The 230,686-nt window shown below is 72.2% G+C and carries 200 protein-coding genes, 1 other RNA gene and 3 pseudogenes (2 of these 204 running past the window's edge); 90 read left to right on the top strand and 114 right to left on the bottom strand.

Annotated elements, in window-relative coordinates; translation table 11 throughout:
• The 9 genes from SM611_RS13400 to SM611_RS13360 all read right to left on the bottom strand — a co-directional run.
• Positions 1-311, bottom strand: partial view of a pyridoxal phosphate-dependent decarboxylase family protein gene (locus tag SM611_RS13400; RefSeq protein ID WP_371949827.1) — the beginning only. The gene continues 1,114 nt to the left of window position 1, outside the view; 311 of the gene's 1,425 nt are visible here — the first part of the coding sequence; the start codon lies at positions 309-311; the stop codon falls past the left edge of the window.
• Positions 301-1,641, bottom strand: a complete 1,341-nt coding sequence (locus tag SM611_RS13395) for an MFS transporter (RefSeq protein WP_371949826.1) — start codon at positions 1,639-1,641, stop codon at positions 301-303. Before SM611_RS13395 ends, SM611_RS13400 begins: the two co-directional genes overlap by 11 nt.
• The gene (locus tag SM611_RS13390; RefSeq protein WP_371949825.1) at positions 1,638-2,249 is read right to left on the bottom strand and encodes a TetR/AcrR family transcriptional regulator; all 612 of its coding nucleotides are present in this window, start codon (positions 2,247-2,249) and stop codon (positions 1,638-1,640) included. Before SM611_RS13390 ends, SM611_RS13395 begins: the two co-directional genes overlap by 4 nt.
• Before the next feature lie 32 nt (positions 2,250-2,281).
• Positions 2,282-3,502, bottom strand: a complete 1,221-nt coding sequence (locus SM611_RS13385; protein ID WP_371949824.1) for a PucR family transcriptional regulator — start codon at positions 3,500-3,502, stop codon at positions 2,282-2,284.
• A 139-nt stretch (positions 3,503-3,641) separates the two neighbouring features.
• Positions 3,642-4,271, bottom strand: a complete 630-nt coding sequence (locus tag SM611_RS13380) for a LysE family translocator (protein ID WP_371949823.1) — start codon at positions 4,269-4,271, stop codon at positions 3,642-3,644.
• 68 nt (positions 4,272-4,339) lie between these two features.
• On the bottom strand, positions 4,340-4,951 hold the full coding sequence (locus tag SM611_RS13375; RefSeq protein WP_371949822.1) for a TetR/AcrR family transcriptional regulator: 612 nt from the start codon (positions 4,949-4,951) through the stop codon (positions 4,340-4,342).
• Positions 4,952-5,123: 172 nt separating this feature from the next.
• A complete protein-coding gene (locus tag SM611_RS13370; protein WP_371949821.1) occupies positions 5,124-5,786 on the bottom strand; it encodes a response regulator in 663 nt (220 codons plus the stop codon).
• On the bottom strand, positions 5,783-6,370 hold the full coding sequence (locus SM611_RS13365; RefSeq protein ID WP_371950039.1) for a sensor histidine kinase: 588 nt from the start codon (positions 6,368-6,370) through the stop codon (positions 5,783-5,785). Before SM611_RS13365 ends, SM611_RS13370 begins: the two co-directional genes overlap by 4 nt.
• Before the next feature lie 201 nt (positions 6,371-6,571).
• Complete coding sequence (locus tag SM611_RS13360; RefSeq protein WP_371949820.1) at positions 6,572-6,871, bottom strand: hypothetical protein; 300 nt, start codon at positions 6,869-6,871, stop codon at positions 6,572-6,574.
• Positions 6,872-7,725: 854 nt separating this feature from the next.
• On the opposite strand from SM611_RS13360, the gene SM611_RS13355 reads away from it, so the two are divergent.
• The 10 genes from SM611_RS13355 (at position 7,726) to SM611_RS13310 (ending at position 16,877) form a co-directional block, all read left to right on the top strand.
• Positions 7,726-8,253, top strand: a complete 528-nt coding sequence (locus SM611_RS13355) for a flavoprotein (RefSeq protein WP_371949819.1) — start codon at positions 7,726-7,728, stop codon at positions 8,251-8,253.
• Between the two features lie 22 nt (positions 8,254-8,275).
• Entirely contained in the window at positions 8,276-9,496 is a 1,221-nt protein-coding gene (locus tag SM611_RS13350) for a helix-turn-helix domain-containing protein (protein ID WP_371949818.1), read from the top strand.
• Positions 9,497-9,674: 178 nt separating this feature from the next.
• Complete coding sequence (locus SM611_RS13345) at positions 9,675-9,980, top strand: hypothetical protein (protein ID WP_371949817.1); 306 nt, start codon at positions 9,675-9,677, stop codon at positions 9,978-9,980.
• Positions 9,980-10,897 (top strand): SAM-dependent methyltransferase, encoded by a 918-nt coding sequence (locus tag SM611_RS13340; protein ID WP_371949816.1) that lies wholly within the window; start codon positions 9,980-9,982, stop codon positions 10,895-10,897. The genes SM611_RS13345 and SM611_RS13340 overlap by 1 nt, the downstream gene beginning before the upstream one ends.
• 20 nt (positions 10,898-10,917) lie before the next feature.
• Positions 10,918-11,760, top strand: a complete 843-nt coding sequence (locus SM611_RS13335; protein ID WP_371949815.1) for an exonuclease/endonuclease/phosphatase family protein — start codon at positions 10,918-10,920, stop codon at positions 11,758-11,760.
• A 16-nt stretch (positions 11,761-11,776) separates the two neighbouring features.
• Positions 11,777-12,310 carry a hypothetical protein gene (locus tag SM611_RS13330; protein WP_371949814.1) on the top strand — a complete coding sequence of 178 codons (534 nt, stop codon included), beginning with the start codon at positions 11,777-11,779 and terminating at the stop codon, positions 12,308-12,310.
• A gap of 38 nt (positions 12,311-12,348) precedes the next feature.
• Positions 12,349-12,687 (top strand): hypothetical protein, encoded by a 339-nt coding sequence (locus SM611_RS13325; protein WP_371949813.1) that lies wholly within the window; start codon positions 12,349-12,351, stop codon positions 12,685-12,687.
• Between the two features lie 260 nt (positions 12,688-12,947).
• The gene (locus tag SM611_RS13320) at positions 12,948-13,883 is read left to right on the top strand and encodes an endonuclease/exonuclease/phosphatase family protein (RefSeq protein ID WP_371949812.1); all 936 of its coding nucleotides are present in this window, start codon (positions 12,948-12,950) and stop codon (positions 13,881-13,883) included.
• 213 nt (positions 13,884-14,096) lie between these two features.
• Positions 14,097-15,050: a hydroxymethylbilane synthase gene (hemC, locus tag SM611_RS13315; protein ID WP_371949811.1), complete on the top strand. Its 954-nt coding sequence runs from the start codon at positions 14,097-14,099 to the stop codon at positions 15,048-15,050.
• An 819-nt stretch (positions 15,051-15,869) separates the two neighbouring features.
• Positions 15,870-16,877, top strand: coding sequence for a DUF418 domain-containing protein (locus tag SM611_RS13310; RefSeq protein ID WP_371949810.1), 1,008 nt, complete (start codon positions 15,870-15,872; stop codon positions 16,875-16,877).
• Here SM611_RS13310 and SM611_RS13305 read toward each other — a convergent pair.
• Together SM611_RS13305 and SM611_RS13300 are read right to left on the bottom strand one after the other, a co-directional pair.
• Entirely contained in the window at positions 16,863-18,308 is a 1,446-nt protein-coding gene (locus SM611_RS13305) for a serine/threonine protein kinase (protein WP_371949809.1), read from the bottom strand. The two genes, SM611_RS13310 and SM611_RS13305, sit on opposite strands and share 15 nt — an antisense overlap.
• A 229-nt stretch (positions 18,309-18,537) precedes the next feature.
• Positions 18,538-19,431, bottom strand: a complete 894-nt coding sequence (locus SM611_RS13300; protein ID WP_371949808.1) for a GntR family transcriptional regulator — start codon at positions 19,429-19,431, stop codon at positions 18,538-18,540.
• Positions 19,432-19,595: 164 nt separating this feature from the next.
• Between SM611_RS13300 and SM611_RS13295 the strand changes: the two genes are divergently transcribed.
• The 9 genes from SM611_RS13295 (at position 19,596) to SM611_RS13255 (ending at position 26,870) form a co-directional block, all read left to right on the top strand.
• Positions 19,596-19,970, top strand: a complete 375-nt coding sequence (locus SM611_RS13295; protein ID WP_371949807.1) for a hypothetical protein — start codon at positions 19,596-19,598, stop codon at positions 19,968-19,970.
• Between the two features lie 616 nt (positions 19,971-20,586).
• Entirely contained in the window at positions 20,587-21,882 is a 1,296-nt protein-coding gene (locus SM611_RS13290) for an FtsK/SpoIIIE domain-containing protein (RefSeq protein WP_371949806.1), read from the top strand.
• 108 nt (positions 21,883-21,990) lie between these two features.
• Positions 21,991-22,299, top strand: a complete 309-nt coding sequence (locus tag SM611_RS13285; protein ID WP_371949805.1) for a hypothetical protein — start codon at positions 21,991-21,993, stop codon at positions 22,297-22,299.
• A gap of 140 nt (positions 22,300-22,439) precedes the next feature.
• Positions 22,440-23,891, top strand: coding sequence for a replication initiator (locus SM611_RS13280; protein WP_371949804.1), 1,452 nt, complete (start codon positions 22,440-22,442; stop codon positions 23,889-23,891).
• Positions 23,884-24,099: a hypothetical protein gene (locus SM611_RS13275; protein ID WP_371949803.1), complete on the top strand. Its 216-nt coding sequence runs from the start codon at positions 23,884-23,886 to the stop codon at positions 24,097-24,099. The genes SM611_RS13280 and SM611_RS13275 overlap by 8 nt, the downstream gene beginning before the upstream one ends.
• Positions 24,096-24,539, top strand: coding sequence for a DUF4282 domain-containing protein (locus SM611_RS13270; protein WP_371949802.1), 444 nt, complete (start codon positions 24,096-24,098; stop codon positions 24,537-24,539). The genes SM611_RS13275 and SM611_RS13270 overlap by 4 nt, the downstream gene beginning before the upstream one ends.
• A complete protein-coding gene (locus SM611_RS13265) occupies positions 24,532-24,870 on the top strand; it encodes a hypothetical protein (RefSeq protein ID WP_371949801.1) in 339 nt (112 codons plus the stop codon). Before SM611_RS13270 ends, SM611_RS13265 begins: the two co-directional genes overlap by 8 nt.
• Before the next feature lie 351 nt (positions 24,871-25,221).
• Positions 25,222-25,422, top strand: coding sequence for a helix-turn-helix transcriptional regulator (locus SM611_RS13260; protein WP_371949800.1), 201 nt, complete (start codon positions 25,222-25,224; stop codon positions 25,420-25,422).
• Positions 25,419-26,870, top strand: coding sequence for a tyrosine-type recombinase/integrase (locus tag SM611_RS13255; protein WP_371949799.1), 1,452 nt, complete (start codon positions 25,419-25,421; stop codon positions 26,868-26,870). The genes SM611_RS13260 and SM611_RS13255 overlap by 4 nt, the downstream gene beginning before the upstream one ends.
• Before the next feature lie 23 nt (positions 26,871-26,893).
• Here SM611_RS13255 and SM611_RS13250 read toward each other — a convergent pair whose 3' ends face one another.
• Entirely contained in the window at positions 26,894-27,469 is a 576-nt protein-coding gene (locus SM611_RS13250; protein ID WP_371949798.1) for a hypothetical protein, read from the bottom strand.
• Between the two features lie 227 nt (positions 27,470-27,696).
• On the opposite strand from SM611_RS13250, the gene SM611_RS13245 reads away from it, so the two are divergent.
• Complete coding sequence (locus SM611_RS13245; protein ID WP_371949797.1) at positions 27,697-29,871, top strand: MMPL family transporter; 2,175 nt, start codon at positions 27,697-27,699, stop codon at positions 29,869-29,871.
• 87 nt (positions 29,872-29,958) lie between these two features.
• Here SM611_RS13245 and SM611_RS13240 read toward each other — a convergent pair whose 3' ends face one another.
• From SM611_RS13240 to SM611_RS13230, 3 genes are all read right to left on the bottom strand, one after another.
• Positions 29,959-31,467 carry a HEAT repeat domain-containing protein gene (locus tag SM611_RS13240; protein WP_371949796.1) on the bottom strand — a complete coding sequence of 503 codons (1,509 nt, stop codon included), beginning with the start codon at positions 31,465-31,467 and terminating at the stop codon, positions 29,959-29,961.
• 113 nt (positions 31,468-31,580) lie between these two features.
• The gene (locus SM611_RS13235) at positions 31,581-32,735 is read right to left on the bottom strand and encodes a hypothetical protein (protein ID WP_371949795.1); all 1,155 of its coding nucleotides are present in this window, start codon (positions 32,733-32,735) and stop codon (positions 31,581-31,583) included.
• A 128-nt stretch (positions 32,736-32,863) separates the two neighbouring features.
• The gene (locus SM611_RS13230; protein ID WP_371949794.1) at positions 32,864-33,337 is read right to left on the bottom strand and encodes a carboxymuconolactone decarboxylase family protein; all 474 of its coding nucleotides are present in this window, start codon (positions 33,335-33,337) and stop codon (positions 32,864-32,866) included.
• A gap of 181 nt (positions 33,338-33,518) precedes the next feature.
• Here SM611_RS13230 and SM611_RS13225 point away from each other — a divergent pair, with 181 nt between their 5' ends.
• Entirely contained in the window at positions 33,519-34,451 is a 933-nt protein-coding gene (locus tag SM611_RS13225; protein ID WP_371949793.1) for an NAD-dependent epimerase/dehydratase family protein, read from the top strand.
• On the opposite strand, the gene SM611_RS13220 is transcribed toward SM611_RS13225, so the two are convergent.
• Together SM611_RS13220 and SM611_RS13215 are read right to left on the bottom strand one after the other, a co-directional pair.
• Positions 34,409-34,915, bottom strand: coding sequence for a DUF6069 family protein (locus SM611_RS13220; RefSeq protein WP_371949792.1), 507 nt, complete (start codon positions 34,913-34,915; stop codon positions 34,409-34,411). The two genes, SM611_RS13225 and SM611_RS13220, sit on opposite strands and share 43 nt — an antisense overlap.
• A gap of 44 nt (positions 34,916-34,959) precedes the next feature.
• Entirely contained in the window at positions 34,960-35,958 is a 999-nt protein-coding gene (locus SM611_RS13215) for an RNA polymerase subunit sigma-70 (protein WP_371949791.1), read from the bottom strand.
• Positions 35,959-36,189: 231 nt separating this feature from the next.
• Here SM611_RS13215 and SM611_RS13210 point away from each other — a divergent pair, with 231 nt between their 5' ends.
• From SM611_RS13210 to SM611_RS13195, 4 genes are read left to right on the top strand one after another with little or no spacing between them, the layout of a single operon-like run.
• Positions 36,190-36,909: an ABC transporter ATP-binding protein gene (locus SM611_RS13210; protein WP_371949790.1), complete on the top strand. Its 720-nt coding sequence runs from the start codon at positions 36,190-36,192 to the stop codon at positions 36,907-36,909.
• Positions 36,906-37,625, top strand: coding sequence for a hypothetical protein (locus tag SM611_RS13205; protein WP_371949789.1), 720 nt, complete (start codon positions 36,906-36,908; stop codon positions 37,623-37,625). The genes SM611_RS13210 and SM611_RS13205 overlap by 4 nt, the downstream gene beginning before the upstream one ends.
• Positions 37,626-37,648: 23 nt before the next feature.
• Positions 37,649-38,743, top strand: a complete 1,095-nt coding sequence (locus SM611_RS13200; RefSeq protein WP_371949788.1) for a sensor histidine kinase — start codon at positions 37,649-37,651, stop codon at positions 38,741-38,743.
• Positions 38,740-39,417, top strand: a complete 678-nt coding sequence (locus SM611_RS13195; RefSeq protein ID WP_371949787.1) for a response regulator — start codon at positions 38,740-38,742, stop codon at positions 39,415-39,417. Before SM611_RS13200 ends, SM611_RS13195 begins: the two co-directional genes overlap by 4 nt.
• 58 nt (positions 39,418-39,475) lie before the next feature.
• Here SM611_RS13195 and SM611_RS13190 read toward each other — a convergent pair whose 3' ends face one another.
• Positions 39,476-39,850 carry a hypothetical protein gene (locus SM611_RS13190; protein WP_371949786.1) on the bottom strand — a complete coding sequence of 125 codons (375 nt, stop codon included), beginning with the start codon at positions 39,848-39,850 and terminating at the stop codon, positions 39,476-39,478.
• Between the two features lie 145 nt (positions 39,851-39,995).
• A complete protein-coding gene (gene galE / locus SM611_RS13185) occupies positions 39,996-41,000 on the bottom strand; it encodes a UDP-glucose 4-epimerase GalE (protein ID WP_371949785.1) in 1,005 nt (334 codons plus the stop codon).
• Between the two features lie 227 nt (positions 41,001-41,227).
• Between galE and SM611_RS13180 the strand changes: the two genes are divergently transcribed.
• The 9 genes from SM611_RS13180 to SM611_RS13140 all read left to right on the top strand — a co-directional run bounded on the left by SM611_RS13180 (position 41,228) and on the right by SM611_RS13140 (position 51,193).
• A complete protein-coding gene (locus SM611_RS13180; protein ID WP_371949784.1) occupies positions 41,228-41,884 on the top strand; it encodes a response regulator in 657 nt (218 codons plus the stop codon).
• A gap of 76 nt (positions 41,885-41,960) precedes the next feature.
• Positions 41,961-43,379 (top strand): YveK family protein, encoded by a 1,419-nt coding sequence (locus SM611_RS13175; protein ID WP_371949783.1) that lies wholly within the window; start codon positions 41,961-41,963, stop codon positions 43,377-43,379.
• 37 nt (positions 43,380-43,416) lie between these two features.
• Positions 43,417-44,529, top strand: coding sequence for a DegT/DnrJ/EryC1/StrS family aminotransferase (locus SM611_RS13170; RefSeq protein WP_371949782.1), 1,113 nt, complete (start codon positions 43,417-43,419; stop codon positions 44,527-44,529).
• 2 nt (positions 44,530-44,531) lie between these two features.
• Positions 44,532-45,698 (top strand): polysaccharide biosynthesis protein, encoded by a 1,167-nt coding sequence (locus SM611_RS13165; RefSeq protein ID WP_371949781.1) that lies wholly within the window; start codon positions 44,532-44,534, stop codon positions 45,696-45,698.
• Positions 45,699-45,710: 12 nt separating this feature from the next.
• A complete protein-coding gene (locus SM611_RS13160; RefSeq protein ID WP_371949780.1) occupies positions 45,711-46,928 on the top strand; it encodes a glycosyltransferase in 1,218 nt (405 codons plus the stop codon).
• A complete protein-coding gene (locus SM611_RS13155) occupies positions 46,925-48,220 on the top strand; it encodes an O-antigen ligase family protein (protein WP_371949779.1) in 1,296 nt (431 codons plus the stop codon). The genes SM611_RS13160 and SM611_RS13155 overlap by 4 nt, the downstream gene beginning before the upstream one ends.
• The gene (locus SM611_RS13150; RefSeq protein ID WP_371949778.1) at positions 48,217-49,533 is read left to right on the top strand and encodes a lipopolysaccharide biosynthesis protein; all 1,317 of its coding nucleotides are present in this window, start codon (positions 48,217-48,219) and stop codon (positions 49,531-49,533) included. The genes SM611_RS13155 and SM611_RS13150 overlap by 4 nt, the downstream gene beginning before the upstream one ends.
• A 2-nt stretch (positions 49,534-49,535) precedes the next feature.
• Entirely contained in the window at positions 49,536-50,255 is a 720-nt protein-coding gene (locus SM611_RS13145) for a sugar transferase (protein ID WP_371949777.1), read from the top strand.
• Positions 50,256-50,272: 17 nt separating this feature from the next.
• The gene (locus SM611_RS13140) at positions 50,273-51,193 is read left to right on the top strand and encodes a hypothetical protein (protein ID WP_371949776.1); all 921 of its coding nucleotides are present in this window, start codon (positions 50,273-50,275) and stop codon (positions 51,191-51,193) included.
• Here the strand turns inward: SM611_RS13140 and SM611_RS13135 are convergent.
• Both SM611_RS13135 and SM611_RS13130 read right to left on the bottom strand, forming a co-directional pair.
• Positions 51,190-51,351, bottom strand: coding sequence for a hypothetical protein (locus SM611_RS13135; protein ID WP_371949775.1), 162 nt, complete (start codon positions 51,349-51,351; stop codon positions 51,190-51,192). The two genes, SM611_RS13140 and SM611_RS13135, sit on opposite strands and share 4 nt — an antisense overlap.
• Positions 51,352-51,447: 96 nt before the next feature.
• Entirely contained in the window at positions 51,448-53,019 is a 1,572-nt protein-coding gene (locus tag SM611_RS13130; RefSeq protein WP_371949774.1) for a Rieske 2Fe-2S domain-containing protein, read from the bottom strand.
• 258 nt (positions 53,020-53,277) lie between these two features.
• On the opposite strand from SM611_RS13130, the gene SM611_RS13125 reads away from it, so the two are divergent.
• From SM611_RS13125 to SM611_RS13090, 8 genes are all read left to right on the top strand, one after another.
• Positions 53,278-54,093, top strand: a complete 816-nt coding sequence (locus SM611_RS13125) for a sensor histidine kinase (RefSeq protein ID WP_371949773.1) — start codon at positions 53,278-53,280, stop codon at positions 54,091-54,093.
• Entirely contained in the window at positions 54,090-54,737 is a 648-nt protein-coding gene (locus SM611_RS13120; protein ID WP_371949772.1) for a LuxR C-terminal-related transcriptional regulator, read from the top strand. Before SM611_RS13125 ends, SM611_RS13120 begins: the two co-directional genes overlap by 4 nt.
• Positions 54,738-54,867: 130 nt before the next feature.
• Positions 54,868-55,761, top strand: coding sequence for a cytochrome P450 (locus SM611_RS13115; protein ID WP_371949771.1), 894 nt, complete (start codon positions 54,868-54,870; stop codon positions 55,759-55,761).
• A gap of 165 nt (positions 55,762-55,926) precedes the next feature.
• Positions 55,927-57,180, top strand: a complete 1,254-nt coding sequence (locus tag SM611_RS13110) for a sensor histidine kinase (protein ID WP_371949770.1) — start codon at positions 55,927-55,929, stop codon at positions 57,178-57,180.
• 10 nt (positions 57,181-57,190) lie between these two features.
• Positions 57,191-57,856, top strand: a complete 666-nt coding sequence (locus SM611_RS13105; RefSeq protein WP_371949769.1) for a response regulator transcription factor — start codon at positions 57,191-57,193, stop codon at positions 57,854-57,856.
• A gap of 89 nt (positions 57,857-57,945) precedes the next feature.
• Positions 57,946-58,557, top strand: a complete 612-nt coding sequence (locus SM611_RS13100; RefSeq protein WP_371949768.1) for a response regulator — start codon at positions 57,946-57,948, stop codon at positions 58,555-58,557.
• A 352-nt stretch (positions 58,558-58,909) separates the two neighbouring features.
• On the top strand, positions 58,910-59,503 hold the full coding sequence (locus tag SM611_RS13095; protein WP_371949767.1) for a DUF6230 family protein: 594 nt from the start codon (positions 58,910-58,912) through the stop codon (positions 59,501-59,503).
• 4 nt (positions 59,504-59,507) lie between these two features.
• The gene (locus tag SM611_RS13090; RefSeq protein ID WP_371949766.1) at positions 59,508-60,668 is read left to right on the top strand and encodes a DUF6114 domain-containing protein; all 1,161 of its coding nucleotides are present in this window, start codon (positions 59,508-59,510) and stop codon (positions 60,666-60,668) included.
• On the opposite strand, the gene SM611_RS13085 is transcribed toward SM611_RS13090, so the two are convergent.
• Genes SM611_RS13085 through SM611_RS13075 form a run of 3 tightly spaced genes read right to left on the bottom strand, consistent with a single transcriptional unit; the run spans position 60,578 to position 65,802 of the window.
• Positions 60,578-62,065 carry a serine/threonine-protein kinase gene (locus tag SM611_RS13085; RefSeq protein ID WP_371949765.1) on the bottom strand — a complete coding sequence of 496 codons (1,488 nt, stop codon included), beginning with the start codon at positions 62,063-62,065 and terminating at the stop codon, positions 60,578-60,580. The two genes, SM611_RS13090 and SM611_RS13085, sit on opposite strands and share 91 nt — an antisense overlap.
• 21 nt (positions 62,066-62,086) lie before the next feature.
• Entirely contained in the window at positions 62,087-63,832 is a 1,746-nt protein-coding gene (locus tag SM611_RS13080; protein ID WP_371949764.1) for a serine/threonine-protein kinase, read from the bottom strand.
• Positions 63,832-65,802 carry a serine/threonine-protein kinase gene (locus SM611_RS13075; protein WP_371949763.1) on the bottom strand — a complete coding sequence of 657 codons (1,971 nt, stop codon included), beginning with the start codon at positions 65,800-65,802 and terminating at the stop codon, positions 63,832-63,834. Before SM611_RS13075 ends, SM611_RS13080 begins: the two co-directional genes overlap by 1 nt.
• 185 nt (positions 65,803-65,987) lie before the next feature.
• On the opposite strand from SM611_RS13075, the gene lysX reads away from it, so the two are divergent.
• Positions 65,988-69,293, top strand: a complete 3,306-nt coding sequence (lysX, locus tag SM611_RS13070) for a bifunctional lysylphosphatidylglycerol synthetase/lysine--tRNA ligase LysX (protein ID WP_371949762.1) — start codon at positions 65,988-65,990, stop codon at positions 69,291-69,293.
• A gap of 95 nt (positions 69,294-69,388) precedes the next feature.
• Here the strand turns inward: lysX and SM611_RS13065 are convergent, their stop codons facing one another.
• Positions 69,389-69,889, bottom strand: coding sequence for a hypothetical protein (locus SM611_RS13065; RefSeq protein WP_371949761.1), 501 nt, complete (start codon positions 69,887-69,889; stop codon positions 69,389-69,391).
• A 114-nt stretch (positions 69,890-70,003) separates the two neighbouring features.
• Between SM611_RS13065 and SM611_RS13060 the strand changes: the two genes are divergently transcribed.
• Both SM611_RS13060 and SM611_RS13055 read left to right on the top strand, forming a co-directional pair.
• Positions 70,004-70,372, top strand: a complete 369-nt coding sequence (locus SM611_RS13060; protein WP_371949760.1) for a type II toxin-antitoxin system RelE/ParE family toxin — start codon at positions 70,004-70,006, stop codon at positions 70,370-70,372.
• Positions 70,372-70,671, top strand: coding sequence for a helix-turn-helix domain-containing protein (locus SM611_RS13055; RefSeq protein ID WP_371949759.1), 300 nt, complete (start codon positions 70,372-70,374; stop codon positions 70,669-70,671). The genes SM611_RS13060 and SM611_RS13055 overlap by 1 nt, the downstream gene beginning before the upstream one ends.
• On the opposite strand, the gene SM611_RS13050 is transcribed toward SM611_RS13055, so the two are convergent.
• The 6 genes from SM611_RS13050 to SM611_RS13025 all read right to left on the bottom strand — a co-directional run bounded on the left by SM611_RS13050 (position 70,672) and on the right by SM611_RS13025 (position 78,509).
• The gene (locus SM611_RS13050) at positions 70,672-71,445 is read right to left on the bottom strand and encodes a GNAT family N-acetyltransferase (protein WP_371949758.1); all 774 of its coding nucleotides are present in this window, start codon (positions 71,443-71,445) and stop codon (positions 70,672-70,674) included.
• Between the two features lie 36 nt (positions 71,446-71,481).
• Positions 71,482-72,570 (bottom strand): winged helix DNA-binding domain-containing protein, encoded by a 1,089-nt coding sequence (locus SM611_RS13045; RefSeq protein WP_371949757.1) that lies wholly within the window; start codon positions 72,568-72,570, stop codon positions 71,482-71,484.
• A 35-nt stretch (positions 72,571-72,605) separates the two neighbouring features.
• A complete protein-coding gene (locus SM611_RS13040; RefSeq protein WP_371949756.1) occupies positions 72,606-76,676 on the bottom strand; it encodes a hypothetical protein in 4,071 nt (1,356 codons plus the stop codon).
• A 150-nt stretch (positions 76,677-76,826) separates the two neighbouring features.
• On the bottom strand, positions 76,827-77,030 hold the full coding sequence (locus SM611_RS13035) for a PspC domain-containing protein (RefSeq protein WP_371949755.1): 204 nt from the start codon (positions 77,028-77,030) through the stop codon (positions 76,827-76,829).
• A gap of 157 nt (positions 77,031-77,187) precedes the next feature.
• A complete protein-coding gene (locus SM611_RS13030; protein ID WP_371949754.1) occupies positions 77,188-77,862 on the bottom strand; it encodes an HAD family hydrolase in 675 nt (224 codons plus the stop codon).
• Entirely contained in the window at positions 77,859-78,509 is a 651-nt protein-coding gene (locus SM611_RS13025; RefSeq protein ID WP_371949753.1) for an MBL fold metallo-hydrolase, read from the bottom strand. The genes SM611_RS13030 and SM611_RS13025 overlap by 4 nt, the downstream gene beginning before the upstream one ends.
• 125 nt (positions 78,510-78,634) lie before the next feature.
• On the opposite strand from SM611_RS13025, the gene SM611_RS13020 reads away from it, so the two are divergent.
• The 3 genes from SM611_RS13020 to SM611_RS13010 all read left to right on the top strand — a co-directional run bounded on the left by SM611_RS13020 (position 78,635) and on the right by SM611_RS13010 (position 81,109).
• Positions 78,635-79,696, top strand: coding sequence for a phosphotransferase family protein (locus tag SM611_RS13020; RefSeq protein WP_371949752.1), 1,062 nt, complete (start codon positions 78,635-78,637; stop codon positions 79,694-79,696).
• Positions 79,693-80,793 (top strand): Rv3169 family protein, encoded by a 1,101-nt coding sequence (locus SM611_RS13015; RefSeq protein ID WP_371949751.1) that lies wholly within the window; start codon positions 79,693-79,695, stop codon positions 80,791-80,793. Before SM611_RS13020 ends, SM611_RS13015 begins: the two co-directional genes overlap by 4 nt.
• A gap of 184 nt (positions 80,794-80,977) precedes the next feature.
• Positions 80,978-81,109, top strand: coding sequence for a hypothetical protein (locus tag SM611_RS13010; RefSeq protein WP_371949750.1), 132 nt, complete (start codon positions 80,978-80,980; stop codon positions 81,107-81,109).
• A gap of 58 nt (positions 81,110-81,167) precedes the next feature.
• On the opposite strand, the gene SM611_RS13005 is transcribed toward SM611_RS13010, so the two are convergent.
• The 3 genes from SM611_RS13005 to SM611_RS12995 form a co-directional block, all read right to left on the bottom strand.
• Positions 81,168-81,467, bottom strand: a complete 300-nt coding sequence (locus SM611_RS13005; RefSeq protein ID WP_067637647.1) for a Fe-S cluster assembly protein HesB — start codon at positions 81,465-81,467, stop codon at positions 81,168-81,170.
• Between the two features lie 137 nt (positions 81,468-81,604).
• A complete protein-coding gene (locus tag SM611_RS13000) occupies positions 81,605-82,564 on the bottom strand; it encodes an LLM class F420-dependent oxidoreductase (protein ID WP_371949749.1) in 960 nt (319 codons plus the stop codon).
• Positions 82,565-82,580: 16 nt separating this feature from the next.
• Positions 82,581-83,348, bottom strand: a complete 768-nt coding sequence (locus SM611_RS12995; protein WP_371949748.1) for an SDR family oxidoreductase — start codon at positions 83,346-83,348, stop codon at positions 82,581-82,583.
• Between the two features lie 181 nt (positions 83,349-83,529).
• Here SM611_RS12995 and SM611_RS12990 point away from each other — a divergent pair, with 181 nt between their 5' ends.
• Complete coding sequence (locus SM611_RS12990; RefSeq protein WP_371949747.1) at positions 83,530-83,994, top strand: Zn-ribbon domain-containing OB-fold protein; 465 nt, start codon at positions 83,530-83,532, stop codon at positions 83,992-83,994.
• 29 nt (positions 83,995-84,023) lie between these two features.
• On the top strand, positions 84,024-85,181 hold the full coding sequence (locus SM611_RS12985; protein WP_371950038.1) for a lipid-transfer protein: 1,158 nt from the start codon (positions 84,024-84,026) through the stop codon (positions 85,179-85,181).
• Here SM611_RS12985 and SM611_RS12980 read toward each other — a convergent pair whose 3' ends face one another.
• The 7 genes from SM611_RS12980 to SM611_RS12950 form a co-directional block, all read right to left on the bottom strand.
• Positions 85,182-86,810, bottom strand: coding sequence for a serine/threonine protein kinase (locus SM611_RS12980; RefSeq protein WP_371949746.1), 1,629 nt, complete (start codon positions 86,808-86,810; stop codon positions 85,182-85,184).
• A 504-nt stretch (positions 86,811-87,314) separates the two neighbouring features.
• Entirely contained in the window at positions 87,315-87,782 is a 468-nt protein-coding gene (locus SM611_RS12975) for a MarR family winged helix-turn-helix transcriptional regulator (RefSeq protein WP_371949745.1), read from the bottom strand.
• Positions 87,783-88,001: 219 nt separating this feature from the next.
• Positions 88,002-89,573, bottom strand: coding sequence for an acyl-CoA synthetase (locus tag SM611_RS12970; RefSeq protein WP_371949744.1), 1,572 nt, complete (start codon positions 89,571-89,573; stop codon positions 88,002-88,004).
• 43 nt (positions 89,574-89,616) lie between these two features.
• Positions 89,617-90,774 (bottom strand): thiolase family protein, encoded by a 1,158-nt coding sequence (locus tag SM611_RS12965; RefSeq protein WP_371949743.1) that lies wholly within the window; start codon positions 90,772-90,774, stop codon positions 89,617-89,619.
• The gene (locus tag SM611_RS12960; RefSeq protein WP_371949742.1) at positions 90,767-91,804 is read right to left on the bottom strand and encodes a thiolase family protein; all 1,038 of its coding nucleotides are present in this window, start codon (positions 91,802-91,804) and stop codon (positions 90,767-90,769) included. Before SM611_RS12960 ends, SM611_RS12965 begins: the two co-directional genes overlap by 8 nt.
• Complete coding sequence (locus SM611_RS12955) at positions 91,804-92,751, bottom strand: Zn-ribbon domain-containing OB-fold protein (protein ID WP_371949741.1); 948 nt, start codon at positions 92,749-92,751, stop codon at positions 91,804-91,806. The genes SM611_RS12960 and SM611_RS12955 overlap by 1 nt, the downstream gene beginning before the upstream one ends.
• Positions 92,741-94,300, bottom strand: coding sequence for an acyl-CoA synthetase (locus tag SM611_RS12950; RefSeq protein WP_371949740.1), 1,560 nt, complete (start codon positions 94,298-94,300; stop codon positions 92,741-92,743). The genes SM611_RS12955 and SM611_RS12950 overlap by 11 nt, the downstream gene beginning before the upstream one ends.
• A 154-nt stretch (positions 94,301-94,454) precedes the next feature.
• Between SM611_RS12950 and SM611_RS12945 the strand changes: the two genes are divergently transcribed.
• Both SM611_RS12945 and SM611_RS12940 read left to right on the top strand, forming a co-directional pair.
• Positions 94,455-95,267, top strand: a complete 813-nt coding sequence (locus SM611_RS12945; RefSeq protein WP_371949739.1) for a crotonase/enoyl-CoA hydratase family protein — start codon at positions 94,455-94,457, stop codon at positions 95,265-95,267.
• A 163-nt stretch (positions 95,268-95,430) separates the two neighbouring features.
• Positions 95,431-95,841, top strand: coding sequence for a hypothetical protein (locus SM611_RS12940; RefSeq protein WP_371949738.1), 411 nt, complete (start codon positions 95,431-95,433; stop codon positions 95,839-95,841).
• 66 nt (positions 95,842-95,907) lie between these two features.
• On the opposite strand, the gene SM611_RS12935 is transcribed toward SM611_RS12940, so the two are convergent.
• Together SM611_RS12935 and pgfA are read right to left on the bottom strand one after the other, a co-directional pair.
• Positions 95,908-97,017: an NAD(P)H-dependent flavin oxidoreductase gene (locus SM611_RS12935; RefSeq protein WP_371949737.1), complete on the bottom strand. Its 1,110-nt coding sequence runs from the start codon at positions 97,015-97,017 to the stop codon at positions 95,908-95,910.
• A 276-nt stretch (positions 97,018-97,293) separates the two neighbouring features.
• A complete protein-coding gene (pgfA, locus tag SM611_RS12930) occupies positions 97,294-98,400 on the bottom strand; it encodes a cell envelope lipid trafficking protein PgfA (protein ID WP_371949736.1) in 1,107 nt (368 codons plus the stop codon).
• Positions 98,401-98,680: 280 nt separating this feature from the next.
• On the opposite strand from pgfA, the gene SM611_RS12925 reads away from it, so the two are divergent.
• Together SM611_RS12925 and SM611_RS12920 are read left to right on the top strand one after the other, a co-directional pair.
• Positions 98,681-99,394, top strand: coding sequence for a class I SAM-dependent methyltransferase (locus SM611_RS12925; protein WP_371949735.1), 714 nt, complete (start codon positions 98,681-98,683; stop codon positions 99,392-99,394).
• On the top strand, positions 99,391-100,611 hold the full coding sequence (locus SM611_RS12920) for an acyltransferase family protein (RefSeq protein WP_371949734.1): 1,221 nt from the start codon (positions 99,391-99,393) through the stop codon (positions 100,609-100,611). The genes SM611_RS12925 and SM611_RS12920 overlap by 4 nt, the downstream gene beginning before the upstream one ends.
• 1,114 nt (positions 100,612-101,725) lie before the next feature.
• Here the strand turns inward: SM611_RS12920 and SM611_RS12915 are convergent.
• From SM611_RS12915 to SM611_RS12875, 9 genes and pseudogenes are all read right to left on the bottom strand, one after another.
• A pseudogene (locus tag SM611_RS12915) lies at positions 101,726-104,926 on the bottom strand (alpha-(1->3)-arabinofuranosyltransferase domain-containing protein); the annotation flags it as partial.
• 150 nt (positions 104,927-105,076) lie between these two features.
• The gene (locus SM611_RS12910) at positions 105,077-106,237 is read right to left on the bottom strand and encodes a glycosyltransferase family 4 protein (RefSeq protein WP_371949733.1); all 1,161 of its coding nucleotides are present in this window, start codon (positions 106,235-106,237) and stop codon (positions 105,077-105,079) included.
• A complete protein-coding gene (locus SM611_RS12905; RefSeq protein WP_371949732.1) occupies positions 106,234-107,097 on the bottom strand; it encodes a glycosyltransferase in 864 nt (287 codons plus the stop codon). Before SM611_RS12905 ends, SM611_RS12910 begins: the two co-directional genes overlap by 4 nt.
• A gap of 13 nt (positions 107,098-107,110) precedes the next feature.
• Entirely contained in the window at positions 107,111-107,242 is a 132-nt protein-coding gene (locus SM611_RS12900) for a hypothetical protein (protein WP_281181612.1), read from the bottom strand.
• On the bottom strand, positions 107,242-108,942 hold the full coding sequence (locus tag SM611_RS12895) for an MmpA family trehalose lipid delivery protein (protein WP_371949731.1): 1,701 nt from the start codon (positions 108,940-108,942) through the stop codon (positions 107,242-107,244). Before SM611_RS12895 ends, SM611_RS12900 begins: the two co-directional genes overlap by 1 nt.
• Before the next feature lie 47 nt (positions 108,943-108,989).
• On the bottom strand, positions 108,990-111,119 hold the full coding sequence (locus SM611_RS12890; protein ID WP_371949730.1) for an acyl-CoA dehydrogenase family protein: 2,130 nt from the start codon (positions 111,117-111,119) through the stop codon (positions 108,990-108,992).
• Positions 111,120-111,202: 83 nt separating this feature from the next.
• Positions 111,203-112,651: a flagellar basal body-associated FliL family protein gene (locus tag SM611_RS12885; protein WP_371949729.1), complete on the bottom strand. Its 1,449-nt coding sequence runs from the start codon at positions 112,649-112,651 to the stop codon at positions 111,203-111,205.
• A 75-nt stretch (positions 112,652-112,726) separates the two neighbouring features.
• Positions 112,727-113,575 carry an EI24 domain-containing protein gene (locus SM611_RS12880; RefSeq protein ID WP_371949728.1) on the bottom strand — a complete coding sequence of 283 codons (849 nt, stop codon included), beginning with the start codon at positions 113,573-113,575 and terminating at the stop codon, positions 112,727-112,729.
• A gap of 11 nt (positions 113,576-113,586) precedes the next feature.
• The gene (locus SM611_RS12875; RefSeq protein ID WP_371949727.1) at positions 113,587-114,453 is read right to left on the bottom strand and encodes an SDR family NAD(P)-dependent oxidoreductase; all 867 of its coding nucleotides are present in this window, start codon (positions 114,451-114,453) and stop codon (positions 113,587-113,589) included.
• A gap of 93 nt (positions 114,454-114,546) precedes the next feature.
• Between SM611_RS12875 and SM611_RS12870 the strand changes: the two genes are divergently transcribed.
• The 5 genes from SM611_RS12870 to SM611_RS12850 all read left to right on the top strand — a co-directional run bounded on the left by SM611_RS12870 (position 114,547) and on the right by SM611_RS12850 (position 118,427).
• Positions 114,547-115,413 carry a TIGR03619 family F420-dependent LLM class oxidoreductase gene (locus SM611_RS12870; RefSeq protein ID WP_371949726.1) on the top strand — a complete coding sequence of 289 codons (867 nt, stop codon included), beginning with the start codon at positions 114,547-114,549 and terminating at the stop codon, positions 115,411-115,413.
• Positions 115,410-115,874 (top strand): nuclear transport factor 2 family protein, encoded by a 465-nt coding sequence (locus tag SM611_RS12865; RefSeq protein WP_371949725.1) that lies wholly within the window; start codon positions 115,410-115,412, stop codon positions 115,872-115,874. The genes SM611_RS12870 and SM611_RS12865 overlap by 4 nt, the downstream gene beginning before the upstream one ends.
• Before the next feature lie 191 nt (positions 115,875-116,065).
• Positions 116,066-116,482, top strand: a complete 417-nt coding sequence (locus SM611_RS12860; RefSeq protein ID WP_371949724.1) for a Fur family transcriptional regulator — start codon at positions 116,066-116,068, stop codon at positions 116,480-116,482.
• Positions 116,479-117,978, top strand: coding sequence for a catalase (locus SM611_RS12855; RefSeq protein WP_443112133.1), 1,500 nt, complete (start codon positions 116,479-116,481; stop codon positions 117,976-117,978). Before SM611_RS12860 ends, SM611_RS12855 begins: the two co-directional genes overlap by 4 nt.
• 62 nt (positions 117,979-118,040) lie before the next feature.
• Complete coding sequence (locus SM611_RS12850; protein WP_371949722.1) at positions 118,041-118,427, top strand: ankyrin repeat domain-containing protein; 387 nt, start codon at positions 118,041-118,043, stop codon at positions 118,425-118,427.
• Positions 118,428-118,509: 82 nt separating this feature from the next.
• Here the strand turns inward: SM611_RS12850 and SM611_RS12845 are convergent, their stop codons facing one another.
• Positions 118,510-119,508, bottom strand: a complete 999-nt coding sequence (locus SM611_RS12845) for an effector-associated domain 2-containing protein (RefSeq protein WP_371949721.1) — start codon at positions 119,506-119,508, stop codon at positions 118,510-118,512.
• Between the two features lie 766 nt (positions 119,509-120,274).
• Here SM611_RS12845 and SM611_RS12840 point away from each other — a divergent pair.
• Positions 120,275-121,495, top strand: coding sequence for an FxsB family cyclophane-forming radical SAM/SPASM peptide maturase (locus SM611_RS12840; RefSeq protein WP_371949720.1), 1,221 nt, complete (start codon positions 120,275-120,277; stop codon positions 121,493-121,495).
• 19 nt (positions 121,496-121,514) lie between these two features.
• Here the strand turns inward: SM611_RS12840 and fxsT (SM611_RS12835) are convergent, their stop codons facing one another.
• The 5 genes from fxsT (SM611_RS12835) to SM611_RS12815 form a co-directional block, all read right to left on the bottom strand.
• On the bottom strand, positions 121,515-125,681 hold the full coding sequence (gene fxsT, locus SM611_RS12835) for an FxSxx-COOH system tetratricopeptide repeat protein (protein WP_371949719.1): 4,167 nt from the start codon (positions 125,679-125,681) through the stop codon (positions 121,515-121,517).
• On the bottom strand, positions 125,678-126,700 hold the full coding sequence (locus SM611_RS12830; protein ID WP_371949718.1) for an AAA family ATPase: 1,023 nt from the start codon (positions 126,698-126,700) through the stop codon (positions 125,678-125,680). The genes fxsT (SM611_RS12835) and SM611_RS12830 overlap by 4 nt, the downstream gene beginning before the upstream one ends.
• A gap of 25 nt (positions 126,701-126,725) precedes the next feature.
• Complete coding sequence (locus SM611_RS12825; RefSeq protein ID WP_371949717.1) at positions 126,726-128,204, bottom strand: VMAP-C domain-containing protein; 1,479 nt, start codon at positions 128,202-128,204, stop codon at positions 126,726-126,728.
• 199 nt (positions 128,205-128,403) lie between these two features.
• Positions 128,404-129,834, bottom strand: a complete 1,431-nt coding sequence (locus tag SM611_RS12820; protein WP_371949716.1) for an MFS transporter — start codon at positions 129,832-129,834, stop codon at positions 128,404-128,406.
• Between the two features lie 387 nt (positions 129,835-130,221).
• The gene (locus tag SM611_RS12815; RefSeq protein WP_371949715.1) at positions 130,222-131,925 is read right to left on the bottom strand and encodes an nSTAND1 domain-containing NTPase; all 1,704 of its coding nucleotides are present in this window, start codon (positions 131,923-131,925) and stop codon (positions 130,222-130,224) included.
• 634 nt (positions 131,926-132,559) lie between these two features.
• On the opposite strand from SM611_RS12815, the gene fxsT (SM611_RS12810) reads away from it, so the two are divergent.
• Complete coding sequence (gene fxsT, locus SM611_RS12810) at positions 132,560-135,079, top strand: FxSxx-COOH system tetratricopeptide repeat protein (RefSeq protein ID WP_371949714.1); 2,520 nt, start codon at positions 132,560-132,562, stop codon at positions 135,077-135,079.
• Between the two features lie 6 nt (positions 135,080-135,085).
• On the opposite strand, the gene SM611_RS12805 is transcribed toward fxsT (SM611_RS12810), so the two are convergent.
• Together SM611_RS12805 and SM611_RS12800 are read right to left on the bottom strand one after the other, a co-directional pair.
• Positions 135,086-136,342: an FxsB family cyclophane-forming radical SAM/SPASM peptide maturase gene (locus tag SM611_RS12805; RefSeq protein WP_371949713.1), complete on the bottom strand. Its 1,257-nt coding sequence runs from the start codon at positions 136,340-136,342 to the stop codon at positions 135,086-135,088.
• A 36-nt stretch (positions 136,343-136,378) separates the two neighbouring features.
• On the bottom strand, positions 136,379-136,909 hold the full coding sequence (locus tag SM611_RS12800) for a GNAT family N-acetyltransferase (RefSeq protein WP_371949712.1): 531 nt from the start codon (positions 136,907-136,909) through the stop codon (positions 136,379-136,381).
• A gap of 630 nt (positions 136,910-137,539) precedes the next feature.
• Here SM611_RS12800 and SM611_RS12795 point away from each other — a divergent pair.
• Positions 137,540-138,439 (top strand): phosphatase PAP2 family protein, encoded by a 900-nt coding sequence (locus SM611_RS12795; protein ID WP_371949711.1) that lies wholly within the window; start codon positions 137,540-137,542, stop codon positions 138,437-138,439.
• 174 nt (positions 138,440-138,613) lie between these two features.
• Here SM611_RS12795 and SM611_RS12790 read toward each other — a convergent pair whose 3' ends face one another.
• A complete protein-coding gene (locus SM611_RS12790) occupies positions 138,614-139,495 on the bottom strand; it encodes an alpha/beta hydrolase (protein ID WP_371949710.1) in 882 nt (293 codons plus the stop codon).
• Positions 139,492-140,343, bottom strand: coding sequence for an MBL fold metallo-hydrolase (locus SM611_RS12785; protein WP_371949709.1), 852 nt, complete (start codon positions 140,341-140,343; stop codon positions 139,492-139,494). The genes SM611_RS12790 and SM611_RS12785 overlap by 4 nt, the downstream gene beginning before the upstream one ends.
• Before the next feature lie 74 nt (positions 140,344-140,417).
• On the opposite strand from SM611_RS12785, the gene SM611_RS12780 reads away from it, so the two are divergent.
• A complete protein-coding gene (locus SM611_RS12780; protein ID WP_371949708.1) occupies positions 140,418-140,744 on the top strand; it encodes a winged helix-turn-helix transcriptional regulator in 327 nt (108 codons plus the stop codon).
• A gap of 133 nt (positions 140,745-140,877) precedes the next feature.
• Here the strand turns inward: SM611_RS12780 and ssrA are convergent.
• The 6 genes from ssrA to ftsE form a co-directional block, all read right to left on the bottom strand.
• Positions 140,878-141,250, bottom strand: a transfer-messenger RNA (tmRNA) gene (gene ssrA, locus SM611_RS12775).
• Between the two features lie 312 nt (positions 141,251-141,562).
• Positions 141,563-143,488: a penicillin-binding transpeptidase domain-containing protein gene (locus SM611_RS12770; RefSeq protein ID WP_371949707.1), complete on the bottom strand. Its 1,926-nt coding sequence runs from the start codon at positions 143,486-143,488 to the stop codon at positions 141,563-141,565.
• 9 nt (positions 143,489-143,497) lie between these two features.
• Entirely contained in the window at positions 143,498-143,998 is a 501-nt protein-coding gene (smpB, locus tag SM611_RS12765; protein WP_371949706.1) for an SsrA-binding protein SmpB, read from the bottom strand.
• A gap of 25 nt (positions 143,999-144,023) precedes the next feature.
• A complete protein-coding gene (locus tag SM611_RS12760) occupies positions 144,024-145,217 on the bottom strand; it encodes a S41 family peptidase (protein ID WP_371949705.1) in 1,194 nt (397 codons plus the stop codon).
• Between the two features lie 93 nt (positions 145,218-145,310).
• Entirely contained in the window at positions 145,311-146,216 is a 906-nt protein-coding gene (gene ftsX / locus SM611_RS12755; protein ID WP_371949704.1) for a permease-like cell division protein FtsX, read from the bottom strand.
• Positions 146,217-146,346: 130 nt separating this feature from the next.
• Positions 146,347-147,036 (bottom strand): cell division ATP-binding protein FtsE, encoded by a 690-nt coding sequence (ftsE, locus tag SM611_RS12750; protein ID WP_131944148.1) that lies wholly within the window; start codon positions 147,034-147,036, stop codon positions 146,347-146,349.
• Between the two features lie 356 nt (positions 147,037-147,392).
• On the opposite strand from ftsE, the gene SM611_RS12745 reads away from it, so the two are divergent.
• Complete coding sequence (locus tag SM611_RS12745) at positions 147,393-147,578, top strand: hypothetical protein (RefSeq protein ID WP_371949703.1); 186 nt, start codon at positions 147,393-147,395, stop codon at positions 147,576-147,578.
• 13 nt (positions 147,579-147,591) lie between these two features.
• Here SM611_RS12745 and SM611_RS12740 read toward each other — a convergent pair whose 3' ends face one another.
• On the bottom strand, positions 147,592-148,653 hold the full coding sequence (locus SM611_RS12740; protein WP_371949702.1) for a DUF8094 domain-containing protein: 1,062 nt from the start codon (positions 148,651-148,653) through the stop codon (positions 147,592-147,594).
• Between the two features lie 158 nt (positions 148,654-148,811).
• Between SM611_RS12740 and prfB the strand changes: the two genes are divergently transcribed.
• The 3 genes from prfB to SM611_RS12725 all read left to right on the top strand — a co-directional run bounded on the left by prfB (position 148,812) and on the right by SM611_RS12725 (position 152,077).
• Positions 148,812-149,924 (top strand): peptide chain release factor 2, encoded by a 1,113-nt coding sequence (prfB, locus tag SM611_RS12735; protein WP_371949701.1) that lies wholly within the window; start codon positions 148,812-148,814, stop codon positions 149,922-149,924.
• 107 nt (positions 149,925-150,031) lie between these two features.
• Entirely contained in the window at positions 150,032-151,009 is a 978-nt protein-coding gene (locus SM611_RS12730; protein WP_371949700.1) for a DUF8094 domain-containing protein, read from the top strand.
• Between the two features lie 162 nt (positions 151,010-151,171).
• The gene (locus tag SM611_RS12725; RefSeq protein ID WP_371949699.1) at positions 151,172-152,077 is read left to right on the top strand and encodes a DUF8094 domain-containing protein; all 906 of its coding nucleotides are present in this window, start codon (positions 151,172-151,174) and stop codon (positions 152,075-152,077) included.
• A 51-nt stretch (positions 152,078-152,128) separates the two neighbouring features.
• Here the strand turns inward: SM611_RS12725 and SM611_RS12720 are convergent, their stop codons facing one another.
• Complete coding sequence (locus SM611_RS12720; protein WP_371949698.1) at positions 152,129-156,970, bottom strand: NAD-glutamate dehydrogenase; 4,842 nt, start codon at positions 156,968-156,970, stop codon at positions 152,129-152,131.
• A 179-nt stretch (positions 156,971-157,149) separates the two neighbouring features.
• Entirely contained in the window at positions 157,150-158,817 is a 1,668-nt protein-coding gene (locus SM611_RS12715) for a serine/threonine-protein kinase (RefSeq protein WP_371949697.1), read from the bottom strand.
• A 293-nt stretch (positions 158,818-159,110) separates the two neighbouring features.
• Here SM611_RS12715 and SM611_RS12710 point away from each other — a divergent pair, with 293 nt between their 5' ends.
• The gene (locus tag SM611_RS12710; protein ID WP_371949696.1) at positions 159,111-159,767 is read left to right on the top strand and encodes a Uma2 family endonuclease; all 657 of its coding nucleotides are present in this window, start codon (positions 159,111-159,113) and stop codon (positions 159,765-159,767) included.
• Positions 159,768-159,769: 2 nt separating this feature from the next.
• On the opposite strand, the gene SM611_RS12705 is transcribed toward SM611_RS12710, so the two are convergent.
• The 5 genes from SM611_RS12705 to SM611_RS12685 all read right to left on the bottom strand — a co-directional run bounded on the left by SM611_RS12705 (position 159,770) and on the right by SM611_RS12685 (position 165,731).
• Positions 159,770-161,725, bottom strand: a complete 1,956-nt coding sequence (locus SM611_RS12705) for an acetoacetate--CoA ligase (protein WP_371949695.1) — start codon at positions 161,723-161,725, stop codon at positions 159,770-159,772.
• A gap of 230 nt (positions 161,726-161,955) precedes the next feature.
• Complete coding sequence (locus tag SM611_RS12700; RefSeq protein ID WP_371949694.1) at positions 161,956-162,666, bottom strand: HAD family hydrolase; 711 nt, start codon at positions 162,664-162,666, stop codon at positions 161,956-161,958.
• Between the two features lie 112 nt (positions 162,667-162,778).
• Positions 162,779-164,410, bottom strand: coding sequence for an L-glutamate gamma-semialdehyde dehydrogenase (gene pruA, locus SM611_RS12695; RefSeq protein WP_371949693.1), 1,632 nt, complete (start codon positions 164,408-164,410; stop codon positions 162,779-162,781).
• Between the two features lie 91 nt (positions 164,411-164,501).
• A complete protein-coding gene (locus SM611_RS12690; protein WP_371949692.1) occupies positions 164,502-165,059 on the bottom strand; it encodes a DUF6912 family protein in 558 nt (185 codons plus the stop codon).
• Between the two features lie 24 nt (positions 165,060-165,083).
• Positions 165,084-165,731 (bottom strand): HAD family hydrolase, encoded by a 648-nt coding sequence (locus SM611_RS12685; protein ID WP_371949691.1) that lies wholly within the window; start codon positions 165,729-165,731, stop codon positions 165,084-165,086.
• Positions 165,732-165,791: 60 nt separating this feature from the next.
• Between SM611_RS12685 and SM611_RS12680 the strand changes: the two genes are divergently transcribed.
• The gene (locus SM611_RS12680) at positions 165,792-166,988 is read left to right on the top strand and encodes an acyl-CoA dehydrogenase family protein (RefSeq protein ID WP_371949690.1); all 1,197 of its coding nucleotides are present in this window, start codon (positions 165,792-165,794) and stop codon (positions 166,986-166,988) included.
• A gap of 323 nt (positions 166,989-167,311) precedes the next feature.
• On the opposite strand, the gene SM611_RS12675 is transcribed toward SM611_RS12680, so the two are convergent.
• Both SM611_RS12675 and SM611_RS12670 read right to left on the bottom strand, forming a co-directional pair.
• A complete protein-coding gene (locus tag SM611_RS12675; protein ID WP_371949689.1) occupies positions 167,312-168,208 on the bottom strand; it encodes an N-acetylmuramic acid 6-phosphate etherase in 897 nt (298 codons plus the stop codon).
• A complete protein-coding gene (locus tag SM611_RS12670) occupies positions 168,205-169,182 on the bottom strand; it encodes a MurR/RpiR family transcriptional regulator (protein WP_371949688.1) in 978 nt (325 codons plus the stop codon). Before SM611_RS12670 ends, SM611_RS12675 begins: the two co-directional genes overlap by 4 nt.
• A 61-nt stretch (positions 169,183-169,243) precedes the next feature.
• On the opposite strand from SM611_RS12670, the gene SM611_RS12665 reads away from it, so the two are divergent.
• The 3 genes from SM611_RS12665 to SM611_RS12655 all read left to right on the top strand — a co-directional run bounded on the left by SM611_RS12665 (position 169,244) and on the right by SM611_RS12655 (position 173,078).
• Positions 169,244-170,557, top strand: a complete 1,314-nt coding sequence (locus SM611_RS12665) for an N-acetylglucosamine kinase (protein WP_371949687.1) — start codon at positions 169,244-169,246, stop codon at positions 170,555-170,557.
• A 318-nt stretch (positions 170,558-170,875) separates the two neighbouring features.
• Complete coding sequence (locus SM611_RS12660) at positions 170,876-172,525, top strand: glycoside hydrolase family 3 protein (RefSeq protein WP_371949686.1); 1,650 nt, start codon at positions 170,876-170,878, stop codon at positions 172,523-172,525.
• A gap of 58 nt (positions 172,526-172,583) precedes the next feature.
• On the top strand, positions 172,584-173,078 hold the full coding sequence (locus SM611_RS12655; RefSeq protein ID WP_371949685.1) for a hypothetical protein: 495 nt from the start codon (positions 172,584-172,586) through the stop codon (positions 173,076-173,078).
• A gap of 20 nt (positions 173,079-173,098) precedes the next feature.
• On the opposite strand, the gene ptsP is transcribed toward SM611_RS12655, so the two are convergent.
• From ptsP to nagA, 7 genes and pseudogenes are all read right to left on the bottom strand, one after another.
• Positions 173,099-174,769 (bottom strand): phosphoenolpyruvate--protein phosphotransferase, encoded by a 1,671-nt coding sequence (ptsP, locus tag SM611_RS12650; protein WP_371949684.1) that lies wholly within the window; start codon positions 174,767-174,769, stop codon positions 173,099-173,101.
• A 3-nt stretch (positions 174,770-174,772) separates the two neighbouring features.
• Positions 174,773-175,045 (bottom strand): HPr family phosphocarrier protein, encoded by a 273-nt coding sequence (locus tag SM611_RS12645; protein WP_371949683.1) that lies wholly within the window; start codon positions 175,043-175,045, stop codon positions 174,773-174,775.
• Positions 175,042-175,737 (bottom strand): HAD family hydrolase, encoded by a 696-nt coding sequence (locus SM611_RS12640; protein WP_371949682.1) that lies wholly within the window; start codon positions 175,735-175,737, stop codon positions 175,042-175,044. Before SM611_RS12640 ends, SM611_RS12645 begins: the two co-directional genes overlap by 4 nt.
• Positions 175,728-176,177, bottom strand: coding sequence for a PTS sugar transporter subunit IIA (locus SM611_RS12635; protein ID WP_371949681.1), 450 nt, complete (start codon positions 176,175-176,177; stop codon positions 175,728-175,730). The genes SM611_RS12640 and SM611_RS12635 overlap by 10 nt, the downstream gene beginning before the upstream one ends.
• Positions 176,178-176,191: 14 nt before the next feature.
• Positions 176,192-176,434 (bottom strand): annotated as a pseudogene (locus tag SM611_RS12630) (PTS sugar transporter subunit IIB); the annotation flags it as partial.
• 19 nt (positions 176,435-176,453) lie between these two features.
• Complete coding sequence (locus tag SM611_RS12625) at positions 176,454-177,494, bottom strand: SIS domain-containing protein (RefSeq protein WP_371949680.1); 1,041 nt, start codon at positions 177,492-177,494, stop codon at positions 176,454-176,456.
• Positions 177,491-178,651, bottom strand: a complete 1,161-nt coding sequence (nagA, locus tag SM611_RS12620; protein WP_371949679.1) for an N-acetylglucosamine-6-phosphate deacetylase — start codon at positions 178,649-178,651, stop codon at positions 177,491-177,493. Before nagA ends, SM611_RS12625 begins: the two co-directional genes overlap by 4 nt.
• A gap of 450 nt (positions 178,652-179,101) precedes the next feature.
• On the opposite strand from nagA, the gene SM611_RS12615 reads away from it, so the two are divergent.
• The 3 genes from SM611_RS12615 (at position 179,102) to SM611_RS12605 (ending at position 181,971) form a co-directional block, all read left to right on the top strand.
• Positions 179,102-179,842, top strand: a complete 741-nt coding sequence (locus SM611_RS12615; protein ID WP_371949678.1) for a GntR family transcriptional regulator — start codon at positions 179,102-179,104, stop codon at positions 179,840-179,842.
• A 23-nt stretch (positions 179,843-179,865) separates the two neighbouring features.
• Positions 179,866-181,239, top strand: coding sequence for a PTS transporter subunit EIIC (locus SM611_RS12610; protein WP_371949677.1), 1,374 nt, complete (start codon positions 179,866-179,868; stop codon positions 181,237-181,239).
• Positions 181,240-181,506: 267 nt separating this feature from the next.
• Positions 181,507-181,971 carry an Rv3235 family protein gene (locus tag SM611_RS12605; protein WP_371949676.1) on the top strand — a complete coding sequence of 155 codons (465 nt, stop codon included), beginning with the start codon at positions 181,507-181,509 and terminating at the stop codon, positions 181,969-181,971.
• Positions 181,972-182,020: 49 nt separating this feature from the next.
• On the opposite strand, the gene secA is transcribed toward SM611_RS12605, so the two are convergent.
• Entirely contained in the window at positions 182,021-184,894 is a 2,874-nt protein-coding gene (gene secA / locus SM611_RS12600) for a preprotein translocase subunit SecA (RefSeq protein ID WP_371949675.1), read from the bottom strand.
• 183 nt (positions 184,895-185,077) lie between these two features.
• Here secA and SM611_RS12595 point away from each other — a divergent pair, with 183 nt between their 5' ends.
• Complete coding sequence (locus tag SM611_RS12595; RefSeq protein ID WP_371949674.1) at positions 185,078-185,410, top strand: HGxxPAAW family protein; 333 nt, start codon at positions 185,078-185,080, stop codon at positions 185,408-185,410.
• A gap of 119 nt (positions 185,411-185,529) precedes the next feature.
• Here the strand turns inward: SM611_RS12595 and SM611_RS12590 are convergent, their stop codons facing one another.
• From SM611_RS12590 to mtrA, 7 genes are all read right to left on the bottom strand, one after another.
• Complete coding sequence (locus SM611_RS12590; protein ID WP_371949673.1) at positions 185,530-186,759, bottom strand: winged helix-turn-helix domain-containing protein; 1,230 nt, start codon at positions 186,757-186,759, stop codon at positions 185,530-185,532.
• Positions 186,760-186,851: 92 nt separating this feature from the next.
• A complete protein-coding gene (locus tag SM611_RS12585; protein ID WP_443112132.1) occupies positions 186,852-187,619 on the bottom strand; it encodes a response regulator in 768 nt (255 codons plus the stop codon).
• A gap of 281 nt (positions 187,620-187,900) precedes the next feature.
• Positions 187,901-188,575, bottom strand: a complete 675-nt coding sequence (gene hpf / locus SM611_RS12580) for a ribosome hibernation-promoting factor, HPF/YfiA family (protein ID WP_371949672.1) — start codon at positions 188,573-188,575, stop codon at positions 187,901-187,903.
• Positions 188,576-189,315: 740 nt separating this feature from the next.
• The gene (locus SM611_RS12575) at positions 189,316-189,996 is read right to left on the bottom strand and encodes a ComF family protein (RefSeq protein ID WP_371949671.1); all 681 of its coding nucleotides are present in this window, start codon (positions 189,994-189,996) and stop codon (positions 189,316-189,318) included.
• A gap of 66 nt (positions 189,997-190,062) precedes the next feature.
• Entirely contained in the window at positions 190,063-191,853 is a 1,791-nt protein-coding gene (locus SM611_RS12570; protein ID WP_371949670.1) for an LpqB family beta-propeller domain-containing protein, read from the bottom strand.
• Positions 191,850-193,475 (bottom strand): MtrAB system histidine kinase MtrB, encoded by a 1,626-nt coding sequence (gene mtrB, locus SM611_RS12565; protein ID WP_371949669.1) that lies wholly within the window; start codon positions 193,473-193,475, stop codon positions 191,850-191,852. Before mtrB ends, SM611_RS12570 begins: the two co-directional genes overlap by 4 nt.
• A 28-nt stretch (positions 193,476-193,503) precedes the next feature.
• Positions 193,504-194,181, bottom strand: a complete 678-nt coding sequence (gene mtrA / locus SM611_RS12560) for an MtrAB system response regulator MtrA (RefSeq protein ID WP_138636641.1) — start codon at positions 194,179-194,181, stop codon at positions 193,504-193,506.
• 250 nt (positions 194,182-194,431) lie between these two features.
• Between mtrA and SM611_RS12555 the strand changes: the two genes are divergently transcribed.
• Genes SM611_RS12555 through SM611_RS12535 form a run of 5 tightly spaced genes read left to right on the top strand, consistent with a single transcriptional unit; the run spans position 194,432 to position 199,698 of the window.
• Positions 194,432-195,502 carry a hypothetical protein gene (locus tag SM611_RS12555; RefSeq protein WP_371949668.1) on the top strand — a complete coding sequence of 357 codons (1,071 nt, stop codon included), beginning with the start codon at positions 194,432-194,434 and terminating at the stop codon, positions 195,500-195,502.
• Positions 195,499-196,176, top strand: a complete 678-nt coding sequence (locus SM611_RS12550; protein WP_371949667.1) for a DUF4129 domain-containing protein — start codon at positions 195,499-195,501, stop codon at positions 196,174-196,176. Before SM611_RS12555 ends, SM611_RS12550 begins: the two co-directional genes overlap by 4 nt.
• Entirely contained in the window at positions 196,170-197,378 is a 1,209-nt protein-coding gene (locus SM611_RS12545; RefSeq protein ID WP_371949666.1) for a DUF4350 domain-containing protein, read from the top strand. Before SM611_RS12550 ends, SM611_RS12545 begins: the two co-directional genes overlap by 7 nt.
• 29 nt (positions 197,379-197,407) lie before the next feature.
• Entirely contained in the window at positions 197,408-198,406 is a 999-nt protein-coding gene (locus SM611_RS12540) for an AAA family ATPase (RefSeq protein WP_371950036.1), read from the top strand.
• Complete coding sequence (locus SM611_RS12535) at positions 198,406-199,698, top strand: DUF58 domain-containing protein (protein ID WP_371949665.1); 1,293 nt, start codon at positions 198,406-198,408, stop codon at positions 199,696-199,698. The genes SM611_RS12540 and SM611_RS12535 overlap by 1 nt, the downstream gene beginning before the upstream one ends.
• Positions 199,699-199,794: 96 nt before the next feature.
• On the opposite strand, the gene SM611_RS12530 is transcribed toward SM611_RS12535, so the two are convergent.
• From SM611_RS12530 to SM611_RS12520, 3 genes are read right to left on the bottom strand one after another with little or no spacing between them, the layout of a single operon-like run.
• Complete coding sequence (locus tag SM611_RS12530) at positions 199,795-200,073, bottom strand: hypothetical protein (RefSeq protein WP_371949664.1); 279 nt, start codon at positions 200,071-200,073, stop codon at positions 199,795-199,797.
• Positions 200,070-200,273 carry an ATP-binding protein gene (locus SM611_RS12525; protein WP_371949663.1) on the bottom strand — a complete coding sequence of 68 codons (204 nt, stop codon included), beginning with the start codon at positions 200,271-200,273 and terminating at the stop codon, positions 200,070-200,072. Before SM611_RS12525 ends, SM611_RS12530 begins: the two co-directional genes overlap by 4 nt.
• A 14-nt stretch (positions 200,274-200,287) precedes the next feature.
• Positions 200,288-200,431, bottom strand: coding sequence for a hypothetical protein (locus tag SM611_RS12520; protein ID WP_371949662.1), 144 nt, complete (start codon positions 200,429-200,431; stop codon positions 200,288-200,290).
• Between the two features lie 130 nt (positions 200,432-200,561).
• On the opposite strand from SM611_RS12520, the gene SM611_RS12515 reads away from it, so the two are divergent.
• Together SM611_RS12515 and SM611_RS12510 are read left to right on the top strand one after the other, a co-directional pair.
• Entirely contained in the window at positions 200,562-201,374 is an 813-nt protein-coding gene (locus tag SM611_RS12515) for a helix-turn-helix domain-containing protein (protein WP_371949661.1), read from the top strand.
• On the top strand, positions 201,371-201,580 hold the full coding sequence (locus SM611_RS12510; RefSeq protein WP_371949660.1) for a DUF397 domain-containing protein: 210 nt from the start codon (positions 201,371-201,373) through the stop codon (positions 201,578-201,580). Before SM611_RS12515 ends, SM611_RS12510 begins: the two co-directional genes overlap by 4 nt.
• An 8-nt stretch (positions 201,581-201,588) precedes the next feature.
• On the opposite strand, the gene SM611_RS12505 is transcribed toward SM611_RS12510, so the two are convergent.
• Positions 201,589-202,584 carry a stage II sporulation protein M gene (locus SM611_RS12505; RefSeq protein ID WP_371949659.1) on the bottom strand — a complete coding sequence of 332 codons (996 nt, stop codon included), beginning with the start codon at positions 202,582-202,584 and terminating at the stop codon, positions 201,589-201,591.
• A gap of 71 nt (positions 202,585-202,655) precedes the next feature.
• Here SM611_RS12505 and SM611_RS12500 point away from each other — a divergent pair, with 71 nt between their 5' ends.
• On the top strand, positions 202,656-203,681 hold the full coding sequence (locus SM611_RS12500; protein WP_371949658.1) for an RDD family protein: 1,026 nt from the start codon (positions 202,656-202,658) through the stop codon (positions 203,679-203,681).
• Between the two features lie 32 nt (positions 203,682-203,713).
• Here the strand turns inward: SM611_RS12500 and SM611_RS12495 are convergent, their stop codons facing one another.
• The 4 genes from SM611_RS12495 to ahcY (SM611_RS12480) all read right to left on the bottom strand — a co-directional run bounded on the left by SM611_RS12495 (position 203,714) and on the right by ahcY (SM611_RS12480) (position 208,313).
• Positions 203,714-204,676 (bottom strand): LppU/SCO3897 family protein, encoded by a 963-nt coding sequence (locus SM611_RS12495; protein WP_371949657.1) that lies wholly within the window; start codon positions 204,674-204,676, stop codon positions 203,714-203,716.
• A gap of 98 nt (positions 204,677-204,774) precedes the next feature.
• On the bottom strand, positions 204,775-205,353 hold the full coding sequence (locus SM611_RS12490; protein ID WP_371949656.1) for a hypothetical protein: 579 nt from the start codon (positions 205,351-205,353) through the stop codon (positions 204,775-204,777).
• Positions 205,353-206,609 carry an adenosylhomocysteinase gene (gene ahcY / locus SM611_RS12485; protein ID WP_371949655.1) on the bottom strand — a complete coding sequence of 419 codons (1,257 nt, stop codon included), beginning with the start codon at positions 206,607-206,609 and terminating at the stop codon, positions 205,353-205,355. The genes SM611_RS12490 and ahcY (SM611_RS12485) overlap by 1 nt, the downstream gene beginning before the upstream one ends.
• 273 nt (positions 206,610-206,882) lie before the next feature.
• Complete coding sequence (gene ahcY / locus SM611_RS12480; protein ID WP_371949654.1) at positions 206,883-208,313, bottom strand: adenosylhomocysteinase; 1,431 nt, start codon at positions 208,311-208,313, stop codon at positions 206,883-206,885.
• Positions 208,314-208,481: 168 nt separating this feature from the next.
• On the opposite strand from ahcY (SM611_RS12480), the gene SM611_RS12475 reads away from it, so the two are divergent.
• Positions 208,482-208,835, top strand: a complete 354-nt coding sequence (locus tag SM611_RS12475; protein WP_371949653.1) for a MerR family transcriptional regulator — start codon at positions 208,482-208,484, stop codon at positions 208,833-208,835.
• A 65-nt stretch (positions 208,836-208,900) separates the two neighbouring features.
• Here the strand turns inward: SM611_RS12475 and SM611_RS12470 are convergent, their stop codons facing one another.
• The 7 genes from SM611_RS12470 to SM611_RS12440 all read right to left on the bottom strand — a co-directional run bounded on the left by SM611_RS12470 (position 208,901) and on the right by SM611_RS12440 (position 215,892).
• Positions 208,901-209,575, bottom strand: a complete 675-nt coding sequence (locus tag SM611_RS12470) for a response regulator (protein ID WP_371949652.1) — start codon at positions 209,573-209,575, stop codon at positions 208,901-208,903.
• Between the two features lie 33 nt (positions 209,576-209,608).
• The gene (locus SM611_RS12465) at positions 209,609-211,159 is read right to left on the bottom strand and encodes a sensor histidine kinase (RefSeq protein WP_371949651.1); all 1,551 of its coding nucleotides are present in this window, start codon (positions 211,157-211,159) and stop codon (positions 209,609-209,611) included.
• A 378-nt stretch (positions 211,160-211,537) separates the two neighbouring features.
• Positions 211,538-212,527 carry a cation diffusion facilitator family transporter gene (locus SM611_RS12460; protein WP_371949650.1) on the bottom strand — a complete coding sequence of 330 codons (990 nt, stop codon included), beginning with the start codon at positions 212,525-212,527 and terminating at the stop codon, positions 211,538-211,540.
• The gene (locus SM611_RS12455; RefSeq protein ID WP_371949649.1) at positions 212,528-213,676 is read right to left on the bottom strand and encodes an SIS domain-containing protein; all 1,149 of its coding nucleotides are present in this window, start codon (positions 213,674-213,676) and stop codon (positions 212,528-212,530) included. It lies immediately after the preceding gene.
• Between the two features lie 103 nt (positions 213,677-213,779).
• Complete coding sequence (locus tag SM611_RS12450; RefSeq protein ID WP_371949648.1) at positions 213,780-213,962, bottom strand: Trm112 family protein; 183 nt, start codon at positions 213,960-213,962, stop codon at positions 213,780-213,782.
• A 45-nt stretch (positions 213,963-214,007) separates the two neighbouring features.
• Positions 214,008-215,363, bottom strand: a complete 1,356-nt coding sequence (locus tag SM611_RS12445) for a phosphomannomutase/phosphoglucomutase (RefSeq protein WP_371949647.1) — start codon at positions 215,361-215,363, stop codon at positions 214,008-214,010.
• Positions 215,364-215,511: 148 nt separating this feature from the next.
• Entirely contained in the window at positions 215,512-215,892 is a 381-nt protein-coding gene (locus SM611_RS12440; RefSeq protein ID WP_371949646.1) for a DUF3499 domain-containing protein, read from the bottom strand.
• Between the two features lie 201 nt (positions 215,893-216,093).
• Between SM611_RS12440 and SM611_RS12435 the strand changes: the two genes are divergently transcribed.
• Positions 216,094-216,510 carry a metallopeptidase family protein gene (locus SM611_RS12435; protein WP_371950035.1) on the top strand — a complete coding sequence of 139 codons (417 nt, stop codon included), beginning with the start codon at positions 216,094-216,096 and terminating at the stop codon, positions 216,508-216,510.
• A gap of 65 nt (positions 216,511-216,575) precedes the next feature.
• Here SM611_RS12435 and SM611_RS12430 read toward each other — a convergent pair whose 3' ends face one another.
• The 4 genes from SM611_RS12430 to SM611_RS12415 all read right to left on the bottom strand — a co-directional run bounded on the left by SM611_RS12430 (position 216,576) and on the right by SM611_RS12415 (position 222,792).
• Positions 216,576-218,012 carry a DUF5719 family protein gene (locus SM611_RS12430; RefSeq protein WP_371949645.1) on the bottom strand — a complete coding sequence of 479 codons (1,437 nt, stop codon included), beginning with the start codon at positions 218,010-218,012 and terminating at the stop codon, positions 216,576-216,578.
• Positions 218,013-218,015: 3 nt separating this feature from the next.
• A complete protein-coding gene (locus SM611_RS12425) occupies positions 218,016-221,252 on the bottom strand; it encodes a glycosyltransferase (RefSeq protein ID WP_371949644.1) in 3,237 nt (1,078 codons plus the stop codon).
• 157 nt (positions 221,253-221,409) lie between these two features.
• A complete protein-coding gene (locus SM611_RS12420) occupies positions 221,410-221,679 on the bottom strand; it encodes a WhiB family transcriptional regulator (protein WP_131966384.1) in 270 nt (89 codons plus the stop codon).
• A gap of 210 nt (positions 221,680-221,889) precedes the next feature.
• Positions 221,890-222,792, bottom strand: coding sequence for a hypothetical protein (locus SM611_RS12415; protein ID WP_371949643.1), 903 nt, complete (start codon positions 222,790-222,792; stop codon positions 221,890-221,892).
• A 456-nt stretch (positions 222,793-223,248) separates the two neighbouring features.
• On the opposite strand from SM611_RS12415, the gene cofD reads away from it, so the two are divergent.
• The 4 genes from cofD to SM611_RS12395 all read left to right on the top strand — a co-directional run bounded on the left by cofD (position 223,249) and on the right by SM611_RS12395 (position 229,291).
• Positions 223,249-224,202, top strand: a complete 954-nt coding sequence (gene cofD, locus SM611_RS12410; protein ID WP_371949642.1) for a 2-phospho-L-lactate transferase — start codon at positions 223,249-223,251, stop codon at positions 224,200-224,202.
• On the top strand, positions 224,199-225,485 hold the full coding sequence (locus SM611_RS12405; protein ID WP_371949641.1) for a coenzyme F420-0:L-glutamate ligase: 1,287 nt from the start codon (positions 224,199-224,201) through the stop codon (positions 225,483-225,485). Before cofD ends, SM611_RS12405 begins: the two co-directional genes overlap by 4 nt.
• 180 nt (positions 225,486-225,665) lie before the next feature.
• Positions 225,666-228,218 carry a bifunctional FO biosynthesis protein CofGH gene (locus SM611_RS12400; protein WP_371949640.1) on the top strand — a complete coding sequence of 851 codons (2,553 nt, stop codon included), beginning with the start codon at positions 225,666-225,668 and terminating at the stop codon, positions 228,216-228,218.
• A gap of 80 nt (positions 228,219-228,298) precedes the next feature.
• Positions 228,299-229,291 carry a substrate-binding domain-containing protein gene (locus SM611_RS12395; protein WP_371949639.1) on the top strand — a complete coding sequence of 331 codons (993 nt, stop codon included), beginning with the start codon at positions 228,299-228,301 and terminating at the stop codon, positions 229,289-229,291.
• Between the two features lie 21 nt (positions 229,292-229,312).
• Here the strand turns inward: SM611_RS12395 and SM611_RS12390 are convergent.
• Both SM611_RS12390 and SM611_RS12385 read right to left on the bottom strand, forming a co-directional pair.
• Positions 229,313-229,489 (bottom strand): annotated as a pseudogene (locus SM611_RS12390) (helix-turn-helix domain-containing protein); the annotation flags it as partial.
• 286 nt (positions 229,490-229,775) lie between these two features.
• Positions 229,776-230,686, bottom strand: partial view of a DNA-3-methyladenine glycosylase family protein gene (locus SM611_RS12385; protein ID WP_371949638.1) — the 3' portion only. 37 nt of this gene lie beyond the right edge of the window; the window shows 911 of its 948 coding nt (coding positions 38-948); its start codon lies off the right edge, out of view; it ends in the stop codon at positions 229,776-229,778.

Genomic DNA, 230,686 nt, shown 5'->3' with positions numbered 1-230,686 from the left:
AGCATGACCGACTCGGTTCCGCCGCTGGTGAAGATGCCGGAGCCGCCGCCCAGCTTGTCCGCGACGAACCCGACGGTCTGCCGTTCCAGCGCGACGATGCTGGGGAACGCGGTCGGGTCGAGGCAGTTGACCTCCAGCATCTCGTGGAAGGCGGTGGCGGCGAGATCGTGCACGGCCTCGCGTCCGGTGTCGTAGACGTAGGCGGTGACCTGGCCGCCGCGCACGGGCAGGTCGGCGTCCCGCAGCCGGGCGAGTTCGGCGAGCAGGTCGGCGGCGGGGCGGCCCGCTTCGGGGAGGTGCTCAGACGGCATGTTCGTGTGCTTCCTCGGTGCGACGGTGGAGGGCGGCGAGCCGGCGGTAGGCCAGCAGCAGGGGGACGCTGAGCAGCAGGAGCAGCGCCGGAACGAAGGTGAAGCCGGCGGACATCCCGGTCAGCGCCGAGCCGGGCTGGACGACCGGGGTGTCGAAGTCGGACGAGTTGAACGACGACACGGCGAGGATCAGCGCGAAGACCCCGGGGCCGAGGGCCAGCGCGCCCGTTTCGGCGGCCGTCCACAGCCCGGTGAACGCGCCGGACTGGGCGTGCCCGGTCCGTCCGGTGTCGGCGTGGACGGTCTCCGGAAGCAGCGACAGCGGCAGCAGCTGGACGGCGGCGTAGCAGACGCCGATGAGGCCGCTGAACGCCAGCACGCCCGCCGCGGACGTGATCGCGGGGTACAGCGCGAGGGCCGCCGCGGCGAACAGCACCAGCGCCACCGCATAGCAGTTCACCAGCCCGTACTTGCGGGAAAGGGCCCGCCAGAGCGGCACCGCGAACGCGCTCGGCGCGACCATGCAGACGAACATCGCGGAGGTGAGCCCGTAGTCGTCCAGCCGGTAGGTCGCGACGTACGGCGCGCCCGCCAGCATGATCGCGACGGCGAGGGTGGACGAGACGTAGGCGCCGAGCAGCATGAAGAACGGCCTGTTCCCGCGCGCGGTGCGCAGCGCGGCGGCGAGGCCCAGCGGGCGCGGCCCGGGACGCGACGGGATCCACCGGTTCGCCAGCGTGCTCGCCACCATCGCGGCGCCCATGGCGAGCCCGATCACGCCGCCCATCAGGGCGTACCCGCCGCGTCCGCCGCCGGCGGCGGCGGTGAGGGCGGGGGCGGCGCCGCCCGCGACCAGGATGCCGAGGGTCAGGAACACCACGCGCCACGCCATCGCGCGGCCCCGTTCGGACGGGTCGGCGGAGATCTCGGCGGGCAGCGCCACGTACGGCACCTGGAAGCAGGCGAACGCGCTCGCCGCGAGCAGGAACGCGACCCCGGCCCAGATCGCGGCGATCGCCGGCGAGCCGGCCGGGACGGCGAACATCGCGGCGAACAGGAACGGCAGCGTGACGGCGCCGGCCAGCAGCAGCCGGGTGCGGCGGCCGGTCCGGACGGCCTCGCGGTCGCTGGCGGCGCCGACGATCGGGTTGAGCAGCACGTCCCACGCCTTGGGCACGACGAGGACCGCTCCGGCGACCGCCGCCGAGACGCCGAGGACGTCGGTGAGGTAGTACAGCAGCAGGAGGCCGGGGACGGCGGAGAAGACGCCCGTGCCGACCGAGCCGATGCCGTAGCCGAGGAGCCGCCGCCGGGGCAGCGCCGGCGTCATCCCCGTGCCTGCTCGGTGACCCCGATCGCCAGCGCGACGGTACGGCGCATGTGGCGGCGGAACCGGCCCACGGACTCCTGGTCGCTCCGCCCCTTGCGGTGCCCGTCGGCGTCCAGGACGCCGCCGCAGCAGAACCCGTGCGTGGACCAGACGACCGTCCAGATGACGTACTCGATGTCGATGCCTTCGTCGGGGACGGCCTTGCGGGCGGCCTCGTTGACCATCTCCATCAGCGGCCTGACGTACTGCTCCTCGAGGTGGACGACGTCCGTGGCGTCCGACAGCCAGCGGTGCATCCACAGCGCCGGGATCTCCGGGTGCGACACGCAGAAGTCGACGTAGGCGTCGACGAGGTCGAGGAGCCCTTCCGGGTCGGGGCTGAGGACGGCGATCGCCTTCTCCAGCGCCGAGCGCTCCACCTCGTGGGCACGTTCCATCACGGCGAGGTACAGGTCGCGCTTCCCGCCGACGTGGTAGGCGACGGTGGCGACGTTGAGCCCGGCCGCCTCGGCGATCATCCGGGTGGACGTCCCGTCGTAGCCGAGGGCGGCGAACAGCCGTGTGGCGGCCTCCAGGATGCGCTCCCGGCCGGAGTCGCTGCTGGTCATACCCTCAAGCTACGTGCCGGTAGCGTGCTCGGTCAATCGATTGATTGGGCACTCGGCGGATCGGTGAGCCAGACGGTCAGCGCCATCTCCATCTCCAGCCGCCGCTCCGGGTCGTACAGCCGCTCGCCGAACAGATCCTCCAGCTGGTGCAGCCGGTACCGGACGGTCTGCGGGTGGACGTGCAGGCAGCTCGCGACCTCGGTGGCGTTGAAGCCGTTCTGCAGGCAGGACAGCAGCGTCCGCATCAGCCGTTCCCGGTGCCGGGGCCGGACGGTCAGCAGCGGCGCGAGCCGCAGGTCGGCGACCGTCCGCACCAGTTCCTCGTCCTTGAACACGACGAGCGCCGGCATGTGGTCGGCGCAGCGGATCAGCCGGTCGGACGGCAGGATGCCGCGGCGCGCGAGCGGCAGCGCCTCGCGGGCCCAGCGCAGCGACTTGGCCGCGTCCGCGGTGCGGACGGTCGGGCCGAGCGCCGCGATCCAGCCGCGCAGCACCGATTCCAGCATCGCGCCGCGGCCGGGCCCTTCGGGGTCGGGGACGAGCAGGCAGGGTTCGCGGCGGTCGACGTCGGCGAGCACGTCCGGCGGCAGCGACGGGTGCTGGAACGGCTGCGGGCCCCGCTCGTCCAGGACGACCGCGGCGACCGTGCGCGGGACGCGCCACTGCGCGAGCCGGGCCAGGTCGGCGACGGCCTGCGTGGCGGCGGGCGGCTCGGCGAGCAGCATGTCCAGCAGCCGGCGGCGGCGGTGCTCCAGCTCGCCCTCCTCCTGCGCGCGGGCCTTGGTGTAGCCGTCGGTCGCGGCGCGGGCGATCTCGTCCAGGAACGCGAAGATCGCCTCGGCGATGCCGGCGAGGGTGCGGCGGGAGATGTCGTACCGCTCGGACTCGGACGCGAGCCGCCGCCACGCGACCCGGGCGCCGAGCCGCAGCGACGTCTGCAGGACGTCCAGGCTGCGCCCCTCGCGGGCCTCGGCGAAGCCGATCTCCCGGTAGACGGCGGCGACCGGCTCCCACGGGCTCTCCGGATCCATGATCAGGTCGACGAACTGGCGGAGCGCGCCCTCGACGGCGAGCCGGACGAGACGGGCGTACTCCTCGTCCTGCGGGCGCGAGTACTCGGGGATGCCGGCGAGGATCTCCTCGATCATCTCCTCGGCGAGGGCGTCCAGGTGCGGGCGGAACATGCCGGAGAGCTCGCTCGGCACGCCGGCCCAGGGCTTCAGCGGCGAGCGCTCCTCAAGGCTCGTGGTCACCTTCAGCACCTCCAACGTGGAAGCTACCGACGCCGTGCCGGGGGGACTGCGCCACTGGCGACGCATTACGGACCGGCGCTTATAAGCGAACTGACAACTCAGCCCCCTCGCTTCCTCGCCGCGGCGGGCATCCGGCCGGTCAGGTGTGCCGGGGGGACGGGGCGGCGAAGGCCGCGGCGGCGCCGAGACCCAGGTAGACGAGGCCCGTCAGGTGGCGCCGGCGCCGCTGGAACGCCGGGCGGGCCCGCAGCCAGCCGCCGATCGAGCCGGCGGCGAGCGCGTATCCGAGGTCGCTCACCAGGCCGATCAGCGCGGTGGCCAGGCCCATCACGGCGATCTGGAGGGGCACGGCGCCCGCGTCCTGGTCGACGAACTGCGGCAGGAACGCCAGGAAGAACAGCACCACCTTCGGGTTGAGGACGTTCACGAGCGCGCCGTCCAGGTAGACGCGGTGGAGCGGCTGCGGACGGAGGGTCTGCTCGCCGAGGTCCTGGCGGCTGCGCAGCGTCCGGTAGGCGAGGTAGACGAGGTATGCGGCACCCGCGTAGCGCAGGAATCCGAAGGCGGTCGCGGACGCGGCGACGACGGCGGACAGCCCGGCCGCGGCGGCGCCGATGTGGACGAGCGTGCCCGTCTCGACGCCGAGCGCGGACGCGACGCCGGCGCGGCGGCCCTCGCCGATGCTGCGCGTGGTGATGTACAGGTGGTTCGGGCCGGGGATCGCGACCAGCGTCAGCGCGGCCAGCAGGAACAGCAGTGGGTTCGTCACGGAAGAACGCTAGGAGCCGGATGGTCCGGTCTCCAGGTCCAATCGGGCCCCCGGAAAGTGGACCAGGCTCAGGTGGGCGTGGCGGCGGCGAGCGCCCCCGCCAGCACCAGCCGGCCCGATGTCCGGACCATGGTGGCGACGTCCTCGACGGGCTGCCGCAGCGAGGCCAGGCTGATCAGCGCCGCGAGCAGGATGTGCCCGAGGACGAGTTCGACGTCCTCCCGCTCGGGCACCGGGTCGCCGATCGCCGCGGAGAGCCGGTCCCGCAGGTACTGGAACAGGACGGTGCGGGCGTCGTCGACGCTGGAGTCGTCCGAGGTCACCGCCTGGATGATCGCCGACGTCAGGGTGGGCTCCTGCGCCGCCACGTAGACGATGCGCTCCAGCAGCGCGGTGAGCCGCTCCAGCTGCGTGTCGCCGACGGCGAGCGCGTCGATGTCGTCGGTGATGTGGTGCGCCCAGGCGGCCGCGACCTCGGTGAGCAGGTGGTCCTTGGTGGCGAAGTAGCGGTAGACGGTCGCGCGGGCGACCCCGGCCCGGTCCGCCACGTCGTGCATGGTGACGGCCGGGTAGCCGCCCTGCAGCGCGAGCTCCCTCGCCGAGTCGATCAGCCGTTCCCGGCGCGCCTGCTGGTCCTTGCTCAGCGTCCGCGTCACGGTGAACCGCACATCGCCGCTCAAAGCGCCTCCTCGCTGTGGCCGCCCCCATTCTTCCGCACGATGCCGCGCGCGTGTGCATCAAGGGCTCCCCCGCCCTCTTTACCATCCATGCCCGCCAGGACACGATGGAACTACCGCTTGCTTGGTGAGACATTAGTCTGGATTTGCATTTCTCAGGAGGCCCGGGGCCAGCTCAGCCGGTGCGCGGGGTCACCAGCCCGGATTCGTAGGCGAGGACCACGAGCTGGGCCCGGTCACGCGCGCGGAGCTTCATCATCGCCCGGTTGATGTGGGTCTTCGCGGTCACGGGGCTGATCACCATGCGGCCGGCGATCTCGTCGTTGGACAGCCCGTGCGCGGCGAGGGCGACGGCCTCGCGCTCGCGGTTGGTCAGTTCCTTCAGCCCGGTCCCGGCCCCGGGGTTGAGCGGCTGGGCCACGTACCGGCTGATCAGCATCCGGGTGATGGACGGCGCGAGCAGCGCGTCGCCCCGCGCGGCGACGCGCACGGAGTGCAGGAGGTCGGCCGGCTCGATGTCCTTGACCAGGAACCCGGCGGCACCGGCGCGCAGCGCGTTGAAGACGTACTCGTCGAAGCCGTAGTTGGTCAGGATGACGACGTGCACCCCGGCCAGGCCGGGGTCCGCGGCGATGCGCCGGGTCGTCTCGATGCCGTCCATGACCGGCATCTGGATGTCGATGAGCGCGATGTCGGGCCGGTGCTCCCCGATCAGCGCCAGGGCCTCCGCCCCGTCGGCGGCCTCGGCGACCACCTCGATGTCGTCCTCGGCGTCGAGCAGCGCGCGGAATCCGCCGCGCAGCAGCGGCTGGTCGTCCACCAGCAGGACGCGGATCACGACGGCCGGCCCACCGGGAACTCGGCCTGCACGCTGAAGCCGCCCTCCCTGCGCGGCTCCGCGCGGAGCCGGCCGCCGAGGGCGGTGACGCGCTCTCGCATCCCGAGCAGCCCCACGCCGGGCACCGGGGCGGTGCCGGGCACGGCCTTGCCGTCGTCGTCGACACGCACGGCGAGCGTGCCGGGACGGTAGTCGATGCGGATCGACGCCGTCTCGGCCGCGGCGTGGCGGGCGGTGTTGGTGAGCGCCTCCTGGACGATCCGGTAGGCGGTCCGGTCGACGGCGATCGGCACGTCGTGCCGCTGCCCGCCGATCGTCAGCGTCGTGTTCAGGCCCGTCCCCCGGGCGCGTTCCACCAGCTCGGGGACGTGGTCGAGCCCGTGCGACGGGGGCTCGGCGTCGTCGCGCAGCGTGTCCAGGGTCGCGCGCAGCTCCCGGTTCGCCTCGCGGGCGGCCTCCCGGATCGCGAGCAGGGACTCCGGGACGTGCTCGCCGCGCTTGCGGGCCAGGTGGACGGCGACCCCGGACTGCACCTTGATGATCGAGATCTGGTGGGTGAGCGAGTCGTGCAGTTCCCGCGCGATGAATTGGTGCTCTGGCGGGGCGGTATCCGAGAGATCGGGTGCCGCCCCGTTGACGTGCGGATATGTGGGCTGACCTGGGGGTTTGGCTGCTCGGCGTCCGGCGCTGGCGTTGATCTTGTCTCACTGGTGTGCGCTGGTTGCCGCTGGTGCTCGCTGTTCGCGGGCCATACGCGGGCCATGGCCCGGAACGGTTGCCGCTGCCTACGGGCCGTCTAGGGCGCGGTCTATGGCCTTGTTGGCGCGGGTCTCGCTGAGCTGGCGCTCTAGCGGGTTGGTGCCCCAATCGGTGACGGCGATAAGGACTGTGCCGCATTGGTCGGCGTCGCAGCGTGGATGGCGTGCGGCGGTGTCGAACGTCCGGACGGGGCGGTTCAACTGGCGTCCGGCTTGGCGTCCGGCGGCGCGTAGCCGGTCGCGCTCGTCGGGCGAGTGGTAGACGGTGCTGGTCTGCCCGGATCGCCTGAGCTGCTCGGCGATGACGGCGGCCAAGTCTTGGCTCATCGGGTCTGGTCCCTCCTGGCGCTCGTCTCCAGGATGGCGCGGTGCGGGGGCGGGTGCCAAGTGCGCGCGGTGGGGAGCGTGCCGGCGGCCGTCTGGCGCGCGGTGCGGTGGGTGCGCGGGGTGGTGGCGGCTGCCGGTCCAGCGGCACGGGCACGGGTGGGGTCGCGGTGCGCGTCTTCGGGTGTGCTGGCGTGCGCTGTTGTGGGGAGTCGGGCGCGGGCTTGGGCGGGGCGGCGGGCTGCTAGCCTCGCGCGGCTCCGGGCTGCCGTACGGCTGCCCGACATCAGGCCGGGGGCGGCCCGCCGGAGGGGTCCCCGTCCAAGCCCGTGCCCGGTGACCCTTCGCCGACCTTGGCCCCGTGGGGGTCTGCGCATGTGTCCACCGTGCCCGGTCTGCGCGACGGCGGCTTAGCGCACGGACCGTGCCGCACGCGCTCTTATGGGTGGAGCCCTGCGCCGGAGGCGGGTCGTTGTAAGGGGTGGGGGTCGGGGTTGGTTGGGAACCGAGGTAGCCGAACCTCGCGCGCCTGCTGGGGCGTTGAGCGGGTGGCGGGTGGCGGGTGTCGTGCTGGGTGCTCGCGGCGGTGGGCAGGGCGGCGGGGTGCTGGCAAGGCGTCGGCGGGCCGAGCCAAGACGGCCGGAGGTCGTCTTGGTCTCGTGCCCGCCCGTACGTCCATTGACAACGGTCCCGCCCGAACCTGTTCCCTCCGGTCAGCGTCACCCGAGCCACCATGCGCGAAGGCGCGCGGCGATGCGCCGCGCGCCTTGACCTACGTAGGGAAAATCCTCACACACTGGAGAGATACCCATGTCGCTGCACCTGCCGTCGTGTTCTCTGCCGGTTAGGCTCCCAGTGTGCAAAGAGGTAGCAGGCGGGTCCTTTACGTAGTCGCGTGTGCCGCACCCGCAGCGACTGATCTTGTCCGGCTGATCGAACTGGCGCAGGATGCGGATTGGCGAACCTGCGTGATCACAACGCCGTTGGCCCGCCGCTTCGTCGACATCGAGACGCTGGAGGCGCGGACGGGGGAACCGGTTCGATCGGACTACCGGTTGCCCGGTGAGTCGAACGGACTGCCCCCTGCTGACGCGGTGGTGGTCGCGCCCGCCACCTTCAATACGATCAACAAATGGGCGACTGGCATCGCGGACACGTTTGCTGTCAGCTTGCTATGTGAGCTGATGGGGTTCGGGGTGCCAATCGTGGCGGCCCCACTGTTGAAGGTTGCATTGGCGAGGCATCCTGCGTTCGAGGCGAACGTTGAAGCCCTACGCGGGATGGGAGTCCGGGTGCTGTTCGATCCGGCTGCGCCCGCACATGCCCGAATGCCAACCTGGGAAGAAGTCCTAGGAGAGCTGCACAGGCTGGTCGGTGACCGGTAGCGCTTACGGCTGGAGTGGTCAGGTGAAGGATGCACGCAAGGGAATCGGTCAGCAGCTTGCCCGTGCCCGGCGGCGACGCGGACTGTCCCAAGTCGTCCTAGCCGGGTTGATCGGTCGCTCGGAAAGCTGGCTAAGCCAGGTGGAACGTGGGGCCAGGAGCATCGATAGCCACTCGGTGCTGACCCAGCTTGGCGAGATCTTGGGGATACCGCTGGAAGACCTCACCGTGGACGAGAAGGGGGGCGGAGTGCAGCGCTACGAAGCGGCGGCCTTAGTCCGGGACGCCCTGACCAGCTATGAGACCATTGCGTCTTTCGTCGCCCCCAGCAGCCCAAAGACGCAAGTAGCCGACCTAGCGTGGCTTAGCAACGAACTGCGCGCGGTCAACCGCCTGTATCAAGCCGCTCACTACGACACGGCAGGGCAGCGTCTTCCCCGCCTGATCAAGGCCGCCGAACATGCTGCGCAAGCAACCCCAGTGCGGCGGCGGCGGACAGCGCACACTCTCCGCGCGCTCGTCTACCACTCAGCGGCGATGACGTTGAATCGAGTCGGTGAGACTGAACTTGCCTGGACGGCTGCTGATCGCTCCTTGGCAGCAGCCCGAGAAGCAGACGCACCCCTGCTGGCTGGGGCAAGCGCCTTCCGTCTCGGATACGTCTTCGTCCGAATGCGCGAACCTGAGAGGGCCAAGTCCATCGCGCTGAGCACTGCCGCCGCTTTGGGGTCCGTTCCTGGTCGGCATGACCCGCAACGCCTGTCGCTGGTAGGTGGGCTCCATCTGGTCGGCGTGACGGCCGCTGCCCGGCAGTTTGACCGGGCCGAGGTCGATGCCAACCTTAAACAAGCGCGACGTATCGCTACCGCGCTAGGTGGGGACTACAACCACTTCTGGACGGCTTTCGGACCGACCAATGTGCGTATCCATGAGTTGTCGGCAGCGGTGACGTTTGGCGACCCTCGGCAAGCGATCGATATCGGGGAGTCTCTCGATGTCTCTCGGCTCGCGCCTGGCCTGCGGGGGCGTCGAGCACAGGTGCGACTTGACCTCGCCCGAGCCTATGGCCAGCAGCGGAAGGATGCTGCGGCGGTCAATATGTTGCTTGATGCTGAGCACATCTCACCCGAGCTGGTGCGCTACGACGTGCGAACACACGACCTCCTTGGCGCGCTGATCAAGAGAGAACACCGCGCCAGCACGCCGCAACTCCGGGGTCTGGCGCATCGCGCCGGGGTCATCTAACCCGCACAAAAGTGCGGGTTCTTTGCCCGTAGCCGTGTACGGGTTCTCTCTCCGTCTTCGACCTAGCGTGCCGGACAACGCACAGTCGGAGAGGGACGGAGCGATGGCGACACAACTAAGGAAGGGCATCCCGGCACGGACGGACAGCCGGTTGCGCGGTGCGTTGGGTGAGCGTCGGTTGCACCTGGCGGCGTTGAACGCGGCGGTGTCGCAGAGCGGTGAGCGGCTGTCGTGCGGGCTGGTGAGCCGGGCGGGTGGGCCGCTGGTTCTGTTCGTGGTGAGTCACACCGACAAGTTCCGGACCTTGGACGTGGGTTGTGAGCGGGTCGGCGGGGTGTGGTGGTTCGTGCGGGCGGACACCGGTGAGGGTCTGGTCCCGGTGCTGGAGGTCGAGGACGCCCCGGCGGTGCTGGCGCGGCTGGTCGAGTCGACGGGCACCCGGGACGCTGCGGGCGGCGCGGCGGGGTCGGGTGGTGACCGGTGATGGCGCGGCGGTTCGACCGGGACGACGCGGCGTTCACTGCTGGTCCGATCGGGGAGGCGGTGGCGAAGCTGCGGGCGGGGGAGGCGACGGGGCGGGTCTGCGGCCCTGATGGGGAGTGGGATCCCGATGTTCCCTCTCCGGCGCGGATGTACGACTACTACTTGGGCGGCAAGGACCACGGGACGGCGGACCGGAAGGCCGCTGAGCGGGTGGTGGAGGTCGCGCCGTCGATTCCGGTGGTGGCGCGGGCGAACCGGGCCTTCATGCATCGGTCGGTGGCGTGGGCGGCGCGGCGCGGTATCGGTCAGTTCGTGGACGTGGGGACCGGTATCCCGACCGAGCCGAACGCGTATCGGATCGCGCGCAGGCACGAGCCTGACGCGGTGGTGGTCGGGGTGGACAACGATCCGGTGGTGCTGGCGCATGATCGGGCGTTGCTGGAGGGGATGCCGATCGTGCGCGGGGATGTGCGCGCGGTTGATGACCTGATCGCCGATCTCGATGCGTGGATTGACTGGGACAAGCCGGTCGCGGTGCTGCTGATCGCGGTGCTGCATTTCCTCACCGACGAGCAGGACCCGGCCGGGATCGTGCGGGCGTTCACCGGGCGGATGGTGCCGGGGTCGGTGGTGGCGCTGTCGCACGTGTCGTCCACGGGCGCGGACCGGGAGGCGCTGGCGCGGGTGGAGAAGGTGTATCAGGGGGCGACGGCTCCGGGGGTGTCGCGCACGCATGAGCAGATCACCGGCCTGTTCGGGCGGCGGCTGGAGATGGTGTCGCCGGGGGTGGTGCCGGTGCAGCATTGGCCGATCCAGGCGGGGCCGCTGACCGAGATTCCGATCTTGGGCGGTGTGGGTGTGCTCCCCGACCCGCACGCGGAAGGCCCGCGCGGTGACCGGGACGGGGGGCGGGTGTGATGGGCGGGCCGTGGACGGTGATGAGCCTGAACACTCAGTACGGCGGCCGGTCCGACAGTGCTGGCCGTCAGGAGGACCGGTGGGAGTTGATCGCGGACATGATCGCCAGTGTCCGGCCTCACATCCTGTTGGCGCAGGAGTTGGCGGGCTGGGGGCGCGACCCCCGGTTGCACGCGGCGGCGGAGCGGTCGTTGCAGCGGCGGGGTTGGCCGCTGCGGTTCCTGGTGGCACCGTCGCAGACCGACAGTCACACTGCGGTGGCGTTTCAGCAGGAGGTGTTGTGCTGGCGGCAGCATGAGACCAAGTACAGCCCGTTGGTCGAGAACGGTTACGGGGTGGCGGTGCTGGCCGACGTGGACGCCGATGAGGATGAGCCGGGGCTGACGGTGATCTCGGCGCATCTGACGGCGTATTCGGCGGAGGCTGGTGCGGTGGAGGCTCAGCGGATGGTGGCGCGGCTGCACCGGTACGGGGGCCGGGGCATCTTGGGCGGGGACATCAACAACATGCCGCTGGGTGACGCGGAGCCGGATTGGGTGGCGGCTCCGCCACACAACCGCAGTGCCCGGTGTCTGGCGCGGACGTCGCCGGATGGGCCCTGGCGGGGCAACCGGGTGGTCGGTGAGGTGCTGGCCAGAGCGGATCTGGTGGATGTGGCCGCCTACGTGGCCGACACGCAGGACCGGCCGGAGTTGCGGGCCGCGACCGGTCACGGCGGGGTGCGGGTGGACCAGTTCCACGTGACCGCCAGCGTGCGGGATGCGGTGCTGGGCTATGAGCAGCTCGCGGCGGCCAGTGACCATGACGCGATCGTGATGCGGCTCGACCCGGCGCGGCTGGGTGCCGCTCGGGTGTGGGTCTGAGGGAAGGGACGTGCGGATGAGCGGGGACAGCGACGTGAAGCGGGAGAACGCGGTGAACGGCCCGGTGCAGGACGGCGGCCCGGCGGCGGCCGGTGCGGCGCTCCAGGAGACGCTGGTGGCGGGTTCGCTGGGGGCTCTAGACGAGCAGGCGCGCGAGACGTTGCGCACGTTGAGGCGGTGCGGGGATCGGCTGGCGCTGGCCGAGACAGGCCTGGCGCTGGAGACCCTGTGCGATGCGCTGGACCAGTGCTTCACGGCGGTGGAGACCCTGATCGATCGGGCCGAGGAGATCCGCCACGATGCCGTCATGGCGGAGCGGTTCAAGGGCGCGGAGGTGTCCAAGGGCGAGGAGGAGGGGGACGCGCTGGACGGCCTGGACACGGCGATCCTGCATTTGTCGCTGGGGCATGAGGGGCTGCGGGTCGGCCGCCACCTGGTCGGGCTGGGGCGCGGTGACCTGCTGGAGGTCGAGGAGGCCGTGACGGGCGGCGCGGGAGACGGCGGCCAGGAGAGCGCGGGCCGGGACAGCGCGGGAGCGTGCACCCGATGACGGCGACAGCGACGGGGACGGGGTCCAGGACGGGCCGGATGCAGCACGCGCTTGACGTGCTGGCGGAGCGGGCCGGGGACGCCTCGCGGGTAACCAGCGGTGAGGCGGGCGGGCTGAGCCTGGCGGAGATCGCGACGGCGATGGACTCGGTGTTGCTGGTGTGGGATCTGGTCGGGCAGATGCTCGGGCCGGTGGCCGACCGGGTTGAGGAGATCGCCACGCGCGAGTTGACCGAGAGGCGGGGAGAGTCCGGCCGTGCGGTGCTGGAGGAAACGGCACTGCACCTGGCGTATGCACGTGACGGGCTAGCGGCGAACCGGGCCCTGCTGGTGGTGGGACTCGCGGGAGTGCTCAAGGTCGAGCAAGGCGAGACGTGAAGGTAGTGCGGGCCGGGGGCCGTCACGGTGAAGGGCCGCGGCCCCCGGTTCGCGCTGGGCAGGGTCGGGGCCGGCGGAATGGCGTAGCCACCCCGTAGGGGCGACCGCTGAGGGAGTTCGGCCGGCGCCGTTGCGGCAATTCCGTCTCGACTGTCGTCGGCGTGGGGGCCGCTGCCCGGCGCGGGCCCGCAGGTGCGGGCGAGGGATTTCGGTGAGGAAACGGGCCGCCACGGGGGCGGCCGGGAAGGGATGGACGGACGATGACGCGGCTTCGGATTAGCTATGTCAATGTCGAGCACGGCGGGCGGGTCGATGCCGGGTATTCGGCCTACTCCGGCGACGGTGGCCTGTACGACTTCGGGCGGGTTACCGGGATGCTGCACGACGGGGATTGGCTTGACGTCCTGGTGGTGGGTGAGGGCGACCGATACGAGCTGAACGGGATGGAGGGCGCGTACGGGGCCGCCGCCGCGATGCGGGAGGCGGGCGGTCCGGCCTACGTTCCGCACCCGTGCTCCCTGCCGCGTGAGGGCGGAATGTTCGCACCGGTGATCTACGTGGACCCGCAAAAGGTCGTGGTGCGCCGGTTCTACGGCCACCGGCTGCCGGACTTCGCCGCCCGCAACCGCAACCTGATGGTGTTCACCCTGCCGGGCCGCAATGACCCGATCCGGCTGGTGGCCTGGCACGGCGACATCTACAGCGGGGATGAGCGGCTGGCCGATGCCCGCCGGTTCGACCGGTGGTCGGCTCCGCAGATTCCGTGTGCGCTGCTGGGCGACTGGAACAGCGTCCCGAGCGGCCCGGACTTCGAGCCGCGCAACCTGAATACCCCCGGCACGCACAGCCCGCAACAGCTCAACCGGCGGGTGCAGTGGGCGGGCGGGCCGTCGCTGGCGGGGCCGCACGTCTACGACTCGCGGGCGCTGGATGCCCTGTGCGGCTGGTGGAACCCCTCCACGCAGCGGCGGGAGGGCGGCTTGGGGTTCAGCCATTCGGCCGACCTCGCCGGGGACTACACCCCGACGCAGATCGAGCAGGCCAGCGGCCGTCAGAGCCTGGCGATTGACGCGATCTTGCTGAATGCGCCGCTGGCTGCGGCGTATGTGGAGGGCTCCTACCGCGTCCACGAGTTCCGCGACCCAGCGCGGCCCGATTCCGACCACAAGCGCGTATCGCTCACGGTCGATATCTGAGGGCTCGGTGTGGGCGCTGGGGTGTTCGTGGTCGCCCGGTGCGGGCCGGAAGACTGGGGCGGCGGACAGTCGCGCCGCGCCTGGCGTAATGGCGCGGGCTGTATCGGTCGTTCGGAGGAACCGAGGGAAGGGATGGGCATGGGGCGTGAGGCAGAGTCCGGCGGGGATGAGGAATCGCCGGTGACGGCTCTGTTACCCGCTGGTGCGGGTGCGGTGGAACCGGTGTTCTCATGGTCCGGCGGGGGCGGCGTGCTGCGGCTGGGGACGCGGACATCTCCGCTGGCCATGGTCCAGGCGCGCGGGGTGGCCGCACGGTTGGAGGAGCTGGCATCTGTCCGGGTCGAGGTGATCGGAATTCAGACGGCCGGGGATCGACACCGGGGCCACCTGGGTGAGCTGGGCGGCAAGGGTGCATTCATGCGGGAGATTGACCGGGCGCTGTTGACGGGCCGGGTAGATGTGGCGGTGCACTGCCTCAAGGACGTGCCCGGCGATGTGCCGCGCCCGGACGGTTTGGTGTTCGCGGCCTACGTCGAGCGTGATGACACCGCCGATGTGATGCTGTTCCCGATGGCGAGCAAGGTGCAGTGCATGGCCGGTCTCGCGCCGGGCGCGTTGGTGGGGACGTCGGCGGTGCGGCGGCGCGCGCAGCTCGGCAAGATCCGTCCCGACCTGCGGGTGGAGTACCTGCGCGGCAACGTCAACTCCCGGCTCGGGCGGTTGGACGCGGGTGAGGAGTTCGATGCGATCGTGTTGGCGCGGGCGAGCCTGGAGCGGCTGGGCATCGACCGTGCGGGCGAGGCTCTGGACATCATCCCGGCGGTGGGCGCGGGGGTGCTGGCGGTGGACTGCCGACGCGTCGACCCCGACATCGTGGAGCTGGTGCGGTTGCTGGACGACGGGGACACTCGGCGGTGCGTGAGCGCGGAGCGAACGATGCTGCACGGGCTCCAAGGGCACTGCAACAGCCCGATCGCCGGGCATGCGCGGCTGGAGCGGGACGGGCAGTTGAGTTTGCGCGCGATGGTGTTCACCCGTGACGGGTCGGAGTTCGTGCACTCGCATGAGTGGTCGCCGCCGGACAAGGGTGAGGACTTGGGCGCGTACGTGGCGGGGGATCTGCTGCGCAAAGGCGCGCGTGACCTGATCGGCGGTATCCCGCACTGAGGACGTGGGCGGGCCTGACCGGGGGCGGGTCGGGCTCGAACCCCCTTCGACTTGGCTGCGCGGCGTCAAAGTCACCGCCCGGATGGATTGGGTCACGAAGCATCCGGGAGAACGGATCCAAGGTGCGTGCCTTGACGGAGGGCGCTCCCATCGCGCCCGCGTACCTGCGCCGGTAGTGCGGCTGAGGGCCCCTCGGGGGGTGGTGACGGCGAACCGTGGCGACACCGCCCCTCGGGGGCCGTGGCGGGGCCGGGCCGTGACGGTGGAGGGCCGCGGCCCCTGGTTCGCGCTGGGCAGGGTCGGGGCCGGCGGAATGGCGTAGCCACCCCGTAGGGGCGACCGCTGAGGGAGTTCGGCCGGCGCCGTTGCGGCAATTCCGTCTCAGCCGGTGTCGGCGTGGGGGCCGCTGCCCGGCTGACTCCCTTCGCCGGGGACTGTCGGGGCGACAAACGAAGGAGAGACGTGAGATCAGTCGGAAGCTGGAGAGCGCTGGCCCACGGGGCGCGGCATCCCGTGCTGCTGGTGGCGCGGCGACAACTCCGGGTAGCTCGACGGCGTCATCTGGCGACCGCGCGGCGAATGTGGCGTGACGGTGGAGCCTCGGGGCAAGCGGTGGCGCACTGGGAGGCGGGCGAGGTGCTGGCGTTCACTGACGAGCTGTTGCGGTGGAGCGGAGAGGGACCCCTACCGGCGTGGCCGTTTGGCGGGTTCAGCGGGGGTGCGTAGCTGGTGGCGTACTGAGCATGCGATACACCTTCGGTCGCGAAACGTGACCGGGTGTGATGTGGTTGTCCTCGTACCGTCATGCCGGGAGGGCGCGTGCTTACACCATTGCAAGGGGCCGAGGGGATTCAGGGAGGCAAGGGCGGCGAATCGTCTCGCATTACCGAGGTTGACATACTCCGAGGATTTGCTCTCTTCGGCATTTCGATCGTGAACACGGTCGGAATTAGCAAGATGCCAACGGTAGACGCTGAACCGGGCGCCGCATACTGGGCATACGAGACACTCTTACATCAGAGATTTTTTCCGATATTCTCGTTTCTGTTCGGCCTGAGCTTCGGGCTATTCTTGGACTCAGTGCGCGACAGAGTGAACAGTCCTCGGTTTGTGATGCTGGCGCGCCTGGGGTTTTTGGTGCCTTTCGGAGCCCTGCATCGGATACTTCAGCCCGATGAAGTTTTGTTGAGTTATGCGGTGATTGGTATTGCCGTGCTGCTGCCCGCTTCGTTCCTGCCGATGCGGTGGGTTGCTGTCTTGGGCGGCGGTGGAACGCTTCTAGGGGTTGCGCTAGGTGGAGGGAGCCTGATCATTCCGGGCATCTTCCTTGTCGGTCTTAGCGTGCAGCGCTACGGCTTTGGCGCATTGGCGAATGCGCGGGTCTCGCGCATGCTGTCCGCGTGGGCCACGGTGTTGTCTCTAGCGCTGGCTCTTGATGTGTGGCAGATAGGGGCTGGTGTGGGTTCCCGAACGCCATTGGCGGCGGCTGCGGGGATGATGACTGCTGCCGCTTATGTGGTGGGGATTATGCTGCTTGTGCGGACGCGCGGCGTGGGGAGGCTGGGAGGTCTCGCGGCTGTGGGGCGTATGGCGCTGACTGGCTATGTTGGCGCAACGGTGCTCATTCTTGCGACGGGTCATTTCATCAATCTGGGGGAAGCGCCGAGATATGGAGTGGCGTTCTCTCTGGGGGCCTGCGTATTCGCCGCCGAACTCGCGTTTAGCGTTGTGTGGTTGCGGTGGGCGAGGTACGGCCCGCTGGAGTGGTTGTGGCGCTGCCTGACCTGGTGGCGAATTGTGCCGATCCGCAAGTCAAGCGGGGCTTAGTTCGCCCTCCCCGCTGGTGCTGCTGCTGAGCTTGTACTCATACAGCAGGCTACGCGGTCGGCGATAGGTCAGCGTGATAAGGACGACATCTTTGCAGTCGCCCTTGTCTATGTGCTCCTCGACCACAAGACGGGTCTGTGTGACGGAAACAAGTCTGAGTGTGCCGCGACATCCCATCGAGGAGTATTCGCTTTGCCCTATTTCCTGTGTCTTCTTCCCGCCGGTTATGGTGATGAGCGCTGAATAGGTTCTCTGTATTGTCGCGTCGTGCGTTACTGTCCCGGTCCACTGTCCGAGGAATCGGGGCGGTACATCACCGGGATCTCCCGGGGATTCGCGGGGGCGTTCGGTGGGGAGGGCGGAAGTGGTCGCGGGGGGCTGCTGTGGCTGCGTCGGTGTCTGTGGGGACGGGGTCGTATTGTTGGTGCCAGGTGCGGTACCGGTTTGCGTCGCCTCGCCGTGGTCTCTGCCGAATTTCGAGACGATGGTGAAACCCGCGCCGACCAGGATGAGCAGAATGCACGCGGCGAGTGTGAGCCTTAGTTTCGGCAATGGCGCGGTCGCCGGTCGCGGCTTCTGAAAGCTTGGCTGCGGGGGTGGGGTGGACGGTGAGTGACCGATGGCCGGGTCTATGCGTCCGGTGAGGTTATGGAGAATTTCGGGGATTGAGGGTCGTTTGGCCGGGTCTTTGTCAAGGGCCTTGGAGACGAGTCCGCGTAAATTGGGATCTAGGCCGTCCAAGTTCGGCGAGTCATTTGCGACGCGGTAGAGGACTTCGGATAGCGAAGTGCCCTGGAAGGGGTCCCTTCCGGTACCTGCGAAGACGACGAGTCCGCCCCAGGCGAAGACATCCGACGCTGGGGTGATCGGCCGTCCTGCCATTACTTCCGGGGCCTGGTAGGCGGGTGTTCCGACTACTTCCCCGTAGGTGACTCCGGTTTGTGTTTGTGCTTTGGCGATCCCGAAGTCAATGACGCGTGGTCCGACGCCGGAAAGTAGGACGTTGGAGGGTTTGAGATCGCGGTGCACGATGCCTGCGGCATGAATGGCTGCGAGTGCGGTGGCGACGCCTACGGCGAGACCCGCGAGATCGGAAGCGGTGAGGGGGCCGGTGTCGGCAACGGCTTCGGTGAGGGTGGGACCGGGGATGTACTCGGTGACCACATAGAGGGGCGGCCGGTCGAGCGAGGCATCTAGCACCGGGGCCGTACTGAACGGGCGGACCCTGCGAGCGGCTTCGACTTCACGGCGAAAGCGCTGGTGGAAGACGGGATCGCTAGCGACAGCAGGATTAATGACCTTGATCGCTACCTGCTGGTTCTGCTCGTCCTGGGCGAGGTACACCGTTCCCATGCCACCCCGTCCCAAGCGGGAGAGGATGCGGTAGGGACCGAGCCGTTGCGGGTCGTCTTCGTGCAACGGCTGGGGCATGTGCTCCTCCGTGGTGGCCGAGGTGGCGGACTGAAGGGAAAAGCATACGCCGAGAGATGATCGAGGGAACGCGCGGTAGAGGCGGGGCTTAGTGGCGGGTGACATGGTCGGGCCGGTGGAATGGCCGCAGGTCACCCCGTAGGGGCGACCGTTAAGGGAGTTCAGCCGGCGCCGTTGCGGCAATTCCGTCGTAAGCGTCGTCGGCCTGGGGAAGCGGAGGAGTTGTGACTCAGTCCAGGGAGTAGCGTTCAGCGGTTATGCGGGTGGAGTCTGCGGGCCACACGTTGACGGAATAGCTGAGCGGTTCGTCTCGGCTGAGCAGGGTGGTTGTCCGGACTAGGACGATATCGGCGGTAGTGAGGTGCAGCGTAGCGGCTTCGTAGGCGTCGGGGCGGCGGGCGTAGACCTGGGAACTGGCAGCCGTGACGGGAAGACCGGTGTGGGCGGTAAGCGCGTCGGGCCATGTGCCGGGAATGTGGTCCGGCTTGCTGAGCGGGCCGTCTGCCACGCGCTGCGCATCAAGGTAGGCGGCCCAAAGCTCGACGGGGATGACGCCGGTGGAGTCGGCCACGACATGGCGGCGGACAATGACGGGGGCACCGGGGCCGGGTAGGCGCAAGGCATAGGCCACGTCAGCAGGTGCGGGCTCGGCCTGGACACTCGTGCTCGCGACGGTGGTCAGAAGCGTAGGGATGTGCCCGGCAAGGGGCACCGTGTGCTGCGGGCGCGGAAGCGCGGGCGAAACTGCCTGGTAACGCGGTTGAGCAAGAGGTGGCTGACTGCTACGGGCTGGAGGGTCGGCGATGGTTGGGGCCTGCGTGTCCCTGATCTCCTGCCCCATCTGGTAATGGGCGTCATGCGGTCCGGCGGTCGCGATGTAGCCGCGCGTTCCCTGAGAGATCGCCCAACCCGCCTCGGACAGTTCGGCGAGCACTCGACGGCTGGTAGTGGAGGACACATTCCACTGCTGCTGTATCTGGGCATTGGACGGCAGGAGCGAACCCGGTGGGTGCTGGCCAGCAAGGATGTCCCGAACGATCTGGTCGTAGACGGCACGCCAGCGAAGTGTGGGGTCGGTCGGCTCTGGGGGCGAAACCCCCGGCGTCTGGCCCAATGCGGCCACCTCCTCGTCGTGTCGCCGCCCTGTGAGCTGGCATTTCCCGTATCCACCCCCACCATAGCGTGCATAGCTTGGCGCGCCTAGGTTTGCGGTTTCCCTGCGCGTGGCACATCTTGGTGTGCATAGCGCAAAGCATTGCGCGCATAGTTTCGCCTGGGAGGTACGGCGTGGACTTCAAGATCGTCATGGACGGCACGATGTGGATCGTGGCGGACTCCCCCGAGCCCCGACTGGACTTCGAGACCAAACAGCCCCGGATCACCGAAGACGGCCAGCCGATGTGGCAAGTCCGGCTGCTGGGGATGGACGGTGCAGGATCGGTCCCCCTTCGGGTCGGGATGGTGGGAGACCCCGGCGTGATGCAAGGCCAGTTCGTGACCCCTCACAACCTGACACTGCACGTGATCGACCGAAAGGGCGACTCGGTGTTGTGGTGGACGGCGGACCGGCTGGAGGCGGTCGGTTCCCCGGCCGCCGCGGAGAACCGCACACCGGGTGAAGGGGCGGCGGCCACGCGGCGGCCCAAGGGCGGCGATCAGTGATCGGCTGGCGGCGGGCAGGCGGGGCCGGGCCTGTAGCGGTGAGTGTCGGTGCGATCGACTGGGCTGCCCCCCTCGACGGTTCGGCGTTCGTAGCAACGCTGGCGGACACGGGTCCTCTGCGGCTGCATTTCACGGCGGGCGCCCCGCTGGAAATGACCTGGTTCAAGCAGATCCCGGTCTCGGAGCGTCGGCGGCGGCGCGTACTGCGAAAGATTCTGCGCTCCGGACTCCTGGAGGAGAACCAGCGCGCCCAGCGGCGCGGGCCCGGTCCCTGGGTCCATATGGCCGTGAGGAGATCGGGGGAAGCGCGGACGGTCGGGACGCCGCTGAGGGGTGACGGCTCGTTCGGCAGTGTTCCCGTTCTGACGCTGATGCGGGAACTCGTGCCACACGACGTGTGGGCGGACCTGTACCGCCAGGTAGAGACGGAACACACGGCGCGGCGATGTGATCCGGCTAGATGCCGCAAACCATCAATACAGGGTGAGGGCTGGCCGGGCATCCGGCACGGCGGCGGCCTGGGCGGTGCGTGGTGAGTCGGACTCAGCGTTGGTCGGGGGTGTCGGCGCGGGGCCGGGTGGGGCTGCCGCCGGTGCTTCAGCGGCCGGAGTTGCCGGTGCGGGCGCGGCTGACGGTCGGGTCGGCGGTGCTGCTGTGGGTGGTGCGGCCGTCCTGGTTGTGGCGGCGTGAGCTGGCCGCGCTGGTGGTGCTGGTGCTGGCGGCGGCGGCTGGGTGGCTGGCGCGGGGCTGGGTCGGTGCGGTCGCGGTCCCGGTGGAGGTGGTGCTGATCGTGGTGGTGGTGCCGTGGTCGCGTCGGCGTGCGGCGGTGGTGTGGCGGCGGGCGCGGCTGCGGCGGCGGTGGGACCGCGCGTGCCGGTATGCCGGACTCACCACGGTCAATGACCGTATCCCGCGTATCCGGCGGGAGCGGCGGGTGCCTGCGGGTGACCGCCTGGTGGTGCGGGTTCCGCGTGGGGCGACGGTGGATGACCTGGCGGGCGAGGCTGAGCGGGTGGCGGCCGTGCTCAAGGTGCGTGAGGTCCGGGTGGGCCGGGATGTGGACCGCGCCGAGGTGGCGCATGTGGACGTCGTGCGGCGGGACCCGTTCGCCGGGGCGGGGGCGTTGCGGTGGCCGTGGGCGTTGGCGGCGCGGGGGTCGGTGGCTGATCCGGTGCCGTTGTGCGTGGACGACATGGGCGAACCGGTCGCGGTGCGGCTGCCCGGCAAGCACTTCGTGATCGGGGGCGAACCGGAGTCGGGCAAGTCGGCGGCGCTGTCGCTGCTGCTGGCGGCGGCGGCCCTGGACCCCTCCGCGCAGATCTGGGGGTGGGACGCAAAGGTCGTTGAGCTGGGGCTGTGGCGGCCGGTCATGACGCGGTTCGCCGACCACGACATGGACGCTGCCATTGCCCAGCAAGAGGACCTGATCGCCGAGATGAACCGGCGGTATGAGGTGCTGGAGGCGGCGGGGCGGCGGGCGCTGCATCCGGGTGAGGCTCCGCTCATCCTGGCCGCAATCGATGAGATGCGGTTCTTCACAGCCAACATCGACGGCCGGGCGGCCAAGCATTTCAACGCGCTGGGTGAGGACGTGGCGGCGCGGGGCCGGGCGGCGCTGATCGTCCAGGCGGCGGCGACGCAGAAACCGGCCGGGGCGGTGGTGCCTACGGGGTGGCGTGACTTGATGGCGCTGCGGTGGGCGATGCGGTGCACCACGCGGGACGCCTCCGACACCATCCTTGGTGCGGGGATGGCAACGGCGGGCTTCGACGCCTCCGAGATCGACATTGCTACACGCGGTGTCGGGTGGCTGTACGCGGAGGGCGGGTTTCCGCGCCGGGTGCGGTCCTACTACCTCGACGACAGCGACATCCGGTCGATCGTGGCGCGGGGCGCTGCGCTGCGGGCCTGACCGGTCGTCCTTCCTCCTCTTCTTCTCAACCCTTGGGGCCTCGCGCGGCGGGGTCGGCGGCAGCGTGCCCGCCGGGCGGGGTCCCTTCCTTCCGATGGGAGTTGCACGATGGCGGACGTCTCACAGGAGTTGGCGGCGCGGGTGTGTCCGTGCGCGGCGGCGGTGGCGGGCCGGGTGTATCCGGTGCCGCGTCCGGAGCGGCTGGCCGATGACGGGTTCTCGGCGGCGGTGGTACGTGAAGTAGGTGACGTACTCGCGGGGTTCGGGTTCCCCGCGATAGAGGACGACTCGCCCGACTGGTACGCGCTCTCGTGGTGCCTGTGGCGGTTCGTCTACGGCTACGGGGCACGGGGCCGTCACGGTGCGGACGGCGGGTCGGCGGGCTCGGGCGGTGCGTCGGGCGGTGCGCAGTGCTGAGCGGTAGCCGGCGGGATGACCGCAGGTCACCCCGGAGGGGCGTAGTCCTGCCGGCCACCGCGCCCGGTTCCCGCGACGCGCGACCGGTGGGGGTTTCGGGGTCGGCTTCGGGTGTGGTGCGGGGCGGGGTGCTGGCGGGGATGCTGGCGCGCGTCGGGGATGCGCAGGAGTGGGGGGCGTGGGCGCGTCAGGTGGCGCACACGGGGCATTGCTCCCGGCCGGTGCGGGTGCGCGGTGGCGCGACGGTGGTGGACCCGCGTACGGGTGAGGCGCGGGCTGAATGGTCATCGGACGGTGAGCCCGATGGGGTGCTGTTGCTGGCGTGCGGGGATCGGCGGGCGGCGGTGTGTCCGTCGTGCGCGGCGACGTACCGGCGGGATACCTGGCAGTTGATCGCGGCGGGCCTGCGGGGGCGTGCGCCGCGTCTGCCGGGGCGGGTGGATGCGGTCCCGGCGAGCGTGGCGGGGCATCCGGCGGTGCTGGCGACGTTCACCGCGCCTTCGTTCGGGGCGGTGCACCGCGTGACGTCGGAGGGTCCGTGCCGGGAGCGGCGGGGGCCGCTGGTGTGCCGTCACGCGGTGCGGGCGTGGTGCGACGGGCGGCACGGGCCGGATGATCCGGTGGTCGGTCGTCCGCTGTGCTGGGACTGCTACGACTACGCCGGTCATGTGCTGTGGCATGCGGCGGTGCCGGAGTTGTGGCGGCGCACGGTGATCTACCTGTACCGGGCGCTGGCGCGGATCGGGTCTGAGCGGACGGGGGCGGCGGTCACGGTGCGGGCGGTCCGCACGCTGGTGCGGGTCTCCTACGTGAAGGTGGCGGAGTATCAGCGGCGCGGGGCGGTGCATCTGCACGCGGTGATCCGCCTGGACGGCGTAGACGGTGATGTGCGGTCGGTGGTGGCTCCTCCGGCGTGGGCGGACGTGACCGCGTTGGAGGCGGCCGTTCGGGACGCGGCCGGGCGGGTCGGGGTGCGGCTCCCCGATACCGGGGCGCGGGTCGGCGCGGTCGCCCGCTGGGGTTCGCAACTCGATGTGTTGGCGGTGGGTGATCCGGGGCGGGCGGCGGCGTATCTGGCCAAATACGCCACCAAAACGGCGGCCGACACCTTCGCGGGACTGCCTGCGCGGCGGTTCTCGGCGCGGGCTGCGGGGCGGGTGCTGCGGCGTGTGGATAACCCGCATGTGTCGTTGCTGGTGTCGGCGTGCCTGCGGCTGGCCGAGCGTCCGGAGTGCGCCCGCCTGCGGCTGGCCGAACACGTTCACAGCCTCGGTTTCCGGGGGCACTTCGCGACGAAATCGCGGTGGTACTCGGTCACGCGGGGCACCCTGCGCGCGGTGCGGCGGGCCTGGCGGATCGAGCGGGCACGCGAACGGGCGCGGGGCCACACCGACCGTGCCGGGCGTGACCCGTGGGCGGAGGCCGAACACGACGGCGGGGCGCTGCTGGTGCGCGACTGGCGGTTCGCGGGGAGCGGCTGGGCGCGGCTGGGTGACGCCGATCTCGCCGCGACGCTGGCGCGCGATCACGCGGCGGCGCGTGCGCATGCCGATATCGCCTCGGTGGCGCGGAGGGGGGCCGACGATGGCTGATGCTCTGGTTGTGCTGGTGGCGCTGGCCGCGCTGCCGATCCTGGTCCGGCTCGGGTTCGGCGGGGGCGGGGGCCGGGTGGTGCTGCGCTGGCGGGTGCCGCTGCGGCACCGTTTCCCGCGCCTGTTCTGGTCGGCCGTCTGGTTCGGCGTCCTGGTGGTCCTCCCGGTGGGCTGGCTGGGCTCGGCGTGCGGGTGGTGGGGGCCGTGAGCCGGGGTCCGGAGCGTGCGCCCGGTGTGCTGCGCGGGCTGGCCGATGTGGGGTTCACGCGGATGATCACGCCGCGCCTGGTCGGCTGGCTGTACGTCGCCTCGGCCGGGTTCATCGGCTGCGGGTCCCTGATGGGGCTGCTGCTGGTGTGGTCGGTCGCGGCGTGGGCGGGCGGCGGCTGGTGGTGGCTCGCGCCGCTGGTCCTGGCGGCCGGGGTCGCGGGGGTTCTGGTCGTGCGGATCGTGTGTGAGTGGGTGCTGATGGCCTTCACGCGCGGCCGTCCCCTCCCGCCCCCGCCCACGGTGCCGCCGTCTGCTCCGGCGCTGCGTCCGGTCCCGCCGGTGTCGCGGGCACCGTTCCCCCCGGCGGCGGCCCGCCCGATGAACCCCCCTTCCCCTCAGCAGTGGCAGCAACGGCATGGAGGTAGCGGCGATGCGTGACACGACGACGATCGGTGAGACGGCGATGGGTGAGACGACGATCCGGCCGGTGGAGCCCGCCCCGATCGGGACGGCGGTCCTGGTGCGGGCGGTGCTGGCGGCGGTGGCCGTGGAGGCGGCCGGGGCGCTGCTGGCGGGCGGTGTCCGGCTGGGACGGCTGGCAATCCGCGGGACGGTGCGCGCGGCCCTGCGCACGGTTCTGGGCGGGGTGCGGCTGGTGCGGGTGCACTGGTTCGGGGTGTGCGGGGCGGTGCTGGTCGCGGCGGCGGTGGCGGGCCTGGTGGCGATGCTGGCGGGGCCGCTGCTGGTCGCGGTCACGGGCGCACGATGAGCGCGGCCCTGCCCGTGGCCACGGGGTCCGGCGTGCGGGACGGCGGGCCGGGTGCGCGGGCAGGGTCGCACGGCAGGACGCGCCGCGTAGCGGCTCGATGGAGTATGCGCGGGCCGCTACGCGGCGGCGGGCGGCACGTGCGCGCGGTGGCCAGCCCCGAGGTGATCGGTCGGGGTGGTGGGTGGCCGCCGGCCGCAACCCCATGCATTCCAGCGACTTTAAGTCAAGGGCTGCATGCGGCAATTATGCGACAGAAATTGGCCGGTTCCGGTCGTTGATCACCTTCTCTCGTGTCCGCATTTCTGCTGGCCCACAGCTGGCCCGTAGTGACAATTTAAGAGGTGGCGTCAAATGGCCTCCGTCGATGTCATGTCGGTCCGCGACATGGCCTCTGAGCTGCATGTAGCGCGTTCTACGGTGTACCGGTGGCTTGCTACGGGGCGCGGCCCTAAAGCCTTCCGGCTCCCGAACAATGAGCTGAGAATTGTGCGCGCAGATTTCATAGAATGGCTTCACAGGCTCGAAACGGACGGAACGGAGTTGCTCCGGTGATCAAAGCACAGGACATCCAATTCTGGCAGATTCGCAAGCGCGCGAACAGGCGCAAGCCGTGGGAGGTGCGCTGGCGCGTGGACGCCGCACAGTTCTCCCGGTCCTACCTGACCAAAGCACTCGGCGAGACCTACCGGGCGGGCCTGGTGGCGGCGGCCCGCAACGGTGAGGTGTTCAGCCTGGCGACCGGTGAACCGGCCTCCTGGGAGCGCAGCAGCGAAACCTTCTACTCCCTCGCGCGTTCCTACGCTGCGATGCGGTGGGCGGACTCTCCGGCCAACTCCCGCAAGTGCACCGCTGACCAACTCGTCCCGGTCACACTCGCGCTGCTGGACCCGCGCAAAGCAAAGCGCAACCGCCCCGCTGACGCGCTGCTCCGGCGCGCTCTGCGTTCGTACGCCTTCATCCCTCCCACCTGGGAGCGGCCCGTACCCGACGACATCGCCTCGGCGCTGGCGTGGCTGGCCGACGCATCCCGCCCGCTGGCTGACCTGACCGACGCAGAGGTGATCCGGGAAGGGCTGTCTGCGCTGGCCCAGAACATCAACGGCAAGCGCGCGGCGGCCAAGACACTGGCGCGGCGGCGCGGCGTCTGGCACACCTGCCTGGAGTACGCGGTAGAGCGCAAGCTCCTCGCGGTCAACCCGGTCGCCGGGATCAAGGTCAAGCGTGCCCGGATCACTGACGCCGTGGACCCGCGCGCGGTGCCCAACCTGGAACAGGCGCGGCGGCTGCTGGCGGCGGTGGCGGGCCTGACCAACGGCAAAGGGCGCGGCCCGCACTTGGCGGCGTTCTTCGCCGTGCTCTACTACGCCGGGCTCCGTCCTGCTGAGGCGCGGCACCTGCGCGGCGATGACCTCACCCTGCCTGCGTCCGGGTGGGGGTCGGCCACCCTGGCGGGGTCCACTCCCGACGTGGGAGACAAGTGGACCGATGACGGCGGCCAGTACGACCCGCGCGCCCTCAAGCACCGCCCGGCCGGTGCCGTGCGCATCGTTCCGCTCCCCCCGGTCCTGGTCGCGCTGCTGCGCGCACACCTGGAACGCTGGGGGACCGCTCCCGACGGGCGGGTGTTCTTCGACACGGCGGCCGGTGCCGAACACGCTCCGATCACCAACGTCATGTACGGGCAGTTGTGGCGGCGTGCGCGGGCCGTCGCGCTGTCCGACACCGAGCAAGCGGCGGGCCTGGCCAAGCGGCCCTATGACCTGCGGCACGGCTGCGCATCCCTCCTCCTCAACTCCGGCGTTCCCGCAACCGAGATAGCCCGCCGTCTGGGACACTCCCTAACGGTCCTGCTGTCCACATACGCGCACTGGTTCACCGGCATGGAGCAAGAGGCAAACCGCCTCATAGACGCCGCTCTCAGCGACTCTGAGCCCTCCCGAGACGTTCCCGGCGCTCACGGGCTCCCCACGGGCCAAACCCCCGACCCGGCGAACACATAGCCTCATTTCCCCAGGTCAAACACCTAAGCGAACGGGGCTACGCGTTCACCGCAGATGTGCAGCCGCTCCTCGGACGCGCGCAGCCGGGCGGCCTCCTCCCGGGTGCGCTCGGCCTCGTCCGCCCGGCGCTCGGCCTGCCGCAGCGCCTCCCCGGCGGCGCCGGCGGCGACCAGCCAGGCCAGTTCGAGGACGCCCCGGGCCCGGGTGAACGCCTCGCCCACGGACCCGTCCGCGGGCGAGGCCATGATCGCGAACGGGAGGACGGCCAGCAGGGCGGCGCTGGCCACGACGGTGACGATCCGGTGCCCAGCCCGCACGGCGGCGTACACGGCGAACAGGTACGCGACGGCGGGCACGTCGAGACCGATCGCCTGGTAGCCCGCCGCGCACAGCCCGGTGGCGGCCAGCACGGCGACCGGGGCCCGGCGGGACGCCGCCAGCGACAGGCCGCCCGCCACCACCAGCGCGTAGCCGAGCCCGGCGAGACCCGAGCCGGGACGGTCCTCGGCCAGCGCGGTGACCAGCAGCACCGCCGTCACGCCTGCCGCGATCACCCGATCCCTGTGCCTGGTCCAGAGGCCGGGCGGTGCTGTGCTCATACGCGCACTTTAACCAGGTGTTTCCGCGCGCGGCTCCTGCCCGCAGACGAATTGCCGGCTACCGCGCCCGCAGTACTCTCCCGGCTCCTGCGGTCTCCGCGGTAACCGGGTGCGGCATCGGCGGCAGCAGGAATTGCCTGCGTACGGCGGACGACCGGCATCGCGTCCGGCGTGCAGGATCGGGCCACATTCCGTCATCGGATCGCAACGGCAAGGACTCACGTGAAATGACGAAAACCGAGACTCCCCGTACAGGCGGAGCCCTGGCGGGACTGGCCCGGTTCTGCTACCGGCGCCGCCGCCTCGTCCTCCTGGCCTGGATCGCCGGCGTGCTCGCCGTGGCGTTCGCCGGCTTCGGGTACGGCGCTCCCCCCGACAACGACTTCTCCGGCGGGGACTCCGGCTCCGCCAAGGCGCAGGCACTGATCGAGAAGCACTTCCCCGAGCGGCAGGGCGACACGCTCACCCTCGCGATCAAGGCGGAGAAGGGGATCGACGACCCCGCCGTCCGGCGGAAGGTCGAGAAGACCATCGCCGCTCTCGACGCGTCGCCCGTCACGGGCCCCGTGGTCTCGCCGTACCAGGACGAGAGCCTGGTGACGAAGGACCGCCGCATCGCCCGGACGACCGTCCCGCTGAGCGACAGGGAGGTGGCGAAGGCCGACGTCAAGCCCCTGGTGGACGAGGTCAAGGACGCCTCCGACGGCACCGTCGTGCTCGCGCTCGGCGGGTACATGGCGGAGAAGGCCGAGACGCCCCCGCAGGGCCCGGCCGAGGGCGTGGGCATCCTGGCGGCGGCGGTGATCCTGTTCATCGCGTTCGGATCGCTGGTGGCGATGGGCCTGCCGATCGCGACCGCGCTGCTGGCGATCGCGGGCGGCCTGGCGCTGACGAAGCTGGTGGGCCATCTCGCCCCCGCGCCGGACTTCACGCTGGTCTTCGGCGCGATGATCGGGCTCGGCGTCGGTATCGACTACGCGCTGTTCATCGTGACGCGCTACAAGGACGACCTCCGGGACGGCGAGGAGCCCGAGGGCGCCGTGGCGGGGGCCGTCGGCACCGCCGGCCGCGCGGTCCTGTTCGCCGGCACGACCGTCGTGATCGCGCTGATGGGCCTGCTCGTCATGGGTCAGCGGCTGATGACCGGGCTGGCCGTCGCCACCTCGATCACGGTACTGATCACGATGATCGCCGCGGTGACGCTGCTGCCCGCGTTGCTGGGTTTCACCGGATACAAGATCAACTCACTGCGGCTGCCGCGCCGGAGGTCCCGCGCCGGCCGGCCCGCCGATGCCCCGGCCCGCGAGCGCCGCACCCCCGCCGAGCGCTGGGCCGGCGTGGTGCAGCGCCGGCCGCTGACCGCTGCCGTGCTGGCCGGCGCGATCCTGCTGCTGCTGGCCGCCCCGACGCTGTCGATGCGGCTGGGCCAGCCCGACGCCAGCGTCCAGCCCCGCGACCGGAGCAGCTACGTCTCGCACGAGATCCTCGCCGAGGGCTTCGGCCCGGGCTACGGAGCGCCCCTGATCTTCGCCGCCGAGATCGGCTCCCGGGACGCCGATGTGCGCCCCGTCGTCGAAGCCGTCGGCGGGACCGAGGGCATCGCCCACACCACACCGCCCCGGATCAGCGAGGACGGGCGGGCCGCCACCTTCATGGCCTTCCCCACGACCGGCTACCAGGACGAGGCGACCGCGGACCTGGTGCACGAGCTCCGCGACGACGTGCTGCCCCGCGCGCCGGGCGGCGAGGCGTTCCTCCTCGGCGGGCCGAACGCCGGCACCATCGACGCCGCCGAGGAGTCCGGCTCGCGGCTGCCGCTGATGATCGCCGTCGTGATCGCGATGTCCATGGTGCTGCTGATCGCGCTCGTCCGGTCGGTCACCATCGCGCTGCAGGCCGCCGTCGTGAACCTGCTGTCCATCGGCGCCGCCTACGGCGTCGTGGTGGCGGTCGTGCAGTGGGGCTGGCTCGGCCCGGCCCTCGGGTTCCCCGCCGCGATGCCGGTCACGACCTGGGTGCCGATGATGATGTTCCCGGTCCTGTTCGGCCTGTCGATGGACTACCAGGTCTTCCTGATCTCACGCGTCCGCGAGGAGTACGAGCGGACCGGCGACACCCGCGCGGCCGTGGCCCGCGGGCTGGCGCGGACCGCCAAGGTCATCACCGCGGCGGCCGCCATCATGATCGCCGTCTTCACCACCTCCCTGCTCGGCCCCGACATCGCGGTCAAGCAGGGAGGTCTGGGAATGGTCGTCGCCGTGTTCATCGACGCCACCGTCGTCCGGATGGTCCTCGTCCCCGCCGTGATGGAGCTGTGCGGCAAGGCCAACTGGTGGTTCCCCGGACGTCCCGCCACCCGGACGGCCGAGCCGCCGAAGGTCCGCGTCTATCAGCCGAACTGACCGGGCCGGTGGTCGCCGGCGGGCTGCTCCTCGCCGTAGTGCTCGGCGGCGCTCGCCCACCTCGACCTGGCCGTCCGCCTGCCGCAGTCAGCGGTCGGCCCGGTCGAGGCGTGCGAGCGCTCTGGCCGCATAGACGCGGACGTAGTGGGCCGGGTCGTCCTGGGCGCGTTCGAGGTAGGGGCGCAGCGCGTCCTGCTCGGCCCGCGTGAGCGCCTGCTCGTCGGTCAGGCGGTCGAAGCTCGCCGCCGCACGCTCGCGCACGCGCCAGTCGGGATCGTCCAGAAGCCGCAGCCTGCCCGCGAAGCCGATGTCGCCGAACCGCTCGGCGAGGTACAGCGCGGTGGAGCGCACGAGCCCCTCGCGGTTCTCCAGCAGCGCCGGCAGCATCGGCCGCACTTCCGGGATGTGATACAGCGCGTTCCCGTAGGCGAGAGCGTTCTCCGCGTCGCCGCGGAGCATGCGCACCAGCCGGTCGGCCGACCGGCGTGCCAGTTCGCGCACCTCGTCCTCGGCGGGCGGGGCCACGACCCCGGGGACGCGTTCGGCGCGCCACCGTTCGAGCCGCTGGAACAGGGAGCCGCCGGCTCGCCTGAAGAAGGCGCCCAGCCCGTCGACCGCGCCCAGGCGAACCGGCTCGGACAGGTCGTCGAGCAGGCCGAACAGCGTCTCCGCCGCGGCAAGGCCGGCGGCCTCGCCCAGCGCGCGAGCGGCCGCACCACGCAGCGCCGGGTCCCGCCGTCCGGCGGCGAAGCGCCGCAGGAGGTCGACCGCCTCGGCCGTCCCGGCACTGCCCAGCGCCACCGCCGCGTGGGGCCCGCAGTCGGCGTCGTCCAGCCAGGCGGAGGCCGGCCCCACGGCCTCGGGGGCCCGGTGTGCGGCCAGTGCGCGGAACAGCATGGTGCGCGCCCACGGCTCCGTCTCGTCCTCCAGGGCGGCCAGCAGCGCCGGGACGACCCGCGGCTCGGGCTCCCACATCCGCCGCCAGGCCCGCTCGCGCGCCGCGTCATCGGCGTGAAAGCGCAGGCCGGGGACGTCGGCCTGCGGTGCGCCCAGCATGTCCAGCGCGCGGCGGCGGACCTCGCCGGGGCCGGTCCGCGCCAGGTCGGCGAAGAGGGCGTCCGCCTCGGGCAGCAGCCGCAGCAGTCCTCTGGCGGGCGCCCAGATCAGGGGGTCGCGGTGGCCGAGCAGCGGTATCAGTTCCTCGGCGGGCACCGGCACCTCGGACCGCAGCAGCCATTGGAGCACCACTGTCCGGTTGCGCAGTTCGGTGTCCCCGACCCGCCGCAGGAACGCCGTGGTCAGCGCGGGCCCGGTCGCACCCAGCCGGACCAGCGCGTTGATCGCACGCCGCCGGACCTCGGCATCGGGGTCGGAGCACAACGCGACGAGCGGCTCGACCGGTACGGCCTCCCCCTGCCGTCCGAGCCCCAGGGCGGCCGCCGCCCGCACCTGCGGCGACGCGTCCGTGAGGAGAGCGGCCAACTCGACGGCATGACCGGGCACCCTGCTGAGCCCCTTCGCCGCGGCGGCGCGGCGCGGGGGGTCGGGCGAGTCCAACTCCCGCGTGAAGAACGCGACCTGATGCCCCGCGATCATGACCACCCCCGCAGCCGCTCTCTGAAGAGGACGCCTCGCACGACCGATCCGATGACACCGGTGGTCGCATCACCCGATGCCGGGCGGGTCTGGGGAGGGCTCTCGAAGCGGGATCAGCGGTGGCCGTGGCGACCGAATCGGTCGCGCGCCTCCCAGAAGAAGGCGATGGCGCTGAGTGCCGTGCCCATGGTGCCCATGATGCCGGAGGTGGTGATGAGCCGTGCCGCGCCCCCGGAGGGGAGGAACAGACCGGCCGCGGTCATGGTGATGCAGCACAGGATCGTCGCGGACGCATACCTGGTGATCGTCGTTACCCGCCGCCTGAAACTCCAGTCCGGCAGGGCGGTCTGCGCGAGCGACCGCGGCCGGTACCGCTGCAGGTAGGCCGACAGCGCCCGGCAGGCCAGTGCCGTGTAGTACGCCGGGGCCTGCGGGGAGCCGTTGTAGAGGGGCTGCTCGGTCGGCCAGCTCCCGGTGCGCGTGATCTGCCGGGATATCAGCCAGCGCGCCGCGCCATCGATGATCGGCGACAGCTCCGGATCGGCGCTGAGCACGTCGGACCGCGCGCAGTTCAATATGAAATAGCTCGTCTCGGCCACCGAACCGTTGAGGTGGTAGCAGCCGTTGCTCTCCCGGAGCGAACGGGCGACCTTCTCGAGATCCAGCGACACCCCCTCGACGGCGCCGACCCGCTCCAGCGCGACATAAGCCCATATCCCTGGAGTGATGTCGACTTCCTCCATGGCCAGCAACTCCCGCAACTGGTCGACATGTCCCTCGTCGCGGTCGGCCCCCTGATCCAGGTTGGCCAGGCAGTCGAGAAGGAAGGCGGGGTAGTTGAGCCGCCGGTCCAGCCGGACGCCATCCTCGATCGCCGTTCGGAGGACTCTGAGGTCGTGCTCGATCAGCGACTCGGGGACACCGGAACGGTAGAGCTCCGACAGGGGACCGAGCCGCCAGAAGTAATGGCTGGTCCCGGCGGCCAATTCCGGCCGCATGAGCCAGGCGACGGCGCGCCGGACCACGTGGTGATCGCTCTCGAAACCGCAGGCGACAAAGGCCCGCACCGCGTGCGCCGTGGCGGACAGGCGAGAAAGGCCTTCGGAGTCCGACCAGTGGCCGTCCCGTTCCTGATCACGTTCGAGCCACAGCAGCCCGCGCCTTATCGCCGACGCCACCTCGTCCATGGGGCTCCAAAGCCTGTCCGTCCCTGCCGGAGAAAGGACAAGCTTATCGAGATCCGCGATGCGCGCCCGGTCGATCGACATTTATCTTTCGCCCCACAACCACGGGGAGCAAGTCGGGCATATTCGACATAAACGAAATGAGATGTATTGCCCCGGGGTCGCGGCACACCGTCGGAGACGTCCTCCAGCGCGGCCCCGGGGCGCCCCCGCTATGCGAACTGACCGGGCTGGTAGTCGCCGGCGGGCTGCTGGGTGATGACGTTGCCGCGGTTGAAGGCGTTGATGAGGGTGATGACGCACACCAGGGCGGCGAGCTGCTCCTCGTCGTAGTGCTTGGCGGCGTTCGCCCACACGTCGTCGGGGACGCCGCCGGCCGCGTCGGCGAGGCGGGTGCCCTGCTCCGCGAGCTCCAGGGCGGCGCGCTCGGCCTCGGTGAACACCGTGGCCTCCCGCCAGGCGGCGACCAGGTTGAGGCGGGTGGCGGTCTCCCCGGCGTGCGCGGCCTCCTTGGTGTGCATGTCGACGCAGAAGGCGCAGCCGTTGATCTGGCTGACGCGGAGCCGCACCAGCTCCTGCGTCGCGAGCGGCAGCGACGAGTCCGCGACCGCCTTGCCCGCGGCGACCAGGTGCTTGACGACCTTGGCCATGACCGGGCTCTCGAAGAGGTTCAAACGCGCTTCCATCGGGCTCTCCTCGTCCTGGTTGATGGTTACGCCCTTGAAGACGGGACAAATTCGCGATGTGTGACACGGCCCGGATGTGACCTACGCCTCGCACCGGGCCATGTCACAGACGGCCGGGCCGTCTCGTCCCGGTGCATAGAGACGTTCATCAGGGACGCACTCCTCACGGAAGGTGATGGTCATGCGGGTGCTCGTGGCAGGCGGAAGCGGGGTTCTCGGACGGCGCATGGTGCCGCTGCTGGTGGAGCGCGGCCACCAGGTGACGGCGACCGCGACGAGCGCGGCGAAGCTGGACCTGCTGGAACGGCTGGGCGCCGAGGGCGTCGTCATGGACGGCCTCGAGCCGGCGTCGGTCGGCGACGCGGTGGCGGCCTCGCGTCCGGACGTGATCGTCCACCAGATGACCGCGATCTCGGTGGCGCACGCCGGCAAGGCCGACATGAAGCACATGGACCGCTGGTTCGCCGGCACCAACCGGCTGCGCACCGAGGGGACGGACCACCTGCTGGCCGCCGCCGAGGCGCACGGCGTCCCGCATTTCGTCGCGCAGAGTTACGGCGCCTGGAACGGGATCCGCGAGGGCGGCCGGGTGAAGACCGAGCAGGACCCGGTCGACCCGATGACCGGGACGGCCGCGGAACCGGGGATGGCGGCGATCCGGCACGTCGAGGACGCGGTGCTCAAGGCGGGCGGCGCCGTCCTGCGCTACGGCTGGTTCTACGGGCCGGGCACCATGGACGACCTGGTCGAGCCGATCCGCAAGCGGCAGTTCCCGGTCGTCGGGGGCGGCGGCGGGTACTGCTCGTGGATTCATCTGGACGACGCGGCGTCCGCCACCGTCCTGGCCGTGGAGCACAAGGCGCGGGGCGTGTTCGCCATCGTCGACGACGAACCGGCCCCCGCCGCCGAATGGCTGCCCTACCTGGCGGAATGCGCGGGAGCGAAGCGCCCGATGCGCGTCCCCGCCTGGCTGGCCCGGCCGCTCGCCGGGGACGTCGCGGTGCTGATGATGACCGAGGGACGCGGCTTCTCCAACGCCAGGGCCAAGAAGGAACTCGGCTGGGAACTGCGCTACCCCTCCTGGCGCGAGGGCTTCAAGGCAGAACTGTCATGACCGGCGGCACCCGAATCCCGCCGGGGGCGGAGGCCGCGCGCCAAAGCAGGGATCATCACCACCGCGGCGACGAGGTGCAGCCCTAGGAGGGCGGTGACGGTGGCGGTGTTCGCCCCCACGAGGACGGGCGGGACCAACGAGATCGCGGTCAGCGACACGGCCGTCCACACGAACCGCTCGGCGGGGCGGGCGCTCCAGCGCAGAAGAGCGGCCGCGATGACGATGCCCACGGCCGAGAAGAAGCCGGTCACCACGGCGAACCCCGGCAGCGGAATCGTCTCGCCGCCACCGTCGGGGAGTTCGAAGTCGACGCCCGCGGCCTTGGCGAGCGCGGCGGCGAGGGTCACCGCCGCCATCGCCGCGAGCGCGGCGACCAGGCCGATGCCGGCGAGCCCCCGGAATCGGCCCGTCCGGCCGGCCCGGCCCGTTTCCGGGGTCTCGACGGTGTCATTCGTGCTGTTCATGTCGTCCTCCATCGTCCGGTGATCGGCATTGGGGGGCAGCGGGCCTATTCCGTGCCGTCCGCCGGCAGGCGCTCCGGCAGCCCGAGCCGCGGGAACCGGTCGCCGTGGAAGATGGTGATCTCCGTGATCGCCCCGCCGGTGACGCGCAGGACGTCGATCGTCAGCGGCAGGTACGCGCCCTCCCGCTCCCGCCACTGGTAGAAGGCGACGGCGGGCTGCCGGTTCACGAAGGCGGGGACGCCGCGCAGGCCCGTCATCCCCTCGAAACCGTCCTCGACCCAGTCGTTCACCACCGCGTCGCGGCCGATGCGCAGGCCCGGCGTGGGCGGCATCGAGCACCGGACGTCGTCCCGCAGCATCGTGGCGAGCCGGCTGACGTCCGTGGCCGCACTGGCGTCGGTGAAGCGGCGCACCAGCTCGCGCGTCCCGGCGTCGTCCTCGCCGCCGGTCCAGTCCTGCCGCTCGGCGGGCAGGTGCTCCCGCATCCCGGCGCGGGCCCGCTGGAGGGCGCTGTTCACGGAGTTGACGGAGTCCCCGAGGAACTCGGCGACGTCCCTCGCGGGCCAGTCGAGCACGTCCCGCAGGATGAGCGCGGCCCGCGGGCGCGGCGCGAGATGCTGGACGGCGACCAGGTACGCCAGCTCGATCGTCTCCCGTGCGAGGGCGGCGGCCTCCGGCTCGTCCGCACCGGCCGCGGGCAGCTCGTCCAGCAGCCGGTCCGGGTAGGGCTGCAGCCACGGCACCTCACCGCCGGTCGCGGGCTCCGGGCGGCGTTTGGCGAGCAGGTCCAGGCAGGCGTTGGTGGCGATCCGGTACAGCCACGCCCGGAACGTCGACCGCCCCTCGAAGGTCTCCCGCCGCCGCCAGGCGCGCAGGAACGTCTCCTGCACGGTGTCCTCGGCGTCCTCGAACGACCCGAGCATCCGGTAGCAGTGCACGTGCAGCTCCCGCCGGTGCCGCTCCGCCAGCCCCGAGAACGCCGGCTCCTCGACCTCGCCAAGACCGCTCACACCCAGCTCCTCCAGCACCGCGTCCGCACCCATCGCGTCATCCTTCCCTCGCGCCGTGTCCTGTCATAGGTATGACGGCCGCGGGCACGACAACTCATCACCGGCGCCGGCCGGCTCGGCCGGACGAGGAAGCCGGACGGCGAACGTGCAGGCGGGCGGGGTCTGGACCGGGATCGTCCCGCCGATCCCTCATGCCGAGGTCGGAGGACGGGTTTCGACCGTGGTCGGATGACCGGGAGACGTGAGCGGCCGAAGCTGGGCGCCATGACATCACAGACGGAGGCCGTCCCCGCGATCAGGGTCGAGGGGCTGACCAAGCGGTACGGCCGGCGCACGGTGGTCGACGATCTGACGTTCGCGGTCAGGCCGGGCGCGGTGACGGGGTTCTTCGGTCCGAACGGGGCGGGCAAGACGACGGCGTTGAAGGCGGTCGCGGGGCTGGCGCGGCCGTCGGCGGGCACCGTGACGGTGCTGGGGGCGCCGGTGGCCTCGACGGCGCCGGACGCCCGCAGGATCGGCGTCCACATCGAGCCGTGCGGCGCGCATCCCGCACGGTCGGCCCGCGCGCATCTGCGGGCGCTGGCGCTGGCGGCGGGACTGCCGCGCCGGCGCGTCGACGAGGTCCTGGAGGTCGCCGAGCTGACGGGGGCCGCGGGCCGCCGGGTCGGCGCCTACTCGCTGGGGATGCGGCAGCGGCTCGGGCTCGCCGCCGCGCTGCTGGGCGACCCCGAGATCCTGGTGCTGGACGAGCCGGCCAACGGGCTGGACCCGCAGGGCATCCGGTGGCTCCGGACGATGCTGCGGGACCGGGTGGCGAAGGGCGGCACGGTCCTGCTGTCCAGCCACCTGCTCGCGGAGGCCGCGCGGACGGTCGACGACGTGGTCGTCATCGACCGTGGCAGGCTGGTGCACGAGGGACCGATCGGTGCGGTGGAGTCGCTGGAGGACGTGTTCCTCGAGCTCACCGGAGGGGTGGAGCGATGATCGGCCTGCTGCGGGGGGAGCTGCTGAAGTCGGTGACGACCCGTGCCGTGTGGGGGTTCGCGGCCGGGGGGACGGCCTTCGCCGTCCTGAACGCGGTGCTCGTCGCCGAGGCGTCGGGGACGCTCGACGAGGTGGCGGAGAAGAGGGAGGCGCTGTCGGGGCTCCCGGTCCTCCTGCTGCTGTGGGGCCTGGTCGGCGCGGCGGGCGAGTACCGCCACCGGACCGCCGCGCCCACGGCGCTGGTCGCCCGGCGCGACCGGGGGACCGTCCTGGCGGTGCGGATCGCCGCGTACGCGCTGACCGGCCTCGGGCTGGCGCTGCTGATCAACGCGGCCGCGGTCGGCACGGCGCTGCCGCTGCTGGCGGACCAGCCCGGCCCGGACCTCACGTCCGGCCAGGTGGCCGAGACCGTGGCGGGCAACGTCGGGGCGCTCGTACTGGCGACGGTGCTGGGCGCGGCGCTCGGTGCGCTGATCCGCGTCCCGGTCGTCGGCGCGGTGGTCCTGCTGATCCTGGCCCTGGTGGTGCAGCCCCTGGTGAGCGGGGCCTGGGAGCGGGAGGCGAACCTGTCGCCGTTCGGCACGGCGGACGTCATGACGGGCGGGACGCACAACACGACGCTCACGGTCGCGGAGGCCGGCGCCGTGTTCGCGGTCTGGACGGTGCTCGCGGTGCTGGTGGCGGTCGCGTGCGAACGACGGCGCGACCTGGCGTGAACGTCGCGGCGAGGATCCGGGCGGTGCGGGGCCCGCGGGCCGCGCACCGCCCGGTGCTGTCCGACATCGCGGTCGCGGTGGCGGCGACCGTCGTGGAAGTGGGGCTGCTGTTCAACGACGGCGGCCGGGTCGCGGCCCTGCCGATCGCGGTGACCGCCCTCACCGGTGCGGTGCTGCTGGCCCGCCGCCGGTTCGGGGTGGCGGTGACCGCGGTGACGGTCGCGGCGGCGGCCGGGCTGACGGCGGCCGGGTACTCGCCCGGAGGGGCGCCGGTCGTCGTCGCGCTGTGGTCGCTCGCCGAAACACGCGACCGGCGCGTCTCGCTCGCGGTGCTGGCACCGGTGGTGGTGTTCCTCGTCGCGGACAGCGTCAGCGCCCCGCCGGTACCGATCGGGGCGTGGATGCTGGGCGCCTACATGCAGACGCGCCGCCGCTACGTCCGGGCGGTCGAGGAACGGGCCGCCACCCTCGAACGGGAGCGGGAGCAGCTCGACCTGATCGCGGCGCAGCGCGAGCGCGGCTCGATCGCCCGGGAGCTGCACGACATCGTCGCCCACTCGGTGACGGTGATGCTGATCGGGGTCCGCGGCGCCCGCGACGTCCTGGAGACGGAGCCGCGCGTGGCCGCGCGGACGCTGGAACGGGTGGAGGCCAGCGCCGAGGAGAGCCTGGCCGAGCTGCGGCGGATCCTCGTCCTGCTGCGCGGGGAGCATGCGGCGGAGACGCGGCCGCAGCCGTCGCTGGCGGACCTGGACGACCTGGTCGCCGGGTTTCGCGCGGCGGGGCTGCCGGTCCGGCTGGAGATCGCCGGGGAACCCCTGGGCCTGCCGGGCGGGGTGGAGCTGTCCGCCTACCGGATCATCGAGGAGGCGCTGACGAACGCCCTGAAGCACGCCGGGGCGGCGGCGGTAACGGTGCGGCTGACCTACGGCCGAGCGGATCTGGAGGTGCGGGTGCACGACGACGGGACGGGGACCGGCGAGCCCGGCCCCGGCGGGCACGGCCTGGTGGGGATGCGGGAGCGGGTCGCGGTGCACGGCGGCGAGCTGGAGGCGGGGCGGGTTCCCGGCGGCGGGTTCCGGGTCGCGGCGCGGCTGCCGATCGGGGAGCCCGCGTGACGATCCGGGTGCTGATCGTCGACGATCAGGAACTGATCCGGATCGGGTTCCGGCTGTTCCTGCAGACCCGTCCCGAACTGGAGGTCGTCGGGGAGGCCGCGGACGGCCACGAGGCCCTCGCGCGGGCGGCGGAACTGCGGCCCGACGTCGTCCTGATGGACGTCCGGATGCCGCGGATGGACGGCGTCGAGGCCACCGCCCGCCTCACCGGCACCGGCCGGCCCCCGCGGGTGCTGATCCTCACCACCTATGACCTCGACGAGTACGTGTTCGGCGCGCTGCGCGCCGGGGCGTCGGGATTCCTGCTGAAGGACGCGCCCCGCGAGCGGCTGCTGGAGGCGATCCGCGTCGTCCACCAGGGCGAGGCGCTGCTGTCCCCGTCGATCACCCGCCGCCTGATCGAGGACTACGCCGACCGCGCCGACCCGGTCCGGCCGGCGCCGGACCTGCTGGCCGCGCTGACCCCGCGCGAGCGCGAGATGCTCCTGCTCGTGGCCCAGGGCCTGTCGAACCAGGAGATCGCGGCGCGGCTCGTCGTCACGGAGGCCACGGTCAAGAGCCATGTCGGCAGCGTTTTCGCCAAGCTCCACCTACGCGACCGGGTCCAGGCGGTCGTGCTGGCCTACGAGCACGGCATCGTCGTCCCGGGCCGCCGCCCCGACCCCAGGGAATGAGCGCCGACAACGGCCGGTGACGGGCCGGTGATTGCCGGCCGCCACCGCGAAAAAGGCTTCAGCGTTTGCGGTGGGCGCGGCGTTGTTCTTCGACGGCGTCGAAGAACCAGTCGGGGAGGACGCCTTCGGCGCGCAGGGTCTTGCGTTCGTCGGGGCTCAGGCGCTCGGCGACGGCGTCCACCGGAATCGCATAGTCCTTCAGACGTCCGCTGGAGGCATCCTGGCCGATCTCGCGGGCGAAGCCGGTCGAGCCGCCGCCGTCCAGGCCGCCGTTCACGCGCCTGTTGGGGACGGCCGCGCCGGCGATGCGCAGGGGCGCCGTCCACCATTTCCGGGAGCGGCGGGCCAGCTCGGGAATTGCGGCTTCCCAGGCCAGCCTGGAATCCTGCACGGGTCGGTTCGGTACCCAGTTCTTAGGGCGTGCGAGGGCCACGGAAATCCCTTTCGATGCGGAATCCGGGTGGATACTACTCCGCCGGATCAGGACGTGCGAGGGGATTTTCCGCGCGTTGCCGGGAATGGCGGGCCGTCCGGCCCCTCCTGGCGGAAGGCGGGGAGGGGCCGGACGAGCCGAATTCTCAGGCCACGTCCAGCTCGCGGCGGCGGGCCGCCCATTGGAGGGAGTGGCGGATGGCGTCTTCGATGGTGTATTCGGGCTTCCAGGCGAGGAGGTCCCATGCCTTGGCCGGGTTCACGTACGCGCCGACGACGTCGCCCGGACGGGCCGGGGCGTCCTCCGCCACGAAGGCGTCGCCGACGACCTCGCGGAACGCGGCGACCAGTTCGCGGACGGTGGTGCCGTCGCCCGTGCCGAGGTTGACGACCTCGTAGCGGGGGTGGTCGCCGACCGGCGGGACGATCGAGTCGAAGCGGGCGGCGGCCTCGTAGAAGGCGCGGGCGATGTCCCAGACGTGGATGTAGTCGCGGATCGCGGTGCCGTCCCGGGTGTCCCAGTCCACGCCGGTGATCTTGAAGGGGACGCCGAGGCCGTAGCACTCGATCATCTTGCCGAGGGCGTGCGTGGGCTTGCTGTTCTGCAGGCCGGTGCGCAGCCGGGGGTCGGCGCCGATCGGGTTCAGGTAGCGCAGCGAGATGACGCGGAAGTCGTAGGCCTTGCAGAAGTCCTGCAGGAGGAGCTCCGCCATCATCTTCGAGCGGGTGTAGGGGTTCTGCGGTTCGAGGAACGACGTCTCCGAGACCGACAGGTCGGGTTCCGGGCGGTACATCCCGGCGGTGGACGCGAAGATCATCCGGTCGCGGCCGTTGCGCACGAGGTGGCCGGCGAGGTCGAGGGTCTTCGACAGGTTGACCCGGTAGTAGCGCAGCGGGTCCGCCATCGAGTCGGGCACCACGATCAGCGCCGCGCAGTGGACGGTCGCCGCGATGTCGGGGTGGTCGCGGAAGATCTGGTCGACCAGGTCGCCGTCGCCGATGTCGCCCTGGTAGAAGATCTTGCCCGCGGCGAACTCGGACCTGCCCGTGACCAGGCTGTCGAGCACGACGGGTGTGACGCCGCGCTCGGCGAAGGCGGAGGCGATGGTGCTGCCGATGAACCCGGCTCCCCCAGTGATCAGCACTTTCATTTGGCATCCCCTGCAGCCAGTGCGTCCCCTGAAATGACACGCACAGGATCAGCGGCCGGTCGCGGACGGTCAATGTCCGGCACGGAAGGTGACCGGGTTAGGACGCGGGTGAACCGGCCGGCCCCACGGCGCGTCCGCGCACGGTTCTTCCCCGGCGGCGGCCGGGACCGGACGAAGTACAGCGTTTGCGGGATCCGCCGGGCGCGCGCACCGGTCATCGTCGGTGGATGCAACCGACCCGCGTCCTCATCGTGGACGATCACGCGCTGTTCGCCGAGGCCCTCGCGGCCCGGCTGGGGCGCGAACCCGATCTGGTGATCCTGCCGATCGCCGCGGACGTGCGGCGCGCACTCGCGCTGACCGCCACCGAGCGCCCCCGGGTGCTCGTCCTCGACCTGATGCTGGGCGCCGAGAACGGGCTGGACGTCCTGGACCGGGTCCGCGACGAGCATCCGGACGTCCGCGTCGTCGTGCTGACCGCGATGAGCGACCTGGACACGATGGTGCGGGCCGTCCGGCGCGGCGCGGTGGGGTGGCTGGAGAAGACCGAGAGCGCCGAGCGGGTCGCGCGGGTGATCCGGTCGGCGGCACGGAAGGGCGGGTGGATCCCGCCGGACGTGCTGGGCGAGCTGCTGCGCCGGCTCGTCCGGGACGGCGGTGAGCCCGAGGGCGCCGGGTTGCTCGCGGAGCTGACGCCGCGGGAGCGCGAGGTCCTGCAGTGCATGGTGGACGGGCTGGGCCGCGCCGACATCGCCGAGCGGCTCGGCCTGTCGGCGAACACCGTCCGCACGCACACGCAGAACCTGCTGGCGAAGCTCGGTCTGCACTCGGCGCTGGAGGCGATCACGCTCGCGATGCGCGCCGGCATGCGGCCCGGCGGCTGACCGCCCCCCTGCAAACGGCGTAGTCCAGGGCGTCTTTTGGGCGATTGCTCCGCACACGCCCCTTCCTACGCTCGCCGTGACGACGCCGGAGGGGAAGATCGTGGAGATCGACGAGGTCGCGGCGCGGGTGGCTCGCAGCTACTGGGCGCTCCTGCTGATCATGACGGTGGCCCCGCTGATGCTGGTGGGCCTGGTGATGAGCGGGCAGGAGCCGCCCGCGGTCGCGAAGTCGCGGCTGCAGGCGAGCAGCCGGGCCACCGACGCGGCGCCCGGCGACGCGGGCGTGTCCATCGTGGTCAGCCAGGTGAAGGCGTTCGCGACCAGCGAGAACCTGCTCCGCGAGGTGCTGCGCAGGCAGCGGGTGGAGCGCTCGACGGTGAAGGTCGCGAAGGCGATCGAGGTGACCGGGCTCGGGACGTCCACGATCGTCGAGCTGTCGGTGAAGGACGCCGACCCGGCGGTGGCGCGGCGGCTGGCGGACGCGATCGGCGCCGCGGTCGTCCAGGAGATCAACACGTCCAACCAGGGCTCCATCAAGCAGCAGATGGACGGGATCGACAAGCGCGTCCGGGAGCTGGAGAAGAAGCTCGGGCCGCTGTCGCGGCGGGCGGGCGCGCAGCCGAACCCCGACATCGGCGCCGCGAACGAGCGGGAGCGGGTGCAGGCGGAGCTGACCGACCTGCGGTCGAACCGCTCGGACCTGCAGACGCAGCTGTCCACGGCCGGGACGGCGTCGGTGGTGCAGCCGGCGGTGCTGGCGCCGCGCACGAACCCGGTGGTCATGATGGCGTCGATCGCGGGCCTCGTCGGGCTGATCGGCGGGATCCTCGTCGCGGTGGTGACGGAGATGGCCCGCCCCACGATCCCGGGGCAGCGGCGGGTCGCGCGCAGGCTCGGGGTGCCGCTGCTCGGCTGGGCCGACCGGGGGCCGGCGGAGCTCGCCGACCTCGGGCGGCGGATCCGGCTCGCCGCGCGGAAGGAGGGCGTCGGTCGGGTCACGCTGGTCGGCGCGCCCGGCCCGCTGCCCGCGGACCTCGTGTCGTCGGTCGCGTCCGCGGTGTACGGGGACGACACGAAGGTCGTCACGGCCCGGCCCGACGACGACAAGCCCGGCGGCGACGGCAAGCCCGGCGGCGGGGACGGGGCTCCCGGCGAGGACGGGCCGTCGTCGCTCAACAGCAGCGGTCCGGGCGGCCGGCGGAGCACGTCGGTGGTGCGCGCCGGCGGCACCGCCGTGATGACGAAGAAGTCCGAGGTGTCGCCCTCGGAGATCACCCAGCCGGTTCCGGTGCGCCGGCTCTGTCATGTGCACGCGTTCGAGGACATCGATCCGGGTTCGGACGAGGTGGTCGGCGTGGTCGTGGTGGTCGGGCCGGTGACGCGGGTGGCGGGGCTGGAGACGGTCCGCGATCTGGTCGCCGCGTCCGGGTGGCCGCTGCTCGGCGTCGTCGCCACGTCTAGGCGAATCTCCGCGTCCCGGAAGAGCAGGGGGTAGGCAGATGAGTTCGTCCGTTCCGTTCACGATTCCGTCAGTGTCGGGTGAGGTGTCCGACGCGGTCGTCAAGGTGCTCGACTCGGGCTGGATCACGACGGGCCCGCAGACGGCCGCGTTCGAGCAGGAGTTCGCCGACTATCTGGGCGCCGCGCACGTCGTCGCGGTGGCCTCGTGCACGACCGCGCTGGAGCTGTGCCTGCGCGCGCTGGACCTGCCCCCCGGTTCGGCGGTGCTGACGCCGAGCCTGACGTTCTGCGGTGCGATCAACGCGATCCTGCACGCGGGGCACCGGCCGGTGTTCGTCGACATCGACGAGGACACCCTCGTGCCGAGCCCGGAGACCGTCAAGGCGGCGGCCGACCGGAGCGAACCCGCGGCGATGATCGTCCAGAACCAGGGCGGCTACCCGGTGGACGTGCCGGCGCTCGCCCGCGCGGCGGGCCTCGACCGGACGCGGGTCATCGAGGACGCGGCGCACGGCCCCGGCGCCGCCCGCGACGGGAAGAACGTCGGGTCGGAGTCGTTCGCGGCCTGCTTCTCCTTCTACGCGACGAAGAACATGCCGATCGGTGAGGGCGGCGCGGTGGCCTCCAGCGACCAGGAGTTCGCCGACCGGGTCCGCGCGATGCGGCTGCACGGGATGAGCAAGGACTCCTGGAAGCGCTACCTGCCCGGCGGCAGCTGGCGGTACGACGTGAAGACCGTCGGGCTGAAGGCCAACATGACCGACGTGCAGGCCGCGATCGGGCGGGCGCAGCTCGCGGCGCTGCCCGGCTGGCAGGAGCGGCGCGCCCGGATCGTCGGACGGTACGACGAGGCGCTGCGGGACCTGCCCGGCCTCGTCCTGCCGCAACGGAAATTGGACGGCGTCCAGCACGCCTGGCACCTCTACCAGGTCCGCGTCCAGGACCGCGACACCGTCAGCGCCGCGCTGGAGGCGGCGGGCGTCGCGACGTCCGTGCACTTCATCCCCGCGAACCAGATGACGGCGTACGGGGAGATCCTGGGCGCCGAGGAGTGCGCGCGGGTGCCGGTGACCGACCGGGTCGGCGAGGAGCTGCTGTCGCTTCCGCTGTACCCGGGGCTGACGGACGACGGAGTGGAACGCGTCGTGTCCGCACTCGCCGAGGCGCTGCGGACCCGGGGCTGACCGTGCGAAGGTTCCTGCCGCGCCGCACCACCGGGACCCCCGCGCCGGTCCCGGTCAGCCCGCTCGCCCTGCTGATGGGGCGGGACGAGGTGGTCATGGCGCGGCATCGCGGGCGGCGGCTCGTCCGCGGCCGGCGGGTGCTGGTCACCGGGGCGTGCGGGACGGTCGGGCGGGCCCTCTGCCACCAGGTCGGGCTCCTCGAACCGGCCGCGCTGACGCTGCTCGACCGCGACGCCGGGGGCCTGGACCGCCTCGCGGGCGAGCTGGCCGGGGTCACGCCGGCGCAGGCCGACGTCCGGGACGGGCGGCGGGTCGGCCGGGTCATCGGGGAGACCCGGCCCGACCTGCTGTTCCACACCGCCGGCCGGAACGAGCTGGCGGACGTCGAGCGGGACCCGTGCCGGGGCGTCGCGCACAACGTCCTCGGCACCCGGCACGTGCTCGACGCGGCGGTGCGGCACGGGGTGGAGCGGGTCGTGTTCGTCTCGTCCGACAAGGCCGCCGACCCGACGTCGGTGTTCGGCGCGACGATGCGGCTCGGGGAGCTGCTGCTGCGGACGGCGACGCCCGGCCCGACGTGCTTCGCCGCCGTCCGGGTCGGCAACGTGATCGGCGAGGCGGGGCCGCTGCTGAGCCTGCTCGCGCACCGGATCTCCTCCGGCGAGGTCGTCACCATCGCCCACCCCGAGGTGGCCCGCCACTTCATGACGGTGGAGGAGGCGGCGGGGCTGCTGATCGAGGCGGCGGCGATGGCGGAGGAGGCGGAGACGTTCGTCCTCGACATGGGCCGTCCCGTCCCCGTCGTCGACCTCGTGCACCGGTACGCCGAGCAGCTGCGGCGGCCGGAGGTGACGATCCGGTTCAGCGGGCTCGGGCCGGGCGAGAAGCTCGCGGAGAAGGCGTTCGCCGACTCCGAGCGCCGGATCCGGACCGCGCACCCGAAGATCTGGGCGACCCGGCCCGCCGCGCCGCCCGCCGGGCTCCCCCAGCTGCTGGACGAACTGGAGGCGGCGGCCGGCGCCCGCGACGACGCGGCGGTCCGGCTGCTGCTGCGCCGGCTGCTCCCCGAGTACCACCCGGTCCGGCGGCCGGAGCCCGTCGAGGCTCCGCCGCCCGGACCGGCCTGCCTCTGCGGCGCGGGGTGCAGCCCCGACCCGCCCGGCCTGTGAGGTGTGCCTGTCATGACCACGAGGAAGCTCAGAGTCGCCACGGTGATCACCCGCTTCAACGGCGGGGCGGGCCAGGTCGCGCTGAACGGCGCGCTGGCCCTCCCGGACGGCGGCTACGAGCGCGCGATCGTCACCGGCGGCGTCGGCATGGACAGCACGGCAGCGTCCACGAGAAACAGCGTCCTCTATGGGGACGATGCCGTCGCGAACGCCGCCGCCGGTGACCTCACTCCCGCCGCCCACGCGGCCGGGATGGAGGTCGTCCAAGTGGGGCCGCTGGTGCCGCAGATCTCGCCGCGCGACGACATGGCGGCGCTGCGCACGCTGACCCGCGTGCTGGCGGAGGGGCGGTACGACGTCGTCCACACGCACAGCGCGAAGGGCGGCGTGATCGGACGGGTCGCGGCGGCCCGCGCGGGCGTTCCGCGCATCGTGCACACCTGGCACGGGTTCCCGTTCAACGAGTTCCAGTCGTTCGCGCGGCGACGCGTATACATACGTCTCGAACGGATCGCGGCCAAGCGCACCGACGCGTTCCTCGCGATCGGGTCGGAGACGGTCACGACGGCGCTGCGGCTCGGGCTGACGACGCCGGACCGCGTCCGGCTGTCGTGGCCGGCCGTGGACGTCGACGCCTACGCGGCCTCCCCCGGTTCCCGCGCGCAGGCCCGCCGCCGCCTCGACCTGCCGCTCGGCGTGAAGGTCGTCGGGTCGATCGGGCGGCTGACGTTCCAGAAGGGCCCGGAGGTCTTCGCGAAGGCGATCGCCCGGCTGCCGGACGACGTGTTCGGGCTGTGGGTCGGCGGCGGCCCGATGGCGGACGAGCTGGAGCGGCTCACCGCCAAGCTCGGCATCGAGGAGCGGATGCGCTGGCTCGGGCACCGCGACGACGTCGCCGACGTGCTGCCCGCGTTCGACGTGATGGCGATGGCCAGCCGGTGGGAGGGCCTGCCGTGCGTGCTGGTCGAGGCGATCGGGGCGGGGATCCCGCTGGTCGCGACGGCCGTCCCGTCCAACCAGGACCTCGTGCTCGCCGGCGAGACGGGCATGCTCGTCCGGCCGGAGGACCCGGCGGGGCTCGCCGGCGCCGTGTCGGCGCTGCTGGACGACCCGGCCGCCGCCGCCCGGATGGCCGAGCGCGCCCGCGCCCGGGTCGGCGACTGGTTCTCCCCGGCGCACCTCGGGACCGTCCTCGACGAGACCTACCGAGGGAGCTCCGCGCGCCCATGACCGCGACGATCGAGGCCCCGCACACGGGCGGACGGCCCGCGCCCGCGCCGCTGCGGCGGGGGACGCGGCTGCCGGCCGTGATGATCGTCGCGGGCATCGCCTCGCTGCCGATGCTGATGCCGGCCGGGCTCGCGCCCGGTCCGGGCAACACCGGCCTGCCCGATCTCGCGCTCGTCGGCGTCGCCGGGACGATGCTGCTGTGGGCGGCGACCCGGCGGCTGCCGGTCCGGTGGCCGTTCCTCATCCCGACCCTGCTGACGATCATCGCGGGCGGCATCGCGGCGATCGTCAACGACGCGGGCGCGCTCACCCTGTTCAAGGACCTGTTCGTGCTGCTGTGGGCGGTCGCCATCGCCAACTTCGGGCGCGACCCGTCGCTGCTGAGGCTCGCGCTCCGCGCGTTCGTCTGGATCGGGACGTGCTACGCCGTCGTCATGATCGTCGGCTTCGTGCTGGGGATCGACGCGCTGTCGGGCAAGCAGATCGACGGCGAGCGCGCCATGTTCACGTTCGGCGACGCCAACTACGCGTCCAACTGGTTCATCTGCGTCTTCTTCATCGCGCGCGCGAGCCGCTTCCCGGAGACGGCCGGGAAGCGGTGGGCGGTCTGCGGGATCCTGCTCACCGCCGAGATCCTGACCGGCTCCAACGGCGGGCTGCTCGCGCTGTGCATCGCGATCCTGCTCGGCTACCTGTTCCGGCTGTTCCGCGAAGGCAAGGCGCACCACGCCATCGCGGCCGGCGCGTTCGCCGTGTTCGTGGGCGGCGGCGCCGTCGCGGTCGTCTCGACGGTGAACGTCCAGCCGTTCCTGGACCAGGCCAGCCAGGCGTCCCCGATCCTGCGCGACTCCATCGGGCGGACGACCGGGGAGAGCACCAACTCGCGCAGCACCGTCCTCGCCACCACCCTCCAGATGATCGACGACCAGACGCACCCGTGGGGCATCGGGCCCGGCCAGACCGAGAAGCAGATGCTGGTGCGGCAGGAGACGTACGTGCGGGAGGCGCACAACGACTACGTCGCGTCCGTCCTGGAACGCGGGTTCCTCGGGGGCGTCGCGCTCATCACGCTGGTGTTCGTCCTGCTGCTGAAATGCGCGCGGATCGCCCGGCGCGGCGCGCTGACCGGCGAGTACGCGCGGCTCGTCCCGCGCCCCGAGCTGTTCGGGGCGCTCGTCGCCGTCTTCCTGATCTCCGGGCTCTTCTACGAGACCCTCCACTACCGCCACGGCTGGGCGTTCTTCGGGCTCATCGCCGCGCTCGACCTCTTCGGACGGAAGGAAGCGCGATGACCGACACGCAGGAAACGCCCTCCGTCGTCGCGCCCGAGCAGGCGCCGCGGCTCCGCCGCCGGCTGCTCGCGCTGGTCGCCGGCAACATGGCGGGACGGATCGGGGCGCTCGGCTCGCTCGGCATCGCCACCATCCTCGTCGCGCGGATCGGCGGGCCGAAGCTCGTCGGCGCGTTCACGCTCGTCCGGATCCTGCCGGGCCTGCTGTGCCAGCTGTCGAGCGCGGGACTGCCGGGCGCCGCGCCGTTCTTCCTGGCGCGCTCCGGCTACGACCAGAGCCGGGTGCGGCCCACGCTGGCATGGCTGACCGTGCTCGGCGCGGCGCTCGCCGGAATCGGCTGGCTCGCCCTCAGCCCCCTCATCTACCTGGTGTTCTTCAAGTCGTTCGGGATCTGGATCACGGTCGCCGCCGCCGCGCCGTCCTTCACCCAGGGTTTCGTCTCCGTCGGCAAGGGCCTCCTCCAGGGGACGGACGACCAGCCGGGCGCGAGCCTCGCCATCGCCGTCGAGGAGTTCGTGTTCCTGCCGATCTACCTCGTGATCCTGACCGGCTGGTACGGGCCCGGCGCCCTCATCACCGGGCTGGTGCTCGCCGACGTCGCCGCCGCCGCGTGGATCGCGCGGCGGCTCGCCCGGCGCGGCTTCTTCGCCGGATGGGGCCGCCCCGACCGGCGGCTCGGCCGCTCCATCGCCGGGTACGGGTTCCGCGGCTACCTCGGGCAGCTCATCGACCTGCTCCAGCTCCGCTTCGACATGGCGCTGCTCGGCGCGCTCGCCGGGCCGAAGGTGCTCGGCGTCTACACGGTCGCCAGCAAGTTCGCCGAACTGGTGCAGCTGCCGGGGCTCGCGGTCAACTACGTCCTCTACCCCGACTTCGCCAAGGAGGACCGGGAGACGGCGACGAAGCGAACGTCCCGCCTGATCCTGCCCGCGCTCGGCGTGTCGGCGCTGGCCGCGCTGCCGCTCGCGCTGATCGCCGGGACCGCGCTTCCGTGGGTCTTCGGGGACGTGTTCGACGACGCGGTCGTGCCCACCTACATCCGGCTCGCCGGCGTCGTCACGTTCGGCGTGACCGGCCTCATCATGGCCTACCTGTACGGGGTCGGACGGCCGGGCGCCGCGTCCACCGGGCAAGGCATCGGGCTCCTGGTCGTCGTCGTCCTCGGCGCGATCCTGATCCCGGCGCACGGCGCGACCGGCGCCGCCGTCGCCACGTCCATCTCCTTCGTCGCCACCACCGCCGCGCTGCTGGTCTGGTTCCAGCACGTCAAGAACCCCGCGCCCAGAGACTCCACACCCGAACACAAGGGGTGACCATGTCCGAGCTCGCGAGCCGTCCGGTCGACACGTCCGGCGGCGTTCCCCCCTCGCGGCCCCGCCGCGCGCTGGACATCGCCGGCGCGCTCACCGGGCTGCTGCTGCTGTCCGTCCCGCTGCTGGTCATCTACACGCTGGTGCGGGTGTCGAGCCCCGGCCCCGGCGTGTTCCGGCAGCGGCGCGTCGGGCAGGGCGGCCGGCCGTTCACCATGTACAAGTTCCGGACGATGCGGCAGGGCGTCGGCGGCCTCACCGTCACCGCCAACTGCGACCCGCGCCTCACCAAGGTCGGCAAGCTGCTGCGCCGGTGGTCGCTGGACGAGCTGCCGCAGCTGGTCAACGTGCTGCGCGGCCAGATGACCCTAGTCGGGCCGCGGCCGGAGACCTACGACCTGGCCGAGCACTACGACGACGGATGCCGCTGGATCTTCGACCACCGGCCCGGCCTGACCGGCGTCTCCGAGGTCCGGTTCCGCGACTTCGACGTGCTCGGGCCCGGCGAGGAGGTCGACCTCGTCAACTACATCGAGCGGATCGTCCCGGCCCGCGTCGCCGTCGACGCCGTCTACCTGCGCGAACCCTCGATGCGCGCCACGTTCGGCGCGCTGTGGGACACGGTGAAGCACATCCTCGGCATCCCGATCCCGCCGCTCCGGCTGGACGTCGGCGGGGCCGATTCGCCCGTCCGCCCGGCGGAGGAGCCCGGCTCCGCCGCCTGACCCGGAGAGGCCGCATCATGGACTACCGGGACACCCGGTTCAAGCTCTCGGCCGTCGCGACCGCGGTCGTCCTGGTGGCCGGGTTCCTGTTCTACCTCCAGCACCGGACGTCCGGCTACGAGCCGTACCGGGGGCCGCTCGCCACGCCCGGCTCCCCGGCCGCCGAGCCCCACCGGACCCGCCGCATCGCCCTGAACACCCAGCCCGCCGACTATCCGCGCCTCCAGGCGCTCGGCTACGACCTGGTGGACGTCAGGGCGGACCCCTCGCTCGTCGCCGACGTCCCCGCCGGGATGCAGGCGCTGCTGTGGGTCGGCAACTTCACGTGCGGCGACTTCGAACTCGGCTGGGACGCGTTCGAACGGGCCGTCCAGCGGTTCGGGCGCGACCCGCGGGTCTACGGCTGGTACCTGTCGGACGAGCCGAACGCCGGCGACTGCCCGGAGGTCGCGGCCGAGATCCGCCGCCGCGCCGCGTACGTCAAGGCCAACGCGCCCGGCCAGGTCTCCTTCATCTCCCTGACCGACTGGCCGATGAAGCCCCTGACGCCGAAACGCGTCGGCGTCGATCTCGTCGGCCTCGACCCGTACCCGTGCAAGGGCTCGTCCGAGACCCGTGAGCACTGCGACATCGGGGCGATCGACCGGATGGTCCGGATGGCCGACGCCGCCGGCATCCCGCGCACCAGGGTCGCGCCCGTCCTGCAGACGTTCGGGCAGGGCTGCTCCAAGGGCGACAAGAAGTACTGGCTGCCGACCCGGGCCCAGTTCCGCGAGATCCTCGCCCGCTGGGACCGGCTCACGCCCCGCCCGCCGCTGGAGATCTCCTACTCCTGGGGCCGCCAGGACGAATGGGCCTGCCCCACCCTCGCGGACGCGACCGGCGGAGCCCATCCCGATCTGCAGTCCCTCATGCGGGCCCGGAACCGGGCGGACTAGCCTCCGCCGGGCTGGTCGGCGACCGCCGGGGGCGCCGAACTCGCCGGCACCGGGAAGTCGAACGACCCGACCTTCAGTGCCAGGACCTCCAACACTCCGACGACCAGAACGAACGCGACGGCCAGCAAACCGAGCTTCTTGCGGTCCAAGACCCGCACCCCTTCAAACCCCCAGAAACGCAGGTCAAACCTAACACAATATGATCTATCGCCCGCCCCGACGACCCCCCGATCCCACCATCCGCAACCCTCCCGTTACGGCTCACCGACCCTTCTGCTGGTGAGGTTGGCGGCTCTCGCGTTGAGGCATTCGCCGGTGGCGAGGTCGAAGGCGAAGTTGTGGGCCAGGCAGTGGATCTGGCCGTCGCGGACGACGGCGCCGACGGAGAGGTCTTCGCCGGCGTGCGGGCAGTAGCGGGGGATGTCGTAGCGGGCGCCGTTGGAGGCGACGGTGATGCGCTCGGACTCGTCCCGTCCGGTCTCGTAGTCCTCGACGGCCCGGAGGGCGGGCGCGTTGGCGTGCTTGAGGAGGCCGACCAGGTAGTCGTTGTAGACGTCGGGGTCGCGGTAGAGGCTGAGGCGGAAGGAGATGAGGAGGTCCTCCCAGGCCATCCGGCCGGTGAGGACGCCGTCCAGCCAGCGGCCGGCGGTGGTGATCCGGTAGTGCGGGCGGACGTCCGGGGACGCCGCCGCCACGGTGACGCCGGCCGCCGAGAAGTCGACGTCCCAGACGCCGCCGTTCGGTCCGGTGATCTCGAACCGGACGATCATCGCGATCTGCCGGTTGAAGTAGTCGCTCAGGCCGCCGAGGCGGGTGAAGTGCGCCGTGAAGCGGTCGAACAGGTCGGGCCCCGGTTCCGGGTACTCGGCCATGACCTCGGCGATGGCGGGCGCGCGGTCGGCGGCGTACCGCTCGAGGTAGGTCTCGCGGTCGGCGTCGGCGAAGGAGAACCGGGCCGAGACCGGGTCGCGGGTGATCTCGCCGGTGTCGAGGTCGATGGCGTCGCCCGGCTTGAAGTAGTCCCAGCGCTGCTTCGGCAGGTGCTCGCGCAGCCACTCCGTGGAAACCTCGGGGTCGCAGAACGCGCCGTCCTTCTGGCCGAGGACCCAGTTGAGGTGGTCGACCTCGGCGTCCAGGAAGCACGGCGGGCCCGCGAAGGGGGCGGCCAGCTCCGGTTCGGTCTGCCGGACGAGGCGCTGCGCCGCGCGGAGCTTGGAGACGCGCTTGGCCATGGAGACCTCGGCCATCTCGGCTTCCGGGTACTCGTAGCAGATCGGGTGCCAGGACGCCCCGGACGTCTGCAGGGCCATCAGGTCGAGCCGTCCACCTGCGAGGTGCTTGGCGCGGCGGGCCTGCGCTGCGGTGAGCCGGGCGTCGTTGCAATGCAGGATCCCGCGGCCGTCGGCGACGATGAGAAAGGCGGCATCGTGGCACATCGGCGATAGTTCCGGAATCACCGTGATCCAGGACCCGCGATTGTCCAGCGGGAATTTACTCCAGGGTTCGATCTCGATTACCTGCCGGTAGCCCGCGGCGGCCGTGATGCGTTCCCGGAAGGCGGGTCCGGGATAACACGGAATGAGGATTCTGGTCCGCTCCGGAAGGCGCTCCAGGACCCACGGGTCGAAATGATCTAGATGCTCGTGCGAGACGGCGACCCAGTCGGCGTCGAGGAGCGGGCCGAGATCCAGGTGATCGTTCCTCGGATACTGGTGCCAGGCCCCCAGAAAGGCCCCCGCTGGAGCGAGCCACGGGTCCGCGAGCAGGTGGAACGCGGTCGCGTCCACCGCCACCCCCGCATGTCCGATAAATGTGACCGTCGGCATGGGGAGACTGTCCCGCACGGGGGCCGCGGGCGCACCCGCCGGAATGCGCAAAGCGGCTACGCCACCCGTATGAATGAATTGTCATGGGCAGAACTGACAATCCTGACTGAGACGCTCCGACAAAGAGCGGAGTTTACGCTCGCCTTCTGCATGTCCACTTCTGGACAGGCACCGGTCTGTTGCGGTCAATTGACTGGACATCCGGCGCGACGCCGGGTGACCGTCTATGGGGTGCTGGAATAGCGGACGGGGGTCTTCATGGACAACGGGCGGGCTCGGTCTTCCCCGGCGGACACCGCCGCCGGCGCGGGGACGCTCACGGGCGCGCGGGAGGACGGCCGCACCGGCGAGCGGTACCGGCCGGCGGCGCCCGGGCGCGGCGAGCAGGTGCTGTGGCGGCGCCGGCTCCGCCACGACATCCGGCATGAACTGGGCACGATCATCATGCTGGCCTCGGCCGTCGTCGTCGCGGAGGACGTCGGCGACACCAGCCGGGCCCGCATCGACCAGTTGCTCGGCGAGACCAGGTGGCTCGACCACCTGCTGCGCCGGCTCGACGAGGACGACGGCGACGACCGCCCGCCGCCCGGCCCCGAGCGGCTCCGGGTGGACGACCTGACCGCCGAGGTCGTCACCGGCATGCGGCTCGCCACCCCGCACGAGGTGTGCTTCACCGGCTGCGAGGCGTGGGCCCACATGGACCCGGTCGCGCTGTGGCGCGCGGTCCGCAACGTCCTCGACAACGCGTGCCGCGTCGCCGAGGGGCGCGTCGACGTGCGCGTCGAGACCGACCAGGGCTGGATCGTCATCCAGGTCGACGACGACGGGCCCGGCTTCGGCGCCGGCGGGGGCGCGCGGCCCGGCGGGCGCGGGCAGGCCCGGCCCGGCCTCGCCTCGCTCGGGCTCGGCATCGTGCACGACCTCATCTCCGGCTACGGCGGCAGCCTGGAGATCCGCACCTGCGAGATGGGCGGGGCGCGGGTCCGGATGCTGCTGCCGGCGGCGCCGCCCCCGGACGCCGCGGCGCCCCGGGGCGGCGACGCGCTCGCCGACGACTGGCGGCCGCATCCATGAGGATGATCATCTGCGACGACCACGCGGTCTTCGCCGATTCGCTGTCGCTGGTGCTGGCGGACGCCGGGCACAGCGTCGTCGGGGTGGCCTACTCCCCCGCCGACGCGCTGCCGGTGCTGCGGGCGCGGCAGCCCGACGCGTGCCTGATCGACCTGCACTTCCCGGCCGGCACGGCGCTCGACTGGATGCCGCGGCTGCGCGCCGCGTCCCCGCGCACGAAGTTCGTCGTCCTGACCGGCTTCCTGGAGCAGCCGGTGCTGGACGCGGGCGTCGCGGCGGGCGTGCGGGGGTTCGCGCACAAGGGCCAGCAGGCCGGCGACATCCTCACCGTGCTGCGCCGCGTCGCGGACGGCGAGGTCGTCGCCGACCAGGCGGCGCTGCGCGGCGGCGCCCGGCCGCGCAGCCGCGCGCAGAAGGTCGCGCAGTTCCTCACCCCGCGCGAGCGGGAGGTGCTGACGCGGCTGGCGCGCGGCGAGTCGACGCAGGCGCTGGCCAAGGCGATGGGCGTGACGCGCAGCACGGCGCGCAGCCACGTGCAGAGCGTGCTGTCGAAGCTGGGCGTGCACTCGCAGCGGGAGGCCGTGATCGAGGCGGCCCGGCACGGCCTGGTGAGCGTCGAGACCGGGGAGTGGCTGGCGGGCTGACCTCCGAATCCCCCGACGACGCGGGAGCCGTCCCCCGGCAAGCCCCGCGCCGGGGCGCGGGGACGGCCGAATCCGGCCCTTCAGGGTTCGGCCGGGACGCGTTAGCGTCTGCCTCGGAGAGGAGGTTCCCATGGCCCAACGGCGAACTGCCTCACCCGTCTTCGACGCCGGGGCCCTCGGCCGCGCGGACGCCTACGCCCGCGGGGTCCCCCACGACCGGCTCGAACGGCTCCGGTCGCGGACGCCCGTGGTGTGGCTGGACGGCCGCACGGCGGAGCGGCCCGGCGCCTGGGCGGTGCTGCGCTACGCCGACGTCCACCACGCCCTCATGCACCCCGAGCTGTTCAGCCCGCAGGTGGACGGCCCCCTGCACGGCCCCCTGAGCGGGCCCGAGGGGCAGCCGGGGGAGGCCGCCCCCGACGAGGCGGCCCTCATCGACATGGATCCCCCGGCGCGGGCGATGCTCGCCCGCATCCCGGCCGGGGCGACGGTCGACTTCGTCGGCGAGGTCGCGCGCGACCTGCCGGAGACGGTGCGCAACACCCTCGCCGGGGGCCTGTACGCGCTGCTGCGCCATCCCTCCGAGTACGTCCGGCTGCGCGAGGAGCAGGCCGACGAGAGGCTGGTCGACAGCGCCGTCGAGGAGATGCTGCGCTGGTGGACGCCGGTGCTGCAGGTGAGGCGGACCGTCCAGCGCGGGACGACCGTCGGCGACGTGCCGCTGCTGGCGGGCGAGCACGTGATGCTGTGGCTCGCCTCCGCCAACCACGACGACGAGGTCTTCCCCGATGCCGGGCGGTTCGTTCCGGAGCGGTTCGTCCAGCCGGCCCGGCCGCACCTCTGCTTCGGGGTCGGGCACCGCGCCTGCCTGGGCGCGCGGCTGGCGCGGGTGCACCTGCGCGCCATGCTCGTCGCGCTGCTCGAACGTCCGGGCGCGCCGCGGCTCGCGGGCGAGCCGGTGCCGCTGCGCTCCAGTGCCCGCCACGGCTTCGCCCACCTCCCCGTCCGCTGGCTCCCCCGCTGACTCCCGCCCATCGTTGACCTGCGGCATGTTGTTGTTATCCGGCGGGCGATAACAACAACACGCCGCAGGTCAACGGAGCGGGGGGCGGGTACTTCGGGGGGAGTAGGGGGGCGCACTCCTCTTGGGCGACGTGCCGCGGGGTGCTGATGACTTAGCGTGCAGGGCATGAGCACTTCTGCGCCGCGCTGGTCGCGGCCTGGTACGTGGCCGGTCTGGGTCGTCCCGGTCCTGGTCGCGTTCGTCCAGGTCTTCGGGTCGCTGGGCGCGCAGAGCGGCAGGTCGGGCGAGGGGTCCGGCGGGCCTCCGTGGGAGCACGGCGGCGGGTCCGACCCCGGGCACGCCGACCTCGACGCGCCGGGGTTCGCGCTGCTGCTCGGCGGGCCGGCGCTGCTGCTGCTCAGGCGGCGGAACCCGGTGTTCACGGTGTGCGCCGTCGCGGCGGTCACCGCGGTGTACTTCCTGCGCGCCTACACCTACGGGCCGGCGCCGCTGGCGCTGGTCGTCGCGATGATGGCCGCCGTCGTCGCCGGGCACCGGCTGGTGACGTGGGCCGGGGCGGGCCTCGGGCTCGCGGCGTTCTTCGCCCTGACCGCGCTGATCGGCGTCCCGGCGGCCGAACGCGGCCAGGACGGGCCGTTCGCGGTGCAGGAGCCGACCCTCGGCGGGTCGAGCTTCGTGGTCGGCTGGGCGCTGGTGGTGCTGGTCAGCGCGGAGCTGATCCGGATGCGGGCGCAGCGGGCCGCCGAGACCGCGCGGATCCGGGACGAGGAGGAGCGCCGGCAGGCCAGCGAGGAGCGGCTGCGGATGGCCCGCGAACTGCACGACGTGCTCGCCCACAACATCTCGATGATCAACGTGCAGGCCGGGGTGGCGCTGCATCTGATCGACCAGAACCCCGAGCAGGCGCGGACGGCGCTCGCGGCCATCAAGGAGGCGAGCAAGGAGGCGCTCACCGAGATGCGCGGGGTGATCGGCGCGCTGCGGTCGCAGGGCGAGAGCGCGCCGCGCGCGCCCACCGCCGGGCTCGACCGGCTGGACGACCTGCTGGACCGCGCCCGCTCCGCCGGGCTCGCGGTCGAGGCCGAGATCACCGGGGACCGGCGGCCGCTGCACGCGGGCACCGACCTCGCCGCGTTCCGGATCGTCCAGGAGTCGCTGACGAACGTGACCCGCCATGCCGGTCCCGGGCCGGTGACGGCGCGGGTCGCGATCGCCTACGGTGAGCACGAGATCGAGGTGCGGGTCGAGGACGACGGGCGGGGCGCGCCCCTGCTGGACGACCGGCCGGGCGGCAGCGGCATCCGCGGGATGCGCGAGCGGGCCGCCGCGCTCGGCGGGACGTTCGACGCCGGGCCGCGTCCGGGCGGCGGGTTCCGGGTGCGGGCGGCGCTGCCGCTGGACGAGGACGGCGAGACGTGAGGGGTATGCGGTGATCAAGGTGATGCTGGCGGACGACCAGGTCCTCGTCCGGGCCGGGTTCCGGGCGCTGCTGGACGCGCAGTCCGACATCGAGGTCGTCGGCGAGGCGAGCGACGGCGAGGAGGCGGTCGCGCAGGCGCGCCGGCTGCGGCCCGACGTCATCCTGATGGACATCCGCATGCCGGGCCTGGACGGTCTCGCGGCCACCCGCCGGATCGCCTCCGACGAGCGGCTCGACGGCGTCAAGATCGTGATCTTGACCACGTTCGAGCTGGACGAGTACGTCTTCGAGGCGCTGCGCGGCGGCGCGAGCGGGTTCCTGGTGAAGGACACCGAGCCGGTGGAGCTGATCCACGCCGTCCGGGCGGTCGCGGACGGGGACGCGCTGCTGTCGCCGAGCGTGACCCGGCGGCTGATCGCCGAGTTCGCCGCACGGGCCAAGGAGCCCGCGCCGTCGCCGCGGCTGAACGCACTGACCGACCGGGAGCGGGAGGTCATGGCGCTCGTCGGGGAGGGCCTGTCGAACGAGGAGATCGCGGCCCGCCTCGTGGTCAGCCCGGCCACCGCGAAGACGCACGTCAGCCGCACGATGGTGAAGCTCGGCGCCCGTGACCGCGCCCAGCTCGTCGTGTACGCCTACGAGTCGGGGTTGGTCAAACCCGGCTGGCTGCCTTAGAAATTTACTCTGCAGCGATTCGCTGTTGCCGTCCGCAGGGACATGACAGGCTGGACGGCGGAGGCCATCCACCGAGGTTGAGGAGTCCGGTGCCGAACGACACGAGGATTCTGGCCGTCGACGACCGCGAGGAGAACCTGACCGCGCTCGCGGCGGTGCTCGACGCGCTCCCGGTGGACGTCGTGCCCGTCACGTCCGGATCGGCGGCGCTGAAGGAGCTGCTGAACGACGACTTCGCGCTGATCCTGCTGGACGTCGTCATGCCGGAGATGGACGGTTTCGAGACCGCGGAGCACATCAAGGCCCGGCCGCGCACGCGGGACATCCCGATCATCTTCCTCACCGCCGGCAGCGGGGCCGGGGAGCAGGCGTACCGGGGCTACGCGGCCGGCGCCGTCGACTACCTCACCAAGCCGTTCGACCCGTGGCTGCTGCGCGCGAAGGTGTCGGTGTTCGTCGATCTGCACCGCCGCACCGTGCGGCTGAGGCAGCAGGCCCAGCTGCTGCGCCGCACCCTCGGCGGGGACGACGCCGACGGCGCCCTGGCCGGCTGCGAGCGCCTCCTCGCGGCCCTCGACGAGCGGCTCACCAAGGTCGAGGACGGCGTCGCCCGGCTGGGGTCCGGCGAGCCCGCCGGGGAGCTGGGCGCGCACATCGGCGAGCTGCGCCTCGCACTGGACGCCTTCTCCGCCGGCACCTGATCCCCTCCGCACGACCGCCCCTGTTCCGCGCGGCCGCCTCTCTTCCGCGCGGCCCGCTGCCTCTTCCACGCGCCCCGCGTCCGGCCCGTTTCGGGACCTTCGGCCCGCACGGCCGGGGATCTATGGCCCGTGACGATCACGCTTGGTAGTTGATAGACGTTGATTCCTTGCCGGTCCTATTGACATCGAGTGCAAAGAACTCCGCAGGTCAACACCCGAATCCTTTACTTTCCGACCCCATGATCGAGTTTGCCGCAAGTAAGTACTTAGGAGTAACTTGCACTCACCGTCACGAGATCGACCGGTGTCGCCTGGTCCATCGTGGCCCTAGACCCCCAGGAGCAAACCCCCCATGACCGACTCCCCCGAGCCCGCCGTCGGCCGCGTCCGCTGGAAGCGGTTCGCCGCCATCGCCGCCCCCGCCGCGATCGGCGCCGGCGCCCTGGCCTTCATGACCGCGCAGGGCGCGATCGCCTCCTCGTTCGCCGTCTCCGGCGGCAGCTTCAAGGTCAGCGCCGACTCCCTCACCGGACAGGGCTTCGTCCAGTATGGCGGTGTCGACGCGAGCAAGGACGGCGCGAAGCACCCGGTGCAGATCTCCGGCATCAAGTCCGCGCAGATCCGCAACATGTGCCAGTCGGTGAAGGTCGGCCCGTTCACGCTGCGGCTGACCGCCGGGACGGGCTCCAAGCCCGTCGAGGCCAGCGACCTCGTCCTCGACGTGGAGCAGCTCAACGCCGACGCCAAGTTCTCCAACATCGAGATCGGCCGGGACGCGAGCACCCTGGACAAGGGCCCGAACGGCGCGCAGGGCGCGGCCGGCACGTTCGGCCAGCAGGCGTCCAGGATCGAGCTGACCAACGTCAGGCAGGTCGCCTGGGCCACCACCGCCGGCACGTTCAAGCTGAGCGACCTCAGCATGAAGCTCGGCGACGAGTGCTTCTGAGGCCATGAATCCCGCCGAAGCACACGGGCGCGCCCCGCACGGCTTCCGTCGCTGGCGGCGGACACGTCCCTTCTGGGGAGGCGTGTTCGCCGTCCTCGGCGGCCTGGAGCTCATCGCGATCCCGCTCGCGCCGATGCCGCTCGTCATCCACCAGGGCATGGCCGGGGTGGCGAGCTGGCTGATCGGCGCGCTGCTCGTCACCGCCGGCGTGCTGATGTGGGTCCAGCCCGCGCAGCGCAGCTTCTTCGGCATCCTCGCCGTGCTGCTGTCGCTGGCGTCGTTCCTCACGTCCAACTTCGGCGGCTTCCTCGTGGGGCTGCTGCTCGGACTGCTCGGCGGCGCCCTCGGCTTCGCCTGGTCCCCGGTCCCGGCAGCCCCCGCGACGGACGCCCGCACCGGCGGGGAGCGCGCCAGGCCGGGCGCGCACCGCGGCGGACGCCTGACCGCCATCGCGCTGCCCGCCCTGCTGGGCGTCCACCTCCTGAGCCCCTCGCCCGCGCCGTCGTCCACGGCCTCGGCCGCCCCGGCCGCCTCCCCCTCGCCGTCCCCCAGCGCCACGCCCTCCGCCGGCGCGACGCCCACTCCCACCCCCACGTCCACCCCCACGTCCACCCCCACGCCGACACCCACGGCGCCGGCGTGCCCGGAGGCGCCCTCGAACGGCGCGGGGCTGTCCGCGGACGAGGCCCGCAAGCTCCTCCAGGAGATGCAGGCGAGCAAGGACCCCGCCTGCCTCAAGACGCAGGACAAGGCGGCCGGCTCGGGGACCCGCGTCTACACCGACGCCGGGACGCTGCGGGCCGACTCGCTGACGATGTCCGGCCTCAGCTACGACGGCGTCGCGTCCCTCTCCTCGGCGGGCGGGACGGTCAAGGCGCTGAAGTTCAGCATGTCCAAGGCCGTGCTGAAGAACGTGGACCAGACGTCCGCCCACGGCGGGGCCGCCGCGCGGATCCGGACGCCCAACCTCACGCTGACCGGCGACGTCGTCATGTACACGACGAAGATGTCGTCCAAGCTGCTCGGGATACCGCTCACGTTCACACCGGAGCAGCCGCCGCCGCTGACGCTGCCCTACATGGTGATGACGGACGTGGTGTCCGAGCAGCCCGCCGTCACCGCGAACGGGGCGCAGATCACCGGGCTCGGCGTCACCGCGGCCTGAGCGCCCGAGCGCAGCTTGCCGCGCAGGATGAACGCGCCCAGCAGCACCGCCACCACGACGAGGACCACCGCGATCGTGACGACCAGCACCGTCCTGCGGCGCTCCCCGCCGGCGTCGGGCGGCGGGGACTGGTGCCCCCAGTCCGGGTACGGCCGCTGCTGCTCCCACGGCGGGCGCGTCGACGGCGGCGAAGGGTCGGGCCGGGACGGCGGCGGAGCGTCAGGCCGGGACGGCGGCGGCGCCCACTCGGTCTCCAGTAACGTCCGCGCCTCGCGGTCCTGGCCGGGACGGACCGGCGGCGGACGATGCGAGCCGTTGCGCTCCGCGGAGCCGCCGGAGCCGCCGGAGCCGCCGGGGCCGCCGGGGTCGCGCCGCGTCACCGGGCCGGCGTCGGTGGGATCGCGGCGCGTCACCGGGCCCAGTTCGGACGGGTCCATGACGGTCTCGGCCGCGTCGTCGGTCCGGCCGGCGGGCGGACGGCGGGCGGACGGCTCGTCCAGCAGCGTCTCGCTCGCCGACGAGCGCGGGGGCGGCTGCGGTCGCGGAGCCGGCCGGGGCTGCGGCCGCGGTGCGGGCCGGGGCGGCGGCATCGCGGCGACCCGGGTGAGCAGCGGCTGCGCCTGCACGGCGGTCATCCGGCGCACCGGCTCGCGCTCCAGAAGGCCGTTCAGCACCCGGGCGAGCGGCCCCGCGTTCCGCGCCGGCGGGACCGGCTCGGTCAGCGCGGCCTGCAGCGACGACATCGCGTCCGACCGCTCGTAGGGGGAGCGGCCCTCGACCGCCGCGTACAGGGTCGCGCCGAGCGCCCACAGGTCGGACGCCGGGACCGCCCGCTCGCCCTGCGCCCGCTCGGGCGGGATGTAGGCGGGCGACCCCATGACGAGGCCCGTCTGCGTGAGCGTCGCGTCGCCCTCCACCTGCGCGATGCCGAAGTCGGTGAGGACCACCCGGCCGGAGTCGGTGATCAGCACGTTGCTGGGCTTCACATCGCGGTGCAGGATGCCCTTCTCGTGGGCGTGCCGGAGCGCGCCCAGCATCTGCAGGCCGATATCGGCCACCCGGCGGTGGTCGAGTGGTCCGCGCTCGATGATGTCCTGCAGCGACGGGGCGAGGACCAACTCCATCACGATCCAGGGCCGGTCGGCCTCCTGCACCACGTCGTGGACGGTCACGACGCCGGAGTGGTTGAGCCGCGCCGACGCCCGCGCCTCCCGGAACGTCCGCTCGTAGAGGACGGCGCGCTCGTCGTCGTTCAGGCCCGGCGGGAACACGACCTCCTTGACCGCGACCTCGCGGTCGAGCATGACGTCAAGGGCGCGCCACACGGTGCCCATGCCGCCCCGCCCGACCACCGAGTCGAGCCGGTAGCGGTTACCGAGCAGACGTGCCTGTGCCATGTCGGAAGAGTCCCCCCGTTGTCATCCCACCCCGGAGGGACGGAACGTGTCGAGCACATTCTTCACGAGGGGCTCTCTCTCATACCACTGGGACGCGGGAACGGCCACCACGACCGCGTACGGCCTGCCTCCGGCGATCACGCCCCGGTCGCGTGCGCGGGTGAGGCCCGCGCCGCGCGTCCAGGTGAACTCGATGTCGGCGGCGGGCCGCCCGGCGACCTCCGTGCGGGTGATCTCCCCGAGCCGGCGGAAGTCCTTCAGCTTGCCGTCCGCGATGGCCTCCCGCTCCCAGGTGACCCAGTGCCCGTACGGGTCGCCGGACCAGATCGTCCGGTCGACCTGCACGTAGGCGCTGGACACGGGGTCGGTCCAGATGACGCTGTTGCCCTGCTCCGACCGCCGCCATCCCGTCGGGACGCCGATCGTGTATCCGGGACCGGACGCCCGGGTGAGCCCTTCCGGAAGGGGTGTCGCGCCGCCGGCCGGCGATGAGGCCGACGTGCCGGGCGACGTGGACGTGCCCGACGGCGCGGTGTTCGTCGCGGACGGGACGCCCGCGGCGGCGGGCGGGCGCGGCGTGGGATCCGACTTGTCGGTAGAGGGGCGGTTCATCCAGAAGACGACACCGGCGACCGTCAGGATCGCCGCCGCCGCGGCGACGCCCCCGAGGATCGGCGCCGCCATCGACCGCTTCGCCGCCCGCGGAGGCCCCGCGGGCGCGGGCGTCCACTGCGTGCCGGGCCCCGGCCCGAACGGCGCGGTCATCCCCTGCGGCGGGGGCGGGACGGGAACGACCTGCTGGAACGGCGCGGCCTGCTGGAACGACGCTGTCTGCTGGGACGACGCGGACTGCGTGGCGGTGCCGTCCGTCGCGGTCGCCGCCGCGTCCGCCGCGGCCCCGTCCGCGGTCGTCGCCTCCCCCGAGGCGAGCCGGGCGGCGGCCAGGTCCGCGGCATGGCCGGACGCGACCGCCTTGAGCGCCTCCTCGGCACGGTCCCCGCTGAGCCGCCGGACCGGGTCGCGCTCCAGCAGCCCGGTGAGGACGGGCGCGAGCGGCCCGGCGTTCCGCGGCGGCGGGACGTCCTGCGTCATCACGGCCGCGAGCACGGCCATCGCGTCGCTGCGGTGGTGCGGCGCCTTCCCCTCGGTCGCCGCGTAGAGGGTGGCGCCGAGCGCCCACAGGTCGGACGCGGGGATCGCCGGGTCGCCGTTCACCCGCTCCGGCGACATGTACGCGGGCGAGCCCATGATCAGCCCGGTGCCGGTGAGCGTCGCGTCGCCCGCGAGCTGCGCGATGCCGAAGTCGGTGAGGACGGCCCGGTCGTCGTCGGCGACCAGCACGTTCGCGGGCTTGACGTCACGGTGCAGGATGCCGATCGCGTGCGCCGCCCGCAGCGCGCCCGCGATCTGCACGCCGATCGCCGCGACGCGGCCGGGCGGCAGCGGCCCGTCCTCGTCCACGATCTCCTGGAGGGAACGGGCCCGCACCAGCTCCATGACGATCCACGGCCGGTCGTCCTCGTCCACGACATCGTGTACGGTCACGACGCCCGGATGGTTCAGCCGCGCCGACGCGCGGGCCTCGCGCAGCGTCCGGCGGTGCCGGTTCTCCCGCTCGTCGTCGCCCAGCCCGGCGGGCAGCACGACCTCCTTGACGGCGACCTCGCGGTCGAGGGTCTCGTCGCGGGCCCGCCACACCGTGCCCATCCCGCCGCGGCCGACCACGGATTCGAGCCGGTAGCGACCGGCGAGGAGGCGGCCGGCCATCAGTCGTCCGCGGGCTTGAAGTACTCGTAGACCGGCTGGAGGTCGGCGAACACCCTGTCCCATTCCTTGTCGGGGGCGCGCAGCAGGAGCGCGTAGCCGTGCCCGTTCGTCACGAATCCGCGGTTGAGGACGCGCACCCGGCCTCCGGCGCCGTTGTAGGTGAACTCCCAGTCGGCGGAGTCGTCGCCGTCGCCGGTGTCGCGTACGGGCGGGTGGTCGCCGGTCGGGGCGATCTTGATCTTCTTGTAGCCGGGGAACCCGCTGCCGCCGCGCTCCTGCCGCCGCCAGTCGCCGATGGCGCTGTCGCCCGGGTCATCGGTCTGGTCGATCTGCAGGTAGACCGTGCGGTCGGGCGAGTAGAAGTAGTCGCCGCCCTGCTTGCGCTCGGGCCCGCTCCAGCCCTTCGGGACGGGCACCGAGTAGCCGCTGGCGTCCTTGTGCATGCTGAACCCGGCGGGCAGCCCGCCCTTGCTCGGCGAACCGCTCGGCTTGGCGGACGTCGCCGGGGCCGACGGCGTCGTGGCGCCGCTCGGCGGCACGGTGGCGCCCGTCTTCCGGCCCTTCTGGTCGTCCCCGCCGTTGGCGAGGGCGATGCCCGCGACCACCACGATGATGATCAGCACGACCGCGGCGACGATCAGCACGTTCCGGTTGGCGGCCAGCGCGGGCCGCTGGGCCGGGTGCGTCGTCGGCGGGAAGTGCGTGGACGGCCCCGGCTCGGGCCGGCCCTGCTCGGCGACGGCGCCGGCGGGCTCGGTGCGCGGGCCGGAGCGCCACGAGCGGACCCGGTCCGGATCGGGCGCGGTCTCGCCCGGGTTCGCGGGCGCCGCGCCCGACCCGGCCTTGCCGGCGATGCCGGTCGGCAGGTCGAGGCTGGTCAGCTGGTCGGGACGCGCGTCGGGGGCCGCCTGCGGGGACGCCGCCGTGGGTTCGGCGACGTCCGTCCGGCCCTCGGCGGACTCCAGCTCCTCCGGGAGCGGCTGGTCGGGCGCGTACGTCTCCGGGTACGGCTCGGCGTACGCCTCCGCGTACGGCCGCGAACCGTAGGACGGGTCCTCGGCGGTGGTCTGGGGGCCGGGGAGCTCGTCCAGGGAGAACTCGACGGCCATCGTGCGCTGGGTGTCGACGGTCTCCTGCCGGACGATCTCGTCCAGCAGCGCGCCCGCCTCGATCGCGTCCATCCGCTGGTCGGGGTTCTTGCGCAGCAGCCCCTCGACGACCGGGATGAGCCGGCCGCCCTTGTTCGGCGGGTCGGGCTCCTCGGAGATCACCGCGACCAGCGCGGCCATCGGCTCGGGCCGTTCGAACGGGGACCGGCCGTGCAGCATCGCGTACAGGGTGACGCCGAGGGACCACAGGTCCGACGCCGGGCCGGCGACGCGGCCCCGGGCGCGCTCGGGCGCGATGTAGGCGGGCGACCCCATCACGAGGCCGGTCTGGGTGAGGGTCGCGTCGCCCGCGGCGGTCGCGATGCCGAAGTCGGTGAGCACGGCGCGCTCGCCCATCCGGCCGGTGCCGGTGATCAGCACGTTGCTCGGCTTGACGTCGCGGTGCAGGACGCCCGCGCCGTGCGCGGCGTGCAGCGCGGCGAGCATCTGCCGGCCGATCTCGGCGGCGCGGCGCGGCTCCAGCGGCCCCTCCTGCTTGATCACCTGGTCCAGCGAGCGGGCCTTGATCAGCTCCATGATGATCCAGGGCCGGTCGTCCTCCTCGACGACGTCGTAGACCGTGACGACGCCGGGATGGCCGAGCCGCGCGGCGGTGCGGGCCTCACGGAACGTGCGCTTGTGGTGCACGGCGCGTTCCTCATCGGTGAGACCATGCGGGAGGATGACCTCCTTCACCGCAACGTCACGACCGAGGACCTCATCGTGCGCCTGCCAGACCGTCCCCATGCCGCCTCGGCCGACCTGGGTCACCAGGCGGTAGCGGCGGGCGAGCAACCGCTCACCGGTGGGTTCATTTGGCATATCCGCGACCATATCGACTTTTGCTGACAACCTTGGACCGAGCTTGCAAGCCACATCCCCCTACCCGTACGACGTCCGGCACCACCCCGAGGTTCGCGACCGGACGAGCACATGCGGACGAAAGCGCGATGGACGTGACACCCGGTAAAAAGAAGAGAGCCACACCGCGCGGCGACTGGGGGACCATGTCGGAGAAGGACCCGCAAGGCCCGGACGGACTCCGGGGCGAGTGGGACCGGCTGATCCAGGCGGCCCCGACGATCTTCTTCTGGTACACCCGTCTCTCCGGGATCCTGTCGCTGCTGGCATGGGTCTCCTATGGTCTCATCCTCGAGATAGCCGAAGTCTGGGCGCTGCGCTGGATCGGCTACCTCGGCTGGTTCCCCAGCGTCCCCATCGGCATGCTGTGGATCCTGCTGTCGATGGGCGTCCGGCGGCGCAAGAAGGCCGCCTGGCGCCTCCTCGTCCTGATCTTCTGCCTGCCCACGGCGCTCGGCGTCACCGCCGTGCTGACCACGCTGGTCAACCCGGACCGGCCGACCCCCGTCGGGCTGATCGTCACCGCCGCCGTGTACCTCGCCGTCCTCGGCCTGCTGATCGCGGCGCGCGGGCAGTTCACCACGCTGCCCGACCGGGCCAACCGCCGCCTCGCCACCATCGTCTTCACCAGCCTCCTCATCGTGACCTGCGGAATCGGTACGTTCCTGGTCACCCTCACCGACCGGAACCGGACCGGCGACTTCTGGACGCACCCGCTCTACGCGGTCGCCCAGACCGTCCTCGGGCCGCGCGTCACCGGCAAGCCGATCGACGTGTCGGTGCCGTTCTGGGTGGACGCGATCCTGTGGAGCCTCGGCACCGGGCTGCTGATCGTCACGTTCTGGGCGCTGTTCAAGCCGGGGCGGCGCGACCCCGTCCTGTCCCCCGGCGAGGAACTGGCGGCGCGCGCGCTGCTCGCCGAATACGGCGACCAGGACTCGCTCGGCTACTTCGCGCTGCGCCGCGACAAGGACGTCATGGTCGCGCCGAACGGTAAGGCGGCCATCGCCTACCGGGTCGAAGGTTCGGTCTCGCTGGCCAGCGGCGACCCGCTCGGCGACCCCGAATCCTGGGACCAGGCGATCGAGGCGTGGCTGGAGGAGTGCCGCGCCCACGCGTGGATCCCCGGCGCCGTCAGCGTCGGCGAGCGCGCCGCCCACATCTACAAGCGGCACGGGTTCGACGCGCTCGAACTCGGCGACGAGGCCATCGTCGACCTCACCGACTTCAACCTCGACGGGCGCGAGATGCGGCAGGTCCGGCAGGCCGTCCGGCGGGTCGAGCGGGCCGGGTACACGGTCCGGATCCGGCGGCACTCGCAAATCCCCGGCTGGGAGATGGCCAAGCTCATCCGCAGCGCCGACGCCTGGCGCGGCGAGGAGACCGAACGCGGCTTCTCCATGGCCCTCGGCCGCCTCGGCGACCCGACGGACGGGCGCTGCGTCATGGTCGAGGCGTTCGACGCGCACGGGGAGCTGCGCGGGCTGCTCAGCTTCGTCCCGTGGGGCCGGGCCGGGCTGTCGCTCGACCTGATGCGCCGCGACCGGCTCGCCGAGAACGGCCTCAACGAGTACATGGTGGCCAAGCTGGCGGAGAAGGCCGCCGCGGTCGGCGCGCAGCAGCTCTCGCTGAACTTCGCGATGCTGCGCTCGGCGTTCGAGCGCGGCTCGCAGATCGGTGCGGGACCCGTCGCGCGGCTCTACTACAAGTTCCTGTCGTTCGCGTCGAGGTTCTGGCAGCTCGAATCGCTGTACCTGTCGAACGCCAAGTACCTGCCGCACTGGCGCCCGCGCTTCATCTGCTACACGCAGGGGCGGCACCTCGTCCGGCTCGGCCTCGCCTACGCGCGGGCCGAGGGGTTCCTGCCGAGCCTCAACCGCCCGAAGCTGGACCGGGCCGCCGCGATGGTCCCGTCCACCGACCTCGTCGACAAGATCCGGGAGATCGAGGAGGCGGCGGACGCGGCGCGCGCCCCGCAGCGGCGGCTGTCGGAGCAGGAGCGGGTGCGGCACGCCAAGCTCGACCAGATCCGCGCCGCCGGGAGGGAGCCCTACGCGCTGAGCTGCGAGCGCACCGACTTCGCCGCCGACATCCGCGCCCGCTTCCCGGGCCTCGCCCCCGACACGCGCACCGGCGCCGAGGCGGCCATCGCGGGACGGGTCGTGCTGGCCCGCGAGCACGGCCGGCTGATCTTCGTCACGCTCCGGGACGAGACCGCCGACCTGCAGGTCATGCTGACCGCCGACGCCCTCGGCGAGGACTCCCTGCACGACTGGAAGGCGCTCATCGACCTCGGCGACCAGGTCGGGGTGCGCGGCGAGATCGTCACGTCCCGGCGCGGGGAGCTGTCGGTGCTCGCCTCGTCCTGGACGCTCGCCGCCAAGTGCCTGCGCCCGCTGCCGAACAAGAGCTCCGGGCTCTCCGACCCGGAGGCGCGCGTCCGGCAGCGGTACGTCGACTTCATCGTCAACGACGAGTCGCGCCGGATGCTGCGGATGCGCGGCGACGCCGTCGCCGCCGTCCGCGACGGGCTGCGCGCCCGCGGCTACCTCGAAGTCGAGACGCCGATGCTCCAGCCCGTGCACGGAGGCGCGACAGCGCGGCCGTTCACGACCCGCATCAACGCCTACAACATGCAGCTCTACCTGCGGATCGCGCCCGAGCTGTACCTGAAGCGGCTGCTGGTCGGCGGGATCGGGCGCGTCTTTGAACTGAACCGCAACTTCCGCAACGAGGGCGTCTCGCAGAAGCACAACCCCGAGTTCACGATGCTGGAGGCGTACGAGCCGTACGGCGACTACGACACGATGGCGGCCCTGACCCGCTCCCTGGTCGTGGACGCGGCCCGCGCCGCCCTCGGCACGAGCGTCGTCGTCCGGGACGGCGTCGAGTACGACCTCGCCGAGCCCTGGCAGGAGATCACCGTGTACGAGTCGGTGTCGAAGGCCCTCGGCGAGGAGGTCACGCCCGACACGCCGCGCGCGGCCGTCCAGAGGTTCGCCGAGCGGCACGGGCTGAACGCCGACCCGCAGTGGGGGCAGGGCAGGATCGTCCAGGAGCTGTTCGAGGCGCTCGTGGAGGAGCACCTGCTGGCGCCGACGTTCGTCCGCGACTACCCGGCCGAGACGTCGCCGCTGACCCGCCCGCACCGCGACGACCCGCGGCTCGCCGAGAAGTGGGACCTGATCGTCTTCGGCCTGGAACTGGGCACCGCCTACTCCGAGCTGATCGACCCGATCCTGCAGCGCAAGCGGCTCACCGAGCAGTCGCTGCAGGCGGCGGGCGGCGACCCGGAGGCCATGGAGCTGGACGAGGACTTCCTGCGCGCCCTGGAGTACGCGATGCCGCCGGCGGGCGGCATGGGCATGGGCATCGACCGGCTGCTGATCACGCTGACGGGCCGGAGCATCCGCGAGACGATCCCGTTCCCGCTGGTGCGCCCCGGCTCTTGACGCCCCGGCTCTTGACGCCCGGCGGCACTCGCCGCGAGGTCAGGGCCTCGTCCAGGGCGAGATCGTCCTGTCCGTCGCGGCTCAGCCGTTCCGTGCTAGAGGCTCCGCAGGACGGGCCGGTACCCCTGTTCCGCGAGCCAGGCGCGCGCCGCGCCCCGCCGCGCGTCCTCCTCCGGGGGCAGGACGCCCGGCGGGACCGGCAGCCACCGCCCCGGGACGTCCTCCGCCTCGCAGGCCGGCAGGACGTCGCCGCGCTCCAGGTCGACGACCTGATCGCCGTCGTCCATGGCCGCCGCGACGGCGCCGAGGTCGACGGGCAGCGGTTGGAGCGGTTCGGCGGGACGCGTCCCGAGCGCGGCGGCGAGTTCGGCGGCCAGCTCGGCATCGCCCGGAAGACCGCGTTCGATCAGCCCGTCCAGGCATTCACGGACCAGGACCTCCTCGGCGTCCCCCTTGGCGAGCGCGGCGAGAAGCACGTCCCCGGCGTACTGGAGCACCGGCCCGAGCGGACGCCCTTCCAACACCCCGACGTCCCCGCTCCCCACATGCGCGACCGCCCGCAACCGCGCCAGCGCCTCCCCACCCCACTCCGTCACACGACATTTCTACAGACATCCACCGACACCCGGCGCCCTTTCCCAAAGACCTCTACGTCACTGGACTTCTCAAGCCCCAGCGCCTTACCATCGATCGTATATATTATTGATGGTATGTTCGAGATCGAGATGGAGCCCGAGGTGGTGACATGGCTGGACACCCTGCCGTTCGCCCAGTACCTGCGCGTCATGCGGAACGTGGACGACTACCTCGTGGCCCGTGGTGACATACTCGACGGACACCACACCAGGGCCTTACGGGACGGTGTTCGAGAACTGCGCCTGTACCTGGAGGAGACCGCGTGGCGAATCACGTACTGGCTGCCTACGGGGCGCGGTCGGCAGATCGTGTTGCTCACGGTGTTCCAGAAGGATCGCAATGGCTCCCAGCCGCGGGACGTCGAGCGAGCGGTCCTCATGCGGAAGACCTGCGAGTCGTTCCACCGGGAACCAGCGGAGCACTACTACGGGAGGAGTGAGTGATGGCCGGACACGGCGGCTGGAGCGACTACCGCGCCAGGCGGCTGCGGGAAGCAGCCACGGCTCATCCGGAGTACGAGCAGGCAGGGCTAGACCTGCGGCTTGGCGACATGGTCCGTGAGCGCCGCCTCGAACTCGGGCTTACGCAGGCGGTCGTCGCCGAGAGCGCCGGCATATCTCAGCCCGCTTTGTCGCGCATCGAGGGCGGTGGCGGCGTGCCCACGCTTGCGATGCTGGACCGGATCGCCAGGGCGATGCACACCACTTTCACGATCACCGTTGGAGAGCAGACGGCGGCCTGATCAAGGCATAGTTCCCTTTGCGGGAACGGCCAGGTGCGCGTCGCGGTAGTGGTAGGTGCGTATTCCGGTGAATCCTGCCCGCTCGTACAGTCGCAGCGCGGGGCCGTTATCGCGTTCGACCTGCAAATACATGTGGTCGGCGCTGTTCGCGGCGGCCCAGCCGGCCAGGGCGGCCAGCACATTGCGAGCGGCACCGCGTCCGCGCGCCCGGGGAAGGGTGACCATGCTGAAAACGCCCGCCCAGCCCGTGTCGGCGACCGCGCGGCCGACCGCGACGACTTCGTCACCGATCAGCGCGGAGGCATAGACGGACGGCGACTCCACCCGGGCGAGCATCGCGTATTCAGCGCGGGAGTCGCCGTTCACCGCCTGCCATGTGTCGTACCAGGGCCGTGTCGGACGCTCATCCAGGCGAACCTTGAGCGTCGGCGCGAGTTCCACGAGGCGGGCGACGGAAGCGGTCTGCAACGACACCGAACCGCGCCGCCGGTACCCTCGCTTCTCCAGAACGGCGTCGAGCCCTTCCGGGCACGCCTTCGGCGTGATCTGGAAGCACGGAGTCGTGCCGTGCGCGGCATAGAACTCTTCCGCTTCCACGACCCTGCCGATCAGATCATCCCGGCGGGCGTCACCATGCGGTAGAACCGTTCCCACCCACCAGGAACAATGGGGGGCGTGGCGCAGAAGCCAACCGTCGGCGTCCTTGACGCGCTCCGCCGGTTGTGCGCGGGCCGCCCTCTCCTGTAGGGACTTCACCAATTCCGCGCCCTCCATGACAGACCGTTCGCATTCCTTTCAGGCGGTGGGCCGCTACAGATCTTTCAGGTGGACGGCGTGTTCGGCGGTGGGGGCGGCGAAGGTCAGGAGGGCGGCGGCCTCTTCTTGGACGGGCTGATCGTCCGGGAGGGGCGAGAAGAGTTCGATGGTGAGGGTGGCGCGGTCGGATTTCTTGTCGTGTTTGAGCGCCCAGGTGCCGTGGACGCGGCCGTCCACCAGGAGGGTGGGTTTGGTGATGGCGCCCACGCATACGGCCTTTCGGTGCTCGTCCGTCATCATGCGGGTGCGGTCGGCGTAGGCGAGGATCAGGTTGTCGAAGGCCGGCAGGAAACGGACGGGCGCTGGGCGGTCGTCCGGGAACGGAATGTCGGGGAGGTCGAAGAGTTCGACGCCGTTCTCGTCCTTGTAGACCTGGAGGGCGGGGCGGAGTTCCCCGAAGTCGGCGTCCATGCGGCGCATGCCCGACCACATCTGGAAGTCCTTGACCGAGGCCGGGCCAAACGCGCTCAGATAGCGGCGGATCAGCCGTTCCGGCGCGGGCTGCTGAAGGGGCTCGCCGATCCAGTCCTCGGCGAGCGCGAACGGCGTGGCGCCGCCGGTGTTCCACGTTCCGCTGGGCGGCGGGTGGACGACGGGGACCAGCGCCTGGACCGTCCAGCCGAGGGCCTGGACGTCGCGGTCCGGCCATTGTTCGGCGAGTTTCCTGGCCAGTTGGGGGCGGGTCAGCGTCCGGCCGTCCAGGAGCCTGCGGGCCTCCTTGGCGAGTTCGTCCAGGTCCCAGTCCTTGGTGACCCTGCCGAACGCGGCCTGCTGCGCGCGCAGGAGGCACGCCTGGACGAGTGGGCGGAGCCACAGGTAGTCGCCGGCCGTGGACATGTGCTGCGTCCCCCGGAGGATCGAGCCGCGCACGACGGATCGGTCGTGGAGCAGGCCGGTGAGGTCGTCGCGGCGGAATCCGTCCAGGCGCGTCCAGAGGCCCAGGTAGGGCATGTTGGTCTCCTGCGCCTGGATCGCGACGAGCCTCTCGACGGCGTCCAGGGCGGGCATCCGGGAGCGGTGGAGGAGGAGTTGCCGGTCGAGGGCGGCCCGGTTGAGCGCGCGGCGGTCCAGTACCCGTGCCATGACCCGAGATTAACAGAACGGAACGATCTATTCCACTAATCTCGGGACTGCTCCCGGTACATCTCCACGGCGTAGCGGAGCCGCGCGCCGACGAGGAGCGCCTCGTCCTCGGGGCAGGCGAGCAGCCGCGTGACCAGCTCGACGATCTGCTCGTCGGTGAGATCGGGCTCCCGCTCGGCGATCTGCCCGACGATCTTCACCAGCTCGGGACGCTTGTAGCCGACGATCGACTGCCCGCGCTTGACGTGCGCCGTCTCCGCCGGAGCCTCCCGGGGCGCGGGCGGCTGCGGCCGGGGGCCGGGCTTGCCCCAGAGGGCGGGGATGTCGGACGGGGCGGCGGGCGGCCGCCGCTCGGCCTCCGGAGCACGCGAGTCCTGGCCTGCCGCGCCCGGTCGCCGGGGCGGGACGTCGCCGCGCCGCACCTCCGGCTCGTCGAGGTGCTCCTCGCGGCCGGCCGCGTCCAGCCGCCGGGGCGGCAGCGCCGGTCCCCGCGGGCCCGGATGCTGCGGCCCGCCCTCGCGCGGTTCGAGGCGCGGCGCGTCCAGCCTGCGCGGCGGAGCGTTCGCCGAACCCGGCCGCCGCTCCGGTGGGCGCCCCGGCTGCTCGACCCCGCCCGCCCGGCGCGGCTGCGGCGGCTCGGCCGGCGGCCGCGCGGGCACGCCGCTCTCCGGACGGCGCGGCGCCCGCCTCTCCTGCGGGGCGCCGGGCCCCGCCTGCGGCGCGGTGGGACGCGCGGCCGGCGGCGGCACCTCCACGTCCCGCTGCGTCAGGTCGGGCCGCTCGGACCGGGGACGCGCCTCGGGCACGGGCCCACCGGGCCGCGCGGGCGGGCTGCCCGGACGCGCGGGCGGTGTGCTCTGACGCTCGGGCGGGGTGCCGGGAGGCTCGGTCGGGATGCCCTGCCGCTCGGCCCAGGTGCTCGGGCGCCCGGCCGGGGTGCCCGGACGCGCGGGAGGATCGTTCGGACGCTCGGGCGAGGCGGCCTGGCGCTCGGCCGGAGTGCCTCGATGCGCCGGAGGGTTGCCCGGACGCTCGGGCGGGACGCCCGGACGCGCCGGAGGGTTGTTCGGACGCTCGCCCCGGGCTGCCTGACGCTCGGGCGAGGTGGCGGGACGCTCGGGCGAGGTGGCGGGACGTTCGGCTGGGGTGGCGGGACGTTCGGCCGGGCGGGGGTCGCGGCCCGTCATCGGGGGGCGGTCGTGCGGTGGGGCCGGACGCCTGGGCGGGGGCGGGGCCGGGGACGGCCGTGTGGCGGGCAGGTCCCGCTGCGTCCGGTCCGGGCGCTCGAACATCGGGTTCGGGGCGGGCCGGGTCTCGCGCGGGGGGTCGGGCTCGGGCTCGGCCCGTCTGGGGGCGGTCAGGGCCGTGAAGAGGGACGTCGTGGGGGTGATCGCCTCGTGCAGGTGGGACGGGAGGCGGCTGGTGGGGGGCGGGCCCTCGGGAGCGGGGAGGTCCGGGCCGGCGGGGCCCACGAGGATGGCCCGGGGGGCCAGCCACAGGATGTAGAGGGCCTCGGCGCCGGCCTCGTGCTCGCCGTCGACGATGACGGCGTCGAAGGAGCCGGGGGCGGGCGGGAGGACGTCCGGGATGCGCCAGAGCGGGAGGATCCAGGCGGGGACGTCGGCGAGTTCGACGGCGGCGGCCCAGGCGCGGGCGGCGGTGAGGGCCGCGCGGGCGGCGGTGAGCTCCTCCTCGGCGGCGGCCAGGTCGGCGCGGGCCCGGTCGGCGGGCGGCGGGGCCGCCGCGGCGACCCGGGCCCAGGCCCATGCGTCGTCCCACCGGCGGGTGCGGGCCTGCCATGCCTCGTCGCCGTCGGTGGCGATCATGAGGTTGGCGAGGTCGGGGTGGACGGCGCGGACGCGCGCGATCAGCTCCTGGCAGCGGATCTGGAGGGAGAGCTCGTGCCGGGCCTCGGCGAGCCCGCCGAGGGCGCGGCCGTAGGCGGCGGCGTCGCGGGCGTCGATGGCGGCGACGGCGGCGGCCAGCTCGGGCGGGTCGTCGGGGCCGACGGGGCCGATCGAGTCGCGGAGGGCGTCGAGGTCGGCGGTGGCGCGGCTGACGCCGAGTCCTTCGAGGGCGTTGCGGAGGGCGGTGGCGTAGGCGTGCCACTGGACGGGGTGGCCCAGCGGGACGCCGATCCCGTTCCGTTCGAGGAGCCGGCGCGTCGAGTCGACGGCGGGCATGGCGTCGCGGACGCGGGCGAGCCGGGCGTGGGCGCGGACGAACCGGGCGATGCGTTCGGCGGGCGGCAGGTCGGCCGGGAAGGAGATGCCGGCGGCCTCCCACACGTACTGGAGCTCGCGGCAGGTGATCCGCACCATGAGGTCGGTGTGGACGAGGTCCAGCAGCTCGGGCGTGGTGGGCGCGGCGCCGTCCACGGTGACGGTGGCGAGGAGCGGTTCCGCCTGGCGCTGCGCGGCGGAGCGGAGGGGGCCGCGCTTGAGGGTGCCGCCGCCCGCGAGGTGGTCGCGCAGGTCCTGGGCGGCGGCGGCGAGGCCGCGCAGGTCGGCGTCGGCGGGCAGTTCGATGGCGTGGGAGCCGAGTTCGGCGAGGGCGCGTTCGGCCCACTGGGCGCGGGACGTCATCTCCACGACGCGGGACCAGATGAGCGGGCGGCGATCGGCGAGGGCGTCGCTCAGCGCCCGGACGGCGAGGTCGGCGGGGTTCCAGCCGCCCGGATGGCCGTCCAGGCCGAGGTCGCGGAGCGCGGCGGAGACGACGGACGCGTCGCCGTCGAGGCGGGCGAGGAGGGTCACGTCGCTGTCGCGCAGGAGCTGGGACAGGTCCGTCCTGGAGCGTTCGGCGCGCTCGGCGGCGGCGATCTCCGCGTCGATCAGGGTGCTGACGTAGGCGGCGCTCGGCAGGGCGCCCGGGTCGACGTCGCGCTGGGCGGTGCGGGCCTTGCGCTCGGCGCTCTCCTCGGCGAGGAGGACGACGAGCTCGGCGGCCTCGGACCGGGAGATCGGCGGGGTCGGCGGCATGTCCGGCCGGACCGGCATCCACGACAGTTCGGGCGCCTCGGCGCGCCGGTCGGGCGGGGGTTCGCCGGGTTCGTCGTCCAGCCGCTCGGTGAGTTCCGCGACGCGCCGGGCGGCGGCCCGCTCGCGTTCGGCCGCCGGCTCGACGTCCGGCTCGGCCGCCCGGATCGCGTCCGCGACCTGGGCTCCGGTGGCCGCGTCGGTCGCCGCGAGCCCGGCGAGGGCCGGCGGCAGGGCGGCGCGCAGCGCGGCGGAGGCGGCGGGCCCGGACGTGGCGACCAGTACCCGGTGGCCGCGCGCGAGCAGCCCGCCGAGCAGGTCGGGGACGGTCTCCGGCGTGCGCTCCGGGATGTGCATGACCTGCGGTTTCTCCGACGGCGACACCAGCCGGGCCAGCCCGTCCGGGACGCCGCGCGGCAGCAGGGTCAGCAGCCTGGCGTGGTGGTCGGCGATCGCGGCGCGGCCGGGCGGCCGGACGACCAGGGCGGGCGCGAGCCGGATGCGCGGCGCGGGCGAGGCGGTGTCGGTGTCGGGCGTCCAGTCCTCGCGGTAGTCGGCGGGCCCGGTGAGGGCCACCTGGCACCATTTCCGCAGGACGTCCCCGACGGACGCGTTCAGCCCGAACCCCTGCCCGGCCTGGACGGCGTCGGCGACCCAGCCGGCGGGCCGGAACCCGGGATGCCCGGACAGCAGTTCCCGGTCGCGCAGGCTCGTGCGCCCGGCGAGGACGACGTCGATGCGCTCGGTCCGGTCGTCGACCACGATCCGGACGGGCGTGCTCAGCAGATGGTCGTGGACGGCCGGGCGCCACGACAGCAGGCCGGTCGCCAGCACGACCTCCTGGTCGGACAGCTCGCGGAGGATGCGGTACCAGTTGCGGAGCGCGAGCCAGCCGTCGAACTCGTCCAGCACGACGGGCGGCGTGAGGGGGATGACGGGGACGCTGAACAGCACGTCGCCGGGCCCGGCGTCCGCCTCCACGTAGACGTCGCCGGGCAGCCCGGCCAGCCAGTGGACGTGGTCGTGGTCGGCGAGGTCGCGGGACGGGCGCCGCCGGGCCCGCGCCAGGTCGCGCAGGAACGCCAGCAGCCGCGCCGCATGCTCGGCCTCGCGCGCCTCCTCGGGCACCGCGGCTCCTCCCCTTCCCACGGCGGGACGGACCCCTTCTTACCCGGCGGTCCCCGCCTCGGCGGCCGAACAGGCGGAAAGGGTCCGATGCTGGTGCCCCGATCTAACACCCATGGGCGGGCGCGGTCGAGCACTATCAATGATCTTGGGCTAGCGGGCGCCCGCCATGTAGCGGTCCTCGTCCGGCATCATCACCCACAGGACCAGGTAGACGACGAACTGCGGACCGGGAAGCAGGCACGACAGGACGAACAGGACCCGGACGACCCCGGGGCTCATGCCGAACCGGCGGGCGAGGCCGGCGCAGACACCCGCGATCATCCGGTCGTTGCGCGGACGGTAAAGGCCGTTCATGGTTCTTCTCTCCCCGATTCGTCGAGCGGTGAACATGGCCGCGGTCTTTCGCGGCCACGTTCTCCACGCTACGAACCGGGCGGGGCGTCCCACATCCGCCGTTCGTGCCGTTCCGGCGCCCTACTCCGGGATTAGGGGACGTCCCCTAAGGGCCGCCCTAAGGGGCGTTGTACTCGGCGACGAGCTTGGGCAGGCCGACAAGGTCGTCCAAGACGAACAGGCACTCGCGGAGCGCGTCGTCGTCCTCCTGGATGTGCCCCCAGGGGCCGCGCCGCAGGAACGCCGCACGCATCCCGTACTCCAGGGCGGGACGGACGTCGTTGTCGATGCGGTCCCCCACATACAGGACGCGGTCGGGCAGGACGTCCGCGAGCTGGGCGCAGCGCTCGAAGAACTCGTGGGACGGCTTGCTGATGCCCCACACATCCGAGATGCCGACGACGTCGGCGTCCAGCCCCAGCTCCGCCATCTGCGCCGCCGCCTCGACCGGCTGGTTGCCCGCGATGCCGACGAACAGGCCCTGGTCGCGGAGCCCGGACAGGCAGGCGCGCGCGTCCGGGTACAGGTCGTCCGGCCCGAACCCGTTCGGCACGCCCGCCTCGGCGCGGCGCCGCTGCTCCGCCGCGAGGTCGAAGCCGGGCCGGAAGTACTCCAGGAGGTCCATGTGGCTGCCGCCCAGCGCGAGCACCGCGCCCAGCTTGGCGATGAACGTGTGCCGCGGCACACCCAGCCAGTCGGCCCAGCGCCCGTAGATCTCCCCCTCGTTGACGAGGGTCTCGCCGATGTCGAAGAACACGGCCTGGAGGGGCCGGGGAGTGGAAGGAAGGCTCACTTGGCGCCCAACTCGACCGTGGTGCCGGGGGCGAGGCGGCGGAACTCCCTGCCGAGCTCCTTGCCCGCGTTGGTGACGGCGGTCTCCATCACCTTGAGGCCGATGTCGTTCAGCAGCCCGTCGTGGATGACGAAGGCGCGCTCGGGGCCGACCTCGCGCGTGTAGGAGAACAGCTCCGGGACCTTCAGCCAGGGCGCGTTGCCCGGCAGGCAGAGTGTCGGGACGGGCTCGGACGGGACGGTCAGCGCGTCGCCCGGGTGGAAGACCTCGCCGTTCACGAGGAAGCCGGTGTTCGGGATGGGCGGCACGTCGGGGTGGAGGATCTCGTGGTCCTCGCCGTAGACGTGCACGTCGAACCCGGCGATGGTGACGGCGTCGCCGTGCCCGACCTGGTGGACGCGTCCGCCGAGGTCGGCGAGGTTCGCGGCCACGGCGCGGGACGTCCAGACCTCCAGCGCGGGCCGCTCGGCCATCGCGGCGCGGAGCGCGTCGGCGTCGAAGTGGTCGAAGTGCTCGTGGGTGATCAGGACCGCGTCCGCGGCGGCGAGCGCGGCGGACGCGTCACTGAAGGAACCGGGGTCGATGACGATCGAACGGTCGTCCTCGGTGATCCGCACGCAGGCGTGCCCGAGCTTCGTGAGACGCATCCGGCCATCGTGCCACGCGGGCCGGTCGACGGGCCGGGCGGGCCGGTCGACGGGCCCATTGACCGGCCCCCGGCACGTTGATAGAACACGTTCTACTTTGGGTGCCATCCTGCGAGGAGGCGGCGATGCCCGTTCCCGACCAACGCGATCCCGAGATCACCAGACGCGCACTGACGGACTGGCTCGGCCGGCACCTGCCCGGCGCGCGCATCCCCCTCGTGGAGACGCCGCAGACCAGCGGCTTCTCCAACGAGACCCTCATGTTCGAGGCCGAGTGGGACGAGGGCGGCGCGACCAGGCACGAGCCGTTCGTCGCGCGGGTCGCCCCGGCGAAGTACCAGGTCTTCCCCGAGCCGCGGTTCGAGGAGCAGTACCGGCTGATGCGGATCCTGGACGAGCGCACGTCCGTCCCGGTACCGCCGATCCGCTGGTACGAGCCGTCCCCGGGCGTCCTCGGCGCCGCGTTCTTCGTGATGGGGCGGGTCGACGGCCGCGTCCCGACCGACATGCCGCCGTACCACATGGACGGCTGGGTGACCGAGGCCCCGCCGGCCGAGCGGGCCGCGATGTGGTGGTCCACCCTGGAGATCATCGCGGACCTGCACCGGCTCGACGTCGGCGGCCTCGGCCTCGGCTTCCTCGACCAGCCGGGCTGGGGCGCGCCCGGCCTCGAACAGCGCCTCAACTACTACGAGCACTACCTGCACTGGGCCTACGACGGGCCGCAGGAGACGGCGCTCAAGGCGCTCGCGTGGCTGAAGGCCAACCGGCCCGAGGAGCCGGACGAGCCGGTCGCGCTCTGGGGCGACGCCCGCATCGGCAACGTGATCTTCCAGGCGGGCGTGCCGGCGGCCGTCCTGGACTGGGAGACCGCCGCGCTCGGCGCCCCCGAGGAGGACCTCGCCTGGTTCATGTTCATCGACCGCCACCACAGCGAGGGCGTCGGCGCGGCGCGGCTGGACGGCTTCCCGTCCTACCCCGAGACGGTCGCCCGCTACGCCGAGCTGCTCGGGCGCCCGATGCGGCACATGGCCTACTACGAGATCCTGTCCGGCTTCAAGTTCTCGGTGATCATGGCGCGGATCGGGCAGGCGATGATCGACTTCGGCTGGATCGAGCAGGCCGCCGACTTCCCCTACAACAACAACTGCACGCAGTTGCTCGCCCGCATCATGGAGGACCTGTGACGCTCTCGCCCCTCGACGACTACCCGATCCACCAGGCGCCCGAGGTGATGCGGCACGTCACGACGTCCGACCGCAACTTCTACGACCGGTACTACTTCAACGTCCACCCCTGCTCGGACGAGCTGATGCTGATCATCGGGATCGGGCAGTACCCGAACCTCGGGGTGATGGACGCGTTCGCGGTCGCCCGGCGCGGGCCGGTGCACAAGGTGGTCCGGGCGTCCCGCGAGCTGGGCGACGACCGCATGGACACCGCGGTCGGCCCGTTCCGCGTCGAGGTCGTCGAAGGGCTGAAGCGGCTCCGGGTCGTCCTGGACGAGAACGAGCACGGCCTGGCGTTCGACCTCGGCTGGGAGGGGACGATCCCCGCCACGCTGGAGCCCCCGCACTACCTGCGCTGGCAGGAACGCGTCGTCTTCGACTCGCGGCGCCTCGCGCAGACCGGCCGCTGGACGGGCACCATCACGGTGGACGGCGAGAACATCGAGGTCACGCCCGACCACTGGTGGGGCTCCCGGGACCGCTCGTGGGGCATCCGCCCTGTGGGCGAGCCGGAGCCGCCGGGCATCCAGGTCAAGAACGCGGGCACGTTCTACTGGCTGTACACGCCGATCCAGTTCGAGGACCATTCGATCCTCTGCATCGTGCAGGAGGACGAGAAGGGCCGCCGCGTCCTGGAAGAGGCCACCCGCGTCTGGCCCGACCGTGAGGCGGAGTACCTGGGACGTCCCGAATACCGTCCCGAATACGCCGAGGGCACCCGCGACGTCGTCACCGCCACGCTCCGGTTCGCGCCACCCGGCGGGGAGCCGTTCGATGTGAGGGCGACGCCGATCCTGCCCGTCCACATGATGGTCGGCACCGGGTACGGGCTGGAGCCCGACTGGAAGCACGGCATGTACCAGGGCCCCGACCTCAAGGTGCAGGGCGTCACCTACGACACCCGCGAACCGGAGGACGCCGCCCGCATGTGGGGCATGGTCGACGCGGTCGGCCGCTACGAGTACCTGGACGGCGCGGAGCCCACCGGGAGCGTCACCGGCTACGGGCTCTACGAGTACTGGGCCCTCGGCCCGCATCCGTCCTTCTCCGAGTAGCGGATCTGCGAGACTGGCGAACGTGACGACCCCGCCTTCGCCCGACCCCCCGGACGCGGGACGGCCGTCCCGGGACGAACCGGACGAGTCGGCTCGGAGGGGACGGCCCCCCAGAGCCTCCGGACCAGGCCGCCGCTCCGGCTCCCTCAACGCCGCCGCTCTGCGGCAGAACTTGGACCGGCAAGTGCGCGACCACTACGGAACCTGGCGCGACCAGCCGCGCGGCCTGGCCTGCGCGGTGATCGGCGCCTTCATGGTCCTCACCACGGCGGCGTTCGTGTTCGCCGTGGTCGCCGTGGTCATGGCGATGCGCTGACGCGACGAGACCCGGGCGCCCCGCCGCGGCGGGGCGGCTCCGGGTCTCGGCACGCGGGTCAGGTAGGGGTTCCCTCGGCCCCCTCGGCGATGGTGAACGCGACGTCGCCCTGCGGGTCGACCTGCGCGTCGAGCGTCTTGTCGTCCAGCATCTCGGCGACGGTGGGCTCCAGGTACACCTTGGCGCCCTCCTCCTCGACGACCTGGTCGCCGGCCTCGGGAGCGGGGGCCACCGAGAGCCGCAGGGCGTCCGAGCCGTCGAGCCCGGACTCGATGCGGATGCCGGTCTCCGGCGGAAGCTCCGGGTTCGCGGTCACGGTACGAATGACCTGGACGGCACCGCTGGTCAGCGTGAGCACGATCAGCTCCTCACGTCTCTGTCGTTCTCTGTCGGATCTGCCCCACCCTCCCCGATCGCAGGGGCGGCAAACCTCGCGACGCGTCCGGCATCGGGACCCGGACGAGGTCAGCCCGTCAACCGTCAGCCCGTCAACCGTCAGCCCGCGCTTGGGGCGAGGGCCCGCACCGCCTCCGCCGGCGAGAGCCCGCCGCCGGGCACGACCGCGAGGACCGGCGTGGTGAGGCCGCTGTCGACGTACTCGCGGATCCGGGCCCGGCACGCGTCCGGCGACCCGTGCACGATCAGGTCGTCGACGACCTCGTCCGGGATGACCTCCAGGGCCTTCTTCCGGTCGCCGGCCGCCCACGCCTCGTTCATCGGGCGCAGCGCCTCGCCGCGTCCGAGCCACTCGTGGAACGCCCGGTAGACGGGGACCGTCATGTACGCGGCGATCATCCAGCGGCCGATCGCGCGGGCCTCCTCGGCGTCGGCCGTCGGGCAGACGAACAGCCGCGCGATCAGCTCGGGGTCGTCGCCCAGCACGCCGCGGACCGTCCGGACGTCCTTCGGCGCCAGCCAGTTGGTGATCGCGCCGTCGGCCTCCCGCGCGGCGAGCCGCAGCATGCCGGGGCGCAGCGCCGCGAGGACGATCGGCGGCGGCGTCGCGGGCGCGTTGTCCAGCTTGAAGCCCTTGACGGAGAAGGTGTCGTACTCGGCCTTCACCTTCTCCCCCGCGAGCGCCGTGCGCAGGAAGCGCAGCGTGTCGCGGACGCGCTTGTACGGCTCGTCGAACGGGATCCCGTTCCAGCGCTGGACGATCGTGTCGGACGAGGTGCCGATGCCGAGCACGAACCGTCCGGGCGCGAGGCCGGCGAGGGTGGCGGCGTGCTGGGCCAGCAGCGCCGGCCCGCGCGTGTAGACCGGGACGATCGCGGGGCCGAGGCGCAGCTCGGGGCCCCACTGCGAGGCGAGCGCCAGCGGGGTGAACGCGTCGGTGCCGTTCGTCTCGGCGGACCACGCGTCGGTGTAGCCGAGCCCGGACAGCTCGGCCAGGATCTCGCGGTGCTCGGCCAGCGGAACGCCGGTCAGCGGAATGGTCAGTCCCCAGCGCGACATGCGCGTCCTCCCTTTCCTAGGCGATCGACGCGCGGATGGTGGCGCCGCCGTCGACGACGATGGTCTGCCCGGTCATCCAGGACGAGGCGTCGCCCGCGAGGAACACGGCCGCGTTGGCGATGTCCTCGGGCTCGCCGAGCCGGCCGAGCGGCATGTGCTTGCCGATCTCCGCTTCGTTCGGCTCCCACAGCGCGCGGGCGAGCTGGGTCTTGACGAGGCCCGGCGCGATGCAGTTCACCCGCACCTTGGGCGCCAGCTCCATCGCGAACTGGCGGCTGAGGTGGATCACCGCGGCCTTGGTGGCGTTGTAGTAGCCGATGCCGTGCTCGGTGATCATCCCGCCGACGGAGGCGATGTTGATGACCGAGCCGCCGCGCTCGGCGAGCGACGCCTTCAGCGCGAGCTGCGTCCACTGGACGACCGCGAACTGGTTGACCTCGACGGTCTTGGCGGCGGCGGCGGGCGTGATCTCGGCCATCGGGCCGAAGTGCGGGCTCGTCCCGGCGTTGTTCACGAGGACGTCGAGGCCGCCGAACTCGGCGACGGCCGCGTCCACGCAGGCGGCGGCCTCGTCGGCGTGGCCCACGTGCGCCGCCTTGGCGAGCACGCCCACGCCCGGGTAGGCCGCGCCGATCTCCTTGGCGACCTCGTCCAGCGCCTCCTGCTTGCGGGAGGAGAGCACCACGTTGGCGCCCTCGGCGGCGAACGCGGCCGCGATCGCCTTCCCGATGCCGCGGGACGCCCCGGTGACCAGGGCCGTCCTTCCCTCAAGACCAGTCCGCATCCGCGCGCTCCCTACTCGCTCGCCCCTGTGGGCGGTGGGCAGAATCCGACTCGGTTTACTGTACCGAAGTGACTGACGAGTCAGTTAGCTGGGCCGCGATTCCGTCCCGGTCAGCGGGCGCGCATTCTTTCTAACGATTGTTTGATTGGTACTCTCGCCGAGAAGACACGAGGAGGGCCGCGTGACCACGACCCGCGTGACCACGAGCAAGGACCGCCGTCCGGCCGTCGAGGGCTGGTACACCGCCGCGGACGGCGACGTCCGCCTGCTCGGTACCCGCTGCTCGTCGTGCGGGACGCCGTACTTCCCGCGCAACGAGCTGGCGTGCCGCAACCCCGGCTGCACCGGGCCGAAGGACGGCTCGGAGCTGGAGCCGTACGCCCTGTCCGCGCGCGGCCGCGTCTGGTCGTACGCCGACTCCCAGTACAAGCCGCCGCCCCCGTACGTCTCCCCCGACCCGTTCGTGCCCTACACGGTCGCGGCCGTCGAGCTCAAGGCCGAGCGCATGGTCGTCCTGGGCCAGGTCGCCCCCGGCCACACCGTGGCCGACCTGGAGGTCGGCATGGAGGTCGAGCTGACCGAGGGCGTCCTCTACGAGGACGACGAAGCCGAGTACACCGTCTGGATGTGGAGGCCCGTCAAGTGAGTCGCGACATCGCCGTGCTCGGCGCGGGCATGCACCCGTGGGGCAAGTGGGGACGCAACTTCGTCGAATACGGGCTCGCCGCCGCGCGGGAGGCGCTCGCCGACGCCGGGCTCTCCTGGACGGACGTCCAGTACGTGTCGGGCGCCGACACCATCCGCAACGGCTACCCCGGCTTCATCGCGGGCGCCACGTTCGCGCAGGCGCTCGGCTGGTCGGGCGCGCGAGTGTCGAGCTGCTACGCGGCGTGCGCCTCCGGGGCGCAGGCCATCGGCACGGCGCGCGCGCAGATCCTCGCGGGCCTGTGCGACGTCGCGCTGGTCGTCGGAGCCGACGCCGCCCCGAAGGGCTTCTTCAAGCCCGTCGGCGGCGACCGCCCGGACGACCCCGACTGGCTGCGGTTCCGCCTCCTGGGCGCGACCAACCCCATCTACTTCGCGCTGTACGCGCGCCGCCGGATGGCCATGTACGGCGCCACCCTCGACGACTTCGCCGCCGTCAAGGTGAAGAACGCGCGGCACGGCCTCGGCAACCCGAACGCCCGGTACCGCAAGGAGGTGGCCCTGGAGGACGTCCGCGAGTCCGCCGTGGTCGCCGACCCGCTGCGCCTCCTGGACATCTGCGCCACCAGCGACGGCGGCGCCGCGCTCGTCCTGACGTCGATGGAGTTCGCGCGGCGGCACGGCGTCGCCGACCCCGTGCGCATCCCGGCGGTGTCGACGGTCACGCCGACGTTCCCCAAGACCGTCCTCGACCTGCCCGACTTCGCGACGGACTCGGCGATGACCGCCGCCGTCCCCGAGCGGCCGTTCCGCTCCGCGATCGCGCACGCCGCCTACGAGGAGGCCGGCATCGGCCCCGGGGACCTGTCGCTCGCCGAGGTGTACGACCTGTCCACCGCCCTCGAACTCGACTGGTACGAGGACATCGGGCTGTGCGAGCAGGGCGGCGCCGAGGAGCTGCTGCGGTCCGGCGCGACGGCGCTCGGCGGCCGGATCCCGGTCAACCCGAGCGGCGGCCTCGCGTCCTTCGGCGAGGCGATCCCGGCGCAGGCGATCGCGCAGGTGTGCGAGCTGACCTGGCAGCTGCGCGGCCAGGCCGACGGCCGCCAGGTCGAGGACGCGCGGGCCGGCATCGCCGTGAACCAGGGCCTCTTCGGGCACGGCTCGGCGGTCATCGCCGTCCGCTGATCAGGTGGCGGTGAACCCGTCGCAGCCCAGGTAGTAGGCGTCGCCGTTCGCGTGGACGTGCATCCAGACGATCGTCCAGACCCCGGGGTCCAGTTCCGGGGACGTCCCGGCGCCCGACCCGTCCCAGGTGAAGTCGCGGGGGAAGGTGAGGTCGATCCAGCCGGCCTCCGGCGGGATCAGGTGCGGCCTGCTCGTCATCCAGCCCGGCCCCGCGCTGCCGTGGGGTCCGGGCGGGCGGAGCTGGGCGGCCACGTAGTAGCCGGACGGCGACTCGTACTTGAACCGCATGCCGAACTTGACCGTCCGCCCCGAGTACGGCTGCCGAGGCGCCGAGACCTGCAACTGGCCGGCGAGCGCCTCGTCCTCGGGACGGATCGCCGGCAGGCACGTGCCGTCCTTCTCGGAGTACTCCACGGTCTGGAAGTCCGTGGTGGGCTGCTTCACGAGGATCACGTCCGGCGGGCGGCCCCCGGAGCCGGGAGTCCGCCCGGCCTGCGGGCCGCCCGGCGTCGTGGCCGTGCCGGCGCTCCCGCCCTGACTGCCGCCCTGGCCACCGCCCCCGACGGTCGCGCCCGGACTGCCGGTCGAGCCGCCGGGGTCCTCGCCGCCGTTGAGGACGAACCGCGCGACGAACGCGGCGGTCACGACGACCACGGCCGCCGCCGCGCCCGCCGCGATGACGGCGGCGCGCGACCGCCCGCGCGCCGCGCCCGGCACGGTCCGCGTCCGGCCGGGCGGGACGAGGCCGGACGCGACCGCGTCCGGGACGCTCTGGGGGGCCGGTGGCGGGGCGCCGACGAGGCGCCGGTACTCGGGGTCGCCGGCGAGGGGGACCTCGTCCGCGGCCAGTTCGAGCAGCCGCTCCAGGGTGACGCGGGCGTCCGGCTCCTTCTCGGCGCACTGCCGGACGAGGTCCGCGAGCTGCGCGTCGGCGCCGTCCAGGTCGATCTCGCCGGCGAGGGTGCGGTGGATGATGGCCTCGATGCGGCCGCCGCCGAACGGCGGGCGCCCGGTCGCCGCGTAGGCGATCGTGCCCGCGAGCGAGAACACGTCCGAGGCGGGGACGGGCTGCTGCTCGCGGACGACCTCGGGCGCGACGTAGCCGGGGGTGCCGTTCCACGCGCCGGTCTGGGTGATCTGCGTCTGCCCCTCGCCGCGCGCGATGCCGAAGTCGATCAGGCGGGGCCCGTCCGGGGCGAGGATCACGTTGCCCGGCTTGAGGTCGCGGTGCTGGACGCCCTGCCCGTGGATCTCCAGCAGCCCCCGGGCGAGCGCGGCGAGCAGCCGGACGCAGGTGTCCGGCGGGACGGGCCCGTGCTGCGCGACGGCCTGCCGGAGCGTCGGGCCGGGCACGTACTCGGTCGCGAGCCAGTACGGCGGCGCGTCCAGCCCGGCGCCGACCATCGCGGCGGCGCACCGGGTCCGCACCCGCTCGACGGTCGCGACCTCGCGGCGGAAGCGCGCGAGCGCCTGCGGGCCGTCGAAGTCCTCGCGGATCACCTTGAGGGCGATGTGCCGCCCCCCGCCGGTCAGCCCCAGGTAGACCTGCCCCATACCGCCGGCGCCGAGCCGGGCCAGCAGGGGGTAGCCGCCGATCTCGGCGGGGTCCTCCGGACGGAGTGGTTCCACGGTTCACCGGCCCCCTCGTCGTCGCGTCACCGCGAGAAATGATCTCATCCGGAGGGGGCGCCGCGTCCGCGGTTCAGCCGGCGACAGTGCCCGGTCGCCTTCGACGATGTGACTGAGGTCACCCTGCCTGACCCGTGTGACCTGGGACGGAGCGGTCACGTGTCAGATGTCGCCGGTTCGGCGGATTCGCGAAGTTCTCGGCAGGGCCAGATGTGAACTGACCGGTCGGTTCACATTGCCCGCGGAGGGTCGTGATGACGCCGGAGCACGAGACTCCGGGGACGGCTGCCGCGGCCGGGGGGACCGCCGCGGCCGTCTCCGGACCCGGCCCGACCGGCTCCGGGACTGGCGGGGGCCGTCCCGGAGCCGCGGGCCACCCTCCGCGTCCGCCGAAGCCCCAGCGCCGACCGCCACGTCCGAATGGGCACGGACGTCCGGGCTCGGGGGCTCGGGGTGCGCGGCTGGGCGCCTACCCGATCGAGACGAGCCCCGCTTCTCCGCCCGTCAGGAGAGGTCGCGGATCTCCTCGATGATGCCGGGCATCGCGGCGTTGTTCTCGGTGATCCAGCGCAGCAGGACGTCGATCTCCTCGGCCGTGTAGGTGGCCAGGCGCTCGTAGAAGGCGCGGGAGATCGGCTCGAAGTAGCGGCCGAACCCGGCGACGTTCTCCGCCACCAGCTCGATGATCACGCGGCGGCGGTCGTCGCGGTCGCGGGTGCGCTTGACGTACCCGGCGCGCTCCAGCCGGTCGATGACGGCGGTGATCGCGCCGCCGGTCGTGATGCCCATGAGCTGGGCGAGCTGCCCGGGGGTCTGCGGACCGTCCAGCATCAGCGCGTTCACGCACTGCGCGTCGGTGACGTTCAGCCCCGCCTTGCTCGCGGTGGCATGGTGGAGCAGCACGGTGAACATGGTGCTGCGCTGCATCGCCCGCCGCATCTCGTCCAGCCGCGCGCGATCCGGGGTCGACACGCCCACCTCTTTTCCGCGTCTCTCGATGGTAGAGAGCCTAGTGGCCGCATCCGGACAGAACCACCCGGGGACGGCCCGGCCGTGACGCACGCCGCACGCGCCGGTGATCGGAGCACTCCCAGGTCACCCCTATCATGGATTTTGTTAGGACCACTAACAGAGGTCCGCTCCTGGCCCCGAATCCCACGAAGGTTCGGGGCCGACCTCTACCGCGTCCCGCTACTTGGCCTCCTCCGCCACCTGCTTGGCCCACCGGTAGTCGGCCTTGCCCGCCGGGGAGCGCTTCATCTGCCCGACGAACGCGTAGACGCGCGGCACCTTGTAGCCCGACAGCTCGCGGCGGCAGTGCGCGTCCAGGTCCTCGGAGGACGGCGCGTCCCCGGACGGCTGGATCACCGCCGCGACGCGGTTGCCCCAGCGCTCGTCCGGGATACCGGTCACGACCGCGTCGTAGACGCCCGGGTGCCCCTTGAGGACGGCCTCGACCTCCTCCGGGAACACCTTCTCGCCGCCGGTGTTGATGGCCTGCGAGCCGCGCCCGTACACGGCGATCGACCCGTCCTCCTCGACGGTGGCGATGTCGCCGGTGAGCAGCCAGCGCTTGCCGTCCACCACCGGGAACGTCTTCGCCGTCTTCTCCGGGTCGTTGTAGTAGCCCTGCGCGATGTGCCCGGTGCGGGCGACCTGGCCGATGACGCCCGACCCCGGCTTGACGGGCTGGAGCGCGTCGTCCAGGACGGTCACGTTCTCCACGTCCGGCGCGAACCGCAGGCCCTTCTCCGGCGTGGAGCCGGCGACCGCCTCCGCCGTCGAGCCCGACTCGGTCGAGCCGAACCGGTCGAGGATCATGACGTTCGGCAGCAGCTTCTGGATGCGGTCCCGGACCGTCCCGGTGAAGATCGCGCCCGTGGAGACGTACGCGAACAGCGAGGACGTGTCGTAGTTCCCGCGCGCCAGCTCGTCCGCCATCGGGATCGCCATCGCGTCCCCGGTGATGGTCAGCGAGTTGACCTTCTCCCGCTCGATCGTCTCCCAGACGTCGACCGCGTCGAACTTGCGCGTGTACACGAGCGTCGCGCCCATGAACCAGGCGATCCACGTGGCCACCTGCGCCGCGCCGTGCATCAGCGGCGCGACCGGCATCATGATCAGCGGGCCGCCGTTGCGGGCGTTCTCCACGATGTCCTCGGGCCTGGACGGCCGCTCCACCGTCGGGTTCCAGAACGCGAAGATGATCTGCTCGGTCGACCACATGACGCCCTTGGGCATCCCGGTCGTCCCGCCGGTGTAGATGATGTACATGTCGTCGCCCGAGCGCGCCGGGAAGCCGTCGCGGGTGGCGTCGGCGCCCTTCAGAGCCTCGTCGTAGGCGACCGCGCCCGGAATGGCGGGCGCGCCGCCGACCGCGATGAGGTGCTTCAGCGCGGGCACCTGCGGGACGGTCGCGGCGACCCGATCCTCGAACTCGACGTCGTACAGCAGCGCGACGCTGTCGGAGTCCCGGTACACGTAGAGCAGCTCGCTCTCCACGTACCGGTAGTTGACGTTGATGGGCACGGCCCGGATCTTCAGCGCGGCCACCATCGCCGCCGCGTACTCGACGCCGTTGTAGAGCTGGACGGCGACATGCTGGCCGGGCTCGACGCCCGCGGCCTGCAGATGGTGCGCGAGCCGGTTCGCGTGCTCGTCCAGCTCGGCGAAGGTGAGCCGCTGGTCACCGCAGATCAGGGCGACACGGTCCCCTATCGCGTCCGCCAGTCCCTCGAACAGGTCAGCGTGGTTGTACTCCATCGGAGAGCCTCCGGAGGGGATATTCGCGCCGTTGAGTAAAGAATCAGGGCTTGTCGCTGCCGACGATCCACATCGCGAAGAACTGGGCGCCGCCACCGTAGGCGTGGCCGAGCGCGCGGCGCGCCCCGTCCACCTGGTGGTCGCCGGCCTGCCCGCGCACCTGCAGCGCGGCCTCCGCGAACCGGATCATCCCGGACGCGCCGATCGGGTTGGACGACAGCACGCCGCCGGACGGGTTCCACGGGATGTCGCCGTCGAACGCCGTCGCGCCCGCCTCGGTGAGCTTCCAGCCCTCGTTCTCGCCGCAGAACCCGAGGTTCTCCAGCCACATCGGCTCGTACCAGGAGAACGGGACGTACACCTCGGCGCAGTCGAGCTCGCTGCGCGGGTCGGTGATGCCGGCCTGCCGGTAGACGTCCGCCGCCGCGTCCTTGCCGCCCTGCGGGCTCACGCTGTCGCGCCCGGCGAACTGCATCGGCTCCGACCGCATCGACGTCCCGTGCACCCACGCGGGCCTGTTCGGAGCCTTCTTGGCGGCGTCCTCCGAGGCCAGCACCATCGCGCACGCGCCGTCCGACGACGGGCACGTCTCCAGGTAGCGGATCGGCTCCCACAGCATCGGCGTCGACTCGACCATCGCGCGGTCGATCCCGGGGATCTTCAGGTGCGCGTACGGGTTCCGCAGCGCGTTCTGCCGGTCCTTCACCGCGACGAGCATCCCGATGTGGTCGGGCGCGCCGGAGCGGGCCATGTAGGCGCGGATGTGCGGCGCGAAGTACCCGCCCGCCCCGACGACCAGGGACGTCGTGAACGGCCCGTTCACCGTCAGCGCCCACGTCGCGTTCGACTCCGACTGCTTCTCCCACGCGAGGGTGAGGACCCGCTCGTGGACGCCCGACTGGATCAGGTTCGCCGCGACGATCGCCGTGGACCCGCCGACCGAGCCGGCCGTGTGCACCCGCATCAGCGGCTTGCCGGTCGCGCCGAGCGCGTCCGCCAGGAACAGCTCCGGCATCACGACGCCCTCGAACAGGTCGGGCGCCTTGCCGACCACGATGGCGTCGATGTCCTTCCAGGTCAGCCCGGCGTCGTCGAGGGCGCGGCGGGCCGCCTCGCGCAGCAGGCCCGCCATCGAGACGTCCAGCCGCTTGGTCTTGTACTGGGTCTGCCCGATGCCGATGACCGCACAGGAATTAGCCATTGTTCTCTCCCGACAGCACGCAGACGAGGTTCTGCTGGAGGCAGGGGCCGGACGCGGCGTGCCCGAGCGCCCGGGACGCCGTCCCGTCGTGGATGCGGGCCGCGGCCTCGCCGATCCTGATGAGGCCCGCCGCCATCACCGGGTTCGCCGACAGCGCCCCGCCGGACGGGTTGACCGTCACCCCGTCGTCCAGTCCGAGCGCCTCGCGCAGGATCAGCTCCTCGTGGCTGAACTGCGCGTGCAGTTCCGCGACCTCGACCCCCGCCGCGCCGGCCTTCTCCCCCGCGATACGGGCCGCCGCCGAGACGGTCAGGTCGCGCACGCCGAGCGCGTGCGGCTCGGTGCGGTGGTCGATGCCGGTGATCCACGCGGGCCGCTCGCACAGCTCCCGCGCCGTGTCGCCGGCCGCGAGGACGATCGCCGCCGCGCCGTCGGTGATCGGCGCGATGTCGTAGGGGTGCAGCGGCGCCACGTCGTAGTCGTCGCCCTCGGGGTCGGGCAGGTGCAGCGCGAACGGGTTGTCGCGGCCGGACGCCCGGGACCGCGCCGCGACGGCGCGCAGGTCGTCCTCCTTGACCCCCGACTTCTCCATGTAGGCGCGGGCCTGCATCGCGGCCATCGACACCTGGTCCACGCCGAGCGGCGCCAGGTGGTACGGGTCGAGCTGCTGGCTCATGATCGCGCGCAGGTCGCCCTGGGACGACTTGCCGAACCCGTACACCAGCGCGGTGTCGACCGCGCCGGTCTGGAGCTTCACCCACGCCTCGTACAGCGCCCACGCGCCGTCCATCTCGACGTGGCTCTCGGAGATCGGCGGCCACGCGCCGAGCGTGTCCAGCGCCGACACGAACGCGAACGGCGCGCCCTGCAGGTAGTCGCACGAACCCGAGCACGTGAAGCCGAAGCGCGACAGCCCGGTCCGCTCCTTGATCTCCGTGATCACCGGCAGGACGATCTCGGTCTCCGCGAGCCCCTGGTCCGCACCGCTGTGATGGCTCTGTGCGAAGGCGACGACTGCGACATCACGCATTACATGAAGTCCTTGATCTCTTCGAAGGGGACGTCGGGCTCGTCGATGGGCTCGAACCACTTGATGTTGGCCATCGACCGGTCCCACTCCTCGCGGGGCCGCCACGCCGCCTTCACCCGCATCCCCATCCGCACCTGGTCGGCCGGGATGCCCGCGACGAGCGTCAGCATCGTCAGGCCGGCGCCGTCCAGCAGGACGTAGGCCGACACGAACGGCACCTCGGGCGCGCGCGGGTCGGGGATGTTGTTGACCGCGAAGGTGGTGACCGTCCCGGTGTCGGGCAGCTCCACCTCCTCGGACGTGGGCACGCCGTCGCGGGTGCAGAACCCCTTCATCGGCACGATGACCTTGTCGCACACCGGGCAGCGGTGGCCGAGGATCCGGCCCTCGGCGATGCCCTCCAGGAACCGTCCGAGCGCCTGCCCGCCCTTCAGCCGGTACTCCAGCGCCGCCTGCGGGTTGATCATGGTGACCTCGGGCAGGAAGCACTCGATGTCGCCGATCGTCCCGGTCCGCTCCGCGCGGTACTTCGGCCGCACCCGCATCCCCGTCTTCAGGAACTTCGGCGGCTTCGCCCCCGGCTCGAAGACGCCGAGGTCGAGCGCGTGCAGCAGCGCGGTGTCGGCGCCGTCCGGACGGATCAGCGCCCACGCGAACGGGCGGTCGAACGGGTGCTCCTTGGCCGGGCGCGGCACCCACGACCAGGTCGTGACCGTGCCGGCGGGGCCGACCTCGACGAACTCGTCCGTCACGTCCTCGCCGGTCTCGGGGTCGCACTCCTGCGGCGGGACGAGCACCCGGCCGCCCGCCGTGCGGACGCCGACCATCCGGCCGTCGCGCAGCTCGCTCAGGAAGCGCCCGATCACCGGGCCGACCGAGCGGGTGTAGCCGCCGGGGAACGCGACGACGTGGTTCGGGGCGTCGGACGGCACCGTGTTAGATGGCACTGTCGCGGTCCTTCCAGTACGGGTCCCGCAGCTTGCGCTTGAGGAGCTTTCCGTTGGGCTCGCGCGGCATCGACTCGATGAAGTCGACGGTCTTCGGCCACTTCATCCGGGCGAGCCGGCCCTCCAGCGACGCGAGGATCTCGTCGGCGAGGTCCGTGCCGGGCTCGACGCCCTCGGCGGGCTCGACGACGGCCTTGATCTGCTCGCCCCACTCCTCGTCCGGGATGCCGAACACGGCGACGTCCGCGACCTTCGGATGCAGGATGATCTCGTTCTCGATCTCGGCCGGGTAGATGTTCGCGCCACCCGAGATGATCATGTCGGCCTTGCGGTCGGACAGGAACAGGAACCCGTCCTCCGTCAGGTAGCCGATGTCGCCGACGGTGAAGAAGTCCTTGAGGCGGTTCTTCTCCGTCTTCTCCTTGTCGCCCTTGTACTCGAACTCGACGCCGGCCATCTTCATGTAGATCGTGCCGGGCGTCCCGGTCGGGACGGGCTCGCCGTCGTCGTCCACGATGAGCAACTCGCTGATCGGCCACGCGTTGCCGACCGTGCCCGGGTGGGCGCGCCAGTCGGCCGGGCTGGCGATCGTCCCGCCGCCCTCGGTCGCCGCGTAGTACTCCCAGATGCAGTCGCCCCACCAGTCGAGCATCTGCTGCTTGATCGGCACCGGGCACGGCGCCGCGGCGTGGATCGCGTGCTTCATGCTCGACACGTCGTACCGGGACCGGACGTCCTCCGGCAGCGACAGCAGCCGCTTGAAGTGGGTCGGGACCATGTGGGTGTTGCTCACACCGTGTTCTTGGATCAGTCTGAGGGTGTCTTCGGCGTCCCACTTGTCCATGTAGACGAGCGTGTGGCCCATCTGCAGGGCGGTGCCGCCGAACTGGGTGACGGCCGTGTGGTAATTAGGCGAGGTGATCAGATGGGCCTGCTGCTCGCCCCCCGCCGGGCGCCCCGGGGTGATGCCGAACAGGCCGAGCAGGAACGTCATCAGCTCGGCGCTGTCGTCGGGGTCGATGCCCATCAGCGCGCGCTTGACGCCCTTCGGCCGCCCGGTCGTCCCGGACGTGTAGTGCATGGTGGCGCCGTTGCTGCGGTCGTCCGGGAGGGTGTCGGGCTGCCCGTCGACCAGTTCGCCGACCGGGCGGAAGCCCTCGACGTCCCCGAACGCGAACCGGCGGTGGGCCTCGATCTCCTCACCGGCCCGCACGCCCTCCTTGGCGTACCGTTCGTGGACGAAGAACGCCTTGGACTCGCTGTCGGAGACGATGTAGCCGATCTCCGGCCCGGTCAGGTGCCAGTTGATCGGCGTGTAGTACCAGCCGGCCTGCAGCGCCGCCAGGTACAGCACGAGGCCGTCGGCGCCGTTCGGGACGAGCCCGCAGATGCCGTCGCCCTTCTCCAGACCCAGCGCGCGCAGCCCGTGGACGAGGCGGTTCGCGCGGGCCAGCAGATCGCCCGCCGTGTGCTTCGTCCCGTCCGGATCGACGCACGCGATCCACTCGGGATCGGCCTGCGCCAGCCGCCAAAAGCCCAATGACCCCATCGGCACTCCCCTACGTGATCACGGTGAGCACCGTCCCACGGCGGTACTCGGCGAGGAAAGTAGATCACGTTCTCGTTTTGGAGTTCAACCCCTACCGGTAGGGCTAATGCTTAACTAGAATCTGTTCTCGTTTGGAATCTGAGCTGGAGGAACCATGGCGGAACGGCTGCCGATCAGCACCGAGCACTGCATCGTCGAGCGCGACGGGCACGTCGTCACCGTCACGATGAACCGCCCGGAGGCGCGCAACGCGCTCAGCACCGCGATGCTGGTCGGTCTCGCCGACGCCTGGGCCTACATGTCGGACACGCCCGAGGTCCGCGTCGGCATCCTCACCGGAGCCGACGGCACCTTCTGCGCCGGGGCCGACCTGAAGGCGATGAGCCAGCCGTCCTCCGACCCCCGCGTCCAGGAGCGCGCCGCGCAGATCACCGACTACCACTGGAAGGGCCTGCTGCGCGACGGCCGCCCGACCAAGCCCCTCATCTGCGCCATCGAGGGCTACGCCGTCGCCGGCGGCACCGAACTGCTCGCCGGCACCGACCTGCGCGTCGTCGCCGAGGGCGCCACCCTCGGCCTGTTCGAGGCCAAGCGCGGACTGTTCCCCATGGGCGGCAGCGCCGTCCGCCTGCCCCGCCAGATCGGCTACGCCGCCGCGCTCGACATCCTGCTCACCGCCCGCGAGGTGACCCCGCAGGAGGCGCTCGCCATGGGGCTGATCAACAAGGTCGTCCCGGACGGGCAGGCGCTCGCCGCGGCCCGCGAGATGGCCGACCAGATCGCCGCGTGCGCGCCGCTGTCCGTCCAGGCGATCCTGCGCGCCGTCCGCGAGACCGAGCACCTCTCCGAGGAGGACGCCCTCAAGATCTCCGACGAGATCGGCTGGCCCGTCTTCGCCTCCGAGGACGCCAAGGAGGGCTCCAAGGCGTTCAAGGAGAAGCGTCCGGCCGTCTACCACGGCAAGTAGCCCGGCCCCACCCGCGCACCGCCCGGCCGCCCGAACGCGGCCGGGCTCTGGCGCCCTCGATCCGGGCGCATTATCGGGCGTCCGTAATTCGCCCGGAGTTTGCGGGGACCCGTCCGTGGCATCGCTTGGGGGCCAACCGAGTCACGGAAGGACTGAGCAGGCCATGGCCTTGCAGATACGACGCAGACGGCCGGAGACCACGCAGGAGGCGCCGCGGCGGCCGTGGCCGCGCCGGCGCCCGGCCGCGGACGACACCGGGAAGACCGTGGTGGTCGAGCGGAAGCCCGCCCGGTGGCGGCGCACCAGGCCGAACCCCGTCAGCATGATGATCATGGCGGCGGGCTGGGCCGCCGCCGCCGTCCTCGCCCTCGGAATGCTGCTGACCTGGGGCGACGCGAACCCGGACAACACCCTCGTGGACGCCACCCTCGACGCGGGCCGCTGGCTCGCCACCCCGTTCCATGACGCCTTCACGCGGACCGACCCCGAGCAGCAGCTCTACATCAACTGGACGATCGCCGGTGTCGTCTACTACGTCCTCGCCCGCGCCCTGTCCTGGATGACGCGGTTCTGAACGCGGCGAGGCCCCGGCCGGCGCTCGGGGGGACGGCGCCGGCCGGGGCCTCTTCGGGGCGGGTGGTCAGGCTTCGGTGATCGTGTTGAGTCGCTCCAGCGCCTCGACGTACTCCTCGATCAGGTCGTAGACCACCTGGGCGGCCGGCCGGACCTGGTTCATCGAGCCGACGATCTGGCCGACCGGGAAGGTGACCAGCTCGCCGTCGCCGGAGCGCTGGATGCGCGGCAGGGCGTCCGCGATCAGCATGAACTGCAGCGGCATCGGCAGGTAGCCGGGGGACTTCTCGCTCTCCCACGCCTCCGTCCACGCGGTCTTGAGGAACCGCGCGGGCTTGCCCGTCCAGGCACGGGACCGGACGGTGTCGCGGGACGTGGCGTTGAGCAGCTTCGGCAGCGCCCGCTCGGGCGTGTCGGCCTCGTCGACGGTCAGCCAGATGGAGCCCGTCCAGACGCCGTCGGCCCCGAGCGCCATGCCCGCGGCCATCTGCCGGCCCCGCCCGATGCCGCCGGCCGCGAGCACGATGGTGTCCTCGCCGACGGCGTCCACGACCTCGGGGATCAGCACCATCGTGGACACGTCGCCGGTGTGCCCACCGGCCTCGGTGCCCTGCGCGACGATGATGTCGACGCCGACCTCGACCTGCTTGCGAGCGTGCCGCGCGTTGGACGCGAGCCCCGCGACCTTGACGCCGTGCTCGTGGGCCTGCTCGACGACGTCGGCCGGGGGCGGCCCGAGCGCGTTGGCCAGCAGCGCGATCGGATGCTTGAGCGCGACCTCGACCTGCGGCCGGGCCGTCTGGTCCGTCCACCCCAGCAGCGCCTTCGTCGCCGTGTCGGTGGACGGCTCGACGCCGTGCTCGGCGAGCAGATCCTCGAGGAACTTCCTGTTCTCCGCGGGGATCATGCCCTGCAGCTTGCCGAGCATCTCCTCCGCGTCGCCCAGGTCGGCGCCCTCGTACTTGGCGGGCATGACGACGTCCACGCCGTAGGGCTTGCCGCCGACATGCTCGTCGATCCACTTGAGCTCGAGTTCGAGCTCCTCGGGGGTGAAGTGCAGGGCGCCGAGGACGCCCATGCCGCCGGCGCGGCTCACCGCCGCGACGACATCGCGGCAGTGACTGAACGCAAAGATCGGGTACTCGATGCCGAATAGTTCGGTGACTCGTGTCCGCACAGCCTCGACCCTAAGCGCGCGCCAGCAAAACTGCAACAGGTTCTACTTACAAACCTCCCACCCTTTCCCCTCAACACCCCCGGCCCCCACCCGTGACTAGAACACGTATCACCACCTTGCCCCCGGACATGCCCGCACCCCGGGGCCCGCGGTCAGGGCTCGGGCGGGGCGCGCCGGAACCCGCCGGGTGCGCTGGGGCGGGCGCGGAAGCCGCGCCGCGTCAGCGAAGGTCAGCGAAGGTCAGCGAAGGTCGTCGGAGGCGGAGGCGGAGGCGGGTCAGCGGCGTTTGGTGCCGGCGGCCTTGCGTTGCTGGCGCTGGCTGCCGGGCGCCTGGCGGCGGGGTTCGGATGAGGCCGGGGACGGCGGGGTGGGGCGCGGCGGCTGGGGCCCCGGCGGGGTCATGTCGCCGAACTTGCCGTCGGCGCGGCGTGGGGCCTCGATGGGGGGCGGCTCGCGGCGGGCGAGACCGAGGAAACCCCCGACGAACAGGAGGATCAGCCCGAAGAAGATGGCTCCGGCGGGGACATAGCTGCGCACCATGTCGATCTGCAGGGCCTTGCCGTTGGCCGTGTCGACCATGGCCTTCTGGTCCTTGTCGACGCTGACCAGGTCGGCCTGGGCGACGATCATCTTGCCCTTGCCGTCCGCCGTCTGGACGGTGCTGCGGATGTTCTTGCGGTGCTTCACCGGGATGCCGGTGCGCGGGTCGACCCAGACGGTGTTGTACGCCTCGGTGTAGCGGTCGACCTTCTGGTCGCCGGCGTCCTCGGGCAGGCCCAGCATCTTGGCGGGCAGCTTGGTGTCGAGCGCGGCGGTCTTCGTCAGCGGGATCGTCTGCGTGAACCGGTACGTGGTGAGCCCGTGGACCTTCTCGACCTCGCCGAACTGCATCGGCGCGGACTGCTTGGTCGTCGTGTCGAAGAACGGGTAGTCGCGCTTCTGCACGTTCGCGATCGGGAACAGCAGCCCGTAGCCCGACATCCGGACGGTGTTGTCGCCGTCGACGTTGACGCCGCAGCAGTTGACCAGCACGCCCGTCCGGCGGTCGAAGGCGATGCGGAAGCCCTGCATCTGGACGGGCTTGTCCGGCTTCGCCTGGTCGTAGATGTTGGTGGTGGAGTCCCAGACCGCGATGTCGTTGTCGCCCTCGTTGGCGCGGACGTCACCGCGGACGGTGTTCTTCGCCAGCAGGGTGACACCGGTCTTGGTCTTCAGCTCCGCCTGGTCGAAGTACGTCGCGTTCTTCGACTCCAGGAGCGTCACCTGGTACTGGTTCAGCGGCGCGACGACCACCTGGTCGGCCACGTAGAAGCGGACCAGCGGGGCGAGCGCCAGGAAGAAAGCACCCAGGCCGATCAGGACCAGGCCGACCGGTCGCCGCATGAACACCTCCGGGGCTGCCGTGATCTCAACGGCCGAGGGGCCGGGTCCGGCATGTCCGGATTACCCTACAGGACCATTGAAATCGGCCGTCCAATAAGAGTAAACACCGTGTCCCCGGCCGGGGGCGGCGGGCTCACCTCAGGTGGGACGGAGTGGCCGCCGCTCGGGGTACCGGCCGGTAAGCTCCGCGTTACTTCGGTGCGACGACTTGGTGAGGTGGTCCTTGGCCTCGGCGGCACACGGTGAGTCCGCGGCGTTCGCCCCCCGGCACTGTGCGACGTTGGCGCGGTCGGTGCGGTTGCTGAGCGCGTTCCGCCGCGAGCGGAGCAAGCCCGAGTACTTCTACGACCTCATGGCCCGCGACACCGTCGCGCAGCTCGGCTCGTACACCGACCTCGACGGCGCGACGGTCATCGACGTGGGGACGGGCTTCGGGTTCTTCGCGCGGGCGCTGGCCGCGGCGGGGGCCCGGTGCACGGGCATCGATCACGACCTCGGGGAGCTGACCGCGCACGGGGCCGCCGAGTCGAACCAGCTGGTCGCGAGCGCGTTGGCGCTGCCGTTCCGGACGGGGTCCGCCGACGTGTGCTTCTCGTCCAACGTCCTGGAGCACGTGCCGCGGCCGTGGCGGATGGCCGACGAGATGGTGCGGGTCACGAAACCGGGCGGGACGGTCTTCCTGTCGTTCACCAACTGGCTGTCCCCGTGGGGCGGGCACGAGACCTCGCCGTGGCACTACCTGGGCGGCGACCGGGCGGCCCGCTGGTACGAGCGCCGGACGGGACGCCCGCCGAAGAACCGCTACGGGCTCAGCCTGCACCCCGTGTCGGTGTCGTCGGCGCTGGCCTGGGCGAGGCGGAAGGAGGACGTGCGGGTCCTGGACGCCCTGCCCCGCTACCATCCGCGCTGGGCGGAGAAGATCGTCCATGTTCCGGGGCTCAGGGAGATCGCCACCTGGAACCTCGTCCTCGTCCTGCGCAAGCAGGGGCCGTGAGACCGCCGCCGCCGCCGATCTCCGGCCACCAGGACACGCTCGACGGGCTGCGGGCGGTGGCGGCGCTCGCCGTCCTCGTCTTCCACGTCGCCAGCGCGGCCGGGTCCATCACCAACCCGGACGGGCCGCGGTGGCTGTTCAACGGCGGCCAGGTCGGCGTGCCCATCTTCTTCACGCTGTCGGGGCTGCTGCTCTACCGCCCGTGGGCGGCAGCCGCCCTGGACGGGCGGGCCGCCCCGCGCACGATGGAGTACCTGCGCAAGCGGGTGTTCCGCATCATGCCCGCCTACTGGGCCGTGATCGTCGTCTACATGGCCACGGCGGGACGAGACCACATCGGCGACCCCGTCACGTGGGTCTCGCTGCTCACGCTCACGCAGACGTACCTGCCCGACCCGTGGTGGAACAGCGACCTGGGGCCGGCGCATCTCGGGCAGTTCTGGAGCCTCGTCGTCGAGGTCGGCTGGTACGTCACGCTGCCGTTCACCGCCGCCGTCCTCGCCTGGTACGCGCGCCGCGTCCGGACGCACGACGTCGGCGTCCGGGCCCGGCGGCTGCTGGTCGGCATCGGCGTGTACGCGTCGCTGTCGCTCCCCTGGACCGCCGCCATGTTCGTCCCGGAGCGGCACTCGCAGATGGGGCTGTGGCTTCCGCGGTACTTCGTCTGGTTCGCGATCGGGATGGCGCTCGCGGTCGTGACCGTCTGGGCCCGGCTGGACGAGCGGCGCCCGGTCGCGGCGCTGTGCCGGGCCGTGTCGGACTCGTGGGGCGCGTGCTGGGCCGCCGCGGCGATGCTGTACGTGGTGGCCGCGACACCCGCGGGAGGCCCGCTCAGCCTGCAGACGCCGGACCGTTTCTGGACGTCGACGCTGCATCTCGTCCTGTTCGGGGCGTGCGCGGCGGCGCTGGTGGCGCCGGTCGCGCTGGCGCCGGCCGGGCAGCCCGCGCTCGGCGCGATCCTCGGCAACCGGGTGATGCGGTTCCTCGGCCGGATCTCCTACGGCGTGTTCCTCTGGCAGCTCCTCATCATCGTCGCCTGGTACGACGTGACGGACCGGGGCTTCCGCGGGGACGTCGCGACGGATCTGCCGCTGATGGCCGCGGCGTCCATCGCAGCGGGGACCCTGAGCTACTACCTGGTGGAACGGCCGGTCCACCTGCTGACCCGGCGCCGGGACCGGGCCCGCCCGGCCCCTGCCCGGGTGCCGTCCAGCTGAGCGAGATCGGCCCGCCGGAGTCGCCGCCGCCGCGCGGCTTCGGCCGCCACAGCTCGACCGCGATCCGGCCGATCACCGCGAGCCCGAGCAGCTGGGGCGCGATGTCGCCGACCGGCCCGGACGGGGCGGCGGGATTGTCGAGCAGGTCGAACCGCATCGCGGCGGCGAGGCAGCCGGCGCCGGCGACCATGACGATCGCGATCGTCCACGGGGAGGCGAGCGAGCGCAGCGCGGCGGAGCGGCGGGTGCGGGCCCACCCGCAGACGACCGCGACGCCGAGGGTGACGGCGGCGCCGGGCGCCCCGGCGATCCAGCCGCCGAGCGCGGCGGCGAGCCCGATCGCCGCCCACGCGGGCCAGCCCGTCCCGGCGACCCGGGCGCGCGGGTCGGGACGGCGCCGACCCGCCCGGCCCGCGCCCGGCCAGAGCGCGGCGATCAGCAGGACGAGGAGCAGGTTGAGGCCGGCGACGACGGCGATCCGCTGGGCGCGGTCGGGCGTGTAGGTCAGCTCGACGGCGCCGCTGGTGCCCGCGGGGACGAGCCAGCCCTGCTTCCACCCGTCGAGCCGGACGGGCCGCAGCTCGGCGCCGCCGGCGGTCGCGCGCCAGCCGGTGTTGAAGTTCTCGTTGACGGCGAGGAACGAGGCGGTGGCGGCGTCCACCTCCAGCTCGCGGGAGCTGGAGCCCCAGCTGACGACCTTGACCTGCTGCGGCGGCCGTCCGGCGGCGTCCGGCCCCGGCTTGGTTCCGACCGTCACGGTGTCGAGGCGGTAGGTGTCGAACGGCACCGAGGTCAGCTGGTTCTGGCCTCGGGCGAGCACGGCCTGCTTGCACGCGGAGAACCGGAGCGGGCGGCCCGCGAGCAGGTCGCCGAGCGTCCCGGACGCCTTCGTCTGGATCGTCCCGGCCTGCTTGGCCCCGGTCTTCCTGCCGCCCGTCCGCCCGGCTCCCGCCTGGGCGGCACCGGACGCGGGCGCGGCGACCCGCAGCTTGGGGCCGTATCCGCACGGGAGTTGCAGCGGGTAGGTGCGGACGTCCGGGAACGGCTTCACGCCGGGGACGGTCAGCTCGGCGAGCTGCACCGGCTGGGTCCGGCCGTCGCGGAAGAAGGTGACGGTCAGCCGGTCGGTGGTCATCGGCGCGAACGCCAGCGTGCCCTTCTCGTCCGACAGGCCCTCCCGGCTCTGGCCGTTCGCTCCCTCGACCCGCAGCCGGACCGGGCCGGCCGCGCCGGGCGGCCGCGTGGCCGTCACCGTGGACACCCGCCGGCGTCCCGTCCACTGGACGGTGTAGGCGGGCTCCTCGTCCTTCTCCCCCGCGATCCAGGACGTGGCCGGGTCGCCGTCGAAACCCGATCTGGGCTGGCCGGCCGGGTGGCCGGACAGCGTTGAGCTCGCGGCGACGACCGGCTGGCCGTGCACGGCCGTGTACTGGTCGACGAGCCGCTGGTCGGTGAGGACGGCCGTCCCCGTGACGGGCGCCTTGCCGGTCACCGCCGACGTGAACGTCCGGTCGAAGCCCGAGCCCTCCTCGTCGCCGGACCCGAGGGACGGCGAGCACACCCAGCGCCGCGCGCCCTTCATGCATTCGGCCATCGCGCCCGGCGCGCGGCTCATCACGTACGTGGCCGGGCCCTCGATGCCGCCGGGCGCGGGCATCGCGTAGGTGCGGGTCGGCGTCACGCCGCCGATGGACACCTCCGCGATCGCCGCGCGCGCGAACGCGGGGACGATCGGCTTCGAGGCGAGCGCGGTGACGCGCAGCCGCAGCCAGCGGGTCGGCCCGTCCGGTGCGCGGAGCGCCTGCGGGTTGGCGCTCTTCTGCACGTCCTGCTCCAGCGTCCCGGTCTCGGTCTCGACGGCGACGCGCGACACCGGCGGCCCGAGGGCGCCGTTCTGCACGAACGTGGCGGTCAGGTTCCGGACGTCGCGGGCCTTGTCGAAGTCGACGCGCAGCCACTGCCCGGACGGCCCGTTCCAGCCGCCGGTCTCCCAGGCCGTCAGCCGGTTGCCGTCGAACGCGGCATAAGGGGTCGCCTCGGGTTTGCGCGCCTGCGGGATCGCGTCGTCACCGGCCGCCGACGTGGACGCCGTGACGTCGCGGACGCCGCCGCCATAGGAGACGTGGGTCGTGTACCGCTTCCAGCCCTTGTCGAGGACGTCGGTCGCCTCGCCCCTGCGCGCGGCCGACAGCGCCTCGGACGTCTGGTGCAGCTCGCCGAAGTTGCGGCGCAGCAGCCGGGGCGAGTCGGTCACGACCGGGGTGCCGCCCAGGTCGCGGGCGTCGTCGTCCAGCAGGACGGGCCCCTCGGGCAGCGCCTCGTCGTCGGCCATGGCGAGCAGCGACTCGGGCCCGCCGTACACGCGGACGGGTCTCGACGCGTCGGCCAGGTTCGCGACGTCGCCGGCGCCCTCGACCTCGTAGACCTCCAGCGGCGGGTACTTCTGGTCGACGGCCGTCACCGCGTCGTCGTTGTCGCCGCCGACGGGCACGCCGAACGACGCCACCCGCCGCATGCCGGGCGAATCACCCAGAGCCTGGTGGAGGCGGGCCGGCCAGGCGCCGCGCAGCGTCTCCCGCCGCAGGTCATTGCGGACCAGGACGTACCGGACGCCCATCCGGCCCAGGAACGCGCTCAGCCCCGGCGAGCCCTGCCCGGAGCGCACCTGCTGGTCGATGGCGTCGAGCGCCCGCGTGTACCCGGGCGACCCGGCCGGGACGAGCTGCCGGACGCCCCACCGCGCCGTCAGCAGCGGCTGGACGATGTCGTCCATCGGGCGGCCCCACAGGTACTCGCCGAACGGCGCCCCGGGGACGGCGAGCACCCCCTGCTGGCCGGCCCGCGCGTTGATCCAGGACGCTGCGTCCCGCCAGTACTTCGGCACCTCCCGGAACTCGCCGGGCCCGGACAGGCCGTGCGAGACGGCGGTGAGCCCGATGCCGCCGAGCGCGACGGCGGCGGCGACGGGCAGGCTGACCACCGACCGGACCGTCAGGCCGAACACCGGCCCGGTCCCGTCGCTCAGCCCGCGCACACCGCCGCTCCGCGGGTCCCGGGCGTGCTGGAGGCGCCGGCCGGCGGCGGCGAGCAGGTGGGCGAGGCCGAACGCGAGCGGCAGCCGGACGACCGCGTCGAACTTGTGCAGGTTGCGCAGCGGCGCGAGCGGGCCGTCCAGCAGGTCGCGGAGCTGCGCGGCGAACGGGCCCGGCAGGTCGCTGATGTGGCCCATCGACACGATGGCGACCCCGGTCAGCAGCGTGAGCAGCAGGAACGTCCGCTCGGGCAGCAGCCGGCCGAGCAGCCCGGCGAGGCCGAGCGCCGCGACGACCCCGGTGCAGACGATCGGGACCGGGCCGAGCGAGAGGCCGTGCCCGACCGGCCACCAGACCTGGCCGTCGACGATCAGGTAGTTGACCCAGCGCTCCGCGCCGCGCAGCACGTTGATCAGGCCGGTCGGCCCGGTCGTGGTCTCGGCCTTCTCGGTGTAGGTCAGCCAGGAGAACCCGTACGTGCCGGTGAGCAGCAGCGGCGCGAGCCACCAGGCGGTCGCGGCGCCGGCGGCCGCCGACCACCACGCGAGCATCCGGACGCGGAACGACCCGCGCGGCCGCGTCACGATGTACATGAACGGGACGACGAGGACGGCGACGGTCGCGGTCGCGTTGATGCCGCCGCAGCAGGCGATCGCGAGACCGGACCGGGCCGCCGCCTTCAGCCGCCCGCTCTCCCCGGACGCGGCGGAGACCAGCGGCAGGACGATCCACGGCAGCATCGCGACCGGCAGGTACTCCGAGGAGATCTGGCCGAGCGTCGCCAGCCCGTTCGGGGCGAGCGCGTACGCCATCGCGGCGAACGCGCGGGTGCCCTGGCCGCGCCCGTCCGGGCCCGTCCCGCCGATGCCGAGCCGCCCGGCCAGCCGCCACGTGCCGGTGAACGCCAGGCACATCAGCAGCGCCAGCCAGAACCGCTGGGTGATCCAGGCGGGCATCCCGGCGAGGTCGCCGAGCGCGAAGAACGGGCCCATCGGGAACAGGTAGCCGACGGCCTGGTTCTGCAGCTGGCCGAACTGCTCCGGGTCCCACAGGTGGAGGGCGCGGCCGAGGAACCCGAGCGGGTTCACCGCCATGTCGATCTTGGTGTCGGCGAGGATCGCGCCGGGCCTGGTGCCGAACGCGATCGCGGTCAGCGCGAGGCAGCAGGCCAGGCCGCGCAGCCGCTCGCGCAGCCGCGCGGCGGCGTCCGGGCCGCCCGGCCCGCCGGGGGCGGGCTGACGGGACGCGCCGGCGCGGGGCGGATTCGCCTCTCCCACGGCCATGCTCGCCCTCTGCCCCTCTCCACGCTCCGCTGCGACGCCCGCTCTTCGGCGACGCCGTGCTCTCCTGTGACGCCGTGCTCTTCCGTGACTCCGTGCTCTACGTGCTCTCCCGTGACTCCGTGCTCCGGTACGCCGCGTTGCCCGGGGACGTCAGCCCGGGTGCCCGCCACCGTACCCGCGGCCGCCCGCCTCGCGGACGGCGGCGCCGATCAGGTCGCGCATCCGGTCGGCGGTGCGCGCCCAGTCGAAGCCTGCCGCCCACCTCTGACATTCCGTGGCCGTCCGATCGCGCCGCGTGGGATCGTCCAGCTCCTTGAGGGCGCGCTCGACGACTCCGGGCAGGTCATCGCCCTCGTGGACGAGCCAGCCGGTGGCCTCGTCGCGGACGGCGTCGCGCAGGCCGTCCACGTCGTAGGCGACGGTCGGGACGCCCAGCGCCGCGGCCTCGATGACGCTCAGCCCCCACCCTTCGCCCTGGGACGTGCTGAGGTGCAGGTCGGCCCGGGCGACCAGGGCCGCCTTCACGTTCTCGGGAACGTAGCCGTGCGCGATGACGACCCCGTCCAAGCCGCGCGCGCCGATGGCGGCCTTCAGTTCGGGTGCTTCAGGCCCGTCCCCCACGATGTGGAGCTTCAGCCCGGGTCGGGTCTGCGCGAGGGTCTCCGCGAGGTCGAGGAGCAGGTGGAGGCGTTTGTGCGGGACGAGCCGGGTCACGCACACCAGGTCCGGCTTTCCGGCGGGCTCCGGGACCGTCCCGTCGGGATCGGCGACCGACGACCCGTTGTGGACGACATGGGCGGTCCCCGTCCAGCCGAGCCGTTCCCTAACGGCGCGCAACGTGGACGGCGATACGACCACGAACGCGTGCCGCCGGTACGTCCAGCGGCTCACGGGACCCTCCAGCATCTGGCCGAGCCAGGCGAGCCACCTGGGGAAGTACAAGCCGAACTGGGCGTCGTGCACATGGTGAACGACGCAGAAGACCGGCACACGGCGTGGCAGCGCCCACGGGGTGAAGAACGGGATGCCGTTCTGGCAGTCGATGACGGCGTCGAAACGCCGCCGATGCGCCAGCGTCCACAGCAGGACGAGCGGGTAGACGGTGAACCGGCCGCCGAGACGCACGAACTCCACGTCCTCGACCCGTTCCCTGCGGGCCTGCCCGGGCGCCCGGCACGTCACGTAGTGGACGCGGGCGCCCCGACCGGCGAACCTGCGCGCCAGCTCCCAGGCGTAGCGTTCGGCGCCGCCGGCGGCGGGATGCCAGGGATCCCGCCAGTTGACGACGGCCAGCCGGAGATCCGCGCTCATCCCGACTTGGCGCTGGGCGTCGACGCCTGCCCCGGAAGGGCGATCGGCACCGGAGGCGGCTCGTTGAGCTTCGGCTCGGCGAGCATCGTCCGGATCGGCACGACGGGGATGATCGGCGTCGCCGGAACACCCGGCACACGGAGACCGGCGCGCGCGCGGATGCGCGCCAGGTCCAGCATGCACTGCAACGAGTGCCGCCTCACCGAGAACGTCGATCCAGGACGATCGCGCCACACCACCGGGATGGCCGTCACCGACGCCCCCTGCCGCACGCAGTGGGCCAGCAGCTCGACATCGAACGAGAAACCGGTCGTGCGGAGCTGCTTCGCGGCGGCCCGCCCGAGCGGCCCGTCGAAGAACTTGAAGCCGCACTGGGTGTCCTGGATGCCGCCCACGAGATCGCGGACGATCCGGTTGAACGTGATGGCGCCGAGCCGTCTGAGGGGCAGGGCGTAACCTTGGACGACCGACCGACCGTGGCGCCTTGACCCGACCACGACCGGGCGGCCCTCGCGCAGCAGGACGATGGCTTCGTCCAGCGCGGCGAGGTCTGTTGCCATATCGGCGTCCATGAACCCCACGTACGGGGCCCGCGTTTCCAGCAGCCCGGCACGGACCGCCGCTCCCTTGCCCCGGCGTTCGCAGCGCACCAGCCGCACCGGCACCGGACCGTCCCACGACCGGACGATCTCGGCCGTCCCGTCCGTGCTGGCGTTGTCGACGACGACGACCTCCGCCCGCAGCGGGAGTCCGGCGAGCTTGTCGCACAGCAGGGCCAGCCCGCCCGGAAGCCGGTCGGCCTCGTTGTAGGCGGGAACGACGATCTCCAGGAGGGCGGGGCCGTCACGCCAGGTCCCCATCAGGGCCTACACGTCACCGGGAGCCGTAGTTGTACAGCGGCTTGATGACCGGGTCCTGCTGGGAGGCGTTCACGAGCTGGACCGTGCCGAACGACGCTCCGGCGGCGAGCAGAACGCCGACCACTGCGGCGATGGCGATGCGCATCAGGGGGTCCTTCGTCGGTGATGGGGGCTGCGGGGCGTGATACTGCCGAGTAATGGAAGGCTCAGAGTAGTACCTGAGGCCAGGATTGACCAGAAAACGACCAGACTCACGATGCCCCAGGCCGCCGCCACCGGCGCCACGGGCACGTGCCTCCCGGCCACGTCCCTCGCCCCGTCGATCCGGTAAACGACGAGGTCAGGGCCCCGGAGAACTTCGGTGGCGGCACCGGACGGAGCGACCGACGCGGTCTCCGCATCGACCACGACGTACCGTATTCCCTCGTCACGGAGCGTCGCGGCGGGCCGCGTCCCCGTCTTCGCGACGGGCGCGAGCCGGGCGGCCCTCGGGTCCTCCTGCGGGACGGTCGTGCCGTCCACGGTGACGGCGTCGTCCACGACGACGTGCCGCTCCAGATAGCGCGGCAACGGGTCGAGCACGCGGCGGCCGTGGTTCCAGGGGTAGCTCCGGTACGACGCCCACGGAAGGACGAGCACGTCACCCCGCTCTGGGTCGCGGTCGATGATCTGCCGCGCGCGCGCCCAGTCGTCCGGATACCGGACGGCCCGGAGTTCGCCCGCCGCGCCCCACGCCAGCGTCGGCAGCAGGAACACCGGCACGGCCATCGCCGCCGCGGCAACTCCCGGCCACCTCGCCTCGGCGGCCCGGTCGGCGGCCACGCCGAGGCCGACCGCGACCACGACGGCGAGCGGCGCCGCGTACTGCTGGCCGTCCCGCAGGACGGCGAAGCCCGGCCAGAGGCCGATGAGCCCTTCGAGGACGGGCGCGGCGACCGCCCCCAGCGCCGCGATCACGAACCCGAGTACCGCCGCGACGGCCGCGCCACGCCACCACACCGGCTCCCGGCACCACTTCCCGTACGCGGCGAGCGCGACGACCACCACGAGCAGCCAGAGCGTCGCGGTCACCGGCATCCCGTAGCCGCTCGGGACCGTCTCGCCGTTCCACACGCCGCCGAGCAGGAGCAGGCTCCCGAGCGTCCCGAACGGGGTGTCCGCCCTGGCCGCGAACAGGTCGACGGCCGCCCCGTCCCCCGGCAGCCCCGCCGGCCGCAGCGCCCCGGGGACCAGCCACGGCAGGCTCAGCACCACCACCACCGCCGCGACCCGGAGCGCGGCGCGCGCGCGGGCGGTCACCAGGGCGACGGTCAGGGCCGTGATGCCGGTGACGGTCAGGGCGGCGAACCCGCCGACGGCGGCGGGCAGCAGGACGCGGACCAGGCGGCGGCCACCGCCGGGCTCCTCCGTGCGCGCCGCGGCCGACACCACCCACGGCAGGGCGGCGTAGCCGAGCAGCAGGGCCCACTGGCCGAGGAGGAGCCGTTCGGCGACGAACGGGTTCCACGCGTAGCAGACCCCGGCGGCGAGACGCGGCAGGAGGCGGCGGGACGGCACCAGCGACGCCGCCGACGTGCACGCCATGACGAAGACCGCCAGCAGGACGAGCTTCTGCACGACGTCCGCCGGGATGACGGCGGCGAGCGCGGTGACGAACGCGTCACTGGGGACGTGCCTGGGCACGACCCCGGTCAGCCCGAACGTCAGGTCCGTGAACGAGGGGCCGGGAACGAACACCATGTCGTAGGACAGGACGAACCCGGGCGCGAGCCCCGGCCCCAGCGCCGCAAGCCCGAGCCCCAGCCCGGTCAGCGCGGCCACCAGGTGCCGTGCCCGCTCGTTCAAACGGCCCGCTCGTTCAAACCGTCCGCTCCCTCATGTGAGCCTGGACGCTACCCCACCGGCTCGGGGTCGCGCGGCAGGCCCAGGATGCGCTCGCCGATCACGTTGAGGTTGACCTCCGTGGTGCCTCCGCCGATGGTCATCGCGCGGGACGCGAGCAGGTAGAAGCTCCAGCGCGCGCGCAGGTCGGCCTTCCGGCCGCCGGTCACCGCGCCCTCCTCGCCGAGGAGGGTGAAGCCGAACTCGGTGACCTGCTGCCCGTGCTCCATCGCCACCAGCTTCCGGACGTTCGCCGTCGCGCCCGGGTCCGTGCCCGAGAGCTGCTTCAGCGTGGCGCGCAGGCCGAGCAGGTTGAACGAGTGCTCGTCGCAGACCAGGCGCCCGAGGCCGTCGCGGACGACCGGGTCGCCGTCCACGCCGAGGCCGGCGGCGAGGTCGAGCAGCTTGGGCAGGTCGCCGCCGAGCTGGAAGCTGCTGGTCAGGCCCACGCGCTCGTTGGCGAGGGTCGTGCGGGCGACGCGCCAGCCCGCGTTGACGGGGCCGACGACGAACTCGTCCGGGACGAACACGCCGTCCAGGAACACCTCGTTGAAGACGGCCTCGCCGGTGCATTCGCGCAGCGGGCGGATCTCGATGCCGGGCGACGCCATGTCCACGAGGAAGTAGGTGATGCCGTCGTGCTTGGGCCGGTCGGAGTCGGTCCGGGCGATGCAGATGCCCCACTGCGACTCGCGGGCGAGGGACGTCCAGATCTTCTGGCCGGTGATCTTCCAGCCGCCCTCCACGCGCTCGGCGCGGGTGCGCAGCCCGGCGAGGTCGGAGCCCGCGCCCGGCTCGGAGAACAGCTGGCACCAGATGATCTCGCCGCGCAGCGTCGGCGGCAGGAACCGCTCCTGCTGCTCCGGCGTCCCGTACTGGACCAGCGACGGGACGACCCAGGCCGCGATCATCAGCGGCACCGGGCGCACCTTCGCCGCCTTCAGCTCCTGCTGGATCACGATCTGCTCCAGCGGCGAGGCGTCCCGCCCCCAGGGCTTCGGCAGGTGCGGCGTCACCCAGCCGCCCTCCGCCATCGCGGCGCGCTGCTCGAACGGCCCCATCGCGGCCAGTTCGGCGACGCGGGCGCGGATCTCCGCGCGGACCGGCTCGGCGTCCTCGGCCAGCTCGATGCTCATCGGCCGCCGGACGCCCGCCACCGCGAGCGCGGCGACGTCCGCGCGGTACCGGCCTGCCCGGCCCATGAGCGCACGGAGCGTGAGGGCCCGCCGGTAGATGAGGTGGGCCTCGTGCTCGTAGGTGTAGCCGATGCCTCCGTGAACCTGGATGTTGCCCTCAGCGCACGTGACCGCCGCGTCCGCCGCGAGCACCGCGGCGACTCCGACCGCGTAGGCGCGCTGTTCCTCGGGCTCGCTCAGCGCGCGCGCCGCGTCCCACACGGCGGCCCTTGCGCGCTCCAGGGCGATGAGCATCCGGGCGCACTTGTGCTTGACGCCCTGGAACTGGCCGATCGGACGGCCGAACTGCTCGCGGAGCTTGGCGTAGGCGACGGCGTCGTCCAGCGCACGCCCCGCCACACCGCACGCCTCCGCGCCCAGCAGGACGGCGGCGAAGGCGTCCGCGTCCACATCGCCGAGGAAGCGCTCCTCGGGGACGGTCACCCGGTCGACCGTGACCGAACCCACCGGACGCGTGATGTCGAGGGACTCCAGCGGTTCCACGACGACGTCGCCCTTGAAGAGGACGACCCAGCCGTCACCCGCGCGGAGTACGAACACGTCCGCCAGGGGCGCGCCCAGCACCGGCTGGACCGTGCCCGAGACGGTGGAGCCGTCCCGGTCCAGGCCGCCCGAAAGCCCGACCGCGCCCGTCGCGGAGCCGTCGGCGAGCCCGTGGACGTCGCTCCCGGCGGCGCTCAGGATCGTGGCCGCCAGCACCGTCGGGGTGTAGGGGCCGGGGGCGAGCACCCGGCCGAGCTCCTCCAGCACGACGGCCTGCTCCACGAGGCCGAACCCGTCGCCGACGGGCTCGGGAAGGTGCACGCCCGGGAGGCCCTGCGCGGCGAGGGCGGGCCAGAAGCCGGCGTCCGCCTCCCGCACCTTCTCCGCGGTGATGTTCCGCTCCGCGAACCCGCGCACCGACGCCGCCAGCGCCTCGTGCTCCTCCGTCAACCCGATCGCCATGGCCACACCTTTCCTCGGACGTGGCCACAGCCTATTAGAACGTCATTCGGTTCTGCAGGGGGCCCACCCCGGGTTCCGCCTCGTCAGGACGCGATCTTCAGGTGGGTGAGGAACTCGGTCACGTCCGGCCACCGCTGCTTGTGCGTGTTCGGCATCGACGCGAACACCACCGCGGGGGTCTTCCGGCCGGTGTCGATCACGGCCGTGGCGACGACCTCGCCGGTCGCCCGCACCCCGGACCGCTGGTAGGTCAGGTACGAGGCGATTAGCCAGCCCTTGCGGCCGTCCACGGTCAGCGCCTGCGACGCCAGCGGCGCCGTCTTGTGCGGGAACGCATAGTACTGCGCCTCCTGCCCCTGCGCGACCAGGGCGGCGACGTTCTTCACGCTCTCCGGGCCCTCGTAGGCCGTGGCCAGGCTCGGGTGCAGCGTGCCGGTGAGGAGCTGCCCGTACCAGAGCTGCTGGGCGTGCCGCTCGGTCACCAGGATCTGCTGCCCGGACCATCCCGACGTGCCCAGCCTGTTCTGCTTCGTCGGCACCTGCCAGGGAGCCGCGAGGCGCGGATAGGCCAGCCCGGAATGGGCGTCCGGCACCATGCCGAGCATCCGGCTCGGCGTGCCGCGGAACTTCCCGAGCGGCTTGTCCGGCGGCGGCTTCACCTGCGCACCCTCGGACTGCTCCGCCGCCGCCCGCTTGTCGACGTTGCCGGACGGCGCCTCCGGGTCGTCGCCGCCCTTGGTGAAGTAGACGGCGCCGGCCGCGATCAGCGCGACCAGCAGCAGCCCGACGCCGCCGAACAGCACCAGCCTGGACCGGCCGCCGCCGTCGTCCAGGACGTCCCGGGACGGCGTCGGCGAGCCGCCGAGCTTGGCGTCGGCGGACTCCTCGTCCGCCATCCACTCCGGCATCTGCCAGTTGCCGCTGCTCGGCTTGCCCGGCTTGGCGGGCTGCCCCGACCCGGTCGGGACGGCCGGGACGTAGTTCGAGTCGGCGTCGCCCGCGCCCTCGTCGAAGAGCGACCCCTCCCACTGGGGCGCGTCCTCCTCGGAGACGGGCGCCACCTTGACGTCGTCCGCCTCCCGCTCATCACCGCCCTGCGACGCGAACGCGTCGCCTTGCGACTGGAACGCACCGCCTTGCGACGAGAACTCATCGTTCCGGGACTGGAACGCACCGCCCTGCGACGGGAACGGGTCGTCCTGCGTCGCGAAAGCATCGTCCTGCGGCGGGAACACGTCGTCCTGCGGCGGGAAGGCGCCGCCCTGGGACGGGAACGCGCGCTGAGGCTCCTCGACCTTGCCCCACACATCATGCGACGGCGCGTCGTCACCGGGGCCGTCGGAAGCCGCCGGGTCGGCCGGGTCGGCGGGGCCGGTCGGCGCGGACATGAACACCTCGGGAACCTTGGGCTCGGGAAAGGCCACCTGCGGACCGGTCGCGCTCTCGGCGCCGGACGACTGCGGGGACTCCTCCCGCAGCTCGCTGTCGTTCATATCGGTCCAGCGCCCACCGCGCTCCCCCTGATCGGACATGCGGCACACGTTACGCCAAGATCAGTAGTGGACATCCCGAGCGTAATCACGCTCCGGACACATCTTCCTATCGCCTCAGTGATGCCTTGCCATGCCGTCGTCACCGGGTGTGACCAGCGGATCGTCTGCCAGGCGCTCCCTGGCCATCAGGGTGGCCCCGGCGACCGCGCCCGGCATGGCGAGCACCGCGCCCAGCGGGATGAGGAACACCACAAAAGTCGCGGCGCCGAACCCGACCACGAGCGGCCGGTCGGCCCGCATCCGCGCGAACCGCTCCTTGCGCAGGACGCCGCGCCGCTCCAGCGCCACGGACGTCAGCTCGCCCGCCAGGAAGTAGCCCGACACCAGCGCGGCGACCACCGGGACGACCGTCTGCCCCACCACCGGCAGGAACCCGCACGCGAAGAACACGACCGCGAACCCCAGCGCGATGGCCCCGATGATGAGCGTGTCCTTGATCGCCCGCCCGATCTGGACGAGCAGCGGGACGTCCGGGTCCGGCGGCGCGCCGCCCCGCGACTCCTCCACCCGGACCGCGATGGCCTCGTAGAACGGGTCCCCGACCAGCAGCGTCACCGCCGTGAACGTGATGACGGCCAGGAACAGGGCCGACCCGTACAGGGCGAGGCCGGCGACGACCCGCGCGGACGTGCGGGCCGCGTCCGACCACCCGTCGGCGAACCCCGTCACCCACCCGGCCAGGTCGTCGATCTGGAACGCCAGGAAGACCAGCCCCGCCGTGTACACCGCGAGCACGATCAGCGCCGGAATGAGCCCGAACAGCCACTGCGCCGGATGCCGCGCCATCCACCCGATGCCGCGGAACAGGTAGCCGGCCCCGCCCAGCAGGTCCTTGAACGCGGACGGCCTCGCGTGCGCCTGCGGCGCGACGTGCTGCGGTCGGATGTGCTGCGGTTGGCTCACGCACCCAGACCCTATAGTGCGGGCAGCCCGACAAGCCGGGCCGAACGGTCCCAGACCGCCCGCTGGAGTTCCGGATCCTTCAGCCGCCCCGCCTTCGGCAGCAGCCCGGCGCCCGGCGTCGAGCTGTAGAACCCGCCGCTCCGCCCCTCGAACTCCTCGTCCAGCGCAAGCCGCAGCGCCATGCGCGCCCCCTGCGCCGGGGTCCGCATCAAAGGGGTGCGCGCCAGCAGCGCTCCCACCCGTCCGCTGCCGGGCACGTCCCGGAGCAGCCCGGTCGCGACGACGCCCGGGCACATCGCGTTCACCGTGACCCCGCTGCCCTCCATCCGCCGCGCGAGCTCCTGCGCGAACAGGATGTTGAGCAGCTTGGACCGCCCGTAGACCCGCATCGACTCCGCCGGCCCGTAGGACCCGGGCTCGGCCAGCCGCTCCACCGCGAACCGGTCCGCCTGCCGGTGCGCCTCCGACGCGACGATCACCACCCGCGACGGCGCGCCCTTCTCCAGCGGCCCCAGCAGCAGGTTCGTGAGCAGGAACGGACCCAGATGGTTGGTCGCGATCATGCGGTCGTACCCGTCGGCGCTGACCTTGGCCCGCAGCAGATGCACGCCCGCGTTGTCGACCAGGACGTCCAGCCGGTCGAACCGCTCCTCCAGCGACGCCGCGACCCGCCGGACGTCCATCTGCACCGACAGGTCCCCGAGGAACGTCTCGACCCGCGCCCCGGGAACGTCCCGCGCCAGCTCCTCGACCGTCGCGGCGGCCCGCATCTCGTTGCGGCACACGATCCCGACCAGGAACCCCGCGCGCGCCAGCCCCCGCGCGACCTCCTTCCCGATCCCGGACGTCCCGCCCGTCACAACCGCGATCCTCCCCATGCCCTCAGCCAACCACCCGCCCCGCGAACACCGAACCCACCCCCTCGGCGCCGGACCCTGGCATGAAATTAGAACGGGTTCTAGTATCTGGGCATGAGGTTCACCTACGCCGAGGCGATGACCGACCCGTCCTTCTACGTGCCGCTGGCCAAGGCCGCCGAGGACGCGGGGTACACCAGCATGTCGGTCGCCGATTCCGTGGTCTATCCCAAGGAGTCCGACTCGACCTACCCCTACACCGCGGACGGCAACAGGGAGTTCCTCGAGGACAAGCCGTTCATCGAGACGTTCATCCTCATAGCGGCGCTGGGGGCCGTGACGACCACGCTTCGCTTCACGCCGTTCGTCCTCAAGCTCCCGATCCGTCCGCCCGTCCTGGTGGCGAAGCAGGCGACGTCCATCGCGGCGCTGACCGGCGGCCGGCTCGGCCTGGGCGTCGGCCTCAGCCCGTGGCCGGAGGACTTCCAGGTGATGGGCGTCCCGTGGGAGCGGCGCGGCAGGCGGATGGACGAGGCGATCGACATCCTGCGCGGGCTCAGCACCGGGGAGTACTTCGAGTTCCACGGCGAGCACTACGACATCCCGGCGCTCAAGATCACGCCCGCCCGGCCCTTCCCCATTCTGGTCGGCGGGCACAGCGAGCCGGCGCTGCGCCGCGCGGTCGTCCGCGGGGACGGCTGGATGCACGCGGGCGGCGACGACCTCGACGCCCTGCTGGCCAGGCTGAACGAGATCCGGAAGCAGGAGGGCAAGGCCGACGGCCCGTTCGAGGTGCACGTCATCTCCATGGACGCCTACACGCCCGACGGCGTGAAGCGCCTGGAGGACAAGGGCGTCACCGACGTGATCGTCGGCTTCCGCATGCCCTACGCCAAGGGCCCCGACACCGAACCCCTCGCCAAGAAGATCGAGAACCTCGAACGCTTCGCCGAGACCGTCATCGCGAAGGTGGGACCGTGAAACAAGAACACGTTGCAGATGCCATCGCCTGGAACGCCTCCGAGGCCGACCATCCGGCCCGCCGCGCCGCCCGCGCCTCCATGGCGGCGGTCATCGAGGGCCGCAAGGAGGACTGGCTCGCCCTCTTCGCGCCGGACGCCCTGGTCGAGGACCCCGTCGGCCCGTCCTTCCTGGACCCCTCGGGCAACGGCCACCGGGGCCTCGACGGCATCACGACCTTCTGGGACACCTTCATCTCGACCATCGCCGGCTTCCGCTTCACGATCGCCGACTCCTTCGCCAACGGCCCCTGCTGCGCGAACGTCGCCACGATCACGACCACCATGCCGGACGGCTCCACCATGACCATCGACTGCGTCCTGATCTACACGGTGGACGAGGACGGCCTGATCCGATCCCTGCGCGCCCACTGGGAGCCCGACCGCGCGATGGCCACCGTCACGGCACCCGCCGGCAGTTGACGGCGCCGTCGTGGTGACCGGTGGCGGGCACCGCCTCCGGCAGGGAACGCGCGGCCACCCGGACGCCCCGCACACGGCGGGCGTCCGGGTTCTTCTTGAGAGCACGCCGGCGAGCGGTCCGGCGCGCTCCGAGCAAAGCTGGAAGCTTTCGTTAATTTGACTGATTCCAGAAAAGCTGGTTTGCTCCAGGCATGCCGACCACCGACCCCGCCGCCCTCCTTCGCGGCGCCGACCTGCGGGTGACCCGCCAGCGGGTCGCCGTCCTGGCGGCGGTCGCGGCCCATCCGCACGCCGGCACCGACGACGTCGCGGCGGCCGTCCGGCGGGAACTGGGCTCGGTGTCCACCCAGGCGGTCTACGACGTGCTGCACGCGCTCACCGAGGCGGGCCTGGTACGCCGCATCGAACCGGCCGGCTCGCCGGCCCGGTTCGAGACCCGCGCCGGTGACGGCCACCACCACCTGGTGTGCCGCGCCTGCGGCGCCATCGCCGACGTCAGCGGGGCCGCGGGAGAGGCCCCGTGCCTCGACGTCCGGGACCCGCGAGGATTCGCGGTCGACGCGGCAGAGGTGACCTTCTGGGGCGTCTGCCCCGCCTGCCGCGCATGAGCGCCGGCGAACGAACCGAAGAGGAGCGAACCGTGCCCGAGAACAACCAGAAGCCGCTGACCACCGCCGCGGGCGCGCCGGTGCCCGACAACCAGAACTCGCTGACCGCCGGTCCGCGCGGCCCGATGCTCCTGCAGGACGTGTGGTTCCTGGAGAAGCTGGCGCACTTCGACCGCGAGGTCATCCCGGAGCGGCGCATGCACGCGAAGGGGTCGGGCGCGTTCGGCACGTTCACGGTGACCAACGACATCACCCGGTACACCAGCGCCGCCATCTTCTCCGAGGTCGGCAAGAAGACCGAGATGTTCGCCCGCTTCTCCACGGTCGCCGGCGAGCGCGGCGCGGCGGACGCCGAGCGCGACATCCGCGGCTTCGCGCTGAAGTTCTACACCGACGAGGGCAACTGGGACCTCGTCGGCAACAACACCCCGGTGTTCTTCTTCCGCGACCCGCTGAAGTTCCCCGACCTCAACCACGCCGTGAAGCGCGACCCGCGCACCAACATGCGCGACCCGGAGAACAACTGGGACTTCTGGACCAACCTGCCCGAGGCGCTGCACCAGGTCACGATCGTGATGTCGGACCGCGGCATCCCGGCGTCCTACCGCCACATGCACGGCTTCGGGTCGCACACCTACAGCTTCGTCAACGCCCAGGGCGAGCGCTTCTGGGTGAAGTTCCACCACCGCACCCAGCAGGGCATCAAGAACCTCACCGACGCCGAGGCCGCGGAGTTCATCGGCCGGGACCGCGAGTCCCACCAGCGGGACCTGTTCGACGCGATCGAGAACGGCGACTACCCCAAGTGGACGCTGTACGTCCAGATCATGCCGGAGGCGGACGCGGAGACCTACCGGTACCACCCGTTCGACCTCACCAAGGTCTGGTCGAAGAAGGACTACCCGCTGATCGAGGTCGGCGAGTGGGAGCTGAACCGCAACCCGGCCAACTACTTCGCGGACGTGGAGCAGGCCGCGTTCACCCCGGCCAACGTGGTCCCCGGCATCGGCTTCTCGCCTGACAAGATGCTCCAGGGCCGGCTGTTCTCCTACGGTGACGCCCAGCGGTACCGCCTCGGCGTGAACCACCACCAGATCCCGGTCAACGCGGCGAAGAACCCGGTCAACTCCTACCACCGCGACGGCGCCATGCGCGTCGACGGCAACCACGGCGCCACGCCGGGCATCGAGCCGAACTCCTACGGACGCTGGCAGGAGCAGCCGGCCTACCGTGAGCCGAGCCAGGCCGTCGGCGCCGTCGCGGACCGGTTCAACTTCCGCGAGGACGACGACAACTACTTCGAGCAGCCCCGCATCCTGTTCCGGAACATGTCCCCCGAGCAGCAGCAGGTGCTCTTCGAGAACACGGCCCGCGCGATCGACGGCGCCAGCCAGGCGACCATCGAGCGCCACATCGCCAACTGCACCCAGGCCGACCCGGCCTATGGCGAAGGCGTCCGCAAGGCGATCGAGGCCCTCGCCGCCACCCGTCCCTGACCCCACCCCAGACCGGCGTGGTGGGCGAACCCCACCACGCCGGGCCCGGCCCGGGAGTGACCATGAGCGAAACCACCCTGACGCCCGAGCAGACCGAACGGGTCCTGGCGATCGCCCTGGACCTGGCACGCGTGGGCGACACCGAAGCGCTGGCGGATTTCGTCGACCACGGCGTGCCCGCCGACTCGTCCGACGCGTCCGGCAACACCCTGCTCATGCTGGCGGCGTACCACGGCCACGCCGACACGGTCCGCGCCCTCCTGGACCGCGGCGCCGACCCGAACCGGCGCAACGCACGCGACCAGAGCCCTGTGGCCGGCGCACTCTTCAAGGGTGAGGACGAGGTGGTGAGCGTCCTCCGCAAGGCGGGCGCCGACCTGGACGCGGGCACCCCCACCGCCCGGGCCACCGCGGCGATGTTCGGACGCGAGCACCTCCTCGCCGACTGAACCACGGCCACCCGCCCCGCGGTCATCGGCGGTCGTCGGCGGTCGTCGGTGGTCGTCGGTGGTCATCGGTGGTCATCGGTGGTCATCGCGGGCGGGCGTCGTCCGGCGGCGCCAGCAGCGACTGGGCGATCGTCTGCTTCAGGCGGCGCACCGCCATCGACTCGCCCACGAATCCGTGGACGGCCTGCAGGAGCTGCTGCAACCCGCCCGAATAGTCAAGACATGTCCGGACGATGCCGAACAGGTCGGCGCGCGCCTCCGCCGACCGCGGGACCGCCCCGGCGATCTCCAGCGGCAGCGCGCCCACCAACTGGTCGCGCCCCCGCTCGGCACGGAGGCGGGGGATCTCCAGCAGACCCTCGACGACGCGGAACAACTCCGGCAGCGCGACGTCCGCGCCCATCACCGGAGGCGACGCCTCGAACGCGTCCGGGCCGAATGCGTCCGCCTCAGGCAAGCGCTCTCTGGGCACGCGCTCTCTGGGCAGGCGCTCTTCGGGCACGCGCTCTTCGGGCACCGCGGGAACCCCACCGGACGGACGGGCGGGCCGGACCCCCGGCACCATGACCCACGCGTCGTCGGACATCTCCTTGACCTGCACCTTGACCTGGTAGTAGTCCCCCGGATCGACGAGTCCCCGGCCCTGACTCACCACGTCCTCGTACACCCGCCGCGAGACGATCAGGGCGATCCCGGTCTCGGCCGCGCCCGCCGCCTCCCGCAGCGGCGCCGCGTCCAGGAGCCGGAACGCGTGCGTCAGCGCCGTGCTGACGATGCCGTGCCCGTCCGACTCGGCCTCGCCGGTGTTGACCGCCACGCGCAACCGCATCCGCGCTGCCTCGTTCGCCGCCGCGTTGTGGTGCCGCACCTCCGCGCGCAGCCGGTCGAGCACCGCCGTCAGCAGCACCTCCGTCCGCACGGCCGGCGGCAGGACGACCATCACCCCGTCCCCGCGGTCCTCGTGATGGCAGTCGTCCAGCCGGAGCCCCGCGCCCGCGAAGCTGCGGCCGAGCCCGTCGTACATCGCCTTCCGCACCCGGACCCGGACCGGATCGACGCGCGCGGGGTCGCTGAAGCTCACGATGTCGCACACGAGGAACGAGCACATTCCCCCCGGCCGCCATCTCGCCGCGGCCGGTCGCGCAGTCTCCGTCACGGGCACCTCGCCGATGGTCGCTGCCGATCCCACTCTGCAACCCTCGACCGCCTCCGGCAAGAAAAATGCGTCAACCATCACAAAGGGCCCCACTGCCGTCGCCGATGGCCGCGCATCCGCGGATGCGCGGACAGTCGGCAGACGGTCTCCGCCAGGGAGGTTTCGGCGACGGGCCACGTCGTCCGCCGCCGATGAAGCCCCACCTGACACAGCGTGGCAAAAATTCTGGCGGGTCCGCCGAGATCCGCACGCGAGGGAGCACCGGGCCCATAAGATCGTCGCGTCGCGACTAGGCTGATGCCCCTGAGCCCGCAGAGGGAGCGCGACGCATTTCCGATCAACGGGACAAGAGGGGGAGACGGCCGTGCCGGACACTCATGGCAGCACAACAGAGCCCAGCGGCCTCGCTGGCTCCTGGCCCTCGTCCCCTCCTTCCAGGGATGTGCGCGCCGAATCGCCGCGTGTCACGGGTCGGTTCGATAACAACCTGCAGCCTCCGTGGCGGGAAGGCGAAGGAGGCGCAGGAACAGTTCTGGCGGACGCCCTACTCCGTGCCGAGAAAGAGCTCCACGGCCCACTGAGGGGCGCAGCTCAGTTCGACATCCGCCTGCAGCGTTGATTTTCGCGCACAACTGCCCGGCGTAGCGACGACACTTTCCCCGACCTTCCGGACGAGAAAAGAGCGACGTCCATGCCCGGGGCCGAATACACCGAATGGCCGTTTCACGGTCTCGATATCGCCGCGTTGAGGGCGAGCGGATGGCTTCCGCTGGCGTTCTCGGAGTTCATAGTCAAAATCCACGGACGCTGCAATCTGGCGTGCGACTACTGCTATGTCTACGAGGGTGCCGACCAATCGTGGCGGGCACGGCCGAGCGCCATGGCGCCCGAGGTGCTCGCCGCCACGGTGGAGAGGATCGCCGAGCACGTCCGCGACCACTCGCTCACCGACGTGGCGATCGTTCTCCATGGAGGCGAGCCGCTCCTGGCGGGGACGGCGGCCATCGCGAGAGCCGTCACGAAGTTCCGCACGAGCCTGCCGTCCTCCTGTGACGTCGAGGTCAGCGCCCAGACGAACGGGGTGCTGCTCACCGAGTCGATGCTGGCCATGCTCGACGAGCACGATGTGGGGATATCGGTCAGCCTCGACGGTGACCGCGAGGGGCACGACCGGCACCGGCGCCGCGCCAACGGGCGCGGCAGCCACGCCGAGGTCATGCGCGGGCTGAACCGCCTCGCGGGCGAGCATCGAAGGCTCTACCGGGGCCTGCTCTGCACGGTCGACCTCGACAACGACCCGGTCCGGACGTACGAGGCCCTCCTGGAGACGGGCCCGCCGCGCGTCGACTTCCTGCTGCCGCACGGAACCTGGACGACCCCGCCGCCACGCCGCCCCGTGGACGGCGGCGGCACTCCCTATGCCGACTGGCTCATCGCGGTTTTCGACCGCTGGTACCACGCGCCGCGCAAGGAGACCGGCGTCCGGATGTTCGAAGAGATCATGAACGTGCTGCTCGGCGGGCAGAGCCGGAGCGAGAGCGTGGGACTTTCGCCCGTCGCCATGCTCGTCATCGACACCGACGGGACGCTCCAGCAGGTCGACTCGCTGAAGGTCTCGTACGCGGGCGCGCCCGAGACCGGCCTCACCGTGTTCGATCATCGCTTCGACGAGGCGCTGTGGCATCCGGGCGTGGTCGCGCGGCAGATCGGGTCCGCAGCACTGGCGCCCTCCTGCGGGACGTGTGCCGTGCGCGACGTCTGCGGCGGCGGCGCCTACGCGCACCGCTACCGGGAGGGCCAGGGCTACCTCAACCCGTCGGTCTACTGCCCCGACCTGATGAGGCTGATCGGCCACATCGGGCGGACCGTCCAGCGCGACCTCGTCCTCGCCCAGTCGGCGCCGGGCGGCTGACGCCGCCGGAACGCCCGGCTTACAGCGCGGTGGGTTCGATATCGCATTCGAGCATTTCGCCGCGCTCGGCAGCGCGTACCTGCGGGTGGTCCCGGCCGAGCGTCCGCGCCAGCGCGGTGAGAGCGGGCGCGGTGTCCGGCGCGTCACCGCCCATGGCGAGGCGCGCACGCCCGAGGTTCAACGTGACGGCGAGCGAGTAGGGGTGCCGCTCGCCGAGCGCAGCGAGCATCTTGCCCCGCACGTCGGACAGCAGGAGGACCGCGGCCTCCAGTTCGCCCAGCAGGTAGTAGTCGTTGGCCAGCCCCACCGTGGCGCACAGCGCGTAGTAATGGTCCGGCCCGAGGGTTCCGGTTTCGAGGCTGGACAGCGCCGCCTGGTCGGCTTCCTGCGCCGCATACACCTCTGCCAGCCGCCGCAGCACCACCGCCCTGTCGATGGCGCAGACGTGCACGTAGGGGTGCTCCTCCCCCATCGATCTGCGGTAGCGGTCCAGCGCCTCGTCGATGAGCAGCAGCGCCTCGTCGGGCCGCCCGATCGCGCTGGTGGCGAGCGCCAGGCAGACCCTGCTGGCCAGCGTGTTCGGATGGTACTCACCGAACCGGCGGACGTGGGCGGCGAACGTCTCGGTGGCCAGGCGGTACGCCTCATGAAACCGCCCGAGCTTGCGGAGCGTGCCCGCGTGGCTCATCTTCGCCTGCAGGACGAGCGAATGCCCGGGGCCGAGGACCGGCCGCAGGTGGGCCAGGCTTTCCGCCTGCATGTCGCAGGCCTGCTCGTAACGCCCGAGTTCGTGCAGGTCGCGCGCGAGATGATGAGTGGTCCGGAACCACTGCCGGTACGCCTGGCCGGGGCCGTTCTGCCTGCGCCAGACCTCCAGGTCGATGTTGTACGCCTCCTGGAACTCCCCCAGGATCCGCAGGTCGACGGCGAGGTTGGTCGCGGCGAGCTGGGTGTCGGACGCGTCCTCCCCGTACAGGTGGCGCATCCGCCCCGAGGCGTCGAGGTCGACCTCGTAGGCTCTGCGAAAATCGCCGCGGAAGCGCAGATCCGCACTGAATCCGCCGGCGGCGAAAAGGGTCTGCATATGATCGGCGCCGAATTTCCTGCGCGTCCGGTTGAGGTTCTCCTCGCTGAGCTCGGCGGCCGCCCTGTTGTCGCCCAGACCGCGCAGGGCATTCGCCAGGACGCGAGAAATGTCCAGTACCGCGTCGTCGTCGGGGCCGTACCGCTCCAGCCACCCGTCAAGGGCGATTTCCGCCAGCCGCCGGCTGCCCTCGAAGTCCCCCGACTTGTAGAGGAACAGCGCTTGGTCGATGCCCACGGAACGGATGTCGAGGCCCTCCGCGTCGAAGACTCCGGACCGGACGACATGCGGGGTGATCTCGGATCGGAGCTCCCAGGTCGATTCCGCTCCGGGTTCCTCTTCCGGCGTCGCCGCGGCGAACATCGCGTGGACGTGTTCCTGGACCCGGTGCCGCCCGTCCGCACCGAGCCGGTCGTTGAGGATCGCCCGGACGAGGCGGTGGATCTGGAGCGCCGCAGACTCCTCGTCGAAGCGGGCGAGGGAGAACCGCGCGATCGCGCGCATCGCGTCCCGCAACCGCGTCTCGTCGGCGAGCAACCCCGCCAGCTCGGCAGGCAGCACGGCCGACCCTCCGGCGGCCAGCAACCTGCAGGACACCGGCTCGGGGCCGAAGACCGCCCACAGTTCCAGCAGCGCCCAGGCGACCGGATCCCGCTCCTGGAGCAGATCGAGGTTCAGGCTCACCCCGGCCGCCAGCGGCGCCGGGAAGTCCTCGCCGGACGAAGCGGCCGAGGCGATATCGGTCAGGCGCCGGTCGAACAGTCCCAGGTAGTCCTCGACGGAGCCGTCGGTGACGGCCTGCCACGCCGCGGCCTGGTGAACCGCCAGCGGAAGGTCGCCCACACGTTCGGAGAGCAGGTCGGCCTCCGCCTCCGACAGGCGCGGCACCAGACGGCACAGCAGCGCGATGCTCTCCGGCCGTTCGAAGACGCCGACGTTCACCACGGACGCATGCCGCTCCCAGCCCCGGTCGCGCGACGTCACCAGGACGTGGCGGCCGGGTCCGAGCCCCGTGCCGGACCCCTCGGGCGACGTCGGGGTCAGGGGAACGATCTGGTCGGGATCCTGCGCGTTGTCGTAGATCAGCAGCCAGCGGCGGTACAGCCGGCCGGCGCGCAGCGCGCGCAGAACCCCGTCGACGGTCTCCTTGATGTCGTCGCTCATCGGCGTGCCGAGCTGGCGGGCCAGCAGGGCGAGCGCGGCACGCGCGGACGTCGTCTGCTCGGCCGGGATCCACCACACCAGGTCGTAGTCGTCGGCGTGGCGGTAGGCGTACTCCACCGCGAGGTTGGACTTGCCCTCCCCTCCCATGCCGAACTCCGAGTGCGGCAGGAGCGCCGCCGTGCCGTCGCGCAACGCCGTCCGCACCCCGGCGAGGAGCCGGTCACGCCCGACGAAGTCCGGGTTGCGGCCCGGAAGGCGTAGCCGGGGCGCCGGCGCGGGCTCGTCGTTCGCGAACGCCTCCGGCGGCGCTGCGGGCGCCGTCCCGGCGCCGGAGTCCATGATGTCCGTGTCCGGGGGCGCCTCCGCGGGCAGACCGCTCGTCAGCTGCTTCGCCAGTTGGCGGTACGACCCGCCGAGACCCACCAGCGCCTGCGCCGCCACCTGCGCGAACGGCAGTTCTGGAGGCAGCGGCGCCTCTCCCCGGCGGAGCGCGGCGATGAGCGCGGGGAAGTCCATGGACGAGCCGATCCGGTCGCGGACGACGTCCCACACGGCGCGCAGCACCTGCTGCACCTCGCGTCTGCGCAGCCCCTGCAGCAGGATCTCCCGGACCCCGTCGTGGAACTCGTACGCGATCTCCTCCTCGCCGCCGTCCGACGGGCGGCCGACCATGCGCAGCAGGCCGCTGAGGAAGACCTCGGCCAGGTCGGCCGACGTGGAGGTCGGGAGCATCGCCCGCTGGACGAGGCGCATCACCGGCAGGCGCAACGGCGCCGCCGCGAGGAACGTGGCGAGCTTGAACGCCGCCGGCGACGACGCGGCCCGGAACTGCTTGACCCGCATCTCCGCCGACATGGTGTCCGTCTCGGCGGGCGGGGGCTCCGTCGTCGGGCGGCCGGTGAACAGGGCGGCTCCCATGACGTTCCGGCCGCCGCGCGCCACCATGTCGGCCCACGACCGCAGCCAGCGCTCGCTCAGCTCGACCACCGGGATCGCGATGCCGTGCGGCCGGTCGCCCGGCAGCAGCGGCGCCGCCCGCGTCACGGTGAGCCGTTCGTTGACCGCCGCCGGACCGGGCGCGCCGAACCGCACCGGCTCGATCGCCGCCGCGGTCCGCCACCACAGCCGCTGCGGCAGCGGCTGGACGATCGCGACGGTGCCGGCGCGGCCCCACCGGTCGAGCAGCGCGGCGGACCGGCCGTCCTGCCAGGCCGGGCCGATGCAGTCGCTGACGACCATGATGAGGCGCCGGTGCGCCGGGTCGACCAGCTCGTCCGGATCCCGTTCGGCGCCGGCGCCGAACGCCGAGCCGGTGCGCAGCGACAGCCGGGGGGCGCCGCTGTCGAAGTACCACGTCCGCATGTCGCGGAACGCGCCCAGCTGCTGCAGCAGGAGCCGCAGCTCGTCGACCGTCTGCCGCCACACCACCATCGACGCGCCGACGTCCACGACCAGGGCCAGATCGTGCCGCCGCTCCTGCGCCGGCACCATGACGGTCTCGAACACCCCCGTCTCGGCGATGCGCTGGGCGGTCGCGGTCTCGTCGAGGTGCCTGCGGGTCGGCGACGGCACGGTCGTGCGCAGCGGACGCAGCGCGCGGGACAGCGCCAGCGGCCGCGAGATGGCCGGCATGGCGGGCATCCGCACGGGGAACGCGACGGCCGGCACGTCCTGCCCCGTCAGGTACAGGCCCGCCTCCACCGGCCGCGGCGGCGGGGGCTCGCGATCGGGGACGGCGGGACGCTCCGGCGGCGGGACCGGGGGCGGCGCCGGGCCGGGAGACCCGCCCCCGTCCGGCATGCCGGAATCGTCCGTCGCCAGATGGGTCGATCCCTCATGCGTCCGTAACCAGGCGGCGAGCCACAGCGCGTCCGCCGCCTCCTCTGCCGTGGGCTGCGGGTCGAGCGCCCGCAGCGCCTCGACGAGCCGCCCGATCATCCCGCGCCGGGCCGCTCGATCGGGCGGAGCACCGTGTCGAGGATGTCCCGCAGCTTGGCCTCGGGCGGCCTGCTCCCGGACGTCGCGAGGTAGACGGCGTTGAGGAGCTGGTCGGTGGCGAGCGTCCCGTCGGCGCGGCGGGCGAGGAAGTCCTCGATGAGCCCGTCGCTCACCGCGCGGGCGTCCGGACCGAGATGCGCCTCGATGATCTTCGCGAGCCGGTCCCGGTCCGGCGGCTCGATCACCAGCCGGACGCACCGGCGCAGGAACGCGGGCGGGAACTCGCGCTCCCCGTTGCTGGTGATGATGACGATGGGGAAGTTCCCGCACCGCACCTCACCGCGGTCGATCGGCACGCGCGGTCCGGCGTCGGCGGTCATCACATGGATGCGGGACTGCTCCTCGGGCAGCCGCTGCAGCTCCAGGATGGTGAAGCGGCCCTCCTCGAAGACGTTGAGCAGGTCGTTCGGTAGGTCGATGTTGCTCTTGTCCAGCTCGTCGATGAGCAGGACTCGGGGCAGATCGCCGGGCAGCAGCGCGGTGCCGAGCGGACCGAGCCGGATATAGCGGCCGATGTCCGGCGGCTCGCCCGTGTCGGCCCGGCCGCCCGCACCGCGCAGGCTGGTCTCGTGCAGCCGGCCGATCGCGTCGTAGTCGTAAAGACCGGTCTGCAGTGTCGTGTTGCTCGTGATCGGCCAGTACAGGACGGAGCCGAGCCCGAGCTCGTAGGCGACGTTGTAGGCCAGCGTGGATTTGCCCGATCCCGGCTTGCCCGTCACCAGCAGCGGGCGGCGCAGCAGGATCGCCGCGTTGACCCGGTCGACCGCCGACTCGTCCGGCCGGTAGGAGACCGCCTGCTGCAGGTCCCGCGCGAGGCGTCCCTCGGCCGCGTCGGCCGGGCTGAACCTGCGCCACGGCGGGGGCGGCGGGAGCCGCCGCACCCGTTCATGCGGACTGCTGTCGCCCCGGTAGATGCGCCAGTCGCCGTCGAGGCCACTGATCTCTGGTTCTGTCGTCATGGGACGGCCTTCCGGGGATGGGGGGCTATGCGGGTGGCCGGAGCCGGACGTACGGCTCCGGGATGCGATCGGCATCATCGAACAGGAGCGTCAGATTCAGCCCGAGATGGCCGGATCCGGAACCTGCGAGTCCGCCCGACAGGGCTTGGCGGCGGAGGTCCATCGCGCGGCGCGGCAGCTTCATCACGTCGGCGGCCAGCAGCCCCTTGACCTCCCTGGCGAACTGGGCGGGGTCGCGGCCGTCCCGGCACCACGCGACGACGGGGACGCCGGCGACCAGCCCGACCCAGTGCTCGTCCGGCTCGTCGTCGGCACGGCTCCACGGCGGGAACGCCAGCGCGAGGACCGCCGTGGACGTCCCGGAGAGCTTGGAGTAGAGCTCCTCTTTGTCGTATTCGCCGGGCTGACCGAGCAGGCAGACCGGGGCGTCGACCGAATGGCCGGACAGCCAGTCCCACTTGTGCCGCCACTCGTGGTGGAGCGCCGCCATGCGCATCCGGTCGAGGCTGCGCACGATCACCGGGTACCGGATGCCGATGCGGTGCTCGAACCCGGCGATGTTGATCATGGCCTGCTCGACCGGCTCGTCCAGCAGGGCGCGCGGCAGGAGGAACTCGATCGTGAGATCGGGGCTGGGCCGTCCGATCACGGAGCTCTCCGAGGTGAGCAGCCGCTCCAGCAGCTCGGGGATCCGGCTGAGCGGCAGCGGCTCGTCGCCGCACCGCAGCGTGCTGCCGGGCTCACGGCCCACCTGGAGCCACGCGGTGACCAGGTAGCGGTCGGCCTCCAGCGCGTCCGGCGCGCACTCGATGATCAGATAGTTCTCGGCGGGCTCCGGCTCGGCCCGCGGCACCTCCGGGAACCGGCCCCGCCCCACGACCGCGCCGTTGAGGCCCTGCGCCTCCACCTGGCGGCGCACCCAGTCGCGGAACGGCGTCGCGGTCGGATACCCGGCGTACTCCGCCAGATCGCTCACGAACAGCAGCAGCGGCGGCGCGCCGTCCCGCCCGGCCGGCATCTCCTCCAGGAGCGCGACGACGTCGTGCAGGCTGCGGACCTCCCGGTCGAGCTGCGGCCAGGCCGGCCCGACCGCACGCCGGTAGAGCATCGGAAACCTGCCGAGATGCGACAGGCTCGGGTCCGCCCGCTCCAGCGAAGTGATCAACTCATGCAGCTCGCGCCGCTCGGCCTGATCGAGCCACGGTTCGGGCAGCAGCTCGGCGACGAGCTCGCCCAGCGCCCGCACCGGCAGGCTGCTCGGATAGAACGTCCTGAGAATCCGCACAAGGGCATGCGCCGCGCCCGGATAGTTGAGCAGCGCGTCGACCAGCGCCCACACGTCGAGCATTTCCTTGTCGTGACGCGCATAGTCCAGCCGATGCCCGAGATCCCGCTCCAGCGCCTGCACATGGACCGCGCGCTCCCGCTGGACGCTCATCGCGTCGATACGACGGATCGCCTCAACGAGCCGATGCTGATCATCGACGTTCAGCGACGTGACCAATCGCTCCGCCTCCGCCCCGCCCGCGTGTGCGACGGAGGGCCGCCCGCCGGCCAATCAGTGGGCGCCCCAGACCGAGCGCCACACTATGACGCACGAGCCGCCGGATTCTGCGTCCTGAGACACACTCTGAACAGGATCTCGCGACCGGCCCCCGGCAACAACCCGCCGCCGAGCCCGACCAACCGCCTCCGGCGGGCGCCTAGTAGTTCACCGGAGCCTTGGCCTGGGTCTCCACTTCCCCGAGCGGTCTGGGATCATCGTCCCGCGCAGTCCTGACCGCCGTTCTCAGTGCCGCCACGGTCGCCCTATTCCAGGGGACATGGATGAGAGAGCCGCGCAAGGCACCGAAATGAAGGGCCATGAGCATCACCGGAATCGCGCAGAACATCCCGCTGACGAGAAGCCCGGTCCCATGAACGCCGAGCAGCCGGATGATCCAGCCGCCGCTGAGGGCGCCGAGCGCCACCGCACCGACGCTCAAGAAACGAGAAAGACCGATGATCCTGCCGAACTGGCCGTTAGGGAAGGCCACGGCCTGGTGAGTCCTGAGCGCCACGTTGATGTACACACCGACCACACTGCACAGTCCCCACATGGACAGCCCGACCACAGGATTCTGCGGGAGGGTGGACACGGCCACCAGGGGGATCCAGGCCACCACGCCCACCAGTACCGACACGGCGGAAGGCGACGTGCGGCGGATGAGCCAGGGGGAGACCACCGCGCCGACGACTCCTCCGATACCCGAGCAGGAAAGCAGCAGGCCGACCTGGTAACTAGGGATACCCTGCCGTTCGGCCAGATAGATCTGCAGTAGCACGATGACCTGGAAAAGAAAGTTCGCCAGTACGCAGACCGCGAGCACCGCGCGCGTGAAGGAATCGCGGGCGAGCAGCCTCAGCACGTCTTTGAGCGTCGGGACGTGCGGAGGCGGCTCACTGCCGGCGGCGACCGGCGGCCCCTCGTCGGCTTCGGCGGCCGGCACGACGAGCCCGCGGTCATCCGTCGCCATCCGGCGTCCGCACAGGCGGTGCAGTGCGGCCACCCAGAACGCACGAAGTCTTCGGCGCCTCCGCAGTTCAATGAGCATTAATCCGAAAATCGGGAACAGTGAGGTGCACGCTGCGACGATCCAGGGCGCCAATGCGTTGACCGTGAGCAACGCACCGCCCAATGGACGGCCGAGGAGCATCGAAGCGTTGAGTTTCGCCTCATTGCTGCCGATCGCGGCCTTCAACGACCTCGGCGAGACGAGGTTCGGAACCGTGGCGATCTCCGCCACCTCATAGAAGACCGTACAAGAGGCATCGACAAGTGCCATCACGATGAGGACGGCGGCCGAGTCGCACCACGCCAAAGATAAGCAGGTGACGATCGCGAAGACCACCCGCACCGCCTGGCTCCACCACATCACCCGGCGGCGATCGAATCGATCGACCAGCAGGCCCGCCGGAACCTGCAGCAGGAGTTCCGGGAGTACGCTGGCGGCGGTGACGCATCCGGCCAATACCGGGGACCCGGTGAGCGAGAGGGCCAGCAGCGGACCGGCGGCGGCCACGCTCATCGAACCGAGCTGCGAAACCGCCGATGCGCCGGAGATAATAGCAAAGTTCCAACGCCGCTTCGACACGTTCCGCAATGACCGGCGCCGCGGACCGACCGGTCTCGTGTCGAGCCTCGATGGAACTGTGGGCACCGATTGCACTCCTTAGCGCATTAGCGCACACACGAATCCGGCGCCCAAATAGTAGTCAAACAGACATCGACCTCATCCGGGAGACAAGGCCCCAAACCAGACAAGCATGCGCCTTGATATCATCAGCGTCAGGCTATCGCGCGAAATTTATATCATCTCCCATGTTTCTCTAAGGAGAAAGCACTGGAATGGCGTGTTCAGTATGATCCGGCTGGGCCTCGCCTGTTCGGCTTCACGCCCTCGGCCGGTAGGCGGACACGATCACCGATGACGGCGCGGACAGCAGGTTGGATCCGCTGGGGGGCGCTTCGGCCCAGTGCGTCAACCGATGCCGGTCATGGCGCGCGTGGCGCGAAGGGCTTCGCGGTTCTCCCTGTCGCGGCCGAGTACGCCTTCGAGCACCGCGCGAGCCGCGCGCTTCCGCCCGGACTGGAAGAGCGCCCGTCCGAGTGCGGTCTGCACCGACAACTCGTGGGGCAGCCTGCTCGCCGCGGCCTGCAGATGCCGCACTGCCTCGGCGGGGTCGCTCGGCAGCAGTATGCGTCCGATTCCGGCCAGCTGCCAGCCCACCGCGGCGTTGTCCGGGACGGCCTCAAAGATCTCCGCGGCCTCTTGATACCGCCCGAGCGCCGTCTCGGTGTACCCCTCTTCCCAGGCGATGTCGCCGAGGAACGTCCTCGCGTCGGCGACAAGCCGGAGATCGCCTTCGCCGCAGGCCCGGATGGTCGCCTCGGCATGCCGCCGCGCCAGTTCGGGGTCGCCCGCCGACAAGGCCCGGTGCGCCTGCCGCAGGCGAGCCTGAGGCCCCGGCCGGTGGATGGGGACCGCTCCCTCGGCGAGCTCGCGGATCGGATCCATCAGCCGGGGATGTAGCAACTCGAAGTACCGGCCCTTGTCGTGGACCCTGGCCCGGACGAGGTGGCAGTCCTGCGCGGCGTCCACGACCGCCTTGGGCACGTCCTTGTAGAGGCGCTGCTCGGGGATACCGGCGCGGCCCTGCGGCCCGCCGAACGCTGAACGGAACCCGGACAGCACCGTTTCGTAGCGGAGACTCTGGTCGGCGACGATCGTCGCCAGACTGCTCGCACAGAAGTCCGCCAGCACGCGGTTCACCTCGGCGCACAGGTGTTCCGCGGCGATCTCGGTGTCGGCGGACAGTTCCTCCCAGAGGCGTGCACACACGATTTGAAGCATGGCCGGCTCTATTCGGGCGATTCGCTGGACGCGGCCCGCTGAACGCACCGTCCGCAACTCCCGCACGAGGGCTCTCGCGACGGCCTGGCGCGACGTTCCGGCGCCTTCGAGAGGCGCGGCGATGGCCTGGTGCGCCGCCTCCGGCGTCAGCGGTCCCAGGCGATGGACGGCGGGGCCGGCCTGCCCCAGCCGACCGGCGAGGTCCACGGCCTCGTCGACCGCGTCCTCACGCACGACGAGCAGCAGATGCAGGTCGGGTATCTCCTTCATCGCCGTCGCCAGTTCGTCCAGGAAGTCGCGGCGGTCCTGTTCGTGCCGTTGAGACGTGCGCAGCAGCCCCTCTGCCCCGTCGATCGCCCCGAGCACCGGAAGCCGGTGGCCCAGCCGGTCGCTCCGGCGGTGCTTCCGCAAGAAGGCGCCGGCCGTGATCTCAGAGATGTGCACCGGTGACGCGCGGGTGTACCACGAGGCCAGCACGGCGAGGCGGAAGACGTTGTGCTCGGGCAGCGCCGCCAGTGGGAAGGACGGCCGGTGCGAGATGTCCGCCGCGGGCAGCACATGGGCGCCCTCGGCCTTCAGCGCCGGGATGACGCCCGCGCACAGCAAGGACGTCTTGCCGACACCGGCTCCACCATGGAGAACGGTGAACCGGCTCTCCGTCCACAACTCGGCGACCCGGCGCTCCTCCGCCGCCCTTCCGTGAAAGATCGGTGCGTCCTGTTCGCCGAACGCGCTTTCGCCCACGAAGGGACGCCGTCCGTCCGGAGGAGCTAGCGCGGTCATCATTCCGCCCCCAGTGAGCGGGTATCCGCTGGAGATCTTCAGCGGCATCGGGTCTACGATGCCCGAGTCTCCCGAGACTAACGCATCGCCATTTCCCAACGGTAACGATCCCGGACGCCCCGCCTGCCGGAACGGCCGTCCGGAGCGATGTCCGCCACTCCCGGCCGCTCAGGCGCACGAATCAGCGCTGCGGCTCCTCAGCCGCAAGTCCCCATGTCGCCCTGTTGTCGAATTTGGCACCGATGCAACCTGTCCTGCGCAACTCCTTCGCCACCCGGGTAATCCCTGGACCGGTACGGGATCCGGAGAGGGCGGGAACGTCGTCGCTCAGGGGGCGGAAGGGACGCTGGACGCCGGTGGTGGCCTGCGACATCTATCTCTCCTCTGCGCCGGTGGCGCGGGGCACGTCCACATGAGCACCCGCGGACACTACGGCAGGGCCGACTGCCGCCATGATCTCAGGAATTCCGCCCCGGCGCCATAGACCAATCCTCATGCGGCCACCATATGGACGCCGGGAAACAAAGATACAGACATCCGAAAACCGATACCGGAACAGCGTGTCACGTGACACAGTGTGGAACGATCAGCCTCATTACACTATCTTCGTTGAACGTAATTACTTGACCAGGTCGTGATGCACGATGCCCGGCGGGGCACCGGCATGGCGCAGGGGGATCGAGTGAGCAATTCACAGCCCGAGCCGTTGTCCAGGATTCCCCAGGTCTGGGGCAAGATCCCTCCCCGGAACAAGAACTTCACCGGTCGCGCGGATCTGCTCGCACGGTTACGCGAGGGCATGGGCGGCCGGGTCACGGCGGTGCTGCCGCACGCGTTGCACGGGCTCGGCGGCGTGGGAAAGACCCACATGGCGGTGGAGTACGCCCACCGCTACCAGTCCGACTACGACCTGGTCTGGTGGATCCCGGCGGACCAGCCCGTCCTGGTGCGGTCCTCGCTCGCGAGCCTGGCGCCGCGCCTCGGTCTTCCGTCGGCGTCGGTGAGCGGCGTCGAGGAGGCGGCCAACGCCGTGCTGGAAGCGCTGCGCCGGGGGGAGCCCTACCGCGACTGGCTGCTGATCTTCGATAACGCCGACGAGCCCGAGGAATTGTCCGACATCCTGCCGCAGGGTCCCGGGCACGTGCTGATCACGTCTCGCAACCATCGCTGGGCGGGCGTCGTCGACGCCGTTCCGATCGATGTCTTCACCCGCCGGGAAAGCGTGGAATTCCTTACCAGGCGGGTGCCGAGGGCCATCACCCCCGAAGACGCGGACCGGCTCGCCGAGGAACTCGGGGACCTCCCGCTCGCCTTGGAGCAGGCCGGCGCGCTCCAGGCCGAGACGGGAATCGCGGTATCGGAGTACCTGCGGCTCCTGACGCAGCAGACGAGCCACTTGCTGTCGCAGGGGAAGCCGAGCGAGTATCCCGCGTCGATGACGGCCGCCTGGGCGCTCTCGGTCGCCAGCCTGGAGGAGAAACTGCCCGAAGCCCTGGATCTTCTGCGCTACTGCGCGTTCTTCGGTCCCGAGCCCATTCCCAGAGACGCTTTCAGCAGGGTCGTCCCCGGACTGAGCAAGCAACTGTCCGACCTCATCGCCGACCCGATCCGGCTCGGCCGGGCCATCGGCGAACTCGGACGGTTCGCCCTCGCCCGGCTGGACATCCCGGCCCGGACTTTGCAGGTGCACCGGCTCATCCAGGCCCTCGTCCGCGACGAACTGCAGGAATCGGAGCAGGAGCGGCTCCGCCACGAAGTGCACCTGCTGCTGGCCAACTACACCCCGCAGACTCCCGGCGACGCGAGCAATTGGGACATCTATCTCAACGCTCTCGGGCACCTCGGGCCGGCCGGAGTGGCGAAGTGCCAGGCACCCGTGGTGCGCGAACTGGCGCTCAATATGATCAGCTTTCTCTACGCCTCGTCCGACTACCTCTCGGCCCAGACCTTCGTGCAGTCGTTCATCGAGGAGTGGTCCTCGACCTCCGGAGCCGATCAAGACGACGTCCTGACGCTGAAGGTGGAGCTGGGCAACCTCCTGCGCGAACTCGGGCAGTACGACGAGGCGGCCGACCACGACCTGGAGACCCATCAGGCCGCTGAGAAGGCGCTGGGGCGCGACCACGACACGACGCTTCGCGCGCTGCGCGGACGGGCGGCGGACCTCCGGGCGAGCGGCGACTTCCAGCAGGCGCACGAGCTCGACGAGGAGACGCTGCGGCGGTTCGAGTCGAAGTTCGGAAAGCATCACTGGAACACCTGGCGCGCCGTCAACAGCGTGGCGCTCGACCACGGGCTCAAGAGCGACTACGTGAACGCCCGGACGCTTCTCGAAGGCGTGATCCGCGGGATCCGCGCGAGCGACTCGCCGCCCGACCCCGCCTCGTACCTCAACATCTACACCGGGCTGGCGAGGGCGGTGCGGCTCAGCGGCGACTTCTCCGAGGCCTGCGACCTCGGCGAGGACGCCTACGCCTACGGCGTCGAGCGCCTCGGCCCCGAGCACGCGTGGACGCTGCGGACGGGCAAGGACCTGTCCATCGCGTGGCGCAGGGCGGGCGACTACGACCGCGCTCTCGAACTCGCCGACGAGATCCACCAGCGCTACGTGCGGACCTTCGGGCTCGAACACCCCGACACGCTGGCGGCCGCGACCTGCCTGGCGAACATCCGGCGGACGATCGGCCAGTTCCAGGAGGCGCTGGTGCTGGCGGACGACACCGTCCGCCGCTATCCGCGCGTCTACACCAGGGAGCACCCGTACTTCCACGCCTGCGCGGGGAACCTGGCCCTCCTGCGGCGGATCACCGGGGACCCGGAGGTCGCCAGGAAGATAGACGAGGACGCGCTGGCGGGCCTGGAACTGAAGCTGGGCCGCAACCACCACTACTCCCTCACCGTCGCCATCAACCTGGCCAGCGACCTGGCCGACGTCGGCGAGGTGGAGGCGGCGTACCGGCTCTGCTCCGGCACCCTGCGGCGGCTCCGCGCGCTGCTGGGCGACGACCACCCGACGTCGCTGTCGGCCGCCGCGAACACGGTCGCGCACCTGCGTGCCCTCGGCCGGGACGAGGAGGCGGCGGAGCTGTCCGTCGGCATCGAGGAGGGCTACCGCCGCACCCTGACGCTGGATCATCCCGACGCCCAGGTCTTCCTGGAGGGACGCCGGCTGGACGCCGACTTCGACCCGCCGCCGATCTGACGGGCCTCAGCCGACCGTCGCCGCCCGCTCGGCCGCGAGGTCGCGGCTGAGCACGTCCCGGATGTGGCTGATCAGCTTGAACAGGTCGTGGCAGTAGACGGACGGGTTGCGGAACCCGGTTCCCGACCGGTACCGGTGCGGGTAGAGGCCGCCGCCGCACACCTCCTGCGCGGGGCAGGCCAGGCACTGCGCCGACAGCGCCCGCCGGCCGATCTGCCGCGCGGCGACGGACGGGAGCGACAGCACGGTGTCGAACGTGTCGCGCGATACGTGCAGCCGTGTCCCCGCCGCCCCCTCGTAGGCGGACTTCAGCGTGTCGACCTGTTCGATCTCACCGTTCGTCTCGACCACGACCACGGCCACCGGGGACAGTCCTATGGCCTCGCTGGCCGACATCCGCCCGAACAGCAGCCTGATGATCTCGCTGAACAGCCGGATGCGCACGTCAGCGGCCTCGACGGCGTACCAGCGGTCGAAGATGGCGATGAGCCAGTCGCCGTAGGGCGTCGACTCGTCCGGCGGACGTCCCGGTGGCGGTTCGTCCCAGTTTCCGTGCGGCAGCAGGAAGTCCATCTCCGGCGGCGCCAGGGCCAGGAGCGACTCATAGGTGACGATCGGGTCGTTGCGCAGTTCGATCGTGCTCAGCAGGCCGCCGAACAGGTGCCGGTACCGCGGGTCGGTGAGCCGTTCCAGCCCGGCCCGGACCGCCGCGTAGCTGCCGCGGCCGTCGGCGCGCCGCCGGTGCCGGTCGTGGCCGTCCTCGTCACCGTCCACGCTGACGCCCACCGCGACGCCGTACTCGGCGAACAGGTCCAGGAACAAGGTGTCGAGCAGGACGCCGTTGGTCTGGACGCTGAAACCGACGCGGACGTCGGGCTCACACGCGGCGAGGATGATCTCGATCGCACGCCGCAGGTGCTCGGGACCCGCCAGCAGCGGCTCCCCGCCGTGCAGGACGACCTGGACCTCGGATAACAGGTTCAGCCGGGCATGTTCCGCGATGCGCTGCGCCGTCCATTCGAGGACCTGCCGGGACATCCGCCGCGGCTGCCTCCGCCATCCCTGGTCGGCCATCTCGTACATGTAGCAGTAGTCGCACGCGAGGTTGCAGCGGCTGTGCACCTTGAGGATGAAGTCGCCGATCGGGGTGGGCCGCCACCCGCTCTCCAGGAGGGCGCGCACGTCCAGGTCGTCCGGCCACTCCGTGCCGGGCTCGCCGCTGCGGACGACCACCTGCCGACCTCCTGCCGAGATCAACGACACGGAGCTATTTTGCGGCAGTATGTCTAGTTTGCAAGATCAATAAACATGATCGGCGGTACGGGCCCAGCGCTCGTGGTCCCGCCACACCCCGTCGATCCTGATGAACCCCGGCGAGAACCCCTCCTTGCGGAACCCGAGCCGCTGCACCAGCCGGAGGGACGCGGAGTTCTCCGGCTGGATGTCCGCCTCCACCCGATGGAGGCGCAGTTCCTCGAAGGCATACGTGACCGCCAGCCCGACCCCTTCGTTCACGTACCCCCGTCCCGCATAAGGCAGGAAGGCCGCGTACCCGAGCGTGCCGCGCTGGTAGCAGCCGCGGACGATGCCGTTGATGTTGACGGTCCCGACGATGTCTCCGCCCTCGCGCAGGCAGATCACCATCCCGACCGCGTCGCCCTCGTCGAACCGCGCAAGATACGTCGCGAACTGTTCAGCCGACTCGGGCAGAGCGACCCATGGCCGGTGGAAAGCGGAACTGGCGCGCGCCAGCTTGACGAACCGCGCTTCGTCGTCCCGCCGGACCTGCCGGACCATCACGCGGGCGCCCACCGCCAACTCCACACTCACCCGCGAAATCTAGCCTCCCCGAAACCGGGCGGTCAGGCGGGACCCCGCTCACGCCGCTCTCAGTTCGCCTCTGCGGTCGCCGCGGCCCCGCAGAGCTTCCGCCGCCATGAGAAGGGAGTCAGCCCAGCAGAATGGCTCACAGAGTCGTCCGGAGTTGATGAGCGCCGCCACTCCGGGCCCCGGATCGCATACCCGGCTGACGCGCACACCTATGGAGAGTCGGAGCGGCGGGACGGCTCGGCGGCGTATTCTCCGATCTGTCGTACGCCGTTTGTCCCCTATAAGCCTGAGGACTCATGCGTTCCCGACTCAGGACGCAGGGACGGGGCGCGGACGGCGACCACCGCCAGGTACGAAGACGGCTCGCCGGTAATGGCGGGCCGCCTCCTGTTGAGAGGACTGCATGGACGAGCGTCTCCGATCACCTGTTCAGGCCGGGCCCCCGCACCGCGGTGCTCTCCCCGGGGTGGACGCGCGGCGGCGCCGCGCGGGAGGCGGTGATCAGCCCCCGGTGCGCACCGGAGGGCGGGCGGCGTATACGGTCGGCCGTTGAGCGGATCGCGCAGGTCTCGTCGTGGCCGTTCGGAGCAAGAAAGAGGCTGAACCGTCCGCGCCCAAATCATGCGCCCCGTGGGGCGACGCACCGGTCGTGACACCGGTGCTCCTCGGCTGCGCCGGAAGCGGCCATGGCTGGTGGGCGAACTGGCGATCGTCTTCGTCCTGCTCGAGGTCTACGGCTATGTCCGGAAGATGGCCCACACCCGGTACGAGGCGGCGCTCTCCCACGGCCGGGAGATCCTGGCCATCGAGGACCACCTCGCCCTGGACTTCGAAGTCGACGCCAACCGCTGGCTGCACGAGCACCATGATCTGGCGCAAGTGGCCGTCTGGCTCTACCAGCACATGCACACCGGCCTCACCATGTGGGTCCTGCTGGCCTGCTACCTCTTCGGCCCGGACATCTACCGGCCCGCGCGCAACGCCCTCGTCCTGACGAACCTGGTCGGGCTCCTGGTGTTCTTCGTCCTGCCGGTGATGCCGCCGCGCCTGCTTCCGCACAGGGGGTACATCGACTCGGTGGCCCATGCCGGATTCGGCACCACCCACAGCCCCCCGGTGCCCGCCGACCAGTACGCCGCCATGCCGTCCCTGCACATGGCATGGGCGCTGTGGGTGGCGCTGGTGATCATGACGATGCTGCACCGCTACCGCGTGCGGTGGGTCTTCCTCCTGCATCCGATCACCACCGCGGTCGTCGTGGTCGTGACGGCCAACCACTACGTCCTGGACGTGGTGGCCGGGGTCGCCGTGGCCATGGCGACGGTGCTGGGGACCGGCCTGGTCTGGGCCCGCAGCGGAACTGCGTACGCCGGCGGCCAACTCGTCGCCCGCAAGCGGTCCGCCCCGGGCTCGGCGAGCGCGGCCCTGGACGCCGAAGCCGTAGAGGACGACCGGGCCCCGCTCGTTCCAGACGCCAACGCCCCCGCCGCCCCCGAACCAGCGGACAGCCACGCGAAGAGTTCCCAGTAGACAGCGCCCCGCGCCCCAAGTGGGCGCACACGAGAAGCCGCCGGCCAGAACTCGTCTGACCGGCGGCTTCTTCGCCGGTGGAGGTGGTCGCGTCCAGCGTCCGGGACGCTCTTACCGACACCGTCTGGCGAGGCCAGGATTCATGACAGTCCGCGCGTACCGGACTTCGCCCCGTCAGGGTGCGAGGTGGCGGTGAAGGAAGTCGGCGGTCGCCTGAGCGGCTTCGGTGACGTGCGGTTCCACGTCATAGAGGTCGATGTGCCGGTCGGCGTCCAGCCAGAGGATCTCCTTGTCCCCCGGCTTGCGTTCGTAGAACTCTCGAGCCAGTTCGGGCGAGCAGTAGGCGTCGGTCTTTCCGTGGACGATGAGGAGCGGAGTGACGGCCAGGAGATCGGCCGCGCCGAGGGCGTCGAAGGTCATCAGGGAGTGGAGCGATCCTCTCGTGACTTCGTTGCGCCAGTGGGGCGAGGCAGACCGGGCGGTGCCGTAATAGGCGTACGGCTCGTCGCCCGCCATCGCCGCCTCGGCGCCGTCGGGCGCCACGGCGGGAATGTACTCCTCGTACCGGTCCAGGAAGCCGCCGAGTGCGGACCGGTAGGCGTCGACGCCCATCGTCTGGACGATCCGGGCCGGGCTGTTGTAGGCGCCCGCGATGCCTGCCACCGCCTTGACCCGAGGGTCCGTTGCGGCGGCTCGTACCGCGTAACCGCCGCCGAGGCAGACGCCGACCACGCCGATCTGGGCCGAGTTCACCTCGGATCGACCGGCCAGCACGCCGACGGCGGCCCTCAGATCGGCCAGTTTCCCTTGGCCGTCCTCATGCTGGCGTCGTCCGCCGCTTTCCCCGAAACCACGGTGGTCGAAGGTGAGCGCGACCAGCCCGGCCTGAGCGAGTCGTTCGGCGTAGGTGCCGACGACCTGGTCTTTCACCCCGGTGAACGGACCGGTGAACGCGACGGCGGGTCGCGCACCGTCCGCGTTCGGAAGCCGGAGCTCGCCCACCAGTTCGACGCCATCGCTGCCGAAGGTGATCAGCTCGGTCCTGACCGTGGTCATGAGCCCTCCCGGGCGTTGAAGGACGAAGAGGCGGCGAGCTCGGCGGCAACGGCGTCCGCGCCCAAGGCGACCAGCCACCCGAGCGGCGCCCCCGGCAGGAAACGAGTCATGGTCTGCGTCAGCTCCAGCTTCTGCGCCTCGCTCAGACTCGGCGCGCCCGCGGCCACGCGCCCCACCGCCTCCCGGTACATCAGCAGGTACTGCCGCTGCCGGGTCAGAAGGCCCGTGTCGCCGGGAGCGCCGTGTCCCGGGTACAGCGGCGCCCCGGCCAGCTCGTCCACCAGCCGATCGAGCACGTCCAGCCACGCGCCGGAATGCCCGTCCGCCGTGTAGGAGTGCACACCGTCGAAGGCCAGGTCGCCGATGAAGGCGTGCCGCTTCTCGCCCGCCTCGACGAGAAGGTAGGAGTCGGCGTGACTTTCAGCGGCGCCGAGGTCGTGCACTCGGATCCGCAGCCCGGCGACCTCCACGGCTCCGCCGCCCTCCAGCGGCCGATCCGGCACGCGGAACCGGTCCGGCCACTCCGCGCCGTAGGTGGGCTCCCACTGCTCGCGCTTGGCGACCGCGGTCCGCTCGATCGTCTTGGCGACCAGCGCCGTCGCGTAGACCGGCACATCGTCGCCGGCCACGTACGGCAGCCCGTTGTAGTGGTCCGGGTGGGGGTGCGTCACGAACGCCGCGAGCAGTGGCTTGCGCAGCGCCCCGAGCCGCTCGGCCAGCGCCCGCGCGTCCGACACCAGCAGCCCGGCATCGACGAGCACCACGCCGTCCGCCGTCTCGAGCAGGTAGCTGTTGACGAAGATCCCGGGCTCTGCCGCCGTGTAAGTGTGGACTCTAAGCTCTGTCATGACCGGGACACTAGGCACCCGCATCCCGGAGCGGCCAGAAGGCACTTTGAAGTGCCCTTCCGGAGGAGAACCCCATGGCACTGGTGATACCCGACGTCCTGGAAGAAAGCTGCGCGACCCGGCAGGCGCTGGAGCGAATGGCCGCCAAGTGGCGGGTACTGCTGATCTACGCGCTGCTCGCGGGACCGCAGCGGCACGCCGAGCTGCGCCGCAGGCTGCCCGGCATCACCCAAAAGGTGCTGACCGAGACCTTGAGGGGCATGGAAAGCGACGGGCTGGTCGAACGACGGGTACTCAAGGAGACCGCCCCACAGCATGTCGAGTACACCCTGACCGCACTCGGCAAAACGCTGCAGGAGCCGCTGTCCGCCATCTGCGCCTGGGCACTGGAGCACCCCTAGTGCCTCGCACAACCGCGACATCCGTCAACCGGCCGAAGGAGCGGCGCCGGCCATGGGCGGTACCAGGCGAGCGAACAGACAAACAGGCACGGCCCGACCGGAGGAGGTCCGGTCGGGCCGTGTCTGTCATGACAAGTGGAGGTGGCGGGAATCGAACCCGCGTCCTTCGGTGATGGGCTAGGGCTTCTCCGGGTGCAGCCTGCTTGGCGTTTTCTCAGTCCCGGCGCTCACGCAGGCGTGTCGCCGACGGGCTCAGTCGCTGTTGGTTTTCCCTACCGGCCCCGCGACCGGACTGGTAGGTGGAGTCTCCTTACGATGCCAGACCCCGGTTCGGAGACGCTACCGGGCTGACAGAGTTCGCTCCTCGCTCAGGCGGCGAGGGCGAACTCGGACTGCTTCTTGTTGGCAGTTATTGGTTTGCTGTCACAGGATTAACGAGGTCACGACAGCAACCCTCGACCCGCTTCCCCTGGCTCGAACGACCGAAGTCGAAGCCGGTCACCCCCATGTTGAGTTGTCAAAGCGGCCGTCCGGGGACGTCCGCATACCGACGTTACTAGGTCAACGCGTACCTGGGCAATGTGATTCCCGGCCGGGAGGGCCGTGAACCCCGATGGGCGCGAGCTGAGTCACGCCCACCGGGGTCGACCGGCAGGGTCGGGCCGGTCCGGACGGCAGAGCCTCCCCCGAGACGAGGCTCTGGTCTCATCACGGCGACTGGGGCCGCAACCCCCCGAGCGGTTACCCAGTCACCCGTAACGACGTCCGGGGGCGGCCGGTTGGTTGCGTCCCGGATGCAAAGAGATCCAAAAGCCGGCTCAGGCGCGGCCGGTGAGGAACCTGACGGCGAGTCTGTTGGTGTTGACGGTGCCCTCGACCGCGATGGCGAAGGCGCGGTCGTCGCCGTCGGAGCCGACGAACCAGGAGATCGTCCTGCCGCCGCTGGTGGCGAGGGCGGCGACGCCGACCACGCCGCTGGAGACGCGGGCGCCGTGGGCGTTGCCGCGGGTCGCGGTGCGGCTGAGGACGCGTTTGAGGTTGACGATCGACTCGGAAGGGAGGTTCTGCGGCGGCGGCGCCTGGACGGTCTTCTGGATGTCCTTGAGGACGTACGGGGGCCGCCAGGAGCCGTTCTGCGCGGCGGCGGCGACGAGGGCCATGGAGAGGGGGCTCACCTCGACGCCGCCCTCGCCGACCATCACGGCGGCCTTATCGCCGTCGTTGGCGGGGGTGGGCACCGAGCCGGTGAACGCGGGGACGCTCAGCCCCCAGTTCTTGCCGATGCCGAACTGCGCCGCCTCCCGGACGAGGGCCGGCCCGTCCAGTTTGGCGCCGAGCTGCGCGAGGGTCGTCTTGCAGGACGCGGCGAACGCGTTGGCGAGGGTGGTGTCGCCGCGGGCCGTGTTGGTGAACGTCTTGCCGCCGACGGTGAGGCTGCCCGGGCAGCTGGTCTCGGTGGACTGGTTCAGCCTGGCCTGGGAGAACAGGGCCTCCGCGGACACGATCCCGAACGTCAGCCCGGGCGGGTAGTGGCCCTCGAAGGCGCGGTTCTCGCCGTTCGTCCCGTGGTTGGAGGCGGCCAGCACCTCGCCGGTGCTCGGCCGCACCACGACCATGGACGCCGCGTAGGGCAGTTCGGCGAGCGCGAAGTCGGCGCGCGCCTGGTAGCCCGGGTCGAGCGTCGTCTGGACCGCCTCCGGCTGCAGGCCCTCCCAGGACCGCAGCTCCTCGGTGTTCTTGCCGGTCTCGTCCTGCGCGACGACCCGGACGGTCGGCGTGCCGGCGAGGCGGCGCTGCTGGAGCAGCTGGATGCCGCTGACGCCGATCGTGTCGCCCGGCTGGTAGGGGGCGCCGACCTGCTGGAGGCGGTCGGCGGTTGCGGGGCCGAGCGCGCCGACCAGCTCGGGCGCGAACGCGGGCGCGATCGGGGCCCGGACCGGGGTGAGGTGGAGGCCCGGGACGGCGTTGAGCCGGCGGACGAGGGCATTGTGCGCGGGGACCTGCAAAGTCAGCAGCGGCAGGAAGTCCTGCGGCGGGGCGGACCGGACGCGGCCGAGGAGACGTTCGGCGTCCAGCCGGCGGCCACCGTCGATCTTGGTCTGCTTGGCGAGCTGGTCCAGGGTCTTCGCCGGGTCGGCGAGCTGGCCGGGGTACACGCCGATGTTGTAGGCGCCGACCTCCTGCAGCACGGGGCGGCCGCGGGTGTCGGTGATGGCGGCGCGCTTCGGCACCTCGCTCACCACGGCGAGCCGCTGCCCCGGCTTCAGCTTGGTGTGGATGATGGACGGGCTCCAGACGACCTTCCACTTGCCGCCGACGCGGCGCAGGTGCATCAGCCCGGGGTACTCCCACGGCTGGCCGTTCTCACCGAGGTCGATCTTGACGGTGAAGCGCGCGTCCGCCTCGTCGCCCTTCTTGACGATCTGGTCGACGCCGCTGCCCTGCACCTCGGTGCCGAGGGACAGCCGCAGCGAGGCCGCGTCGAGCTGCTGCCGGACGCGGGCGAGGGCGTCGGCGACCTGCTCCCGGTCGGAGCCGACCGTCTGCCGGGCCGCGGCGTCGTAGTTGCCGACCTGCCAGGCGATCAGGAAGTCGCGGACGGCGGGCATCGCGGACGGTTCGGCGCGGGCGCCCGGCATCATGGTGGCGATGACCAGGCCGCACACCGTGAGGGCGCCGCCGCCCAGCGCGATCGGCCGCAGCGGAACACGGCGCGTCCCCCGCCGCCGGCCTCGGTTCTTCATCGACACCCTTCACCGTCTCCTGAACCGGGCCGCCGCCGCCTTCTGCATCTCGCGGTCGGCTTCCCGCTTGGCGATGGCCTGGCGCTTGTCGTAGGACTTCTTACCACGGGCGAGGCCGATCTCGACCTTGGCCTTGCCGTCCTTGAAGTACAGGGCGAGCGGGATCAGCGTCCACCCCGGCTCGGACGACTTGGCGATGATCTTCTGTATCTCGCGCTTGTGCAGCAGCAGCTTGCGGCGCCGGCGCGGCGCGTGGTTCGTCCAGGTGCCCTGCGTGTACTCGGGGATGTGGACGTGCTCCAGCCACACCTCGCCGTCCATCACGTGGGCGTAGCCGTCGACGAGGGAGGCGCGGCCGGCGCGGAGCGCCTTCACCTCGGTGCCCATGAGCACCATGCCCGCCTCCCACGTCTCGTCGATGTGGTAGTCGTAGCGGGCCCGCTTGTTCTGGGCGATCATCTTGCGCCCGGTGTCGTTCTTGTCCTTCTTGCGCCCGGTGTCCCGTGCCACGTCCTCAGTCCTCGTCCGGCCCTCGTCAGTCCTTGCCCGGCAGCGTGGCGCTCAGGCCCCGCAGCACCGTCCGGGCGCGCCGCTCGGCCGCGCCGGGCGGACGGTCGGCGGACACCTCCACGTCGGGCTCGATCCCTACCCCGTCGAGGCTACGGCCGCCCGGGGTGCGGTAGCGACCGACGGTCAGTTCGATGACCGACCCGTCGGCGAGCCCGATCGGTTCCTGGACCGAGCCCTTCCCGTACGTACGCGATCCTACGATCACCGCGCGGTCCCGGTCGCGCAGGGAGCCCGCGACGATCTCCGCGGCGCTGGCGGTGCCGGCGTCGACGAGCACCACGACCGGGGTGCGGGCGTCGCCCGGCGTCGTGACCGTGCGCCGCTGGACGGGTCTGCCGCGCGGCTCGTAGGTCACCACGGGCCCGCCGGACAGGAACGCCGACGCCGTCTCGACCGCCTCGTCCAGCAGGCCGCCGGGGTTGCCGCGCAGGTCGAGCAGGACGCCGCCGGTCGGCCGGCCGGGCGGCGATGACCCGGTCACGGCGGCTCGGACGTCCCGTCCCGTCCCGCGGGTGAAGGCGCCGACGCGGATGAGGCGCGCGTGGTCCTGCAGGTCGGTCACGGTGACGTTTCCTCCGGGAACCGGTGTGCGGACGAGATGGAACCGCTTGTTTCGACGGTCGCGCTCCACGGTTAGTTCGACGGCGTCGCCCTGGCGTCCGCGCAGGGCCTCCGCCACGCGCGAGACGTCCCAGCCGGTCACGGGCTCGTTCCCGACGGCGGTCACGGCGTCCCCGGCGCGGACGCCCGCACGTGCGGCCGGGGTGCCGGGCTGAACGCTGGCGACCACCACACGGCCGCCGTCCGCGGCGCCGCCGGAACCGCCGAGCCACAGGCCGACCCCGCTGTAGCGGCCGGTCAGGCGCCCTTCGACGTCGTCGTACTCGCTGGCCGGGTAGTAGTGCGCCCACTCGTCGCCGAGGCCGCGCAGCATGCCCTCGATGGCGGCGCGGTCGAGTTCGCCGCGCCCGACCGGCTCCGCGGCCCGGCGCCCGATCTGCGTGGCGGCCTCGTCCAGGACGGACCCGCCGCCCGCGACGGCCGCGTGCCGCTGCGAACCGGACCCGCTCACGAGCCCGGCGCCGTACGCGCAGACGATCGCCGCCGCGACGGCCGCCCCGCGCAGCGCCCGCCCCCGCCGCCCCCTCAACGGCGGCACGGGCTCAGCAGCGTCATGGGCCGGACCATGCGGCAAGTGTAGGGCGACGGGACGGGCCGGATCCGGCACTTGCCCCGGATCCGGGCACCGACGTCAGATCTTCAGGTATCTGCGCAACGTCAGGAACGAGGCGACGGCGCAGAGCAGCACGCCGAAGCAGATCGACACCACGATGACGGCCATCACCGTGCTCCAGCCGAGCTGGCTGACGAGCTGGACGTCCCCCGCGAGTCTGTCGATCAGCAGTTTCTTGCTGAACACCAGCAGCACGGAGGCGAACAACCCGCCGATCAGGCCGGCGATGGCGCCCTCCAGGATGAAGGGCATCTGGATATAGGTGTTGGACGCGCCGACCAGCCGCATGATGCCGGTCTCGCGGCGCCGGTTGAACGCCGACAGCCGGACGGTGTTGCCGACCAGCATCACCGCCGCGATCACCTGGATCAGCGCGATCGTCAGCGCGGCCACCTGCAGGCCGTTGAGGATCCGGAAGAACCGCTTCAGGATCTCCTGCTCGTTGATGACCGTGTCGACGCCTTGCTGGCCCAGCATCGCCTGCGCGACCGCCTTGTACTCCTCCGGGTTCCTCAGCTTGACCCGGAACGAGTCGGGGATGTCGCCCTCGCGGGTGCTCTCCACGAAGCCGGGCGAGCCGGCGAAGCGGTCCTTGAACCGGTCGTAGGCCTGCTGCTTGTTCTCGTACTCGACGTTGGAGACCTGCGGCATCTTCTCCAGGCTCGCCTTGAGCGTCTGCCGCTGCTGGTCGGTGACGTCCTGCTTCTGACAGCTCGGGTTGGAGCTGGTCTTGGCACACAGGAAGATCGACACTTCGATCTTGTCGTACCAGAAGCTCTTGGAGGAGGCGACCTGCTCGCGCAGGAGGAGCCCGGTGCCGAAGAGCGCCATGGCGATGGCGACGGTGATGACGAGGGAGATCGTCATCGTCATGTTCCTGCGGAGACCGATCCAGATCTCCTGGAGAACGAACTGTACGCGCATGCCTCGCTGTCCTTGATCGCCTTGGGTCCGCCCGGAACCCGGGCGGCCTCATGAGGGAACGCGGCCCGAAGCGGGCGGTCCCCGCCTCGGGCTGTCGTACGCCCCGGCGGGAATCGTTGGTTCAGATGGGTCAGTACGCCTGGCCGTACACGCCGCGGGACTGGTCGCGGACGACGCGGCCGTCCTCCAGCTCGACGACGCGCTTGCGGAAGGCGTCGACGATAGCGGCGTCGTGGGTGGCCATGACGACGGTGGTGCCGGTCCGGTTGATGCGGTCCAGCACCTTCATGATGCCGATCGATGTGGCGGGGTCGATGTTCCCCGTGGGCTCGTCCGCGAGCAGGATCATCGGCCGGTTGACGAACGCCCGCGCGATCGCGACGCGCTGCTGCTCGCCGCCGGACAGCTCGTCCGGCATCCGGTGGGCCTTGCCCTCCAGGCCGACGAGGTCGATGACCTCGGGGACGACCTTGCCGATGAAGCGCCGCGGCTTGCCGATCACCTCGAGGGCGAACGCGACGTTCTCGAAGACGTTCTTGTTGGGCAGGAGGCGGAAGTCCTGGAAGACGCAGCCGATCCTGCGGCGCAGGTGCGGCACCTTCCAGTTGGTCAGCCTGCTCAGGTCCTTGCCCGCCACGTGCACGTGACCCTGGGAAGGACGCTCCTCCTTCAGGATGAGGCGCAGGAAGGTCGACTTACCGGAGCCGGAGGGACCCACCAGGAACAGGAACTCGCCCTTCTCGATGGCGACGTTCACATGCTGCAGGGCGGGCCGGTTCTGGCTCGGGTAGACCTTGGTGACGTTGTCGAAATGGATCACGGCTGCATCACGGCGGTTCGCTGTAGGGGTTGGGGAGCTTCACGACCTGGTGGGACGCGGAGCCTTCGAGCAGTGTAGAGGGGACCGGGAACTACCTCGTCCCACTCGGCGCGGTACGGGCCGGCGGGGAGGTCGCTCAGCCCGATGCGTGCGTTCCGTCCGAACAGTGCCATGTGATCCGTCTCCCGACGTCCGGCCGTTTCCTACCGTCAAGCTCCCGGACTTGCCGGAACGACCATACAGTCCGGCTACGCTGGATGATGGGGAAAGATACCTAATAAGTGGACGGACACCGAAGAAGCGGACGCTTCCCCGCACGGACCCACGTACCGATCCCGGAGATTGGGGCCCACGACATGAGCTGCGAACATCTCATCTGCGCTCGGTGCTCGAACCCGGTGGTGGAGGGGCGCTGCCCCACCTGCCGCGAGGCCCGGTCGGAGCTGCACCGGCACGGCCCGTCCATCCCGCCGGCGCTCGTCCTGGCGGCCCTGGTGGCGCTGCTGTTCGCCGCCCTCGTCCTGCGCCGCGTCTACGGCTGAGGCCCCCACCCCGTCACGGCTTCTTGAGCGGCGGCGTGGCCGCCTTCGTCACCGCGCCGTCGTCGGCGATCATGTGCGCCTTCGGCTGCGGCCTGTCCTTCTTGGCCTTCGGCGGGTCGTAGGCGGCGAAGTGCAGGGTCGAGGTGGTGTCGACCTCGTTGCCCTCGACCGTCCCGTCCAGGAGGTGCTCGGCGTCCTCGGGGATCTCGGGCTTGGGGGTGCCGGGGTCCTTGGCGACGAGCGAGGTGTTGCGGAACAGGGAGTAGACGACCAGCCCGCCGCCGCCCTCCGTCCGCAGCCCGAAGTAGGGGAACGGCGTCGCGGTGTAGACGACCTGGAGCGTCAGGTCCTTCTTCTTGGCCTTCTTCTTCGCGTGCTTGGCGTCCTTGTAGAAGCCGGTCGTCACCGCATTGGACTTCATCACCTTGGCGGCGACGCTGCCGCCGCCCTCCGCGGCGATCGTCGCCTGGATCCCGCCGACGTCGCGGGGACGGATCAGGAGGGACGCGTCGTCGGTGCCGAGCGCCTCCGCGTACCCGTCGTCGCCGACCGCGACCTCCGGCTCCTTGGCCTTGTCCTGCAGGAGGGCCGCGAGCGTGAGCTTCCACCGGTCGGACGGCCCGCGCAGGACGAACGCCATCAGCGCCTTGCGCCTGCTCTTGGGCTCGCCCAGGACGGAACGGTCGACCGACACGACGAACCACTGCGGGTAGGAGGCGTCCTTCAGCTTCGGCACGTACAGCCTGGGCTTGCCGTAGGCGAAGCGCCGCACGGGGTCGCCGTCGTAGGCCGCCTTGCGGAACTCGGCGGCGGTGAGCTGGGCCTGGCCGTCGGACGTCCAGGTCAGCGCGAGCCGCTCGTCGCCGGCGGCGCGGGCCACGTCCTCGTCGGTGACATAGGTACGGAACGCCTGCTCCGCGACCTGCGGGGTCAGCGGCACCGGGGCCGGCGGGGACGTCTCGGGCACGCTGACGGTGGGCCGCGCCTCCGCCGGCGTGCCCCCGGCGCAGCCCGTCGCCGCGAGCGCCAGGGTGAGCGGCGCCGCGGCCGCGATCACCCGCAGGAAGCTGTGCAAGACCCGTCCCCCGGACCGAACTCCGTGCCGGCCGTCCTCGGCCGGCCTCCTCGGCCCGTGATTCTGCCATCCACCCGAGCCCGGCCGGTGCACCGGCGTCAGCGCCAAGCGTACGCATCGCGGCGAGGTCAGTGCGTGGACGGCGATAAGCTCGGACCGTGGCAGGCATCGAACCCGAAGAGCAGCTGAAGGAGCTCGGCGCGACGCTGAGCAGCATCGAGCAGGTGCTGGACCTCGACGCCATGCGCCGCGACATCGCCGAACTGCGCGAGCAGTCCGCCGACCCCGACCTGTGGAGCGACCAGGAGCACGCCCAGTCGGTGACGCGGCGCCTGTCGCACCTGGAGAGCGAGCTCGGCCGGGTGGAGAGCCTGCGCCAGCGGCTCGACGACGCCGCCACGCTGTACGAGCTGGCCGGCGAGATGGACGACGCCGACACGCGCGCGGAGGCCGACGAGGAGCTCGCGGCGCTGCACAAGGCCGTCCAGCAGCTCGAAGTGCGCACGCTCATGTCGGGCGAGTACGACTCGCGCGAGGCGCTGGTGACCATCAACGCGCAGGCCGGCGGCGTGGACGCGGCCGACTGGGCCGAGCAGCTCCAGCGCATGTACCTGCGCTGGGCCGAGCGGCACGGCTACTCGACGGAGGTCTACGAGACGTCCTACGCCGAAGAGGCCGGGATCAAGTCGACCACGTTCGCGGTCAAGGCCCCCTACGCCTACGGGACGCTGCGCGGCGAGCACGGCACGCACCGGCTGGTGCGGATCTCGCCGTTCGACAACCAGGGCCGGCGGCAGACGTCGTTCGCGGGCCTGGACGTCGTCCCGGTCGTCGAGCAGAGCGACCACGTCGACATCGACGAGAACGACCTGCGGATCGACGTGTACCGGTCGTCCGGGCCCGGCGGCCAGGGCGTCAACACGACCGACTCCGCGGTGCGGATCACGCACCTCCCGAGCGGGATCGTGGTGTCCTGCCAGAACGAGCGCAGCCAGCTGCAGAACAAGGCCACGGCCATGAACGTCCTGCAGGCCAAGCTCCTGGAGCGCCAGCGCCAGGAGGAGGCCGAGAAGATGGCGGAGCTGCGCGGCAGCAGCACGACGAGCTGGGGCACGCAGATCCGCAACTACGTGCTGCACCCGTACCAGATCGTCAAGGACCTGCGCACCGGCGTCGAGGCGGGCAACCCCACGGCGGTGCTGGACGGCGACCTCGACGAGTTCATCGAGGCCGAGATCCGCTGGATGCGCCAGCAGGAGGCGACGGCCTGATCCCGCCGGCCACCCCGGGGCGGACTTTCCCATTCGCAGAGTGACTGCACGGTCACTCTGCGAGGATGGCGCGTGGTCCGGAACACCGTCGCCATTCGGGGGGCCTCATGGCACGCACTCCTGCTCCGATCCTCATTCCCGCCCTGCTCGCCGCGGCGCTGGCCGCCGGCTGCTCCGGGTCCGACTCGCCCGCCGAGGCGGCCAGACCCCGGGGGGCGCCCGCGCTGACCGAGGCGCAGGCGCGGCAGGTGCTCGCGTCCTACGCCAAGGGGGCGAACCGCGCGGGGTACCGGCTCAGCGCCAGGACGCTGCCCACGATCGAAGCCGATCCGCAACTGTCGATGGACACGGCCGCGCTGAAGCTCCGGCGGGCCGTCCGGCAGCGTCCGGCGAAGATGGCGTTCACGGACACCACGTTCTACATCCCGCGGCTGCCCGGCTACCCGCACTGGTTCGCGGCCGACGCCGCCACCGGCAAGGGCGACCGGACGGTCCGGCACGCGCTGCTGTTCACGCAGGCCGCGGCGGGGGCGCCGTGGCTGCTGGCGGCCGACCCCTATCCCACCGAACCCGCGCTGAGCAAGATCGCCCTCGACCCGGCCGGGTTCGCCACGCCGGTCGACCCGGCCGCGACGGACCTCGCGGTCGCGCCCGGGAAGCTGCCGCGGGCGCACGCCGCGCTGCTCACCGACGGGCCCCGCGCGTCCGGCGCCGCGCTCCTCGCCGACGGGGCGAAGACCAGCGAGACCTACAAGGCGCTGAAGCAGGGCGAGCGGGCCCTGGCCGGACGTGGAGTGACGCTCTCGTCCCGGTTCTCCGCCGCCCCGTACAAGGTCTTCGCGCTGCGCACCAAGGACCGCGGAGCGCTCGTCTGGTACGTCCTGAAGCAGAACGAGGCGTACTCCGCCACGAAACGGGGCAGGTTGGCGGTGAGCGGGGACCTCGTCGGGCTTGCTCCGACCAGGACCGCCAGAACGCGCATGGACACGACCGTCCTCGTGCAGTACCTGGCCACCGTTCCACCCAAGGGCCGCGCCACGGTCAGCGGCATGTACCGCAAGGCCGTCACCGCCAACGGCTCCTGAACTCCGCCGGGTGCCGGGCGGGCCCGCTCTTCTGACCGCTGCAGCGGTCCCACCCCGGCACCCGGCGGGTTATTCCGACCCCCATTGACCGGCGCCGGACGCGGGCGCGCGGGCCCTACACTGGCGCGAACAAGACCGACAATTCGTCCATTGGGGTGCGCCGTGGGCCGTGCGTCCTGCGTTGTCCTGAGCTGGCTCGGGGTCGCTCTCCTGGCCGGATGCTCGGGCGGCGGGATGCAGGGGCGTCCGGGGAGCACGGAACCGGCCGGAACGCCCGCGGTCACGGCCGAAGAATCGGCCGGCATTCTCAAGGACTGGACGGAACGGCACAACAAGGCCATCACGTCCGGGGACGAGCGGCTCTGGCGCGAGACCGTGACGGGCGCGCTGGAAGGGCCGGTCACCGCTCGCGTGCACACCTATGGCAGGTTGCCCGAGTCGGCGGAGATCTCGCTGGCCAATCCCGTCTTCTACGTTCCCAGGCTGGACGGTTTTCCCCGGTGGTTCGGCATTGCCGCGCTGGAACGGTCGGGCGGCAAGGAGCAGCAGGTCCTCGGCGTCTTCGTCAAGACCGGGAAGAAGGACGGGTGGCGCGCCGCGCACTGGCTCACGTTCCAGGGGAAGCCGCCTCAACTCGCCTACGAAGCGCAGGGGCACGCGATTCCGGTCCCCGATCGCGGGCTGCCCGCGGCGCACGCCGCGTATTTGTCCCGTGGTGACGAGTCCGGCCTCATACCGGACGATTATTCGCGGAGCGCCCGTACGAAGAGGATCGGTGACTGGACGTCCGAGAGTGGGACGTTCACTCCCGGTCCGGGAAAGGCGTACGGCCTGCGCACGAAGGACGGCGGGTCGCTCGTCTGGTACGGGTTGAAGCAGGAGCAGACGCTCGGCGAAGGCACAGGCGACGCCCTTCCCGGCGAGATGCGCGACTATCTCGCCAAGAACGACGACAAGGCGGGTAGAACGGTTCGCGCGGGCTGGGAATGGCTGGCCATCGGGTATGCGCCGCCGTCCGGCAAGGCGCGGGTCCTCGGCGAATCCGTCTCCCTGGTGTCCGCCCGCTGACGGCGGTTCGGCGCCCGCCTCATGACGAGGCGGGCGCCGGACCGCGCTTTGTCAGGACTCGGCGGACGGGAGGGAACTCGCCGTCACCAGGGTGCGGATGGCGCCCAGGGCCACCGAGAGGGTCGCCAGGTCGAAGCTGTCGCTCTCCCAGATCTCGCTCAGCGTCTGCTGGGCGCGCTGGACGGCCGGCCTGTTCTTCTCCGCCCAGAAGATCATCCGCTCCTCCGGCCGGCGGCCGGGCTCACTGGTGATCATGACGTCGCGGGTGAGGGCCGCGTGGGCGGCGTACAGGTCGTCGCGGAGCGCCGAGCGGGCCATCGAGCGCCACTTGTCGTCGCGGGGCAGCGCGATGATGCGTTCGCGCAGCCGGGAGAGCTGCAGCCGGTCCGCGAGGTCGAAGTACACCTCGGCGACCTCCTCCACCGGACGTCCCGTATCGTGCGCGACGCCGACCAGGTCGAAGGTGGAGTAGGCGGGGACGAACGCGGCGCACTGCTCGGCCAGTTCCTCCGGGACGCCCAGATCGGCGAAGCCGTCGCGGCGCTGCTCGTACGCGGCGAGGTCCAGCCCGACGAGCAGCTTGGACACGTGCGCGCCGAGCGTCTCCGCGCCGCCGCTGAAGAAGTCGATGCTCTCCCGGATGTCGAACGGAGGCCGCCGGTTGTGCAGCAGCCAGCGGGACGCGCGCTCGGTCAGCTTGCGCGCCTCCAGCCGCATCGCGACCTGCGTGGACTCCTCCACCTGGCCGGACAGGCCCTCGACGGCCTCCCAGAAGCGGGGCATCTGGAACACGTCGCGGGCAACGAGGTAGGCGCGGGCGATGTCGGACGACGACGCGCCCGTCTCCTCGTTCATCCGGAACACGAACGTGGAGCCGCTCGCGTTGATCACGTCGTTCACCACCGCGGTGGTGATGATCTCGCGGCGCAGGGGGTGCCGGTCCATGTAGTCGCGGAACCGCTCGCGCAGCGGCGTCGGGAAGTAGTCGACCAGCCACGACTCCAGATAGGGGTCGTCCGCGAGGTCGGACACGACGATCTCGGCGTCCAGCGCGAGCTTGGCGTAGGCGAGCAGGACGGAGAACTCAGGGCCGGTGAGGCCGAGCCCGGAATGCCGCCGCTCCGCGAGCGCCTTGTCGTCCGGGAGGAACTCCAGGCGCCGCTTCAGCCGGCCGTCGCGTTCGAGCTTGCGCATGTACCGGGCGTGGACGTGCAGCATGGCGGGCGCCTGCGCGCGGGCCGCGGCGAGCACCACGTTCTGCGCATAGTTGTCGCGCAGGACGAGCCGCCCGACCTCGTCGGTCATCTCGTAGAGCAGGCCCTCGCGCTGCTTGCCGGTCAGCTCGCCGTCCCGCACGACCTGGTCGAGCAGGATCTTGATGTTGACCTCGTGGTCGGACGTGTCGACGCCCGCCGAGTTGTCGATGAAGTCGGTGTTGACGATGCCGCCGCCGCGCGCGAACTCGATGCGGCCGAGCTGGGTCACGCCGAGGTTGCCGCCCTCGCCGACGACCTTGCAGCGCAGCTCGGCGCCGTCCACCCGGACGGGGTCGTTGGCCTTGTCGCCGACGTCGGCGTTGTTCTCGAGGGACGACTTGACGTAGGTGCCGATGCCGCCGTTCCACAACAGGTCGACGGGCGCCTTGAGGACGGCCCGGATCAGCTCGTACGGGGTGAGCGCCTTCACCCCGTCCGCGATGCCGAGCGCGGCCCGCATCTGCGGGGTGACCTGGATCGACTTGACGGTGCGGGGGAAGATCCCGCCGCCCTTGGAGATGAGCGAGGTGTCGTAGTCGGCCCAGCTGCTGCGCGGCAGGTCGAACAGGCGGCGGCGCTCGGCGAACGAGGCGGCGGCGTCCGGGTCGGGGTCGACGAAGATGTGCCGGTGGTCGAACGCGGCGACGAGCCGGATGTGCTCCGACAGCAGCATCCCGTTGCCGAACACGTCCCCGGACATGTCGCCGATGCCGACGACGGTGACGTCCTCGCTCTGGACGTCCTTGCCCAGCGCGCGGAAGTGGTACTTGACCGACTCCCAGGCGCCGCGGGCGGTGATGCCCATCGCCTTGTGGTCATAGCCGACGGACCCGCCGGACGCGAACGCGTCGCCGAGCCAGAACCCGTAGTCGGCGGCGACGCCGTTGGCGATGTCGGAGAACGTCGCGGTGCCCTTGTCGGCGGCGACGACCATGTAGGTGTCGTCGCCGTCGTGGCGGACGACGTTCGGCGGCGGGACGACCTTGCCGTCCACGAGGTTGTCGGTGAGGTCGAGCAGGCCGGAGATGAAGTCCTTGTAGCAGGCGATGCCGGCCTTCTGCCACGCCTCGCGGTCGACGGACGGGTCGGGGAGCTGCTTGCCGACGAAGCCGCCCTTGGCGCCCGCCGGGACGATCACGGTGTTCTTCACCGCCTGCGCCTTGACGAGGCCCAGGATCTCGGTGCGGAAGTCCTCGCGGCGGTCGGACCAGCGCAGCCCGCCGCGCGCCACCGACCCGAACCGCAGGTGCACGCCCTCGACCTTCGGCGAGTACACGAAGATCTCGTACGTGGGCCGCGGCAGCGGCAGGTCGGGGATGCGCTCGGGGTCGAACTTCATCGCCAGGTACGGCTTGCCCTGGTAGTGGTTCGTGCGCAAGGTCGCCTGAACGAGTGACAGGTAGGCGCGCAGGATGCGGTCCTCGTCGAGGCTGGCGACCTCGTCGAGCTTGCCCTGGAGCTCCTCGGCGATGCCGGCGCTGCGCTCCTCCTCGCCGCCCTGCAGGGACGGGTCGAGGCGGCTCTCCCACAGCCGGACGATCAGCCGGGTGATGGCGGCGTTGCGCAGCAGCACCTGCTCGACGTACCGCTTGGAGAAGGTGGTGCCGGTCTGCCGCAGGTACAGGGCGTAGGCGCGCAGGATCATCGCCTCGCGCCAGTTGAGCCCGACGTGCAGGACGAGCGCGTTGAACCCGTCGTTCTCGATCTCGCCGCGCCACAGGGCGATGAACGCGTCCTGAAAGAGGTCCTTGATGGCCTCCTCGGCGACGTCCGCCGGCGGGACGTAGCGCAGCCCGAGGTCGTAGATCCAGAACCGGCGGCCGTCGGACGTGCGGATCTCGTACGGGCGCTCGTCGATGACCTCGACGCCCATGTTCTGCAGCAGCGGCAGGACCCGGGACAGGGAGATCGGCTCGCCCAGCCGGTAGATCTTCAGCCGCCGCTCGCCCGGCTCGGCGTTGTACGGCTCGTACAGGTTGATCGAGGTGTCGGAGTCCCCGGAAAGGTCGTCGAGGCGGCGCAGGTCGGCGACGGCGGTGCGGGCCGGGAAGTCGGCCTTGTAGCCCTCGGGGAACGCCTCCCCGAACGCGCGGCCGAGGGTCCCGGAACGTTCCTCGCCGCACTGCTCGATGACGGCGTCGGCGAGGTCGTCCTCCCAGGAGCGGGTGGCGTTCGCGAGCCGCTCCTCCAGCTCGTCGACGTCGACGTCCGGCAGCGGGCGGCCCCGCTCGCCGCGCACGACGACGTGCAGCCGGGCCAGCATCGACTCGGTCACGTTCGCGCTGTAGTCGACGCTGACGCCCTCGAACGCCTGCTTGAGCAGGTCCTGGATGCGCAGCCGCACCTTGGTGGTGTAGCGGTCGCGCGGCAGGTAGACCATGCACGACATGTAGCGCCCGTACAGGTCCTTGCGGAGGAACAGCTTCAGCTGGCGGCGCTCGCGCAGCCGCAGCACGCCGAGGGAGATCTTCAGCAGGTCCTCGACGGAGATCTGGAACAGCTCGTCGCGCGGGTAGCTCTCCAGCACCTCGATGAGGTCCTGGCCGTCGTAGCTGTCGGGGGTGAACCCGGCGCGCTCCAGCACCTCGTCCAGCTTGCGCTTCAGGACGGGCACGTGCGCGATCGACTCGCTGTAGGCGACGTGCGTGAACAGGCCGAGGAAGCGGCGCTCGCCGATGACCTCGCCCGACGCGTCGAACTTCTTCACCCCGATGTAGTCGAGGTACAGGGGGCGGTGGACGGTGGAGCGGGAGTTCGCCTTCGTCAGCACCAGCAGGCGCTTCTCCGTGGCCCGCTCGCGGACCTCCGGCGGCAGCGCGGCGAAGCTGTCGGACTCGCGCTTGTCGCTGCGCAGGAGGCCGAGGCCCGTGCCCGGCTCGGGGCGCAGCGCGGTGTCGTCGTCGGTCAGCGTGTAGTCGCGGTAGCCGAGGAAGGTGAAGTGCCCGTCGGCCAGCCAGTCGAGCAGCTCGACGCCTTCGGCGAGCTCCTTGTCCGGCAGCGGGGGGCGGCGCTCCTGGATCGCGACGGCGATCTCGCCGGCGCGGGCGCGCATCTTGGACTCGTCCTCGAAGGCGACCCGGACGTCCTGCAGGATGCGCAGGAGGTCGTTCTCCAGCTTCTCCAGGACGGCCCGGTCGCTGGTGCGGTCGACCTCGATGTGGATCCACGACTCGTCGACGTCGTTGTCGTTGTCGAGCTTGTGGCGGAACGCCTTGAGGTGGCCCGCGACGTCGCGGTCCACGCCGAGCAGCGGGTGGACGATCAGGTGCGTGGCCAGGTGGTGCCGGCTCAGCTCCATGGTCACCGAGTCGACGAGGAACGGCATGTCGTCGGTCACGACCTGCACGACCGTGTGGCCGGGGTCCCAGCCGTACTCCTCCAGCGTGGGCGTGTAGACGCGCACCTTCGCGCGCCCCTGGGGGCGCTCCTCGCCGAGCGACCGGTGCGCCATCGCCGGGCCGCAGATGTCGGCCGGGTCGCGCGCCAGGAGGTCCTCGCGGGCGACCTGCCGGTAGTAGAGGCCGAGGTAGTCGAAGACCTCCTCCGCGTCCCCGCCGCGCGCCCCCGGGCGCTGCGCGCACGTCTCAGCGGCCCGCCGGAGCAGGTCGTCCTTCGCTTGATCGAGCATGCCGCTCATCAACAACTCCCCTTGAGACCCTTCGCCACCTCGTTGTGGCGCCGCTCACTGCACGAGCGTAGCCAGGAATCGCCGCAAAGCCGACCTGCTCTGCAGCAAGGTCAACGTGGCCTATGCCACCCTGCCAGGCAGCCCGGCCCGCGCGCCGGTTCCCATGCCGGAGCGCCCGAACGAGGACGTCAGGCGCCGCTCTGGCCGCCCGCGCCGGTACCCTCTCCGCCCGGGTCGGTCGGCGGGGTCTCCGGGTCGGTCGGCGGGGTCTCGGGGTCGGTCGGCGGGTCGCTGGGCTTGTCGGTCGTCTTCGTGGGCGTCGGCTTGGTCGGCGTACCGGACGGGGCGGGGCTGTCGGACGGCGCGGGACTGTCGGACGGCGACGGGCTCTCGGACGGGGACTGCGAGTGGTACGGCGTCGTCGACCGCTGGACGGGCCGCTGCTGCGTCGGCCGCTCCGAACTCGGCACGACGTCGGTCGAGGCGGGCGGCGCGCTCGGGTCGCTGACCTTCTGGCCGGCCTTGCCCTTGTCGCCGGCGCCGAGGACGAGCACGGACGAGACCACCACGATCGCGACGAACAGGGCGGCGGCCCCGGCCAGCACGGCGGAACGTCCCGACCCGGCGAGGATGCCCCGCAGCCGGCCGCGCGCGCCGGGCTCCCCGACCACGACGAGGTCGGGGGGCAGCGTGCTGCCGGCGGCCCAGCCGTCACCGACCGGGCCGGTGCGGTCGGGCGCGTCCGCGCCGTGGAAGGCGGCCGGCGCCTGCTCCTCATGGAACACGCCGTCGCGGAGGCCGTCGTCGCCGAAGGACGGGGCGTCGTCGAAGGACGGGGCGTCATCGAAGGAGGGGGCGTCATCGAAGGACGAGGCGTCGTCGAAGGAGGGGGCGGCATCGAAGGACGGGGCGTCGTCGAAGGAGGCGGCGACGGGCGCGAAGTCCTCGTCGCCGGCCTCGGCGGCCCGCACGGACCCGGCCGCGAGCATCGCGGTCTCGTCGGGGGCGCCGGACCGGACGGCCGCGGCGGGACGCCGCGGGTGCGCGACCTCCTCGTGCCCGAGCAGCCGCATCAGCACCTGCCGCGCGCCGGGCCGCAGCTCCGGGTCCTTCTCCAGGCAGTCCAGGACCAGCTCGCGCAGCGGCCCGTCGAGCTCGCCGAGGTCGGGCTCCTCGTGCAGGATCCGGTTGATCACGGCGGGGATGGTGTCCTGACCGAACGGCGGCTCCCCGGTCGCCGCGAACACCAGCGTGGCCGCCCAGCAGAACACGTCCGCGGGCGTGCCGACCTCGTCGCCGCTGATCTGCTCCGGCGCCATGTAGGACGGGGTGCCGATCACCCGGCTGGTCAGCGTCGTGCCGGCGCTGATCGCGCGGGCGACGCCGAAGTCGATGACGCGCGGGCCGTCCGGGCCGATCAGCACGTTGTGCGGCTTGAAGTCGCGGTGCACGATCTTCGCCTGGTGGATCGCGGCGAGCGCCGTCGCGGTGCCGACCGCGAGCCGGTCCAGCGCCGCGCCGCCGAGCGGCCCCTCGTCCAGGACCTGCTGGTTCAGCGACGGGCCGCGCACGTACTCGCTGACGATGTAGGGCCGGTCGCCGGTCGCGTCGGCGTCGATCACCTGCGCCGTGCAGAACGGCGCGACCTGCTTGGCGGTCTCCAGCTCGCGCAGGAAACGGGCGCGCGCCTTGTCGTCGGACGTCAGCTCGGCGTGCAGCAGCTTGATCGCGACCTGCCGGCCGTCCTCGGCCGCACCGAGGAAGACCGTCCCCTGGCCGCCCTCGCCCACCCGTCCGATCAGGGCGTACGACCCCAGCCGATCCGGGTCTCCGGACCGTAGCGCCCCAACCTCCATGCGTGGAACCGTCCCTCTCTGGATCGACGGGCCGCGTGGTCCCGGGCCCGGATCACCCCTCCGACTGTGTGACGCCTGCCCCCCGAGGAAGGTTCACCCGATCCAACGGGATACCCACCCTAACGGCGTCGCTTACGACAGCGGCACGACCGAGCAGGATGTCACCCAAGCGAAACGAACCGGCCTGCCGCCTCCCACCCGCCGCTTCCCGCCGGGATCACGCGTTCTCGGTAAACTAGGGCGCCTCCACCCGTACGATGTCACCATCCGTCATCAACAGGGAGCTCAGTGTCATGGCAGTCGCAGCCGTAGTGCATTACACGCTGTCGGACACCCCATACGCCCTCTGGGTGAGGGGTGAACTCGCCGGCGAGATCAACCTCCCGAACGACGGCAGCCGGGTCGAGGTCGTCGGAGGAGAGATCGTCGTGTCCCCCAGTCCGTCCATTCCGCACAACCTGGTGGCGAGTGCCATCGACCACGCCGTATACCAGGCGGAACGGGACCATCCGGAGTTTCGCTGGGCGGCCGTGCAGACGACCGAGCTCAATCTCATTCCGGTCAAGGACGGCTGCGTTCCCGACCTCATCATCATGGACAAGGCGGCGGCCGCACAGCTATGGGACAACGACCGCAGGCAGTTGCTACCCCACGAGGTCGAAGCGGTCGTCGAGATCACCTCACCGTCCAACGCGAGCTGCGACCGCCCCCCTCGGCTCGTCCGGGCCAGCGGCACCAAGTGGAGCGACTACGCCCGGTCCGGCATACCCTTCTACCTGCTGGTCGACCGTGACTCCCGCGCGGCCGGTGTGACGCTCTACGGCGAGCCGGACGTCCAGGCGGGTACGTACGAGCCGCTCCACACCTGGAAGTTCGGCGAGACGATCAAGCTCCCAGAGCCGCTCGGTTTCGCCATCGACACCGAGCGCTGGAAGCCCTGGGCGGAGTAGACCTACGGGGTGAAGTGCGTGAGCACCTCGGGATTGGCCATGGAGTCGCGGTTGGCGGCCTTGTCGACCGGGGTGCCCTGGAGGATCTTGCGGACGGGGACCTCCAGCTTCTTGCCGGACAGCGTCCGCGGGATGCCGGGCACGGCGGTGATCTCGTCCGGGACGTGCCGGGGCGACAGCGCGGAGCGGATCTCCCGCCGCAGGCCGGCCACCAGCTCGTCGGTCAGCGACGCGCCCTCGGCGAGCTGGACGTAGAGGAGCAGCCGGCCCTCCTGCCCGAGGCGGCCCGTGTCGATGACGAGGCTGTCGGCGATCTCGTCGAACGCCTCGACGACCCGGTAGAAGTCGGACGTGCCCATGCGGACGCCGCCGCGGTTCAGGGTGGAGTCGGAGCGTCCGTAGATGACGCAGCCGCCGTCCGGCAGGATCTTGATCCAGTCGCCGTGCCGCCACACGCCCGGGTACATGTCGAAGTAGGAGTCGCGGTAGCGGTCACCGCCCTCGTCGTTCCAGAAGAAGACGGGCATCGAGGGCATCGGCTCGGTGATGACGAGTTCGCCGACCTCGCCGATGACCGGCGTGCCGTCCTCGCCGAACGCCTCGACCTTCGCGCCCAGCCCGCGGCATTGGATCACGCCGGCGCGCAGCGGCAGCAGGGGCGAGGGGCCGACGAAGCCGGTGCAGATGTCGGTGCCTCCGGAGAACGAGCCGAGCAGCAGGTCCTTGCCGACGGCCTCGTACACCCACGCGAAGCCCTCGGGCGGCAGCGGCGAGCCGGTGGAGCCGATGCCGCGCAGGCCGGACAGGTCGTGCTCCTCTCCGGGGCGGCGGCCCTCCTTCGCCGAAGCGGTGATGTAGGGCGCGCCGACGCCCATGTAGGTGACGCCGCTGTCGGCGGCCAGCGACCACAGGTCGAGCGGGGCGCCGTCGTACATGACGATGGTGGAGCCCACCAGGAGGCCGCTGATGAGGTAGTTCCACATCATCCAGCCGGTGGTGGTGAACCAGAAGAACACGTCCCCCGGGCCGAGGTCCTGGTGGAACGACAGGGCCTTGAGGTGTTCGAGCACCACGCCGCCGTGCCCGTGCACGATCGGCTTGGGCAGGCCCGTCGTGCCGGACGAGTAGACCACCCACAGCGGATGGTCGAACGGGACGTCCTCGAACTCCAGCGTGTCGGAGCCGGGGCGGGGCAGGTCGCCGTAGTGCATGCCGACGCGGAGGCCGTCCGGGGTCGCGGCGGGGTCGAGGTAGGGGATCAGGACCGTGGCGGCCAGGCTCGGCAGCGCGGCCTCGATCTCCCCGACGACCTCCTGCCGGTCGAACCGCTTGCCGTTGTAGGCGTAGCCGTCCACGGCGATGAGGACCTTCGGCTCGATCTGCGCGAACCGGTCGATCACCGAGGACGACCCGAAGTCGGGCGAGCACGAGGACCAGATCGCGCCGAGCGACGCCGTCGCCAGGAAGCAGATCAGCGCCTCGGGGATGTTCGGGACGTAGGCGGCGACCCGGTCTCCCCTGCCGACGCCCAGGGCGGCGAGGCCCGCGCGGACCTCCGCCACGTGCAGCGCCAGTTCCCGGTAGGTCAGCACTCGGTGCCCGCCGGCCTCCGACCGGAAGATCACCGCGGTCTCGTCGGGCGTCTCCCCGGCCCGCCGCAGCGCGTTGGCGGCGTAGTTGACGGTCGCGCCGGGGAACCACTTCAGGCCGTCCACCGGCATGGGGCCGCCCGTCCGGACGGGGCCGTCACCGCGCTCGCCGACGACCTGGAAGTACGACCAGACCGCGTCCCAGAACGCGTCGACCTCCGTCACCGACCAGCGCCAGAGGTCGTCGTAGGACTCCGCCCGGACGCCGCGCTCCCACAGCCAGTGAACGAAACGGGTCACCCGCGCGTCGGCGACGACCCCCTCCGACGGCTCCCACAGCGCCGAACCCTCGGACACCCCACCGGCCATCGTCATTCCCCTCCCCGCCGCGCGACGGCGCGCGGCCATCCCAATATCGGCCCGGCCCGCACAGCGCGCAACCTGCCGGACCCGCCCGCCCCTTGCCCGCGCGAACCCCGTCCCATCCCAGGTCAGGGCATGCGCGCGGACAATCCTGGAGCCCCACACAATGCCAGGTCGGCGCATCCCGCCCCGCCACACCCTCCGTACTCGCGAGTAGGCCCCGGGCGGGGACGCGGCTAGATGCGGGTCAGGTCGGCGACGGCGGCGACGACGGCGTCGGTGTCGGCGAGGGTCCCGAGGACGACCTCGGCCCCGGCCGCGCGGAGCTCGGCCTCGGTGGCGCTGCCGGTGGCGACGGCGATGATCGGGGACCTGGCGATGTGGGCGGCCTGCACGTCCCGCGGCGAGTCGGCGACGTAGACCGTCGCGGCGTCGGGATAGGCCGCCCCGTGCCGCTCGCCGGCGCGGGTGCGGGCCAGTTCGAGGAGGGCGGCCTTGCTGTAGACGCCGTTCTCGTAGCCGCCCGCGCCCAGGTCGAGGCGGTCCGCGAGGCCCAGCTCGCGGACCTTCAGCATCGCGTTCGGCTGGATCGAGCCGGTCAGCACGGACTGCACGACGCCGGGGACGTGGGCGAGCGCCTCGACGGCCTCGCCCGCGCCCGCCAGCACCCGGCCGTGGGCGCGCAGGTCGTCGCGGCGGGACGCGAACGCCTCCGCGAGCGCGTCGAAGAACGCGGGCAGGTGGTCGTCGGTGGTGACGACGTCGTTGAACGCGAGGGTCTCGAAGATGATCTCGGACTCGGTGCGGCCGGGGGTGGGGGCGAGCCGGACGAGCGGCCGTCCGATGGTCCGCTGGAACGCCTCGGCGTAGGCGTCCCGGGTGACCCGCCCGACGTCGACCAGCGTGTGATCGATGTTCCACAGCACCAGACGGTTCAGCGTCGACATCCCGTTCCCATGCGCGGTAGGAGGAGCGTGGGCGGGCGCCGTTCCCGGCGCCCGCGGCGGTCAGCGAGCTTATCGTCCGGCCTCCGCGCTCCCACCGCAACCGTCCGCGGGGCTACGGTCCCATGTGCGGGTAGCGGTGGTCGGTGGGCGGGACGAACGTCTCCTTGATGGAGCGGGCGCTCGTCCAGCGGGTGAGGTTGAAGACGGAGCCCGCCTTGTCGTTGGTGCCGGACGCGCGGGCGCCCCCGAACGGCTGCTGCCCGACGATCGACCCGGTCGGCTTGTCGTTGATGTAGAAGTTCCCGGCCGCGAAGCGGAGCCTGTCGGTGGCCGCGGCGACGGCCGCGCGGTCGTCGGCGATGATCGCGCCGGTGAGGCCGTACTCGGAGACGCCCTCCATCTGGGTGAGGACGGCGTCGTAGTCGCCGTCGTCGTAGACGTGCACGCCGAGGATCGGGCCGAAGTACTCGCGGGTGAAGATCTCGTCGGCCGGGTCGGCGGACTCCAGGACCGTGGGGCGGACGAAGTATCCGCGCGAGTCGTCCAGCTCGCCGCCGGTGAGGACCTTCATGGAGTCGATGCCGCGGGCGCGTTCGATGGCGGCGCGGTGCTTGGCGAAGGCGCGTTCGTCGATGACCGCGCCCATGAACAGCGACAGGTCGTCGGCGACGTCGCCCATGGTGAGGGACTCGGCCTCGGCGCAGAACTCGTCGCGCATGCCGTCCCAGATGGAGCGCGGGATGTAGGCGCGGGACGCGGCGGAGCACTTCTGCCCCTGGTACTCGAAGGCGCCGCGGACGAGCGCCGTCTTCAGCACGGCCGGATCGGCGGACGGGTGCGCGACGACGAAGTCCTTGCCGCCCGTCTCGCCCACGATGCGCGGGTAGCCCCTGTAGCCGGCGATGTTCTCGCCGATCGTCCGCCACAGGTTCCGGAACGTGGCGACGGAGCCGGTGAAGTGCAGGCCGGCGAGGTCGGGGTGGCGCAGCGCCACGTTGGAGACGGCCCTCCCCTCGCCGGTCACCATGTTGATGACGCCGGGCGGCAGCCCGGCGGCCTCCAGCAGGCGCATCGTGAAGTGCGCGGCGAGCTGCTGGGTCGGGGACGGCTTCCACACGACGACGTTGCCCATCAGCGCGGGCGCGGTCGGCAGGTTCCCGGCGATCGCGGTGAAGTTGAACGGGGTGATGGCGAGGACGAACCCCTCCAGCGGCCGGTACTCCAGCCGGTTCCACACGCCCGGCGGCGACAGCGGCTGCTGCTCCTGGATCCGCTGCGCGTACCCGACGTTGAAGCGCCAGAAGTCGATCAGCTCGCAGGCGGCGTCGATCTCGGCCTGCTGCACCGACTTGGACTGGCCGAGGATCGTCGCGGCGTTCAGCGTGGCCCGCCACGGCCCGGCGAGCAGCTCGGCGGCGCGCAGGAAGATCGCGGCGCGGTCCTCGAACGCCATGGCCCGCCACGCCGGGGCCGCCTCGCGCGCGGCGACGACGGCCTCGGTCACGTCCGGCTCGGTGGCGTCGCCCATCCGGCCGAGGACGTGCGCGTGGTCGTGCGGCTCCACGACGTCGATCGGCGTGCCCGCGCCCATGCGCTGCTCACCGGCGATCGTCATGGTCAGCTCTGTCTGCGTTCCGCCGAGCTCCTTGATGCGGGCTTCCAGCGCGGCCCGCTCGGCACTGCCCGGCGCATACCCCTTCACCGGCTCGTTCGCCGGTACCGGCACGTTGGTGACGGCGTCCATCTGACGGCTCCCTGCGATCCGACGGCGTTGTCGATACGCCGGGGGACCTACCCGTCAGCGAGCGGACGAAATACGCGCGTGGCCCCGCCGGTCAGTCAAGGAGATGCGGGAGCTCCTGGGTGGCGTACCAGAGGAGTTCGTGGCCCTCGGCGCCGTCGACGGTGAAGCGGGCGTCGTCGTCGCCCGCGTCGGCGGCGGCGAGGGCGAGGGCGGCCGCGGTGACGTCGGGGACGGCGTCCGGGTCGTCCACATGGCCGGAGGCGATCTTCTTCCACGGGACGGCGGCGGACAGCTCGACCAGGGCGCGGTCGCCGTTGCCACCCCCGAAGGCGCTCCGGGCGTGGGGGGTCGTCCCCCCTCGGACGGCAGGGCCGGTGTCGCCGGGGGCCCAGGCGACCGCGGCGTCCGGCACCTCGGCGGCCAGCACGACCCGGCGGCGCGGGGCGGACGGGTCGGCGGCGAGCAGCCGGAGCGAGGCGCGGGCGGCGGCGGACAGCGCCGCGTACTCCAGCTCCTCCAGGTCTCCGCCCGCGTACCACTCGCGGAGCGCGGGCGTGACGGCGTGGGCGGCGAGCGGCGCGGGCCCGATCTCCCGGGCGGCGTGGACGCCGGCGAGGAGCGTGAGCGTGGACGGCAGGTAGACGCGCATAGCGAGCAGCAGTCTGCCAGACCGTCAGGGCAGGAGGTCGAGGCCGCGCAGCTCGGCGATGGTGTCGTCGGGGTCGGTGTGGTGGATGCCGCGGATGCCGAGGGCCTCGGCGGCGCGGATGTTGTGCTCGATGTCGTCGATGAAGACGCATTCGGCGGCGTCCAGGCCGAGCAGGTCCAGGGCGTGCCGGAAGATCCGCTCGTCGGGCTTGCGCATCCCGACCTCGGCGGAGATCACGACGGCGTCGAAGAGCTCGGCGAACAGGTCGCGCGGGTACTCGTTGCCCCACGAGTTGGACAGCAGCGCGGTGCGGGTCCCGGCGGCGCGGGCCGCGCGGAGCGCGTCGTACATCGGCTCGACGGGGGCGAACGCGCCGAACATGCGGGCGATGAGCCCGGCGGCCTCGACGGGGCCGCCGTCCACGGTCAGCAGCTCGGCGGCGAGCAGGCGCTCGAACTCGTGCGCGGCGAGGGAGCCGTCCTCCAGGCCGTGGATGGGGTTCGTCCCGGAGCCGTCGTAGGCCTGCTTCACCCAGGCGCGCATGACGTTCTTGTAGTGCTCGGCGTCGATGCGGTCGGCGGCGAGCCAGACGGCGATGGCGTCGGCGAGGGGGGACGTGAGAACGCCGCCCCAGTCGGTGATGACGGCTTTGACCGGTCGTTCGGAGGGCACGGGCCGATGGTAGGCGATCCCGCCCCCGATGACCGAATCACGTTCTGCCAGAATGCCGCCATGGACTTCGAACTCAGCCCGAAGGCACGCGACTACCAGGAACGCCTCCAGGAGTTCATGGACGAGTTCGTCTATCCGGCGGAGCCGGTGTACGCGGCCTGGCGCGCGGAGAACGACCCGCACGCGCTGCCGCCGGTCGTCGAGGAGCTGAAGGCCGAGGCGCGCGGGCGCGGCCTGTGGAACCTGTTCCTGCCGGACGTGTCCGGGCTGACGAACCTGGAGTACGCGACGCTCGCCGAGCTGACCGGGCGCTCGCCCGACCTCGCCCCGGAGGCGGTGAACTGCGCCGCCCCCGACACCGGGAACATGGAAGTCCTGCACATGTTCGGGACGGACGAGCAGAAGCGCCAGTGGCTGGAGCCGCTGCTGAACGGCGAGATCCGCAGCGCGTTCGCGATGACCGAGCCGGAGGTGGCGAGCTCCGACGCCACCAACATCACGACGTCGATCGTCCGGGACGGCGACGAGTACGTGATCAACGGCCGCAAGTGGTTCATCACCGGCGCCGCCGACGAGCGCTGCAAGATCTTCGTCGTGATGGGCAAGACGGACCCGGACGGGCCCGCCCACCGGCAGCAGTCGCAGGTGCTCGTCCCCCGCGACGCCCCCGGCCTCACGATCGTCCGGCATCTGCCGGTCTTCGGCTACCAGGACCAGCACGGCCACTCGGAGATCGTGTTCGAGGACGTCCGGGTGCCGGTGTCCAACCTGATCGCCGGCGAGGGCGACGGCTTCATGATCGCGCAGGCGCGGCTCGGCCCCGGCCGCATCCACCACGCCATGCGGGCGCTCGGCATGGCGGAGCGGGCGCTGGAGCTGATGTGCCGCCGCGCCGTCGACCGGGTCGCGTTCGGCGGGCCCCTCGCCAAGCAGGGCGTGGTGCGCCAGCAGATCGCCGAGTCGCGGATGGCGATCGAGCAGGCGCGGCTCCTCACCCTGAAGACGGCCTGGCTGATCGACAGGCACGGGTCGAAGGGCGCGCGGTCCGAGATCGCCGCGATCAAGGTGGTCGTGCCGCGCATCACCCACGAGGTGCTCGACCGCGCGATCCAGGTGCACGGCGGCGCCGGGGTCTGCGACGACACGCCGCTCGCCGCGATGTACGCCTGGGTGCGCGCCATGCGGATCTTCGACGGCCCGGACGAGGTGCACGTGCGCACCGTCGCCCGCCAGGAACTGCGCCGCTACGAGAAGTGAGCCGATACGAGAAGTGAGCCGGCACGGGAAGTGAGCCGGCACGGGAAGTGAGCCGGCGCCGGGGACGTGCCGGTGCGGGCGCGGCGCCCGCACCGGCGGCTCGTCCGTGATCATGCGATCCGTCGGGGGACGATCGCATGATCACGGAATCCCCGCCCGGCCGGCGTCTCCCTCGCCGGTCCGTCTCCCCCGGTCCGCCGGTCCCGTGCCCGCCGGTCCCCGGTCCTCTCGCCCCGTTCGTCCTTCCCCGTCCCCCGCCGGCCCGGTCAGCCCGGTCGGCCCGGACTGCCCGGCTCGGGCTCGCGGCCCCGGCCGGTCCGGCGTCAGGCCGAGCGGAGCCGTTGGAGGGCTTCGCGGACGCCGCCGTCCGCCTCCTCCAGCACCGTCGTCGCCCGTGCCGCGGGCACCTCGCCGAGTAGCGAGACCAGCGCGACGCGGGTGTTCCCCCCCGCCTCGGTGAGCGCGTTCTCGCAGGTGCGGGCGTCCATGCCCGTCGCCTCGGTGAGGATGCGCACCAGCCGGGCGCGCAGCTTGGCGTTCAGCGCGTTCACGCTGACCATCAGGTTGGAGTAGGTGCGCCCCATCCTGATCATCAGCGTGGTGGAGAAGGAGTTGAGCACGAGCTTGGTCGCCGTGCCCGCCTTCATCCGGGTCGACCCGCTGATCACCTCGGGCCCGGTGGCGAGTCCGATGTGCACCTCCACCTCGTCCCCGTAGGGGGTGTGCGGGTTGCAGCTGATCAGCGCCGTGCGGGCCCCCGCCGCGGCGGCGGCGCGCAGCGCCCCCACCACGTACGGGGTGCGGCCGCTCGCCGCGATGCCGACGGCGACGTCGCCCGGCCGGACGTCGCGGGCGTCCCGGCGGCCGAGGTCGGCGTCGTCCTCGACGTCGCCGACCGCCTTGGACAGCGCGCCCGGCCCGCCGGCGTGGTGCGCGACGACCCGGCCCCAGATCCCGAACGTCGGGGGCAGCTCGGCGGCGTCGATCACCGCGAGCCGGCCGGACGTCCCGGCGCCGAAGTAGTGCACGCGGCCGCCCCCGCGCAGGGACTCCACCGCGAGGTCCACCAGCCGGGCGACCTCGGGCAGGACGGAGGCCACGACCGTCGGCACGGTCGCGTCCTCGGAGTTGATCAGGCGCAGCACCTCCATGGTCGGCAGCGTGTCGACGTCGAGGGTCCGCGGGTTCCGGCCCTCGGTGGGGAGCTCGCAATCGATCACCGACGCCTCCGGTCGGGTCGCACGGTCCGTCCGCGGACCGCCTCGAACGTGGCTTCCAGGGCCTTGCGGGTCGGCCCGTAGGTGCGCTGCGCCACTCCGACGAAGACGCAGTCGACCACCGTGAGCTGCGCCAGCCGGCTGGCGGTGGCGCCGGAGCGGAACGTCGTCTCCCGGGCGGCCGTCGTCAGGATCAGGTCGGCCGCCTCCGCTATCGGGGACTTGGGGAAGTTGGTGAGTGCCACCGTCGTGGCGCCCCTGGTCTTCGCGACCTCCAGCGCGTCGATGGTCTCGACCGTCGCGCCGGTGTGCGAGATGCCGATCGCCACGTCGCCGTTCCCGAGGACGGCGGCGCTGGTCAGCATGATGTGCGCGTCCGCCCAGGCCGAGCAGACCCGGCCGATGCGGTGCAGTTTCTGCTGGAAGTCGGCCGCGACGAACGCGCTGGCGCCGACGCCGTAGACGTCGACCCGGTCGGCGGCGACGACGGCGTCGACGACCTGTTCGAGCATCTTGATGTCGAGCTGCGCCGCGGTCTCCTCGACGGCCCTGGCGTCGGCGAAGGTGACCTTCTCGACGATCTGCTCCAGGGAGTCGTCGGGGCTGATGTCGCTGCCGATGACCCGGCCGCCGGAGGCGCTCTGCGCGCGCCCGGCCTCGGTCGCGAGGGTGAGCCGCAGCTCCGGGTACCCGTGGAACCCGATCGCGCGGCAGAACCTGATGACGGTCGTCTCGGACGTGCCGCAGTTCTGGGCGAGTTCGGTGATGGTGGAGTTGGCGACCCCCTCGGGGTCGTCGATGACGCGCTGCGCCACTCGTCGTTCGGCGGGGGGCAGCGAGGGGAGCAGCGAGCGGACCCGCACCACGGTGCTCAGCGGCGTCGCGTCCCTTCCGGACGCCGCCGAATCCGGTGGTGCTCCGCGCTCCCCCGTGATCCCCCGCTCGGGGCCCTGGTCAGGGCCGATGGGTTTCCTCATGGAGGAAATTTTCTTACGCACAGGATGTCACGTCAACGGTAGAAAAGGCTACGGTCGCCATGTGTTGACCCATTTGGCCGGTCCTTACGTGGTCGGTATCGACGCGGGTGGCACGAAGACCCGCTGCGTCGTGCTGACGCTAGGGGGTGCCCTGGCCGGTTCCGGCACCGGCCCGGGGGCCAACCCCAACTCCGGAGGCGACACCGCGGGAGCGCTGACCAGCGCCCTGCGGGAGGCGCTCGGGGACCTGGACCGAACCCACATCCTCACCGGCGTGTTCGGCATCGCCGGTGCCGGCTCCGCCGGGCGGCCCGCCGCCGTCACGGCGGCGCGGCAGGCCTGGCAGGCCGTCGGCCTGCGCGGCTCGCCCGCGGTGGTGACCGATATCGCGGTGGCGTTCGCCGCCGGAACCAGCGAGCCCAGGGGCATCGTTGTGTTCTCCGGCACGGGCGCCGGCGCGGCGGTCATCAGCGACGGGACGATCGTGCAGCGCGCGGACGGCTACGGCTGGCTCGTCGGGGACGAGGGTTCGGCGGTGTGGCTCGGGAAGGAGGCCGTCCGCGCGGCGCTCGCCGCCTACGACGGCCGCGGCTCTCCGACCCTGCTCACCGACGCGGTCCCCCGAGCGCTGCTCGGCCCCACGGTGGTCGCGGAGATCGACGGTGAACGGCGTCGGCCTCCCCGCCCGAGAGCGCTGGCCATGGCCGGCGCCTCCCTGGCGCCGCAGGCTCAGCCCGGCGTCTCCGTGCTGCCGCATGCCGCGTCGCTCGGCTCCGGAGGGGCGCACCCCGGCGGGGGAGGCACGGGCACCGCCCTGCTGGCCCCCCAAGCCCCCTGTCCCCCGTCCGTCCCGCATCAGCAGCACGGCACCGGACCCCCGGGGCCGCACGGCCCGCCGGGCCACCCGGGGCATACCGGGCCGCCCGGCTCGCTGGGGCCGCCGGGACACCCGGCGGCCCCCGGTGCGCCCGGGCGCCCCGAGCCGGGGCCCCCCGAGCCGCCCGGGGTCCCGCCCAACCCCCGGCTCGCCCAGGCGATCATCAAGGAGGTGTACGGCCGCCCGCCCGCGGCCCTCGGCCGCCTCGGCCCGGTGGTCGCCGCCGCCGCGGCCGCCGGCGATCCCGTGGCCAGGCGCATCACCGACGAGGCCGCGCAGTGGCTGCTGCGCGACGTCGACGCCGTGCGCCCGGCCCTGTCCGACCCCCGCGCACCGGTCGTCATGCACGGCTCGGTGCTCCGTGAAGGCCCCGTCGCCGAGGCCGTCCGCACCGGGCTGCGCGACCGCTTCGCCGAGGCGCCGCGCTCCGCCGGCGACGGAGCCGTCGGCGCGGCCGGGATGGCGCTGCGCCGCCTCGGCCACCCCCTGCCCGGCTGAGCCGTCCCGCCCGCGCGGCGGAAGGCCACCCGGCCCCGGTCCGGCTGCTCCCCGACCCGGCCGGCCGGCGGATGGACGGCATCGTGGCCGTCCGGTTCATCGCGATGGACCCCACACGATCCGCAGTCTCCGTGCGAGTCCGGGGTCCATCGTGATCACCCTGTGACCAGGGTGGCGGCAGAGCCGCCAGACCGCTGCCGTGGCGCCCGTGCCCGGCGCGGCCCCGCTGATCGAGTCGACAGCGGGACGGGGAACGGCTAGCGTCGCGGGCGTCCGATGCGACCGAGGAACCGAGACCACGTCGGGGGGCCTGGTCAGGTGCGTTTTTCACGTCCCCTCGCGCTCGCGGCGGCGGCCCTGCTCGCCTGCGGGGTCGCGGGCTGCGGTGGCGGCGGGAGCGGCGAGGGCGGGCGGACGCCGTCCGCCGGGTCCGGCGCGCCCTCGGGGTCGCCGTCCGCGCCGACGACCGCGCCGGACGCGTGGATCCCCGCCCGGGTCGCGAAGATGAGCGTGCGGGAGAAGGTCGGGCAGCTGTTCGTCCCGCGGTTCTCCAGCCGCGCCGACGGGCTCGCGAAGGTCCGCAAGTACCACGTCGGCGGGCTGATCTACTTCCCGGAGAACTTCGGCTCCCCGGCCGGGACGGCCGCGCAGTCGAACGCGCTGCAGAAGGCCGCGAAGATCCCGCTGCTCCTCGGCGTGGACGAGGAGCAGGGCATCGTGTCGCGCACCCCGTTCATCACCCGCTTCCCCGGCAACATGGCGCTCGGCGCGACCCGGAACCCGGCGGACGCCCGCGCCGCCGCCCGCGTCACCGGCACCGAGCTGCACGCGGTCGGCATCAACCTCGACTACGCGCCGGACGCCGACGTCAACGTGAACCCGCGCAACCCGGTGATCGGGCTGCGCTCGTTCGGGTCCGACCCGGCGCTCGCGTCCACGATGGTGACCGGCGCGGTCGCCGGCTACCAGGACGCCGGGGTCGCCGCCACCGCCAAGCACTTCCCCGGGCACGGCGACACCGCGACCGACAGCCACACCGGCCTGCCGGTGATCAGGCATTCCCGGGCGGAGTGGGAGCGGCTGGACGCGCCTCCGTTCAGGGCGGCGATCGCGGCGGGCGTGGACGTCGTCATGACCGCGCACATCGTCGTCCCGAAGCTCGACCGGTCGGGCGATCCGTCCACGCTGTCGAAGACCGTGCTGACCGGGCTGCTGCGCGACGAGCTCGGCTACCGGGGCGTCATCTCGACCGACTCGCTGGAGATGGCGGGCGTGCGGGAGAAGTACGGCGACGCGGTCGTGCCCGTCCGGGCGATCGCCGCGGGCGCCGACCAGCTGCTGATGCCGCCGAGCCTGCCGCGCGCCTACAACGCGGTGCTGAAGGCCGTCCGGTCCGGGAAGATCAGCGAGAAGCGGCTGGACGAGTCGGTCATCCGGATCCTGGCGCTCAAGCAGCGGCGCGGCCTGTTCCAGGGGACGGCCGTCGACCCGGCGAAGGCGAGGGCGGCGATCGGCACCGCCGAGCACCGGGCCGCCGCCCGGCGGGTCGCCGAGCACGCGGTCACCCTCGTCCGCAACAAGGGCGGCGTGCTGCCGCTCAAGGGCAGGAAGGTCGCCGTGTCCGGGCCGGGCGCGGCCCGGCTCCAGGCGGCGCTGCGCCGCCGGGGCGTCGCGACCACCGCCGCGGGCTCCGCGGACGTCATCGTGCTGACCACCGAGAACGCGGGGCGGGCGACCGCCGCGCGGGTCCGGGCCCTCGGCCCGAAACCCGTGGTCGTCGCGGCGCTCGGCCGCCCCTACGACCTCGACGCGGCGGGCGGCGCGGCGGCGGCGCTCGCCACGTACTCCGCCGGCGCGGTGTCCGTCGACGCGCTGGCCGGGGTGCTGAGCGGCGCGGTGCGTCCGGTGGGCCGGCTCCCGGTGCCCGCCGGCGGGCGTCAGGTCGGCTACGGATCGGGGTACCGGTAGCGGCGGCGGGCCGCTTCCTGGGAGGATCGGGCCGCCTTCTTCCCCCCGGGAGGTCTCCGTGCCCGTCCGTCCTTTTCTCGTCGCCGTCCTGGCCGTGCTGCCGCTGCTGAGCGCCTGCGGCGGGAAGGACGAGGTCACGATGCCGCCGCTCACCCCCGAGCCCGGCGACTCTCAGGTGGTCGACACGGCGGCGACGTCCGGAGCCGAGAGCTTCCCCGCGCGGCTGGCGCTCTACAAGTACCTGCGCGGCGTCGCGGTGGGGAACGCCCGGGTCTGCGCCTACCTGACGCCCGCCTACCAGCGAAAGGCGTTCGGCGGGCCCGCCGCGTGCCGCACCGGGTTCGCGCAGGCCCGCGCGAGGCTGCGGCCGCAGGACCTCCTGGCGCTGCGCGGCGTGACCGTACCGCTGTGCGAGCCGGGGCCGGGCCAGGGCGCCTACACGGTCCGCTTCGAGGACCTGGACTGGAAGGCCGAGCCCGCCCGCCCCGGCGGCCTCCTAGCGGCGACCTACACCCTCCGCAAGACCGGCACCTACTGGCAGATCACCGCCTGACCCACCGCGTTGCAGCGTGGTCAGGGGAGGGCGGGCAGGTGGGCGCGCGCCGCGTCGCGGGCCTGCTCGGCCGTCCGGGCCTCGCGCGCCGCCCGTGCCGCCGCGCGGCACTGCTCCAGGGTGTGCCGGGCCAGGGCGGCCCGCACCAGCGGCAGGGACGGGGCGCTCATCGACAGCGACGTCACCCCCAGGCCGACCAGCACGCACGCCAGCGCCGGGTCGGCGGCCGCCTCGCCGCAGACGCCGCACGGGACGCCCGCGCCGGCCGCGGGGGCGACCAGGTCCAGGACGGCGGGCTGCCACGGGTCCTGGAGGCGGGCGAGCCCGCCGACCTGCCGGTCGGCCGCGCACGCGTACTGCGTCAGGTCGTTGGTGCCGATGCTGAAGAACTCCACCTCGCCCGCGACGTCCCGGGCGCGGAGCGCGGCGGCGGGCACCTCGATCATGACGCCGGGATGCTCGATGCCCGCGTCCCGGCACCGCTCCGCGAACCAGGCCGCCTCCCCGGCGTCCGTCACCATCGGCGCCATGACCCGCAGCTCGGCGGTCAGGCCGGCGGCGGCGCGGGCGAGGGCGGCGAGCTGCGCGGACAGCACGTCCGGGTGCCGGAACGACATCCGCACGCCGCGCTCGCCGAGCGCCGGGTTCGGCTCGTCGCCGGGCGCGGGCAGGAACGCGAGCGGCTTGTCGGCGCCGGCGTCGAGCGTCCGGACGACCACGCGGCCCGCCGGGAACGCCTCCAGCACCGTCCGGTACGCCGCCTCCTGCTCCGCGTCGGACGGCGGGGTCGCGCGGTCCAGGAACAGGAACTCGGTGCGGTAGAGGCCGACGCCCTCGGCGCCGTTCGCCAGCGCGCCCTCCAGGTCCTTCGGCCCGCCGATGTTGGCCAGCAGCGGGACCGCGTGCCCGTCCGCGGTGGCGCCCGGCCCGGTGACCTCGGCCAGCGCGGACGCGCGGGCCGCGGCCGCCGCCCGCGCCGCCGCCACGTCCTCGCCGGACGGGTCGAGGCGCACGGTCCCGGCGGCGCCGTCGACGAGGACGCGGGTCCCGTCGGCGAGCGACGCCGCGCCCGGCAGCGCCACGACGGCGGGCACGCCCATCGTCCGGGCGATGATCGCGGTGTGGCTGGTCGGCCCGCCCTCCTCGGTCACGAACGCGACGACCTTCGCCGGGTCGAGGACGGCCGTGTCCGCCGGTGCGAGGTCGCGGGCGACGAGCACGAACGGCTCGTCCGACTCCGGGACGCCCGGCACCGGCAGGCCGAGCAGCCGGGCGACCGCGCGGTCGCGGATGTCGTCCAGGTCGGCGACCCGGGCGGCCAGGTACTCGCCCGCCCCGGCGAGCATCTCCCGGTAGACGCCGAACGCCTCGAACACGGCGCGGGCCGCCGCGACGCCCTCGTCGACCTTGGCGCGGACGCCGTCGGCGAGGCCCGGGTCGCGGGCCATCAGCGCCTGCGCGTCCAGCACGTCCCGGCCGTCGGGGTTGCCGGCCGCCGCGGCGCGCTCCCCGCGCTCCTCCAGGTCGGCGGCGACGGCCTCCAGCGCGGCCAGCGCGGCGTCGCGTTCGGCGGCGGCGTCGCCGCCGTGCCGGTCACCGGCGGGCGGCTCCGGCACGTCCCCGGCGAGCTTCCGCACCGGCCCGGCGCCGACCCCCGGGCTGACCCCCGCGCCCCGCAATACGTCCGGCACCGCTCAGACCCCCTCGGGCTCCGGCGTGGACAGCAGCTTCTGCAGATCGTCGAGCAGCGCGTCGGCGCCCTCGCCGTCGGCGGACAGGACGATCTCCTCCCCGTGCCGGGCGTCCAGGCCGAGCACCGCGAGGATGCTCTTGGCGTTCACCGGGGCGCTGCCGCGCTTGGCCACCGTCACGTCCATCGGGGCCTTGGCCGCGGTCTGGACGAACAGCGCGGCCGGCCGCGCGTGCAGCCCCACCCTGGACTCGATCTTGACGTTGCGCTCGGTCACCGCACACTCCCACTCAGTCCTGTCCCGAGGCCCGGCACCCGCAGGGCCGGACCGGGGACGACGTCCACCTTCTGAAAATCGGCCACCACGTGGTCGGCCCCGGCGAGCGCGCCCGCCGGCTGCGTGGTGATGACGCCCACGCAGGTCATGCCCGCGGACTTCACGGCCGCGACGCCCGCCGGGGCGTCCTCGAACCCGACCGCCTCCGCCGGCGGGACGTCCAGGTCGCGCGCGGCGGCCAGGTACCCCTCCGGATGGGGCTTGCCGGTGACGACGTCCCCGCCGGTCACCACCAGGTCGAGCAGGTCGCGGACGCCCAGCTCGGCCAGCAGCCGCTCGGCGTACGGGCGCTGGCCCGACGTCACCACCGCGAGCGGCACGCCCGCGTCGGCCAGCGCCCGGACGAGGTCGACCGCGCCGGGGACGGGCGCCACCGCCGGCATCCCTGGCAGCCACTCGTAGGACAGCGCCTGCTCGAACAGCTCCTCGACCGTCCGGCCGGGGAACAGGTGCGCGACGTCGCGCAGCACCTCCTGCCCGCGCCGCCCCGCGAACGAGGCGATCAGCGCCTCGTCGTGGACCACCCCGTGCGCGTCGAACAGCCGGGACCACATCACGCGGTTGCGCGGCTCGGTGTCGACGAGGGTGCCGTCGAGGTCGAACACCGCCGCGCCGAGCCCGATCACCGCCATGTGAAGAGCTCGGCCCCCTTCGTCACCTCGCCCGACTCCACCACGTCCGACAGCGCGTCGGCGCCGGCGTCCAGCGCGACGACCGCGCAGACCGGCGAGCGGCCGCCCGCCTCGATCACGGCCGGGTTCCAGCCGACGACCGGCTGCCCGGCCGCGACCTCGTCACCCTCGGCGGCGAGCAGGTCGAACCCCTCGCCCTTCAGCTTGACGGTGTCGATGCCGAGGTGGACGAGGACGCCGTGGCCCTCGGCGTCCACCACGACGTAGGCGTGCGGGTGCAGTTTGACGATCTTTCCGGTGACGGGGGCGATGGCGTGGCCGGGGCCGCGCTCGGGGTCGACCGCCGTGCCCGGGCCGACCATGGCCTGGGCGAAGACCGGGTCCGGGACGCCGGCGAGGCCGACGACCCGGCCGGTGACCGGGGACAGTACTCGGGTCATTGGGGGCCTTCCGGTCAGTCGAGGATGTCCTCGATGTCGCTGGCGATGGTGTCGGCCTCGGTGCCCACGACGACCTGCACGACGGTGCCGCTGCGCATGACGCCGTACGCGCCCGCCTTCTTCAGCGCGGCCTCGTCGACCTTGCCCGCGTCCTCCACCTCGGTGCGCAGCCGGGTCGCGCACGGCTCGATCTCGATGATGTTGTCGGCGCCGCCCAGCGCCGCGATGATGGCCTCGGCCTTGTCCATTGCTCGTCTCTTCTCTGTCGGGGGCGTGTCAGTCGGTCTGGGTGACCTTGTTCAGGCCGCGCGGGACGTCGGGGTCGACGCCCAGCCGGCGGGCCAGGTTCTCGACCAGGATCTGGCCGGGGACGATGAGGCCGAGCGGCGCCACCCATTCGGGCAGGGCGGGGCCGGGCAGCGCGGCCGAGCACGCCGCCGCCAGCTCCGCGCCGCCGCCGACGCCGTAGGCGCGGGCGCCCGCGCCCACGACCCGCTTCGCCAGCGCGACCGTCCCGGACAGCGTCGGGCCGGCGTCGGCCGCGACGAGCAGCGCGGGGGTCTGCGCGTCCACGACGGCGATCGGGCCATGCAGCAGGTCGGCGTAGGACAGGCCCATGGCGTGCAGGTAGCACGCCTCCTTGATCTTCAGCGCCAGCTCCAGCGCGGTGCCGAACGCGATGCCGCGCCCGGACACCACCGCGCCCGGGACCTTCGCCAGCTCCTCGACGATCTCGGGCAGCGCGGGGGACGCCTCGGTCAGCGCGATCATCCGGGCGACCTCGCCGGGAACGCGGCGCAGGTCGCCGGCCGCGACGTCCGCGCCGAGGCCGAGGCCGAGCACCGACAGCGCGGCGAGCTGCGTCGTGTAGGTCTTGGTGGCCGGGACGGCGATCTCGTCGCCCGCGTCGGTGAGCAGCGCGACCTCGGCGGCCTCGGCGAGCGGGGACCCGGCGCCGTTGGTGACGGCGACCGTCCGGGCGCCGCAGTCCCGCGCCCAGTCGAGGGTCTCGACGATCTCCTCGGTCTTGCCGGACTGGCTGATCGCGACGGCCAGCACGCCGTCCAGGTCGAGCCGGCGCCGGTAGGTCGTGGCGATGGACGGGGCGGCGAGGGTGGCCAGCCGGCCGGCGTGCGCCTCCACCAGGTAGCGCCCGTACACCGCCGCGTTGTCGGACGAGCCGCGCGCGATGAACAGCACCTGCCGGGTCCCCCGCGCGAGCGCCGCGATGTCGGCGGTGCGCGGGAGGAGCGCGTCGATGGTCCGGCGCAGCGCGTCCGGCTGCTCACCGATCTCGGCGCGCATCTGACTGGTCATGATCTCCCTCCGAAGACTTTCTGCCCGTTGACCCACGTGGTACGCGCCCGGTGGTCCGGCCCGAGCCAGACGAGGTCGGCGGCGGCGCCGGGCGCGATACGGCCGAGGTCGGAACGTCCGATGAGGTCGGCCGGAACCCGGGTGGCGGCGTCGACCGCGGCGGCCGGGTCGAGGCCGAGGCCGATCGCGTTGCCGACCGCCTCGTCCAGCCGGAGGCCGGAGCCCGCGATCGTGCCGTCGGCGCGCAGCGGCGGGCCCTCCGCGGGCATCGTGATCGGCTCGCCGCCGAGGTCGTAGGTGCCGGGCGGCATCCCGGCGGACGCGGCGGCGTCGGTGACGAGGACGACCCGTCCCGGCGCGGCGCGGAACACCAGCCGCGCCACCTTGGCCGCGACGTGGTGCAGGTCGAGGATGAGGCCGGGGTGCAGCCGGTCGTCGATGAGCGCCTGCACGGCGACGCCCGGATCGCGGTGACCGACCCCGGTCTGCGCGTTGAAGATGTGCGTGACCATGCGGGCGCCGGCGTCGGCCGCGGCCTCGGCCTGGTCGGCGGTGGCGTCGCTGTGGCCGACGCTGACCAGGACGCCGGCGGCGGTCAGGGCGCGGATCGCCGCCAGGGCGCCGTCGCGTTCGGGCGCGAGGGTCACGAGCTTGACCAGGCCGGTCTCCAGCAGCGTCTTGATCGCGCCGGGCTCCGGGTCGGTGAGGTGCGCGGCGTTGTGCGCGCCCTTCCGCCTCTCCGACAGGAACGGGCCTTCGAGGTGGACGCCGAGGACGCGCGTCCCGGCCGGCAGGCGCGGCAGGAGGTCGCGGGTGCGGCGCAGCGCGGCGGCCTGGGCCTCGACCGGCGCGGTGATGAACGTGGGCAGGAACGCGGTCACGCCCGTCTCGGGGAGGCGGGAGGCGACGGTGCGCCAGCCGGCCTCGCCGGCGTCCACCATGTCGTGGCCGAAGAAGCCGTTGACCTGGAGGTCGATCAGACCGGGAGCGAGCAGGCCGTCCGGGAGGTCGACGTCGGGTTCACCGGCCGGACGCCCCTCGCCGGCCTCCGCGATGACCCCGTCCCGCACCCGGACGTATCCCGGGGAGACGACGCGGGTAGGAGTGCCCGCGGGGGTGATGATCAAGCGGTCGGCCGTGATCAGTAGTGATGCCATGGTGCGCGCTCTCTGTGACGCGATCGATCGCGGGTCGTTCCTCCGGATTCGACTGGTCTAGTCCGGACTAGACCAGTACGCACCATACTCCACGATTCGGAGGGAGATGAAGATGCGGGGCGAAACTCGTCCGCCGCCGGATCCCTCGCGCGCGAGGGTCGTTCACCGCGCGCACCGCGGCGGTCGCCGGACGCGGTCAGGCCGGCGGAACCGAACCGGACGCCGCGTCCGCAAGGACGTCCTGACCTGCGGATTCTCCAATCTTGGCGGGGCGATCCCGTGACCGGGTCGTTATGAATTCGTGCATTGACAGGCCTTTCGATCCTGTGGTCTAGTCCGGCCTAGACCAGTCCGAACCTAACCGAATATCGTCGAACCACCGTCCGTCCCCAACATCCGCCCGAACATGGCGAACCCCGTCGATCCGGCCCCCGGCCATCGAGGACCCCCGTGACCACCATCGATCCGCACAGTCCCGTACCGAAGTACTTCCAGCTGCGCGCCATCCTTCTCGACCTCATCGAGAGCGCGGAACTGCCCGTCGACGCCCCGATCCCCTCGGAGCGCGAGCTGTGCGTCCGGTACGAGCTGTCCCGCATGACCGTCCGGCAGGGCGTCGACCAGCTCGTCTCCGAGGGGCGGCTCTACCGCGTCCCGGGGAAGGGCACGTTCGTCGCCCGTCCCAAGATCGAGATGCCGCTGCGGCTCGTCTCCTTCACCGAGGACATGCTGGCCCGCGGGCTGCGGCCGGGGGCGATCGACCTCGACCGCCGGACGGTCCCGGCCGACGCGCGGCTCGCCCGGATCTTCGGCGTCGAACCCGGCACCGACATCCACGTCATCGAACGCCTGCGCACCGCCGACGGGGAGCCCATGGCCCTGGAGCGCGCGCACATCCTGGCCTCCCTCGCCCCCGACCTGCTCGACCGCCGGCTCGCCGACCGCTCCCTGTACGGCGTCCTCGAAGCGGTGTACGGGCTGGTCTTCGACGCGGGCGACCAGACCATCGACGCCAGCCTGGCCGACGCCGCCGACGCCAGGCACCTGCAGATCCCCCGCGGCAGCGCCGTGCTGCTCCTGCAACGCCGCTCGTACACCGGAGGTGTGTGCGCCGAGCTGGGCGTGTCGACCTACAGGGCGGACCGCTACCAGATCCACACGGCCCTCGGAAACCCCCCGCCGCACTCCTGAAACCCCTGAGGAGGAACCTCGCGATGACCGCGACAACCGTGGACTCCGCACCACGCCGAAGGTCGAGCGCCCTCGCGGTGCTGCAGCGGATCGGCCGCAGCCTCATGCTGCCGATCGCCGTCCTGCCCGCCGCCGCCCTCCTGCTGCGCTTCGGCCAGCCCGACATGCTCGGCGCCGACGGACTCGGCTGGGACCGCGTCGCCGAGATCGTCGGCGAGGCCGGCAACGCACTGTTCGCCGCCCTGCCCCTGCTGTTCGCCGTCGGCGTGGCGATCGGTTTCGCCAAGAAGTCCGACGGCTCCACCGCGCTCGCCGCCGTGGTCGGCTACCTGGTCTTCGACCGAGTCTCCAAGATCATGTTCTCGCACACCGAGGAGCTCAAGGGCAACGTCCTCATCACCAAGGTGGCGGACGGCGCGCAGGCGCAGGTCATCGACTGGGGCGCGAAGAACCCGACGGACGTCCTCGGCGGCATCCTGATGGGCGTCATCGCCGCGCTGCTGTACCAGCGCTACTACCGGATCAAGCTGCCGACCTGGCTGGCCTTCTTCGGCGGACGCCGGTTCGTGCCGATCATCACCGCCGTCGCCGGCCTCGCGCTCGGCATCGTGATCGGCTTCATCTGGCCCTACTTCGGCCAGTGGCTCACCGACTTCGGCGAGTGGATCACCGGGGCGGGCGCCGCCGGCGCCGGAATCTACGGCGTCATCAACCGCCTGCTGCTGCCCTTCGGCCTCCATCACATCCCGAACTCGCTCATCTGGTTCGTGTTCGGCGACTACAACACCTCGGACGGCGTCGTCCACGGCGAGATCAACCGCTACCTGGCCGGCGACCCCAACGCCGGCGGCTTCCTCGCCGGGTTCTTCCCCGTGCTCATGTTCGGCCTGCCCGGCGCCGCGCTCGCCATCTGGCACGCCGCGCCCAAGCACCGGCGCCCCGCGGTCGGCGGCATCATGATCTCCGCCGCGCTCACCGCGTTCGTCACCGGCGTCACCGAGCCGATCGAGTTCGCGTTCATGTTCGTCGCGCCCGTCCTGTACGGCGTGCACGTCGTCCTCACCGGCATCTCGATGGCCGTCCTGGAGGCGGCCGGCGCCAAGCTCGGCTTCGGCTTCTCCGCCGGGCTCATCGACCTGCTGCTGAACGCCCGCAAGGAGAACACCTCGGGGCTCGTGCTCATCCTCGGCATGGGCGTCCTGTACTTCTTCCTCTACTACTTCATCTTCAGATTCCTGATCACGAAGTTCGACTTCGCGACCCCGGGCCGGGAGCCCGAGGGCGAGGAGTCGACCGCCGCCGACCCGGCCGCCAGCCCGGAACTGGCCGGCGGCGAGAAGAAGAAGCGGGGACGCAAGGACACCGGCGAACCCCAGGAGGCACCCGCCGGCGGCTGACCCTCCCCGGGGCGCCGCGACTCCCCTCACCCTCGTCGCGGCGCTCCACGGGCCGGCGGCCCACCGGCCCGGCTCCCGAGGTCCCGGACTCCCCGCACCCCGTCCGGGACCCGCTCCCAAGAGGCGGCGGGACGCCCACCGGCGTCCCGCCGCCTCTCCTTTCGCCTCCGGCCGTGCGTTCCGCGTTACGGCGGAGGCCGGACATGGCCAGGACGTATTTTCCGGGGCTTCCGCGACTCCTGTCTTCAAACGAGCCAGGAGGTTCTCATGCGTCGACGTTCAGGCGAGTCCGCGGTCCGGATCGTCCGGTACCGTCCGCCGGCCACCGAGGGGGCGCTCGCGCTCCGGCCGGTGACGGTACCGGTGCGGGGGCCTGGGCTGCGCGTCGTACGGCCAGGGGACGGGATGGGGGCCGAGGTGCGGGCGGTCGCCGACGCGGCCGTGCGGCTCATTGTGGAGGTGCTGGCGGGGACGCGGCCGGTCCATCAGCTGTCGCTCGTCGCCGTCCCGGCGGTGTGCCGCGAAGTGGCCTCGCACGGGAGCACGGGGGTGCGCGGCAACCGGGTCGTTCCGCCGAAGGTGCTGTCCAGCAGGGTGCAGCGGCCCTCCCCGGCGGTGGCGGAGGCGGTCGCCGTGGTCGTCGTGGCCGGACGCGTCCACGCGCTGGCGCTGCGGCTCGCGCACACGCGCGGGCGGTGGCGCTGCACGGCCCTGGAGACGACCGCCCCCTGACACGGCGAAGCGGCCTCCCGGACGTCCGGGAGGCCGCTTCGCGCGGGCCCTACTTGTTCTTGTTGCGCGGGTCGCCGTGGCAGCGCTTGAACTTCTTGCCCGAGCCGCACGGGCACGGGTCGTTGCGGTTCACGCCCGCGTACTCGTCGTCGGTCTCCTCGCTGTGCAGCTCGACGCCGCCCTCACCGTCCACGGTGGGCGCCGAGTACTCCAGCTTCTTCGGACGGGACGGCTTCTCCAGCCCCTTCGCCTTGATGGCGGGGGCCTCGTCGGCCTCCTCCACGTCGTCGGCGGGGACGGTGTCCTCCTCCGCGCCGGCGGCGGGGGCGGACTTGGCGACCGAGACGGGCGCGGCGCCGACCGCCGGGGCCTCCGGCTGCTCCTCCACCTCGACCTCGAGGTTGAACAGGTAGCCGACCGACTCCTCCTTGATGCCGTCGAGCATCGCGTTGAACATGTCGTAGCCCTCGCGCTGGTACTCGACCAGCGGGTCGCGCTGCGCCATGGCCCGCAGGCCGATGCCCTCCTGGAGGTAGTCCATCTCGTAGAGGTGCTCGCGCCACTTGCGGTCGAGCACCGAGAGGATGACGCGGCGCTCCAGCTCGCGCATGACCTCCGCGCCGAGCTCCTCCTCGCGCTTGTCGTAGGCCGCCTGGGCGTCCTCGCGGATCTTCTCGGCGAGGGTCTCGGCGTCCAGGCCGGAGATGTCGCCGCCGACCTCCTCGACCAGCTCGTCCACCGTCAGCGAGACGGGGTAGAGCTGCTTGAACGCCTTCCACAGCTTGTCGAGGTCCCACTCCTCGGCGAAGCCCTCGCCGGTGGCGCCCGCGACGTAGCCCCCGACGACCTCGTCGATCATGCCGCGGATCTGCTCGTGCAGGTCCTGGCCCTCCAGCACCTTGCGGCGCTCGGCGTAGATGACCTTGCGCTGCCGGTTCAGGACCTCGTCGTACTTCAAGACGTTCTTGCGCATCTCGAAGTTCTGCTGCTCGACCTGGCTCTGCGCCGACTTGATCGCGTTACTGACGATCTTGGACTCGATCGGCACGTCGTCCGGGATGTTCAGCCGGGTCATGATCGACTCGACGCGGGCCGAGTTGAACAGCCGCATCAGGTCGTCCTCCAGCGACAGGTAGAACCGGGACTCGCCCGGGTCGCCCTGCCGGCCGGACCGTCCGCGCAGCTGGTTGTCGATGCGCCGCGACTCGTGCCGCTCCGTCGCGAGGACGTACAGGCCGCCGACCTCGACGACCTCCTCGTGCTCGCCCTTCACGGCCTCCTTGGCCTTCTCGAGGGCCTCCGGCCAGGCCGCCTCGTACTCCTCGGCGTTCTCCAGCGGGTTCAGGCCGCGCTGGTGCAGCTCCAGGTCGGCGCGGAAGTCGGGGTTGCCGCCGAGCATGATGTCGGTGCCGCGGCCCGCCATGTTCGTCGCGACGGTGACGCCGCCCTTGCGGCCCGCCTCCGCGACGATCGCCGACTCCTGCTCGTGGTGCTTGGCGTTCAGCACCTGGTGCGGGATGCCGCGCCGCTTGAGCATCTTGCTCAGCTTCTCGGACTTCTCCACCGACGTGGTACCGACCAGGACCGGCTGGCCCTTCTCGTGCCGCTCGGCGATGTCGTCGACGACGGCCTCGAACTTGGCCTGCTCGGTCTTGTAGACGACGTCCGCGACGTCATCGCGGATCATCGGCTTGTTCGTCGGGATCGGCACGACGCCGATCTTGTAGGTCTTGTTGAACTCCGCCGCCTCGGTCTCGGCGGTGCCGGTCATCCCGGACAGCTTGCCGTAGAGGCGGAAGTAGTTCTGCAGGGTGATCGTGGCGAGCGTCTGGTTCTCGTCCTTGATCGCCACGCCCTCTTTGGCCTCGATGGCCTGGTGCATGCCCTCGTTGTAGCGGCGGCCGTGCAGGATGCGGCCGGTGAACTCGTCGACGATCAGGACCTCGCCGTTCATGACGACGTAGTCCTTGTCGCGCTTGTACAGCTCCTTGGCCTTCAGCGCGTTGTTGAGGAAGCTCACCAGCGGCGTGTTCACCGAGTCGTACAGGTTGTCGATGCCGAGCCAGTCCTCGACCTTCTCGACGCCGGACTCGGTGATGCCGACCGTGCGCTTCTTCTCGTTCACCTCGTAGTCGCCGGGGCCGTACTCGTCGACCTGGCCGGCCGTGCTGACCAGCTCGGCGCGCTTCAGCCGCGGGACGATCTTGGCGAACTCCGAGTACCACTTGGAGTTCTGCTCGGCCGGACCGGAGATGATCAGCGGCGTCCGGGCCTCGTCGATGAGGATCGAGTCGACCTCGTCCACGATCGCGAAGTTGTGGCCGCGCTGGACGCACTCCTCCAGGCTCCACGCCATGTTGTCGCGCAGGTAGTCGAACCCGAACTCGTTGTTCGTCCCGTAGGTGATGTCGCAGTTGTAGGCCGCGCGGCGCTCGTCCGGGGTCATCTGCGGGAGGATGACGCCGACCTCGAGACCGAGGAACTGGTGGACGCGCCCCATCCACTCGGCGTCGCGCTTGGCCAGGTAGTCGTTCACCGTGACCACGTGGACGCCGTCGCCGGACAGCGCGTTCAGGTAGGCGGGGAGCACGCAGGTCAGGGTCTTGCCCTCACCCGTCTTCATCTCGGCGATGTTCCCGAGATGCAGCGCGGCGCCGCCCATCACCTGGACGTCGTAGTGGCGCTGGCCGAGGACGCGTTTCGCGGCCTCGCGCGCCGTGGCGAACGCCTCGGGCAGCAGCTCGTCCAGGGACTCGCCGTCGGCGATGCGCTCCCGGTACTTGTCGGTCAGCTCGCGCAACTCGGCGTCGCTCATCTCGAGGAAGTCCTCCTCGATCGAGTTGACCTGATCCGCGAGCTTCTTGAGCTTGCGCAGGGTTCTTCCCTCGCCCGCACGAAGGATCTTGTCGATGACTGGCGGCACTCTCGAAGGCTCCTTGCAGATCGTGGTTCACCGCTCAGGGCGGCACGCACACCACACGTACGATGCCATCGTAGGCGAGACCCAGAATGGTCTAGGTCACTCCACAGCGCAATCCACAGCGGCTTCCGTTTGATTTTCCGGGTCCCGGAGAGGATCTTTCACACCTCACGGGAGGGAGTCCAGATGTCTTCAGAGGGTTCACACGCCGGCCGCCCGAGCTCCTGGGTCGCCGTCGCCGTCATCTTCGTCGGCTTCGTCGTCGGCGGCGTCGCGCTCTGCCTCGGCCCCCTGTGGGTCATGGTGTGGGTCGGCGCCGGCATCATCGTCGCCGGCCTGCTGGTCAGCTGGATGGTGCACCTGTTCGCCGACGTCGTCGTGGACGCGCCCCGCGTGATCCCCGAGATCGTCGACTACTCCCTGTTCGGCGCCCGCTCGTCCAAGCGGCGCGGCGGCGACGCGGGCGAGGTCCTCGACCGGCCCATCTCCACCGACACCCAGGAATCCCCCCACGGCTGACCGTCCCCCGGGAAGTGGCCGCCCCTGCCGGGTCGGCCACTTCGCGTATACAGGCAAAAACAACCAGCCCCCAACCCTCATTCCGGGCCGTACCGTACTGCCCGGAATGAGGGTGGTGGTCAGGTTGGCGCAGCCGCGCTCAGGGCGGATTCGATGAGGGCCGCGGGAAGGGCGGTGCGCTCCACTCGGACGTCGTCGCAGCCGACCCAGGCGGCGGCGCGCCAGAGGGCGGTGGCGAGGGCCGCGGCCGAGGTCTCCGTGCGCGCCGCGGTGCGGATGGCCCGAGGTTCCAGCGACGCCTGGCGCGCGATGAGGGTGCGGCCTTCGCGGGCGGGGTCGACCCGTCCGATGAGGCGGCCCCCGGCGAGCAGCGGCATCGCGAAGTACCCGTGGACGCGCTTGCCCTTCGGGACGTACGCCTCCAGGCGGTGGTCGAAGCCGAAGACGCGGGACGCGCGGGCGCGGTCCCAGACGAGGGAGTCGAACGGCGAGAGCAGGGTGGTGGCGTGCCTGCCCCGGGGCGGCACCTCCAGCGCGGCGGGGTCGGCCCAGGCGCGCTGGGACCATCCGGCGACCCGCGCCGGGACCAGCCCGGTCGCCTCGATCACGCGGTCGACCTGGTCCTGCTTAATCCGGTAGTAGTCGGCGAGGTCGCCGCGGGTCGCCACGCCGAGCGCGCGTCCGGCGCGGGCCGTCAGCGCGGTCAGGCAGGCGTCGTCGTCCAGGTCCCGCGCGAGCAGCCCGGACGGGACGGCCCGCTCCGCCAGGTCGTAGACCCGGCGCCAGCCGACCCGCTCGACGCAGACGACCTCGCCGATGTCCAGCAGCCACTCGATGCCGATCTTGTGGTCGCTCCAGTCCCACCACTCGGCGCTCGCCTTGGCGCCGCCGAGCTCCTTGGTGGTGAGCGGGCCGTCGGCCTTCAGGCGCGCGCGGATCTGGTCGCAGACGCCCTCGGGCACCTTGTGCCAGCGCCAGCCGCGGCGCAGGTACGCGCGCCGCCGGAACGCGAACAGCGGCCAGTCGGCCATGGGGATCACGGACGCGGCGTGCGCCCAGTACTCGAACGCACCGCCGTTGGGGCCTCCGCGGGCTTGCCGGGAGCCGTCGCCCCAGTAGGCGGCCTCGATGTCGCCGCGCTTCACCGGGCCCAGGCGGGCGTAGGGCACCAGCTCGTGGGACCGCGCCAGGACCGAGATCGTGTCGAGCTGGACGGCGCCGAGCCGCTCCAGCATCGCGGGGACCCCGCCCCTCGGACGCGCCCCCAGGAACCCCTGCGCGCGCAACTGGAGCCGCCGCGCCTCGTCCGCGCCGAGCTCGACCTCGCCGAACGTACCTGCATCCACCACGCCCGCGATGCTACGACACGACACCGACAAAACCGGATTACCGGTCTCCCCCGCCCCGGGCGATCAGCGGACGGGACGGGGCCGGCGGCCGGTCAGGTGATCTCCAGGAGCTTCTCCCGGACGGCGTAGACGACGGCCTCCATCCGGGAGTGGAGCTGGAGCTTCTCCAGGATGTTGCGGACGTGGTTCTTCACCGTGTTCTCGGAGATGAACAGCTCGCGGGCGATCTCCCGGTTGCCGAGGCCGCGGGCGACGAGCCGCAGCACCTCCATCTCGCGCTCGGTGAGGCGCGGCGCGGGCACCTGCTGGGTGCGCTCCTCGCTGTGCTTGGCCAGCGCGGCGAACTCGGTGATGAGCTTGGACGCCATCGACGGGCTGATCAGCGACTGGCCGCCGTGCACGGCGCGGACGGCCTGCGGGACCTCGTCGATGGAGATCTCCTTGAGCAGGTAGCCGCTGGCCCCCGCCTTGATCGCCTCGAAGAGGTCCTCCTCCTCGTCGCTGATGGTCAGCATGACGATCTTCGCGCTGGGCGCGGCGTCCTTGATGGCGGTGCACGCCTCGATGCCGCTGCGGCGCGGCATCCGGATGTCCATCAGGACGACGTCGGGCAGCAGGTCGCCGGCCATCTCGACCGCCTCGTGGCCGTCGCCGCCCTCGCCGATGACCTCGATGTCCTCCTCGCCTTGGAGGACCATCTCCAGGCCCCTGCGGAACAGCGCGTGGTCGTCGACGATGAGCACGCGGATGGGATCGGCCGCGTCGGCCGACCGCGCCGCGTCGCGGCCGGCGGAGGAGGCGTCGGCGCCGGCCTGACGGGGCACCGCCGCGGCGTCGCGAGTCTCGGGATTCTCGCTCACCAGAGTCGCGGCGTGGAGGAGACGCCGCTTCCCCCCTTCACTGTTCAGCGATCTGGAATTACCGGAGGGTTGTCGCCCATCGGGTCGTCCTCGGGAACTTACGGGGTCCGGGGACGAACCCTGGGGATTTCGAGCCGGGGTGTCTCCCGTTCGACCGCCGCGCGCCCCGGGAAGTTCCCGGGACGCGCCGCGTCCGTGGATCGGCTGATGCGCCTATTCAGATCATGACATGGTTCCGGCGGTGACGTGGCGCGTCCGCCGCATCACCGAGATGGAGGGGCTCACTCTTCGACAAGCCTGATGACTCCGTAGTCCCAGCCTCTTCTCCGGTATACGACCGAGGGGTGCCCGGTGGCCTTGTCGCGGTACAGGAAGAAGTCGTGGCCGACGAGCTCCATCTCGAAGAGGGCCTGCTCGATGCCCATCGGCTCGGCCTGGTGGAATTTCTCGCGGACGATGAGGGGGCCGTCGCCGTCCATGGGGATCGGCACGAGGCTCTCGTCCTGGGCGACGGCTTCGGTCTCCACCTCCGCCTGCTTCGCAGGGGTCCGCGCCGGTTCGGGGACGGTTTCGGGCAGCGTCTCGGGGAGCGTCTCCATCGTCGCGAGCTTGGCGCGGCCCTTGCCGTGGCTCTTGCCCTGGTTCTTGAGGCCGTGGTCCTTGCGCCGTTCGGAGTCGCGCCGGAGCCGGGACTCCAGCTTGTCGAGCGCGAGGTCGAGGGCGCCGTAGCGGTCGTCGGCGGCGGCCTCGGCCCGGATCACCGGGCCGCGGGAGCGGATCGTCAGCTCCACCCGTTCGCGCTGGTCGGCCTGCCGTGGGTTTCGTTCCTCGGACACCTCCACATCCACGCGGATGACCTTCTGGTCAAGCCGTTCGATCTTCGCCAGTTTGCTGTCGACGTGCCGGCGGAACCTGTCGTTGACCTCGGTGTGCCGGCCCCTCACGGTGATGTCCACGCGGGACCCCCCTTCTCCCGGTTGAGCTTGTCGCCCGGCCGGGACCCCTGACAGTCCCGGACGGGCACCACAGGACGGTGGGTCGCACCCGCCCGGCCGACCTGGTCTTCGTCCCCACATCCGCCTGCTGAGGGGCTCGCGGCGCTCTCGCCACTACTGCCCTTCTCCCGGTTCGGGGGATGTCGGATCCCCCGATGGGGCAGGACTTACCTCTAAGGCGCACCGTGATCGGTCGACGAGAAGTCGCCTTACGTGGGCCGTTTCGCCTGCGCCTGGCATCGGCTAGCCGGATCGTCTGCCGTGCTCCTGACGAGCACTGCGATCCGACGCAACCACGGACCCGGGCGGGTGCCATGTCAGGAACGCTAACCCCTTACGCGACGAATGTCAGGAGGGTGGACGGAGGAAAAACTCACGGACCGTCATCGCCGACTGCCGCAGCGGCTCTTCCGGCCGTCCCCAGGAGCCCCATCACCAGCCGTGAACCCCTGCGCGCCCGGCGTTCCCGATGCTCGCCCTTCGCCCAGGTCAGCTATGCCGACCCTCAGGTCAGTGTCAAAAATCTCTCCCCCCTTCATGACGCGGTGTGACTTGAACCACCCCGGACACCCCACCAAGCCGGGACAAGCCGGACACTTCCCGGCTACTCCATGTAGCTAACCGCCTCTCGTTCGAAGAAAAGTGAAGAATGTCACCATTGCCCAACTTCCCCACCCGGGTGGGACGGGCGGGGCGGCGGGTCACCGGGGGTGGCGGCGCGGGGTGGCGGCGATGGCGGCCGTCGCGGTCACGTCCGCGCCGGCCGCGCGGAGGGCCCGTGCCGCCTCGGCCAGGGAGGCGCCCGTCGTGACGACGTCGTCGACGAGCACGACCCGGCGCCCGGCGACGCAGGCCCGCGCCTCGACGGCGCCGCGCACGTTCGCCGCGCGCTGCACGGCCGTCAGCCCTGCCTGGTCGGCGACTCGCCCGCGCTGCCGCAGGACGTCCGCCATGGTCACCGGCACGCCGTCCGCGCGCAGCCGCCGCACCGCGACCTCGGCCACGCCCCGCGTGGGGTCGTACCCGCGCCGCCGAACGGCTCTCCGCCCCGAGGGAACCCACACCATCACCGGAGGCGCCCGGACGTCCGCACCGGCGGCCGGGGGCAGGGCGGCTCGCACGGCCGTCGCCAGGGCTTCGCCCAAGGGCGCGGCGAGGGCCGTCCGGCCGCGTTCCTTGTAGGCCGCCAGGATCGCGCGGAGGGGCCCTTCGTAGGCGGCGACCGTCCATGGAGGAGGGAGACCGGCCGGCGCGGGCCTGGCGGGCCGCGCAGGCGCGCGCAGGGGCCTCGCGCAGGCGTCGCAGAGCAGCACGGGCTCCTGCCCGCACCCCGCGCACCGCGCGGGCAGAAGCAGGTCGATCACATCGTCGAGAAGCCCCATGCCTCCGACGATGCCGCCCCGCGCCGCCGCCGGTCCCGCACTCCCGCGACTGTGGACGACCCCGGGTCAGCGGGGGTAGTCGGGGTCCTTAGCGGGGGTCGGGCAGATCCAGGGGCTGTAGGAGTTGGTGGGGGTGCGCTGGCGGCAGATCTGGTCCTTGCCGGACGAGCGGGTGCCGATGAGGATCGGGGCGCCGGGCGCGGCGGCGATCGTGCGGGGCTCGCCGAGGGAGCCGACGCCCAGGGACGTGATGGCGCTGCCGCTGATCGGCATCAGGAACGGGAGGGTCTGCGAGTCGCGCTTGGCGCGGCCGAGGACGGCGAAGGTGTTGTAGTCGCGCCAGGCGAGGTCGACGGCGTCCTGGAGCTCGGAGCTCACCGGCAGGAAGGAGCCGACGTCGAGGGAGCCGTCGGGGTCGTGGGCGATGCGGCCGAGCTGCACCTGGGGGCGGCCGTCGATGCGGGCGATGACGGCGGCGCGGACGCCGTCGCGGGCGACGCGGAAGGCGAGCACCTCGCGGCCGCCGAGGCCCCAGTGGGCGGCGCGGACGGCGCCCTTGCCGGGGCGGCGCACCCACAGCCACGACTCGTCCTTCTTGCTCTCCACGATCCACAGGGTGCCGTCGCGGCTCCAGGACGGGGCCGTGAAGCGGGCGCCCTCGTGCGCGGTGAGCAGGACGCGGGGGGCGGGCGAACCGGTGACGGGCGCGGCGACGAGGACCTGGGTGCCGTCGGCGCTGAGGCCGGCGAACTCCTGGTAGCCGGGGGAGACGGCGGGACGCGAGAGGCGCCCGGCGGGGCCGGTGACGACGGGCTGGGCGCGGTCGCCCTCCAAGGTGCCGAGGAAGCCGGACGGGCCGACGACGTAGGCGTTCTGGTGGGCGCCATCGTGCGGCGACTGGCCGTCGGGCGAGTTCTCCTCCCACCCGTTCATGGGCTGGGTGGCGTCCATGCCGTCGGGGGCGACGGTCTCCCCGTCGATCCGCAGCCGCCACTGCTTGATCTCCGACAGCTGCCGCATCGTCCAGCTGAGCTGGGCCGACATCCGCTCGATGTCGCCGCCGCGCGCCTCCTTGGTCAGGTCGACGGTCGCGATCTCCTTGTCGACCTGGACGGTGCGGCGCAGCCGGGTGCCCTTGGGGAAGGCGCTGTCGACGGCGCCGGCGAGCCAGGACGTCGGCCCGGTGAGCAGGGCCTGGACGAGCTGGGTCGGCAGCGACTGCCGGTTCGCGACCGGGAGGAAGATCCCGTTGGGGACGAGGGTGTGCCGGTCGGGCGCGAAGAAGAACAGGTTGACGGTGCGCATGGCGCGCTCGACGTCGTCCTTGGTGAGCAGGAGGCCGGACTTCTCGTCGCCGGGCAGGCCGGTGATGCGCCAGACGCCCTGCGGGGTCTTGGCGAGCTGGAAGGCGGCGTCGAGGCTCTTCGGGGACGCCGTGTACTGCCCGTCGGCGGTGATCGTGCCGAGTTCCTCCCCGGTGATCCGGACGGTGGCCTGGTTCCCGGACGCCTTGATCACGTGCGGGTCGGTGACGCGGCTCGCGAGGACGGTCACGAAGGGCCGCAGCCCGGGGTTCCAGGACGTCTGGCCGCTCAGGTACATCTTGGCGACCTTGTGGCCGTCGTCGAAGCTGGCGGACGCGGCGAGGAACCCGGAGACGATCTCGGCGGGCCCCCAGTCGGGCCGCGGTTTGACGGGGATGAGCCGGACGTAGGGGTCGTCGACGCGTTCGGCGCGTTCGGCGGGCCTGCCGCTGATGACCTGCCCGCCGCTCGGCACGCTCGCGCAGCCGGCGCCGCCGAGGACGAGCACGGCGAGCGTCAGCAGGCCGGCGACCCGGTGGGCGCAGGGGCTCATTCGCCTGCCTCCAGCTCCGCGAAGAGCAGGCGGGCGTCGCCGGCCCCGGGCGGGACGAGCGGAAGCGGCGAGCCGCGCAGTTCGGCGCCGGCGACGCGGGGCAGCGACAGCCGGAACTGGGAGCCCGCGCCGGGTTCGCCCCACGCCTGCAGCCAGCCGCCGTGGAGCTGCGCGTCCTCGCGGGAGATCGACAGGCCGAGCCCGGTGCCGCCGGTGGTGCGGGCGCGGGCGGGGTCGGCGCGCCAGAAGCGGTCGAAGACCATCTGCCCCTCCCCGGGTTTGAGGCCGACGCCGTGGTCGCGGACGGCGACGGCGACGGCGTCGCGGTCGGCGGCGACGGAGATGACGATGTCCTCGCCCTCGCCGTGCTCGACGGCGTTCACGAGGAGGTTGCGCAGGATGCGCTCGACGCGCCTGCGGTCGACCTCGGCCATGCACGGTTCGCCGGGAAGCTGCAGGACGACCTTGCTCCCCTTCCGCTCGGCGAGCCCCTGGATGTCGCCGACGACACGCAGGACGAGGTCGCGCATGTCGAGGGACTCGGCGTCCAGCGTCGCGGCGCCCGCGTCGTGCCGGCTGATCTCCAGCAGGTCGGCGAGCAGCGACTCGAACCGCTCCAACTGGCTCTGCAGCAGTTCGGCGGACCGTCCGACGGCGGGGTCGTCGAAGGTGTCCCGGTACTCGTAGAGCATGTCCGCGGCGATCCTGATGGTGGTCAGGGGCGTGCGCAGCTCGTGCGAGACGTCGGAGACGAACTGCCGCTGCACCTGGGACAGGTCCTCCAGTTCGCCGATCTTCTCCTGGAGGTTGGCGGCCATGTCGTTGAAGGAGCGGGCGAGGCGGGCCAGGTCGTCCTCACCGCGGACCCTCATGCGCTCTTCGAGGCGCCCCGCGGCGAGTCTCTGCGCGCCTTGGGCGGCGAGCCGCACCGGTATGACGACCTGCCGCGTGACGAGCGAGGCGATGGCGGCCAGGAGCAGCACCAGGACGATGCCCACCCCGGCCAGCGAGCGGCTCACGTTCGTGAGCGTCTGCTGCTCCTGCGTCAGCGGGAACAGGTAGTACAGCTCGAACTGCCCGGTCCGGCCGCCGACGATGAGGCCGCGTTCGTCGGGCCTGCCCCCGAGGTAGGAGAGCCTGCCGTAGGTGTAGGCGGGCGATCCGGCGGGGGCGCTCTTCAGTTCCTCGCGGAGCCGCTTCGGGACGCTCTCGGGCCGCAGCTCGTTGGTCGTGTACCCGTCGAAGTACTGCTCGTTGGTGTCGCGGATGTAGACCTCGTAGAGCCCGGACGGGCCGCTGCGCGACTTGAGGCGGTCGATGGTGGAGTTGAGCCTGCTGCCGTCCCCGGCGGAGTTGCCGAGGTCGCGCTGGACCTGGGCCAGGCCGTCGTCCAGCTGGAGGCGGGCCGCCTTGACCTTGCCGTCCATGAGCGCGGACGACACCTGCTGCATCAGGAACGCGCCGAGGATCGCCACGACGATCGCCGAGATGAACAGCGTGGACGTGACGACGCGGACCTGGATGGAGCGGCGCCAGCGCAGGTAGGCGGAGCCGACGGCGCCGGCGAGGAAGCGCCGCGCCGTCCCCAGGCCGCGCCGCACGAAGCGCGTGGCCCTCCTCATGTCCGCGTTCACGGGGGGTCCGCGGGAATCAGGCCGGCCCGGCCTTGTAACCGACCCCGCGCACGGTGACGACGATCTCGGGGCGCTCCGGGTCCTTCTCGATCTTGGCGCGAAGCCGCTGGACGTGCACGTTGACGAGCCGGGTGTCGGCGGCGTGGCGGTAGCCCCACACCTGCTCCAGCAGCACCTCGCGGGTGAACACCTGGCGGGGCTTGCGGGCGAGGGCGACGAGCAGGTCGAACTCCAGCGGCGTGAGCGGGATGTGCCGGTCGCCGCGCTTCACCGAGTGCCCGGCGACGTCGATGGCGATGTCGCCGATCTGCAGGGTCTCGGGCGCGGGCTCGTCGGTGCGGCGCAGCCGGGCGCGGACGCGCGCGACGAGCTCCTTGGGCTTGAACGGCTTGACGATGTAGTCGTCGGCGCCCGACTCCAGGCCGAGGACGACGTCCACGGTGTCGCTCTTGGCCGTCAGCATGACGATCGGCACCCCGGACTCGGCGCGGATCTGCCGGCAGACGTCGATGCCGTCGGCCCCCGGCAGCATCAGGTCGAGCAGCACGAGGTCGGGCCGGGTCTCCCGGAACGCCTCCAGCGCCTTGTCGCCGTCGTGCACGAACGAGGGTTCGAAGCCCTCGCCCCGCAGCACGATGCCGAGCATCTCGGCGAGCGCGAGATCGTCGTCGACGACCAGTACACGTCCTCTCATGGCCCTCATCGTCACAAAGTCGGGGTTCGGTGGAGTGGGGCGCGATGCTCCGGCGCCACCTTGCCAGGGAGAGATATACCTTGGCGTGCAAGGTTACCCGCGTTTGCGTCGTACATGGCTCCCCCGCATCCGGTGGGCGGCTCCGGAATTGTAGAGGTGACTCCTGAAACCGGCACAAGGTTGACATGCCGCCCGTGACAGGATGACCTGACCCGCTCAGACATCGCAGGGAAATCGCAGGGAGCCGAGAATGCCGGGACCGGACGGCTGGGACGACGACGCCGGCGCCGCCGATGCAGTGCGGGGCGTCCCGTTCCGTCCCCTGTCCATCTCGGAGATGCTGGACGGCGCGATCGCCGGGATCCGGCGCCGGCCCCGCACCACGCTGGGCCTCGCGGTGGCCATCAGCACGGTGATCCAGGTGACCAGCTCGGTCGCCGCGTACTTCTTCATCGGCCGCGACGCCCGCGACGAGGTCACCCCGGACGTCCTGCTGGAGTCGCTCGGCGCGCAGGTCACCCTGACGGTGCTGGGCCTGGTCCTGTCGGCGTACGGGATCCTGCTGATGTCGGGCCTGGTGGCGCCGATCCTGGGCCGCGAGCTGGTGGGGCTGCCGATGGCGCCCCGGCAGGCGTGGCGGGACGCCCGGCCGAGGCTCGGGCGGCTGGCCGCCACCGCGGCGGCCGTCATGGGGATCTCGCTGGGCGCGCTCGTGCTGCCGATCGTGCCGTTCTTCGCGCTGATCGCCGTGGACGCGCATCCGGCGCTCGGCGCGGTCGCGGCGATCATCGGGTTCCCGCTCGGCATCGGTCTGATGGTGTGGCTCTACATCCTGTTCGTCCAGGCGGTCCCCGCGGTGGTCCTGGAGCGGCAGACCGTCACGGGCGCGCTGCGCCGGGCCGTCACGCTGTCCAAGGGCCGGTGGTTCCGGACGTGCGGGACGCTCCTGCTCGCCCTGCTCGTGACCGTGTTCATGGGCTTCTTCGCGCTCCGCATCCCGTTCCTGATCATCCAGCTGGTCTTCTTCGGCGACGCGTCCGGCAGCGGCGCGACGATGGGGGCGCTCGCGGTCGACACGGCCGGCCGGATCGTGAGCTGGTCGGTGGTGCTGCCGTTCGACGCGGGCGTGATCGCCCTGCTCTACATGGACCGGCGGATGCGCCGCGAGGGCTTCGACCTCGACCTGCGCATCCGGGGACGCTCCGCCGCCGCGGTCGCCGGCGCCGAGCGCACCGGCCCCCCCGATCGTGACGACGGATTCGTCGACCTGTGGCGGACCGATCCGGCGCCGGCCCATCCCTGGACGGGAGCGAACCCGTGATCCTCGACCCGATCGGCCGCGACGAGGCCCGCGAGATGGCCCGCCGCGAGCTGGAGAAGCAGGTCTACCAGCGCGACAAGCCGTCCTGGCTGGAGCGCTGGTGGGACGAGTTCACCGAGTGGCTGCGCCAGCTGTCCAGCCAGGCGCCGAACCCGGACTCGCAGGGCAGCGGCGGCGGCTGGACGTCCATCGCGATCATCGTCGTGATCGCGCTCGTCGCCGTCGGCCTGGTGGTGTGGCTGATGTGGGGCCGCCGCAACCCGCGCTCCCGCAAGGACCCGCTGCTGGACGAGGAGCCGTCGACCGCGCTCGACCACCGGGACGCGGCGGAGCGGCACGCGGCCGCCGGGATGTGGGCCGAGGCGATCCGCGAGCGGCTCCGCGCCATCGCCCGCGACCTGGAGGAGCGGGCGGTGCTGGCGGCGCGGCCGGGGCGGACGGCGGACGAGCTGGCGGCGGAGGCGGGCGAGGCCGTGCCGGAGCTGGCCGGCGAGCTGGCGGCGGGCGTGCGGATCTTCGACGACGTCTGGTACGGCGACCGTCCGGGGACGGTCGAGGGGTACGCGGTGATGAAGGCGCTGGACGAGCGGCTGCGGGCGACGAAGCCGAAGCCGCTGGAGGCCGACGACCTCAGCCTGGCCGGGGCCGGCGAGGAAGGGGGCCCGCGGTGGTGACCCGGGCCCCGGCGGCGGGAGGACCGGCGGCGAGCGGGCCGGCGGAGCCGTCCGCGCGGCAGGTCGCGGGCCGCCGCTGGCGGTCGGCGCGCGGCGTGGTCGCGGCGCTCCTCGCGATGCTCGTGATCGCCGTGGTCCTGGCGGCGCTGCGCCCGTCGACGTCGGCGGAGACCCTCGACCCGGACTCCCCGAAGCAGGACGGCGCGAAGGCGCTCACGGAGATCCTGCGGCAGCACGGCACCGGCGTGACCGTCACGCGGACCATGGAGGACGCCCTCATCGCGGCCGACCCGCGCGGCACCCTGGTGGTGACGCGCACCGAGCGGCTCACCGACGACGACCTGCGGATGCTGAGCGGCGTGCAGGTGGACCTGCTGCTGATCCGGCCGACGGCGTACGCGCTGGACGACCTCGTCCCGCAGGTGCGCAGGGCCGGCCCGAGCTTCGAGGAGACCGCCGTGCCGGGCTGCGCCCTGCCGGTCGCGTCCCTCGCGGGGAAGGTCGCGTTCCACGAGTCGGAGACCTACGAGATCACCGGTCCCGGGACGGCCTGCTACAAGACCCGGTACGGCGGCGCGCGGGTCGTCCAGGTGCAGACGGGGTCCGGCACGGTGACCGTGCTGGGGGCCACCGCCCCGCTGACCAACGGGCGGCTCACCGAGGAGGGCAACGCCGCGCTCGCGATGAACCTGGCCGGCGGCGGCACCTCGACGGTGTGGCTCGACCCGGGCCTGCCGGAGCCGGGCGAGGCGGCCGGGCAGCAGTCGCTCGGCGACCTGCTGCCGTTCGGCGTCAAGCTGTTCTTCCTCGAACTGCTGGTCGCGGTGCTGCTGGTGGCGCTGTGGCGGGCCCGCCGCCTCGGCCCCGTCGTGGCGGAGGCGCTGCCCGTCGTCGTCCGGTCCGCCGAGGCGGTCGAGGGACGCGCCCGCCTCTACCGGGCCGGGCACGCCCGCGACCGCGCCTCGGACGCGCTGCGCTCCGGCGCCCGCGAACGGATCGTCCCGCTCCTCGGGCTGCCCCGCGGCGGCGCGCAGGACCCCTCCGCCGCGCAGGAGATCGTCACGGCGGTCGCCCGCCGCACGCCCTACGACGAGACGTACGTCTGGGCGGCCCTGTTCGGCCCCGAACCCTTGGACGACGCCGGGCTCATCGCCCTCTCGGACGTCCTCGACGACCTGGAAAGGCAGGTACGCCAGTCTTGAACACCCCTGTAGAGCTCGGGAAGGACGATGTGCCCGAAGGCGGCACGGGGGCCGGGGCGCCGTCGGAGGAGGCCCGGCGGCAGGCCGAGACGGCCCGCGCGGCGCTGACGGCGCTGCGCGGCGAGGTCGCCAAGACGGTCGTCGGCCAGGACTCCGTGGTGACGGGTCTCGTGATCGCGCTGCTGTGCCGCGGCCACGTGCTGCTGGAGGGCGTCCCCGGCACGGCGAAGACGCTGCTCATCAAGACGCTGTCGCGGGCCCTCGACCTCGATTTCAAGCGCGTCCAGTTCACCCCGGACCTGATGCCCGGCGACGTGACCGGGTCGCTGGTGTACGACAACCGGACGGCCGAGTTCGAGTTCCGCGAGGGTCCCGTCTTCACCAACCTCCTGCTGGCGGACGAGATCAACCGGACGCCCCCGAAGACGCAGGCATCCCTCCTGGAGGCCATGGAGGAGCGCCAGGTCTCGGTGGAGGGCTCCGCGCGCGCTCTGCCCGACCCGTTCGTGGTGTGCGCGACGCAGAACCCGATCGAGTACGAGGGCACCTATCCCCTGCCCGAGGCCCAGCTCGACCGGTTCCTCGTCAAGCTGACCGTCCCCGTCCCCACGCGGGACGAGGAGATCTCGATGCTCCAGCGGCACGCGTCCGGTTTCGACCCGCGCGACCTTTCGGAGGTGAAGGCGGTCGCGGGCGCGGGCGAGCTGGCCGCGGGCCAGGCCGCCGTCCGGACCGTCCACCTCGACCCCAAGGTCGCCGCCTACGTCGTGGACCTGTGCCGGGCGACCCGGCAGTCCCCGTCGCTGCAGCTCGGCGTCTCGCCGCGCGGCGCGACGGCGCTGCTGGCGACGTCCCGCGCGTGGGCGTGGCTGTCGGGCCGCGACTACGTGACGCCGGACGACGTGAAGGCGCTGGCCAGGCCGACGCTGCGGCACCGCGTCCAGCTGCGTCCCGAGGCGGAGCTGGAGGGCGCGACCGCCGACGGCGTGCTGGAGGGCATCCTCGCCCACGTCCCCGCCCCGCGCTGATGGCGCTGACCGGGCGCCTGGGGCTGCTGGCCCTGCTCGGCGCGCTCGTCCCGCTGTTCGCGCCGCACTGGTGGGCGCTGCTCGCGGTGTGGGGCGTCCTGCTGCTCGGCGTCGTCGCCGACCTGCTCCTCGCCGGGAACGTGCGGGCGCTGCGCTTCCACCGCGCGGGCGACACCAACGTGCGGCTCGGCGAGACCGCACGGGTGTCGCTGATCGTGGAGAACCAGGGCCGGCGGCGCCTCAAGGCCCGGCTGCGGGACGTGTGGCCGCCGAGCGCGGGCGCCGCGCCCCGCACGGTCAGGGTGGACGTGCCCGCCGGTGAGCGCCGCCGCGTCGAGATGACGCTGACGCCGACGCGGCGCGGCGACCGGAAGGCCGTCACCGTCGTCGTCCGCTCGGTCGGGCCGCTCGGGCTGGCGGCGCGGCAGCTGTCGCGCGCCGCGCCCTGGACGGTGCGCGCCCTGCCGGCGTTCCCGTCCCGCCGCCACCTGCCGGCGAAGCTGGCGCGGCTGCGGGAGCTGACGGGCGCGCACGTGGCGCTGATCCGCGGGCAGGGCACCGAGTTCGACTCGCTGCGCGAGTATGTGGACGGCGACGACGTCCGGTCCATCGACTGGCGGGCCACCGCGCGGCGCAACGACGTCGTCGTCCGGACGTGGCGGCCCGAACGCGACCGGCGCATCTACCTGGTGCTCGACACCGGCCGCACGTCCGCCGGCCGGGTCGGCGACATACCCCGGCTGGACTGCTCGATGGACGCGGCGCTGCTGCTGGGCGCGCTCGCGTCCCGCGCCGGCGACCGCGTCGACCTGCTCGCCTACGACCGGCGGGTCCGCGTCCGGGTGGAGGGCGCGTCCCGGACGGACCTGCTGCCCGCGATGGTGCACGCCATGGCGCCGCTGGAGCCGGAGCTGCTCGAATGCGACGCCGCCGGGATGGTGTCGACGCTGATGGCGCGCGTCCGGCAGCGGTGCCTGGTGGTGCTGCTCACCGAGCTGAACACGGCCGCGCTGGAGGAGGGGCTGCTGCCGCTGCTGCCGCAGCTCACCTCCCGCCACCTGGTGATGATCGCGGCGGTGTCGGATCCGCGCGTCGGCGAGATGGCGGCCGGGCGCGGCGACCTCGCGTCCGTGTACGACGCCGCCGCCGCCGAGCGCGCCCGCGCCGAGCGCCGCCGCCTCACCGCGGAGCTGCGCGGCCACGGCGTCGAGGTCGTGGACGCCCCGCCCGACGAGATCGCCCCCGCCCTTGCCGACGCCTACCTGGCCCTGAAGGCGGCGGGCAGGCTCTGATCGGATCCCAAAGAAGGTTGCGGCGCTCTTCGGGACGCCGTTGACCTGCGGCGTGTTGTTGTTATCCGCGTCGCCATACCAACAACACGCCGCAGATCAACACGAGTGGCGCCCCGCACCACACGCGATGATCGTCAGCCTGTCGCTTGCCTCTTCATCGGGGGTTCCCATCTGGTTGAACCTGACTTCGGCGGGCGGGTCCGGAGGAAGAGGCGTGCCGCGCATGGCCAGAACGAGCCGCGCGTGCCGGACCCGCGCCAGTGCCCGGCGGCGCTCCGAGTCGGGCGGCACGTCCGAGGAGAGCCACGGGCCGTACACGCGCAGGACGGCGCGCTGGTAGAGCGAATCGGCGGCGATCTGCTCTGGCGAGCTCACGGGACGGTCCACTCCGCGAAGACGGTCTTGCCACCCTCCCGGTCATCGCGCACCGCGCCCCACCGCGTGACGAGCTCCCCGACGATCACCAGCCCCCGGCCGCCCACCGCGTCCGGGCCGGGGCGGCACACCACCGGAAGCCTGCCATCGCCGTCCCAGACCTCCACCACGCAGACGCGACCGTCCGAACGAGCGTCCACCCGGACCTCGTCCGTCACCGCGTGCCGGATCGCGTTGTGATCAACTCCGAGGCCACGACCCGCACCAGATACTCGTCCACCGGCCAGCCGGCCGCGATCGCGGCGACGTGATCCCGCGCCATTTTGATCTTCTCGATATCCGGTTTGAACGCGATCATCTGATACTCCGCTCCCGGGGCGGCATCCCCGGCGCCTCGGCTCGACATCTGTGCCGTACGCCACACAGAATGAGCCGCCGCGAGATATCTTTTCTACGTTCGCGAACCTCAGTAACCCCCGGAGGTTTCCGTGTCACTGCGTAACGAACTAGACCCGGACCGTTCAATCTGGCACTTCATAGCCCTTGAAGCGCTGCGGCTCCGCAAATTGTCCGGTTTGACCGGCCAAGCGCTCGCCAATCAAATTGGGTGCCATCGTTCTTATGTTTCCCGGGTAGAGAACGCGTCCATCCATCTGTCGGTCAGGTACGCGGAGCGGCTGGACGAGATCTGGAAGCCCGTGATCCCGTTCGCGCGGCTCGTGCGCTGGGCCGAAGCGTCCGATGACGGCGACTGGTTCACCGGACTGACGTGGCACGAGGCACGGGCGACACGTCACCGCATGTGGGAGGCGCTCCTGGTCCCGGGCCTGTTCCAGACGGAGGACTACGCGCGGGCCGCACTCTCTTCAGGGATGGTGGACGACGTGGAAAGGGCTGTGAAGACGAGACTCGCTCGGCAGGAAGCCGTGTTCGGGCAGCCCGACCCGCCGCATCTGACCGTCATCTTGAGTTGGGCCGTGCTCGCTCAGCCCGTGGGAAGCACCAACGTGATGCGCGAGCAGATCAATCACCTGCTCACGGCTGCGGACCTACCCAACGTCAACATGCGTGTTCTCGAGCGAGCTTCGGGGGCCCATGTCGGGCTGGACGGCTCATTCCGCATCATGACGGTGGAAGATAGGGATGTCGCATTCGCGGACGCTCCGGAACGCGGACGCCTCGTCACCGACCCAGGAGACGTCCAGCGGTACGCAGTAAGGTACGACCGCATCAGCGACACAGCGGAAGGAATCGGCTCAACCCGGGCCGCCCTCGAAAGAGCTTTGGAGACCTACCGATGATCGTTTGGCGCAAGGCGAAGCGTAGCAACACGTCCGGCGGTGACTGCGTGGAGGTTGCGCGACGTCCGGGGAACATCGGAGTACGGGACAGCAAGGACCCGCACGGGCCGATGTTCGCGCTCTCACAGGCGACCTTCCGGAAGCTCGTGCGCGACGTCAAAGCCGGGGGCCTGGACGCGCCGTCCAACACCTCAGGATGCCTTTGAGTGACAGGTCAGCCGGCGACGGGGGCGAGGTCGGGGCGGAGGTCGGCGTCGCCGGTCTCGCCCTGCCGGGTGGCGCGGCGGCCGAGGACGATCACGTAGGTGAGGAACGCGATCTCGGCGACGACGCCGATGCCGATGCGCAGCCAGGTGACGTGCACCCAGCCGGTCACGAAGCCCTCGATCAGGCCGGACACGAGCAGCGCGCCGATGAGGCCGATGGCGATGCTGACGGCGGCGCGGCCCTCCTCGGCGAGGGCCTGGCCGCGGCGGCGCGGCCCGGGGTCGACGACCGTCCAGCCGAGCTTCAGGCCGCCCGCGACGGCCAGGTACACGGCGGTCAGCTCCAGCAGGCCGTGCGGGAGGATCAGCCCGAAGAACACGTCGCCCTTGCCGTTGGCGAACATCAGGCCGCCGATCAGCCCGAGGTTGACCTGGTTCGCCACCAGGACGAACAGGGTCGGGATGCCGAGCATGATGCCGAAGATCAGCGCGACGGCGGACACCCACGCGTTGTTCACCCAGACCTGGAACGCGAACGACGCCGCCGAATGCTCGGTGTAGTAGTTCGCGAAGTCGTGGTCGACCAGTTCGCGGATCTCGTCGGGCGTCGCGATGCTCGCCTGCACCTCCGGGCTGTGCACGACCCAGATCGCCAGGGCGAGGGCGAGCAGGTTGCCGAGGACGGCGTTGCCGAGCCACCACCACTTCACCCGGTACGCGGCCGCCGGGAACGACACCGTCGCGAAGCGGGTGACGTCCCGCCAGAGCGGCGCCTGGGCGCCGGCGACCCGGGCCCTGCCGCGCGCCACGAGCGACGACAGCCGGCCGACGAGCTGCGGGTCGGGCGAGCTGGACCGGACGGCGGACAGGTGCGTGGCCGTCCGCTGGTACAGCTCGACCAGTTCGTCCACTTCGGTCCCGGTCAGCCGGCGCCTGCGGTTGATGAGATGCTCCAGGCGCAACCACTCGGCGTTGTGCGCGGCCACGTAGGCGTCGACGTCCACCCGGCGAGACTAACGTGTCGGCTTACCGAAGCGGCAAAATGGACTTACCCCCGACCCTGGAGGATCAGGACATGGCCGAACTCGTCACCGGCGAGGCCGTCGCGCTCGACCTGCGCGTCGCGCGGCTGGCCAGCCGTGGCTGCGCCTTCCTGCTCGACCTGGTCTTCCAGCTGATCGCCCTCTACCTCGTCGTCTACGTCACGGCGATGACCACGCTCGTCGCGGACGAGGCGTGGACGATCGGGCTGTCGCTGCTCGGCACGGTCGCCGTCCTCGTCGGCTACCCGTGCCTGCTGGAGACGCTGACGCGCGGCCGGACGCTGGGCAAGATGATCGTCGGGCTCCGCGTGGTCGGCGACGACGGCGGGCCGGTCCGGTTCCGGCAGGCCCTCGTGCGGGCGCTGGCCGGGTTCATCGAGTTCTGGACGTTCTACGGCTCCCCCGCGCTGATCACCTCGTTCTGCAACCGGAGCGGCAAGCGGCTCGGCGACCTGTTCGCCGGGACGATCGTCATCCAGGACCGCGTCCCGGCGTCGGTGCTGTTCGGGCCGGTCGCGGTGATGCCGCCGCAGCTCGCCTGGTGGGCCCGGACGCTGGAGATCTCGATGCTGTCGGACGAGCTGGCGATGACGGCCCGGCAGTACCTGTCGCGGTTCTGGGAGCTGCTGCCGGAGGTGCGCGACGCGCTGGGCGAGCGGATCGCCTCGCAGGTCGTCGCGGTGATCAGCCCGCCGCCGCCGGCGGGGGTGCGGCCGGAGATCCTGCTGTCGGCGGTGCTCGCCGAACGCCGGCACCGCGAGGAACTGCGCCTCGCCGAGCGCCGCGCCCGCCGCATGCGCCGCCTCGGCCTCCCCGTCTGGGGCCCGCCGGCCGCCGCTCCGGCCCCCGCGATGGCGGTGGCCGGCCCGCCGATGCCCGCCGGGCCCGTCCGGCCGGGCCCGCCCGCTCCGCCGCCGTTCAGCGCCCCCGCCCCGGGCCAGCCGCGGTTCCTGCCGCCCGCCAACTATGGCGCCGGGCCGTACCAGAACGTCCTGCACGCGCCCCAGCCGCCCGCCGGCCCCCATCCGCAGCAGCCTCCGTACCCGCCGGGCGGCTGACGGTTCGTCAATCACGGACGTGGTTCGGAGCCCTAGCCGGGCAGGGAGCGGAGCTTCTCGTCGAGGGTCGGGCGCAGCTTCTTCAGGCAGAGCACCGGCAGGTAGGCGTTCTCGCTGGTCATGTAGTGCGTGGCGCCGTCCGGGCACTCCTGCTGCGTCCTGACGCGGCCGACGACCTTGGCGATGGCCTCGCCGGACCCGCAGTCGGCCTTGCCCGGCCCGCCGATCTTGAAGGACGGGTCCGCGACGCAGTCGCCGGTCGCCAGCACGCCGCCGCCGGGGCCGAGGCAGAGCACCGGCCTGGCGAGGTCGCCGCCGCCGAACGACCGCATCTTCATGATCTCCAGCGTCCGCGCCGGGCAGGACGACTCCGCGCCGACCCGCGCGATGATCTTGCCGTACCAGTTCGGCTTCGAGCACGCCTGCTCCTTGCCGAAGCCGATCGCGCCGCTGCTCACGCAGTCGCCGACGGACAGGAACGCGCCGCCCGCGCCCGGGTCGCCGGGGTGCGGCCCCTGGAGGTTGCGCACGCACGCCTCGTAGTACTTCTCGTCGGTCGCCTCGCCGCGGACGTTGGTGACGCCGTCCGTCCCCTCGGGGCAGTCCGGCTCGGCCCGGGACGTGATCGTCAGGCCGGACGCCTCGCCCTCGTCGGTGATCTTGAGGACGGTGGCCTTGGCGCCGGAGTCGTCGCAGTCCACCCGGAGGCTCGCGGGGATGCGGTTGCCCGCGTCCATCCCGAAACCGGTGTCGACGCACTGCTCGGCCTTCACCGGGCCGTCCAGCCCGCCGCCGCTCTTGATGAGCATGAACCCGGTGGCGCCCACGAAGAAGACGGCCGCGAGACCGACGACCGCCCACACGAGCGGCGAGGGCTTCTTGGCGGGCGGCGGGGCGGACCCTGGCCCGGGAGGGCCGTAAGAGGGCGGCGGGCCGGTCGGGGCCTGCCAGTCCGGTGCCCGTCCCTGGCCCTGCATGTCCGCCTCCTTGATCACGAAGAGGGACAAAGATAGCGAACACGCGCCCCCGGCCGCGCCCGGGTCGCCGGCTCGAAGCACGTCGCGGCGCAGCCGGATTTCCACGGGGGCGGCGGTCAGCCGAGCAGGTTGGGCGGGGACTCCAGATCGGTCAGCTCGATCCCCGGGGCGGCCAGGACGACGTCGCCCGCCAGGTGGACCGTCTCCACCTCGCCCGTGGCCAGATCGGTGACCTCGTACTCCGCGACCGGCAGCGGCTCGGTCTCCGTCTCGTAGGCTGACGTCCCGGCGAGCCGCCAGCGCCACCGGGTCGTCAGCGCGGACAGCGACGTCCCGCTCACCTGGACGAGCCGGACGTCGGTCTGCGCCCCCTCGTCCAACCCCAGCGAGCGGGCGACCGCGACGAGGAAGCCCGGCGAGTCGGAGACGAATCCCGCCGCGCGCTCGGCGTGCTCGGTGCCCGTCTCCCCGGACGCCCGCACCCACGCCAGCTCGGGCCCGGTCAGGCCGCCGCGCAGCCACCAGCCGGACGTGACGAACTCGACGCGGATCTGCCGCCACCGCGCGTCCACGACCAGGTCGACGCGGAACCCGTCGTCCCTCCGGGACGTGTACCGCCACCCGCCGGGGCCCGGCGCGCACTGGAAACGCTCCTCCAGGCCCTCGTCGAGATGCAGGTACGTCCCCGACGGCATCAGGAGCCGATGCGCCAGGAGTGGAGGTAGTCCTCCTGGTCCGGGGTCAGCAGGTCGATGGAGATGGACATCGACGCCAGCTTGAGGCGCGCGACCTCCGTGTCGATGTGCTTGGGCACCTCGTGGACGGCCGGGGACAGCGTCGCGTGCGACTTCGCCAGCCACGCGCACGTGAGCGCCTGGTCGGCGAACGACATGTCCATCACGGCGGCCGGATGGCCCTCCGCGGCGGCCAGGTTCACGAGACGGCCCTCGGCGAGCAGCACGAGGCGCCGTCCGTCGGCGAGCACGTACTCGTCCGTCTGCGGCCGGATCCCGCGGTGCACCTCGACCGCCATGTCGCTCAGCGCCCGCACGTCGATCTCGACGTCGAAGTGCCCCGAGTTCGCGAGGATGGCGCCGTCCTTCATCACCGCGAGGTGGTCGGCGTTCACGACCTCGCGGTTCCCGGTGACGGTGATGAAGACGTCGCCGTCCGGGGCGGCCTCGGCCATGGGCTGGACCGCGAAACCTTGCAGCGCGGCGTCCAGCGCCTTGACGGGGTCGATCTCGGTGATGACCACGCGCGCGCCCAGGCCCCGGGCCCGCTCGGCCAAGCCGCGGCCGCAGTATCCGAACCCGGCGATGACGATGGTCTTCCCGGCCAGGAGCGTGTTCGTCGCGCGCACGATCCCGTCCAGCGTCGACTGGCCGGTGCCGTAGCGGTTGTCGAACATGTGCTTCGTGTCGGTGTCGTTGACCGCGACCATGGGGAACTTGAGCGCGCCCTCACGCGCCATCTGGTGCAGCCGGATCACACCGGTCGTCGTCTGCTCGCACCCGGCCTTGACCGTGCCGAGCAGGTCGGTCCGGTCGATGTGGAGGGTGTTGACGAGATCGCAGCCGTCGTCCAGCACGAAGTCGGGTTCGGTCTCCAGCGCCTGGTGGATGTGGACGTAGTACCCCTCGCGGTCGGTGCCCGCGCGCGCGAACACCTCGGCGCCGTACTCGTGGACGAGCGCCGCGGCCGTGTCGTCCTGCGTGGAGAGCGGATTGGACGCCGCCAGCGCGACGCTGGCCCCGCCCGCCTGGAGGGTGCGGATGAGCCCGGCGGTCTCGGTCGTGACGTGCATGCACGCCGCGACCTTGAACCCGTCCAGCGGTCGCTCCTCCGCGAACCGCTCCCGGATCTGCCGCAGCACCGGCATGCTCCGCTCGGCCCACCCGATCCGCTTGACGCCCTCGTAGGCCAGCGAACCGTCCGCGATATCGCTCATGAACTCCCCACAGACGCGGCCGCCGGACGGGGACACCCCGCCCGGCAGCCATCATCCCGACAACGTCAGCACCACGTGAATCCGCAGTGCGACGTCCTTAACCCCGGCCCGCGACCACCTCAGCGTCGCGATTGCGTCCGAAGGCAGGATCGAGCTTGCGAGATCCTGATCGCGCAGCGAGCCGCCAGGCGAGACGAAGCGATGCAGCAATCGCCGCTTCGCCCGTTGAAGGAAGGCGCGCCAGCGCCTGACGCCGAGGGCGAAGCGATGGGCTCAGTAGCGGTAGTGGTCCGGCTTGTAGGGGCCTTCCACGTGGACGCCGATGTAGGCGGCCTGCTCCTTGGTCAGCTCGGTGAGCTTGACGCCGAGGGCGTCGAGGTGGAGGCGGGCGACCTTCTCGTCCAGGTGCTTGGGCAGGACGTAGACGCCGATCGGGTACTCGTCGGTCTTGGTGAACAGCTCGATCTGCGCGATGACCTGGTTCGTGAACGAGTTGGACATCACGAACGACGGGTGGCCGGTGGCGCAGCCGAGGTTCATCAGGCGGCCCTCGGCGAGGACGATGATCGAGTGGCCGTCGGGGAAGCGCCACTCGTGCACCTGCGGCTTGATCTCGATCTTCTCGATGCCGGGGGTCCTGGCGAGGCCGGCCATGTCGATCTCGTTGTCGAAGTGGCCGATGTTGGAGACGATCGCCTGGTGCTTCATCCGGCCCATGTGGTCGGCCGTGATGATGTTGAAGTTGCCGGTGGTCGTCACGAAGATGTCGGCCTGGTCGACGATGTCGTCCAGGGTGGTGACCTGGAAGCCGTCCATCGCGGCCTGGAGCGCGCAGATGGGGTCGATCTCGGTGACGATGACGCGGGCGCCCTGGCCCTTCAGCGCCTCCGCGCAGCCCTTGCCGACGTCGCCGTAGCCGCACACCACGGCGACCTTGCCGCCGATCAGCACGTCCACGGCGCGGTTCAGGCCGTCGATGACGGAGTGCCGGCAGCCGTACTTGTTGTCGAACTTCGACTTGGTGACCGCGTCGTTGACGTTGATCGCCGGGAACGCGAGCGTGCCGGCCTTCGCCATCTCGTAGAGGCGGTGGACGCCGGTCGTGGTCTCCTCGGTGACGCCCTTGATCGCGCCGGCGGTCTCGGTCCAGCGGCCGGGCTTGTCGGCGATGGTGCGGCGCAGGGTGTCGAGGATGATGCCCCACTCCTCGGGGTCGTCCTCGGACGCGGTCGGCACGGCGCCGGCCTTCTCGTACTCGGCGCCCTTGTGGACGAGGAGGGTCGCGTCGCCGCCGTCGTCCAGGATCATGTTCGGGCCGGTGCCGTCCGGCCACTGCAGGGCCTGGTCGGTGCACCACCAGTACTCTTCGAGCGTCTCGCCCTTCCAGGCGAACACCGGGACGCCCTTCGGGTCGTCGACGGTGCCGTCCCTGCCGACGACGACCGCGGCGGCGGCGTGGTCCTGGGTGGAGAAGATGTTGCAGGAGACCCAGCGGACGTCGGCGCCGAGCTCGACCAGCGTCTCGATCAGCACGGCCGTCTGGATCGTCATGTGCAGCGAGCCCATGATCTTGGCGCCGCGCAGCGGCTTGGCGGCGGAGTACTCCTCGCGCACCGCCATCAGGCCCGGCATCTCGTGCTCGGCGAGCCGGATCTCCCGGCGTCCGAAGTCGGCCAGCGACAGGTCGGCGACCTTGTAGTCCATGCTTTCGTTGCTCCCTTGGTCATCGGCGCGCCGTCGGCGTGTGCGGGCCGGTGGGCGAGGCTTGACGGGCGCCTGCGGGCCGCGTCAACGCCGCGAGTCTACGGCCGGACGGCACGGGAAGGCACGCCCGGACGCGACTTTCTGACACGAATTTGTCAGAATCGCTCCATGCGCATCACGGAGGCCGCCCGGCGGCTCGGCACCTCGCCCCGCATGCTCCGCTACCGGGAGGCCCTCGGGCTGCTGCCCGTGACCCGCGAGACGGCCCTGGCCAGGCGCGGGAACGGCCACCGGCGGTTCGGTGAGGCCGAGCTGCGGGCCGTCGCGCTCGCCCTCGCGCTGGAGAAGCGCTACGACATCGGCCCGGCCGAACTGGCGTTCGGGCTGCGCGTCCTGGCCGAGCCGCAGGTGCAGGCGCACGTCCGTGAACTGGGCGAACGCATCGGACGGCTGTCCGCGCCGCCGACCCGCGCGCTCGATTTCGAGAAGGAGAAGGCGATGCGCCTGCTGCGCCGGCGCTGACCGCTACGATCCCGCCCAGACCAGCCCGGGTACCCGCCGCACGGCGGCCACCCGCCCTACGGCGGCTAGTTCGCGGCGTTCTCGCCCGGTACCACCACGCCCGACTCGTAGGCGAGCATCACCGCCTGCGCGCGGTCGCGCAGCCCGAGCTTGGTGAACACGCGGGCCACGTGCGTCTTCACGGTGTGCTCGCTGACGACGAGGCGCTGGGCGATCTCCCCGTTGGACAGCCCGCCCGCGATCAGCACGAGGACCTCGGTCTCCCGGGCGGTGAGCGTCGCCAGCTCCGCCGGAGCCTGCGGACGGTTCCGGCGCTGCTTGGTGAACTCGCGGATGAGCCGCCCGGTGACCTGCGGCGCCAGCAGCGAGTCGCCGCGCGCCACCACCCGGACGGCGGAGACCAGCTCGTCGGCGGTCGCGTCCTTCAGCAGGAAGCCGCTGGCGCCGACGGCGAGCGCGTCGTAGACGTACTCGTCCACGTCGAACGTCGTCAGCACCAGCACGCGGACGTTCTCGGCGCCGGGAAGGGCGAGGATGCGGCGGGTGGCCTCGATGCCGTCCATGCCGGGCATCCGGATGTCCATGACGACGACGTCGGGACGGCTCCGCGAGGCGATCGCGACCGCCTCGCGGCCGTCGCCGGCCTCGCCGACGACGGTGATGTCGTCCTGCGCGGCGAGCAGGGCGGCGAACCCGGCCCGCACGATCGTCTGGTCGTCGACGATCAGCACGTTGATCACGTCCGCCGCCTCGCGGGACGGCCGGCGGGCCGGTCAGGGGCGATGTCCGGGGGGCGCCTGCGAACCGTGTCCACGGATGGAATTCCCCTCCCTCGTCAGCGGAAGCTCGGCCTCCACCAGGAACCCGCCCTCGGTGGCCGGCCCGGCGGAGAACCGCCCGCCCAGCATGGTCGCACGTTCCCGCATCCCGACGAGGCCGTGTCCGCCACCGGACTCCGGCGACTCCAGGCGGGTGCGCCCGTCCAGTACGGCGGTACGGGGCTGGGAGCCGTCCCGGTTCAGCACCTGCGTCGGCGCGGAGGCGCCGTCGTCGCGGACGCGGACCGCCAGCCGGTCCGGCAGGAACATCAGGTCGACGTGGACGCCCGCGCCGGGCGCGTGCCGCCGCGCGTTCGTCAGGGCCTCCTGGACGATCCGGTACGCCGACAGCTCGACCGTCGTGGACAGGGCGCGCGGGTCGCCGTGGACGGCGAGGTCGACGTGCCCGCCGGCGCCGCGGTGCTGCTCGATGAGGTCGGGCAGCCGGTCCAGGCGCGGCTGCGGGGAGTTCGCCGCGTCCGGCTCGGGCTGGGCGTCGGCGCGCAGCACGCTGAGCAGCCGCCGCATCTCCACCAGCGCCTCCCGCGCCGTCTTGGCGATCTCGGTGTAGCCGGCCTGGGCCTGCGGCGACAGGTCGTCCATCGTGTACGGGGCCGTCTCCGCCTGCACCGCGATCATGGAGACGGAGTGGGCGACGACGTCGTGCAGCTCGCGGGCGATGCGGGCGCGCTCCCGCATGACGGCCTGCTCCCGCTGGACGGCGGTGAGCCGGGTGAGGGTCTCGTTGTTGCGTTCGGCGGCCTCGGCCTCCGTCCGCCCCGCGGACTCGACGACGCGCCGCGCGTCCCCGAGCCCGATGGCGGCGAGGACGGCGACGATGGGGGCCGGCCACGGGATCTCGCCGAGCGTCCCGGCGGCGAGGTAGACGACCGCGATCGTGGCGACGCTGCCGATGGCGAGGACGCCGGTCGACTGGCGGGGCAGCTGCCGGCCCAGCGCGTACAGCGTGCAGAGCGCGGCGAAGCTCGTGGTGATGAGCAGGATCTGCCCGGTGAGCAGGCTCGCCGCGACCGCGCTGAGCACGACCGCCGCGACCGGGCGCAGGTTCTCCCGGCGCCAGACGAGCGGGAGCGTCGCCGCGACCGCGAACCCGCCGGCGAGGCTGAGCGGCGAGTCGACCTGCGGCGCCAGCTCGGCCAGCGCGGCGATGGTCAGCGCGAGCCCGGTCAGCGGGGCGAAGTACCAGGACCCGACGACCTCCCGCCAGGTGTTGATCCAGCGGGGCAGCGGCGCCGTCGGCCCTGCGGCGCCGGGCGGCGTGCCGGGGGCGCCGGGAGCCGGGCGGCGTCCCGCGCCGCCGGTCAGCCGCGCGGCGAGGCGCACCGCCAGGGGACGCAGCAGGGTGCCGATCCCGGTGAGGATCCACAGCAGCAGCTGCCCGACGCCCGCCACGATCCGGCCGGACAGCCGCCACGCGTGGTGTGCGACGGCTGGGCCGAACCCCGCGGGGTCGGGTCCGGTCCGGGCCTTGTCTTCGGGAGTCACCCCTCAATACTGACCCGTACGGCGTGCCGCCACCTCACCGTGCGGATGTATAGGGAGGAGGCGGGTCCACCTGGAGTACCACGCGGGATCCCTCCTTGAGGGGGACGTCGGGGAGAGTCCCGCGAACGTAATGTCTTAACCGTGACCGCGACGGTGGCCGTCGCCGACGTAGGGGGTTCGGCGGGGCCGCCGCGGTCACACCAGAACCGCCCGGTTTCAGGGGTCCGGGCGGGGAGGCAGGGGAAGCACCTCGCCGGACGGCCGCGGTCCGCATCCGCGGAGGCATCCGCCGGTCTCGCCTGGGCTGGGGTTCGGCCGGCACTGCGGCGGCCGCCCGGCGAGGGGTCCCGTGTTCTCTTCCGGCCGCTGCGCGCGGCGTCAGGACGACGCCGACGCCTCCGGTGCCGCTCCCGCCCCCGCCTCCGCCGCGGCCCCCGCCTCCGCGGCGCCCGTGCGGGACGCCTCGTCCAGCGCCGGCTCCAGGTAGATCAGCTTCGCCTCGGGGCAGCGCGCCCGGATCCTCGCCTCCGCCGCGTCGATGCCCCGCGCCACCTCGGCGGCCGTGTCGTCGTGGTAGACGGCGATCTTCGCGGCGATCAGCAGCGCCTCCGGGCCGAGGTACTCGGTCCGGATGTGGATCAGGCGGGCGACCTCCTCCACCGACTCCAGCGCCTCGACGATCGTCCGCTCGGTGTCGGGGTCGACGCCCTCGCCGATCAGCAGGCTCTTGGTCTCGATCGCCAGGATCGTCGCGACGACGCCGAGCAGCACGCCGATCGCCACGGTGCCGATGCCGTCCCAGACGCCGTCGCCGGTGGCCACGGCCATCGAGACGCCGAACAGCGCGAGGAACAGGCCGACCAGGGCGGCGAGGTCCTCCAGCAGGACGACCGGCAGCTCGGGCGCCTTGGCGCGGCGGATGAACGACCACCAGGACTGCTCGCCGCGGACCTGGTTGGACTCCTTGATCGCGGTGCGGAAGGAGAACGTCTCCAGCACGATCGCGACGATCAGCACCGCGAACGCCCAGACCGGGGCCTTGACGTGCTCCGGGTGGGAGATCTTGTGGTAGCCCTCGTACAGCGAGAACGCCGAGCCGACGGTGAACAGGACGACCGCGACGACGAACGCGTAGAAGTAGCGTTCGCGGCCGTAGCCGAACGGGTGCTCCGGCGTCCGGTCGCGCTCGGACCGCTTGCGGCCGAGCAGCAGCAGCCCCTGGTTCCCCGAGTCGGCCACCGAGTGGATCGACTCCGCCAGCATCGACGACGAACCGGTGAACGCGAACGCGACGGCCTTGGACGCCGCGATCCCGAGGTTGGCGGCCAGCGCGGCGACGATGGCCTTCGTTCCACCCTCAGCACTCATCTAGGTAATCCTCGCTTTGAGCTCTTCGATGGCAGGCACGGGCGTCGGATCCACGCCCAGCGCGATAGCCAAGTAAACCGTGACATAGTCCGCCAGGGCGATCAGTGTCGCGATTCTCTCCAGCGGGTGCTCGCCCTCGGCGCGGATCTCCGTCACCGCGACGCCGCGGTCGCGGGCCATCATGGCGGACGCCTCGCACCGGCCGCGCACCCGGGGATGCTCCTCCACGTCCCGCAGCATGACGAGGTGCAGGCCGTGCTCGGGGTCCTCCGTCCGGTCGCGGAAGAAGTCGTCCGGATCGGGCGGGCCGGACGAGGAGCCGCCGCGCGTGAAGAAGCCGTCGAACGCCATCACCTGGTCGTGGAGCGCCTCCGGCAGCGCGCCGAAGACCGCCGGGTACTTGGCGTTCGTGTTCAGCTGGGCGCACAGCCGGTACGCCGCCGCGCCCGCCACGTCGGACGAGCCCCACACCAGCGGCACGTCCCCGGCGAGGTCGAGGGCGATCCGCTTCGCCGGGTTGACGAACGGCTCGCTGGACGGACGGCACCTGTGCGCGACCTCCTCCAGCCGCGCGGCCGTGGACTCCAGCACCGCGTCCGGCACGTCCGCCAGGCGCAGCGTGCGCGCGGCCAGGAGCAGCGGGACCGCCAGGCCCCACAGCGTCGAACGCGGCTGCCCCGCCGACCGGACGGGGACGAACATCCCGCGGGTCTGGGCGGCGAGGTCGGCGAGCGGCGAACCGGCCGCGCCGACGAACATGAGCCGGCATCCGCGCCGGGCCGCCTCCGCGGCGACGTCCAGGGTCTCCTCGGTGCTCCCCGAGGAGGACACCGCGATGACGAGGTCGGCCGCGCCCACCCAGCCGGGCAGCCGGTGGCCGCGCACCGTGAGCACCGGGACCGCGCAGCCCGCGCCGCACACCGCCGCGAGCACGTCGCCCGCGATGCCGGAGGCGCCCATACCCGCGACCACGACGGCGCGCGGCCGGCCGTCCTCGGCGAGCGTCCCGACGCCCGCCTCCGCCGCCGCCCGCTGCGCCTCCCGCACCTGCGCCGCCGACGAGGCGACCTGCCGCAGCATCCCGCCGGGATCGGCCGCCTCGGCGGCCTCCGCGTCCTCCAGCCGTGCGGGGTCCAGCCCCGCGCTCATGACCCCGCCTCCGCTCGGCGGCTCGGGGCGCCCTTCCGGCGCCGGCCTCCCTCGTCGCTCGTGCCTCGCTCCTCGGTCCGGCCGGTGCCGCGCCCCGGGCACGTCACGGGGCGGGCGTCCTCGCCTCGTCGACGAGCAGGACGGGGATGTCGTCGCGGACGGGGTAGGCGTAGCCGCACGAACCGGTGCACACCAGCTCGTCGGCGTCCTCGTCGGCCCGCAGGTCGCCGCCGCAGTTCGGGCAGGCGAGGATCTCCAGCAGCCAGGAGTCCAGCTTCATCGTCATCGCAGCGTCACTTCTCCCTACAGTGGGTCGTGCCCGACCCGGTCGTCACTTTGCCCTGACCAGGGCCAGAACCTCGTCGCGGATCTCCGCCATGGTCGCCTCGTCGCCCGCCTCCGCGTTGAGGCGCAGCAGCGGCTCGGTGTTGGACGGCCGCAGGTTGAACCACCATCCGGCGGACTCGTCGCTCACGGTCAGGCCGTCCAGCTCGTCGATCTCGACGCCGGGCCGCCCGGCGAAGGCGTCCCTGACCTTCGCGGCGGCGGCGTCCTGGTCGGCGACCTCGCTGTTGATCTCGCCGGACGCGACGTACCGGGTGTACTCGCCGAGCAGCTCCGACAGCGGGCCGTCCTGCTCGCCGAGCGCGGCGAGGACGTGCAGCGCCGCCAGCATGCCGGAGTCGGCGAACCAGAAGTCGCGGAAGTAGAAGTGCGCCGAGTGCTCGCCGCCGAATACCGCGCCCGTCTCCGCCATCGTCTGCTTGATGAACGAGTGCCCGACCCGGGTGCGGACCGGCGTCCCGCCGTGCTCGGACACGATCTCCGGGACGGCCTTGGACGTGATCAGGTTGTGCACGATCGAGGAGCCCGGGTGCTTGGCCAGCTCCCGCGTCGCGACCAGCGCGGTGATCGCGGACGGGGCGACGATCTCGCCGCGCTCGTCCACCACGAAGCAGCGGTCGGCGTCGCCGTCGAACGCGAGCCCGATGTCGGCGCCCGTCTCGCGGACCTTGGCCTGCAGGTCGCGCAGGTTCTCCGGCTCGATCGGGTTGGCCTCGTGGTTGGGGAAGGTGCCGTCCAGCTCGAAGTACATCGGCACCAGGTCGATCGGGAGGCCCTCGAACACCGACGGGACGGTGTGGCCGCCCATGCCGTTGCCAGCGTCCACGACGACCTTCAGCGGCCGGATCGACGACAGGTCGACCAGCGTCTTCAGGTGCTCGGCGTAGCCCTTGAGGACGTCCCGCCGCGACACGGTGCCCGGCTCGCCGTCGTAGCCGGGGACGCCGTCCTCGATCATCTCGCGGATCTCGGTGAGGCCGGTGTCGCGGCCGACCGGGCGGGCCCCGGCGCGGCACAGCTTCAGCCCGTTGTACCTGGCCGGGTTGTGGCTCGCGGTGAACATCGCGCCGGGCAGGTCGAGGCTGCCGCTGGCGTAGTACAGCAGGTCGGTGGAGCCGAGCCCGGCCTCGATCACGTCCGCGCCCTGGGACGTGGCGCCGCGCGCGAACGCCTCGGACAGCGGCACCGACGACTCGCGCATGTCGTGCGCCGTGACGACCGCCTTGGCGCCGGTCACCCGCACGAACGCCGCCCCGGCCGCCTCGGCGATCGCGGGGTCGAGCTCGTCCGGGACGACGCCGCGGATGTCGTACGCCTTGAAGATCTTGCCGAGGTCGCCCACTCCTGCTCCCTGTCCGAAGAACCCGTGCCCGGAAGAATCTGTGCCCCGGAAGAACCTGTGCCCCGGGAAACCGGGTTCACGAGCCTACCGGGAAGGGCGGACGCGACCGGCCGCGACGTCGCCGCGGCGCCGCCCGGCGGGCGGGCGCCTACTCCTGGCCGGGCTGGGTCGCGGCGGGCTCGGAGCGCAGCACCCGGAGGTGGCCGCGGCGGCCGACCTCCGTCCCCTGCCCGACGGGCTCGTGGCCGGTTCCGGGCGCCGGCTTGGCGGCCTCCCGGACGGCGTCGGCGAGGGCCTCCAGGTCGTCCGCGCTGGGCTCGGTCTCCTCCTCGACGGGGAGCCGCACCAGTTCCCACCCCATCGGGGCGGTGAGCCGCTCGGAATGCTCCGCGCACAGGTCGTAGCAGTGCGGCTCCGCGTACGTGGCGAGCGGCCCCAGGACCGCGGTGGAGTCGCGGTAGACGTACGTGAGCGTGAACACTGCGGGCGCCTTGCAGGCGGTGCGGGAGCAGGTGCGGACGGGGCTCACGATGGCTGACCGTACCTCCCTCCCACTGGCTCCGCCACCACCCTGGCGCCCGTGTCGCCGTTACCGGGTGATTTCCGGGGTAAGAACTACATTCCGTACGGCCCCGAACTCTCACCGTCCGGATTCTGGCGACTCCGCGACCCCGGCACTCCCACCGGCCGCCCGGGGCAGCGGAGGTAGGCTGGACGCGTGCGATCCCGTGTGGCAGGCGGACGGCGCCGCGACCGGCACGGTCGTGGCCTCCGTGGTCCTCTGACGCCCCCGCAGGCGCCGGTCTCGCGGACCCGCGCGGAGCGGTTCGACGACCTCGTCGACGACGAGGTGCGCCGGCTCGTCCAGCGCTGGGACCGGGAGCTGGCCCGGGTGGAGTTCGCCGTCGACGACGTCCCCGACATCGAACCGGGGCACACCGGCCCCGCCCCTCTCGGCCGCACGTTCCCCGCCGAGGACGGCCTGCCGGTGCGCATCGTCGTCTTCCGCCGCCCCGTCGAGGCCCGCGCCTCCGGCGAGGCCGAACTGGCCCGCCTCATCCGCGACCTGCTCGTCGAGGAGGTCGCCGACCTCCTCGGCCTCTCCCCCGAGTCCGTCGACCCGAGCTACGACTTCCCCGACGACTGAGCGCAGCGGAAGACGACGGTCAGCCCGCCCTTGTCGGGGGTGCGGTGGTCGCCCCCCGCGATGGCTCAGCCCGGCGTCAGCGCCGTCTGGGAGTCGGCCGTGTCCGGGAGGTGGAAGGTCATCGGGGCGGGTGTGATCGGCAGGACGGTGAACAGGTAGTCGTCGCCCTTGCCCTTGCCGAGGACGCGGGACGCGTAGACGGGGCCCGAACCGGGCTTCGGGGTGATGACGGCGGCGTAGGAGGTGCCGCCCTCGCCCGGGGCGGTGAGTTCGGCCTCGACGGTGCGTCCGGCCTCGATGGCGACGTCCTGCGGGGCGCCCTTCCCAGCGGCGTTCATGGTGACGATCCGGACGGTCGCCGCGCCGAACGGGGCGGTGAGGATCAGCGAGGAGTCGAACCGGTTGTCGGCGGCGACGCCCGGCGCGGACGCGGTGAGCGGCGCGGTGGCCGTACCGTAGGCGACGTCGGCGCCGCGGGTGGCGGCGAAGCCGGCGATGACGGGACGGTCGGCGACCAGCCGGACGGCGGCGGCCTTCCCCGAGAGCGCGCCGGTCAGCGGGACGGCGGTCACGGTCTTGGCGGGCGCGTCCAGGACGTCCTGTCCCTGCGGGGCGAACGCGCCGCCCGGCGTGATCACCTGGACCTTGATGCGGGCATCGGCCTCGCCGGGGACGGAGACCAGCAGGCGGCGCTGCCCGTCACCGCCCGGCACACCGGGGACGACGACGGACGCCGCGGGCCGGGGAGACTGCGGCAGCCACTCGATGCCCTTCTTCTTCCCGATCCGGGCGCGCACCGACGCGGCGACGCGCCCGCTGGTGGTCTGCACGCGCAGCGTCAGGGCGGCGGCGGACTGCACGATGTCGCCGAGGCCCTCGGCGGAGTCGCCGATCCTCACGATCCTGGTCGTGTAGGGCTCGACGAGGATGGCCTGCCCCTCGGGGGTGTCCAGGGGGCCCTCGCCGGACAGGGCGCTCAGGTTCACGGACGCGCGCTGCCCGTCGACGTTGGTGAGGTAGAGGTCGAGGTCGTCGGCGGAGTCGGGTCCGGGGCTCATGAACCACAGGTCGGTGCCGGGGGTGGCGCAGCGGGCGCCGGCGAGGCCGCGGTCGGGGCCGCCGCCCCGGTGGGTGGTCTGCTCGGCCTCCAGCCCGGCGGCGATCGCCCCGGTGGCGCGGAGGGTGTAGGAGTCCTGGCCGGACTTGGTGTCCTTCTCCCAGCTCTGGCCGGCCGTGGCCATGGACGCGACCGGGGAGCCGCCCCTCGTCGGCGTCATGTCCACGCGCCCGCCGCCCTTCTGGGAGAGGGACTGGACGGCCAGCCGCCCGCCCTCGTGCCCCGGGCAGACCATCACGGCGTGGGCGACGGGCGCCGTGCGGCCCTTCTCGGACGCCCCGCCCGGACGGGAGAACGTCGCGGCGCCGTACAGGGCGGCGACGGCGACGAGCATCAGGGCGGCGGTGGCGTAGCGCATGCCGAGGAGGCGCAGAACCTTGTCCACGGGTCAGGACACCTCCTCGGGGCTGGGTTCCTTCACCGGCTCCGGGGCCGCCTCATGCTGGACGCGGGCACGGGTCGCGCGGCGGCGTCCGCGGCGTCCCCCGCGCCGTCCGCGATGGCGCCGCTCCCGGTCGCCGGTGAACCCGAAGGTGTCGGCCTGGGCTCCGGGCAAAGCGAGGACGACCACGAGCAAGACGGCGATGCCCTGGATGACGACCCACGTATGCCGCATCTTGTCCGACCGTGTCAGCTTGAACTCGCCTCCGTCGGGAGGGATGTCGTATGCCTGCGCCCAGCCGTCGACCGTGTGCCGGTCGCGGATCTCCTCGCCGTTGAGGGTGGCCCGCCAGCCGCCGTCGCCGGCTTCGGCGAGGAGCAGGGTGCGCTTGCCGGTGCCCGGCGGGATCTGCACGCGGGCGTTGACGCGGCCCGCCGGCAGCGGCGTGACCGCGGAGCCCTCCAGGAGCATCATGCGGGCGGACTCCGCCTGGAGCCGCCACACGGCGAACGTCCCCGTGCGGCTGAGACGGCTCAGTTCGGGCGACGCGTCCAGCACCTTGGTGATGGGGTCCTTCCGGGGGTGCGGTACCAGGAGGTACTGGACGCCCATCCGGGTGAGCGCGGGGCCGTCGTCGCCTTCGCGTCCTGCGGCCAGGCCGGCGACGAGGTCGTCCAGGCGTTCGTGGGCTTCGCCGTCCACCGCGACCTCTGATTCACCCAGTCTCGGACGCTCGTCCCTGAGGACGGTGTACGAGATCCGCCCGGTGGGCTCCCGGTGCAGGACGAGGGTCCTGGGCCCGCCCGGCGCGCGAAGGAACAAGGGCACGGTGTCGGGGTCGACCTTGCCGAGCGGCCCGCCCGCCCCGCCGGCCACCCAGAACCCGGCGGACAGCAGGGGCGCGGTCAGCGCCACCACCACCACGGCCGCCCCGCCCGCCCGGTAGATCAGGTGCGTGCCGGCGAGGAGCTCGGCGGCGCGCTGGACGGCGGCGGTCGCGGCGAGCAGCACGCCCGTCCCGGCGAAGATCAGCGCCACGCCGGGCCAGACCGGCGCCGTGTCCGCGCCCTTGGTGACGGTGGCGGCGCTGGTCAGCACGGCGACGAGCAGCCCGAACACCGCGAGCAGCCAGCCGGCGAGGACGCCGCCCCGGCGGCCGCTCAGCGGCAGCGCCAGCACGGCCGCCGCGAGCAGGCCCGCGAGCGCCCACCGCGCGGGCGTGCCGGGCCCGCCGGGGTCGAGTGCCAGCAGGTCGGCGGCGGTGGCGGGCTCGAACCGCCGGTGCAGGCCCGCCTCGGTGAGGAGGCGGGAGGGGTGCAGCAGGAGGCCGACCGTCCACGGCAGCATCAGCAGCGGCGGAACGGCGAGCGCGATGAGGAGGTCGCGGCGGCCCTGCCGGTGCGCGGGCCGGTCGAGCAGCGCCCACACCATCCCGGCCGCCAGGACGGCGACGACCCAGACGAGCGGGACGAACGCGGTCGCGACGGCGAGCAGCAGCGCGACCGTCCAGGCGGCCCGTCCCGCGCGCTTGCGCCGCGTCGCGGCGTCGAACCGGGCGGCCTCCGAGCGCGGCAGCCCGTAGACGCGGGCCGCGTACAGGCCGATGAGCGGGAGCAGGACGAGGACGACGGCGGTGCCGAGGCGTCCGCCCGCGATGGCGCCGGTCGCGGCGGGCAGCAGCGCGTACACGGCGGCGAACCACGCGCGGACGGCGGCGACGGGGATGCGGCGGCCGGCGGCGCGGGCGCGGCGGCCGGCCGCCGGCGCCTCGGTGATCAGCAGCCGGGACGCGCGGTAGGCGGTGAGCCCGGCGAGCGGCACGCTGCCGAGCAGCAGGATCGACACGGCCAGCCACGGCTTGCCGAACAGCACCGTCGACAGCGCGGCGAGGACGCCGACGTAGGGCGGGCTCCCCGCGTCGGTGCCGAGTCCGACCGGATGCCAGCCGGCCAGGTACTGCTCCCACAGGTCGCTCGCGCCGCCCCACGCGGGCACGAGCGCGCCGCCGCCGAGCCGTCCGGCGGCGGTGAGCAGGGACCGCTCGGCGGCGACCGCGACGGCCGTCAGCGCGAGGACGAGCAGGACGCCGGGGCGGGCGAGGAACCGGCGGATCGGGCCCGGCTCGTCGGCCGTGATGTCGTCCTCCTGCTCCTCCTGTTCCCGCTCGTGGGCGGCGAGGTACTCCGAGGCCGCCTCGACGGCCCGGCGCAGCACCAGCCAGCGCGGCTGGAAGCGCCGGACGGTGCGGTGCACGCGGGTCCGGCCGTCGGCGCGGGCGGCCCGCGCCCGCCGCAGCCGGCCCGGGTCGCGCAGGACGTCGGCGAGCGCGCGCAGCTCCTCGCGCGCCGCGCCCGGCCGCTTGGTGACCAGCAGGAAGAGGGCGTGCACGAGCGACGCCCACACGTTGCGGGCGGCGGCGCGCAGCATCGCCGGGAGCGGCTGGTTGGCGAGCAGCGTGAACAGGGCGTTGCGGCGGTCGCGGCGCGCCGGATGCTCGGCCGTCATGCCGATCTCGCGGAGACCCCGCCGGGACGCCTCCGCGTGGTAGACGACCGCGTCGGTCGCCGTCACGACCCGGTGCCCGGCGGCGTGCACCCGCCAGCAGAAGTCGAGGTCGTCGCGGAAGATGCCGTACTCGACGTCGAAGCCGCCGAGCCGCTCCCACACGTCCCGGCGGACCAGCATCCCGGCGCTGCCGACGGCGAGGACGTCCCGGACGCCGTCGTGCTGGCCCTGGTCGAACTCGTCCTGGTCGAGGCCGCGCTCGCGGCGCCCGGCGGTGTCCACGGTGACGCCGACCTCGCGCAGGACGCGCCGGTCGTCCCAGTCGCGGACCTTCGGGCCGAGCACCGCCACGTTCGGGTCGGTGCCGGCCGTCCGCAGCAGCTGGGCGAGCGCGTCGTGGGCGGGCGCGGAGTCGTCGTGCAGCAGCCAGATCCACTCGGTGCGCGGGTTCCCGGGGTCGTCGTCGGGGACGGGCGCGGACGCGGCGTCCTGCCGGAGCGCCTCCGCGATCGCCTCCCCGTAGCCGGTGGTGCGCGGCAGCGTGAGGATCTTCCCCTCGCCGGCGACCTCGGCGAGCACGGCGGGGCCCCGGTCGCGGCTTCCGGTGTCCACGATGACGAGGCGCTGCGCGGGGCGCGCCTGCGTGAGCAGCGCCTTCAGCGTCTCCGGGAGCCAGCGCGCGCCGTCGTGCGCGACGAGGACCGCCGTGACGACATGGCGATCGAGAGTGGGGGCCAAGGATCGCTCGATCTGTGGGACGACAGGGTCGTGGCGGAAACGTACAGCAGCCGTGCCGGCTCCGGGGCCGGCACGGCTGCCAACTGTACGCGCGGCCGCGCGGGGCACGCCCGGATCCGCGAGATCCGGGCGCGCGGCTCGATGCGTCCTCGCCGTCCTAGACGGCCTGGCGCTTCAGCTTGCGCCGCTCCCGCTCGGAGAGTCCGCCCCAGATGCCGAAACGTTCGTCGTGCTGCAGCGCGTACTCCAGGCACTCAGTACGCACCTCGCATGCCCGGCACACCTTCTTGGCCTCGCGAGTGGAGCCGCCCTTCTCCGGAAAGAACGCCTCCGGGTCCGTCTGCGCGCACAGGGCGCGCTCCTGCCAGCCCAACTCTTCGCCGTCGCCGTCTGTGCCGTGCGCCAGCGGGATGACCACCTCGCTCACAGCGCACCTCCCTGCCCGTGGAACCCCCTGGTCAATGCCTTCCCTCCGGTTCCTTCCCCCGAGAAGGCATTGAAACTACACGGACGAAATTACACGCGTGTAGCGACTGCCCCGTCAAGCCGGAGAGCTTTCCTGGGCGACAAAACGGGTTATGCCGGGATGGTGTTTACCTGAAGATCGGTTAATCGGGCGGTCACCGGCGGGCTTGGATCACTGCGGCGGCGGCGGACGGTTGTCCCGGTACCAGTCGCCGCCCTGCTCGCCCTGCCCCGGCGCGGGCTGGGTGCCCTGCGGGTCCTGGCCGGAGCCGCCGTAGGCCCGCGTCCACTCGCCCATCTCCTCGTCGGCGGCCGGCTGCTGCCCCTGCTGACCGGACTGGCCGGACTGGCCCGCCTGGTAGCCGCCGCCCTGCGCGCCGTACTGCTGCTGGTAGTCCTGCTGGCCGTACTGCTGCGGCTGGCCGTACTGCTGCTGCCCGTACTGCTGCTGGGCCTGCTGCCCCTCGCCGCCCGCCTGCTGGCCGTACTGCTGGTACTGCTGCTGCCCGTACTGCTGTTGCTGCTGCTCGAAGCCCTGCTGGCCGTACTGCTGCTGCCCGTACTGCTGCTGGCCCTGCTGGCCCTGCTGGTAGCCGAAGTCGGGGTAGCCCTGCTGCATCTGCTGCTGCGGGCGCGCCGGCTGCATCCCCTGGAACACGGTGAAGACGAACCATCCGCCCACACCGACGATCGCGAGCTTCCCGGCGCCTTCCAGGAACGCGGAGAGCTTCGTCAGCGCCGAGATGTACTCGGAGTCCGCGAGCATCCCGCTGAGCCACGAGATGACCCCGAACAGGGCGATGCCGCCGAGGACGCCGAGCGCCCCCATCGTGATCGTCCTGGCCTGCGGCGTCTGCGTCTCGCCCCACGTCACCAGGAGCACCGCGAGGACGAGCACCCCGACGAGCACGATCTGCAGGAACGTCCCGCCCGCGGTCTCGCCGAGCGCGCGGGACGTGAACGACCCGTCGCCGCCCAGAAGGGAGATGAGGCCCGCGAGCAAGTGCAGCCCCGCCGCTGCGAGCAGTACCCAGGCGGCCGGTTCGCGCAGGCGCTGGACGGCTTCCTTGTTCACGGTGAATTCTCCAGACCGAGGCAATCCATTACACGCCAAAGCTTTGCACAGTCTCGTGTGGGGGGGCGACCCCCCACACGAGTTGGCCCAGGGGGGCGACCCCTGGAACCCCCGTTGCGACGCAGGCGATCCTCACGCCGCCCTTGCGGTCTCTTGTGCCCGTGCGGGTGTGTGTGGCGTCGCTGTGGTCGCCCGCGTCGACGGGCATGCCCGCTCCGGGCGCTGGAGCGCCCTCCGCGTGCCTGCCCGTGGTTGTCGGCTCGGGTCCCCGCCAATCTTTCTGCTCAGTTCTTGAGGGTGAGATGTGCCTCGTCCAAGAGGGCGTGTCTCGGGGGCTGGATTGCTTTGGAATTGTGCCTGGTGGTGCTTACTGGGGTCGGGTCGCTGGTGTGCGTCCGTCCAAGAGGGGGTCGATCGTCGCGTGGGCGGGGGGCGGAGCGCCGTAGGGTTTGTGGCATGAAGATCGTGTGTCTGGCGGGCGGGATCGGCGGGGCCCGGTTCCTGCGGGGGCTGCTCGCGGCGGCCCCGGAGGCGGAGATCACCGTCATCGGCAATACCGGGGACGACATTTCGCTGTTCGGGCTGCGGGTCTGCCCCGACCTGGACACCGTGATGTACACGCTCGGCGGCGGCATCAACGAGGAGCAGGGGTGGGGGCGGACGGACGAGACGTTCACCCTCAAGGAGGAACTCGCCGCGTACGGGGTCGGGCCGGGGTGGTTCGGGCTCGGGGACCGGGACTTCGCGACGCACATCGTCCGGACGCAGATGCTCGCGGCCGGGTACGGGCTGTCGGCGGTGACCGAGGCGCTGTGCGACCGGTGGAAGCCGGGCGTGCGGCTCCTCCCGATGACCGACGACCAGGTCGAGACGCACGTGGTCATCGAGGACGAGAAGGGGCGGCGGGCGATCCACTTCCAGGAGTGGTGGGTGCGGCTGCGGGCGTCCGTCCCGGCGCTGTCGATCACGGCGGTCGGCGCGCAGGAGGCCAAGCCCGCGCCCGGCGTGCTCGCGGCGGTCGAGGCCGCCGACGTGGTGCTGTTCCCGCCGTCCAACCCGGTGGTGAGCATCGGGACGATCCTGGCGGTCCCCGGGATCCGGGACGCGATCGCCGCGAAGACCGTGGTGGGGGTCTCGCCGATCATCGGCGGGACGCCGGTGCGGGGCATGGCCGACGCCTGCCTGGCGGCGATCGGGGTCGAGACGTCGGCTCGGGCCGTCGCCGAACTCTACGGGCTCGGGTTGCTGGACGGCTGGCTCGTCGACGAGGCGGACGCGGACGTGCGGGTCGAGGGCATCGAGGTGCGGTCCCGGCCGCTGCTGATGAGCGACGAGCGGGCGACGGCGGACATCGCGCGCGCGGCGCTCGATCTGGCACTGGAGTTGAAGCGGGCGGAGGACGGCGCGTGAGGCTTGAGGTGTTCGGCGTACCGGGGTTGCCGGAGGTCGCCGAGGGCGACGACATCGCGGCCCTGGTCCCGGCCGATGTCCTGCGAGACGGTGACGTCCTCGTCGTCACGTCCAAGATCGTCAGTAAGGCGGAGGGCCGGGTCCTGGTCGCGGACGACCGGGAGAAGGCCATCGACGCCGAGACGGTGCGGGTGGTGGCGCGGCGGACGCACGCGCGCGGCGAGACGCGGATCGTGGAGACGCGGCAGGGGCTCGTGCTCGCGGCGGCCGGTGTGGACGCGTCCAACACCCGGCCGGGGACCGTGCTGCTGCTGCCGGAGGACCCGGACGCGTCGGCGCGGCGCATCCGGGCCGGGCTGCGGGAGCGGGCCGGGGTGGACGTGGGCGTGATCGTGTCCGACACGCTCGGACGGCCCTGGCGGAACGGGCTGACGGACGCCGCGATCGGGGTGGCCGGGCTGGAGCCGCTCAGCGACCTGCGCGGGCGCGAGGACTTCTACGGGAACCGGCTCGACGCCACCATCACCGCCGTCGCGGACGAGATCGCGGCCGCCGGGGAGCTGGTCAAGGGCAAGCTCGACGGGGTGCCGATCGCCGTCGTGCGGGGCCTGGCCGGGCTGGTGACGGCGGACGACGGGCCGGGGGCGCGGGCGCTGGTGCGTCCGCCGTCCGAGGACATGTTCCGGTTCGGGTCGGCGGACGTGCTTCGCGCGCGCCGCACGATCCGCGAGTTCACCGCCGAGCCGGTGGACCCGGCGGCGGTGCGGCGGGCCGTCGGCGCCGCGATCACCGCGCCGGCGCCGCATCACACGACGCCGTGGCGGTTCGTGCTGCTGGAGTCGGCGGAGTCCCGGACGCGGCTGCTGGACGCGATGCGCGACGCCTGGGAGGCCGACCTGCGGCGGGACGGCTTCTCCGAGGAGTCGATCACCAAGCGGCTGCGGCGCGGGGAGGTGCTGCGGCGGGCCCCCTACCTCGTGGTGCCGTGCCTGGTCATGGACGGCTCGCACGCCTACCCGGACGAGCGCCGGTCGCGCGCGGAGCGGGAGATGTTCGTCGTGGCGGCGGGCGCGGGCGTGGAGAACCTGCTGGTCGCGCTGGCGGTCGAGGGGCTCGGCTCGTGCTGGGTGTCGAGCACGATGTTCTGCCGCGACGTGGTCCGCGACGTGCTGGACCTGCCGGACGAGTGGGACCCGATGGGCGCCGTCGGCGTCGGCCACGCTGCCGCGCCGCCACGCGATCGCCCGGCGCGGAGCGCGGAGGCGTTCATCGAGGTCAGGTGACCGCGGCGACGCGCCGGCGGCGCGAGGATCGGCTGACCTCGTGACGGGGGTCCGGGGGTCGCCCCCCAGGCGGGCGGCGATGCGGGAATAGATCGCGGGCGTCCGGGGCTGGCCTCTCTGCGGGGCCGTTCGCGGCCCCCGGCGCGGCGCGAATTATGACGATTGGCATAGAGTGCCCGCATGGACGGCATGAGTTCCGCTCTTCGTCGGGCCCTGGCCCGCGCGCGTGACGGCAAGACACTGGACCGATCCGAGGCCACCACACTGCTGCGCGCCCGCGGGGCGCAGCTCGACGATCTGCTCGCCTACGCGTCCCGCACCCGGGACGCCGGTCTGGACGCCGCCGGCCGTCCGGGCGTCATCACCTACAGCCGCAAGGTCTTCATCCCGCTGACCCGCCTCTGCCGGGACCGCTGCGGGTACTGCACGTTCGCGACCGTCCCGCACCGGCTGGACGCGCCGTACCTCAGCCCGGACGAGGTGCTGGAGATCGCGCGGCGCGGCGCCGAGATGGGCTGCAAGGAGGCCCTGTTCACGCTCGGGGACCGTCCCGAGGACCGGTGGAAGCAGGCTCGCGAGTGGCTGGACGCGCACGGCTACGACGACACGCTCTCGTACGTGCGCGCGATGGCGATCCGGGTGCTGGAGGAGACGGGCCTGCTGCCGCACCTGAACCCGGGCGTGCTGACGTGGCGCGACTTCCAGCGGCTCAAGCCGGTCGCGCCGTCCATGGGCATGATGCTGGAGACGACGGCGACGCGCCTGTTCAGCGAGCGGGGCGGGCCGCACTTCGGGTCGCCGGACAAGGACCCGGCCGTCCGGCTGCGGGTCCTGGAGGACGCGGGCCGCACGAACGTCCCGTTCACGACGGGCATCCTGATCGGCATCGGCGAGACGGTCGAGGAGCGCGCGGACGCGATCTTCGAGATCCGGCGGACGACGCGGGAGTACGGGGCGATCCAGGAGGTGATCGTCCAGAACTTCCGCGCCAAGCCCGACACCAAGATGCGCGACACCCCGGACGCGGAGCTGGAGGAGCTGGCCGCGACGATCGCGGTCACGCGGCTCGTCCTCGGGCCGAAGGCGCGCGTGCAGGCGCCGCCGAACCTGGTCGCCGACCAGTACGCGCTGATGCTCCGGGCCGGGATCGACGACTGGGGCGGCGTCTCGCCGCTGACGCCCGACCACGTGAACCCCGAGCGGCCGTGGCCGCAGATCGACGAGCTGGCCGAGCGGACCGCCGAGTCGGGCTTCGCGCTCCGGGAACGGCTGACGATCTACCCCGAGTACGTGCGGCGGGGCGAGCCGTGGCTCGACCCGCGGCTGATCGGGCACGTGGCGGCGCTGGCCGACCCGGAGACCGGGCTGGCGCGCGAGGACGCCGTCGTCGAGGGGCGTCCCTGGCAGGAGCCCGACGGCGGGTTCGAGGCGTCCGGGCGGACGGACCTGCACACGTCGATCGACACGACCGGGCGGACGAGCGACCGGCGCGACGACTTCGACGAGGTCTACGGCGACTGGGACGCGCTGAGGGAGCGCATGTCCGCCCCCCAGCGGTTCGACGCCGACGTCAAGGCCGCGCTCGCGCGCGCGGAGCAGAACCCCGCCGGACTGTCGGACGACGAGGCGCTCGCCCTCCTGCACGCCGACGGGCCCGAACTCGACGCGCTCGCCGCGCTCGCCGACGGGCTCCGGCGCGATGCCGTCGGCGACGACGTCACGTACGTCGTCACGCGGAACATCAACTTCACGAACGTCTGCTACACCGGCTGCCGGTTCTGCGCGTTCGCGCAGCGGCGGACGGACGCCGACGCCTACACGCTGTCGCTGAGCCAGGTCGGCGACCGGGTGGACGAGGCGTGGGCGGCCGGCGCCACCGAGATCTGCATGCAGGGCGGGATCCATCCCGACCTGCCCGGTACCGCGTACTTCGACCTCGCGCGGGAGGTGAAGCGGCGGGCGCCCGACATCCACCTGCATTCGTACAGCCCGATGGAGGTCGTCAACGGCGCCTCCCGGACCGACCTGTCCATCCGGGAGTGGCTGCAGGCCGCGAAGGAGGCGGGCGTCGACTCGCTGCCGGGGACGGCCGCCGAGATCCTGGACGACGACGTGCGCTGGGTGCTGACCAAGGGGAAGCTCCCCACCGACCAGTGGGTCGAGGTCGTCACCACCGCGCACGAGATCGGCATTCCGACGACGTCCACGATGATGTACGGGCATGTGGACACCCCGTCGCACTGGGTCGCGCACATCAAGCTGCTGAGGTCGATCCAGGAGCGGACGGGCGGGTTCAGCGAGTTCGTGCTGCTGCCGTTCGTCCACCACAACTCGCCTATCTATCTCGCGGGGCTGGCGCGTCCGGGGCCGACGGTCCGGGAGAACGTGGCCGTCCACGCCCTGGCGCGGATCCTGCTGCACGGAGCGATCCCCAACATCCAGACGTCGTGGGTGAAGCTGGGGGACGAACTGTGCACGCGCGTCCTGCAAGGGGGCGTGAACGACCTGGGCGGCACGCTGATGGAGGAGACCATCAGCCGCATGGCCGGGTCGGAGAACGGTTCGTTCAAGCCCATCAGCGACCTGGAGGAGATCGCCCGGCTCGCGGGACGTCCGGCGAGACAGCGCACGACCCTGTACGGCGAGGTTGCGGCGGAGCGCCTGGAAGCGGCCCGCCGCACGGACGGCATCGGCAACTTCGGCCGCCTCCCTCTGACCCCCCTCTCCCGTTGACCTGCGGCGTGTTGTTGTTAAGAGAGGTTGCATAACAACAACACGCCGCAAGTGAACGCGCGGTCATGTATGACAGACGCGTGGACGACAACGGACGCCCGCTGTGGGGGCGCCCGGCGGCCTGGGCCGCCGTGGCGCTGCTGCTGTCGGGCGCCGTCGGCGGCGCGTGGGCGTCCGGGCTGTTCTCGGCGCCCGCCTGCTCCGGCGCGCCGCTGCGGATCACCGTCGCGGCGCAGCCGGAGATCGCGCCCGCGCTGAGCGACGTGGCGTCCCGCTTCAACGTGGAGACGCATCGGGTGGGCGGGCGCTGCGTCCGCGCCCGCGTCACCCCGGTCGCGCCCGCCTCCTACGAGGGACGCGTGGACGCGTGGGTGCCGGAGTCGTCGCTGTGGCTGGCGATCGTCCGGGAGGGCGGCGACACGTCCGTCCCGTCGACGGCGCCGTCGGTGGCGTCGACGCCGGTCGTCCTCGCCACGACCCGTCCGGTGGAGGGCGAGTTCGAGGACGCGGGCGTCGACATCAGCTGGAAACTGCTCCTCAAAGGCAAAGCGGACGGGCTGGCCCTCACGCGGATCGCCGCCGACCCGGGCGCGGGCATGACCGGGACGATCGCCATGCTCGCGATCGGGCAGATCGACAAGGACGCGGACGTCGCCGGCGCCCTCCGCGAGAACGGCGGCCAGGCCGCGACCCTGGCCGGGCTCACCGACGCCGAGCGGTTCGGCCGTCCCCTCGCCGTCAGCACAGAGCAGGCGGTGGTCGCCTACAACGGCACCCACCGCCCGAACCCCGTCGTCAGCCTCATGCCGGACGAGGGCACGCTGATGCTCGACCACCCCTTCGCCGTGACCGCGAAGGACCCGCGCCGGCGGGACGCGGCGGAAGCGTTCCAGGCCGCGCTCGGCGCTCGCTCGGCCCGCGACACCCTCCAGCGGGCGGGCTTCCGGACGCCCGACGGCTCCCTCGCCGCCCCGTACGCACGCGAGTACGACCTCCCGGAGAAGGCGCCGGAGTCGCTCCGCCTCCCGACCCGCGAGGAGATCGACGAGGCGCTCGCGTCCTGGAAGGCGTGATCAGGGAGCGCCGCATCAGGGAGCGCCGCGGAGGCAGCTCGGGCGCCGCTCTGCCACCGGGACGCCCACGTCCTTCTGCAGTTGGGCGAGCTGCTGCGAGACGGCGGACGGCGTGTAGCCGAGCGCGTCCGCCACGGCCCCGAGCGTCCCGCGCAGCTTGAGCTCCCGCAGCACCCGGAGCCGGCCGAGATCCAACATAGTGAAGCGATTCTTACACGATCCCTCCAGAAAAGGTCGCTGGACCTGAACGTTGGACGGAGTCAAACTAGAGGTGCGACGGAAAGAGGCGGACACCCCGGCTCCACCGATCGCCCCGCGCGGGAACGCCCCCAGCGATCCCAAAGGAGCAGGACCATGCTGTACGTGCTCGCCCTCATCATCGCCCTCGCCGTCCTCGGCCCCCTGTTCGGCGCCGACAGCCGCGACGGACTCGACTGGACCCCGAACAACTTCTGGCTCCGCCGCCGCTCGGCCCCGGACCCGGTCAAAACGACCGATAGTCCCGGACGGCCAAACGGGGGCCGCGCCTCGGCGGGCGCCTCCCGGACGATTCCAGCAGCCGGGTGACCCGGTACCGATGGCCGGCGTAGGGCTCCAGCAGTTCGAGCATCCCGGCGTCGTCGACCTTGCGGCCCGCCAGCGCCCAGCCGACCAGGCCGGGCAGGTTGTAGTCGCCGACGGAGACGGCGTCGGGATCGCCGACCGCCCGCTGCCGGACCTCGGCCGCCGTCCAGACCCCGACACCGGGCAGCGACCGGAGCCGCGCCTCCCCGGCGTCCTCCTCCAGCCGCTTCGCGACCCGCGCGGCCCCGATGATCGTCCGGGCCCGGACGGCCTCCAGCCCGGACCGGTGCCACTCCCACGAGGGAATCCGGACCCACACCTCGGGCGGCGGCGGGACCCGCATGTGCGGGGCCCCCGGCGCCGGCTCCCCGAACCGGCGCAGCAGGTGGCCCCACCCGCGCCAGGCCTCCTGCGCGAGCACCTTCTGCTCCATGACGGCCGGCACGAGCGCCTCGAAGACCCGCCGCGACCGCCCGATGCGCAGCCCCTCACGCCGACGCGCCTGCTCCCGGACCACGTCATGCCGCGCGACGAACCCGTCCGGCGCGTCATCGACCCCGAGTAGCTCCGGCACCCCGTCGAGCAGCCACTCGGCACCGGGCCCCCACCCCGTCGCCTCGACGACGTTCCCGGCCCACCGGAGCCGCAGCGTCCCCGGCCCGTCCGGCGTGTGGGACGCGCGCCAGACCGACCCGTCCCGCTCGACGCGAAACGCCGGGTCATGAGGCCCGCGCTGGTGCGGCGAAAGCGTCCCGTGCAGATCGAGCGGCCAAGGCGGCCGCCACTCCCGAACCCGGCCGGGGAGACGTCCAGCGGTCTTCTCCCCGGCCG

It is taken from the genome of Actinomadura monticuli, assembly GCF_041463655.1.
In the GTDB taxonomy this organism is placed as follows: Bacteria; Actinomycetota; Actinomycetes; order Streptosporangiales; family Streptosporangiaceae; genus Spirillospora; species Spirillospora monticuli.
This window is presented reverse-complemented; position numbering and strand designations above follow the sequence as displayed.

Bases quoted from the DNA above. Each gene is read 5' to 3' on its own strand.
- SM611_RS13045 (WP_371949757.1), bottom strand. From the start codon at position 72,570: ATGGCACGGGTACTGGACCGCCGCGCGCTCAACCGGGCCGCCCTCGAC.
- SM611_RS13305 (WP_371949809.1), bottom strand. From the start codon at position 18,308: ATGCCCCAGCCGTTGCACGAAGACGACCCGCAACGGCTCGGTCCCTAC.
- SM611_RS12555 (WP_371949668.1), top strand. From the start codon at position 194,432: ATGCCGGGACCGGACGGCTGGGACGACGACGCCGGCGCCGCCGATGCA.
- SM611_RS12995 (WP_371949748.1), bottom strand. From the start codon at position 83,348: ATGCGGACTGGTCTTGAGGGAAGGACGGCCCTGGTCACCGGGGCGTCC.
- lysX (WP_371949762.1), top strand. From the start codon at position 65,988: ATGTCGGAGAAGGACCCGCAAGGCCCGGACGGACTCCGGGGCGAGTGG.
- SM611_RS12730 (WP_371949700.1), top strand. From the start codon at position 150,032: ATGGCACGCACTCCTGCTCCGATCCTCATTCCCGCCCTGCTCGCCGCG.
- SM611_RS12605 (WP_371949676.1), top strand. From the start codon at position 181,507: ATGCGTCGACGTTCAGGCGAGTCCGCGGTCCGGATCGTCCGGTACCGT.
- SM611_RS12570 (WP_371949670.1), bottom strand. From the start codon at position 191,853: ATGAGCCCCTGCGCCCACCGGGTCGCCGGCCTGCTGACGCTCGCCGTG.
- SM611_RS13225 (WP_371949793.1), top strand. From the start codon at position 33,519: ATGCGGGTGCTCGTGGCAGGCGGAAGCGGGGTTCTCGGACGGCGCATG.
- SM611_RS13210 (WP_371949790.1), top strand. From the start codon at position 36,190: ATGACATCACAGACGGAGGCCGTCCCCGCGATCAGGGTCGAGGGGCTG.
- SM611_RS13215 (WP_371949791.1), bottom strand. From the start codon at position 35,958: ATGGGTGCGGACGCGGTGCTGGAGGAGCTGGGTGTGAGCGGTCTTGGC.
- SM611_RS12965 (WP_371949743.1), bottom strand. From the start codon at position 90,774: ATGGCTAATTCCTGTGCGGTCATCGGCATCGGGCAGACCCAGTACAAG.
- mtrB (WP_371949669.1), bottom strand. From the start codon at position 193,475: ATGAGGAGGGCCACGCGCTTCGTGCGGCGCGGCCTGGGGACGGCGCGG.
- SM611_RS13120 (WP_371949772.1), top strand. From the start codon at position 54,090: ATGAGGATGATCATCTGCGACGACCACGCGGTCTTCGCCGATTCGCTG.
- SM611_RS13110 (WP_371949770.1), top strand. From the start codon at position 55,927: ATGAGCACTTCTGCGCCGCGCTGGTCGCGGCCTGGTACGTGGCCGGTC.
- SM611_RS12700 (WP_371949694.1), bottom strand. From the start codon at position 162,666: ATGTCGACGCTGAACCGTCTGGTGCTGTGGAACATCGATCACACGCTG.
- SM611_RS12815 (WP_371949715.1), bottom strand. From the start codon at position 131,925: ATGCCGCTGAAGATCTCCAGCGGATACCCGCTCACTGGGGGCGGAATG.
- pgfA (WP_371949736.1), bottom strand. From the start codon at position 98,400: ATGCGGCGACCGGTCGGCCTGGTCCTGATCGGCCTGGGTGCTTTCTTC.
- SM611_RS13000 (WP_371949749.1), bottom strand. From the start codon at position 82,564: ATGTCGCGCTGGGGACTGACCATTCCGCTGACCGGCGTTCCGCTGGCC.
- SM611_RS13320 (WP_371949812.1), top strand. From the start codon at position 12,948: ATGACGCGGCTTCGGATTAGCTATGTCAATGTCGAGCACGGCGGGCGG.
- SM611_RS12790 (WP_371949710.1), bottom strand. From the start codon at position 139,495: ATGACCACGGTCAGGACCGAGCTGATCACCTTCGGCAGCGATGGCGTC.
- SM611_RS12780 (WP_371949708.1), top strand. From the start codon at position 140,418: ATGGCACTGGTGATACCCGACGTCCTGGAAGAAAGCTGCGCGACCCGG.
- SM611_RS13075 (WP_371949763.1), bottom strand. From the start codon at position 65,802: ATGCCAAATGAACCCACCGGTGAGCGGTTGCTCGCCCGCCGCTACCGC.
- SM611_RS13125 (WP_371949773.1), top strand. From the start codon at position 53,278: ATGGACAACGGGCGGGCTCGGTCTTCCCCGGCGGACACCGCCGCCGGC.
- ftsX (WP_371949704.1), bottom strand. From the start codon at position 146,216: ATGCGCGTACAGTTCGTTCTCCAGGAGATCTGGATCGGTCTCCGCAGG.
- SM611_RS12625 (WP_371949680.1), bottom strand. From the start codon at position 177,494: ATGACCAGTCAGATGCGCGCCGAGATCGGTGAGCAGCCGGACGCGCTG.
- SM611_RS12640 (WP_371949682.1), bottom strand. From the start codon at position 175,737: ATGGCGGTGATCGGGCTCGGCGCGGCGGTGTTCGACCTCGACGGCACC.
- SM611_RS12610 (WP_371949677.1), top strand. From the start codon at position 179,866: ATGACCGCGACAACCGTGGACTCCGCACCACGCCGAAGGTCGAGCGCC.
- SM611_RS13235 (WP_371949795.1), bottom strand. From the start codon at position 32,735: ATGTCGATCGACCGGGCGCGCATCGCGGATCTCGATAAGCTTGTCCTT.
- SM611_RS12870 (WP_371949726.1), top strand. From the start codon at position 114,547: ATGAGGTTCACCTACGCCGAGGCGATGACCGACCCGTCCTTCTACGTG.
- SM611_RS13390 (WP_371949825.1), bottom strand. From the start codon at position 2,249: ATGACCAGCAGCGACTCCGGCCGGGAGCGCATCCTGGAGGCCGCCACA.
- SM611_RS12875 (WP_371949727.1), bottom strand. From the start codon at position 114,453: ATGGGGAGGATCGCGGTTGTGACGGGCGGGACGTCCGGGATCGGGAAG.
- galE (WP_371949785.1), bottom strand. From the start codon at position 41,000: ATGAAAGTGCTGATCACTGGGGGAGCCGGGTTCATCGGCAGCACCATC.
- SM611_RS13115 (WP_371949771.1), top strand. From the start codon at position 54,868: ATGGCCCAACGGCGAACTGCCTCACCCGTCTTCGACGCCGGGGCCCTC.
- SM611_RS12705 (WP_371949695.1), bottom strand. From the start codon at position 161,725: ATGGCCGGTGGGGTGTCCGAGGGTTCGGCGCTGTGGGAGCCGTCGGAG.
- ahcY (WP_371949654.1), bottom strand. From the start codon at position 208,313: ATGGACTACAAGGTCGCCGACCTGTCGCTGGCCGACTTCGGACGCCGG.
- SM611_RS12960 (WP_371949742.1), bottom strand. From the start codon at position 91,804: ATGCGTGATGTCGCAGTCGTCGCCTTCGCACAGAGCCATCACAGCGGT.
- ahcY (WP_371949655.1), bottom strand. From the start codon at position 206,609: ATGAGCGATATCGCGGACGGTTCGCTGGCCTACGAGGGCGTCAAGCGG.
- SM611_RS12400 (WP_371949640.1), top strand. From the start codon at position 225,666: ATGGACGGCATGAGTTCCGCTCTTCGTCGGGCCCTGGCCCGCGCGCGT.
- SM611_RS13035 (WP_371949755.1), bottom strand. From the start codon at position 77,030: ATGAACGGCCTTTACCGTCCGCGCAACGACCGGATGATCGCGGGTGTC.
- SM611_RS12890 (WP_371949730.1), bottom strand. From the start codon at position 111,119: ATGGCGATCGGGTTGACGGAGGAGCACGAGGCGCTGGCGGCGTCGGTG.
- SM611_RS13245 (WP_371949797.1), top strand. From the start codon at position 27,697: ATGACGAAAACCGAGACTCCCCGTACAGGCGGAGCCCTGGCGGGACTG.
- SM611_RS12680 (WP_371949690.1), top strand. From the start codon at position 165,792: ATGGACTTCGAACTCAGCCCGAAGGCACGCGACTACCAGGAACGCCTC.
- SM611_RS12830 (WP_371949718.1), bottom strand. From the start codon at position 126,700: ATGACGACAGAACCAGAGATCAGTGGCCTCGACGGCGACTGGCGCATC.
- SM611_RS13055 (WP_371949759.1), top strand. From the start codon at position 70,372: ATGGCCGGACACGGCGGCTGGAGCGACTACCGCGCCAGGCGGCTGCGG.
- SM611_RS13085 (WP_371949765.1), bottom strand. From the start codon at position 62,065: ATGGCACAGGCACGTCTGCTCGGTAACCGCTACCGGCTCGACTCGGTG.
- SM611_RS12475 (WP_371949653.1), top strand. From the start codon at position 208,482: ATGCGCATCACGGAGGCCGCCCGGCGGCTCGGCACCTCGCCCCGCATG.
- SM611_RS13205 (WP_371949789.1), top strand. From the start codon at position 36,906: ATGATCGGCCTGCTGCGGGGGGAGCTGCTGAAGTCGGTGACGACCCGT.
- SM611_RS13180 (WP_371949784.1), top strand. From the start codon at position 41,228: ATGCAACCGACCCGCGTCCTCATCGTGGACGATCACGCGCTGTTCGCC.
- SM611_RS12770 (WP_371949707.1), bottom strand. From the start codon at position 143,488: ATGAAGAACCGAGGCCGGCGGCGGGGGACGCGCCGTGTTCCGCTGCGG.
- fxsT (WP_371949719.1), bottom strand. From the start codon at position 125,681: ATGATCGGGCGGCTCGTCGAGGCGCTGCGGGCGCTCGACCCGCAGCCC.
- SM611_RS13025 (WP_371949753.1), bottom strand. From the start codon at position 78,509: ATGCGTCTCACGAAGCTCGGGCACGCCTGCGTGCGGATCACCGAGGAC.
- SM611_RS12885 (WP_371949729.1), bottom strand. From the start codon at position 112,651: ATGTCCGATCAGGGGGAGCGCGGTGGGCGCTGGACCGATATGAACGAC.
- SM611_RS12535 (WP_371949665.1), top strand. From the start codon at position 198,406: ATGGCGCTGACCGGGCGCCTGGGGCTGCTGGCCCTGCTCGGCGCGCTC.
- SM611_RS12690 (WP_371949692.1), bottom strand. From the start codon at position 165,059: ATGCGCGTCTACCTGCCGTCCACGCTCACGCTCCTCGCCGGCGTCCAC.
- SM611_RS13280 (WP_371949804.1), top strand. From the start codon at position 22,440: ATGCTGGCGCGCGTCGGGGATGCGCAGGAGTGGGGGGCGTGGGCGCGT.
- SM611_RS13145 (WP_371949777.1), top strand. From the start codon at position 49,536: ATGTCCGAGCTCGCGAGCCGTCCGGTCGACACGTCCGGCGGCGTTCCC.
- SM611_RS12460 (WP_371949650.1), bottom strand. From the start codon at position 212,527: ATGAGTGCTGAGGGTGGAACGAAGGCCATCGTCGCCGCGCTGGCCGCC.
- SM611_RS12710 (WP_371949696.1), top strand. From the start codon at position 159,111: ATGGCAGTCGCAGCCGTAGTGCATTACACGCTGTCGGACACCCCATAC.
- SM611_RS13020 (WP_371949752.1), top strand. From the start codon at position 78,635: ATGCCCGTTCCCGACCAACGCGATCCCGAGATCACCAGACGCGCACTG.
- SM611_RS13265 (WP_371949801.1), top strand. From the start codon at position 24,532: ATGCGTGACACGACGACGATCGGTGAGACGGCGATGGGTGAGACGACG.
- SM611_RS12860 (WP_371949724.1), top strand. From the start codon at position 116,066: ATGCCGACCACCGACCCCGCCGCCCTCCTTCGCGGCGCCGACCTGCGG.
- SM611_RS13360 (WP_371949820.1), bottom strand. From the start codon at position 6,871: ATGAGCCAAGACTTGGCCGCCGTCATCGCCGAGCAGCTCAGGCGATCC.
- SM611_RS12455 (WP_371949649.1), bottom strand. From the start codon at position 213,676: ATGAGCGCGGGGCTGGACCCCGCACGGCTGGAGGACGCGGAGGCCGCC.
- SM611_RS12670 (WP_371949688.1), bottom strand. From the start codon at position 169,182: ATGAGGAAACCCATCGGCCCTGACCAGGGCCCCGAGCGGGGGATCACG.
- SM611_RS12940 (WP_371949738.1), top strand. From the start codon at position 95,431: ATGGCCTTGCAGATACGACGCAGACGGCCGGAGACCACGCAGGAGGCG.
- SM611_RS13130 (WP_371949774.1), bottom strand. From the start codon at position 53,019: ATGCCGACGGTCACATTTATCGGACATGCGGGGGTGGCGGTGGACGCG.
- SM611_RS12575 (WP_371949671.1), bottom strand. From the start codon at position 189,996: ATGGGGCTTCTCGACGATGTGATCGACCTGCTTCTGCCCGCGCGGTGC.
- SM611_RS13335 (WP_371949815.1), top strand. From the start codon at position 10,918: ATGAGCCTGAACACTCAGTACGGCGGCCGGTCCGACAGTGCTGGCCGT.
- SM611_RS13150 (WP_371949778.1), top strand. From the start codon at position 48,217: ATGACCGACACGCAGGAAACGCCCTCCGTCGTCGCGCCCGAGCAGGCG.
- SM611_RS13250 (WP_371949798.1), bottom strand. From the start codon at position 27,469: ATGAGCACAGCACCGCCCGGCCTCTGGACCAGGCACAGGGATCGGGTG.
- SM611_RS12720 (WP_371949698.1), bottom strand. From the start codon at position 156,970: ATGAGCGGCATGCTCGATCAAGCGAAGGACGACCTGCTCCGGCGGGCC.
- cofD (WP_371949642.1), top strand. From the start codon at position 223,249: ATGAAGATCGTGTGTCTGGCGGGCGGGATCGGCGGGGCCCGGTTCCTG.
- SM611_RS13090 (WP_371949766.1), top strand. From the start codon at position 59,508: ATGAATCCCGCCGAAGCACACGGGCGCGCCCCGCACGGCTTCCGTCGC.
- SM611_RS13220 (WP_371949792.1), bottom strand. From the start codon at position 34,915: ATGAACAGCACGAATGACACCGTCGAGACCCCGGAAACGGGCCGGGCC.
- SM611_RS13155 (WP_371949779.1), top strand. From the start codon at position 46,925: ATGACCGCGACGATCGAGGCCCCGCACACGGGCGGACGGCCCGCGCCC.
- SM611_RS12450 (WP_371949648.1), bottom strand. From the start codon at position 213,962: ATGACGATGAAGCTGGACTCCTGGCTGCTGGAGATCCTCGCCTGCCCG.
- SM611_RS12520 (WP_371949662.1), bottom strand. From the start codon at position 200,431: ATGATCGCGTTCAAACCGGATATCGAGAAGATCAAAATGGCGCGGGAT.
- SM611_RS13095 (WP_371949767.1), top strand. From the start codon at position 58,910: ATGACCGACTCCCCCGAGCCCGCCGTCGGCCGCGTCCGCTGGAAGCGG.
- SM611_RS13395 (WP_371949826.1), bottom strand. From the start codon at position 1,641: ATGACGCCGGCGCTGCCCCGGCGGCGGCTCCTCGGCTACGGCATCGGC.
- SM611_RS13260 (WP_371949800.1), top strand. From the start codon at position 25,222: ATGGCCTCCGTCGATGTCATGTCGGTCCGCGACATGGCCTCTGAGCTG.
- SM611_RS13140 (WP_371949776.1), top strand. From the start codon at position 50,273: ATGGACTACCGGGACACCCGGTTCAAGCTCTCGGCCGTCGCGACCGCG.
- SM611_RS12745 (WP_371949703.1), top strand. From the start codon at position 147,393: ATGAGCTGCGAACATCTCATCTGCGCTCGGTGCTCGAACCCGGTGGTG.
- SM611_RS12970 (WP_371949744.1), bottom strand. From the start codon at position 89,573: ATGGAGTACAACCACGCTGACCTGTTCGAGGGACTGGCGGACGCGATA.
- SM611_RS12905 (WP_371949732.1), bottom strand. From the start codon at position 107,097: ATGGGGACCTGGCGTGACGGCCCCGCCCTCCTGGAGATCGTCGTTCCC.
- SM611_RS13340 (WP_371949816.1), top strand. From the start codon at position 9,980: ATGGCGCGGCGGTTCGACCGGGACGACGCGGCGTTCACTGCTGGTCCG.
- nagA (WP_371949679.1), bottom strand. From the start codon at position 178,651: ATGGCATCACTACTGATCACGGCCGACCGCTTGATCATCACCCCCGCG.
- SM611_RS12855 (WP_443112133.1), top strand. From the start codon at position 116,479: ATGAGCGCCGGCGAACGAACCGAAGAGGAGCGAACCGTGCCCGAGAAC.
- SM611_RS12850 (WP_371949722.1), top strand. From the start codon at position 118,041: ATGAGCGAAACCACCCTGACGCCCGAGCAGACCGAACGGGTCCTGGCG.
- SM611_RS12635 (WP_371949681.1), bottom strand. From the start codon at position 176,177: ATGACCCGAGTACTGTCCCCGGTCACCGGCCGGGTCGTCGGCCTCGCC.
- mtrA (WP_138636641.1), bottom strand. From the start codon at position 194,181: ATGAGAGGACGTGTACTGGTCGTCGACGACGATCTCGCGCTCGCCGAG.
- SM611_RS13330 (WP_371949814.1), top strand. From the start codon at position 11,777: ATGAGCGGGGACAGCGACGTGAAGCGGGAGAACGCGGTGAACGGCCCG.
- SM611_RS13160 (WP_371949780.1), top strand. From the start codon at position 45,711: ATGACCACGAGGAAGCTCAGAGTCGCCACGGTGATCACCCGCTTCAAC.
- pruA (WP_371949693.1), bottom strand. From the start codon at position 164,410: ATGGACGCCGTCACCAACGTGCCGGTACCGGCGAACGAGCCGGTGAAG.
- SM611_RS12510 (WP_371949660.1), top strand. From the start codon at position 201,371: ATGATCGTTTGGCGCAAGGCGAAGCGTAGCAACACGTCCGGCGGTGAC.
- SM611_RS13240 (WP_371949796.1), bottom strand. From the start codon at position 31,467: ATGATCGCGGGGCATCAGGTCGCGTTCTTCACGCGGGAGTTGGACTCG.
- SM611_RS12715 (WP_371949697.1), bottom strand. From the start codon at position 158,817: ATGGAGGTTGGGGCGCTACGGTCCGGAGACCCGGATCGGCTGGGGTCG.
- SM611_RS13275 (WP_371949803.1), top strand. From the start codon at position 23,884: ATGGCTGATGCTCTGGTTGTGCTGGTGGCGCTGGCCGCGCTGCCGATC.
- SM611_RS12950 (WP_371949740.1), bottom strand. From the start codon at position 94,300: ATGGGGTCATTGGGCTTTTGGCGGCTGGCGCAGGCCGATCCCGAGTGG.
- SM611_RS12500 (WP_371949658.1), top strand. From the start codon at position 202,656: ATGGCCGAACTCGTCACCGGCGAGGCCGTCGCGCTCGACCTGCGCGTC.
- SM611_RS13325 (WP_371949813.1), top strand. From the start codon at position 12,349: ATGCAGCACGCGCTTGACGTGCTGGCGGAGCGGGCCGGGGACGCCTCG.
- SM611_RS12490 (WP_371949656.1), bottom strand. From the start codon at position 205,353: ATGCCGTCGGGGACGTACCTGCATCTCGACGAGGGCCTGGAGGAGCGT.
- SM611_RS12945 (WP_371949739.1), top strand. From the start codon at position 94,455: ATGGCGGAACGGCTGCCGATCAGCACCGAGCACTGCATCGTCGAGCGC.
- SM611_RS13060 (WP_371949760.1), top strand. From the start codon at position 70,004: ATGTTCGAGATCGAGATGGAGCCCGAGGTGGTGACATGGCTGGACACC.
- SM611_RS13230 (WP_371949794.1), bottom strand. From the start codon at position 33,337: ATGGAAGCGCGTTTGAACCTCTTCGAGAGCCCGGTCATGGCCAAGGTC.
- SM611_RS13050 (WP_371949758.1), bottom strand. From the start codon at position 71,445: ATGGAGGGCGCGGAATTGGTGAAGTCCCTACAGGAGAGGGCGGCCCGC.
- SM611_RS12785 (WP_371949709.1), bottom strand. From the start codon at position 140,343: ATGACAGAGCTTAGAGTCCACACTTACACGGCGGCAGAGCCCGGGATC.
- SM611_RS12840 (WP_371949720.1), top strand. From the start codon at position 120,275: ATGCCCGGGGCCGAATACACCGAATGGCCGTTTCACGGTCTCGATATC.
- SM611_RS12900 (WP_281181612.1), bottom strand. From the start codon at position 107,242: ATGCGCATCGCCATCGCCGCAGTGGTCGGCGTTCTGCTCGCCGCCGGA.
- SM611_RS13080 (WP_371949764.1), bottom strand. From the start codon at position 63,832: ATGGCCGGCCGCCTCCTCGCCGGTCGCTACCGGCTCGAATCCGTGGTC.
- SM611_RS12985 (WP_371950038.1), top strand. From the start codon at position 84,024: ATGCACCCGTGGGGCAAGTGGGGACGCAACTTCGTCGAATACGGGCTC.
- SM611_RS12595 (WP_371949674.1), top strand. From the start codon at position 185,078: ATGTCTTCAGAGGGTTCACACGCCGGCCGCCCGAGCTCCTGGGTCGCC.
- SM611_RS13285 (WP_371949805.1), top strand. From the start codon at position 21,991: ATGGCGGACGTCTCACAGGAGTTGGCGGCGCGGGTGTGTCCGTGCGCG.
- SM611_RS12910 (WP_371949733.1), bottom strand. From the start codon at position 106,237: ATGAGCGCGGATCTCCGGCTGGCCGTCGTCAACTGGCGGGATCCCTGG.